The sequence below is a fragment of the Bacillus sp. IBL03825 genome (assembly GCF_024712505.1).
GTDB classification, from domain to species: domain Bacteria; phylum Bacillota; class Bacilli; order Bacillales; family Bacillaceae_G; genus Bacillus_A; species Bacillus_A wiedmannii.
Genome location: NZ_JAMXKE010000001.1, coordinates 4,527,740 through 4,754,603, shown reverse-complemented (window position 1 = coordinate 4,754,603; position 226,864 = coordinate 4,527,740). Strand labels below are relative to the sequence as shown.

The window sequence follows — 226,864 nt, the reverse complement described above, 5'->3', positions numbered from 1 at the left end:
GGTTACATTTTAATACGTAATAGCGTCGCGATGGATTTAGAGGAAGTCCTTTAAGTGGAAATATCTGAGAAGAGGAGAATAGAAAGTTTCATGAAAAAAATAAGTGCGTTTATCGTATTAATTATAGTTGGAGTTACATTACTTATAGGAAAGGGGGGACCGATTGTAGATCAACTCAATCCATTTATTAAAGAAGATATTTATTATGCTGTTGTTGATAATGATGGTAAATATGGAGCTGAAAACAAAGGTTTTGCTAGATGGGAATATAAATTCAAAGGATATAATGAATCTGGTCAAGAGCAAAAGATTGCGATGACTGCTTCAAAACATTTAAGAATAGGAGCATATTTAAAGATTAGATCTAAAGGAAGTTATGGTATGGAATGGGAAGAAGTACAAATAGATGAAATACCTAAGAAAGTAAAAGAGAAAGTACAAATACAACATAATTAGTTATAGAAATTATAAGTGGCATTCCATGGATAAGATAACGAGCAAGCTTCGAAGATTGTAGCAGTATATGATAAGTTCTAAATTTTTTATAAAGAAGATAAAGTTTATCTTAACTTTATTTAAACTGCATTTCTTCTGTGTACAATGACTAGTATTCTATAGTATGTAGATAAAAAATAGTAGGGAGTAGCAGGATAATTATGCAGGTTTCTAAGAAGAAAATATTATTATTTCTTTCAATTATTCTTTTGGCTTTATTGATGGTGTATGTATGTGCAAATAATAAGCATGTCCAAAATATTGTTCATAATATAGAAGACATCTATAAAGTATATAGAGAGAATCAGGTATTGAAAGGGAAAATTGAACATCAAGAATCGTTAAAGAGTAAAGTACAAATATTAAGTGAGGAGAAAGAAAACCTTACTAAACTTATCAACAAAACGAAAGAATTAAAGGAACAAGGAAAATACAATTTAATTCAAGCTACAGTAGTAACTCGTGTAGCAGAAGAGTGGTATGGAGAAGTCACTATTGATAGAGGTGCACAACATGGTGTAAAGGTTGATATGGCTGTTATTACAGTGGAAGGTTTTATCGGAAAGGTAGAGAGTGTAGATCAATATACATCTGTTGTGAAATTAATTACGAATGATGAACGAACGAATCGTTTAGCAATCACCCTTCAAAATAATTCATCCATTTTAGGATTTGTTACAGGGTATGATAAGAAAAAACAGGCTCTTCGAATTGATAATATTCCATCAGATAAAGCGAAAGAAATAAAAATAGGTGATAGTATTATTACCTCTGAACTGAGTCAGAAAATACCACCTGGCCTTGAAGTAGCAGAGGTGATAGAGCAAGAACCGGATCAATATGGTCTTGCTTATATTATTTATGCAAAACCAAAGGCGAATTTATATGATTTAGAAGATGTAATTTTAATAGAACCTAAATAATAGTTTTATGTAGTGCCTTTGAGAGGTGAATTAGAAACGAAGAGAATGAACGTAAAATAAAGAGTAAGAGGGATAAGGAAAAGTAAAACAGTACTAAATTTAATAATATATGGTTATATATTTATAATGTTTTTATTTTATCTTTATCTTATCTTTATCTCGGACAATTATAATGAAGAGGTAAACTGATGATAAGTGCAAAGTTATTAAGTATTACAGTGGGGCTTTTTTTTGTACATTTTTAATATTAATTATTTATATAACCTCTTAAATAGGCTAGAAAACCTATATAATATCCTTCGACTTTATATGTGTAAATATATTATTTGAGCGTGAGAATATTGATGTCAAAAGGTATATGAATCGGATTATAAAATGTTTGATTTGCATATTGTAATGTTTTTTTTCGGGAGTGTACATTACAAAAATGTAAGAGGAATCAATATTGCTGTTTGTAGGGAAAAGATAAAATGATAGTTAGTGGCTATGAAAATAGCATGATCGCAGCACTAGCCAAATGACAGGAGGCAATATGAAAAATTTAATATTTGAAGAGAACGTTGTACAAAGAGGGTATAGTAAAAAGATGAATGTAGTACACCACACTGTAGAGAAGCGTGGGTGTAGAGTGTGTTATTAAAACTTTCTATTTCTAGTATGAAAAAAATGATAAAGGATTACATCGTTTTACTAATAGGCCTTGTCATCTCAATTTCTATTTTTTATATGTTTCAAACGCTTGCGCTAAATAAAGAGTTTACAATGAATAACAGTATTATTGGTTCAATTGTATTTGTATTTCAAATAGGCTCTGTTTTGGTAGCATTTATTACATTCTTTTATATTTTTTATGCAAACTCTTTTCTACTTTCACTCCGGCGGAAAGAACTTGGCATGTATCTTGTTTTAGGGGCCAAAAAGAGTAAAATCAGCCAACTTTTATTCTTTGAGACATTGTCTATGGGAATGATTTCACTAGCATTAGGTAGTGTATTCGGAGCTATTCTTTCTAATTTTGTTAGCAAATTTTTAACGAAACAATTGGAAATTTCAACGGAAGGTTATCAAGCATTTTATGTTCCTGCATTCAAAATAACATTTATATTCTTTAGTGCGTTATTTCTGCTTACATCCGTTGTAAATGCCATTCGTATAGCACTTAAAACAGAACTAGATTTAATTCGTACAGAGCAGCAAACGGAGCGCATACGAATGAAAGGACCAGCCACGATATTGTTACTTTTATGTAGTTTGCTAGGACTAGGTGTAGGATATTATTTCGTAATCTTCGTAGGAATAAAAGGTGCTGGCGCCATTATGCTTCCATTATTCACGATTACAATTGGGACATATCTTATATTTATTTCGTTCTTACCTATGATTGTTAATAGGCTAAAGAAAACGCGCTATTTAAATGAGAAGAAATTAAATGCATTTACATTTGCACAATTGCAGTTCCGTGTAAGTAGTTTGGCGAAAATATTAGGAACGGTAACGATGTTAATTGGTCTTGGTGTGGGGGCAATGGCTGGTGGCATGTCTTTACAGAAAAACGTAATCCTTACAGCAGAAAGAATGTCAGGGTATGATATTACAATTCATGATCCAGAAGCAGCGGATTATAAAGCTATGGAAAAAATGAAAATTGTAGATAAAAAACAATATAAATATAAAGTTAATAATGAGGCTGTTTACTATTTAAAAGAAGAATTATTAGAGAATCCGCCACTGTTGTTTGGAAAGAAAGAGACAATACATATTACTGAACAACTTCCATCTTCGAGCTATAGGATGTTTAAGGGAGAGGAAGTTGATCCATCTAGTTCTACGTTACCACTGAATTGGGATAAGAGTATGGATAGTGATTTTAGATCGAATATTACTGTATATAATCGTAAACCTGTCTATATCGTCGACGAAAACCGGTATAAAGCAATTCAAGGTAATGAGCATACGTTTTTTATTGCTAAAATCGATAATATTTTACGGTATAAGACAGAGCTAAAAGAGATGGATAATCGTCAAATCGAAAAAATAGCCGCCGCTATTAATAAGCCTAAGGAAGACGTATATTTACCAACAAACTATAATGATTATGAATCTATGCTTGCCTTTTCAAAAGGAACTTCCTTTATGGGATTCTTTTTAGGTCTTGCTTTTTTAGCTATGATGGCAAGTTGTTTAATGTTTAAGATCCTTTCTGGAGCTACGAAAGATATAGGGCGGTATGAGATGCTTCGGAAAATTGGGGTACGTAAAGAATTACTTATACAATCTATGTATAAAGAATTAGGCATTGTATTTTTATTTCCAGCCATATTGGGTCTTATACACGTTTTAGTAGGAATGAATATATTTACATTTGTTAAGTTTTTTGTAAATCCATATGTGAATATTGGACTTCCGATTTGTATATTTTTAATCATTTACGGTGTCTACTATTTGATCACTGTTCAATTATATAAGAGGATTGTGCTTCCAAAGGAAAAATAGAATGGATGCCGGGGGAAGGGGTAAAAAACTAGAGTAATATTTTTAGTATAAGTAAGTAATGGACGTAGAAAGGAATTAATAAAATGGGGAAACTGTTAAAGGTAAAGAATATAGTTGTAATGATGGTAGCTATAGTTGTAGTGGGAGGGGCTTTTTTTGTATTTCAAGCGATAACTTCACCTGCAAAAGCGATAGCAAATCAAGAGAATCCAGTTCAAAATGCAAATGAACAAATAAAAGTGGAGATGAATAAGGTTGCACCAACGCAATTTAATGGTCAAACTAGGAAAATTGCCTATCTTACTTTTGATGACGGACCAGGAAAATATACGGCACAGTTACTAGACATATTAAAGGAAAATGATGCAAAAGCAACATTTTTTCTAATCGGTCAAAATGTAAAATCATACCCTGATTTAGTAAAACGAGAAGAAGCGGAAGGACACTATGTTGGTATGCATAGTATGACGCACAATAATAGAAAATTATATGCCCAAGGTGGCTACGTAGATGAAATGAAAGAGGATCAAGGCTTAATTGCTAGTATTCTCGGACATGCCCCAAAACTAACACGCCCACCATATGGTTCAAAGCCAGGATTACACGAAGAACTTCGTAATAAAGTTGTAGAAAATGGTCTTAGAGTATGGGATTGGACAATTGATTCATTAGATTGGGAATATAATAGTATACCAATTGATATTGCGAAAGCGAAAATTGTTCAAAATGTACTTGCTAGTGCGACAAATCCCAAAGAAGTTATTTTAATGCACGATATTCATCCGCAATCTATCGCTGCAGTACCGGCTATTATTAAAGGTTTAAAAGAAAAAGGGTATGAATTTGAAGCATATCATGAAGATGATCATTTCCCCTTGAACTTTATGCATGATAAACGAATGTAACATAGGAGGAATTGACATTGACTTATAAAGCGTTAACGATTACCGGAATTATATCTATAAGCTTATTGACAGGGTGTTTTGGCGCAAAGCCAGAAGCAGAATTGTACGTCGCATTTGAAAATGCAACGAAGCAAGAAAAGGCGGTTTCTGAAGATGTGAAAAAACTAGAGGGTTTAGAAAAACAAGGTCAAGAGTTATACAATCAAATTATAAATGATGGTAAAGATAGTAACCAAGCAATTATGCCGAAGATAGAGCAAGCTACAAAAAGCATGGACGAACGTGAAAAAGTATGGAACAAAGAAAAAGAAGCTTTTGAAAAAGCACAGGAAGAAATAAAATCAGTTCATAAAACTATAGATAAAATGGAAGATGCTGCTCTTCAAAAACAAGCAAAAAACATACAGGATATTTATAAAAAGCGTTATTCATCTTTTAATAAGATAAATGATTCGTATCAAAAATTAATGGGATTTGAAAGAGAAGTATATAAAAGCTTAGGCGAAAAAGAAACGAACTTAAAAAAGATTAGTGAAAAGATTAAAGGTGTAAATCAAATGAATGAGGACATTCAACGAGAAAAAGAGAAATTTAATGGATATACAAAAGAATATAACAAAGAGAAATTAGATTTTTATAAACAAGCGAAAATTAAAATTAAAGATGAGAAGTAAATACTTTATTCCTATATCATTTAATCTTATTTATTAAGTACAAAAGGAAAAAATCAAAAATAAAAGTTTGTTTCTTACTCAAAAATAGAATATAGAATTCAAGGGTCTCAAACTATTATAGTTTGGGGCTTTTTAATATTCTTAAGGGAAAAATCAAGAAATTCCTCTACTATTTTTCAAGGGAATACATCTATACATAGAGATTAATTACACTAATTGAATCTTTAAGTGAAATATATCGTATCTGCATCTTATATTTATATAGCTTGTTTATTCTATAAATACACCCAAGGTGGTGTTTAAAAAAGTATATAGGGAGAGAAAAAATGAAAAAGAAATTTTTACTAATTTGTGCAATAGCACTTTTATCAATAGGATACTCATCGGTAGCTAGTGCATCTACTGGAACAATGTCAAAGGAAGAAGTACAAGCGCAAGAACAGGCGTTAGAAAAAAAGGAAGCAGAATTTCAGGCTTGGCAAAAAGAGGCGTTAGAGAAGAAGAAAGCAGCAATGCAGGATCAAGAAAAAAAAGCATTAGAAAAAGCAGAAGTAGCGATTCAGGATCAACAAAAAGAAGCATTAGAAAAAAAGAAAGCAGCGATTCAAGCCCAACAAAAGAATGATGTAGAGAAAAAAGAAGTAGCGAAACAAGCTGTAAAAGGAGAAAAACTACCAAATACAGCATCAAATAGTGTAATAATGATGATACTAAGCGCGTGCCTTGTAGCATTAGGATCCGTATTTGGATTTACTCGTCGTAAGATTAAAGCATAAAATTTTGCATTAGCCTATAAAAAAATGGATGAATGAAAAGTGAGACTTGTAAATCGTATTGGATTTCCTTTTATATTGATTTGGTTATAGAGTATATATGTGAACAGCTATCATTAGATATAGAGAAAAAAATACATGTTTACAAACATGTATCTGCAATGCAAGTTGTTGCCAATCAAGATCTTATTGAAAAAGTAATTGTCAACTATATAACGAATGCAATCCGTTATACGCCAGCGAAAAAAGATGTTATTATTTCTACAATAAACAAACAAAAATTAAAGTGGAGAAATAAATACTTTATTTGTTACTCAAAAATAGAATATAGAATTCAAAAGCCCCAATCTACTATGATTTGGGGCTTTTAGATTCTTAAAGAAATGTTAAGAATATCCGCCGCTATTTATTAAGAAATTCTATCTATACTTAGAAATGGGTTAAGAAGTGTAGGAGGATATATATGAAAACATCAGTTGTAGAGGTAAAGAATGTACAAAAGGTATATGGTAAGAAAGAAGAGAGCCAATCACGTGTATTAAAGAATGTATCGTTCTCAATTCAAGAGGGTGAATTCGTTGGAATTATGGGACCATCAGGTTCAGGAAAAACAACATTATTGAATGTAATTTCTACATTAGATAAGGCAACAGGTGGAGTTGTTGAAATTGCTGGAATAGATATTACGAAAATGAAGCAAGAGGAATTATCTGATTTTCGCTCAGAGAAACTAGGATTTATCTTTCAAGATTTTAATTTACTTGAAAATTTATCAATATATGAAAACATTGCATTACCACTTTCTCTGCAAGGTGTTCACTCCAAAAGAATTGGATCAAAGGTGAAAAAGGTATCGGAAATGTTAGGGATATCAGAGATTCTTCAAAAATATCCGTCGGAAGTATCAGGTGGACAAAAACAACGTTCGGCAGCGGCTCGTGCACTTGTACATAAGCCAGAAATAATTTTAGGAGATGAGCCAACAGGAGCGCTTGATTCTAAAAATGCAAAAAGTTTATTAGAGGCGATGACCAAATTAAATGAAGAACAGGATGTTTCGATTATGATGGTTACACATGATCCATTTAGTGCGAGTTACTGCCGACGTATTTTATTCATTCAAGACGGAGAACTGTATAAAGAAATTTATCGCAGAGGTACGTGTGATGAATTCTATAAAGAAATTTTAGATGTGCTTGCCGATTTAGGCACACAAAAAGCATAGGAAAGAAGGTTCAACATGTTATTCAAACTTTCCATGTCAGGATTAAAAAGTAAACGAAAAGACTATATTGTCTTATTAGTGGGTCTTATTATGTCTATTTCAATTTTTTATATGTTTCAAACGTTAGCTTTAAATAAAACATTTATCGAAGGGAATTCCATGGATGGAATTTTTTCGGTTTTCCAAACAGGCTCATTTTTATTAGGATTTATTACATTATTTTATATTTTACACGCCAATTCATTTTTATTATCACTCCGGCAAAAAGAATTTGGTATGTATATGGTATTAGGGGCAAAAAAGCATAAAATTACATTGCTCATGTGTATTGAAACGATTGTATTAGGAATGGTGTCTCTTATAGTAGGTGTGGTATTCGGTATAATTTTGGCGCAAGGTGTTGGGTATTTACTGATGAAGGAGCTGGAGTTTACTGGAGTTGGTTATCATGCATTCTATGTACCATCAATCATTGTTACTTTCATCTTTTTCATTGCATTATTTATGTTGTCCGCAATTATGAATGGTATAAAACTAGTGCGTAATTCGCTATTACAGCTGGTTCACTCTAATGATAAAACAGCTGGTACTCCTACTAAAGGGAATTTAACGAATATAGTAGCACTTTTATCAATTGTTTTATTAGCAGTTGGTTATATTTCTATGATTTATATGAAAGAGTTAAAGGAATCAGGATTTATCATTGCTACAATTACAGTAACATTAGGAACTTACATGCTATTTACATCATTCCTTCCTATTATTATTAACAAACTAAAAGCGAATAAAAATTGTAGTGAAACAGGAATTAATGCGTTCACGCTTGCACAGTTAAGTTTTTCTATTAATAGTTTAACGAAAGTATTAGCGACAGTTGCTATGTTAGTGGCTCTCGGTGCGGGTGCTGTCTCTAGTGGTATGGCTTTAAAAAATAATGTTACAAACATTATTGAAACATTTGATTATTATGATGTGGAAATTAACAATCCGACAGTAGAAGAAAAGAAAATATTAAGTGGAATTACATTTAAAGAGAAAAACGAATATCGCTATAAAGTAGATGATCAGTTCATTTATTATTTGAAAGAAGATTTGGAAGCAAATCGTCTGTTAATACCGACTGGTGGAGAGGATGGAAAGCAATTTATATCTGTTTCTAAAGAGCTACCAGTTGGAGCTGTTTTAAGTCGTGGTCCAGAGAAAATCGAGAATGATATCCTCATTCCAGAAGAATGGAGATATGCGCTAAGAACTCTCCAAAAAACTTATGTATACCCTAATCAAAGTATAAAGATTGTAGATAAAAAGATGTACGATGAAATCCAAGGTGAAGAAAGAATTGTATTCTTTGGAAAAACAGAAGATTTCATGAAATATGAACAAAGATGGAAGCAAATTGACGAATTAGAAGTTATTAAATATAAAGAGGTAGAAAAAACAGAATTACGTAGTAAATATATGACATATAAATCATTGTACAGTACTTACAGTGGAACCGTATTTATGGGATTTTTCTTAGGGATAGCATTCTTAGCGATGTTGGCAAGCAGTTTAATGTTTAAGATTCTTTCTAGCACTTCAAAAGATATTATTCGCTATCAAATGCTTCGTAAAATTGGTGTACGTTATGAGTTATTAACTAAATCAATTTATAAAGAATTACTTTTCGTCTTCTTGTTCCCAGCGATAGTAGGTATAATGCACGTATTAGTTGGCATGAACATGTTTTCGTTCATAATCAATAATCCATATTTCCGTATTTGGCTTCCTATTATTATTTTCTTAGTCATTTACGTAGCTTATTATTTTATTACAGTTCAATTTTATAAAAAAATTGTTCTTCCGAAAGAAGTGTAGTATGTAAGCCTAGATATAAATCTAGTAAAAGGTTATATTAGATTGTTTTGAAAACAAAATGATTGTAGCAAATTGATTTAATGAATATAGGGGTATAAAATATGACATAAGATTTCCTAATATTTCACTTTTTTTGTAAGTGAGGATACACTATGTTATTGATTCTTAGCATCATTTTGATAGGAATTATGATCGGGATGAAAGTAGTAGTTTTTGGGATAGTAGAGAGACAAAGGTTTGTATATGTATTGTCCGAAGTGTAATGGGAGAATTGGAAAGGGGAATTCTGCTCCTTTTTATTCAAAATGTAATTTATTTTTTTAGTAAAGAATGATAGTTGGAATGAGTTTGAGATATTGCAAAAGCTTTGCGAGGATACGCAAAACTTTTGTATAGTTTATTTGCTTTCGATGCACATTGTAAATAAGGAGAAAGAGAATCCTCTATGTTTCAGTTTATAAAAGGTGAAGAAGAGAATTTATTATATCTTTTGTAATAAGCGTTCGCCGCTTTCCATATCGCTTTTGCATAACGGACATTTCGGTTCTGCTTCTAATGCAAAGTTTTTACGCATCCATCCACGGCAGTTTTCTTCTAGGCATTCCCATACAGCAATTGCTTCTGGTTCTACTACAGGTTTATCATTTTTTCTCCAATACATGTGATCGCTCCCTTAAATTGAAAAGTTTTTCAGAAAAACAAAAAAGGTTGTTAACGATTTTGTTAACAACCTTTTTTATATTAGTTCATTATACTTTATTTTTTGAAAAAATGCGAAGGTTAGTAATTGTTAAAGTATAGCAAAATAAGGATTATATAAGCTAAGGATTATAAATCATCGTTGAAAGCTTTAGTAATAATTCAATTTGATACAGTGTATACCGGCAACCTTCTCGGTGTTTTTCTACATCTTCTTCATGCCATTGTTTTGTTAACTTTGGAATTTCTATGTCATCACTTAGGCGTTTCTGCTGTTGTGTCTTCCATAGTATGCTCGTTGCATGGAAGCCTTTTTGTTTTGAAAACATTAGGAAGTTTAATAAATTTATCGGGCATAAACGGGTAATAGGGACCCCACTTCAAAATTTGGTTGAAGCGAAGTAGTTAGGTAGGAGTCGGACTATCTGTAAAAGCCCAATTAGTTGGACTTTATTGAGAGGTTTTTGCCATTTCCATAAAGCTTTGTTCAATTTCATCCAATTCGAATGAATGGCATATTCTACGATCCTCTTTATCTAAAATTCGATAATGTTGGGATAAAATATTTTGTTGAATGTGATAACCGTTTAATTCTTTTATTTGTCGCCACCACACTTTTCCACCTAAAGTCTTCGGAAAGTTCATATTGTAATGTGTAAAAGCGATTGTTTTTATAATTTCATTCACATCATCCCCGAATGTCATCTGGACTGTATTGCTCTGTTCGAAGAGTGTTACGACACAAACTGCACCTGACCATGTTAGCGTACGTCTCCCTTTTTCAATTTCTACTAATGTTTTCTTCGATAAACCAATAATTTCTGACATTTTATCTTGTGATAAATCATTTTCAACACGTATGAGTTTTAATTTCGAATTAACGAGTTCAATAAATTCTTGTTTATCCATAATGCATCTCCTTTTCTCTTATAGTGTAAAATTACACTGTGAGTGTAATTTTGTCAAAGGTAGTGCAAAAAAGTTATTTATTGCTGTTTTGATCTTTCTAATTACTATTTCAATTTTAGTTTAAGAAAATGTTAAGAAACCGTACTATTTTTTATTAAGAAATACGCTCTATACTTAGAAACATCTTAAAGAAAACATAATGAAAGGCCGAATATAGATGAAAAGATTTATTTTTGGATCATTACTTGTTATCGTCGCAGGAGCGGCATATTTATTAAATGGGAGTGCTGCGATTGATAGAATGAATCCATTTCTTGATATAGAGCACCATTATGCAATAATTGATAACGATGGTAAAGAATTAGATGGAAATAAAGGTCGTGAATATAAAGTGAAAGCTTATGATGAAAATGGTAAGGAAAAAGAAGTTACAATTGACGGAGTAGATGAATTACCGAAAGATTCATACTGGCATGTGCTTACGAGAGGTAAGTTCTTATATGATAAAGTGCAAGTAACGATAGATAAAATTCCTAATGGAGCGAAGATGAAGTTAGGATTATAAGTATAAAACCGATTCTCAATGTGGGAATCGGTTTTGTTGTTTTATGGTAAAGTTTAGTGAGGGGGGCGAGAGTGATGTTACTCATTGTTAGTCTTATTTTAATTGGATTTATGTGTAGTATGAGAATAGTATCTTTACATATGATAGAGCGAGAAAAGATAGAAGAGCGATATGTATATTGTCCAAAATGTGATGGGAAAATTAGGAGAGGCAATTCCGCTCCTTTTTGTTCGAAATGTAATTTAATATTTTAACTATAGGAAATCCGAAATCATTTTGTATGGTTTCGGATTTTTTATGTTGAAAATAGAAGAAATAAAGAGCGGAAAAAAGTTTGAACAAGGAATTGAGTATAAGAATATTATTGAAGGATATCCCATTATTATGAAGTATTTCGTAGAGATAGATCGAGAAGTTTTGAGGGTGTTATTAGCTGATGAAAGAGGGATTCTTCCTACTATGCTAGAGTGTAATGAATGTTATAAGACTAAATTGGATGATATCGAGGAAAGTGGATAAAAAGAGCTTGAAACAACTCAAGCCCTTTTTTAAGCCCTCGTTTCATTCCTTGTTCCATTCCTCTTTTTATTCCTGCTGTCTCTGCGTGGGCGAATTTTGCTACTTCATCCATTAAAACTTTCTCTCTTGCGTCATAGGCTTGGCGGAAAGAGGAATCTTGACTCATACGTTCCCACTTGTTTATTGCTTTTTGTAAAATAGGGTCTTGGTTCATAGCAATATCCTCCAATGTTTTAGTTAAGTGTTCATCCTCATTTGCTGAAAGCAATAAAAGCCAACGAACAAATGGATCTTTCCACGGATTTACTTTTTCTTCATGCCATTGTTTTGTTAACTTTGGAATTTCTATAATGTGAATTTCTATGTCATCACTCAAGAGTTTCTGTTGTTGTGTATTCCATAATGTGCCCGTTGTATGAAATTCTTTGTGGTCTGAGGAACATTATAAAGTTCAATAAATTAATGGTGATGGTTTTATGAAGCGAACTGTAAGGCATACCTTTTTGTAATTGAGATGTATATAATTTCCCCCACTGATTATTAGTTGAACCAATCGGACTTTTACGGGCAGTTGATTCCCTACCTAACTTCTTTGCTTCCGCTGAATTTTGAGGTGGGGGTCTTACTGCCCGTTAATGCGGGATAAACTACGTTTCATCATATCGTGATTATTATTGAGCTGTATTTCTACATTTACTTTTGTTCCTGTGTTTAACGTAGCTGAAATGTCTAGAATTGATAATTTATCATTTGCATGTTCCCGGTGTAAATGTGGATCTTCTAGTTGTAGAGAAGCGATGGGTGATTCTAAAGAATCTTGTAACATAGCGTTTAAAAATGCAATTAGAATATCTTCACTACCATTCGTACCAAACAATTGTTTAAATGCAAAATCAATGCGTAAATTAACTAATTGTTGGCTGAACACAGCTTTTCCTCTCCCTTGTGTCAGGTTCCTTCTTTCCTTCATTGTATCTAAAAAGAACTAGGGCATGCAAACAGGAAACTTTGCTATTTTTTTAGCAATATTATTAGAATGTCGCAAACAAATATGTCTATGTTATACTCTAGTGAAATTGAATTCTTCCAATCAGTAGCCGCTGCAATAGAGAAGAAAGATCCAAGTGTTATTGTGAATAAGGATTCTAATACGCACTGGAAAAATTGGGTGGAGTTTGATTACGAAAATTTATATTAAAAATTAAAGAGTAAATCAAAATGAATTGCTAATAAAAAGACGAGCCGAAGTGTTGGAACTTTAGCTCGTCTTTTTATATTATACAATCGCAGGATTATAAATCATCGTAAAGTGTCCTTGTAATAGTTCAATATGACAAGGTGTATGAAGCGAGCTTTCTCCATCTGTATCTACTTCTTTTTCTTCTTCGGTTTCAATATGAATGGATTTCGCTTTTACGTGGAAGATGTCATTTTCATTTGAGTCTTCAAATAGTTTCTTTCCGATATAATCTTTAAACGCTTGAATGCCTGTTGATTTTACAACGAAAATATCAAGTGTTCCGTCGTCGCACTTTACGTTCGGAATAAAGGACGGGATACCGCCAAGATATTCACCGTTTCCAACCATAACAAGGACGGCTTCGTCTTCATATACTTGTCCGTCGTACGTAATTTTTACGGGGAATGTTTCAGCATTTTTGACAGTTCGAATGGTGCTTAAATAGTAACCAATTTTCCCAAGCTTTGCTTTCTCTTCCGCATCGATATTGTTTGATACTTCAGAGACAAGTCCAATGCCCCAGAAGTTTAAGAAGTGTAGGTCATTTGCTTTTGCGACGTCAACTGGTTTTACATGTCCTTGTGTAATAAGTTTTGCTGCTTCTGCGATGTTTTGCGGAACGCCAAGTGTGCGAGAGAAGTCGTTGCAAGTTCCGCCTGGAATGATGGCAAGTGTAGGTCTAGTTTCAAGAGGTGCTAAGCCATTTGTGCATTCAAATACAGTGCCGTCACCACCAAAGACGATAATTAAATCTACTTTACTAGCAAACTCTTGGCAATATTTTGTTGCATCACCTTGCTTTTTCGTATGAAGGATATGTAAGTCAGGAAAAGCTGCCGCAAGAGGTGGTACAATTTTCGTTAAGTTCGTATGTAAATCGCCTTGCCCTGCTTTTGGATTTACGATGAGGAGTACTTTTTCAAATTTTGTCTTTGTCATTTTTATTCTCTCCCTTTGTCTTTTACGAATTGTGATAGAAAATAAACTTCCACCAGTAATTGATGGAAGTTTATTCTATTATATTATTCCGTTACAACTGAAGCGATAAATGGTAAGTTACGATATTTTTCTGCGCAGTCGATACCGTATCCAACGATAAATTCGTCTGGAATTTGGAAGCCAACATATTCAGCTTTTAAGTCCACTTTACGACGCTCAGGTTTATCAAGTAACGTACAGAATTTTAATGCTTTCGGTTTATGCATAAAGAAGTGATCTTTTAAGAAGTGAAGTGTTAAACCAGAATCGATAATGTCTTCTACGACAATTACGTTTTTTCCAGTAATGTTTACATCGATATCTTTTAATAGTTTTACTTTTCCAGTTGTTTCTGTTTGATTTCCGTAGCTAGATGCAGAAATAAAGTCAATTGTTACATCATTTTTAATGTGACGAATTAAATCGGCAGCGAATACGAAAGATCCTTTTAATACAGCGATTACTATGATTTCTTCTCCTTCAAAGTCACGTTCGATTTGAAGTGCTAGTTCTTTTACTTTTTCTTGTAATTTTTCTTCAGAAATTAAAGTGTCTTTTATTTCAATATTCATTGGAGTCCTCCTACAGTGTAAAACTTGTGAACATTTCGACTGTAAAGGAAAGAAAGGGAAAAGTCAAAGAAGATATAAGTTTTTTACAGAAATCCCCACAAAATAATCAGATGATATGATATACTAATCATATAAAGAAAACGCTTCCAAAAGGGTGATTATGATGAGAAAGAAAGAGTATACAAGTGCAACATTTATAAAAGCATTGTTTTTAACAATTGTTCTTGGCAGTTTGGCTTACATAATTGATGTACCAGCGATTCGGATTTCACTAATTGGAATGACTTTAGTATTAGGCGCAATTTCCCACGGTATGATGTCACAGCTGCAAGAAGCTGGAGTCGATCATATGAAAGATCATATAGATGAGAAATGAGAAACCTTCACGTATAGAGAGTGAAGGTTTTTTGTTTCTTACAAAAATGTAAGGTAGTTGTAAGGCAAATCGATAGTTGCATAGTAGTGTTTTGGATAAACTATAGGTGTAAGGTAAAAGGCAAGCATATTTTAGGTAAATTAAGTTTTAGGCACTCTATATGTGAAAAAGGAGTAGGAGGGCATGGAGAAACGTTGGACGACCTTTTCTTTTTTAGCAACTAGCAACACCGTAATGCTAGCTGGCGAAATGGATTTTTTGCACTTGTTTGATCGAGAAGACGATCATTCTTCTTCTAAATTTACAATGAAATGGAATAAATGGAGCGAGAGTTGTAGGTTTGAAGAAGAGGCCCCTAATGAAGAGCAAAAGATTATTTTGACAAACCCTATTAAAGCGTGGGTTGTTCAACGTCGTAAGTGTAACGTCAAAAATCACTTAAAGAAAACTGAGCCGAGACAATTAGTTATCGCTCCGGCCCATTCTACTTCTAAATCACGCGAAAGTAACATGTAAATATTGAGACACACACCCGAAAAAACATCGTATATATTGCGATGTTTTTTTATTTTTCTACAATGAAATCTTTAAATGAAATATATTTCATCTGCATTTTATATTTATATCTCTTGCTTATGCTAGTGATACATCCGATGCGAAGTGATGTAAAACGTATAAAAGGAGAGAAATAAAATGAAAAAGAAACTATTACCAATTTGTGCAATGGCACTTTTAACAGTGGGATATTCTTCAGTAGCAAGCGCAGATACTGGAACAGTAACAAAGGAAGAAGCGGCGCAACTGCAGCAAGATAAAGCGAAAAAAGAAGCAGCGATTAAGGAACAGCAAAAGAGTGAAGAAGAGAAAAAGAGAATAGCGCAAGAACAGTTAAAAAATGATATGGCAAAAAAAGAAGCGGCACAAGTACAACAAAAAAATGGTGCGGTAAAAAAAGAAGTAGCGAAGCCAGCTGTACAAGGTGAAAAATTACCAAACACAGCATCCAATAATGTAGCAATGATGGCATTAAGCGCATGTCTTGTAGGGATAGGGACATTATTTGGTTTGAATCGTCGCAATAAAGTTAAGGCGTAAATAAAATATTGTCCTATAAAGAATGGAATAATTTCATATATTAAAAATGGTAGGTTATTCCTACCATTTTTGACATGGAGGGATGAACATGAAGTTACTCAATTATATCGGTATCATATTGATGGCCATAGGGCTATTCACGGGAGCATATTACGCTATGGAATGGTATAAAGGAAAAAGCTCTGCTCAACAATTGACGAAAGAAGAAATAAAGAGTCTTAACAATATACAACATAATAAACTTTCTCATGAAACAGCTGTGACTTCCCAAGTGCCTTCTTCTCAAACAGAACATAAAGAAGGAGAAAAGGTAGCACTGTTACATATACCGAAAATAAAGAAGAAGTTTTCTATATACTGGGGAGCGGATGATGCAACGTTGAAGAAAGGAGTTGGAATGTTCGTTAGTGATTTAACGACAACGCCATCTGGAGGGGGACATACTGTACTGAGTGGACACCGGGATACTGTATTTACAGATTTAGGAGAGTTAAAAGAAAAAGACACTCTTGTTTTAGAGTATGATAATAAAACTTACACATACGAAATTCAAAAGATATGGATTACCCATGCGGATGATCGTACTGTTATTATAAAAAAAGAAGAACCGATATTAACACTAACGACTTGCTATCCATTTGATTATATAGGTGATGCACCAGATAGATATATTATCGAGGCGAAGTTAACGGCTAGTTATTCAGAATGAAGTGATAGTTTCTGAAAACGGAAGGGGGATACATAAGTTATGTCAAAAAACATTTTAATTGTGGAAGATGAAGATATTTTGCGTGAAATATTAAAAGATTATTTTTTGAGCGAGCAATATGTAGTGTTTGAAGCAAGAGATGGGAAAGAAGCTTTAGTTGTATTTGAGGAAGAAGAGGTTGATTTAGTTATTTTAGATATTATGTTGCCAGAACTCGATGGATGGTCTGTTTGCCGAAGAATTAGGAAGACGTCTGAGGTGCCTATTATTATGCTGACGGCGCGCGTAGATGAAGACGATACGTTACTTGGTTTTGAACTTGGGGCAGATGACTATGTGACGAAGCCGTATAGTCCACCCATTCTATTAGCAAGAGCGAAACGATTATTAGAAAGTAGAAAAGCATCGAAGAAACCTTTAGAGAACGAAGATGATACGTTATCGATTCATGGCATCCACGTCCATTTTCCGTCACGTACTGTTACTGTTGATGAGGCAGATGTTAGTTTAACGCATACGGAGTTTGAAATATTAGTGTATTTCATGAAAAACCAAGGAATTGTACTAACAAGGGAACAATTAATTTCAAGAATTTGGGGATATGAATTTGCTGGTGATGATCGAACGGTTAATAGTCATATTCGTAATTTAAGAAATAAATTAGGAGAGAAAGCAAAGTGCATTACAACTGTAGTACGAACAGGTTATAAATTTGAGGGAAATGTATGAGAAAAGGGATTGTACTAAAATTATTTACCCTCACAACAGCATTATGCATGTTAATTTTAGTGACGATATTTATTGGACAAACGATATTTTTTAAACAATATTATGCGAATCGAAAAGTAGAAGATATTAAAGTGAATTTAAATACTTTTGAGAAGAATTATTTGAATTATGCAGGAAGTGCAGAAGGAATTCAGAAGCTGGAGCAAGATTTTTTAAGAGAAAATAATACGTGGATTACAACGTTAGATCAGAATGGGAATTTAAAACATGCGGATGATTTTTATTTTGAAGTAACAATAAATCGTATGCAACAAAAGAGCTTTGGACAACAAATATTCAAGATTCCCTTAGGTAATCTCGTCAATATAGAGGAGATTGATAATAAATCATCAGAGCAGTTTTTAGGACAAGAAATTTATTTTTCTGGAGTGAGAAAAGAAGATAGTTTTATTCCATTCTCTTTTTCTTTATCTAAGCAGAATTTAAGCGGATCTAATAAACCGTTAGAAAAAGCATTTAATGAGAAAATGAGTAAATTATATGAGGAGAAAAAGAAAGCAGTCGGGGAACAAGTTGTTAAGGAGAAGAGGCCGGCCGTTCAGGAGCAAGCTGCCCAAGAACCAGATTTTTACATAGGAGGACGTGTTACAAAAGTACAGTTACCAGATGTAAACGGTCCTGTGAATCCAATTTATAAAAATAGCATATTTTTAGATAATATTAAGGTTTTTCAAACTGATTTATTATTAAAAGAGAACAAACAGATACAATATACAACACAAACAATGGACGATGAAAAGAATGATATAAAATATAAATTATTAATTAAGCCAATAAAAGAAAAAGACGGATCAGTAACATATATTTATGCAATGGCTTCTTTACAGCCTGTAGATGAAGCAGTACAAATGGTGCAAGATTACTACATTTACATCATTGCATTTGTAGTCGTTCTCATTTTTCTAGCTTCGTTTTATTATTCAAAACAAATTGCAAAGCCGTTATTAAAAATAAATGATACGACGAAGAAAATAGCACACTTAGATTTCACAGAACAAATACCGATTACTTCAAAAGATGAAATTGGTGATTTATCGAAAAATATTAATGTATTATCTAATAAGCTCCATTCGCATATTGGACAGCTAGAACAAGATATTGAAAAGGAAAGAAAGTTAGAAAATACGCGGAAAGAATTTATTTCTGGTGTGTCGCATGAATTGAAAACACCGCTGAGTATTATGAAAAGCTGTATTTCTATTTTAAAAGATGGAGTAGCTGAACATAAAAAAGAGTACTATTTTCAGGCGATGGAACGAGAAGTAGATAAAATGGATACTTTAATTTTGGATATGCTTGAGTTAGCTAAATTTGAGTCAGGTACATATAAAATGAAAAAGGGTTTATTTTATATTGATTCAGTAATTGAAGATATATGTGAATACCTTTCTGTGGACATAGAGAAAAAAGAACTTCGTGTGCATAAAAATATATGTTCAGTTGAAGTGATGGCAAATCAAAGTCGGATTGAACAAGTCATCGTAAACTTCATTACGAATGCCATACGTTATACACCAAATAAAGAGGATATTATGATTTCCACAATAGATGAGCAGGATCGTATAAAAGTGTGTATTGAAAATAAAGGTACTCACATTGAAGAAGAACAATTAGATAAAATTTGGGACCGTTTTTATCGCGTGGATGCAGCTCGTCAGCGTTCACAAGGTGGAACGGGTCTTGGGCTAGCTATTTCTAAAAATATTTTAGAACTACACGATGCTGAATATGGGGTAAAGAATACAGAAGACGGTGTATTATTTTACTTCTACTTACCAAAAAAAGCGTAGATGGTACATGCTACGCTTTTTTTAATTTATTTTCATATTATCTTTACCTAATCTTTATTTTTAAACAGTATACTTTGGATAGAAAATGAGGTTATGTAAGGAGTCGATGAACCGTGCATAGCAAGTGGCTAAGTATAATGGTATTTATTTTCTTTTGTGCATTTATTGTATTTTTAATTGATATTACGATATGAAAAAAGAGCGCTCATTAAGCGCTCTTTTTGTTTGAATTTATTTGATAAGCATTGATGCTCTTGAATAAGCGTGGTGAAGTAAGAAATAAAAAGATAAGTAAAACGGTACATAAAATATAGGAACCAATCATTGTGCTACCATTTACGATTAATGAATATAGAACAGCTGATTGACCTTTCGGTGCATATTGTCCCCAAAAAATAATACCGGCGATAAAGTGACAGAAGTAGCGAGCAAAGCTACCAACAAATGTAGCAAGAATAATGTAACCAATAACTTTCTTTCCTGCGTTTTGTTTTGAAGAAGGTTTTTCTTTACGGCTACCTAAACTGGATTGTTCTGCGTTATTTTCATTAGAAGTTAAAAGTGCCTTTTGAATTGGACGATAGAATAAACCAGCAAATCCAATGAATGCGAAAGCAACGAAGTATTCAATTAGTACTTGAATTGGTGTGACAATAATGGCATCGCCTACGACAATTTGTAATAATCCCCAAATTAAGCCTCCTAAGAAAGCCATTTTGAAGCCCCAGCGGTATGCGATAATAAAAATAGGAATCATAGCGAATGAAATGGAACCACCTGTTGAAAGTTTGATTGATAATAATGGAAAAATGTCGATGACCAAGGCGAAGGCTGCAAGAATAGCAGATTCGATCATCGCTTGTAAATTGGTGTTACGCATGTTGTCTCCCCCTAAATCCAAGTTGTACAAAAAAGAATAGATATCATAGGAGGATACGAAATACGTAAATAAAAAAGAGGTATGTATTTCGGACGTTTGCACAATCCCTGCGTTAGCATTAACTAACAGGTTCGAAGGGTCGGAACGAAGTGTTCCCTCTCAGCGGCATGGCTCCCCCAGTGATAACGAGATTCTTTATTTGCTATTGTTTATTGTAAGCGAAATGGATGAGAATGGCAAATGAATGTAGTATGACAATTATTGAAATAGAATTGTAGTGAAATGTTAATAAATATGAAGCAAAAGGGTATAGTACAAGAGAAATAGAGTGTGCTATAATTTTTCTGAAAATAATTATCATTCTCTTTTGAGGGGGAAGGTTATGAGCTTAGTAGATATTAAAATCGGTGAGAAAGTGCTAGTAAAAAGTGTTCAGTCTTTAAATCATTTACTAAAGAGAAGATTGGCTGCTTTCGGTCTTTCTGAAGGAAGTGAACTTCGCATGAAGCAAAAGGCGATGTTCAAAGGTCCTTGTACATTGGAGTGTCGTGGACAGTTAATTAGTATTCGTCATTGTGACGCGAAAATGATAAAGGTGGAATTAGCGTGAATAAGGTAGCTTTGCTAGGGAATCCAAATACAGGGAAGACATCATTATTTAATGCACTTACTGGTTCTTATGAGTATGTAGGAAACTGGAGCGGTGTAACAGTAGAAAAGAAGGTTGGTAAATTAAAAGATAAGCAAGGAACATTAATTGATTTACCGGGTGTTTATGATTTGAATCCAGTTTCGCGTGATGAAGGTGTCGTTACGAATTTTCTACTAACAGACGAATTTCATCATATGTTAAATATAGTGGATTCTTCGCAATTCGAGAGAAATATGCATTTAACGTTGCAATTACTTGAATTTGGAAAGCCGGTTTCGATTGGATTAAATATGGTCGATGTGGCAAAGCAACGAGGCATTGTAATTGATGTAAAACGATTATCAGAACTATTAGGTGTAACAGTCGTTCCTGTCGTTGCAAGAAGTGGAAAAGGCTGTGAAGAACTACTTGCGACTCTTAAAGAAAATGACAAAAACGAGAAAAAACCATTCATTATTTCATATGGTGTACAAATGGATGAAGGTATTGGAGAGGTAATAGCTCTTTTAGAGACAGCGAATTATAAGCACCCAAGGTGGTTAGCTCTTCAATTTTTAAGCAATAACGAAGTAGTAGAAAAAGAAATGAAAGCATTACCAATTTATAAGGAACTTGTAGCCATTCGATCTCGCTTAGAAGGAAAACTTGATTGTACGTTGGAAGAGCACATTTACAAAACTCGTGAAGCGTATATTGAAAAGTTAAAAACAAATGTTATGAAGCATGAGAAAGAAGGAAAAATTCCTTTTTCGGAAAAAATTGATAGACTAATTACGCATAAAATTTTAGGACTTCCAATCTTTTTAGCAGTTATGTTTTTTATTTTTCAGGTTACGTTTACGTGGATTGGTACACCTTTATCCGATATGTTAGATGGCTTTTTTGGTGGACAGCTTACGGATTGGGTGACGGCTGGGCTCACAAGTGTTGGGGCTTCTGATTTTATTCAAGCACTCGTTACAGAAGGTATTATTGCTGGTGTTGGTGCGGTATTAGTATTCGTTCCACAAATCTTTGCACTATTCTTTTTCATTTCATTATTAGAAGACTCAGGATATATGGCGCGAATTGCAGTTGTTATGGATCGAATTATGGAGTTCTTCGGTTTAAACGGAAAAGCATTCATTCCGATGATTATCGGTTTTGGATGTAATGTTCCAGGTATTATGGCAGCGAGAACGATTGAACAAGAAAAAGAACGTTTACTTACAGTTCTTGTAACACCATTTATGTCTTGTTCAGCGCGTTTACCTGTATATGCATTATTTGCGGGAGTATTCTTCCCTCATAGTCAGGCAACTGTTGTGTTTTCTTTATATGTTGCAGGTATTGTTCTTGCATTACTCGTTACAAAAATCATGTCACTTACTATTTTAAAAGCAGAAAAATCTATTTTCGTCATCGAACTCCCTCCTTACCGCGTGCCACAAGCGAAAACGTTATGGTTAAGCACGTGGGAGAAAGGGAAAGGATTTGTTCGTAAAGCAGGTACATTCATCTTCGGTGGTTCTGTTGTCATTTGGTTATTAAACTATGCAGGTCCATCAGGATTTGGTGTTGATATGGGAGACAGTTACTTAGCGATGATTGGTGGGTTTATCGCACCACTATTTGCACCGCTCGGCTTTGGAACATGGCAAGCGGCAGCATCTCTTTTAACAGGATTTTTAGCGAAAGAAGTTGTCGTTTCTACAATGGCAATTATTTATGCGGTGAAAGAAGATGTGCTAGGAAATGTTATGGGAGCACATTATACTGCGTTATCAGCATATGCATTTATGTTCTTTATTTTATTATATGTTCCATGTTTAGCGACAGTAGCCGTTATTAAACGTGAAACAGGGTCAACGAAGTGGACGATTTTCTCTGTCGTGTATCCGCTCGTCGTTGCTTATGTATTAACGCTCATTATATACCAAGTTGGATCCTTACTCGGATTCTAGAAGGAGATGTATTAGAGTGATGGTCAATATTATAATTGGAGCTATCATTTTTGGTTATGCAGCATACACGTTAGTTAATTTTGTAAAGAGAAGTAAAAAGGGAAAATGCGCAGCATGTTCTTTAAATAAGTCATGTCAGTCGCAAACTTGTAGTCCGGATATGGAGCAAATTGCTCACAAATAACAAAAAAAGCTTTGCGAATTTCGCAAAGCTTTTTTTTGTTATTTTTTAATTTTTACAAGTTGAGAAGCTTCTACTCCATTTGCTCCAGGTAGCTCTTTGCTTGGGTCTTTATCAAATTTCAAAATACCTACAGATTTTTCTTCACCTTTTACATTTACATATGTTGCATCATCAACGATAGCAAACATATCTGCATAAGAACGGCCATCACCGATAATTGTGTTGCCTTCATATTTTAATTTTGCTCCATCAAGCGTAGCATTTTCTACTTTCTCTTTTGCAAACAGCACGCCTTCTTCTTCTGTTACAGCTGGTAATTTATCGATTGCCTTTGTATCATCATTTTTATCAACTTTTTTAAGTAGTTCTTTCTTAACAAGTTCATCACCAGTTTTCTTATCCATTACAAGTACTTTTTTACCCTCTAATGTTGCCATTTTCATTTTATAAAAGTCTTTTTCTTTTACTTCTTTCTTATTTTGATCTGTAATTTTTTGAACTTGTTCTTCTGATCCGTATAATACTAATCCGTTCGCTTTTTCTCCTAATAAAGAACAACCTGATAATGCTCCAAGTGAAATTGCTGCTGCTAATCCGATTCCTACTAATTTTTTCATGATGATTTCTCCTTTTATATGTTTTATAGTAAATACATTTTTGTATTAGTTCTGAAATGATGAGAAGCTTGTTCGTTGCTGCTGGTATTAGTGTATAAGAAATATTGCAACGTAACTATCGAGTTAGCTTACAGTAAAATTACAATAATGTAATTTAGTGAAAGTGTATAAAAATAAGTCAATTCTGAAGAGGGTTAATGAGAATATATTAGGAATACAATGTTTTATCTAGAATGTCATATTATATTGGCTGTATTTTGGAAATAACATGTAAGGACATATTAGTTTTGTTATAATAAACACATAGGCTGTAAAAATGAATATTCTTTACTGTTAAGGGAGATTTTTCAGTTTTCCAAGTAGTGAATTTGAAATATGAGGTAAGTCATAGGAGGAATTAGAATGTCTGTATTTAAACGATTACGAGATTTAACAATGTCGAATGTATATTCATTAATTGAAAAAGCGGAAGATCCAGTTAAGATGACGGATCAATATTTACGCGATATGCAAGCGGATGTACAAGAAGCTGAGAAAAGTGTAGCAGCTCAAATTGCACTTGAGAAGAAATTCAAAATATTATTTGAAGAGCAAGAAGCACTTGTGAAAAAACGTGAAGAGCAAGCTCATATGGCTGTTCAAGCAAGCAATCTTGACCTTGCGCGTCGTGCTCTTGAAGAAAAACAAAATGCAGAGCAAAAGATGAATGAATATAAAGCAAGCTATGAGCAAAATAAAGCTGCTGCTGATAATCTTCGCCTGAAGCTAGAAGAAATGCGTAAGCAATTAACAGAGCTGAAAAATAAACGTGAAACACTTGTAGCACGTGTAAATGCGGCGAAAGCACAAAAGAATATTAATCAGGCGATGTCTGGATTTGATTCAAACTCAGCAAAAGCTGGTTTAAGCCGTATGGAAGAGAAAGCTCTTCAATTAGAGGCTGAAGCAGAAGCAAGTGGCGAAGTTTATAAAAAAGAAAAGTCACTAGATGATGAATTCGCAAGCTTAAATAAAAATTCTGCTGTTGACGATGAATTAGCTCGTATTATGAAGCAGTATGAGAAATAATATAGAATAGACAAAGAAACCGACATGTCTGAAGAGAATTCATGTCGGTTTTCTATTACTTTTTAGAGGAGGTTTTGCAATGACATGGACAAATGTGTTAGCCATGCTTGTATGGACTGGAGCAAGTGCAGTACTTTTATTTGCAATTATGTGGGTTGATTCAATTTTTACTAAATACAATGATTTAAAAGAAATAAAGAATGGGAATACAGCTGTAACAACTCGTTTCGTTATGAAATTATTCGCGCAAGGGTACATTTTATCTCAATCCATAACGAAAGCAAACGACTTATGGCAAGCACTACTTGCATCAGCAGTTTCTTTCGTTATTTTATTAGTAGTAGAAATGTTTATTGAATTTGTGTTAAAGAAAATGTCTGGTTTAGATTTAGAAGAAGGTACGAAAGAAGGCAGTGTTGCACATGCGATGTTGGCCGGATCATTACATATCGTTGGTGCACTTATTTTAGGTGCTTGTTTATAAAGAGAGAAGGAGGGGTAAATCATGAGTTTATTTAAACGAATTAAAAATATAATGAAGAGCCCAGAGCCGCCGAAACCAGAGAAAAGTTTGTTAACGTTAGCTCCTGGCGATATGATTGAAGTTTCATTAGTCATGTACGAATTAACTGGGAAAACGAGTATGCATTCTCGTAAAGAAATTGTTTTAACACTGCAAGATGGGAAAGATATTCGTTATTTAAAAATTGAAGATCGTGAAAATACGTATTACAAATTATATACACCAATCGATGGTCGTTTAGATTCAATTGATGAAGTTCCGACGACAATTGAAATGGATGATACAGAGTACCATATGGAAGAGCAATATAACGGACGTGTTGTTGTGATGGGGAAAACACCATTCTCTGCTTCAGAGGAACAGTACGTATGGGAATTCCAATCAGATAACCGAAAATTATTACGTATTGAATGGCAAAATGGTCGCACAATGATGTATGAGGGAGAAGCAATTATTCCTGCTGATGTACAAATTATAAGAGCAACGTAAGGGGGCGTAATCATGTCAAACCGATTGTTTACCATGATTAAATCGTTCGCGATCCCTATACTTGCTATCGTTCTATTACTTGTTGTTGCTGGATATGCCTTATCAGGTTGTCAAGGCGGACAGACAAAGTCGATTCAAGATCGTTATCCGCTAGAATCTGTCGCAAAAGAAGGTAAACAAGAATCTTACGTGTATAGGGCCGCCAATCGGTCAGTTCCTGAAGTCGCAAAGGAACTCATTAATGAAAGAGAACCGAAGCAAGCATCTAAAGAAGACGAAAATCAAATGTTCCTCGTTTATTCTGATAAGATTTATAACCTGCAAAAGGATAAAGAGAAACCTTCTGATACGTTAATTGAAATAAGTAATAAAGAATTTGTCCGTCAAAATTACCAACCATCCTTCCTGCAAGGATATATTATGGGGAGTATTTTAAACGATATATTCGGTTCACGAAAATCATCATACGGTGATTATCGCGGATATAATGACAGACAAAATCATAAACCGGTTATTCCAGAGAGACCGCCTACGAAAGAAGAAAAGAAAACCCCGCCTCCAATTACGAAGGAAGGGAAAGGATCTATCATTAAGCGAGGCGATAATGTAGATTCGAAACCTTCCGTAGGAGATACAGGAAGTATTACGAAAAAAGGAAGTAGTACACCTCCGCCTTCTACTGGAAGCAAAGGGAAAATTACAAAAACACCAGGTGGCTCGAGCGGATCAGATGTGAAGCCGAAATCATCTATTAAAACGCCGCCAAGGAATACATCTCCCCCGAAAACGAGGGTCGGTGGTTCAGGAAAGATTACGAAGCGAAGATAGTTAAAAAGATCGAAAAGTAGAATTTGCTTTTCGGTCTTTTTATTATGGAAATTAATTCCTTGTAGCTGATACAATTAAGTTATAAGGAGGAGATTATTATGACTATATATAAGGTTTAGTTTGATTATGTTCCTCGTCTTATTCCTCAGTTTATTTATTAGCACAACGATGAAATTTCACTTTGTAGTAGGTATTCTATGGATACTATGTACATGTACTCTCTTTCTATATGTTCCGCTTCGTTTTCAACAAGAAGTGCCCGCCTTTCAAAAATACGTAGCATGGATTAAGAGAGGAAGAAGATGGGGAGAGTAAAAATATATGAGCGATTATTAGAATATATCGACCGCAACTTAATAATAAGAAGAGGGTGTGCCAAATTGTTGGCACACCCTCTTTATTCATAATGATTAATGAATATCACGTTTCTTAAAGTTACCGCCTTTTACTTCTGCTACGTCATAAACTGTAATAAAGGCATTTGGATCGATTTCATTAATCAAATCCTTCATTTTACTTTCTTCTAAACGGTTAATTACACAAGAAATTTCTTTAAATTTCTCTCTTGAATAACCACCGTATACTTCGTTATACGTTGCGCTTCGGCCTAAACGATCACGAATTGTTTCTACCATTAATTCAGGTTCTTTCGTGATGATTTTAAATGTTTTCGAACCACTTAAACCAACTTCAACGATATGAATGACTTTCGAAGCGATAAAGTAAGCAATTGCCGAAAGGATAGCTCCTTGAAGACCGAATACTGTTGATACGAAAATAAATACGAACATGTTTAAGAATAAAATAAGGTCACTTGTTCCAAAAGGTAACTTACGAGAAAGTAATACAGCTAGCATATCGATTCCATCTAATGCGCCGCCGTTACGTAATGCTAGTCCCATACCGAAACCGATAATAATACCACCAACAACTGTAACGAGTAGTGTATCGCCTTCAATAATAGTAGGTATTCCATGCATAACAACGGTACCTATTGCTAATGAAGCAATCCCGATAATAGAATAAATTGCAAAGCTTTTACCTATTTGTTTATATCCTAACCAAACGAAAGGAATGTTAATAACTGCGATTAGAGCTCCTAATGGCAATCCAAATAATCTTGAACTAACGATACTTAAACCAGTCACACCACCGTCTGATACGTTATTTGGAATTAATACCGCTTCTAATCCGTATGCTGTGATAAATGCCCCAATAATAATCATCAAAGCTTTTGAAGCGATTTTTAGCTTATTGGGCTTGTTTTTGATAATTTTCTCCATGTAATTTCCTCGTTTCAAACTAGTTTCTTATTTGTTACGTAATTCACACCTAAATTTCATTTTAACATTTAATGTGAAAAATTTCTCCTTTAATGGATGTATGCAGGGAATATTATCACCATATTATCTTTAAAATATTTTTGAAATAAGTATAAGAAATCCCATCCTTATGAAAGGATGGGAGAATGTTAAGAAACAATAAAACTAAGGACTGTTAGGAATAAAGCGAAACCTAAAATAGTCCCGCACACTTTCATATGGCGCTTACGTCCTATTACAACAATTGCGACATATTCACGAATCATTGCGTTAGGCCAGTAATAAAATGCTGTTTTTGATCCAATTCCCTGGCTATTAAGACCAGCTTGTCTTGCATATATACCAGCGCGGAAAAGATGGAAGTTGTTCGTTGTAAAGATACTTCTATACTTACCTTCTGGTTTTAAAGAATCCATAATTTCTTTAGAGAACGACATGTTTTGATATGTGTTGACAGAGCGATTTTCCTGTACTGTATGTTCAAACGGAATTCCTTTTTCAACAGCATATTTTTGCATTGCTTCTGCTTCAGGAAGACCTTCATCTGGACCCTGTCCACCAGAGAAAATGATTGTTGGTGGTGTATTTACAGAGGCTTGTTTCCAATAAAAGTCGATTGCTTTATTAATACGACTTGCAAGTAAAGGTGGTACTTTATCATTAATTAAGCCACTACCAAGAACGATGATGAAATCTTGATTACGTCTTGGTCTATTGAATTGATATAAAAAATATGCGCTTAAGAAGTTAGACAAATGTACAAAGAAATACATAGTTATAAGCGAAATCGCAGTAAAAATAAATTGAAAATGCTCTGAGAATAAATTTGCTGGATTTATGATAGCGAGCATAATAAAGAATAAAATCCCTAAAGCAGCAATTAAAGTTAAAGAGTTTGTGAAGCGTCTTCCTTCACGTTGCATTAAAATTTTTGCATTAAGAAATAGTCCAAACATTAAAGCGACTATAGCAAAAGGTATCATTACAATTAGCGCTAACATGGGAATAATAACGATAAAATGTAAAGAGTTACTACCAGACTCATATGAGGCTATAGCGCAAAATAATAGAAATGAACAGAAAAAGGCATTAAATAAAAAGCCATTTATTATTTTTCGTGGATCTTTTAAATATGAGATAAGAAAAATAATAAACAATATAAGAGGAATGATTCCAAAATACATAAATATAGTACACCTCAATTTGTAAAAGAATTTGACATACCTTTTATATTACATGATTTTATAATTAAAAATGAAAGGAAAAATGATTTTGAATTTTCTCAATAAAATGTATGGATACATATGTTAAAATGTATGTAAGGTGATATATTAAAAGTAAAATGGTTGAAAAGGCACTCTATGGAGTGTCTTTTCTTTTTTTCATGTAATTATGCATATTATATTTATTTTCAAATGAAGAGGATTAAAATATAAGTGGTAGGCAGACTATATAAAGCAGAATTTCTTACAAACATTTCCCTCTACTTTTTGTATCTAACAATCGTATAACAATAAATAATTCTGTTTTATAGTGTCTGTTTATGAAAGGTGTCTTCTTTGAAGACGCCTTTTTGTTGTTTAGTATAGATAGTTTCTACTGTTTACATAGTGGAAACTATCTATACTAAACATTAGCAATCTTCCGTATAAACATTATCAATTTACTATATATTCCAGTGGTGTTAACCTACATATGAAAGGCTTTCTTTTTCAAAATATTACCCCTAATAAATTTTTGAAGAAGTCAACTGTCTCCAAAATTGCCATTCATGCTTAGCAAAAAAGAATCCTGCTGGATTCTTTTTTGTGTTCGACATAATGTGACAAAATATATTAGAATAATTTGTTATATTGTTAAATGATTATTATAGGAAAGAGAAGGAGACTCAAATATGGGATTTAAAAAATTAATTTTAACAGGTGCAATTGTTGCAACTACAGCATTTACTTCAATTGGAACAGCACAGGCAAGTGCAGATTTTAAAGATGTTCCAAACAATCATTGGTCTTATAAAGCAATTATGGATTTAGCAAATAAAAACGTTGTTGCTGGATACGGAAATGGGATTTTTGGATTTGGTGATGATGTAACACGTGAGCAAGTTGCAGCTCTTATGTTCCGTCATTTAAAACCGACAGTAAAAGAACAGTATAACAATCCGTATAAAGATGTTACGGATCGTTCAACTATGTTTAAAAAAGAGATTCTTGCTTTAACAGAGATGGGTGTATTCGTTGGAGATAACACAGGAAAATTTAGACCGAAAGATTCGTTAACTCGTGAAGAAATGGCACAAATTTTGACAAGGGGATTCCAATTGCAAATAAGAGGGGATCATAATTTCCCGGATGTAGATAGAAATGGATGGGCGAATCCTGCGATTACTGCAATAAAATCAAATTATATTACGGCTGGAACTGGTGATGGTAAATTCGCACCTAAAATGCATGTAAGTCGTGAGCAATACGTTCAGTTCTTATATAATGCAACGTTACCATTTGAAGAAAGACCAGGAGCAAAACAACCACAACCAGAAGTGAAGCCTGAAGTAAAACCGGATCCGAAACGCTTTGCTAATTGTAAAGAAGCAAACGATGCTGGATATTATGATATTACAAGAGAGAGTCCGTATTATGGTAAGCATTTAGATCGTGATGGCGATGGAATTGCTTGTGAAAGAAATAAAAAAGGGAAATAAGAAAAAGCACTCAGTCTGAGTGCTTTTTCTTATTTGTACATGCTATTTTTTTAGGCGATTCTCATAAAATAAAAGTAACGAAATGAAAGTAGGTGACAAAATGCCATCAGTTGTGGAAGGCGTTATTATTGAAAACTGTAACGGAACGATTAATTTAGGAGATAAATATAACGTGCAGCCGATTGAAAAAACGAAAGCTTATAATGGATCAGGATCATCGAATACAGGAAAAAAAGTACAAACATTTAGTGGTATTAGTACAGCAGATGTAAGGGATAGCGATGCGAACGATCAAGGAATACAGTTTACTTTATAGATAAATATGTAAAATTGCATAAAATGATGAACTTGCCCTGTGCTACAATCTAGCTGTGAGCTGTTCATGATTCTTCTGTATTATAGTTGTTAGATTGGAAATATAACATCTTATCAAAAATCATACGTACAAAAAAGGCACTTCAAACGAAGTGTCTTTTTTATTTTAGTGATACCCTTTAGCAGAGTCCTTATGAATTTTATTTTTAAAGATACTGTAGCTCCAAAGTTGATATCCAATAACAATTGGTACCATAACCATTGCAACGAAGAACATAATTTTTAAGTTTAATTGACTACCAGCTGCGTTATATAACGTTGTACTATAAGCGTCGTTAATACGAGATGGCAACATTCTTGGGAACATACCTGCAAATCCAGTTGTCATAAACATTGCGATTGTTAAGCAAACGAATGTGAATGCAAGACCGATTTTATGTTTGTACACCATAATAAGTGCGAGTACACTCATTAACATTGCAAGTACTGGCAGAATGAATAGTACAGGATATTCTGTGAAGTTTTGGAATAAATTTGTACGATTTGCAGTTGCTACATAGAAAATAGCTAAAATAATAGCAGCTGCCATTGAAAATGGTCTTGCGATTTTATAAGCACGATCAGATACTTCACCAGTCGTTTTAATTATAACCCAAAGGGCACCAGATACGACGAATATAGCTGTGAAGAACAGACCTCCTAAAATACCGTAATGATTTAATAAGCTAAGTAAATTTCCTTCATAGCCATTTTTTCCGATTTGTAGTCCGTAATAAAGGTTAGCGAACGTAACTCCGAATAAGAAGGCGATTAGGAAACTACCAATTGTAAATGCCCATTTACAAGTTTTTTGCCAAATTGGTGAATCGTCTTTATGCATAAATTCAAGTCCAGCAGCACGAGCAAACAGTGCGAGTAATACTAAAAATAGTGGTGTATATAAATAACTAAACATATTTGCATACGTGACTGGGAAGGCAGCAAATGTTGCGCCACCAGCTGTAATTAACCATACTTCATTACCACCCCAGAATGGGCCAATTGCTTCTTGTAATTGATTTCGTTCTTGTCGGTCTTTCGCAACGAAAGGAAAAATCATTCCGTTACCAAGTGCATACCCATCAAGAATGAAGTAAACTGTCCAAATCACGCCCCATAAACCAAACCAGATGATTGCAAGCATATCATGAGACATGAGCTGCACCTCCTTCAGTAGCAGGTTCTTCTAATGCTGCTGGTCCTTTTTTCGCGAACTTTAGCATTAAGTATACGTCTGCGATTAAAAGTAAAGTATAGAACAAGATTAAACTAATTAATGAGAACCAAATTTGTGGAACAGATATAGGTGATACAGATTCTGCTGTACGCATTAGTTTATAAACTGTCCATGGTTGACGACCTACTTCGGCAACAATCCAACCAGCGTTAATTGCGATATATGGTAGTAAGACCGACCATATTGTGATTTTTAAATAACGTTTTGAGTTTTCTAGTTTTCCTTTTCGGTTTAAGTAGAAACCGTACCAAGTTAATGCCATAAAGAACATACCAAGTGCAACCATTAAGCGGAAGCTATAGTACACGAGGTTAACATTTGGACGTTCATCTTTCGGGATATCCTTTAAACCAACAATTTCGCCATCAAATGAGTTTGTATAGAAGAAACTCCCTAGTTTCGGAATCGTAAGGAATTCAAAGTTCTTTTCGTTTTTCACATCAGGAATTTGAACAATCGAGAAGCCTTGTCCTTTTCCAGTTTCCCAAACCGCTTCCATCGCAGCTCCTTTTGCTGGTTGATATTTAGCTGCTGATACACCAGACTGATGACCCATAAACGGTGTAACAGTTGCAGCGAATAAACCTAACATTAAACCAAACTTAAATGATTTTTTGAAGAATTCAACTTCATTTTTGCGTAATAAATGATAGGCACTAATTGCCATAACGAAGAAAGCACCAACGATATAACAACCAATTACAGTATGGAAGAACATGTTCCAAGCATATGGATTTGTCACAAGTGCCCAGAAATCATTTAATTCAGCGCGGCCGTTACGTACGACGTAGCCAACAGGGTTTTGCATAAAGCCGTTTGCTGTAATAATCCAAAGGGCGGAAATATTTGTTCCAAGTGCAACCATCCACATACAGAAGGCACGGAACTTTGGTGAAATTTTGTCTTTACCGAATAACCATATTCCCATGAAAGTAGATTCTAAGAAGAAGGCAACGAGTGCTTCGATTGCGAGAGGTGATCCGAAAATATCTCCCATATATTTGGAGTACTCAGACCAGTTTGTTCCAAATTGGAATTCCATCGTAATCCCAGTTATAATCCCCATTACGAAGTTAATTGTAAATAATTTACCCCAGAAATTTGCCATTTTGCGGTATGTTGGATTCAATGTGCGGGCGTATTGAGTTTCCATACATGCTACTAAAATAACAAGTCCGATTGTCAAAGGTACAAATAAAAAGTGATAAAAAATAGTAATTGCAAATTGAAAACGACTCAGTAACAGAACGTCGGACATAATAAATATTCACTCCTTTTTTACATTATCTACAATCAGTTTATAGTGAAAAAACGTTTTAAATAGGGGGGACTTGTTACAAAGGTGTGTGTATATTTTGAAAGAATTATGTCGGTTATCTGAAAATATCTTATTTTTACTATAAAGCAATATCCTTTTTGAGTTTTTTAAATTTTGGTACACTATATAAGTAATGTAAATGAGAGAAAAGAGGGTTCTTTACTATGAAGTCATTAGAAGAGATTTTACAATACAATGAAAAATTTGTTGAAGAAAAAAAATATGAAGAGTACGAAACAGGTAAATTTCCAAACAAAAAGATGGTAATTATCTCTTGTATGGATACTCGTCTTGTTGAATTATTACCGAAAGCGATGAATATGCGTAACGGTGATGTGAAAATTATTAAAGTAGCAGGCGCTGTTATTTCCCATCCGTTCGGAAGTATTATGCGTAGTATTTTAGTTGCTGTATACGAACTTGGTGCTGATGAAGTTTGTGTAGTTGGCCACCATGATTGCGGTATGGCTAAAATTCAAGCGAGCAGTACAATCGAGAAGATGAAAGAGCGCGGTATCACAGAAGAGAAATTAGATACACTTCGTTATTCTGGAATCGATTTAGAAAGATTCCTACAAGGATTCTCTAGTGTAGAAGAAAGTGTAGAACATAGCGTATCAATACTTCGCAACCATCCATTACTTCCTGAAGAAGTACCTGTTCACGGTCTTGTTATAGATCCTGACACAGGAAAATTAGATTTAGTTGTGAATGGTTACGATAATTAAGAATTTACTTTGTCATCCTTTTTATCTGGGACAGGATCAAATCCTCCCGGGTGGAAAGGGTGACATTTTAATATCCGCTTACAAGTTAGCAAAAAACCTTTTAGGGCACCATGTTTTTGAAATGCTTCTAATCCATAATGCGAGCAAGTTGGATAAAAGCGGCACGTTGGTGGTGTCATTGGAGAAATGAATTTTTGATAGAAGCGTATAATCCCAATAAAAATCTGTTTCATAATGGTCTCCTTTTCCGCATAGTCTTAAAGTATTATAGCACGACTGTACATAATACTTTACTAATGTTGATTTCCGTTATATCATATTGGATATAACGGAATTAAATTAAAAGCGGGAGAGATGTTGTATGCCATCAGTAGAAAGCTTTGAATTAGATCATACGATTGTAAAGGCGCCTTATGTAAGACATTGCGGAGTTCACAACGTAGGAAGTGACGGTATTGTAAATAAATTTGATATTCGTTTTTGCCAACCGAATAAACAAGCAATGAAACCAGATGTTATTCATACGTTAGAACATTTATTAGCATTTAATTTACGTAAATATATTGATCGTTATCCGCATTTTGATATTATCGATATTTCACCAATGGGCTGCCAAACAGGATATTATCTTGTAGTAAGCGGAACACCAACGGTTCGAGAAATTATTGATTTATTAGAACTAACATTAAAAGATGCGGTTCAAATTACAGAAATTCCAGCTGCAAATGAAACACAATGTGGTCAAGCGAAGCTTCACGACTTAGAAGGAGCTCAACGCTTAATGAACTTCTGGTTAAGCCAAGATAAAGATGAACTTGAGAAAGTGTTTGGATAGAAAGAAAAACTGCCTGTGAAAGGGCAGTTTTTTTATTTGTAGAAATGTATGTTATGAAGAGTATTGACTTTAACGTATACGTCAAAGTTTATAGTAGGGATAAATAAAGTAAGTAAAGGGAGGAAATGATGGATAAGTATAGCATTGGCGAAATTTCAAAAGAAACGAATGTAACGACGAGAACACTTAGATATTATGAGGAAATTGGATTGTTAAGACCGTCTTATGTTGCTGACTCAGGATATCGTTACTATTCAAAAGATGATGTAATTACATTGCAGCAAATCACAACTTTTAAAAAGCTTGGTTTTAAGCTTTCAGAAATAAAAGGAGTATTAAAAGAAGCAAAGGGGATTTCAGAAGAAGAAAGATGGAAGAATGCGATTCAAAATGAAATTCAAACAATACAAGGGGAAGTAAAAAGATTACAGGATTTAGAAAAGCTACTATATACAACATTTCATTCCATTGAATTAACAGGAGAGCTTAGAACAGAAGATTTAATGTTATTTATAAAATCAGTACAGGGAATTGATCAGAGGGAGAAATTTTGGAAAAGATATTTTAATGAGGAAGAGCAGCAGATTATTCAGGGCTTACCAACATTTGAAGAAAACGATAAAAGAACGAAAGAGTGGCTGCAAGTATTAAGAGAAATTCGCGAGCGTATAAATGAACCAGTAGATTCACCAGAAGTTCAACAATTGGCGGAGAAAGTAGTGGCTTTTTCCATGCATATATTTCAAGAAGATGAACAATTAATAAATAAGTATTGGGAATTAATTAGACCTGAAGAGGGGGAGATTGCAAAAGTATATGGACTTGATTCGGAAACAATGAAGTATATAGATGAAATGGTAGATTATTATTTGAAAAAGGAGGAAGATAAATGACAGCTATGCAAAAAGAGAAGCTATATGGAAAGGAGCACGCACGATTAGAGCGGCAATACTTTTGTAAACATGTGGGCATTTTCATTCTTGCGCAGCTTTTATTTATTTTTCTAATAGGGCTTGTACCAGCTCAAGAGTTACCAAGTGGATCTTATATTCTTCATATGAAAGAATGGATTTTGAATAAACAAATAGGCTTTTATAAAAATGAAACTATTAATACCATTATCAGTGTTTGGACATCGGTACTTATGATTCATTTTATATGGGCGATGTCCTACATTCTTTTTCCAAAAAAGAAACGTAGCTCTTCAAAACAAGAAATACGACAAGAGGTAAAAGAAGAAGTGAAAAAGAAAAAGGAGATTAGTACAAATAGGGCGTGGCTGTATTTAGTATTTGGAGGCTTAATCGAAATATATTGGGCAACGGGATTAAAAACAAATTCGATGAGTATTTTGACACTTATTGCAATTTTAGTTAGTTTTCATCTATTAATTGAAGCAACTAAAAGAATCCCAATTGGAACGGCATATGCAGTATTTACTGGAATTGGGACAGTGGGAACGATAGTAGTAGATATTTTATATTTTAAAGAGCCGTTCTCATTTATTAAAATTTTCCTTGTTTGTTTATTAGCACTATTTATTATCGGATTGAAATTTAGTGGTGACAAGGAAGAGGTGAAATAAAATGGCGTGGATGTATTTAATTATAGCTGGGCTTTTTGAAATTGTCGGTGTAATTGGGATAAAGAAAGTAGCAAAAGATAATAATTGGACGAATAATATTATTTTAATAGGTGGATTTATTATTAGTTTTCAATTTTTAACGATGGCACTCCAAGAAATTCAGTTATCAATTGCATATGCAGTTTGGACTGGGATTGGGACGCTCGGGGCAGCAGTTGTCGGTATTTTATTCTTTCAAGAGCCGAAAAATGCTTTTCGGATTATTTGTATCGTTGGAATTATGGGGACGATTATTGGGTTGAAAATGGTGAGTTAAAGAAGAGCAAAACATGCTCTTCTTTTTTATGAAAGTATACTAGACACCCCAACATATAAAATAAAGGCAGAACCGAGAAAATAAACAAATGCTTTTGCTTTTTGCCGCTCTTTTATTTCATCGATTCCAAAAAGGATAAACATAATACTCAAAAGGATAAAAACGTATGGTAAAAGCATAGGGATATTTGCGAAGAAGCTAAATAGGGCGAGAATAAGAGCGATAGTAGCTATTATAATTCGAATGTTTTTAAACATATAATCCTCCTTTAAAAGAACATTATAAATGGAATAACAAAAACAATCGTAAAAAGACTTAAACCGATGCTAATAGCTCCAATTTGTTTTTGTTGTTTTTGAATCGTCTCAATTCCTACTAAAATGCCATATAAACTAAAGAGGAACAAAATGATAGGTGAAAAGGTTTGAAAGTTCATTGTAAATGTGCTGTATAAACATAAGATCAAAGTAATAAAAACGATGGTTAGCTGTAATTTTCTTATATGCACTTTAACCTCCTAGTAGAAAGATAGTTATTGAGAGACAAAAATTATAATAGCAACGCTTAAAGTGAATACGCCAGAAAAGAAGGAGAGTGTACTATGTACTTTCTTTTGTTTCTGTTTTTCTTCGGCGCTCAGGATGAAGGTCATAATAGATAAGGCGATGAGCATATAAGGCATTGTAACAAGTGCGTTTGTAAATATTACGGATAGGGCGAGAACGATGACGATAAGACGGATATAATGCGAAAGGTTTTTAGCATACAAATCTCCACCTTTTTAAATAAATTATTTACCGAAATAGTTCTGAGAAGCTAAGAAATAAAGCACCGGCTCCAGCTATGAAAGCAAGTATGCTGCTAGATTGTCTATGTTTTTTTATTTCTCCTAGCGCTACAGTGAAAGCCATTAATCCTAAGAAAAAGAACATATAAGGCATCATTTCTCTATTGCCAGTAAAAAATCCATAGATTGCTATACATAAAGCGATAAGTGAAAAAGTAATCTGTATCCCTTTTAGCATATATACCTCCAGTTATTTTATATAGTTGATAATGAGAACAATCAAAATGAAGCCTTTTTCCTTATTTGTTCAATGGTAATAAGAAACAGTAAAGTCCCTAATAGAAATTGTGAAAGTAGTAGAAAGTTATGTTGACCTGCCAGTAAACGAATACTGAATATGATGTGGGCTAAAATAAGTAGTATATGAAGCGTATTATGAATTCTTCTTGCTGTTTTTTGTATAAGGGTTATCTTCTGGCTTATCAACAGAATGTTTATAAGCGTAGCCTTTATTAATTGTCATGACGGAGAGTACTAGTATGACTAGGACGATTATAATACCGATAATTAATATTTTGAACATGGAATCCCTCCTTTTCTTTATTTTACATAATTTTGTAATTGATGAAAACAATAGAAATTAAAAGGATGAAAGAAGGGTGTTACATGGAGACGAAAAAAACATATTATATATCAATAGGAAACGGTCAAATTTCGCAAGTGAAGACGGCGGATACGTATAATTTTGAGGTTTCCGCAAGTGATGAGGAAATTACGGAGTTAAGAGAGTACTTTGATCAAGCATATGTAGAGGATTTAGGTTCATTTGTACGTTCTCACGTTCCATTTGTTGAGTATCATCACGATTCGAATAATGACCGATATGATGAACAACTACAAAAAGCATATAAAATGATTTACGATTTAGGAAATCATGAGACGAAAGAATTAGTCGCGCAAATGGGAATAATCAATGGATTGTAATTGGATAATATTATGCAGAAAAGCGAGAATATGCTACAATTTGTGGTAGGAAAAACTTGTAACCATCAATAGGGGAGTAATGGCATGTACAAATTTAAAGATTATTACCACAACACTGTACAATTATCGTTTGAACGTTATCCATTTTCTCCTGAGCCAAAGCATGTTTGGGTTGTATGCCGGTACGGGGATCAATGGTTATTAACGCATCATTTACGTCGCGGTCTTGAATTTCCAGGTGGTAAAGTAGAACTAGGGGAAACACCGGAAGAAGCGGCAGTTCGAGAGGTTCATGAAGAAACTGGCGGCATAGTTTCTGATTTAACTTACTTAGGACAATATAAAGTATCTGGAAAAGACAAAATAATCATTAAAAACATTTATTTTGCAACAATTAGTGCGGTAGAAGAACATACGCATTACGAAGAAACGAAAGGATCTGTTTTATTAACAGACATTCCTGACAATATTAAAACGGATAGAAAATTTAGCTTTATAATGCGTGACGATGTACTGGCGCGCACGATGAAACATATAGAAGAAATCGGCTGTTTTACGAAGTAAAGTGGCCGGTTTCTTTTTTTGTGTGCAAGAATAAATGTAAATATATATTTACATCATTTTGGGTATATTATACAATTTTGTGAATATATATTTGCGTTTTAGTAGGGGAAAGATGGATAAAGGAAAAGAAACGACTGTTACTGTTTCGATGGTTAAATTAAATTTCTATTCATGCTGTATAGCATTCGCTCTGGCGATTGGAGTTAGTTTTTTACATTCACTTCTTTCAGGCGGGTTTCAAATTGAAATTACGTTACCAACCCTGTTTCTTTTTATTATCGCAATGATTGTTCTCGTTTGTATTCATGAAGCGATACATTTAATAGGGTTTCGCTATATCGGAGGCGTTCCATGGAGTGAACTGAAATGGGGCGTTAATTGGAAATTAGGTGTTGCATATGCTCATTCTAAACAGGCGATTACAGTAAAGCAAATGAAGAAAGTGTTAATGCTGCCGTTTTTACCAACTGGAATTTTGCCAATTGTAATTGGGTTAGCTACGAACGTGCAATCCATCTCATTTTTAGGGATTTTACTAACAGCAGGTTGTATCGGTGACATTGCTCTATATCAAAAAGTATCAAAGTTTCCAGAGGATGCGCAAGTTAAAGATCATCCGAGTAAACCGCAGTTTACAGTATATGAATAATAAAGGAAGGGGAGGCGTTTTTGAAAAACGGCCTCTTTTTTGTTTGTCAGCTTTTGTCGGTAAGTCGATATATTGTAAAAATCGCTAATATAATTTTCTAGAGATTGGCGCCGATCTACTAATGTTCCATCTAAGTCGAAGAAGACTGCTCGAATCATGGCCCCCCTTACAGTTTATTTAATTAAGTATCGCATATTCGTTAGAAATTGATTATGATATTTTTGTAGAATGGAACGACGGAGGTTTATATGAAGAGACTGTATGGCAAGTTAGTAGGGGTTATCGTCGCAATTGGTTTAATAGCAGGATGCGATAGTTCTATGAAGAGTGTGAAGGAAAAAGAAGTTTGTAAAACAGAAGAAGAATGCGTGGAAATAGGAGATAATAAACTTCAAAAAGTATATGAAAAAATAGATGGATTATCTGAGCTTGAAGCAGTAGAAGATTATGATATAGAAGAGCATGAAAATGCGGATATGAAAGGGGCAGAGCAGAAAAAAGAGGATGACGAAAATTATTTCTTTTTAGCTTCTTATTATATTGATGGTGATGAAATTGTAGATCCTTATTTTGAAAAAATAGAACGAAAACGTTTAAATAAAGTATTCGCTGAAGATAAAGAAGCGAAAGAAGAGGTGCTACAACAGCGTCAAGATAGAGGGTATCATGAAGACTTATGGGATATGTATCGTACTCTCATTCCAGCTCAATATCGCGGGAATATAACAGAATTTGATTTAATAACGGACGGTTATGACGGTGTTGTTGCTCACGTTATGCCTAGTATGGAGAATCCGAAAGATTGGATTCTTAGCTTAGATACGCTTGATTCGGCGGTAAATATCGATGAAGTGATGAAAACATTAATTCATGAGACGGCTCACGTGTTGACGCTCGGGTATAAGCAAATACCAGTAGATGAAAAGTATGTAAAGGATTTTGAAGAAGATAAAGATATTTCAACATACCGAAATAACTGTGAAACTCTTTTCTTACAAGAGGGATGTGCGAAGGAAAAATCTTATATTAATCAATTTTATAACTCTTTCTGGAAGGACATTGAGCAGGAGTGGACAGAAAAGAAAGTGGAAGAAAGTGAAGAAACTCAAATTGAATTTTTTAAAGAAAAGCATGAGGAATTTGTATCACAGTATGGAACGACAAATGTAGCGGAAGATATTGCAGATACGTTTACAGCATTTATTTTGCAAGATTCAAAAAAGGTGAAAGAAGGATCGGAGTTAAAGTATAAAAAAATTGCGTTCTTCTATCAGTTCCCTGAGCTTGTAAAAATGAGAGCGGAAGTGTTGTCGGGGTTATATGATGTTTCGAAAACGATAGAGTAACAAAGCGGACAATGACAATAATGAGAGGTATATATTTTTGCCAATAAAACGTAAAGAATTTTAGTTCTTTGCGTTTTTTTATGTTGATAAAATTGAAAATTCTGTCTTTTTGTAAAAAAGAAGAAGGAACTGAAGCTTTAAAAGAGAATTAGTATAAAAATGTCACAAATTAGACACAATTATAATGCGCATATTGTAGGGACTATAAGTTTACTCTCAAGGAGGTAATGAAACGTATGAAAACGATTCTTGCGGTTGCTGGTCTCATTTGGGTAATGTCTCACGGTTTTCCGATTTTTGAAGGAGAGCAAATTCGTAGTGCATTAAATAAAAAGTATGATGATTATCATGTAATAGATCGAAAAGAAAATGTCGTTACAGTACGTGTGAAAGATTGTTTCCATACAGTTACGGTTGCGGATGGAAACGTTACAAATGAAACAAAGATGTGTGATAAAAGGTAAAGAAAGAAGCTGACTATAGTCTATCGCCCTAAGTCAGCTTCTTTTTCGTTTTCCAATTAGAAGTTTTTCAAATGCCTCAACAAACACATACATAAGTGTTGCGAGGACACAGGTGAGTAGTACGCTCAGTAAGACGAGCGTGAAATTAAATACTTGGAATCCGTAGCTAATTAAGTAGCCAAGACCTTGTTTAGAGACGAGAAGTTCGCCGAATATAACACCGACCCATGATAAACCAACGTTCACTTTTAACGTTGAAATAATTGCTGGGAAGGATGCAGGGAGAACGACTTGCTTATAACATTGCCATTTATTCGCGCCAAATGTGTCCATCACTTTTATATAGTTAGAATCGACTTCTTGAAATGCGCTGTAAATAACGAGAATGGTAATGATGATGGAAATGATTACCCCCATTGCAATCGACGAAGAAATATTTGGACCGAAGATTACAATGATAATAGGTCCAAGTGCCACTTTTGGCATGGCGTTTAGGACGACGAGATAGGGGTCGAGCACGCGAGCGAGAAGTGGCATCCACCAAAGAAAAGTAGCGATAATAGCACCGAGCACTGTTCCAAGAATGAAGCCTACTCCTGTTTCAAGTAATGTCGTCCATATGTGAACCCAAAGCGAACCGTCAATCCATTTACTAAGGAAGAGATCCCAAATGCTTGAAGGAGAGCTAAAGAGTAAAGGATCAATCCACTCTTTTTTGCTAGCTATTTCCCATAGTGAAAAGAAAAGAATGAGCAGTAAAAGCTGCAGTGAGCGTGCTAACCATGCGCGCCTACGTTCTTTCTTCCGAAACTGTTCATGTAGTTGCTTTATATTATCCAAGTCGCTCCAGCTCCTTCCATATATCTTGGAAGAGGGATGGGAAGTCATGGTGGTGGCGTGATTCTAACGGTGATAAGGAACGGATGCTTTCTGGGACGATAAATGTTTTTGCAATTTTTCCAGGATTCGCTTGTAGTAAATAAATACGATCACTCATCGCAATGGCTTCTTCAATATCGTGTGTGACAAGTAGTGATGTTTTTTTATAGTTACGTAATAATGTGAAGACGAGATTTTCTAGTTTCAACTTCGTTTGATAATCGAGAGCTGAAAAAGGTTCATCTAGCAATAAAATTTTCGGATCGGTCGCTAACGTTCGAACGAGAGCGGCACGTTGACGCATACCGCCGGACAGTTCACGAGGGTATTGCTCTTCTACATCATGTAGACCGACTTGCTTTAAAAGTTGTAAAGTATGTTTTTTCGTCTGTTCATTGTAAATTTTTCGAGTGTGAAGTCCAAGCATAATATTTTCTTCAATTGTTTTCCAAGGGAACAAGTAATCTTGCTGCAGCATATACCCCATAGATGAAGTTTTTGTTGTAATAGGCTCACCATCTAAAAAGACGATGCCTTCAATTGGATCAAGTAACCCGGCAATAATGGAGAGGAGTGTTGTTTTGCCGCAACCACTTGGACCGAGTATAGAAATAAATTCGCCTTCTTCCACTTGTAAACTCATGTCTTCGAGAATCAATTTAGCATTCTCTTTTGCGAAAAAGCAGTGAGAAACGTTACGTATTTGTAAAAAACTCATACACTTCGCCTCTATTTCTTAATAACGCTTTCGGCAATTTTTGTATTGACGAGCGCTTCATGTGGAACTTCTTTTTGTAATTCGCCAGCTTCTTTCATAATCGTTTGGAGCTGTTTCCATTCTTCAGCATCTAATAGCGGATTTGTCGCATAAGAATGTTGCTTTTTATAACGTTCAATTACTTTTACTGTAATGTCCTTTGAAGTGTCTTTAAATAACGGAGAAACGACATCAGCAATCTCCTCTGGACTATGTGTATCAACCCATTGTTGTGCTTTATAGAGCGCACGTGTGAATTTTTCAGCAGCATCTTTATCTTTCTTTAAGAAGCTTTCTTTTGCCATGAACGTTGTATACGGAACAGTTCCAGATTCATTTCCGAACGAAGCGACGATAAACCCTTTTCCTTCTTTTTCGAATATACTTGCAGTCGGTTCAAAGAGCTGTACAAATTCCCCAGTACCAGATGCAAAGGCACTTGCAATGTTAGCAAATTCGATGTTTTGAATTAAGTTTGTATCTTTGTGAGGATCAATGCCATTTTTCTTTAAAACGTATTCTCCAACCATTTGCGGCATGCCGCCTTTACGCTGTCCTAAAAACGTAACACCTTTTACGTCATTCCAATTAAAAGAGTCTAATTTTTTACGCGAAACTAAAAATGTTCCGTCTGTTTGTGTAAGTTGTGCGAAGTTAATGATAGGGTCTTTTGCACCTTGTTGATGAACGTAAATAGACGTTTCAGAACCGACGAGAGCAATATCAATTCCGCCAGATAATAGGGCGGTCATCGTTTTATCTCCGCCAGCTGTTGTTTGGAGGTCAATATTTAATCCTTCATCTTTAAAAAATCCTTTTTCAATCCCGACATATAACGGGGCGTAGAAGAGAGAATGGGTAACTTCGCCGATGCGAATGTTTTGCGTTTGTTCTTTCGTACCTTCCTTTTTACTACTGCAAGCAGCAAATGTGAAAACAGCTAGTAACATGATGCAAAAAACAGCTATTAATTTTTTCACTATATGACACCTCCTAGAAGTCACTCTACAAGCATGATATGTAGGTAAGTGCCCATATGTGAGTGTGGATAGCAGGAATTTTTTGGGTGATAAAGAAGTACAAATATAAGGGGTGATAAAATGGATTACGAATATGATGATAGCGTACATTTACATCTTGATTATTTCGGAACAGAATGTGATATGGAATCGATTGCTTATAAGCGGAAGAATGAAGACGTGTGGGATGTGTATTTTAATTTTGGGACATATGGTCTTCAGAAAGATGAGATCGAGACAGGTAGATTTATGGACGAATATGCTGGTCATTACGTTTTTTCTGTACATGCTCGTGATCTTAGCTGGGAATTCGGAAGTGCTCAATTTGAAGAGTGGGTTTTGAGAAATCAAATAGTAGAAAAATCGCTGCAAAAATAGGGAGGAATTTTGTGGTCGATTTTCTCATTTTCTTGTTCATTTTCGTAATCGGATTTTTTATTATGCAAGTACTCGTTTATCGATTTGCAAAGAAAAACATTCAAAAATATACAAAAATAAAATGGATTCATATGTGGCTAGAGATGAATATGAAGAAGGGCCCGAGATTAGATCTTTTTGATTTTGTAGTTATCGTACTTGTATGTATTATATGGAAAGTATGGATGTCTTCTCTTATATAATACATATGCTCATGTCTGTTAGAATGAAGGAGAACCTGTCAGTGTTGGTAGGTTCTTTTTTTATGGTAATAATTTTGTGAAGCATAGTTCATTTATGCTGTTAGAATATAGAGCGAAGAAGTTTTATCCCGTTCAATCCTGAATGGTTCGGGCTTATTAAAATTTCACTGTATTTTTAAGGGGAAATTAAGGATACATGTGTATATTACAAGCACATAGGGAGACTAGCTGCATACAAATATGGTATTTTGTATAGGACAATATGTTTGTGGATGCGAGACGAAGGGGCAAAGGAAAGAGGGAATAAATTGCGTTTTGATTTTTTAACACGACAACGAAGAAGAGATGAATTTTATCTTAGTTTTTCTCCTCAGCAGTCGAGGAAGAACCTATTAATTTCTATCATTCTTAGTGGAATGTGGGCAATCTGTTTAGAAACGCTGTTTTTTGTTATGTTAAGATCTTTCGAATTCGAGAGAACTAAAGAATTTTTTAATGGGAAAATACAGCTAAGTATACTCATTATTGTTTTATGGAGTGTACTACTATACATCATTCATTTAAATAAAGGCATCAGTCATAAGCTGAGGCCGGCTATTCGAGTTTATGTTGTATTATTTTTAATTGCTCATACAATGAATTGGATGTATATCATAGTGCAGGAGGATATGAACCTTATAGTAGTAAATACATGGGTGTATTTACAATATGGACAGTATATATTAAGCCTATTATTTATTTATATGGTATACGTTTTTGCATATAATTTGCTTGGAAGAGTTTTCTTAAGTACAACGATAACTAGCTTAGTCTTACTTATTTTTGTGATGGTGAACCATTTTAAACTCATTTTTAGAGGAGAGCCATTTTACCCGTCGGATTTTACACAGATTGGTCATATGAATTCCGTTATACCGATGGTCATGGAGTATTTTAGTTTTTGGAATATGTTTCTGGCAATAGTGGGCATTGTTTTGATTATATTTGTAGTTATGTATATACGAAAGTACATTCCGGTTATAAAATCACATATTATTATGAGGATTATTTTAATATGCGGCTCTGCGTTTATGTTGTATGGATATAGTAACTACCCTACTACCTTTATGAATAATATATTTATAAAAAGTGGAGTAGACATCCGCGCGTGGAATCAAGCCGCAAATTATAAGGTGAATGGTTTTGTTATAGGATTTTTAAGCAACTTAGATACGACAGTCATTAAAGAGCCGAAAGAATATTCAAAAGAAAATATGCAGCAAATTGCAAAGGATATAGAAAAACAATATGGCGATAAAATAAAAGGACAAAAAAAAGCAGAGAAGCCGAATATTATATTTATTATGAGTGAAGCTTTTTGGGATCCGACAAAATTAACGAATCTTTCATTTAGCGAAGATCCAGTGCCGAATTTACATCATTATATAGAGAATTTCCCAGGGGGACAAACGATAGCTCCTACATTTGGAGGAAATACAGCGAATACAGAATTTGAAGCGTTAACGAGTTACTCGATGAGTCTTTTAATGCCAGGTTCTATACCATATCAACAAGCTGTTCCAAGCCAAAAAGAGATTCCATCGATTGCAAGTGAGTTGAAAAAACAAGGGTATTATGCAAGTGCAATTCATGCGTTTAATCGATCGTTTTATAAACGTGAAGATGTATATAAAACATTGGGATTCGATAATTTTAATGCAGAAGATACGATGAAAAATAAAGAAGTAGTGGGAGACAATATTGGTGATTTATCTATGAGTAAAGAAATCATAGATGAATTAAATAAGAGAAAACAACCTACATTTATTCATGCGGTGACGATGCAAAATCATTTTCCGTATACGCCAAATATGTTTGGAGAAAATAAAATAGAAATTAGTGGATTAACAGAAGAGGAATCGAAGGCAGAATTAGAAGCATATACAGAAGGGATAAGATTATCGGATGAGGCTCTGCAATATTTAATCGAGCAGCTTGACGATCTAGATAGACCTACTTTAATAGTCTTCTTTGGAGACCATTTACCTATGTTAGGAACTAATAAGTCTATTTATAAAGAATCAGGATATATAGAAAACGAAGAGACAGTAAGAGAAAGATTAATTATGTCAGAAACGCCATTGTTAATGTACGCAAATTTCGATTTGCCAAATGACAATTTAGGTTTAGTAAGTCCGATTTATTTTTCTAGTCTTGTTTTTGATTATGCAGGATTAAATCAATCACCATTTTATCAATTTTTATCGAAAATGCATAAAGAAATACCAGTTCTTAGAGATGAGTTAAAGGTTAATAAAGATGGAGAAGAGATAACAGATTTAACAAAGGAACAAAAAGAAATGTTAGAGCAATATAAAATGATCCAATATGATTTACTTGCTGGAAAGCAGTTTAGTAAAGATATACTTTTTAAATAGAACAAACAAAAAGAACTTGTATAACGATACAAGTTCTTTTTTTATAGTATTTAACGGGGTAACCAGACAAGCTGGGTTTAGGGAGTATTACCTGTACATTTAGTATAAATGAAAATGTAATCGTTTTATTGATTGATTTGTGAGAAATATGTGAATTTTAATCTTTTCAAAAACTGCGTTCCTATCGAAACGATTTGGTATAGATTTTTATGAATGCAAAAACTTTATAAGTTCTTCATTTAATTCATCCGCTTGATCGATTGGAGAGCCGTGACCGCTATTTGTAAGAGGATGTAACTGAGAATTTTTAATCCGTTTTTGCGTGAGTTCAGCGCTTTTGTAAGGGATAAGTTGATCGTGAACACCATGGAATATTTTTGTTGGGACGTTAATTTTACTTAAATCTTTCGTTACATCTTCATTTGCAGCTGCTTGCAATATTTTGATGAGAGCGTAGGAAGCAGACTGCATACCGAGATAAGAAAACCATTCTAACGTAGCAGATCCTAAGTTTCTATTAAAAAATGATAAAGATACATCATTTAAAAATTTTGGCATATTGGCATACATTTGATTAATGAGGGTATCTGCTTTTTCTTTTGGGACACCATAGGGAGATTCTTGATTTTTAACGAAAGAAGGGGAAACAGCATCGACTAATACAAGTTTAGAAATGCTATGACCATTGTAGCGAGACATGTACCGAATAGAAAGAGCGCCACCTACTGAAAAACCGACTAATGTAGCATTTTCTACTTGAAGTGCTTCTAGAACAATGGCGATATCGTCTGCTAAACGATCGTATGTGTAACCAGTCCACGGTTTATCAGATTGTCCGTTTCCGCGTATATCCATAGCGATACAGCGGAAACCGTGCTGTGGTAACACATTGAGTTGATATTGGTACATTTGATGATTTAAAGGCCAGCCGTGGACGAAGAACACGGTTTTACTACCGGGTCTAGGATTAACGTCTTGCACAAAAATATGCACATCTTTCTCGACGGTAACAAACATAAATTATCCCCCTAACCTATTCATATGCTCTATCCCAAAAGCGTTGTTTCGTCATAGCTTTAATAAATTCATTCGCCAGGAGCGTAGGGTTCTGTTCTAGTAAGACACCAGGCTTTCCTTTAATATTTAAAGATTGAATAACAGTAGATCCATTTTGGAAGGCACCAATTGGCTTAAAGTGATTATATGATTCTACGACAAATGAACTCGCTTTATTAAGAAACTGTTCATCAAGGTTTCCTCCAATAAGAAGTAGCCCATCATAAAGAAGTGAAGATCCTGTTAAAAAAGTATCATTCACGTCCCAACGTACATTTTGCGTTCCTTGTACAATACCTAATCGTTCGGAAACAATTACTGGTTGCAACCCAACTTGTTTGAATTGATTTAGTATATATTGCGCGTTTTGTCCGTCATATCCATTTGCAACAATGACACCTACTCGTAATGTATTAGGACTAAATGTCGTATTTGCCATACTGAGTGCTGGCGATGATTTCGTAACGCTCGATTCTTGAATATTTGGGACTTTTGCTCCGACCGCTTCAGCGACTAATGTAGCTAGTTCACTACTAATATGTCCAATCATATTTACGACTTGTTGACGGACGGATTTACTTTTTACTTTTCCTAATTCAAAGGAGAAGGCTTGCATAATATGAACTTTTTCGACGTTACTCATACTATTCCAAAATAAACGTGCTTGAGAGAAATGATCTTTGAAACTGGCGGCTGTTTCTCTCGTTTTATGCCCTGATACAGTAGAAGGGTATGTAACGAACCCACCCTTTGTACCGGGGACAGTGTAAGGAGTGTTATTTGCTAAGGAATTATTATGGTAAGCGATTTTTCCTTTATCAATTATATATTTAGATGCACCATCTCTTTGATTGTTATGAAATGGGCATACAGGACGGTTAATCGGTAATTCTTGATAATTTGTACCGACGCGTGCCAATTGAGTGTCTGTATAAGAAAAGAGTCTACCTTGTAAGAGCGGATCATTGGTGAAATCAATACCACGGATGATACTTCCAGGATGAAGTGCGACTTGCTCTGTTTCAGCGAATACATTCTCGACGTTGCGATTTAATGTCATTTTTCCGATGATTTTAACGGGGAAATCTTCTTCAGGCCAAATTTTCGTTGCATCTAATATATCGAAATCGTATTTAAATTCATCCTCTTCTTCTAGAATTTGAATACCAAGTTCGTATTCAGGATAGTTTCCAGCATTAATATTTTCCCATAAATCACGGCGATGGTAATCTGGATCAGCACCACCTAATTTTTGCGCTTCATCCCAAATTAATGAGTGAATGCCGAGCTTCGGCTTCCAGTGAAATTTTACGAATCGTGACTTTCCATTTTTATTCACTAAGCGAAATGTATGAACGCCAAACCCTTGCATCATTCGAAAACTTCTTGGAATGGCACGATCAGACATAATCCACATCATCATCGCAGCCGATTCTTGGTTATTGGCGATGAAGTCCCAAAATGTATCATGTGCTGTTTGTCCCTGTGGAATCTCATTATGCGGCTCAGGTTTAAGGGCGTGAATAAGATCAGGGAATTTAATGCCATCTTGAATGAAAAAAATAGGAATATTGTTTCCGACTAAATCAAAATTTCCTTCTTCTGTATAAAATTTAACAGCGAACCCTCGTACATCTCGATTTGTTTCATTCGCACCTTTTGATCCAGCCACTTCAGAGAAGCGAACAAAAAGTGGTGTTTTTTTTGAAGGGTCCTGTAAAAAGTGGGCCATTGTTAGTTCCTCTAAAGATTCATATAGCTCGAAAATACCATGTGCGCCGTATCCTCTTGCATGAACGACTCTTTCAGGAATTCGTTCACGATCAAAATGAGCAAGTTTTTCCCGCATAAGAAAATCTTCTAGAAGGGTAGGACCACGATCGCCGACGGTTAAAGAGTTTTCATCATTTGAAATTGTAACACCTGTATTTGTTGTCATTTCCTTTCCTTCATTCTCACGCGTGAAGGATTCCAGTTGTTCTGTCTTTTTATTTTTTTTGCCGTTCATATAAAACACCTCCCATAATATACGTATTATTGTTTATAGCTTTTATGCTTATATATAGTCTGAAGATACTTCGCTCTATTGGGATGATTTTCCTCAATTGTTCGATTTATCTTTGTTTGTCTATGAAAATCATTTATTATAATAAATGGTATTCTTCGAGATATTATTTTGAAGGGGTGTTGAAGTGAAAGGAAAATTTCTATCATATAAAGAAGAAGAAAGGAATGCCAAAATCTTTTTGTGGGTGCTATATGTCATTGTTGTTTTATACCAAATTTCCTACGGAATCTTATTAGAAAATAAATCACTAATGGATAAAGGACATAGCATAATATGGCAAGTTATTTGCGGAACAGCAATATTGGGCGTGAATATATATTTAATAAAAAAAGAGAAAGCAACCCTTGTTAAATATGCATGTATTTTTGCATACATAGGGATAGAAATGGCTAATATACTTTCGTATATGCTTTATAATAAGGCGGTATTTGATGCGGTAAATATAATAGAAATTATTCTTATTTTCTTTGTACCTATATTTATAAATAAAAGATTTTTTGTGTGCGTACTTGTCACTATTATAGGGAAATATTTAATTTATTTATTTGTATTAGAGGAAGTAAAAGCGTTTATGTTCCTCATTATGTATACACTCGTATTAATAGCAGCATACATCATTTTAAATCGATTTATACAATACCTTTCAGCGGTAAAGAAAAGTATTAAGATTGCTAGTGAATCACAAAAATTAGCGGTAGTCGGAAAAATGGCAGCGACAGTAGGACATGAAATTAAAAATCCACTTGCTTCATTAAAAGGATTTACGCAATTACAACGAGAGAAGCATGGAGAGGATCCTGTTTATAAACAGATGATTTTTGAAATAGAAAATATGAATAGTATGATAAGTGAGTTAATGGAAGTTGCTACATGTAAACCTTCTATTTATAAGAAACATAATATAGGAGAAATTGCATTACAAGTAGTAACAATTGTCCGCGAAAAAATGAATGAATCCAACATTCAGCTTATTTCTAGTGTAGAAGAAAAGACGATAGAAGTTGAATGCGATGAGCGGAAAATAAGAGGAGTCGTGCTATATGTTATAAAAAATGCTCTGGAGGCAATGGAGCAAGGTGGCACATTAGATTTACGATTAGAAAATAAAGGACAAGATTATGTAATGCTAAGTGTAATCGATAATGGTTACGGTATTAAGAAGGAAAACTTAGCACGTGTTAAAGAGGCCTTTTATACAACGAAGCAAGATAAAATTGGCCTGGGACTTACGGTAGCGGATCGCATTGTCAACGAACATCTTGGTAAGTTACGTATTTCAAGTGAAAGAGATAAGGGAACGAGAATAGATATTATTCTCCCAAAAAAATATGGAAATAATGAAATACAAGTGGGAGAAAAGCTAGGAGTTACCATATGAATAAAGACGATATATTTAAAAATGAAGAAATAAAGGCGCTGAAAGTATTTTTAAGTTTATTTTTTGTTATATTTTTTGTATACGATCTTGCCTATGAATTTATTGTACCTTTAATAGGAGGAGAGCAAGAAGGAGTAGGAGAATTTGAAGATGGTTTAGGTTTATGGCTTTATTTCCTGATGGTGGTCTTATTTTGTACTGGAATATATTTTATGAAATGGAAAAATCCATTTGCAGTAAAGTATATTATTTTAATTGGATATAATTTATTAGATTTTATCCATAATTTTATGATTTACTACGGTAGTGATGCTGAGTTTGATGGTGGGAATATAGTAGAAGGATTTTTTATTTTATTTGCACCAATCTTTGTGAACAAAAGGTATTTTTGGTTAGTTACAGGGATACTTGTTGGAAAGTACGCTCTTACAGGAATCATTATTCAATCGTCACTCGTTTTAATCCCAATGGCATTATATAGCGTATTTACTATCATATGTTGGATTATGTTTTTGAGATTTCATTCTTACGTTCGTACGCTTGAGATGATGGATAAAGAAATAGAACAAACAGAAAAACTAGCAACTGTTGGGAAAATGGCAACAGTTATTGGCTACAAAATTAGAGGACCTCTAGCGAATTTAGATAAGTTTGTGAATAAGCAAGCGAATAAATATCCTGAGGATAAAATATATAGTGATATCATGAAACAAGAAGTAGAACGAATTCATACAATCGCTACAGAACTTAGTGGATTTGAGAAATCTAAATCACCAGAATCAGAAATTCATAATATAGAAGAAATTATCGCTTATGTTATTCGAGTTATGGGTAAGCCTGCTCTAAAGCAAGGAGTGCACATACAAGGTATTTATAGTAAAGACATACCATCGATTACATGCGAGGAAAAACGATTAAAGCAAGTATTCTTTAATTTAATTAAAAATGCAATTGAAGCAATGTCAGTTGGCGGAACGATTACGATTAAAGTGACTGTAGAAGATGCAATCATTGTTCAAGTTAAGGATGAGGGATGCGGCATCCCAAAAGACAAAATTCCGAAGCTAAATGAAGCTTTTTACACAACGAAAGAAACGGGAACAGGTTTAGGTTTAGTAGTTACAGAAAAAATTATTAAAGACCACAACGGTAAAATGAGTTTTGAAAGTGAAGTTGGAGTTGGAACGACTGTGAAGGTTATATTGCCGATATCATGAAAAACTATTTTTAAAAGGGAGATCACTTATTTGAGAGGGGGTCTCCCTTTTTTATTGTGAATGAGAGTAAGGCAATCTGATAAAGGTAGGTAAGTTAATTCTATTAAAATAGTATATACTGAACTTGTCTGTTATTTGTTTTAATTTATTTGTATTTCTATTTGTTGACCCGAATCTCGGGTCTTTTTTTGTTAAATAAATTATTTTTTAGTAAGGGCTATATATCAGTGATTAAAAAAATAGAGTATACAGCACTTGCAGTAATGCCAGGGGTAATATGAAGGGAGACAGCATCTCCTCTCGAAACTGAGTTTCCAGTTGTAATGCTAGTCCAAGTTACAGTAGCGGGACCTACTGCTGGATTAGGATTAAACACTTGAATTTGTCTTGATCCAGTATCCGTTGGTTTAATTGAAAATACGATAGTTCCTGTAATTTTGTCAGTTGTAGTTAAAGTAAGAGTAGATAGGATGTAACTAGAGGTAGGGGCAGTGAGGTTTGTTGGGACATTCCTGCAAATATTAATCGTATAAACAGCAGCAGGTAAGTTATTTACATTTATAGATGCAGCAAAGCCAACTATACTACCGGCTCCAGCAGTGACATATGGAATAACATTGGAGTCAATTCCAGGAGAACCCGCTATACGTTGGAAACCAGCTCCGGAAGGCCCGGCAGAGCCAGTAGGTCCAGTACTACCAGTGGGTCCGGTGTTCCCGGCAGGTCCAGTGCTACCAGTGGGACCAGTGTTTCCGTTAGAGCCACTGTTGCGTCTGCCGTCGCAACTAAAACAATTACGTGGGTACATGTATGTTCTCCTTTCTATATTTTGGAAAATTCGTTTTAAAAATAGAACTACTATATACATATTATGAATTCTATATTTTTGTGTGTTCGATCGTATTGTGTATAGATTTCAAAAATAGAGAGGAGAGTGGAATCGTTACAACGTTTCTCTTTTGGGCCGAAAGTAACACCTAAGTCAAAATTACACTGCAAATAAATCTTAAAGTGATTTTTATTTTTTCACATCAAGATAGGAAGCGGATAGGAAACAAATAAAACCTGAAATCCAGCCAATAGAAGGAGAATAAGGAAGTATATATTGTAATACCATTCCGCTAGAAATAAAAAAGCTACCGAGTAGACCTAAGAAGATGGGGTATCGCAGTAAGTTGAACATAGTGATACAAAACCTCCTTTATCACATAGATTAGTCTTAATTTTCAGTATGCTACCTTTTAGAAAAATAGTGGTACAATATAGGAAGGATACGAGAAGAGAGGATGAAGATTAACGTATGTACGTTACTGTAACAGAAGCAGCATATAAAAAGATTATGGATACGATTCCAAATGAAGCGAAATATATAAAGTTATTTTACGATAATGAAGGTTGCGGTTGTGTAATGAGCGGAATTATCGATTTAGTCGCTGTAGCAGAAAAAGATGAGCGCGATGTAGATATCGAATCTAGCGTAATGAACTTTATCGCAGATCGCACAAAGCTTGTATTTATGGATGATAAGTTAACAGTTGATTGGCATGAAAGTGGAGGAACTTTTCAGCTGAAGAGCCCGAGTCAATTTTATAATCCGAATATGAAGTTACACGTTCGAGTGTAAGAAAGAAAAGGTGGTTCCAAAATATTTTTGGAGCCACCTTTTTTTATTGTATAAGTCGCTATATTTAAAAAATCGCCGATATAATTTCATGTATCAAACAAAGCAAACCTCTCCATACAATACAAAGATTTTTTCACATAATGAAATGTACATGTGATTGAATTTTCTGTATAATCTTATTTGCGGAGGGGATACGCATGAGAAAATGGGGGATGGAGTTATTAATTTTAAGTGTCGTTATTATTTGGGGGATTAATTTTACGATTGCGAAATATGGACTTTTAGAATTTACAGCAATTGAGTTTACTGCACTTCGGATGATATCAGCGGCACCGCTTATGTTACTCCTTACATTTTTTATTGAAAAGTCGGTTTATATGGAACGAAAGGATATACCTAGATTAATCATCGTTAGCGTTGTAGGTATTGTACTGTATCAAACATTATTTATGGAAACTGTCCAATATACATCCGCTACAAATGCCTCTTTACTCATTTCTATTTCACCTATTTTTACAACTGTATTTGCTATTTTTTTGAAACAAGAAAAGTATTCTTCGCGAAAGCTCATCGGTTCTATAATTGCCTTTGGTGGTGCTGCATTAGTTTTAGTAGCAGGGCATTCGCTTGCTAGTTCTTTTTATGGTAACGGAATTGGACTTATTACATCAATATGCTGGGGGCTTTATCCTGTTTTAGCAGGTCCATTAATTAAAAAATATTCAGCACTACGTGTTACCGCATGGTCAGCATTAGTTGGCGCGATTCCGCTTTTATTGTTAAGTGGACCACATGTATTTATAATGCCATTTCACATTACACACGGAATGACACTATTCGCTTTACTATATTCCATTTTCTTTGTGACAGTATTTGGTTTAGTGATGTGGTATGTTGGTATTCAAAAAATTGGCGCATCACATACGATGGTATATATGTATATAACGCCACTTGTAGCTGTTTTATTTGCAGCTGTATGGGCAAATGAATATGTATCATTTCAACAAATAATCGGTGGAATTATTATTTTCTTCGGTCTATGGTTTGTGAAATCAGAGAAAGTAAAAATTCATTCTACTGCGAGGGAATCTATATCAAAATAGGAAAACAGATCACCTATGATCTGCTTTCCTATTTTTTTATTTTTGGTAAGAAGATGAGAAATAAGATAGCAGTAATAAGTGGAATTAAGTTTAAAAATGGAATACGGAAGAGTGTGATAAGAATAATACCTGGAAGAAGAACACCGAGGACAGCGTAGAAAATACTATGATTTTTCGTGTACCAATACAATGAAAGTCCAATAAGTGCAGGGATAATGAGGTGAATGAGAGCCATTAGAAAATAAATCATTAGACGCCCCCTTTATTTGTGTACTTATTACATCATATCCGTATGTTCATAGATTGATATCACTTTTTTCATAAATGGACGAAAAATGTTTGGAAAAACGTCACAAATTATGAGAATATGATGTTTGAAATCTTGTATAATATTATTTCCTGAAAACATTTGAACAACATAAACACACTGTTTATGTTGTTTTTAATTTGAGTGAAATGAATTTTAAGTAGTATGAACTCGAAAGAAATGAGTTATACAGCTTTTGTTGGATAGATAAAAATTACTGAAGAGGAGAACAGCATGATTAGTATGTCATTAAGATCGTTTAAAATTCAATCGTATTATTTACTAGGTTTTCTTTTACTAGGATGGATGTTAACGCCATTTTCAGCTCATTTTCTAGGTGCTGGAATTGGACTGATTGTAAGTATGTATTGTGTTTGGCTTTTAGGGAGAAGAATTGAGAAGCTTGGAGATAGTATCGTAAAGAAAACGAAAGCACCGACGCTCGGTATGTTTAATCGTTTTGCAGCTGCTATTTTGGGTGCTGTTATTATGTACGAAATTGAACATCATATGGTTATGTGGGCATTTGCAGTAGGGATTCTGGGTGGCTATTTCTTAATTGTTGTGAATTTAGGCTACTATAGTATGAAAGATGAGGAAGAATTAACGAAGAGCTAAAAAGATAAAAAGCCTCTTTTTAGATGAAATAGAGGATCCGGTGGAGCGATAGTACAATTGGAAGCGTAACTTTGCATAAAATATAGGTTTTCGCTTCCAATAAGTTAACATGAAATCACTTAGTAGTATAACTCTCAGGTTCTTTAAAAAAGTTAGATACAATACAACAAACTATTCCGGTAATTAGAATAATGTATTTTATCGTTTCACTTGTATGCTCAAATAAATTAACGTTAAGCATCACAAGTCCCCAAAACATTTGAATGGCTCCATAACTGAATAATATTTTTCCTGTACGAGAAAAATTGTTCATAGCCCTCTTCCTTTCCTGTATATGTAAATTTTATCACAAAAAACTATAAACGAATGATTATAAAATGAATTTTCTGTAAGTTTATAAGTTATTATTATGCAATTTTATGAGCTAAGTCACAGATGAAGAGATTAAAGTTGTACTTTATATAAGATATAGAAAGAAGCTTACGTCAAAAACGTAAGCTTCTTTTTTATGTAAGTGTGTATAACCGTTAAGCCGCATTGGGTTTTGTCGGTGAGTACGCGAAACTTTACGGTTACACGACACTTATTCATATGAGTAAAAGGGTTATTCCAACAGAAAGTTTGTACTTAAGCGATTGGACCGCCTAAGTTAATAATATCTTCAGAAACGCTGTCGAACTTTTTGAAGTTCTCTTTGAATTCGCTTGCAAGTTCGATTGCTTTCTCTTTATAAGCAGCTTTATCAGCCCAAGTTTGTTCAGGCATTAATACTTCATCAGGTACACCTGGTACGTGAAGTGGAACTTCAAGGCCGAAGATGTCATGTTTAGCTGTTTCAGTTTTCGCAAGTTCGCCGCTTAATGCTGCTTGAATCATTGCACGAGTGTAACCTAAGTTCATACGTTTACCAATGCCGTATTCGCCACCAGTCCAGCCAGTGTTTACTAAGAATACTTTCGCATCGTGTTTCTCGATTTTTTCACCAAGCATTTCAGCATAGCGAGATGCATCAAGTGGTAAGAATGGTGAACCGAAGCAAGTTGAGAATGTTGCTTGCGGAGATGTAACGCCGCGCTCTGTTCCTGCTAGTTTACTAGTGTAACCACTTAAGAAATGATACATAGCTTGTTCTTTTGATAACTTACTGATTGGAGGCAATACGCCAGATGCATCAGCAGTTAAGAAAATGATTGTATTTGGGTGTCCAGCAACACTTGGCAGTACGATATTGTCGATCGCATGCATAGGGTATGCAGCACGAGTATTTTCTGTTAAAGTAGTATCGTTATAGTCTGCGATACGCGTTTGGTTATTAATGATAACGTTTTCTAAAACAGATCCAAATTTGATTGCATCGAAAATTTGTGGTTCTTTCTCGTGAGAAAGGTTTACACATTTTGCGTAGCAACCGCCTTCAATATTGAATACACCGTTATCAGACCAGCCATGCTCATCATCACCGATTAATTTACGGTGTGGATCAGCAGATAATGTTGTTTTACCTGTTCCAGATAAACCGAAGAATAGTGCTACGTCGCCTTCTTCACCTACGTTTGCAGAGCAATGCATAGAAAGAATATCTTGTTCAGGTAGTAAGAAGTTCATAATAGAGAAGATTGATTTTTTCATTTCTCCAGCGTATTCTGTACCACCAATTAGTACGATACGTTTTTCGAATGAAACCATAATGAATGCTTCAGAGTTTGTACCGTCAACAGCTGGATCAGCTTTGAAATTCGGTGCAGAAACAATTGTGAACTCTGATTCATGAGTTGTTAATTCTTCTTCAGTTGGACGAATGAATAATTGATGTACAAATAAATTGTGCCATGCATATTCGTTAATAACTTGAATTGGTAGGCGATAATTGCGGTCAGCGCCTGCAAATCCATTGAAGATGAATAACTCTTCTTTTTCTTTTAAGTATTCTAAAACTTTAGTATATAATTTATTAAAATGTTCTTCAGAAATCGGTTGATTCACTGCTCCCCAAGCAATTTTGTCAGCAACCGATGCTTCTTTCACAATAAATTTATCTTTAGGAGAACGTCCTGTATATTTTCCTGTTGAAGCAGAAACGGCACCAGTAGAAGTTAATTTCCCTTCATTTCGCATTAATACTTTTTCCACTAATTGCGGAACACTTAGTTGAATCTGTGCATTGCTTCCGTTCAATAATTCGTGTAAACCAATTTGGACATTCACAGTACTCATATTTATATACCATCCTTTTCATTTAATGAAATATTTCTCGTAATCCCCAACAAGAGTATAACACAATTATATAAATAATGTATACTATTTATTTCTTTTTGTTTGTGTGAATGTATTATTTCCTTATTAATATTTCATTCCAGGCGTATTGAGAAAAACTTTCAGGAAAATGTGAATATTAATTGACAAATGAATATCATTTCTTTAGTATAGGTTGGGACGGATACTCTCTTATCCCGAGCTGGCGGAGGGACAGGCCCGATGAAGCCCAGCAACCTCATTTGTAGTGGTAAATACAGGTGAATAGGTGCTAAAACCTGTGCGAGGCTAACGGTCTCGAACGATAAGAGCAAAGGGCAAAAAGCAGTATGCAAGTAGCAAATTAAACCTTTCCTCTATGTAAAGTAGGAAAGGTTTTTCTGTATGCTTGTGTGGGAGAATAAATGTATGTCGCAGTTTGTGGCAAATTAAGGATGAGTTCCGTACAATATATACAATTACTGTAGGGAGGTTTACCACATGACAAAAAAACGTCATCTGTTCACATCTGAGTCTGTAACTGAAGGACATCCAGATAAAATTTGTGACCAAATTTCTGATTCAATTTTAGATGCGATCTTATCAAAGGACGCAAATGCACGTGTAGCTTGTGAAACAACTGTAACAACTGGTTTAGTATTGGTAGCGGGGGAAATTACGACTTCTACTTACGTAGATATTCCAAAAATCGTTCGTGAAACAATTCAAGGCATTGGTTACACACGCGCAAAATACGGATTCGATGCAGAAACTTGTGCAGTTTTAACATCTATCGATGAGCAATCTGCTGACATCGCTATGGGTGTTGACCAAGCGCTAGAAGCACGCGAAGGTCTAATGACTGACGCTGAGATTGAGGCAATTGGTGCGGGAGACCAAGGTTTAATGTTTGGCTTCGCATGTAATGAAACACAAGAATTAATGCCACTTCCAATCTCACTTGCTCACAAATTAGCTCGCCGTTTAACTGAAGTACGTAAAGATGACACATTATCATACTTACGTCCGGATGGAAAAACGCAAGTTACAGTTGAGTATGATGAAAATGGTAAACCTGTACGTGTAGATACAATCGTAATTTCTACACAGCATCATCCAGATGTTACATGGGAAGAAATCGATCGCGATTTAAAAGAGCATGTAATTAAAGCTGTAGTTCCAGCAGAATTAATGGATGGAGAAACGAAATTCTTCATTAATCCAACTGGCCGCTTCGTAATTGGTGGACCACAAGGTGATGCTGGTTTAACAGGACGTAAAATCATCGTTGATACTTACGGTGGATACGCTCGCCATGGTGGCGGTGCATTCTCTGGTAAAGATGCAACGAAAGTTGACCGTTCTGCAGCATATGCAGCTCGTTATGTTGCGAAAAACATCGTAGCAGCTGGTCTTGCTGACAAAGCAGAAGTACAACTTGCATACGCAATCGGTGTAGCACAACCAGTATCAATTTCAGTTGATACATTCGGCACTGGTAAAGTATCTGAAGACGTACTAGTAGAACTAGTTCGTAACAACTTCGATCTTCGCCCAGCTGGTATTATTAAAATGCTAGACTTACGTCGCCCAATTTACAAACAAACAGCAGCTTACGGCCACTTCGGACGTACTGATGTAGATCTATCATGGGAACGTACAGACAAAGCTGCAGCTTTAAAAGAGCAAGCTGGTCTATAATATATGAAAAAAAGCTTTGCGCGGTGAGCGCAAAGCTTTTTTATTTTGTTTTATTTACTACTTGGATGCAAGAACCACAATAAACTTCTCCATCTAGCTCAATATACTTTCTCACATTTGTCATACCACTTGCCGGAAATGGCATATGAATCCATGCTTTTTCATATGTTTGTATTTCCTTTTTACATGATTTACAAAGGATTGGTTTCTTCTTGAACATATGTAATCAACCTTTCATTTGACGTGCTTTACCCGCGCAAAAGGCACTGCTTAGTAAAAATAGGGTTGCGAATATAATGCTTACTAATGTAGCGTATGGAATTGCGCCTTTTAGAGAAAAGCCAACAGTAATGGAAGCGACGAATAAGAGGATGAATGTTGTTGTTAATTTTTTATAAAGTTCCATAATATGTAGACCTCCTTATTTAGAGATAGAACGTTTAAAAATAAAATCTATTATATAGGCAAGTACGAGAGGAATTAATGTGCTAGTCAAATAGTAAAGAATACCACCATCAGGCAAAAGTACATACAATTTTAAAAAGTTAATATCGAACCCGTAAGCGATGCATTGAAAAAGGGATAATATGATTAGGAATGGTATAATGGGTACGTATCGTTTTATGTTATAAAACATAAAAAAACTCCTGTATATGGATAAATATACTTATATTGTATCATGTTGAATTCTTTGCTTCATACATAATTTCACAAGAAAATGAAAGGGAAGATGAAAAATGAGTGTCAATGAACATAAAAAACAAGCACCAAAAGAAGTGCGTTGTAAGATCGTGACGATTTCCGATACACGTACGGAAGAGACAGATAAGAGCGGACAACTATTACATGAATTGTTAAAAGAAGCAGGTCATACAGTGACCTCTTATGAAATTGTAAAAGATGATAAAGAAAGTATTCAGCAAGCGGTGTTAGCTGGTTATCATCGGGAAGATGTTGATGTCGTATTAACAAATGGCGGTACTGGTATTACGAAACGTGATGTGACGATTGAAGCAGTGTCAGCGTTATTAGATAAAGAAATTGTCGGGTTTGGTGAGTTGTTCCGCATGATTAGCTATTTAGAAGATATCGGAAGCAGCGCGATGTTAAGTAGAGCAATCGGCGGTACAATTGGGCGCAAAGTTGTCTTTTCAATGCCAGGGTCTAGCGGAGCAGTTCGCCTTACGATGAATAAATTAATTTTACCGGAATTAGGTCATATTACATTTGAGTTGCATCGCCAATGAGTAAGTATGCTGGAATTGTATTGGCAGGCGGTATGTCGAGTCGATTCGGTGAGCCGAAAGCGTTAGCGAGCTGGCAAGGTAGTACTTTTATTGAGCATATTTTGAAAGTGATGACAACTGCGTTACAAGAAGTTGTGGTCATTAGTAACTCCGATATAAAAGAGCGAGTAGAGCAACGCGTACAAGTTCCTGTTATAGAAGATATTCCTCATTATAAAGGAAATGGACCACTTGCTGGAATTGTATCAGGAATGGAATATATAGAAGCAGATTGGTACGCTATTATGCCTTGCGATGCGCCGAATGTTTCGCATGAATGGTTTACCATTTTGCTAGAGCAAACGAGTAATGAATATGATGCGGTTGTACCTATTATTAATGGAAGAAAACAACCGTTACTTGCAGCGTACCATAACCGTGTGAAAGAAAAAATGTATACTTTACTTCAGGAAGAAAAAAGAAGTATGGGCCAGCTTTTATCGCAATGTAATGTGAAATATATTGCTGGTGAAGATATACAAGCGAATGCGGATTGGTTTATAAATGTAAATACGAAAGAAGAATATGTGCAGGCTCAAAAAAACCTTTCAAATGAATGAAAGGTTTTTTGATATACAGAAATTGGGGAACAATTACTGTATAAAGGTATGTGAGTAAGTTGATTTTAAGGGGAATTTCTTAAAATCATTATACAGTAAAAAATAATGTATAACCATATATTTATTTTTATGGGTTTTTATTACAAGTCTGTTTAGTTATGTATCTTTTTGTTATAATGAATATAAGAATAATGTGATACTTCACCTTATGTATCATTTATTAAACTAAAATTTCCAGTTATGTAATAAACCCTCTTCATGTTATGAAGAGGGTTTTTCTGTTTAAGCGAGTAATTCTGATGCAGTGCTCTGAAGGACTTCTTCATATTGGTCAAGTAAGCCACGAAAGATTTCATCCCAGCTTTTTGATTTCGCATAAGATGAAGCTGCTATGCCCATTTGCGTAAGTTGCTCTTCATTTTGCAATAAAGAATAAATGGATGATAGAAATGCATCCGCATGTTTGGAGGGGCAAAGAACTCCCGTTTTTCCATCTGTAATAATATTTTTAACCCCGCCACTATTTGCACCAATGACAGGTGTTCCGCATGCAAGTGATTCGAGTACGACATTTCCGAACGTTTCAGTAGCGGATGGAAATACCATGATGTTAGAACAAGCATATGCTTCAGCTAAATCCTTACCTTGTAAATATCCAGTAAAAGTGACATTTGTTTTCGGAACAGCTTCACGCAAATTTGTTGCTAGAGGACCGTCTCCTGCGATGAGCCAATGAATGTCGTTTCGAGTATGTGCTGTTTGTACGATAAGGTGTTGCAACGTATCAATATCTTTTTCAGGGGCAATCCGTCCAACATAGGAAAGGACATACTTTGCTGTAATATTATATTTTTTTCGGAATAGCTCTGTATTGTAAGATGGATGAAAGAGTGTGCAATCTACACCCCGTCCCCATATGGAGAGGGCTTGAAAGCCTTTATTTTTTAGTTGGTGTAACGTTTCAAAAGAAGGAACGAAATTTTTTTGCATGTGACTATGAAACCATTTTAAATAGTTCCAAAGCATATTAGAGAGAAATTCAATTTTATAATAGCGTAAATAAGCATCGAAATCAGTATGATAAGAACCGACAACTGGGATGTTTAACTTTTTTGCATAATACAATCCACAAAGTCCCATGTTGAAAGGTGTGGCAATGTGAATAATGTCAGGTTTAAAGGAAAGAAGTTCTCGTTTAATGCGCGGAGTAGGAAAAGAAAATCGGCATTCTGGATATAATATTGTTAACGGGATACTTCTCATCTTGTTTACATTAGCTACGAAATTATCTTCAGCTGTATGCTGAGGGGCGAAAACAGAATAGGCGATCGTTTCTTTCTGAAAGTAACGTGTTAATCGTTCTAGTGTTTTCGCAACCCCGTTGACTTGTGGCGTAAAAGTATCGGTAAAAATGGCGACTCTCATCATATCACTCCTTTATGTGAAAAGTGGGATGAATTGATAAAAAGAGATGATGCCAGAGCAAGTGCCGAGGCACATACCGACGAATACATCAGACGGATAGTGAAGCCCTAAATAAATACGAGAAATACCAACGCATAATGCTAACGGTAATAGAAAAGCAAATAAGCTTGGATTATAGCAAATAAATGGAATAAGGACAGAGAAAACGGCTGTTGTATGACCAGACGGGAAAGAGTGGTCTTTTAATGGATGGACTGGATATTTCGCATCCTGAATTGTTAAATAAGGGCGTTTTCGCGGATACCATCTTTTTAATATTTGCACAGGAATATGGCTAATTGCCAAAGAAATAGCAGTTGCGATTGCAGCTTGATGCAAAGTCCCTTTTGCAAAAATTAAAAAGAAAAGTGTGAGTGCGATTGAGAAAGTAGCACCACCGATATGAGTAATATTGCTGAAAAAGATATTTAATGTTTTTTGATCAAAGTATCGGTTAATTCCTTTGAAAATGTAACATTCTATTTTATACAGTCCACTGACCTTCATGAAAATTCTCCTCCCTCGTTTACATATATATGGAGATATTAGCTTTTATTTTAATAAGATTTTATTGAGGGAGTAATAATGTTTTGTAAAGAAAAAGTTAGTTTTTATATAAAAAGCTGCCACTTTAATGGCAGCTGGAAAAGTTACTTCTGTAATGATTTATAGTACTGACCTTTTTCAACATATTGTGTGCGAATTCGCTCCATGTCTTTACGGTCTTCCTCTGTTAACTCACGAACGACTTTCGCTGGGCGACCAAAAGCTAACGTGTTTGGCGGGATTTTCTTTCCTTGAGAAACGAGGCTTCCTGCACCGATAAAGGCTCCTTCACCAATTTCAGCACCATCTAATATAATAGATCCCATTCCAATTAAAGCATCTTTTTTAATATGACAGCTATGTAAAATAACTTGATGCCCAACTGTAACATCGTTTTCTAAAATAAGAGGGTACTGGGGGCTTTGATGAAGTGTACATTGGTCTTGTACATTTACTCGGTCTCCAATGATTGTTGGTGACACATCGCCGCGTATGACTGTATTAAACCAAATACTTGATTCCTCACCAATGGAAACATCGCCTGTAATCGTAACATAGTCAGCGATAAAAGCACTACTCGCAATTTTCGGATTTTTTTCTTTGTAAGGGTATATCATGTAAAGCCTTCCTTTCCTAGAGACTAGTTTTAGTGTATCAAATTATGAGAAAGAGTGAAATGGAGGAGAGTCGTATGTGGAATTATGAAGCAGAGGAAGCAAAGGCTGTAATCGTTATCGTGCACGGCGCAATGGAATATCACGGACGTTACGAAGCCGTTGCGGAAATGTGGAATCATATCGGCTACCACGTCGTAATGGGGGACCTTCCGTCACATGGAACGACTTCAAGAAATAGAGGACATATTGATTCATTTGATGAATACATAGAGGAAGTTAAATTATGGGTGAAAGAGGCACGAAAGTATAGGTTACCTATTTTTATATTTGGTCATAGTATGGGTGGTCTTATTGTCATTCGTATGATGCAAGAAACGAAGAGAGAAGATGTAGACGGTATTATTTTAAGTTCGCCTTGCTTAGGGGTAGTGACTGGACCTTCTGCTCCGTTTCGAGTTGCTTCAAAAATATTAAATGTTATCGCTCCAAAATTGCAATTTGCAACGAATCTTACAGTGGAAATGTCAACTCGTAATCATGAAGTTCGGGACGCGATGGAGAATGATTCATTGTTCTTGCGCAAAGTATCAGTACGTTGGTATAGTGAATTGATTAAGTCTATCGAAATTGCTCATAAAAAAATAGATGATTTTCCAGATGTTCCGCTCTTGCTAATGCAGGCGTGTGAGGATAAACTTGTAGATAAAACACGTGTCCGCATGTGGTTTGATAATGTTAAAATAAGTGATAAGGCTTTTAAAGAATGGCCGAATTGTTATCACGAGTTATTAAATGAGTATGAGCGTGATGAAATTTTGAATTATATTCAGTCATTTACTGAAATACGCATCAATAACATAATAGAAACAAATAAGTAAATTATTTGTACATTGAATAGAGGAGATGAAGGAAGAAGTGAACGTACCGAGTAATCCCATAACGCTCATGGCGAAAGTATACCGTGATGTGTTTCCGGTAGTACACCATGAGCTAGCGGTGTGGAAAGAGCGTGCCTACCATATTCCGAATGATGAGCTTCATAGTCAGGCAATCGCAAGTATTGAGAATAAAACGTTTCATTGCGAAGGCGGTGGTATTTTAGCACTGTTAGCAAATGAGCACCGAGAGGAATGCATTCGTTTTATCGTAGCGTATCAAACAATCAGCGATTATTTAGATAATTTATGTGACCGCAGTACATCACTTGACCCAAATGATTTTGCCGCACTGCATGAATCTATGTTAATGGCATTATCACCTGAAGTAGAAGGTGGCGGTAATTATTATCGCTATCGTGATGATCAAGACGATGGTGGTTATTTAGATGAACTTGTTGAAACATGCCAAGATGTTTTAAAGAAAACGAAGCACTATGACAAAATTGCTCCTGTTCTTCATGAACTTGCTTGTTATTATTGTGATTTGCAAATTCATAAACACGTGAAGTTAGAAGAAAGAGAACCACGCTTAAAAACATGGTTTGAAGCACATAAAGAAAACTTACCAGAGATGAGTTGGTTTGAATTTTCAGCATGTGCCGGTTCTACACTTGGAATCTTCTGTCTTGTCGCATATGCATTTCATGATGAATTACATGATGAAGATATTGCGAAAATTAGACAAGGGTATTTCCCTTACGTACAAGGACTTCACATTTTACTTGATTATTTCATCGATCAAGAAGAAGACCGTATAGGCGGGGATTTGAATTTCTGTAGTTATTATGAAAACGAGCAAGCGATATTGGATCGTATGAAACACTTTGTAGAAGAAGCAGAGAAGAGCATTGGTGATTTACCTCATGCGAAGTTTCATCGTCTCATAAGCCGAGGGTTACTTGGTATTTATTTATCAGATCAAAAAGTATCAGCACAAAAGAATATGCACAAAATGGCACGGCGCATTGTAAAATACGGAGGGCTTACTTCACGATTCTTCTATTGGAACGGGAAGATGTACCGAAAGAAAATGGCGCAGTGATGAATAAAACCACTCTTGTAGAGTGGTTTTATTGTTATAATATGGTAAAAGTGGTGGCGGAAATGAAGAGATTGTTTCAAAAGCTATATGACCATATTGAGGTTACATTACTCGTGCTACTTTCCATTTCATTTGTAACAGGAACGTATATGATGATGAATAAAGCCGGTGGTCCTACAACGATGGATTATGTAGCCCAAGTTATTATTGCATTGATTATTATAGTAGATATTGTCTTTTTAATAAGTGGTAGAAAAAAAGCAAACAGTAAATAAAAAAGCATTTGTACACGAGAGTACAAATGCTTTTTCATTATGGTCGTATTTTTGAAAATACATATATAAGAAGTTCAATCGCGAAAATAACTAACACAGATAGTCCGAATAAAGGCATGCCAGCGCCTAGTATAACCATCATGATAAAGAAAACGATTATGCTTTTCTTATCTCTTTGTTTTGGCGGTGCTGCTAATTTTCCTTTCGGCCTTCTTGCTAACCACATTTTTATTCCGTAATAAATGAGAAGCAATAAAGATAATGTCGTTAGTAAGCATAATATTTTATTTGGCCATCCGAATAAATGTCCTTCGTGAAGCGGGATACCGTAAGTGAACCATTGTGCAAATAATCCATAATCACGATAGTCCGTTTTGGAAATAAGTTCTCCGCTATATTGATCAAAATAAGCTGTTATTTCTTCATTTGGTGCGACATGCATACCCGTAATACCAGAACCGCTCGATTTCGAAACGGTGAATACACCTTTCGGATCAGCCGGTAATGAGATAACGTATGGCTTCTTTATTTCAATTCCTTTTTGTAACTCATCAATTGGAATGGCTTTTGGCTCATTTGAATTCGATTCAGGAGGAGCTTCTTTTCTTGTTGCCCACGGCAATTCCTTTACCTTTGATTCAGGCGGTGCCATATATAACTTTGGATATCCAATCGATTCATTCGACGATGCGATTTTATAAATTTGGTTACCCATAAATCCTGACCAAGGCAATCCAGATGCGACTAGCAGAACGAGTGGAATTGTAAATATAATACCGATAATAGAATGACGTCGTTTTGCTTTTTCTCGCTTATTGGATGCTGGTGTGTTTTTGAACTGGCGTATACTCATATACAAACCAGTAAAAATTAAAAAGATTGTCCAGCATGCCGCAAGCTCTACGATGTAGTTAACGACAGTGCCACCAACTAAAAGAGAACTATGTAATTCCCTCATTATATTCGCAAACGTTTCACTTGCGTTTTGATCTCCAACAATTTGATTGTTGCTATCTAAATACACATATTTTTGTTGCCCAGTATATTCATTTGCAATAGTAAGCCTCGTATTATAATCCCTGTTAAACTCACTAATTTTCGCCACACTATAATGTGGATATTTTTTCTCTGTTAAGAAAAGCGAATCAGCCATCGAAATAGACTCTGTTTGGGCGCTCTTCCCAAAATACAAATCTTTATAGATGAAATCTTCAACCTCTTCTCGAAATAAATACCCAATTCCGCTCAGTGACAAAGTAATAAGAAGCGGCGTAATAAAAAGCCCAGCATAAAAATGCCAACGCCAAAAAATGTAATGAAGCGAACGATTTACTTTCATACTTTCAGTTCCCCTAACCTTCCCTATATGAATAACTACTTATTTAATATAGCGAGATTAAGTGTGGATACTTTGAAAGAATTGTGAAGAAATTTAAAAGTTTTGAGGATTTTTAGCAAACAAAAAACACATTTTAAAAGGGCTGTTTTCTATGTTTATGAAGATCTCTTAGTATTTGATAGATACATCCTAACAACCGCCTCAGCAAGACATTGAGCAGAATCCACAAAATCCTCACTCGCCACAACATTCAAATCAGTACATGCGATGATAGCAGTATCTATTTCATCTTTTAATTGTAAAACGAGCGCGCTCCATAATTTGCGGGCTTCTTCAACTTCTCCGCTTTTAATACAAGTAATAATTTGATTAATCATCTCCTGCCATTTTTCATTATGGAGGTATTCTATATTACGTTTTGCAATCCCGTCTTGGTAAATTCCAGCTTGAACAGTCGCTTCTGTTGCGAGAAGAGCGACTCTTTTTACAGTTTCAGGAATTGCTCGTAACGTCTCATCGACTATATTCAAAATTGGAATAGAAAGAGAATGCTGTAATTCTTCAAAATAAAGATGCGCTGTATTGCAAGGCATAGCAATAAAGTCTACACCAGTACTTTCGAGTTTTTGTGCTCCTTCAATAATCGCTTTTTTCATCGCTTCGTGATCAATAAGGCGATCCATGTAAAATGGTGTTGGGCACGAATAAATCATCATATGAGGAAAGTCCATATCATGCTTTGCTCCATATATTGTTTGGCACGTTGCTACAACTGTATCAACGAATGGCCCAGTTGATTTTGGCCCCATTCCTGCTAGTATTCCGATCATTGGTTTGTCTCCTTTAATATGTAATTAAAAACGTTTTTTGCGAACGACAAAAAGAAATAAAGTAAGTAATAAAAATGAATATACGATAGCCCAAGCTGTGAGCCATAGCGTGTGAGTAAGTATATTAAATTTGTATTGTCCAAGCATTAGAAAGCTTTCGACAGGTGGTAAAAACCATAGTAACTCTTTTTTAAACCGGATGGAGGCGATCGTTATAAGTAATATAAATGTCAGGCTAAGCCAAGCTGTGCTTGCTTTTGGAATAATATTTCTAGTAAATAAAGTTGCAATTGAAATTCCTAGTATAGAAAAAGACATGTGAGCGAGAAATCCGACTAAAAATAAAGAAACTGTCATTTCTTCATTAAACATTTGCAAAATAATTGGGTAGATTACGGATATAAAAGATAACATAGTACAAATGAGAAAGGCCGTAATATATTTACCAACATATAGTGCAGAAATATTATTTGTGTGAGAAATAGTAATTTGTTCTTGTACAGGATCTTCAGTATGAAAAATTGTGACCGTAATCCAGGCAGATAATAAATAAAGCGCGAGAGCTGTTTCTAAGTATGTCGGTACAATAGGAGTCGGTTTATATGTATATACAAAAAGTAAGCTCATAAAGTACATCGCAATAGGAGGGACGTATTTATACGACTTTGTATAGTCGAGAAAATGGTAACGAATAAGCGCAAACATAATGAACCTTCTTTCGATTTAAAAGTTAGGTTGTAGCAGTGTGATAGATGCTTTTTTATGTAATAAAAACTGAAGCATTTCGTTTGTATATTCTTTTTCGATTTGTAGTTGAATAAGGTTTCGATTTGAATTGTGTACAACGTGTATAAATCCTAATTGTTTCCGTAGTTCTATCGCTGAAAATGTTTCATGAACGATTGCTTCAATATAGACTTGTTCTGCCCTTTTTTGCACAGCGGTATCTTCTGCGATTGTATGATTTGCTAACGTCACAATTCTATCGGCGAAGTTTTCTAGTAGTTGCTTTTCGTGACATGTGAAGAGTATAGATATGCCTTGTTGTTTTAATGAGAGTAAAATATGTTCTAATTCTTGCTGAGAGTTAGGATCAAGCCCAGAAAGCGGTTCGTCTAAAATTAATAAATGGACGTCTGTAAGTAATGCTTGCATAATACCAGTTTTTTGTTTCATACCTTTTGAAAAGTTTCGTACAACGGAATGTCTTGCATGATGTAAATGAAAAGATTCAAGAAGCATCGGAATTTTATCTTTTAAATATTTTGTTGATAAACCGTGAATGTGGCCGAGATGATATAAATAATCCTCTAATGTAAAACGAATCCCTTCAGGAAAATGTTCAGGTACATAGCCAATTTGTATATGTTCTTTTCTTTGAAGTGTCCCTGCCGTAGGTGAAATAAATCCTGCAATTATTTTGAGTAAAGTACTTTTTCCAGTCCCGTTCCCGCCAATAATAGCGAGTGCCTCTCCTTCTGGAACGGATAAATCAATGTTGTCTAGTATAAGTGAGTTGCCGTACTTCTTTTGAATTCCCCTTAGTTCTACTAGCAAAGTTCTATCCTTCTTTCTTCAAATAGTGTATACATCCATTATATAGGAGAATAAGAAAAAGACGTGCAATGAGTGCACGTCTTTTTTTGTTATGTTTTGTCGAATCGTCGATATATCGAAAAAATCGTTGATATAATTATCGCTTCTCAATCGCCACAATAAATGGCGGGTTATTTTGCTGGTTAATGAAGCCGTATCGCAAAACGTGAGCTTGTTTTTGGTCAAGTTCTTCTGCAAATTTGAGAACAGCGTCGCGTTCTACTTGTCCTTCTGGGTGTCCGTGGTAAATGACAAGGACGATGATTCCTTCAGGTGCCATTACTTCTAGTAATTGTTCAATTGCCGAGAGTGTTGAGTTCGGTTTTGTAACGATATGCTTGTCACCACCAGGAAGGTAGCCTAAGTTGAAGATAGCGCCTGTTACTTTTCCTTTTGCGTCTTCTGGTAGTACAGATAAAAGTGTGTCGTGACTGTCGTGAACTAAAACAGTACGTTCAAAAAGCTCTTTTTCTTTTAGGCGGATAGTAGAGCTTTCAATTGCTTCTTTTTGAATATCAAATCCAAATACTTTTCCGTTATCTCCAACGATTTCAGCTAGGAAGCAAGTGTCATGTCCATTTCCTAAAGTTGCATCTACAGCGTAATCGCCTTCTTTAACAGCCGTTTGCAAGAGTGTGCGAGCAAACGGTAATACACGTTCTAATTTCATTTTTGTTTCTCCTCATTTGCATATTTTCCTTGCCAGCTTCCGCGGCGTACAAATTCTGCATCGATGGAATTTAATACTTCCCATTTATTTAAGCTCCACATTGGGCCAATCATTAAATCAGGCGGACCGTCACCTGTGATGCGGTGCACAATTACGTCTTCTGGAATCATTTCAAGTTGGTCAACAACGAGACTTACGTAATCTTCAAGAGAAAGGAACTCGAGTTGTCCTTTTTCATATTGCTTCACCATTGGCGTTCCTTTTAATAAATGAAGTAAATGAATTTTAATTCCTTGTACGTCAAGCTTTGCTACTTCACGAGCTGTTTCCATCATCATGTCGTAATCTTCAAGCGGAAGACCATTAATAATATGAGAGCACACTCTAATACCATGCTTACGTAATTTATTTACACCTTCCACGTAAGATGGGTAATCATGAGCGCGATTAATAAGGTTTGCAGTTCGTTCGTGAACAGTTTGTAAACCGAGTTCAACCCAAAGGTATGTGCGTTTATTTAAGTCCGCTAAATATTCAACGACATCGTCTGGTAAGCAATCTGGACGAGTGGCGATAGAAAGACCGACAACGTCTTTTTCTGCTAGAAGCGGTTCGAATTTTTCTTTTAAAATTTCAAGTGGTGCATGTGTATTTGTGTACGCTTGGAAATAAGCGATACATTTTCCGTCTTTCCACTTCGAGCGCATTTTTTCTTTCATTTCATGATATTGCGTTATAACATCATCGCGGCGATCACCAGCGAAGTCACCAGATCCGGCAGCACTGCAAAATGTACAACCGCCGTAAGCAACTGTACCGTCACGGTTCGGGCAATCGAAGCCAGCATCTAATGAAACTTTAAAGATTTTTTCACCAAATTCATTTCGTAAATGGTAATTCCATGTATGATAACGTTTATTGTCGTTTGTATATGGAAAAGGGTTTTGAACCTTCATTACTTTCCCTCCTAAGCCGAGTCAAAATGAAACAAAATCCATTATAACATACTCATAAGGTAGAGATGGAAGGGACACACTAAAGGGGAATTGAAGCAAGGAGGGACAATTATGGCAGAGCGTCAATCACTTGAATCGTATATTACACAAGCAGAACAAGCGGTGGAATACGCGAAAGAACAATTAGACCAAGGCATGAGACAAGAGCATTACAATACGATGGAGTATTCAGATGCGCAGTTACAATTAGAACAAGCATATAACGATTTACAAACGATGCAACAACATGCGAATGATGAGCAACGTGAGCAATTAAATAGAGCACGTATGGCAATTCGCCAACTGCAACATCAAATGATTATTACACCGCACTAATAAGGAGTGAATGTAATGGCGAAACGTTCAGATCAAAATAATCCAGAGCAAAAAACACAAAATGGACATAACGCTGAGTTTTCGAATGAACTTGATCCAGTTGTTCAAGTGAAACAGCGCAACAGTAAAAAAGGACAGCCTCAAAGATCGAAGCAATCAGAGTAAACCAGGTCGCAATATGACCTGGTTTTATTTTGTATCGCAAAAGTCTGATTAAAGCTTCATTTTACTATATGACAATAATGTAAGATTCCTGTAAGGTTTGTCGATAGTTGTAAGATAACATGTCCAGTAGAGTAAGGGAGGATTAAATTTTGGACAAGGAGTTGCATTATGGGGAACAATATTACAAACAAACGAATCAATGAGTTAGATTACATTCGTGGCTTCGCATTACTGGGGATTATTTTAGTGAATATTCTTGCACTACTTAATATTAAAATTCCAGATCCTAATACAGTAGATGCTAGCTATCAAAGGTTTCTATACTTATTTGTAGAAGGTCGTTTTTTCTCGATTTTCTCATTCTTATTTGGAGTAGGATTCTACATCTTCATTACAAGAGCAATTGCGAAAGGGAAGAATGGATACGTTCTATTTCTACGCCGCGTAGTTGCACTATTTATTTTTGGTTTAATTCATCAAATGTTTCAGCCTGGAGAAGCACTAGCGTTATACGCAATTTGTGGATTAGTCGTTTTACCGTTTTATAAAGCGAAAAAAGAAGTGAATGTAGTAATCGGTCTTATTCTTACGATAGCTTTTAGTATTATGGCAACTAAGGAATTATTACCATTAGGTTTAATTTTATTAGGTCTTGCTGCGGGGCAGTATAAAGTGTTTGAAAATCTTTCAGCAAAAATCAAACAAGTCGCTATTTTTACAGGTGTCATGTTTGTTTTAAGTGTTGTAGCGTTATGGTATCAATATGGGCACGTTCCTGCTGAGCCATTCGTAAATATGATGCTCATGAATGAGGATGGAACAATGGACGCTGCAGGTCAATTCTTAAAAATTGGCGTTACAGTTGGACCAATTATTTCAGCTTTCTATGTAGGAGCATTAATTTTATTACTTCAGTTAAAACCAGTTCAAACATTGTTAGCACCACTGAAATACTACGGTCGTATGGCTTTAACAAATTATATCGGACAAACTGCAATGATTTTAATTGCTGGTAGCGTATTTAACTTTGCAGGAAACTTAACGTACATACAGACGTTATATGTATGTATTGCAATTTACGCTATTCAAATTGTGTTTAGTGTGATTTGGATGAAAATCTTTAAAATGGGTCCACTAGAATGGATTTGGCGTGTTATTACGTATTGGACGGTAACACCTTTAAAGAAATAAAGAGAGAAGTGGGCTGTTCCTTTTGTGGAACAGCTCATTTTTATTGTTATCTTTTGTCGGTAAGTCGATATATTTTGAGAATCGCTGATAAAATTTCATTTACGAACGAACCTTACACGTGCATCTTTTTTATATTACAAAAGTGTAAGGTAATTGTAATGTTAACAAATAGCAGTTCCTTTCCAAAAGGCGCAAAATAGGTAATGGAAAAACAAGCGTAGGAGGATATATATGACGAAACCAGTTGTAGACGTGAAAAACGTTCAAAAAGTGTACGGTAAAAAGGGTGAGAATCAATCACAAGCGTTAAAAGGTGTTTCATTCTCAATTCAAGAGGGTGAGTTTGTTGGGATTATGGGACCATCTGGTTCTGGTAAAACGACATTGTTAAATGTAATTTCAACGCTTGATAAAGCAACGGGCGGCGTTGTTGAAATTGCGGGTACGGATATTACGAAAATGAAGCAAGGTGAGCTTTCTGATTTCCGTTCACAAAAGTTAGGATTCATTTTCCAAGACTTTAACTTATTAGAGAACTTATCTATTTATGAAAACATTGCACTTCCGCTTTCTCTTCAAGGTGTTCCATCACGTAATATTGGACCGAAAGTAGAAAAAGTAGCGGATATGTTAGGGATTACAGAAATTCTTCAAAAGTATCCATCTGAAGTATCTGGTGGACAGAAACAACGTTCAGCAGCAGCGCGCGCGCTTGTGCATGAACCGGCAATTATTTTAGGGGACGAGCCAACAGGAGCTCTTGATTCTAAAAATGCAGCGAGTTTACTTGATGCGATGACAAACTTAAATGAAGAACAAGGCGTATCTATTATGATGGTTACACATGATCCGTATAGTGCAAGTTATTGTCAGCGAATTTTATTCATTCAAGATGGTGAGCTATATAAAGAAATTCATCGTGGTGGTACGCGTGAAGAGTTCTACAAAGAGATTTTAGATGTACTTGCAGATTTAGGTACACAAAAAGCGTAAGAAAGGAGGTTCCAGTATGTTATTTAAACTTTCCATGTCGGGGCTGAAAAGTAAGCTGAAAGATTATATCGTCTTACTTGTCGGTCTTGTCATGTCCATTTCAATTTTTTACATGTTCCAAACGTTAGCGCTGAATAAAGCGTTTATCGAATCTAACTCAGTTATTCAATCAATTGGATTCGTATTCCAAGCAGGTTCATTTTTACTAGCTATTATAACGTTCTTCTATATTTTATATGCGAACTCTTTCTTATTATCTCTTCGTCAAAAAGAGTTCGGTATGTATATGATGTTAGGAGCAAAAAAGCATAAAGTTACATTACTTATGTTTATTGAAACGATCGTATTAGGCGCTGCGTCTCTTGCGATTGGTATTACAGTTGGTGTAGGACTTGCAGAAGGTATCGGACAGTTATTAATGAAACAGCTTGAATTTGCTGGTGAAGGATATAAAGCATTTTACCTTCCATCTATGACTGTTACTTGCATCTTCTTCTTTGCACTATTTGTATTATCAGCAATTATGAACAGTATTAAATTATCACGTATTTCTGTACTGCAACTTGTACATGCGGATGCACAAACAGAGCGTGTTGCGGTAAAAGGAAAAATGACAGGTGTCGTTGCAATCCTTGCAGTTATTTTATTAGGAATTGGCTATGCATCAATGATTTACATGGAAAAACTAAGAGAAATGGGAATCCTTATTGCATTAATTACAACAACAGCTGGTACTTACATGCTATTTGGATCACTTCTTCCAGTTATTATTAAAAAGTTAAAAAGTAATAAAAAGCGTAGTGAAAAAGGAATTAACGCTTTTACTTTTGCACAATTAAACTTCCGTATTAATAGTTTAACGAAAGTACTTGCGACAGTAGCGATGTTAGTAGCGCTTGGAGCTGGTGCGATTTCAGGTGGTATGGCATTTAAAAATAACGTTATAAAAATGGTTGATGGTTTAGTAATATATGATTCAGTTGTTCATAATCCAACAGCTGAAGAAAAGAAAATTTTAGACGGTATTACATTTAAAGAGAAAAGCGAATATCGTTACAAAGTAGATGATAAATACGTTTACTATGTAAAAGAAGATTTAGAGAAAAATCGTCCTTTAATAAAAGATATGGCGAATATGAAGTCAATGAAAGATTTAGTGAATACGAAGAACGTTTCAGAGGAACTACCAGTAGGTGCAGTTTCTAGAGAAATGAATGAAAAAGGTGCGAACGATAAAGAACTTCCAGAAGAATGGAACGAGGCTTTCAGAACAATCCAGCCGTTTTATGTATATGAGAATCATGCAATTAAAATTGTAGATCAAAAAATGTACGATGGGATAAATGGTAAAGAAGGTATAGCATTTATCGGAAAAACAGAAGACTTTTTAACATATAAAAAAGAATGGAAAAAACTTGACGAGTTGCAGCTAGATAAATATAAAAATGTAACAGCTGAAAGAATGAGCAGTAAATATCAAACTTACGATATGTTCTATGGGATTGCGAGTGGAACAGTATTTATGGGGTTCTTCCTTGGAATTGCATTCTTAGCAATGATGGCAAGTTGTTTAATGTTTAAAATTCTTTCTGGTGCATCAAAAGATATTACGCGTTATCAAATGCTTCGTAAAATCGGTGTGCGCCGTGAGTTATTAACGAAATCGATTTATAAAGAGTTATTTTTAGTATTCTTATTCCCGGCAATTGTGGGTATCACTCACGTATTAGTTGGTATGAATATTTTCGGATTTATTTTAGTTGATCCGTACTTCCGTATTTGGGTGCCAATCGTAATTTTCGTAGTTATTTATGCGATTTATTACTTCATTACAGTTCAATTGTATAAAGGTATTGTTCTTCCGAAAGAAGATTAATACGTAAAAAGCCGAGTGAAAGCACTCGGCTTTTTGTATTTTCAGAAAAAATACTTTAATGTTACTGAAATATATAATATAATGTAAATAAGTAACATAATATATGAGTATCAGCAACCGAAAAGTGAAAGGAGGAATCCGATCTATAGGAAGAAGCTGAATTTGTACCCCCTATTTTTTCTACCCACACCGTATTTGTACAATCATAAATTTCCAAATGAAAAATTGTCGTAAGAGTATATTGTGAAAATAATGGATAATACATGGAAATCTCATAGCATGATAAGGTAAAATGGACAGGATAATGAGAAAATTACCGTTCATAAGATGAGGAGATACATGTATGGAAGTTGTAGAGGCATTAAAAGATATAAGCCAAATTGAGGATATGAAAAAGTATTTAAAAGAGCACTCGCAGCGAGATTATCTTTTATTTGTTATTGGGATCAACACTGGATTAAAGATTACTGAGCTACTTAGTATGAAATTTGAAGAGGTATTAAATGAAGATGGAACTGTTAAAGAGTTTTATTCTCTTCCTGTAAAAGATGAAAAATTTAAACAAGATATTTATTTAAATACAAAAGTAAAAGAAGCCCTTTTAGAGTACGCACAATCTATTGATGCTCGAAGAGAAAACTACGTATTTCAATCTAATAAAACGACAAATTCAATCTCACGCCAACAAGCGTATCGTGTTATCCATAGCGCAGCTGAAGCGGTTGGGATTGTTGGAAAGATTGGAACGAACTCAATGAGAAAAACATTTGGATTTCATGCGTACAAAAGAGGAATAGCGATTGCGCTATTGCAAAAGCATTTTCATCACGCGACTCCATCAGAGACGCTCAAGTATTTAGGAATCTCAAAAGATGAGAAGTTTAAAACAGAGATTGATGTAGATTTGTAAAAGCCGTAACTAAAAAATTTAGGAGGCGGAAAATATGAATATTAGAGAGTGTGAACTACCGGGTATTGGTTGTAAGTTTGAAGTAATCACAAAAGGTAATGAAAAAATGGTTATCGTTATTCATGATGATGGCCGAAGAGAAATGTATCATTTTGATGCGGATCACGATGAGAGTATTTCAAGCATTTCTCTTCGTGATTCTGAAGCGAGACAAATTGCGGCTATATTAGGCGGAATGGTATATAGGCCGCAAGCGCTAGACACAATTGAGATGGCTTTTGAAGGATTATCAATTGAATGGTTTAAGGTGGAGAATCATGCACCAGTAGTACAACAAACAATTGGTAGCTTACATGTCAGAAAAACATATAACGTAACGATTATTGCTATTTTGAAAAAGAATATGAAGAAATTCTTTAATCCAGGTCCAGACTCTATTATTGAAGCTGGCGATATGCTCGTATTATCGGGTGAAAGACATGAAGTGAAAAGAATTATTAATGAATTGCTTTCAGCAGGAGGTGATTCCTAATCGATGGATACTTTAATCTTTGAAGTTGGAACTGCGTTAGTATTAGTAGCTTTTGCAGCTATCCTCGCTGCGAAGTTAAAGTTCTCGATTATTCCGTTTCTCATTATACTCGGTATGTTAGTGGGGCCTCATGCCCCAGATTTAGGACTTATCGATTTAAGGTTTATTGAAAGCGGAGAAGTTATTTCCTTCCTAGGCCGTGTTGGCGTCATATTCCTCTTATTCTATTTAGGTTTAGAATTCTCAATAAAAAAATTAATTAAATCAGGAAAGTCGATTGCTTTTGGGGGTAGTGTTCATATATCGCTTAATTTCATATTAGGTTTACTTTATGGATATGTTATGGGCTTCCCTTTATTAGAAACGTTAATTATTGCTGGAATCATTACAATTTCATCGAGTGCAATTGTTGCGAAAGTAATTGTTGATTTAAGAAGATCTGGTAATAAAGAGACTGAATTAATATTAGGAATCATTATGTTTGATGATATCTTTTTAGCTGTATATTTATCAGTCGTTTCAGGGTTAGTACTCGGTGGTGCAACATCATTTGTAGGTGCTCTTACATCGGTGTTAATCGCGGTAGGGTATATGCTACTATTCTTTGTAATCGCTAGAAAAGCTACGCCGTTTCTAAATAAAGTATTAGATATTTCGTCAAATGAAATTTTTATTATCGTAATATTCGCTATTTTATTCTTTGTAGCAGGATTTTCAGAAACGATTCATGTTGCTGAGGCAATTGGAGCATTATTGTTAGGACTCGTCTTTTCTGAAACAGAGCATAGTGATCGGATTGAGCATCTCGTCGTTCCGTTTCGTGACTTCTTTGGAGCCATATTCTTTTTCAGTTTCGGTTTAAGTATAGATCCGTTTTCACTTGGAGGAGCAGTGTGGTTGGCATTAGGAGCAGTTTTCATTACGCTCATCGGTAATTTTACAGCTGGAATGATGGCGGGACGTAAAGCCGGGTTATCGCATAAGACTTCTACGAATATTGGTTTAACACTCGTATCACGCGGAGAGTTCTCCATTATTGTAGCCAATATCGGCATTGCGGGTGGTTTAATGGCAACGATTAAACCGTTCTCTGCACTGTACGTTTTAATATTAGCATCGTTAGGACCGTTATTAACGAAAGAGTCTTGGAGAATATATTCCTTACTAGATAAAATCTTTAAATGGAGTGCGAAAGAACGTGCGAAGCGAGAAAAAGAAGTTGGATAGTATACAAAAAGGGAGACTGCATGAACGTCATGCAGTCTCCCTTTTTTATATATTGTTGTTGATGTCGTTTTTTTTCGGTAAGTCGATAGATTCCCAAAATCACTGATATATTTTTAAGTGACAATTTATATAATTTCATTTACCGAAAAACCATTATCTGAATTTCATCAACTATTAATCAGTTGCCTTCCTATTTAAAAACGACTACAATTTTACTGTTATAGATGAACGAAAAAATAGAATAGGAGGGGAGACTATGCCAAGGAAAGTATGGCTATTAGTAGCTGGGATGATTATTAATGTCACGGGTGCTTCTTTTTTATGGCCTTTTAATACAATTTATTTGCATGATCACCTAGGGAAATCTTTATCTGTGGCCGGAATGGTATTAATGATCAACTCGCTTACTGGTGTAATCGGAAACTTGCTCGGCGGTGTTTTATTTGATAAATGGGGCGGTTATAAATCAATTTTATTAGGGATTATTATTACACTCGTATCGATTTTAGGTCTTGTGTTCTTCCACGGTTGGCCGTTATATGTTGTGTGGCTAGCATTAATCGGCTTTGGTTCTGGAATGGTCTTCCCATCGATGTATGCGATGGTCGGTACGGTTTGGCCAGAGGGCGGAAGACGAGCATTTAATGCGATGTATGTTGGACAAAACGTTGGTATTGCGATCGGAACAGCGTGCGGTGGTTTAGTTGCATCTTACCGTTTTGATTATATTTTCTTAGCTAATTTTATTTTATACTTTGTTTTCTTCTTAATTGCTTTTATTGGATTCCGTGGTATGGAAGACAAGAAAGAGCCAGGAGTGCAAAAAGAAGTCGAAACGAAAAAAGGCTGGACACTTACACCTGGATTCAAAGCACTTCTTATCGTATGTGTAGCATATGCTTTATGCTGGGTTACATATGTACAGTGGCAAGGGGCAATTGCAACACATATGCAGGAATTAAATATTAGCCTCCGCCATTATAGTTTATTATGGACGATAAACGGAGCGATGATTGTTTGTGCGCAGCCACTAGTTAGTATGCTAATTCGCTGGATGAAGCGTTCTTTAAAACAACAAATTATGATTGGAATCGTCATTTTTGCGGCGTCATTCATTGTATTAAGTCAAGCGCAGCAATTTACGATGTTCCTCGTTGCGATGGTAACATTAACAATTGGTGAGTTATTTGTATGGCCAGCAGTTCCGACCATTGCAAATATACTTGCGCCAAAAGATAAGTTAGGATTTTATCAAGGCGTTGTAAATAGCGCAGCGACTGTAGGGAAAATGTTCGGACCGGTCGTTGGCGGAGCAATTGTTGATTTATACAATATGGAAGTATTGTTTATAGCAATCATGGTAATGCTTGTAGTAGCGATTATTGCAACGAGTATGTATGATAAACGAGTAAAAGTAGAAGAAACAGTTGAAGAAAAAATTGCAGTTTAGTTTGACGGAACATGTAACATGTTTTAGAATATATTTAAATAAAACAACCTTTGGAACAAGGGAGATAGCTCGGCTGTCCTAAGACTAATTCGTTAGTTATGAAGAGTAACGATTAACCGAGAAGCCTTAGCTTCAAGTAAGCTCTTTAGAGATACGAAGTGATGGGTAGTTCACATTAACTTATATTTGTAATAACAGTGAGAAGGAGTAGTAGTAATAGAAGCTGGTTTAGAGAGTTGACGGTCGGTGCAAGTCAATCCACGTTTCGTTATGAACTCGCCTTTGAGTTGCAGTTGTGAAACTAATAGTAGCAATTGCCGTTAATCCACGTTACGGATCTAAGCGAATGTATATTTGTACATTAATTTAGGGTGGTACCGCGGGAATCTATAACCTCTCGTCCCTTTCTAGGGATGAGAGGTTTTTTGTATTTTGGGCGGTGAAAATAAATAGAATTTCAAGGAGGGTATCTCATGAGCTTTAATCATCAAAATATTGAGAAGAAGTGGCAAGGGTACTGGGAAGAGAATAAAACATTCCGTACGCCAGATGAGACAGAAAAACCAAAATTTTATGCACTAGATATGTTCCCATATCCATCAGGTGCAGGCCTACACGTAGGACATCCAGAAGGTTATACAGCGACAGATATTTTATCTCGTATGAAGCGTATGCAAGGATATAACGTTCTTCATCCAATGGGATGGGATGCATTCGGTCTTCCAGCAGAGCAATATGCACTTGATACTGGAAACAGCCCGGCAGAATTTACAGAGCTTAATATTAATACGTTCCGTAATCAAATTAAAGCATTAGGTTTCTCTTACGATTGGGATCGTGAAGTAAATACAACAGATCCAAACTACTACAAGTGGACACAATGGATCTTCCTAAAACTATTTGAAAAAGGCTTAGCTTACGTTGATGAAGTACCTGTAAACTGGTGCCCAGCACTTGGTACAGTACTTGCAAATGAAGAAATCATTGACGGTAAGAGTGAGCGCGGTGGACATCCAGTTGAGCGTCGTCCGATGAGACAGTGGATGTTAAAAATTACAGCTTACGGAGATCGTCTATTAGAGGATCTAGATGAGCTTGATTGGCCAGAAAGCTTAAAAGATATGCAACGTAACTGGATCGGTCGTTCTGAAGGTGCAGAAGTACACTTCAACATCGATGGTACAGACGAGAAATTCACAGTTTTCACAACGCGTCCTGATACACTATTTGGTGCGAGCTACTGTGTACTTGCTCCAGAGCATGCGCTTGTTGCAGACATTACAACAGCAGAGCAAAAAGAAGCTGTAGAAGCTTACATTAACTCTGTTAAAATGAAGAGCGATTTAGAGCGTACAGAACTTGCGAAAGAGAAAACTGGTGTATTCACTGGTGCTTACGCAGTTAACCCAGTAAACGGTGAGAAATTACCAATCTGGATCGCTGATTACGTTCTTGCAACTTACGGAACAGGTGCTGTAATGGCAGTTCCAGCTCACGATGAGCGTGATTATGAATTCGCATCAGTATTCAATCTTCCAATGAAGGAAGTTGTAAAAGGCGGAGACATTACGAAAGAAGCATACACAGGTGATGGTGCACACGTAAACTCAGCATTCCTTGATGGTTTAAATAAAGAAGAAGCAATCGTAAAAATGATTGAATGGCTTGAAGTAACGAGCGCAGGAAATCAAAAAGTAACGTACCGTCTACGTGACTGGTTATTCAGCCGTCAACGTTACTGGGGTGAGCCAATTCCAGTAATCCACTGGGAAGATGGCACAATGACAGCTGTGAAAGAAGAAGAATTACCATTAGTTCTTCCGAAAACAGAAAACATCCGTCCTTCAGGTACAGGTGAATCACCACTTGCTAACATTGAAGAGTGGGTAAACGTTGTTGATCCTGAAACTGGTAAAAAAGGTCGTCGTGAAACGAATACAATGCCACAATGGGCTGGTAGCTGCTGGTATTACCTACGTTACATCGATCCAAACAATAGCGAAGCACTTGTAGATCCTGAAAAAGTAAAACAATGGCTTCCAGTTGATATTTATATCGGCGGAGCAGAGCACGCTGTACTTCACTTACTATATGCTCGTTTCTGGCATAAAGTATTATATGATATCGGTGTAGTTCCAACGAAAGAGCCGTTCCAACAATTATTCAACCAAGGTATGATTCTAGGTGAAAACAACGAGAAAATGAGTAAATCAAAAGGTAACGTTGTAAACCCTGATGATATCGTAGCAAGCCATGGTGCAGATACACTTCGTCTATACGAAATGTTCATGGGACCGTTAGATGCTTCGATTGCTTGGTCTGAAAATGGTCTTGACGGAGCTCGTCGTTTCCTAGACCGCGTATGGCGTCTATTCGTTCAAGATAATGGTGAATTAAGTGAGAAAATTACTGATGCACCAAATAAAGAGCTTGAAAAAGCTTACCACCAAACAGTGAAGAAAGTAACAGAAGACTATGCAGAGCTTCGCTTCAACACAGCGATTTCTCAAATGATGGTATTCATTAACGATGCATATAAAGCTGAAACACTTCCGAAAGAATATGTAGAAGGTTTCGTAAAAATGATTGCACCAGTTGCACCTCACATCGGGGAAGAACTATGGAGCAAACTTGGATACAATGAAACAATCACATATGCAAGCTGGCCAACATTTGATGAGTCTAAACTTGTAGAAGATGAAGTTGAAATCGTTGTTCAAATTATGGGTAAAGTTCGCGCAAAACTAACAATGAGTAAAGACGCATCAAAAGAAGAAATGGAACAACTTGCACTTGAAGCAATTCAAGACCAAATTGAAGGGAAAACAGTTCGTAAAGTAATTGTTGTTCCTGGAAAACTTGTTAACGTTGTTGCAAACTAATGTATTTTTAAAAAAGCTCAGAGCATCTATGCTCTGAGCTTTTTTGTGTAGAAAATAATTTCAGGATCTCCTTCATCTAAATTTTCAACTATTCCACTACGTACAAATCCATTCGTACTAAAAACTTTCTGCATACTATCGTTTGATTCGTTTGTCGAAGAAAAGATTTTTTGAGTAGGAGAATGACTTAACATATATGAGATTAACGAGCTTGCATAGCCGTGCCTTCTTTTCGCTGGCGAAACGATGATTAATGAGAGGAAAGTACAATCAAAGAAATTTGTATCGTATGTTAGAAAACCAGAGATAGAATTGTTCTCTTTTACAATGATGCATCTGCCCTCATTGATAGTATGTTTAATATAATCTCGTCTACTATCATCTCCGATTACATCAATATCTATATGTAAGATTGCATCTAAGTCATTGATAGAAGCCTTTGTTACGTTTTTCAATGGAAATACCTCCTAAAAAAATATTCAGTTAATTAATTTTAGCATGAAAGAAGAAAAAGGAGCGGAATTCCCATACAGACAAACACCTATTTTTCTATAGGAAATATGATAAAAAAGGTAGGCTAAATTGAGTAGAAGAGGTGAAAGGAATGAAAGGGATGGACAATAATGCACCACATGGTTTCTTCGGAGGCGAATCGGACAGTTATACACAAATGATGTTAATGGGAGGAGCTGGCCAACAAGGGTACGGTGGAATTCCGAGCTGGATGGGAGGGGCTGGCCAACAAGGATACGGTGGAATTCCGAGCTGGATGGGTGGAGCAGCAGGAGGATTCCCAACATCGGTAGCTGGCATGCAAACTGGAATGCCTACATCAATGGGGGGATTTTCGACATCAGGGGCTGGAATGCCTACAGTAACAGGAGGATTTCCGACATCAGTAGCTGGCGTACAGACAGGATTTCCAGTAGGAGCACCAACTACATTTCCTTCTTTCGTTGGAGGAGTGCAGACCGGATTTCCGGTACCGGGAGTAGGTGTTGTAGCTGGAGGAATAGGTGGGTATCCGCAAGTTGTTCACGGTCATCATGGACATCACCACCATCAAGGTCAACACGGTCATCATGGACACCATCATCACCAAGGCCAACATGGCCATCATGGACACCATCATCACCAAGGTCAACACGGTCATCATGGACACCATCATCACCAAGGTCAACACGGTCATCATGGACACCATCATCATCAAGGTCAACACGGTCATCATGGACACCATCATCATCAAGGCCAACACGGTCACCATGGTCATCAACAACAAGTACATCACCACGGTCACCACCACATTCATCCGCAAGCTGTTCTTTATCAAACGCACCAAGGCCAGCACGGTCATCAAGGTCATCAAGGTCACCACGGTCAGCACGGTCATCATGATCAGCACGGTCACCATGGTCATCAACAACAAGTACATCACCACGGTCATCACGGTCATCAAGGTCAACACGGTCACCAAGGCCAACACGGTCAACATGGCCAGCAGGGTCAACAACACCCACAATATCAGCAATATCAACAACAGCAACAATCTTCTCCTTGGGCAGGTGGAATTGGAACGGGAGCAGCAGGAGCAGCGGCAGGAGCAGCTAGCATTAGTGGAGCAGCAGGACACGCGGGACACGTGGGTCATTAATGAATCGCAGGAAAAAAGACATAATAAAAAACTGCTAGGAAATCCTAGCAGTTTTTTTCAGCTTCTTTGCGCTGACGTTCGATTTCAGCACGAAGTTGTGGTTCTGGTGCTTGCCAGCCTTCTGGTTTTAGAATTTTGCCGTCACCTTCACGGAATCGAGGTTTTCCATCAGGGAATAGTTTTGCCATGTTTGCGTTATTTACAATTTCGAATCCTTTATCAGGACGTACGCCCATTTCGGCAAACGTTCCGAATGCAAAGTAAATAAGGTCAATTAGTGCATCATATTGATCTTCAACAGTCGTCGCTTCTAGAAATTCTTCTAGCTCTTCTTGCATAAAACTTGCACGGATTTTTGCACGCTCTTCTGTTAGTTTTGTTGGAGTATTTGTCACAGGATGTCCGAACTCTTCATGCATTTTTGCAACAAGTTCGTACCCTTTATCTAAACCTTTTTCGTTTGTCATGTTGTTTCATCCTTTCTCGCTTTGTCCGAATCTCATTGTAACATAGGGTGATTATGAAATGAAAAGGGACTGTTCAAAAGTTTCATCTTTTAGTTAAGATAGCGATAGTGAAAGATTATATCGACTTAATGACAAAACCCGTTAAAAAAGAAAGCCATCCCGCAATACTCTTGGGACAGCCCTGCTCGTTATTTTTCTTCTTTTATTAAAATGGATAAAATAAGATCGATGCCAAACATACCAACGAGCAACATTGGTATAACGACAAGTAAATAACGTGTGAAGGAAACATTTTTTAAGTATGTATGAGCAAATAAAAAGACGCCGAGAAATAAAATACCATTTAAAATAGGCTTTACTAATTTTTTAGACATAAGCTCCCCCATAAATATCTTCTCTCTCTATCTAAAATAAAAACTCCTCTATCCGTTGTATCATGCTGGAGAGAGGAGTTCAATCATTTCTCATTCGATTACACCAGAATTTGTAATATTAACGGTGTATTTTACTTTAATTGGCACATCTTTGTACATTTTTCGCCACTCTTCTAATTTAAATGGACGATAATGTTGTCTATATTTTGCTCCAAGTCCAAGAGGGTCAACATTTAAGGATTTAAACTGTTTAATTAGTTTTGTAGCTTTTGCATCTAACTGTTTCTCAACCGCTTTCGCTATTTTTTGCGTGTTCTTTTTATTTTCTAAGTTGAATTTTCGAGATAATTCTTGAATACGAGCTTCCATTTTCACATGAATATAGAAAGACGGTTTTCCATTTTTTATAGTTACTTCGTAGGTAGGAACGGAACGGATGTTATTAATCATTGCATAGCCAGGATTGGTTTTAAATTCATGTGAATCTAGGCGGTGCTTTTCTAGCAGTCCTTTGAAAACAAACATATCGTGGTACTTAATTGTGCCGACTAACTTATCCTTTTTCAAGAGACCGATACCAGTAATCTTTATTTTATCTCCATGTTTTTTTAGGATAGGCATATAGGAATCCTGTCCTTCACGGTAGTACCTGAAGGCGCCTAAATACAAATTGTCAGTTGGCAAAGGCCCAGTGTCCATATTATGTTCTAACATTTTTTTTATATAAATCGCAACATTGTAAGAGGTACTATATTTTCCTTTAAATAGTTCAGTACCACTGCCTTCTAATAGTCCAACATACAGTGAGTTACCAATATTCACATCTCGAATCAATGTATCAAAGGAAGTTGATAATCCTTTTTTAGCAATCTTTGTTGTGAATAAGGCAACACGCATTTGACCGCTTGCGAACGGTTGCGAAGATTCTAAAGATGTATCTGCCTTTACTTGTTTTACTGCGTTTCCTGTTCCTTCATAGACTTGAACTTTATTTCCCTTTTTTTGTACGGGGCAAACGAATGTAACTTTTACTTTATTATCTTTTGCTGTATCGAAGGCAGTTCCTTGAATGAGCTGAACATCATCAATAATATTTTTTTGTAAACAACCAGTTAGACTGAAGACACTGATGCAAATAAGAAGTATTAATTTTCTTTTGATTTTTTCCATTGTTTTTTCACCCACACAATAATAAATAGAATTGGGATGTATACATAGATAAGCCAAAAACTAACTTTAGATACATTGCTAATAAAATCATTAATATCATGCCTGTTCGTTAGAAGTTGTGAAACAACTAAGGTGATAAGCATAAATGCGATTAAAATACCTCGTTGCTTCACACGAAAGATTTCATGCGTTCCTCTAGTTGCGGCCCATAAAGGTAGGATAAAGCTGGTAATAATAACGAGAGCATAACCAGAAATAGCAATATACTCAAGTCGCTCAATAAAAGGAAGCTTAATAACTTGTGTCATGGACAGTTGAGACCAGATTGTTTTGAGTAGTTGTTTTTCGCTAAAGAATGTAAAAGCGAGAATGGTACTAAACAAATATAGAATATTGGAAAATAATGCCCCGTATTGTGCGAATTTATGGGATTTCTCTGGCTCTTTAACAAATGGATAAATCATCAGGAAAATTTCAAATCCTGTCATGCTATAAATAGATAGTTGAGCTGCTTTCAAAATATCGGTAAAAGAATGTGAAAATATTGGAAGTAAGTTATCCCAATGTGAGAATTTTAAAATGAAAAGGCTTAGAAAAAGATAACCTAATGTCCCACCAACAGAAATAACACAAATTCCTGCAATAACGCGAAAACCTGATGAAATAATGTAATAACTTATTAAACATAAAAAGAATGTGAGCATCCAGGTGGATGCACTAGGAAACATCCACACTTGAATGATTTCGACATAAGTTCTAACAACAGAAATGCTTACAATAAAAAAATAAATCATAAAAAGGATACTAATACCATTTCCAATCCATTTTCCAAAAAGTTGTTTGTGTAAATCAATTAAGTTTCCCTCTACATTTTTTAATGAATAATACATCATCCAGATGAGAATATGAATAATGATTCCTGTGAGGAGAACCCCCATCCAGCCGTCGTATCCAGCAGCTTTTGCAATAATTCGAGCGAACCCGAGAACACCAGCACCAAACTGTGCACTGTGAATTAAGAAGAAAACAAAGATAGGAGATATTTGATATTTTTCTTGAACTTTACTCATCAATGCACCTCATTTCTTACTCATCGAAGTCTGATCTATGTTTTGTTGAAATTCCTTTTGCTGCTTTTTTTACATGTTGTGGTCTTGCTTGTACATCTCTTGTATCAATCATTGTTAAAGGAAAACGAATCCAAGAATCCTTAACGGATTGTTGTCTTGTCGGATAAAACAAAGCGTACGGTTTACGTAAGGAAGTAAGCCTGAATAGATGAGTAAATAAAAAGATAAATCCAAGAGAAATCCCGAAGAGCCCTCCTATTTCTGCGAATGCTAGAAACGGAAAACGTAGTAATCGAACTGCATTACCCATTTTATAAATAGGTGTAATAAAGGAAGCAAGTGCTGATAAGGCAACGATAATTAATAAAATGTTACTCGTTAAACCAGCTTGTACAGATGCTTGTCCGATTACGATACCGCCTACAATACCGAGTGTTTGACCAACTTTCATCGGTAACCTCGCGCCAGCCTCTCTTAATAAATCGATTGCGAGTTCTAAAAAGAGTGCTTCAATTAAAGGTGGGAACGGTACTTGCGCCCTTGATAAAATCAAAGTTTCAAGTAAATCACTCGGAATGAGTTCATAATGATAATTTAAAACTGCAACATATAAAGGTGTAGCACAGATTGAAAATAGAACAGCGATAAGGCGTAAAATGCGTGAAAATGTAGCGTATAACCAAGAGACGTTATAGTCTTCTGGTGAAATGAAAAAATCGAAATAGGATACAGGTGTTAGTAAAACGCTTGGAGAACCATCCACAAAAATAGCAATTTTCCCATCAATGAGTGCTTTTGTCACTCTATCAGTACGTTCTGTATTGATATAGAGAGGGAAAATCGACTTTTCACCCATTAGTTCTTGTATATAAGCACTATCATTAATTTGATCATATTCAAGAGCACGTAATGACTCCTCGAGAAAATCTACATTATCTTTTTCGGCGAGGTTGTCTAAATACATCATGACAACTTTCGTTTTGGAAAATTCGCCGACAATCATTTCTTTTGTTTGTAAATCTAAAACAGGAAGGCGTTTTCGTACTAAATTAATATTCGTATCAATAGCTTCTACAAAGCCTTCTTGTGGACCGATAACTGTTGATTCATTTAATGGAGGGCTTGGTGCCCGGTAAGTATCAATTGCAATGTTTGCAAGCATACACTTTTGATCTTGCTGATTCAATTGAATAATCGCATGTCCCTTTAAAACCATGTCCTCAATTTTTTGTAAGTCGTTCGTAATTGTAATACCACTCATCGGAATATGTTCTTTTAGCTCTTCTAATGAAGTACAAGGTCGTTCTAACAGAATAGGCATTAAATATTTCTGTAATTTCTCTCCATCAAGTGAAGGACGATAGTAAGAAATCCAATAAGGCATCGTTTCATCATCAGATGTGTGATAATTAACAAAATCACTAGACTGTTTAAGCTTTGCTATTAAATCTTGTAGAGAATGAATACGGTCTTTTTCTGGTTTCGTAAAATCATAAATACTATTATTTCCAGAGTTTTGCTGTTTATCTTGAGATGAGTTATCTTGCTTAGAGCTTTGCTGTTGATCTTGGGCCGAGTTGTCTTGTTTAGAATTTTGTTGCTGATTCTGATCCGAGTCGTTTTGCTTAGAGTGTTGTTGCTGATTCTGATCGGAGTCGTTTTGTTTAGAGTGTTGCTGATTCTGATCCGAGTCGTTTTGTTTAGAGTGTTGTTGATTCTGATTCGAGTCGTCTTGTTTAGAATTTTGTTGTTGATTCTGATCCGAGCCGTTTTGCTTAGAGTGTTGTTGTTGATTCTGATCCGGGTCGTTTTGTTTAGAGTGTTGCTGATTCTGATCGGAGTCGTTTTGTTTAGAGTGTTGTTGATTCTGATTCGAGTCGTCTTGTTTAGAATTTTGTTGTTGATTCTGATCCGAGCCGTTTTGCTTAGAGTGTTGTTGTTGATTCTGATCCGGGTCGTTTTGCTTAGAGTGTTGTTGTTGATTCTGATCGGAGTCGTCTTGTTTAGAATTTTGTTGTTGCTGCGGATCCTGAGAAGGCTCTTTGTGTTCCTCTTTTTTTTGTTCGCTATTGCTATCTTTATTATGTTTCATACTTCTAGTCTGTTCTTTGTTATCATCCTCTTGATTGTTAGGCTGTTGCTCCGAGTTATCTGTTTCGTTTTTCTCTGTCGTATTTGATTTTTTTTTCTTACGTAGCCAATTCCAGATCATATGTATGCCCTCTTTGATTGTGTAATATAGTGCTATTTTGTGGCTAATTTTGTATATTATTCATTTATTTATGAAAAGAAGGAGGAGAATGGTTTGCATAGAAAAAATCCTTTAGTAAGCAGTTCATACTATGACGGGAAGAGGGCGAGTCTGTGCAATTTGTAAAAAAAGAAAAATTTGTTTTAAGAGAGTTTACGTTTGAAAATGGTAGGGGAATTCCTGTTCAAATGGGGTATGAGACGTATGGTACTTTAAATAGAGAAAGGTCAAATGCAATTTTGGTATGCCATTATTTTAGTGCAACGAGTCACGCGGCAGGAAAATATACAGCGCATGATGGGGAGTCTGGTTGGTGGGATGGTTTAATTGGGCCGGGAAAAGCAATTGATACAAATAAATATTTTGTTATATGCACTGATAATCTTTGTAATGTACAGGTGAAGAACCCTTATGTGTTTACAACGGGACCGAAATCGATTCATCCGAAAACTGGAGATGAATATGCGATGGATTTTCCGGTTTTTACATTTCTTGATGTAGCTCGTATGCAATATGAGTTAATAAAAGATATGGGAATCTCAAGGTTACATGCTGTAATGGGACCGTCAGCTGGTGGGATGATTGCGCAGCAATGGGCTGTTCATTATCCTCATATGGTAGAGCGGATGATTGGTGTTATTACGAACCCGCAAAATCCAATTATTACGTCGGTAAATGTAGCACAAAATGCAATTGAGGCTATTCAACTGGATCCAAGTTGGAAGGGCGGAAAATATGGAGAAGAGCAGCCAATGAAGGGACTTCATTTAGCAAATAGAATGATGTTTATGAACGCATTTGATGAGCATTTTTATGAAACAAAATTCCCTCGTAATAGTATAGAAGTAGAACCTTATGAAAAGTTTTCGATATTAACATCATTTGAGAAAGAAATAAATAAAGTGACATATAGAAGTATAGAGTTAGTAGATGCAAATTCGTGGATATACACTGCGAAAGCAGTTTTATTACATGATATTGCGCATGGATTTTCGTCTTTAGAAGAGGCACTGTCTAACATAGAAGCAAATGTACTTATGATTCCGTGCAAACAAGATTTGCTTCAGCCGTCACGTTATAATTATAAAATGGTAGACATTTTGCAAAAACAAGGGAAGTATGCGGAAGTGTATGAGATAGAAAGTATAAATGGGCATATGGCGGGAGCATTTGATATTCATTTATTTGAAAAGAAAGTTTATGAATTTTTAAATCGGAAAGTATCTAGTTTGGTGTAGAGAATAAATGGTGTGAAAAAGGTGCGATGTATGTAGTAGGCACCTTTTTTTACATGATTTGTAGACGGAAAATATAAGTGGCAATTGCTATACCGAAGAATGCGATACTAAGCAATAGAAATAAGAATGACATTTCTTGTGGTGATTTTATCTTTTTATTATTCTTCATACTAAGTGCAATAATTGCGGCGATTAAGAAAATGATGCCCGTAATGAAAAGAAAAAGTGTCATTTTCATTGGCTCCTTTCATAAAACAAGTATATTGAGGATACAATGCACGAGTTATGTTTGTAAAGAATAAGTTTTGCAGGAAAATTGAGAAATAAAATTTCCAATCTTTGCGTTCTTTCTTTCGCATGCTAAAATTGATGAGAAATGGTTGTTTAAAGAAGAGATTAAAGGTTTTATTGTATATAAGGAGGAACGACATATGACAGAAGTTAAAATAATTACTACAGAAGAAGTGCAAGAGCGTTTAGAAAGTGGAGAAACGTTATTTTTAGTAGACGTAAGGGAAGATGAAGAAGTAGCAGCAGGGAAAATTCCAGAAGCTGTACATATTAAAATGGGTGATATCCCAAATAAAGTAGATTTCTTTGATAAAGAGAATGAATATATCTTTATTTGTCGCTCGGGAATGCGCAGTGAAAATGTATGCCATTATTTAAATGAGCAAGGATTTAAAACAATGAACATGGTTGGCGGTATGCTTCAATATGAAGGTGAAACGAAATAAGTAGCTAAAAAACTTGAAACGTGTTTGTTTCAAGTTTTTTTCTTTTGCATACAGTGTACAAAAGGGGGATAGGTAAATGGGGATTAACTTGCGGAAAGTAAAAATTATTAATAATACAGGGGCTGTTAATGTTGGTGACTGTTATGATATCTCACCTTTAGCTGTAGCGAAAATATATGCAGGTGCTGGAGGATCGAGTGCAGCTATTTTTTTAAATGGGAAAAGACAGTCAGAAGCAGTGATTAGAACATCAGTGTTTCTTCCGCCATTAGCAACGAGTACACGTACATTAGGTTCATAGAGGAAAGGTAGAGTGTAATTATGCCTGCTCGTATAAAAGAGTTTATTATTGTGAATAACACTGGGAATATATTTACCGGTGATAATTTGAGTGATACGTCCTTTACTGCTACGAAATCGTATAGTGGTTCAATGGGGTGTACTTGGATTGATGTTGTTACAGTAATAGGAACGGAGACAAAGCTTTGTTTACAGCCTGGAGATTCGGTGACGACAACATATACACGAGGTACTCCGGCTGGTACTGTAACAGGAACAAATATGGGGCAAGGTACAAATGTATCGGGTATAGCACAAGCCGTCCCAAATACAGATAATTTGGATTCAACTGCTGGACTCCCTTAAAGAATTAAGGGAGTTTTTATTATTTCAAATAAAAATAGTCTTGGAGATTGTTTTTGTAAATACACATTAAGAAGAGGTTTGTTTAATGTAAAAAAGATAGTGTGTAGGTGGTGAAAGTGTGAGAGAGCGCGATAAACAAAATTCATTAAACTCTAATTTCAGAATTTCACCAAATCTTATTGGGCCTACCTTTCCTCCCGTTCCAACGGGATTTACTGGTATTGGGATTACTGGTCCAACCGGCCCGCAAGGTCCGACTGGACCACAAGGACCAAGGGGATTTCAAGGTCCGATGGGAGAGAGGGGCCCGACAGGACCTCAAGGAGTGCAAGGGATTCAAGGGCCAGTTGGACCAATGGGGGCAACAGGACCAGAAGGACAGCAGGGGCCACAAGGATTGAGGGGACCAAAAGGAGAAACGGGAGCGACAGGACCAGAAGGAGTGCAAGGGTTACAAGGTCCGATTGGTCCGACCGGAGCGACTGGGGCACAAGGTATACAGGGGATACAGGGGTTACAGGGGCCGATTGGAGCTACCGGGCCAGAGGGACCTCAAGGAATTCAAGGAGTGCAAGGGTTACCGGGAGCAACAGGTCCACAAGGAATACAAGGAGCGCAAGGGATACAAGGCCCACAAGGACCGAGTGGAAGTGCGGGGACAACAGGAGCAACTGGTCAAGGGGTTACAGGCCCAACTGGAATAACAGGTCCAACAGGGATAACGGGTCCATCTGGAGGACCACCAGGTCCGACAGGGGCAACTGGTGCGACAGGTCCAGGAGGTGGACCGAGTGGAAGTACAGGTGCGACGGGAGCAACGGGAAATACAGGGGTAACAGGAAGTACAGGTGTAACTGGAGTAACGGGAAATACAGGACCGACTGGAAGTACAGGAGAAACAGGAGTACAGGGATTGCAAGGAATACAAGGGGTTCAAGGGCAAATTGGACCAACAGGTCCAGAAGGTCCGCAAGGTATTCAAGGTATTCCGGGTCCGACGGGCATAACTGGTGAACAAGGAATACAAGGAGTTCAGGGAATTCAAGGGATAACAGGGGCAACTGGAGATCAAGGTCCGCAAGGTATACAGGGGGCTATTGGACCACAAGGTGTGACCGGAGCAACTGGTGATCAAGGTCCACAAGGAATTCAAGGGGTACCAGGTCCAACAGGAGAAACGGGACCACAAGGAGTTCAAGGGATTCAAGGCCCGATGGGTGAGATCGGACCAACAGGACCAGAAGGACCAGAAGGACTTCAAGGTCCGCAAGGAATACAAGGGGTGCCAGGACCAGCTGGAGCAACCGGTCCAGAGGGTCCGCAAGGTATACAGGGAATTCAAGGGCCAATAGGAGCAACCGGTCCAGAAGGTCAACAAGGAATTCAAGGAATTCAAGGGGTTCAAGGTGTAACAGGAGCAACAGGAGCACAAGGAGCAACTGGAATTCAAGGTGTACAAGGGAATATAGGTGCAACAGGTCCAGAGGGCCCGCAAGGAGTGCAAGGTACTCAAGGGGAAATAGGCCCAACAGGTCCAATGGGAGCACAGGGCGTGCAAGGTATTCAAGGAATTCAAGGTCCAACGGGTGCGCAAGGAGTGCAGGGGCCACAGGGAATTCAAGGGGGCCAAGGTCCGACGGGAGCAACAGGAGATACGGGCGTAACTGGTGCGACAGGGGAAGGAACTACAGGCCCAACTGGAGTAACCGGTCCAACAGGGGTAACTGGTCCTTCTGGAGGACCAGCAGGACCGAGTGGTCCAACGGGGCCATCAGGTCCGACGGGAGTGACAGGTCCATCCGGTGGACCACCTGGACCGACAGGAGCAACCGGGGAGACAGGAGCAACTGGAGATACCGGGGCGACAGGCTCAACTGGAGTGACAGGAGCGACAGGAGAAACAGGAGCAACTGGGGTGACGGGCTTACAGGGACCCCAAGGAATTCAAGGTGTGCAAGGAATCCAAGGTCCAACAGGCGCGCAAGGAGTGCAAGGGCCTCAAGGGATACAAGGAGTAACGGGAGCAACAGGAGATCAAGGTCCACAGGGAATCCAGGGTCCGCAAGGAATTCAAGGTCCAACCGGTCCACAAGGAATTCAAGGAGATCAAGGCCCCCAAGGAATCCAAGGTGTGACAGGGGCAACCGGAGCACAAGGTCCGCAGGGAATTCAGGGGATACAAGGGGTGCAAGGTCCGACTGGTCCACAAGGCCCAACCGGAATTCAAGGTGTTCAAGGAGAAATAGGGCCAACCGGTCCGCAAGGCGTGCAAGGATTGCAAGGTCCACAAGGCCCAACAGGGGATACTGGGGCAACCGGAGCACAAGGCCCGCAAGGAATTCAAGGAATTCAAGGAATTCAAGGTCCACAAGGCCCAACGGGATCCACTGGAGAAACCGGAGCGACAGGTCCTCAAGGGATTCAAGGCCCCCAAGGAATCCAAGGTCCAACGGGAGTAACAGGCTCCCAAGGCCCAACAGGGTCCACTGGTCCAACCGGTTCGCAAGGAATTCAAGGTCCAACAGGCCCAACTGGAGCGGGAGCAACCGGGGCCACGGGAGCAACGGGTGTGACCGGAGTTAGTACAACTGCAACGTACTCATTTGCAAATAATACATCAGGAAGTGCTATTTCTGTTCTGTTAGGTGGTACGAATGTACCGTTACCGAACAATCAAAATATTGGACCAGGGATCACTGTTAACGGTACGAATACTGTATTCACAGTTGCGAATGCAGGGAATTATTATATAGCTTATACAATTAATATAACGGCAGCTTTACTCGTAAGTTCACGTATAACTGTAAACGGGGTTCAACTTGCAGGAACCGTTAATTCACCAGCAGTAGCTACAGGTTCGTTTAATGCGACAATCATTGCTAATTTGCCTGCTGGAGCCGCTATTAGTCTGCAGTTATTTGGATTACTTGCAATAGCTACATTATCTACGACAACACCAGGAGCTACGCTAACTATTATTAGGTTAAGTTAATAGGGAGAAAACCTTGGGGCTTTTATGCTTCAAGGTTTTTTATCTCGCATTAATTGCCCGTAAAAGCCCGATTGGTGAGGGCTGATTAAAGTTTCACTTTATCTAGTTATTTGTAGGTAGTCTAATTGGTTAGGAAAGTTTCACTTTATTCACTTGAGCAAAAACATCGCAGTTCGAAAATATATTATAATAGAATGAAAAGAGAGAAATTTGGCAGAAAGGGAGGGTGGCGATGCAGGAGATGGTTACAGATTTTTTTGGACGCCCACTTCAAGATTTGCGCATATCTGTCATTGATCGTTGCAATTTTAGATGTACATATTGTATGCCAGCGGAAGTTTTTGGGCCAGATTATGCTTTTTTGAAAGATGAGTTTTTACTGACGTTTGATGAAATTGAACGTTTGGCAAAACTATTTGTTAGCATCGGTGTACGAAAAATTAGACTTACTGGTGGCGAGCCACTGCTGCGTAAAGATTTAACAAAACTTATTGCACGTCTCGTGAAAATTGAAGGGTTAGTAGATATAGGGTTAACGACAAATGCAATTCATTTAACGAAACAAGCAAAAGCATTAAAAAAAGCTGGATTACATAGAGTAAATGTTAGTTTAGATGCAATAGATGACGATGTATTTAAGGATATTAATGGCCGGAATATCAATACGAAACCTGTTATAAAGGGAATTATGGCTGCAAAAGAAGCTGGGCTTGATGTAAAGGTAAATATGGTTGTGAAAAAAGGAATGAACGACCATCAAGTACTTCCGATGGCTGCTTATTTTAAAGAGCAAGGAATCACACTTAGGTTTATTGAGTTTATGGATGTTGGTAGTACAAATGGATGGAACTTTGACCAAGTCGTTACAAAGCAAGAATTAATTGAAATGATTCATAGTGTGTATCCACTTGAGCCAGCTGAAGCGCATTATTTCGGTGAAGTTGCGAAGCGATATCGTTACGTTGGAACAAATGTCGAAGTCGGTTTTATTACTTCTGTTTCAGAGTCATTTTGTTCCTCTTGTACGAGAGCAAGAATTTCGGCAGATGGAAAGTTTTATACTTGCTTATTTGCGACAGAAGGATTGGATGTAAGGGAGCTTCTTAGAGGAAATCTTTCAGATGATGAGTTAGTAAGCGTTATACAAAATGTATGGATGAATAGAAAAGACAGGTATTCGGATGAACGGACAGAAGAAAGTGCAAAGAATCGTCCGAAAATTGAAATGTCTTATATAGGAGGATAAGAAAGGGGGCTATCGTATGCAGGAGCGATATTCAAGACAAATATTATTTTCTGGTGTTGGAGAAGAAGGACAGAGAAAAATTAGAGAGAAGCATGTGCTTATTATCGGCGCTGGTGCTCTCGGTGCAGCGAATGCAGAAGCAATTGTTAGAGCAGGTGTTGGCAAAATAACAATTGCGGATCGTGATTATGTAGAATGGAGTAATTTACAAAGACAACAATTATATACAGAAGAAGATGCAAAGCAATATAAACCAAAGGCGGTAGCAGCGGCGGAGCATTTAAAAGCGATTAATTCTGAGGTGGAAATAAACCCGGTTGTGACGGATGTAACAGTGCAAGAAATGGAAGCGTTAGTGAATGATGTAGATTTAATATTAGATGCGACAGATAATTTTGAAACACGTCTTCTTATTAATGATATTTCACAAAAGTATAATATTCCGTGGATATATGGTGGTTGTGTCGGAAGCTACGGAGTAACATATACAATTTTACCAGGAAAAACACCGTGTTTCCGCTGTTTAATGGAACATCCAGCGAGCGGGGCAACATGTGATACGGCGGGTATTATACAGCCGGCCGTGCAATTAGTAGTTGCACATCAAATAACGGAAGCGCTGAAAATATTAGTAGAAGACTATGGGGCGCTTCGCGAAACGATGTTATCGTTTGATCTTTGGAATAATCAACAGATGGCATTTAAAGTGAATAGGCAGAAAAAAGACACATGTTTATCTTGCGGAAGATTACGTACATATCCGAGTTTAACATTTGAAGCACAAACGAAAACAGAAGTGTTATGTGGCCGAAATACAGTACAAATCCGTCCAGGTGTGCGGAATGAATTTAATTTAGAAGAAATTAAAAAGCGCTTACAAAGAAGTGTGAATGTAAAAGCTACTCCGTATTTATTATCCTTTCCGGTGGAGGAATTTCGTTTTGTTTTATTTACAGATGGCAGGGCGTTTATTCATGGGACGAATGATATAAATGTAGCAAAACGCTTATATGCAAGATATATAGGTTGAACCTAAAGGGAGCCCTTTAGGTTCAACGGAGAGAAGATTAAGACTTTCTCGTATAATCTCCACTTTTTCCACCTGTTTTTTCAAATAAGTACGTTTCGCCAATAATCATACCTTTATCAACAGCTTTGCACATATCGTACACAGTAAGAGCTGTAGCGGAAGCAGCTGTTAAAGCTTCCATTTCAACACCGGTGCTACCTTCTGTTTTAACTTTTACTTCAATAAGTAATCGATATTGTTCTTCGGATTGTTTCCAATCGAAAGAAACGTCAACACCTTTTAATAATAAAGGATGGCACATTGGGATAATATCAGAAGTGCGTTTCGCAGCCATAATACCTGCGATTTGTGCAACTGCTAGTACGTCACCTTTCCCAATTTCATTGTGAGAGATTTTATCGTAAATTTCTTTTGTAACGACAATGCTAGAGCACGCAATTGCTGTTCGAACGGTTGCTTTTTTGTCACTTATATCAACCATCTTCGCGCGTCCTTGGTCATTAAAGTGTGTGAATGAAGACATGGAATTCCTCCTTGAAGTAATTTCTATTTAATATATAAAGTTTAATCGAGATAAAAAAAATTGCAAATATGGGGTGAGAAACGATGGTAGAAAAACGAATTCCGATTCAAGTTGCTGAGGCAGTAAAGAGAGTAATGGAATATACGAAGAATGGTGAAGTAGAAGAAGTTTCTATTGCGGAAAGTTACGGGAGAATTCTTGGAGAGGATGTTGTCTCTGATCATGACGTTCCTCATTTTGATCGGTCTCCTTACGATGGTTTCGCAATTCGAGCAGAAGATACGAAAGAAGCAAATCAAGAGAATGCGATTGAGTTTGAAGTAATAGGAGAAATCGGAGCAGGATCTGTTTTTTTAGATGAAGTAGCGCCTTTTAAAGCGGTTCGTATTATGACGGGAGCAGCTATTCCAGAGGGATGTAATGCAGTCGTAATGCTAGAGCTGACGGAGGGGTTTGAGAAGAACGGAAAAACATATATGAAGGTAAAGCGTCCTTTTCATAGTGGTGACAATGTGTCATTTAAAGGGGAAGATATAAAGCAAAATCAAGTTCTCGTTAAGAAAGGTGTTGCAATTAATCCAGGTGTTGCGGCCTTATTAGCGACGTTTGGATATAGTACTGTGAAAGTTGTAAAACAGCCTGTTGTTGGTATCGTGACGACAGGAAGTGAATTGTTAGAAGTACATGAGTCGTTACAGCCGGGGAAAATTAGAAACAGTAACTCTTATATGATTGCAGCTCAAATTATGAAAGCCGGAGGGAAAGTTCGTTATTATGGCCAACTTGCTGACGAGTTAGATGCATGCTTTGCAGCTGTTCAATCGGCGATGGATGAGGTTGATATTTTAATTACGACAGGCGGTGTGTCGGTAGGAGATTATGACTACTTGCCGGCCATTTATGAAAGATTACAAGCGAATGTACTCTTTAATAAAATAGCAATGAGACCAGGAAGTGTAACGACAGTAGCTGAAGTTGATGGGAAGTTACTTTTCGGTTTATCAGGGAATCCATCAGCTTGCTACGTAGGCTTTGAGTTATTTGTGCATCCGGTTATAAAAACATATTTGTATGTGAAAGAGCCTCACGTATATAGAGCTGATGCTATTTTGCAAAAAGATTTTCCAAAGCCAAATCCATTTACTCGTTTTGTAAGAGCAAAGGTAACAATCGCGGAAGGGGTATTACAAGCGATGCCGGTCGGTTTAGATAAATCGAGTGCGGTTTCTTCACTTGCCGATGCGAATGCTTTTATTGTGTTGCCTGGAGGAACGAGAGGATTTGAGGCAGGGATGAAAGTAACTGTATTGTTGTTAGAGCACGCCGAGGGATGTGATTGGCCATGGGAAAAACCCCTTCAATCTTACAAATAGTAGGGTATCAAAATAGCGGGAAAACAACGCTTGTTGAGAAAATAGTGCATGCGTTAGCTGAACAGAAAATGAAAGTTGCTGCCATTAAACATCACGGGCACGGAGGTTTTCCAGAAGTAGCGCAAAAAGATAGTGAAAGGCACCGAAAGGCTGGTGCTGTTGTCAGTAGTGTAGAAGGCGCTGGATTACTTTCACTGTCGTCATTAAGAGAGGAATGGTCCTTGCAAGAAATTATTCGCTTATATGAGTTTTTTGAAGTGGATACAATTTTAATAGAGGGCTATAAAAAAGAGAGCTATCCGAAAGTAGTGTTACTTCGTTCTGCGGAAGACGTTGAACTTTTACATAAAGTAGAAAATATAGTAGCGATTATTACGTGGCATGATGCTCCCGCAAACTTACGAGAAGAATATAAAGTATTTCATATAACAGAAGAAGAGTTGTATATAGACTGGTTTATACAAACGGTAAGGAGTACGAAATGACAAATACGTATTATGAAGTAATTGATACAGAAATCTCGATTGAAGAGGTAGCGAAGAAGGTTATTCGCCGCGAATGTGGTGCTGTTACAACATTTATTGGAACGGTTAGGGAGTTTACGAAAGGGCGTCGTACATTATACTTAGAATATGTCGCTTATAAAACGATGGCAGAAAAGATGCTAGAGAAAATTGGCTCAGAAGTGAAAGAGAAGTGGCCAGGTACACACGTTGCGATTACACATCGCATCGGTACACTGCAAATTTCTGATATCGCGGTTGTTGTTGCTGTTTCAACACCGCATCGTAAAGCGGCTTATGAGGCGAATGAATACATTATGGAACGCATAAAACAAATTGTTCCGATTTGGAAAAAGGAGTTTTGGGAAGATGGAGACTCATGGATTGGTGATCAATTAGAGAAAACACCATATCCGGCGGGAGAGCCTGGGAAGGAGCTATAAGTATGATTCGAGTATTGTTATTTGCGTACTTGCAAGAGGAAGCAGGAACAAGTGAGTTACAAATAGAGAAAGAAAATATTACGGTTGCAGAGTTAAAAGATGTTGTTGCTAAAGAATATAATGTACCAATGGCAGCATCAATTATGGTTGCGATTAATGAAGAATATGCAAATGAAGATGACACGATCCGAGATGGTGATGTTGTTGCACTAATCCCACCAGTGAGCGGTGGTTAATATTGGATTCATTAAAACGACTTTCCTACATAGGGAAGTCGTTTTTTTATGGAAGTTTTGCGAACACTAACTTATAGAACAAGGAGGGTGTTATGAAAAAAATATGTGTAGTTATTACAACGCTATGTGCAATCTTTTTTTCTTCTCCAAGTGATTCTTTTGCGAAAGAATCTAGGGAACAGCTGTTAGAGAGTGCATTATCGAATAGGTACTATTCAGTTATTAGGCAAGTGACAGAAGATCAATATGAGTGTGCTTCAGTTATAAATATAAAGCGTCTCGGTAAGAAAGATGAGTTCGTTCCTAGATTTGAAGTCACGCTACAATTTCTTACGTTCCAAGGTGCACATAATCCGCCGAATGATAAAGTTACACTTACTTTGGAAGATCATTTAGATCACGTGAAAATAAAGAAGGTGGAGCGAGAAAAGAATGTTTCTGGTGCTATTGCAGAAAAGGTTTGTGAACGGGAAAAAGAAAAAATAAAAGCGCACTCTAATGATTCAGAGTGATAACTTATGACATTTAGTAAAGAAAGGTAATGAGCGATGGACATACTTTTAGCGATTTTACCGGCTATATTTTGGGGAAGTATTGTGCTATTTAACGTGAAACTGGGCGGGGGGCCGTATAGTCAAACGCTTGGTACAACGTTTGGAGCACTTATTTTCTCAATTGCTGTTTATATTTTTGTGAAGCCAGTATTAACTCCTACTGTTATTGGAGTTGGAATTGTGTCAGGTTTATTTTGGGCACTTGGTCAGGCGAATCAATTAAAAAGTATTGATTTAATGGGCGTTTCGAGAACGATGCCCATTTCAACAGGACTGCAATTAGTTGCGACGACTTTATTTGGAGTCATCGTATTTCATGAGTGGTCCACGACTATATCAGTCATCCTTGGCGTCTTGGCTCTTATTTGTATTATTATCGGTGTTATTTTAACATCACTTCAAAGTGAAGAAGAAAAGAGTGCAGAACAGGCGGGGAATTTCAAAAGGGGCATTATCATTTTATTGATTTCAACAGTCGGTTATTTAGTTTACGTGGTAGTGATTAGACTATTTAACGTAGATGGTTGGTCAGCTTTATTGCCACAAGCAGTTGGTATGGTGTTAGGGGGCATTTTGCTTACGTTTAAACATCATCCATTTAATAAATATGCAATACGAAATATTATTCCAGGATTAATTTGGGCAGCTGGTAATATGTTTTTATTCATTTCGCAGCCGCGTGTTGGAGTGGCAACAAGTTTTTCACTATCGCAAATGGGAATTATTATTTCAACGCTTGGCGGGATTCTTATATTAGGTGAAAAGAAAACGAAACGTCAATTAACGGGGATTGTCGTCGGTATCGTTTTTATTATCGCGGCGGGAATTATGTTAGGTGTTGCAAAAAGTTAAAGGAGGTATTGAAATGTATAGTGATTTAGCTGGAAAAGTTGTCGTTATTACAGGGTCAGCAACTGGTCTTGGAAGAGCGATGGGAGTAAGGTTTGCTAAGGAGAAAGCAAAAGTAGTAATTAACTATCGCTCACGAGAGTCAGAAGCGCATGATGTATTAGAAGAAATTAAAAAAATAGGCGGAGAAGCGATTGCTGTAAAAGGGGATGTGACAGTTGAATCTGATGTTGTGAATCTCATTCAATCTGCTGTGAAAGAGTTTGGTACGCTTGACGTTATGATTAATAATGCAGGGATAGAAAACGCGGTCCCGTCGCATGAAATGCCGTTAGAGGATTGGAATAAAGTAATCAATACAAATTTAACAGGTGCTTTTTTAGGAAGCCGTGAAGCGATTAAATATTTTGTAGAACATGATATTAAAGGTTCTGTTATTAATATGTCGAGTGTTCACGAGAAAATTCCGTGGCCACTATTCGTGCACTATGCGGCGAGTAAGGGCGGTATTAAACTAATGACAGAAACGTTAGCGTTAGAGTATGCACCAAAAGGTATTCGAGTAAATAATATTGGGCCAGGTGCAATAAATACGCCAATTAATGCCGAAAAGTTTGCTGATCCTAAAAAACGTGCTGACGTAGAAAGTATGATACCGATGGGCTACATTGGAAAACCGGAAGAAATTGCAGCAGTCGCAACTTGGCTTGCTTCCTCAGAAGCGAGTTACGTAACTGGAATTACATTATTTGCAGATGGTGGAATGACTTTATACCCGTCGTTTCAAGCAGGGCGCGGGTAATATAAAAGGGCAAAGAGGTTTATCCCGCTATTTGCTGGGCAGTAAGACCACCACCTCAAAATTCAGCGGAAGCAAAGAAGTTAGGTGGGAGCTGATAATTAGTGGGGGATGAACAAAACCCCCACTGATTAAAGTTTTACTCTATCTCTTTGTCCTTTTTTCTGCAAAAAAAAAATAGCGGTCGGCTATTTTAAATTTAATGATTAATTGTATCTTGAAGAAATTCTGTTGCTTGATGTTCAGAAACATTTTGCACAAGTGCAACTTCGCTAATCATCATTTTGCGTGCATTATCTAGCATTTGTTTTTCGCTCGCATTTAATGCTCTCTCTTTATTACGGCGAAGTAAATCGCGAACAACTTCTGCGCTATCTTGCAGATTGCCGTTTTTCATTTTTTCCATATTCATTGTATATCTCTGTTTCCAGGAAAGTGATGTGTCTGATTCCCCGTTTTGAAATTCAAGAAGTATACCATCTAACGTACCTTTATCTACGATATAACGAATACCTGATTTTTGTAATTGATCCATAGGAAGCATTATTTGCATGTCTTTACTAATGATACGTATCACACAATATTGACGTGTTGTTCCTAATATTTCTTTCTCTTCAATGGCTTCGATGACTCCTGCGCCGTTCATTGGATAAACGATTTTATCGCCAATTTGAAACAAATCATCCACCTCCATATGTGGTAACCAATTTTAATGATAGCACATATGAGTAAAAATGTCAAATTTTATATAATACCATAATGTTTATATTATAGTCAATAAGTAAAAACTCTTTTTTTTATATATTTTTTTGCTCTTATTTATTGATGATTTTTTTTGAAAAATAGTACAGGCGAAGAAAGAAGGCATATCCACTTATTTTTAAGCATAAAATGTAAAATCGCTAATACAATATACCTAAATCCGTTCTTTGTAGAGGAGGGAGAGAAGGTGGGGCGCACAATAAGAATTGATATTACAAATAAAGTTGTAGCTAAATTTAGACCGGATTATTTGGAATTATATACGAGTAAATTTATGATAGGTAAGTTTTATGTCTATACTGAAGGTAAACAATATGTGTTAGAAGACGGATATATATATGAAGATGGAAAATTTTATCGCATCATAGATACGCACCGTGGCAATAATCAAGCGGCGGAGGGCTGCGATCTAGGATGGTGTTAACATGATTCGTGTGAAAGTGTTTGATGAAAGTCACGAAAAAGACTTAGAAGACGCTGTAAATGTTTTTTTGAAAAAGATTGATGATAGTAATTTTGTAGATATTAAGTACCAAGTCGGTGTTTCCATTAATGATGACGAAAACCAAATTTATTGTTTTTCAGCGATGATTGTTTATAAAGCATAAAAAAGAGCTGGGTGAGCCAGCTCTTTTTTATGTTTTATGTTGGGACGACATGTGTCGGTAATACGTTCATAATAGATTGGGGTGTGCCTAATTTCTTTGTCGTTAAAAGAGGCTCCCCAGTTTCATGATTTTGGGCATCTGTACACATACCAAGGTGATAACGATCACCTAAAAATGGATCAATATAAAAACCGTTTTTGAATACTTTATCATTCGGATGTTTTTCATGATGAATGTCAGAGCAGTTAATGCAATAGAACATAGCTTTCATCCCCTTTTTATGTTTGTTTGAAAAAAGTGAGTCGGTAGTCATTTCGCTCCTAAGGAAATGTTGAGGAGAAGAGAAATAACTACCTACTCAAATGGTGGGCATATTCCTTCTGATTTTTCATATCTCGCGTAGTGTCTCTGAGGGAAGGAGGAGAGACGAAATACGCATGATATACGTAAGGCGCTTCTTTCAAGATGAATGATGGAGTTTCATGTTGAGAGAAGTTTTTATTTTTTGTTGCCTTTGTGAGTATATTATGAGGAAATGCTCAGAGGGTGTTTGTCCTGTTGAAAAAATGTTGAGAATTTCTCAACATTAAAAAATAACTAGCGTTGACATGAAACTAAAAGGTGTTATATTATCGAAGTGTAACCAAAAGGTGTTATATTTAATTGGCGAATAAAGGAGAATGAAAATGGAACAACAAAATACATTAACTGATATTAAACAAACGATCGTTTTTAACGCGTCTATTCAAAAAGTATGGAATGTAGTATCAACTGCAGAAGGGATTGCGTCATGGTTTATGCCGAATGATTTTGTATTAGAGGTAGGACATGAATTTCATGTGCAATCACCATTTGGCCCATCACCATGTAAAGTGTTAGAAATTGATGCACCAAACCATCTATCTTTCTCATGGGATACAGATGGCTGGGTCGTTTCATTTACTCTGAAAGACCTAGGAGATAATAAAACAGAATTTACGTTAATTCACGGCGGCTGGAAACATCCTGATGAAATTCTTCCGAAAGCGAATGCGAAGAGCTCTATTATTCGCGATAGAATGAGCGGAGGCTGGGTAGCGATTGTAAATGAAAAACTGAAAAAGGTTGTTGAAGGCTAAGTGTCCTCATCAGCAGCGAAATATGATGTATTTCAAGCAATTGCTGACCCAACCCGCCGAGAAGTAATACGGTTATTAAGTGATAAAGAGTTACCGATTTCCAAAATAACGGATCATTTTCCGATGAGCCGTACTGCGGTTGTAAAGCATCTTCATATTCTTTCAGAAGCGAATTTAGTAAGCGGAAGAAAAAGCGGAAGAGAGAAGATATATCGTTTGCATCCAGAACCATTAGAGGAATTACAACAGTGGCTCTCATATTATGAACGTTTTTGGGATAATAAATTGTCCATGCTGAAACATATTGTGGAGAATGAAGAGTAAAAAGAGGATGACCGAAATGGTCATCCTCTTTATTATTGCTCACTTGTTTGTGTAGCTGGTTTTAATAAAATCCAAGCGATAATTAGTGTAAATACTGCTAATACGAAAGTACTCATATAAATGACGTGTACACTTGATGCTAATGCCTCTTGCGATTCGGTTGCTACATTTGCTGTAGTTCCGCCGTGTCCACCAGATACAAGGTCAAGATTTTTAATGCCGCGTGCGTGAATCATCGTATTGAAGATTGTTCCAAAGATTGCAGCACCTAACGTTTGACTAAATGTATTAATAAATGTGTTTAAACCAACGGCTGTTCCTCGTGTATGAGCTGGTACGGATGCTTGAATTGTTACCATATAAATTGGTGTCACAAGCCCCATTCCTAATCCGAATAATCCGACTGCTACATAAATAAGGAACGATGGTGAATTTGTTGATAATGTAAATAATAAGAACGTAGCCACTGATAAAATGCTAGCTCCAAGTAAAATGATTTGTTTCGTTTTTAATTTTCCTACTAAGTTACCAGAGAAAATAGCGCCAAATGTCCACATAACAGGGATTGGCATTAAAATAAGTCCGGCTTCTGTCGCATTTTTTCCTAATACACCTTGGCTCCAAATTGGCAGGTACATTGTAATACTAATGATCATCGCGCCAGCAATAAGCGTTAATATGTTTATCGTAGATAATGTACGGTTAGAGAAAAGTGCTAGCGGAATTAATGGTTCCGGAGATTTTTTCTCGATAAATAAGAAAATAATGAATGAAACGACGGCGAAGATTAGTAGGCCGATAATTGTTATGTCTCCCCAGTTTTGCTTGCTGCTACCTGTTAATAATGCATATAGTAGAGCGATCGTACTTAATGAGAAGACTGTTGCACCAAGATAGTCGATATGGTGTTTAGCTGGCTTAATAGATTCTTTGTAGTAAATTACAATCATTAAACAAGCGATAATTCCGAATGGAACGTTTAAGAAGAAAATATAACGCCAAGATAGGGAATCCACTAAAAATCCACCTACTAACGGTCCGATAACACCAGATACACCCCAAACGGCACTCATCCAACCTTGTGCTTTCGCGCGGTCTCTCGCTTCGCTATATAAGTCTCCAATAATCGTCATTGTGATCGGCATAACAGCACCAGCACCTATACCTTGAAGAGCACGGAAGAAAATTAATTGTTCCATTGACGTAACGATTCCGCAAAGCGCAGAACCGATTAAGAAGATTGTAGCTCCGATGAGTAAAACTTTTTTACGGCCGAATAAATCAGCTAGCTTTCCGTATATTGGAGTCGAAACAGCTGTTGCAAGCATATAAATTGCATATACCCAACTAACAAGTTCGACGCCTGACAAATCACTCGTTATACGAGGGATCGCTGTACTAACAATCGTTCCTTCTACCGCAGAAAGAAACGTCATTAGCATTAAAGACATCATGACTTTTTTTCTCATATTTTTTCCCCTTACCCTTTTTCAAATATTCAACAATATAAAATATAAAGGTACTAAGGTATATAAAGCAACAAAAAAGCAATGGGAAGTTACGTGGAGCGGATATTTGTCGCTTCTTGTCGGTAAGTCGATAAATTCGGGAAATTGCCGATATAAGTTGAAGAATCGTTGATAAATTCGGGGAATCGCCGATATAATTTCATGTACCTATAAAAAAAGAAACAGGAATCCCTGTTTCTTTTCTAGTATTGCATTTTCGCGTTTTCTCCAGCTGTTGTTCCGGCAATTCGACCAGTAACGAGAGCAGATGTAATATTATAGCCGCCAGTATAACCGTGAATATCAAGAACTTCTCCGCAGAAATATACGCCGTTCGTGAATTTAGAAGACATTTCTTTCGGGTTAATTTCTTTAACGGATACACCGCCGCCAGTAACGAATGCTTTTTCAATTGACTGCGTACCATTTACATTCACAGTAAACTCTTTAAAGTCTTTCACAAGTGCACGAATCTTCTCGTGAGAAACTTGTCCAGCTTGTTCACTACCGTCAATTTCATTTTTTTCTAATAAGAATAGGAAGTAACGTTCAGGTACATAACCTTTTAAAACATTTTTAATTCCTTTTTTCGGATCTTCTTTCATTTGTTTCAGCATGCGCTGGAATAGTTGTTCACTATTTTCTTCAGGCAATGCATCGATGCTCATTTGAATCGTGTTCGTTTTAAACTTTTTCAGTGCTTTCACGACGAATTGGCTACAACGAAGAGCGGCAGGACCGGATAGGCCGAAATGAGTGAAGAGCATGTCCATTTTGTGAGAAATGATAGCTTTTCCTTTCGGGTTTAATACGCTTAAGTTTACATCGCGTAAAGCAAGACCTTGTAAGGAGCGGTCACGAATAAATGGTTCGTTTGAAAGGATTGGTACTTCTGTTGGGAATAGTTCTGTAATTGTGTGACCAGCTTTTTCAGCCCAAGCATATCCATCTCCAGTAGAACCAGTTTGAGGAACAGATTTTCCGCCAACAGCGATAACGACGTGATTCGTTTCTAACACTTCACCAGTTTGTAGTACGACTGCTTTCGTTTGACCGTTCTCATATTCAATCGTTTCAACAGGTGTATTTGTACGGATTTTTACACCTAAGTCTTTTAATCGTGTTAAAAGTGCGTCTACTACTGATTGTGCTTTATTTGATACAGGGAACATGCGACCATGATCTTCTTCTTTTAGTTGCACGCCAAGCTTTTCGAAGAATGTAATAATATCTTCATTATTGAAAATAGAAAAAGCGCTGTATAAGAAGCGACCGTTTCCTGGTATATGTTTAACGATTTCATCAAGTGGTAGACGGTTCGTTACGTTACAACGACCACCACCAGAAATCGCAAGTTTACGTCCTAGTTTATTTCCTTTATCAAGAAGTAAGACACTTGCGCCTTCTTCTGCAGCACCGATTGCAGCCATTAGCCCAGAAGGCCCGCCGCCGATGACAATAACATCATAATGCATAATATATCGACCCCATTTTCTACATTTCCTGCCTAAAAGAATAGCATGTTTTCCCTTAAAAGAAAAATAGAGTGAAGTACTGCTTAAGGAGAGAATTGTGGTACAATACAAAAGTTAGAGTTCAGCACTATCCTGCTATTTGTGGGCAATAAGACTAAAACCTTAAGATATAAGAGAAATAAAAAGGGTATTTGGTAGCCTGTAAATACTCGAATAGTTCAACTAATTATAGTTTCACTTTATGTAGATGTAGGAGGATTTTTGTATGTCCGATTCGAAATTTCTGCGCGGAACGCTTATTGTTACGTTAGGGACATTTTTAGTAAAGTTCTTAGGCATGATTTACGTCTTTCCGTTTCATGCATTAGTAGGTACAGAAGGCGGAACGCTCTATACATATGGATACATTCCATATACGATCTTTTTAAGTATTGCAACGGCAGGGGTGCCGCTTGCTGTTTCCAAATTTGTTTCCAAATATAATGCGCTTGGCGATTATAAAACGAGCCGGAGAATGTTCCGCTCGGGAATGGTTATGATGATAGTAACAGGAATTCTTTCGTTCCTAGTTCTATACATGACAGCGCCACTGTTTGCAGAAGCAATGCTTGGTAAACAAAGTATACACAGTAATGTAGAAGAAGTTACGACGATTATTCGTCTTGTAAGTTTTGCACTTATTGTTGTACCAGCAGCGAGTTTAATTCGTGGTTATTTCCAAGGTCACCAATCGATGGGACCGACTACTGTTTCGCAAATTATTGAACAAATTATTCGTATTGTCTTTTTATTAGCGGGTAGTTTTATCGTTATTAAAGTACTTGGCGGTACAGTTGCAACAGCAGTTGGGGTAGCGACATTTGCTGCGTTCGTTTCAGCAGTTGGAGCGCTCGGTGTACTCATTTGGTACTGGTTAAAACGTAAAAAACATTTGGATCAATATTTAATTGAACAAACTGTACCAGAATCGACAGTGAGTACGGTTCAGTTATTTAAAGAATTATTTGCATATGCGATTCCTTACGTTGTAATTGGGTTAACAATTCCTTTATATCAACAAATTGATACATTGACATTTAACTCAATTATGCAAGCGATTGGCCAAGGTGATATCGCAGAGCGAGCGCTTGGTATTTTCACAATGTGGACGCATAAATTAATTATGATTCCTGTATCGCTTGCAACAGCGTTTAGTTTAACGCTTGTACCAGCGATTACAAAATCATTTACTGAAAAACAATACCGTTATTTAAAGTTACAAATTACACAAACATTCCAGGCAAATATGTTCTTAACATTGCCAGCAGTTGTCGGTATTTCAACACTTGCATATCCAATCTATACTGCGTTCTATGACTCAGATTCACTAGGTGGACAAGTATTAATGTGGTATGCACCGGTTGCGTTGTTATTCGCTTTATTTACAGTAACAGCAGCAATTCTGCAAGGAATCAATCAACAAAAACATGCGATTGTCGCGCTTATTATGGGTGTTATTTTGAAATTCGTATGTAACGTAATCTTTATTCGTTATTTCGGTACGGTTGGAGCGATTTTAGCAACAGCGGTCGGATTCTTAGCTTCCGTATGGTATACGAATCGACAAATCAAAAAACATGTACACTATTCGTTTGGTGTTGTATATAAGAGAACTTTCCAAATTGCAGTATTAACACTTGTAATGGTCATTGCTGTAAAGTTATCACAATGGATTCTGTCCTTCATGATCTCGTCTGATGGCCGAATGGGTGCTCTTATTACAGTTGTGGTTTGTGCAGGTATTGGTGGTCTTGTGTACGGATTGTTAGCAATTCGCACAGGAGTACTTGAACGAGTGTTTGGCGGAGAAGCGTTAGAGAAAATCCAACGTAAACTTGGCAATAGATTCAAAATAAAGTTGAAATCAAAAGGGGCGTAATTACGTCCCCTTTTCTATGATAAATAAAGAAGGTGAAAAACGTGAGATTAGATAAATTATTAGCAAATATGGGATATGGAAGTAGAAAAGAAGTAAAGAAATTATTGAAAGACGGCGTTGTAAAAATTGACGGAACGCCAGTGAAAGATGCGAAGGTTCATGTAAATGTAGAAGAGCAAGAAGTTATGATTCACGGAGAAGTTGTGGAATATAAAGAGTTTGTTTATTTAATGTTGCATAAACCACAAGGCGTTATTTCAGCGACGGAAGATGATAATCATGAAACGGTAATAGATTTATTAGAGTTAGAAGATGCAATCTTTGATCCGTTCCCAGTTGGACGACTTGATATTGATACGGAAGGTTTCTTATTAATAACAAATGACGGGAAGTTATCACATCAATTGTTATCTCCGAAAAAGCATGTGCCGAAAAAATATTATGCACACGTTGCAGGAGTAGTAACAGAAGAGGATGTAAAAGAGTTTGCTAAAGGTGTTATTTTAGATGATGGCTATGAAACAAAGCCAGGTGCACTTACAATATTAAAAAGCGATGAGATTTCTGAAATCGAGCTTGTGATTACAGAAGGAAAGTTCCATCAAGTGAAGCGTATGTTTGAAGCGGTAGGGAAAAAAGTAGTCTACCTAAAGAGAACAGAGATGGGACCATTAGTATTAGATGAAGAGCTAGAACTTGGACAATACCGAGAGCTATCAGATGAAGAAGTAGAAATGTTAAAAACATATCAAGTAGATACTGAGAAATAGTGCTGTTTTTGGCGCAGAAAAGACCCCTTTCTAATGAGTTAGAAAGGGGTATGTATTTATTTACATACAATTATTTTTTCATTATGAGGTCATTCTCACTTTCTTTCCTGTTGTTGTCCACTTACCGCGGCAAGGGCTATACACGAGTTCATTAAACTGCAACACATTTAGATCACGTTGTATCGTTCGCGGTGTGATCCCGAACTCATCTACAAGGTCTTTCGTCGTTACCGTTCCGTTTTCATTGATGTACATATAAATTGATTTAATGCGTGTTAGCATACGAGTAGTTGTAGGTTTCAAGAGAAAACCACTCCTCTACTAGTTTTTTTGACCCCATTCAGGAAAGAAGGTCGTTACTACCATTGTACTCTACATGATAAAATTCATGCTTTAATCTACTTAAATTTTACAAAAGTTTAACAAATATTCATATAGAAAAATATTGGTAGTTGACATTGTATATATGGTCAGTCAACTAAATCATAAAATTCTACGTAAAACGCCAAATTCCTGCAAATTTTTTTGAAAAAATAAAAGAAAAACTAATGAGAAATATCTGAAATATTACAATTGTTCGGTATTTAGTTTTCGTGTATGGCATAAGAGATTTCGGTTTGTTATGATGAAAGAAACAATATAGTGAAGGATGGATGCGTGATGTCAGCGATTAATTGGACAGAAGAAGTTGCAAAACGAAAAGATGATTTAATTCGTGATACGCAACAATTTTTACAAATTAAAAGTGTATGGGAAGAAGAATCGGCGAAAGAGGGCGCACCATTCGGTGAAGGTGTAGAAAAAGCTTTATCTTTCATGTTACATAAAGGGGAAACTGAAGGTTTTACTTCTAAAAATTTAGAAGGATATGCAGGTCATCTTGAAATGGGACAAGGAGAAGATTTACTAGGTATTCTTTGTCACGTTGACGTTGTACCAGAAGGAGATGGCTGGACGACTCCTGCATACAGTGCAGATATTCGCGATGGAAAGATTTTTGCACGTGGTGCAATTGACGATAAAGGCCCAACGATGGCAGCTTATTATGCGATGAAGATTGTGAAAGAATTAGGTTTACCTCTTTCAAAACGCGTTCGTATGATTTTAGGAACAGATGAGGAAAGCAATTGGAAATGTGTAGATCACTACTTTAAAAACGAAGAAATGCCAACAATCGGTTTTGCGCCAGACGCAGACTTTCCAATTATTAATGCAGAAAAAGGAATTTCTGATATACAAGTTGTGCAAAGTGGTAGTGAAGAGAAGAAAGGTACATATGAACTTGTTTCATTTGAATCAGGTCGCCGTTTAAATATGGTTCCTGATTTTGCAGAAGCGATTATTACAGGAGAAGATGTAAATGCTCTTACAGTAGCATATGAAGAGTATTTACAAACTGCTAAAAAAATAGGTGAAGCAATTGTAGAAGGTAATACGGTGACGTTGCAAATTAAAGGGGTTTCAGCTCACGGATCTACTCCGGAGAAGGGCGAGAATGCAGGTTTATTACTGGCAAACTTCTTAACGAAAGTCGCTCTTGATGGAAAAGGTGCTTCGTTTGCATCGTTTGTAACAGAAACATTTACAGGAGATATTTTAGGAGAGAACGCTGGTATTTCTTATAAAGACGATATTAGCGGACCATTAACAGTGAATGTTGGTCGACTTTCTTATACGAAAGAAAAGGGTGGTAATTTAGGATTAAATGTACGTTATCCAGTTACGACTAACTTTGAAGAAATGATCACGAAGTTAAAAGGATATGTTGGTATTCATGGATTTGCAGTAGCAGACTATTCGAACTCTCGCCCGCATCACGTTGATAAAGACCACGTATTAATTCGTACGTTGCAGCGCGTATACGAAGAACAAACAGGTGAAAAAGCAGAGCTATTAGCGATTGGCGGCGGTACTTACGCTCGTTCATTGAAAGCTGGCGTTGCATTTGGTCCGTTGTTCCCTGGAAAAGAAGAACTTGCACATCAAAAAGACGAGTACATTGAAATTGAAGACTTATTAAAAGCGACAGCAATTTACGCGCAAGCAATTCATGAATTAGCGAAGTAATGGATATATAAATAAGAAGAGGCCGTCCCAATACATGTTTTGGGACGGTTTTCTGTTACGCATCGTTTGTTGTTAAGTCGATATTCCTTGTCGAAATGTCGATATAATTTCATTTATTAACGCGACCTTAACTTGGTTAGACTTTTAGAGAAGTTTGATTCTTTTTAATTGAATGAGATAAGAAAGAAAAGCAACAATAGAAAGAAGGAGAAGATGTACATGGAGCTGCATTATTTTGTCGCGATTAAGTTACCAAATCATATAAAAGAAGTGCTGTCTAACTATAAAGAAGAAATGCAGGAGGAATTACCATTTCGTTCATGGGTACATAAAGAAGACTATCATATTACCCTTTCATTTTTAGGTAGTGCGACAGAGGAACAATTAGAAGGAATAAAGAATGGATTACAAACACTTACAGAAACGAAAGAACTATCGTTCACATTACAAGGATTTTCAACGTTCGGTATGGAAGATAGGCCACGTATTTTTTGGTCGAAGGTAAGCGAGAATCCCGATTTGTTCCAGTTACAAAAACAAGTACATGCTATTTGTGAAGAGAATGGATTTTCTTTAGAAACGCGCCCGTATCATCCACATATTACTGTTGCTCGCAAATGGGTAGGAGAAGAGAAGTTTGATTTAGAACATATAAAGGAAGTGCCTGAAATATCATTTCAAGCGGATACGATTACTTTATACGAATCTCACGTAAAGGAGACACCGAAGTATAAAGCGATTGCTGAAATAAAATTACAAAAATAGAATGTATGAAAACGTTTTTTATACAGGTGAATATACTATAGAGAATAATGTGTTACTGTATAGAGCCTTACTGATAAGAAAAGCCTTATCATTTGCAGCTCGTTTCATTTAACTTTAAGAATGATGGTGATTTTTTTATGTTGAAAGTAAAACGTCCATTTGATGCCTATTTAGATGAAATGAATAAAATTACAATTTTGCTCCCACATGCGTATGGAACAAGCCGGACATTTCGTTTGCAAGAAGGAAGTAACGTGAAAGATTTACCGATTTCTCATACAATTGCGCTTCCGGATGCAACGAAGTATGAGTGCTTTATAGAAGAGCCGCTAGATGTGGGGAAGTATTATACAGTACGAGATGAACGGAATGAAGAAACAGATTTACAAATAGGTGCTGTCATAAGAACAGTGATTTTCGATGAAAAGTATTATTACGAAGGTACAGATTTAGGAGCCGTGTATCAAAAAGAAGCAACGACATTTAAAGTATGGGCTCCAACTGCGAGGCTTGCGAAAGTAAGGATTTATAAAAGTGATAAAGAATATACCGATCATGAAATGCATAGAGGAGAAAATGGGGTTTGGACTCATACATTACAAGGCGATTTAGCCGGAGCAAAGTATACATTTCTTGTTTGTATTAATTTAATATGGAATGAAGCGGTGGATCCTTACGCAAAGTCAGTGACTGTAAATGGGAAGTACGGCGTTATTATTGATTTGGAAAAGATAAATGTAACAAAACGAGAGCAATTACCACCATTACAGGCAATGACAGATGCCATACTGTATGAACTGCATATTCGTGATGCTACGATTCATCAGGGCAGTGGAGTGAGTAAAAAAGGAACGTATAAGGGGCTAATGGAAGAAGGAACAACAGGGCGAAATGGGACGTTAACAGGCTTGTCCTATATAAAAGATTTGGGTGTTACACATGTTGAATTATTGCCTTTATATTGTTTCGGTGGTGTAGATGAGGCGAATCCTTCCTCTGCATATAATTGGGGTTACAATCCGTTATATTACAATGCGCCAACGGGATATTATGCTACAGACCTCTCTGATCCGTATAACAGGATAGTAGAGTGTAAAGAGTTGATTGAAACATTTCATGAGCACGGCATTAGGGTAATTATAGATGTTGTATATAATCATGTGTATGAAAGAGAGCTATCATCATTTGAAAAGCTTGTCCCAGGATATTATTTTCGTCATGGTGAAGATGGTATGCCTTCTAATGGGACTGGAGTCGGAAATGATATAGCATCTGAACGGAAAATGATGAGGAAATTTATTGTAGAGTCTATTTTATATTGGCTTACTGAATACAATGTTGATGGATTCCGATTTGACTTAATGGGAATTTTAGATGTTGATACAATGAATATAATAGAAAAAGAAGTGCGAAACATAAAGCGAGATGCATTGTTATTAGGAGAAGGGTGGGAGCTACAAACACCACTTCCTGCTGAAGAAAAAGCAACGTTAAATAATGCAAAGAAAATGCCGCATATTGCGCAATTTAATGATCAATTTCGTGATGGGATAAAAGGGAGTACCTTTCATATAAATAAGCGTGGTTTTGCATTTGGTGGGCATGTAGACTGTAATCATTTGCAGTATATAGCATCGGGAAGTCTTTTGAGTATGAAAGAAACAGGTCTGTTTCTAGAGCCTGTGCAAAGCATTAACTATGTAGAATGTCATGACAATATGACGATGTGGGATAAACTAATGCGGAGTAATGAAGAGCCAGAAGAGATTTTGAAAAAACGTCACCTTCTAGCGAGCGCAATGGTGATTCTTTCGCAAGGCATTCCTTTTTTACATGCTGGGCAAGAGTTTTATCGTACGAAGCAAGGAAATGAAAATAGTTATAATGCAAATGATGAAATTAATCAATTAGATTGGGATCAAAAAGAGGAAGAGATAGAGACCGTTAACTATATAAAAGGTTTAATTGCGATTCGCAAAGAGCACAGAGCATTCCGATTACAAAACGCAGACCTTATAAAAAAACACATGACTTTTTTGCAAACATCTCCAGAAGTACTTGCATATCACCTAGAGCATGCAGAATCATTTGGACCGTGGAAAGAGATTATAGTTTTATTTAATAGCGGTTTAGAAGCTAAAACGGTGCAACTTCCGAAAGAAGAAACGTGGCATGTGTTAGTAAACGAAAAGCAAGCGAAAATAGAGCCAATTTCTTCATTTAGAGGAAAGGAACTTAGGCTCGCTCCGATTAGCACGTATATATTGACGATAATGTGACAAATCGCTACTTGACGATGAGAATGTAATAAATGTAGAATTGACAAAGGTGACGATTTTGATAAGTTGTCATTCTATGACTGGTTTTGTAAAATAAAATAGAGAATTTTTGGCTTATGCCAAGTTTTCTTTTCATTTACAGTAAAATATATGAATCCACAACATGTGTAGAAATGTTGCGGTTTTTCTTTTCATAACTATAAAAGATAAGGATTTGTTAACGGGTAATGAATATGGAATGGTTGGAACAATTATTAGGAAAAGAGTGGAGTCTTGTACCGGCTGGTGGAGTAACGGGCGATGCGTATATTGCGCAAAACGGACAACAGAAGTTATTTTTAAAGCGGAATACATCGCCCTTTTTAGCGGTATTGTCAGCAGAAGGAATTGTTCCAAAATTACTTTGGACAAGAAGGGTAACGAACGGTGATGTAATTTCTGCTCAAAAATGGCTTCCGGGACAGAAGCTAGAGCCAGAGGATATGAAACTAGAACGTGTTGCGAAACTTTTGAAGAAAATACACTCCTCTAAAGCACTTGTACAGATGATTCAAAGACTTGGGAAGCAGCCGCTTCACGCACAAGAGTTATTACAACAACTGCAACTTGTTTTAAGAGGAGATATAAGGGATGATGAAACAATTCAGCAAGGCCTTCAATATTTAATGGATTCATTAAAAGATATTGAATACAATGAATTCGTTGTATGCCATTGTGATGTGAACCATAACAACTGGATATTGTCGGATGAAGATGAGTTGTTTTTAATTGATTGGGATGGAGCCGTAATTGCTGACCCAGCTCTAGACCTCGGTATGTTATTATATTGGTACATTCCGCGCCATGAATGGAGCGAGTGGCTCGAATATTATGATATTGAAATGGATGAATCGCTGCTTAGGCGTATGAGATGGTACGTAATAGCACAAACGATTTTGTCTATGCAATGGCACACAACAAAAAAACAGCAAGCAGAAGCTGAATATTGGCATCAATATTTACAGCAACTACTTGCTTCAGAGTAATACTTAAGAAAAATTGTCCATTCCAGCAATCCACTGAGTAAGTTGTTCTTGATTATTGGAAATGTGGTTGTCCAAATTAGAGGAAGATTTACCCGATTGACTATAAGAATATACATCGTTTAGCATTGCTTTAGCGTCACTACTTATACTATCGTTTGCGAGTAACGATTGAATGAGACGCTCTAATTGCTCGCATTCAGAAACTGTCCCGCAACAATCACTTTGGTGATTGACTAAAATATCTTTCAGCACTTCTAATTGATGTTGTTGATTAATTGGCATGAACGGATCATCCTTTCGATTGTTTTTCTCTTCAAATGTACGAGAAAAAGCTGTTTCGTCATGGAATGTTTAATGCTGTATGTAGTTTTTATCAAAATGGTACATCTTATACTTGAAAGAAACGGACCGAGTGCTCGTACGTACTTGGTTTTTTGTTTGGGAGATTGATTAAAACAGAGAGAAGGAATTATTCCTTTAAAATAGCTATGTAAAGAGAGGGAGACATCTATGCGTTTAAGACATAAACCATATGCAATGGATCGAATTAATGAGTATTCACATATCGTAATCGGAAACCCAGAGGAGCGCGCTGGTAACTGGAAAGAAGTATTTGGAAATGAACAACCAATTCATATTGAAGTAGGTACAGGTCGTGGCCGCTTTATGTATGATATGGCAAAAGCAAACCCACATATTAATTATATTGGAATTGAAAAATTCACAAGTGTTGTTGTAGATGCACTTGATAAATTAATTGAAGAAGAAGTACCGAACTTAAAGTTAATTAATAAAGATGCTGAAGATTTAACAGTTTTCTTTGCAAAAGGTGAGATTGATCGCGTTTATTTAAACTTCTCAGATCCATGGCCAAAGAAACGCCATACGAAGCGTCGTTTAACGTATAAAACGTTTTTACGCAATTATGAAGAAGTGTTAGTAGAAGGCGGAGAAATTCATTTCAAAACAGATAATCAAGGTTTATTTGAATACTCTCTAATGAGTATGGCTGAGTATGGTATGTTATTAACTTACCTGAGCCTAGATCTTCATAATAGTGATTATGAAGGAAACATTATGACAGAATACGAAGAGAAATTCTCAAGTAAAGGTCATCGTATTTACCGAGTTGAAGCAAAATATCGCACAGAGCCTATGCAGTAATGCATAGGTTTTTTGTAACTAAAATAATCGGAATTTTATGTTAATATTGAAAGGAAAGGGGGATGAAAAATGGAACAGTTACAAATTGGAGATATAAAAGTGACGTGGTTAAAAGGCGGGAACACACATTTAGATGGAGGAGCAATGTTTGGTGTTGTACCGAAAGTACTTTGGTCACGTAAATATAAACATAATGATACAAATCATATTTATTTACGAACAGATCCGTTACTTTTGCAAACGAAAGACGGTAATATGCTCATTGATTCCGGAATAGGGAATGGTAAATTGAATGAGAAGATGAAGCGAAATCAAGGTGTAACAGAAGAGTCATCGGTTTATAAATCATTAGAAAAACTAGATTTAAAACCTGAAGATATTCAGTACGTCTTAATGACACACCTGCATTTTGATCATGCATCTGGTTTAACGAAATGGGAAGGTGATCACCTTGTACCATCGTTTCCGAATGCAAAAGTGTATGTAAGCGAAACAGAATGGAATGAAATGAGGAACCCAAATATCAGGTCGCGCAATACATATTGGAAGGAAAATTGGGAGCCGATTGTAGATCAAGTTGTTACATTCCAGCAAGAAATAGAAATTACGGATGAAATAAAAATGGCGCATACAGGTGGTCATAGTGATGGACATGCAGTTATTGCTTTAGAAAGCAAAGGTGAAACGATGCTTCATTTAGCAGACCTATTGCCGACGCACGCACATCAAAATGTACTATGGGTGATGGCCTACGACGATTATCCGATGACATCGATTGAAAATAAGCAAAAGTGGATGAAGTACGGCGCTGAAAACGATGCTTGGTTTACGTTTTATCATGACGCATATTACCGTGCAGTAAAATGGAATGAGGAAGGGCATATTGTAGAAAAAATAGAGCGGAAAACGAGTGTAGAAGCATAAAAAAGGGGAGGTTGTTCCAGCAGTCTGTTGGAGCAGTCTCCTTTTCGTTTTTTGTCGGTAAGTCGATATATTCGGAAAATCGCCGATATAATTTCAATTACTATCCACAATTAAAAAATAAGAGGTTCACCTAATGGGAACCCTCCTTTTTATGCTGCTATAACCTCTAAAACAGTACCTGTTTTAGCATCAACTAAAAATTCAAATCGTTCTTGTATATCATCTAACATCGTTGTAAGACCGCCACGATAAACTTCGTATGCGACATCATATTTTTCAAATGTCTCTGGAACCATATGTACCCAAGAGCCAGTAATTTCACCTTTATGACTTAATGCTTGTTTCACCATTTTCAATGCTTTTTCTGAAGAAATATGGGATTGTTCTTGTACTTTGTTTGCAACAAGATAACCAGCTGCGAAACCAACGCCAAGACCTGCAACTAAACCTTTCCAGCTCATATATTCACCTCAATTCTATAAAATAAAAATAGTGTACCAATAATAATTATAAATCAAATACAGCTAAAAAAGAAGAAACTAGAAACATTTCGAAAATTTCGTTACAATAAAAGAGGTATTCTACTAAGGTTTGAAAGAAGGGGACTTCGTGAATAAAGAGACATTACATTTATTTCGTACGTTAACAGAATTACAAGGTGCATCAGGATTCGAACATGATGTACGCCGTTTTATGAAGCAAGAATTAAGCAAATATGCGGATGAAATTGTGCAAGACGGTTTAGGTAGCGTATTTGGTCTGAAAAAAGGGGACGAAACTGGCCCACGTGTTCTTGTAGCTGGTCATATGGATGAAGTAGGTTTCATGGTTACGCAAATTACGAAAAACGGGATGCTTCGTTTTCAAACGTTAGGCGGCTGGTGGAGTCAAGTGTTATTAGCGCAACGTGTACAAGTTATGACGAAGAATGGTCCTGTTATTGGGGTTGTTGGTTCTATTCCTCCTCATTTATTAAGTGACGCGCAACGTGCAAAACCGATGGATATAAAAAATATGTTAATTGATATAGGTGCAGATAGCTACGAAGATGCGATTGAGATTGGTGTAAAACCAGGACAACAAATCGTGCCAATCTGTCCGTTTACGCCGATGGCAAATGAAAAGAAAATTATGGCGAAAGCTTGGGACAACCGTTACGGATGTGGCCTTGCAATCGAATTATTAAAAGAATTAAAAGACGAAACATTACCAAACACATTATACTCTGGTGCGACTGTACAAGAAGAAGTTGGTCTTCGCGGTGCACAAACTGCTGCAAATATGATTCAACCAGACATTTTCTATGCGCTTGATGCAAGTCCAGCAAACGATGCATCTGGTGATAAAACACAGTTCGGTCAATTAGGAAAAGGTGCTCTTCTTCGTATTTATGATCGTACGATGGTAACGCATAGAGGAATGCGCGAATTCATTTTAGATACAGCAGAAACACACAACATTCCGTACCAATACTTTATTTCACAAGGTGGTACAGATGCGGGCCGTGTACATACAAGTAACTCAGGTATCCCATCAGCAGTAATTGGTGTTTGCGCACGTTACATTCATACACATGCTTCTATTTTACATGTTGATGATTATGCGGCAGCAAAAGAACTTATTACGAAGCTTGTAAGAGCAACGGATAAAACGACGTTAGAGACAATTAAGAATAACGCGTAGAGAAGAAGGGCTGAAGAGCCTTTCTTTTTTTAGGTGGGAGAGATACCCTATCGATGAGTGGTGGCCGTGCTCCCATGTATAAAGAGTAATTTGATTAAGGTAAGATGATGAATGTATATAGAGGTGAACGAAATGAAAGTAGTAGTTGGATCGAAGAATAAAACGAAAGTTGGTGCTGTGGAGAAGGTTTGGAAAGATGCTACAATTACATCTCTTTCTGTTCCTTCAGGGGTAGCAAACCAGCCGTTTACAGATGAAGAGACGATGCAAGGAGCGGTTAATAGAGCGAAGCGAGCGCTACAAGAAGGAGAAGCTCAAATTGGTATTGGATTAGAAGGCGGCGTAATGAAAACGGAGCACGGTTTATTTATGTGTAACTGGGGCGCGCTAGCAACAAGTGCCGGTAAAATATTCGTTGCAGGCGGTGCACGTATTACGTTACCAGATGATTTTTTAGCACCTCTTGAAGAGGGCAAGGAGTTAAGTGAAGTGATGGAAGAGTTTGTACAGAGAAAAGATATTGGTAGTCACGAAGGTGCGATTGGTATTTTTACAGATGATTATGTCGACCGCACGGAATTATTTGTACACGTTGTTAAGTTACTTGTTGGGCAATATAAGTATGATGAAAAGCAAGCATAAACCTTGCACCATACGCGATGTATGGTAGTATAAAAGAAAGATTATAACATGAAAAAAAGCACTCGTTAGAGGAGGAAATATAGATGAAATCATTAGAAAGCATGGAGCAATTCCAACAATTGAAAAATGAAGAGAATGTAGTCTTTATGTTCTCAGCAGAATGGTGCCCAGACTGCCGTTTTGTAGATCCATTTATGCCAGAAGTAGAAGAAAAATATAGTGATTTCTCATTTTACTATGTAGATCGTGATGAGTTTATTGATCTATGTGTAAAATTAGACGTATTTGGCATTCCGAGCTTTGTAGCGTACAATAAGGGTGAAGAAACAGGTCGCTATGTAAACAAAGATCGTAAAACACAAGAACAAATCGAAGAGTTTATTGAAGGTTTAAAATAAGGCAATTTGCCAATTGAATTGTAAAACAACCTCTACCTTCGCGGGGGAGGTTATTTTTTTGGAAGGGAGGAAAAAGAGATGAAGATGACAAGTAAAAAGATGAAAGATGAGTTAATGAAGAAATTATCTCGCCCAGAATGGGACTTTCAGTATGATAGCGAGAAAGAAGTTCTACGTATAGAACAGAAAGACTCGAAAAAGGGTATTAACGTATCGCTTCCAGGAGTTGTGGCAAAATGGGAAGTGAATAAAGAAAAAGCAATTGAAGAGGTTGCCTATTACGTACAAGAAGCGTTAATTGCGATGCATAAAGAAGAAAATAGCGCAGCGAAAATTTTACCTGTTATTCGCTCTACTTCTTTCCCGAAACAAGCAGAAGAAGGAAATCCGTTTATTATGACGGATCATACGGCGGAAACACGTATTTACTACGCATTAGATTCGAATAAAACGTATCGACTCATTGATGAGCGTCTATTACAAAAATTAGAACTTACAGAGCAACAAGTGCGTGAAATGGCATTATTCAACGCTCGCTCATTAGGTTATGAATTTAAACAAGAAACAGTAGCAGGGAATACATTCTACTTTTTAAACACAAATGATGGGTATGATGCGACGCGTATTTTAAACGAATCGTTACTACAATCGATGCGTGAAAAGATTTCTGGTGACATGGTTGTTGCTGTTCCTCACCAAGATGTATTAATTATTGCTGATATCGTCAACGAAATCGGTTATGATATTATTGCACAAATGACAATGAAATTTTTTGCCGAAGGGCATGTTCCGATTACATCACTTTCATTCGTATATGAAGATGGGGAATTTGAACCAATCTTTATTTTAGCGAAAAATCGGAAGAAGACAGATGGAAAAGAGAAAGGATGAACGAAGTGAACGTTTTTTACAACCTTGAAGGAATTGGTGACACTCTAATTGTTGCCTTACAAGATATTACTTTAGAGAACCGTACTTTTGATCGCAAAGGAGATGTTGCACGCGTATACGATCGTGAAAGCAATGTAACAGCAGGGTTCAACATCTTTAATGCGTCTTCTTACTTAGAAGTAAAAGAAACAGGTAACCTAACATTAACGAAAGAATTTGTAGAAAAAATCAATGGAATTTTAGCGAAGAACGGTTTTGAAGAAACAGTAGAAGCAGATCTTTCTCCAAAATTTGTTGTAGGCTATGTAGCTGAAAAAGAGAAGCATCCAAATGCTGATAAGTTAAACATTTGTAAAGTAGAAATCGGTACAGAAACATTACAAATCGTATGTGGCGCACCGAACGTTGATGCAGGACAAAAAGTTGTCGTTGCAAAAATTGGCGCTGTAATGCCAAGTGGTATGCTAATTAAACCAGCTGAACTTCGCGGTGTTCCTTCTTCTGGAATGATTTGCTCAGCACGTGAATTAGAGCTTCCAGATGCTCCACAAGAAAAAGGTATTCTTGTATTAGAAGATAGCTTTGAAGTTGGACAAGAGTTCAAATTTTAATTGATGTAAGAAAAGAGAGGTTGTCCTTTTGGACAGCCTCTCTTTTCTGTTGAATCGTGGATATATTGCGAGTTGTGACAGATATATTCAAAAAATCGTTCATATTATAAGGATGTCACCTTTTTTCTCAAAAACTATATTGTATTTTATAGACAAACTAGTTAAAATTTAGAAAAATAGAAGGGGATAGACGTATGAAACAACAACTAAAAATTGCAGAACTTCTGAAACGAATTGAAACTTCAAAACAGCAAGATATCGAACTAGGTTCTTATGAAATATATGTGTTTAGCGAAAATGAATTAGAAAAAGGACAAATCGGTTACCGATATGATAAACATAAACATTCATTAATAAGTGAAGAAAACGGTAAATGGCAAGAAGAATGGATTGTTATTGGATATGAAACAGATATGGGGGATCCTGTTTTTGTAAATGTAGCTGATGATGCTTATCTAGTTTATACTGCAGAGCGTGGTACAGAAACGTGGCAACCCGTTCATATTGGAAATATGGATGAGATTATAAAACAATTATAAGAAAAACTTTGAGACCGGTGCAAAGTGACGGGAGAAAAACATGAAGTATATAAAAATAATGAGCATGATTGCATTCATTGGAATATATATGGGAGGCTGTTCGCAAGAAGAGCCGAAAAAAGAAGTAACATCTTCTATGAAGGAAACAAACAAAGATAACAAGGAAGACGCACCGGTAGAAAAGCAGCAGGAAGAACAAGAAAAGAAAAAAGAACCGCAAGCAGTTCAAAAAAATCAGCAAGTGGAGCATAAGCAGGAGGAAGTGCCGGCCGAGGAAAAGAAACAGGAATCTACGCCAGTACAGCCAACTGAGCAACCGCTGCAAAATAATGAACAAAAAGTAGAGAGTAATGAAAAACAAGGAAAGTTTCTTGTTGTTATTGATCCAGGGCATCAACAAAAAGCAAATTTAAATTTGGAGCCGATTGGGCCAGGAGCAACGACGCAAAAATATAAAGTGACAGATGGTACAACTGGTGTTGTGACGAAAAAAAGAGAGGCTGTTCTCGTATTAGAAATGGCTTTCGTATTAAAAGAACAGTTAGAAGCAAAGGGAATCCAAGTATTAATGACGAGAACGTCACAAGATGTGGATATAAGTAATAAAGAACGCGCGACATTTGCGAATGACCATAAGGCGAATTTGTTTTTGCGTCTTCATGCAGATGGTTCTGAAAATCCGAATCAAAGTGGATTTTCTGTATTAACGCCGGCAGAAGGAAGTCCGTACACGAAAGAGATTTATGCTGAAAGTCTTCAAATCTCTCAAACGATTGTAAATAAAATGAGAGAGAATCAGCAGGTGAAAGTAAATGGAATTAAATTCAGGGAGGATCTTTCTGGATTTAATTGGGCAAAAGTTCCTGGCGTATTGTTAGAACTTGGGTTTATGTCAAACCCTGAAGAAGATAAAAAATTATCTGACCCACAGTATGTAAATTCTTTATTGCAAAGTGTAACGGATAGTGTAGAGGAATATCGGAAGAGCAAAGCTTAAACGCAGTCTTACATGTAAGGCTGCGTTTTTCTATATGAAAACACTCGTAAATTAGAATATTATGGATAAATATGACATGCTTAATTTTACCTGCACTTTTTGCCGAATGCTGATACAATAAAGGATGTTACTATTTAGTAGAAAGAGTGGTAAGCATGTTAGATTGGATGAAAAAGCTGTTTAACAAAGAGGAAGAACAAACAGCGATAAATAAAGAAGTACCAAAGCAAATCGAAAGTCAGCCGAAGATCCCTCGTGTAAACCACTACACTGAAGCAAGAGAAGCACAAATGGCAAGTCGGAATGCAGGTAAATGCCGTTTTCCATTAGTACCGGATAATGGGTTCGATGAAGAGGATGTTATAGCAACAGGGCATTTTGAAGAACAACCTGTTCAAGTTGTAACATATGAAAATCAGCCTACTCAAAGAGGGGTCAAAGTGGAAAGAAGTAGACGACAGTATGTGGAAAAGGTAGTTTCTACATATGAAGAGCCGGAAGTACAATATGAACCGGAGAGAGAGCCTGTCGTAAAGAAAGCATCTGCACCTTCGCAAGAAAGTAACCGTAGACCATTTCGTCCAACAGAAATGATCTCGCCAATTTACGGATATAATCGTCCTTCTGTAGAAAAAAAGGTAGAAAAGCAGGAGGAAGAAAAGGAAAGAGAAGATCTTGAAATATCTGTAGAGGGCAAATCAGTCGTTGATGCATGGTTAGAGAAAAAAGGATATACATTATCTGATTTCTCACAAGGACAAGTAACAAATTCTTCCAGTCATGAAGGCGTTGATCAGCGAGATCAACAAAGTAAAAAGGAAGAAAAGTCAGTTGTCGATCAATGGCTAGAGAAAAACGGTTATGAAATTGAACGCCAAGAGCCTATAGTAGAAGAAAAAGAAGTGGTTCAAGAAATTAGTGCACAGCAGGAAGTTCCAGCGGGTGAAGTACCTTATCAAACAATTGCTGGGCGTATGGAAGATGCTAAGCAAGAAAGTGATGTAGAGGCCAAAAACATTCTACAAACGGAATTAGTAGATTCTAAAGTAGAGCACGAGGATACAATATTATCAGAAGAAACTAAACGTAATACAGAAATAGAACAACCTACTATTGAAGTAGAAAAGCAAGCTCCAGAAGAATCAGTGATTGTCAAAGCAGAAGAAAAACTTGAAGAAACAATCATCGTGGAAATACCAGAAGAAGTGGAAGTAATTGCGGAAGCAGAAGAGCTAGAAGAAGTGGAAGTAATTGCGGAAGCAGAAGAGCTAGAAGAAGTGGAAGTAATTGCGGAAACAGAAGAATCAGAAGAAGTGGAAGTAATTGCGGAAGCAGAAGAGCTAGAAGAAGTGGAAGTAATTGCGGAAGCAGAAGAGCTAGAAGAAGTGGAAGTAATTGCAGAAGCAGAAGAGCTAGAAGAAGTAGAAGTAATTACGGAAACGGAAGAGCCAGAAGAAGTGGAAGTAATTGCAGAAGCGCCAGAAGAAGCAGAACCTGTAGCGCTTGAGGAAACACAGCAAGAAATGGTTTTAAATGAAGCGATTGAACAAACGAATGAATTCATACATGTTGCTGAGGCTGATGAACAAACGAAAAAAGATGTTCAAAGCTTTGCAAATGTTTTAATTGCAGAAGAACAACGAGTTGTAGAAGAAGCACCGATTGCAGAAGAACAACGAGTTGTAGAAGAAGCACCGATTGCAGAAGAACAACGAGTTGTAGAAGAAGCACCGATTGCAGAAGAACAACGAGTTGTAGAAGAAGCACCGATTGCAGAAGAACAAAGAGTTGTAGAAGAAGCACCGATTGCAGAAGAACAACGAGTTGTAGAAGAAGCACCGATTGCAGAAGAACAACGAGTTGTAGAAGAAGCACCGATTGCAGAAGAACAACGAGTTGTAGAAGAAGCACCGATTGCAGAAGAACAACGAGTTGTAGAAGAAGCACCGATTGCAGAAGAACAACGAGTTGTAGAAGAAGCACCGATTGCAGAAGAACAACGAGTTGTAGAAGAAGCACCGATTGCAGAAGAACAAAGAGTTGTAGAAGAAGCACCGATTGCAGAAGAACAACAAGTTGTAGAAGAAGCACCGATTGCAGAAGAACAAAGAGTTGTAGAAGAAGCACCGATTGCAGAAGAACAACAAGTTGTAGAAGAAGCACCGATTGCAGAAGAACAACAAGTTGTAGAAGAAGCGCCGATTGCAGAAGAGCAGCCGGTTGTAGAAGAAGCACCGATTGCGGAAGAGCAAACAATTGTCCAAAAAGAAGAACCAAAACGTGAGAAAAAGCGTCATGTACCATTTAATGTTGTTATGTTGAAACAAGACAGAACGCGATTAATGGAAAGACATGCGGCTAGAGCGAATGCAATGCAATCTTCTATGAGCGAACGAGTAGAGAATAAGCCTGTACAACAAGTAGAAGAAATACCAGTGCAACAAGTAGCAGTGGACCCACAAGTGGAAGAGAAACCAATGCAGCAAGTAGTGGTGGAACCGCAAATGGAAGAAACACCAATGCAACAAGTGGCAGTGGAACCACAAGTAGAAGAGAAACCAATGCAACAAGTAGTGGTAGAATCACAAGTGGAAGAAACACCAATGCAACAAGTGGCAGTGGACCCACAAGTGGAAGAGAAACCAATGCAGCAAGTAGTGGCAGAGCAAGTACAAAAGCCAACTTCGAGTACGGAAGTACAAGAGAAAGCATATGTTGTAAATCAAAGAGAGAACGATATGCGAAATGTATTGCAAACACCACCGACATATGCAATTCCGCCATTAACATTGTTGTCAATTCCGCAGCAGGCAGCGTTAGATAATACGGAATGGTTGGATGAACAGAAAGAATTATTAGATACAACATTTAATAATTTCCACGTTGGTGCACATGTTATTAACGTATCGCAAGGTCCAGCGGTAACTCGTTTTGAAGTGCAGCCAGACCCAGGTGTGAAAGTAAATAAAATTACAAATTTAAGTGATGATATTAAACTGAGTTTAGCAGCGAAAGATATTCGTATTGAAGCACCGATTCCAGGGAAGAGTGCGATTGGAATCGAAGTTCCAAATAAAGAAAGTAAGCCAGTATTCCTTCGTGAAATTTTACGAAGTCCTGTGTTTACAAAGAGTGAATCACCGCTTACAGTTGCGCTAGGACTTGATATTTCAGGCGATCCAATTGTAACGGATATTCGAAAAATGCCACATGGACTTATTGCGGGTGCAACGGGTTCTGGTAAAAGTGTGTGCATTAACGCAATTTTAACGAGTATTTTATATAAAGCGAAACCGCATGAAGTGAAGTTAATGTTAATCGATCCGAAGATGGTTGAGCTTGCACCATACAATTCTGTTCCACATCTTGTAGCACCTGTTATTACGGATGTAAAAGCAGCGACAGCTGCATTAAAGTGGGCGGTTGAAGAAATGGAGCGTCGTTATGAATTGTTTGCGCACGCGGGTGCTCGTGATTTAACTCGTTATAATACGATTGTAAGTGGGCGAGAAATTCCAGGAGAGACATTACCTTATATCGTTATTGTCATTGACGAGTTAGCCGACTTAATGATGGTTGCTCCTGGTGATGTTGAGGAAGCGATTTGTCGTATTGCACAAAAAGCTCGTGCTTGTGGTATTCACTTATTAGTTGCGACGCAGAGACCATCTGTAGACGTTATTACAGGTTTAATTAAATCAAACATTCCAACGCGTATTGCGTTTACAGTATCATCCCAAGTTGATTCGCGTACGATTATCGATATTGGGGGCGCGGAGAAATTACTTGGTCGTGGTGATATGTTATTCTTAGGAAACGGTACGTCTAAACCGGTTCGTGTACAAGGTGTATATGTATCGGATGATGAGATTGAGAAAACAGTTGATCATGTGAGAAAGCAAATGAAGCCGAACTACTTATTTAAGCAAGAGGATTTATTAGCGAAAACAGAACAAGCTGAGTCGGAAGACGAATTGTTCTTTGATGCATGTCAATTTGTTGTAGAACAAGGGGGAGCGTCCACATCTTCTGTACAGCGAAAATTCCGCATCGGTTATAATCGCGCGGCACGTCTCATTGAAGAGATGGAATCGCAAGGGATTATTTCTGAAGGAAGAGGAACGAAACCGAGAGATGTCCTTATTTCTGAGGATGAATTCGCTGCTATGCAGGAAACAAATGTATAGGCAACGGTTTTGCTGTATACTAATAGAAAATGTTGGATAGTAAAGTAGGGAGTAAAGCGACATGAAAGAAATTGAATTAAAATTAAAAGGTGAAATAAATAGACTAACAAATAGAACATTTAAATTTGACGAACGTGTTGGAGAAGGTTGGTTCTCTGCCGTTTACTTTTTAAAGACTAGAGAAATCATTGAAGAATTTCGCCCGAAAAGTGTTGTGACGATGCAATTTTTCCAAAAGGAAAATGCAGTTCTTTGCGGAACAGATGAAGTGATTGCATTGCTACAAACATTCGCAAAAAATCCTGAGGAACTTGAAATTAACTCTTTAAAAGATGGCGATAATATTAGTCCGTTTGAAACAGTGTTAACAATTCATGGTCCTTATGAAAATTTCGGATTTTTAGAAGGTGTCATTGATGGGATTTTAGCCCGTCGTACATCAGTTGCGACAAACGTATATAACGTTGTCCAAGCTGCACGTAGTGTAGATAAAGAAAAACCAGTTATTTTCATGGGAGATCGTGACGATCATTATACGCAACAAGCTGGTGACGGTTATGCAGCATACATCGGAGGTATGAGCGCACAAGCGACGCATGCGATGAATGAATGGTGGGGCAGAAGTGGTATGGGGACAATGCCTCACGCATTAATTCAAATGTTTAATGGTGATGTTGTGGAAGCGGCAAAAGCATATCATAAGAAATTCCCAGAAGATGAATTAGTTGTATTAATTGATTACAACAATGATGTCATTACAGATGCACTTCGCGTAGCGCGTGAATTTGGATCAACATTAAAAGGTGTACGTGTAGATACGTCGCGCACGATGATTGATCAATACTTCATTCGCCACCCAGAAGTACTTGGAACATTCGATCCACGTGGTGTAAACCCATCGCTTGTATTCGCACTTCGTAAAGCACTTGATGAAGAAGGATTCCAGCATGTAGACATCGTTGTAACTGGTGGATTTGATGAGAAGCGTATTCGTGAATTTGAAGCCCAAAACGTACCTGTTGATATATACGGAGTAGGAAGTAGCTTATTAAAAATGAATATTGGCTTTACTGGTGATAACGTAGAATTAAATGGAAAACCAGAAGCGAAAGCTGGTCGTAAATATCGTCCAAACCCACGTTTAGAGAGTGTTCAATTAGAAAAAAGAGAAGATATGTAAAAGAGAGAAAAACTGATAGGTGATTGACCCTATCAGTTTTTCTGTTATCATAGTATAGCGGCTTCTTTTTTGCTATAATGGATTTGTTATGGACATAAAAAAGAAGTACGTACGAGTTTATCCTGATAGGTGAAGGGAAGAATAACTTCACTACATCAAAAATGTATGATGATTACCAAAATAAGAAAAGATTCATATACTGTCTTATAGATAGGCCGTTGTATTAGTTCGAAATGTTGGAGGTTCTTTAAGATGACAGTTTACCATTTTGTAGGAATTAAAGGAACAGGAATGAGTTCATTAGCTCAAATTCTTCATGACATGAAGCATACTGTTCAAGGGTCTGATTATGAAAAGCGTTTCTTTACACAAACAGCGTTGGAAAAGCGTAATATCTCGATCCTTCCTTTTGATAAAAATAATGTAAAAGAAGGACAAGTGATTATTGCAGGAAATGCATTTCCTGATACGCATGAAGAAATCGTAGCAGCAAAAGAATTAAACATCCCAGTACATCGTTACCATCACTTCTTAGGTGATCTTATGAACCAATACACAAGTGTTGCTGTAACTGGTGCACATGGAAAAACATCAACAACTGGTTTGTTAGCCCATGTAATGCAAGGTGCACACCCAACATCTTACCTTATTGGAGATGGAACAGGGCATGGGGTAGAAAATAGTAAGTATTTTGTATTTGAAGCTTGTGAGTATCGTCGGCATTTCTTGTCTTACAATCCAGACTATGCAATTATGACAAACATTGATTTTGATCATCCAGATTATTTCTCAGATATCAATGATGTATTCAATGCATTCCAAGAGATGGCATTGCAAGTGAAAAAAGGCATTATTGCATGTGGAGATGATGAAGAACTTCAAAAAATTCAAGCGAAAGTACCTGTTATTTTCTATGGATTTGGAGAAGATAATGATTTCCAAGCACGTAACATTCAAAAGAGAACAGATGGTACTATTTTCGATGTATTCGTTCGTAATACGTACTATGACACGTTCAAAATTACAGGATACGGCAATCACAGCGTATTAAATGCATTAGCAGTAATCGCGCTTTGCCATTATGAAAACGTTGATGTAGAAGCAGTTAAGCATCAGCTAACAACTTTTGAAGGCGTAAAACGTCGCTTTAATGAAAAGCCAATGGGAGAGCAAGTTATTATCGATGACTACGCACACCATCCGACAGAAATTAATGCAACGATTGAAGCAGCTCGTCAAAAACACCCAGAGCGTGAAGTTGTCGCTGTATTCCAGCCACATACATTCTCACGTACAGAAAAATTCTTAGATGAGTTCGCTGAAAGTCTAAGCAAAGCTGACCAAGTATACTTATGTGATATTTTCGGATCAGCACGCGAAAACAAAGGTGAATTAACAATTGAAGATCTGCAAAAGCGTATTGACGGTGCAGAACTAATTACAGATACAACAACGGATGTATTAAAGAAACATAAAAACGGCGTTCTAATTTTCATGGGCGCAGGCGACATCCAAAAATTCGAAGCAGCTTACGTAAAAGAAGTTCAAGTTGCAGAGAAGTAAGAAAAAAGACGCATAGCTGTGGCTGTGCGTCTTTTTTGTTGTGTTCGATATATTTTAAAAAGCGTTGATATGTTGATATTGTTTATTCTTTTTGTAGAGTTGTTTTAATAAAACGATATAAATTAAACTAAAAAGTACATATCCAATTAAATAATAGAATGAAAACATATCGAATTGTTTTGTTATCATAATTCGAATCGCGAAAAATGCAAATGGAAGAGCGATTAAAACGCTAGTACTAAATGAAATCACTGTTTTTAAAAATTTTAATTGCTTTGTATTCCAATGGTTTTCTCTATAGATGAACCAAATGTTGCTTGTGATAAAGGCTAATAAAAATGGTAAATTAGCTGAAATATTTATAAAGCCCAGTGCGATAGGTACTGATAAAGCAACGAGTGGAGCAACAGATAGTCCTGTAAAGTATTTAATAAATGTATTTGTAGATTGCTGTGCATCTTGAATAACGTCTGTATATTCTCTGGCAATTTCCTGTGCTAATTCTTTTGGAGGAAGAAATTCTTCAATCACTTGTGAAGGGATGCTTGCTAATGGTATCCCTTCACTTTCTTTACTTAATGCATTTTCATATAAATCAGATTTGATTTCTAGCACATGTTGTTCTCTTGCGGAGATAGGTAAGTTCATTAAACCTTTGTCGAAATCCTGTAAGAAAGAAGCAATGAGTTCATTTGAAAAGAATTGTTCCTTGTTCATTCTTTATCCTCCCCTTTAGCTAGTAACATTAGAGCTTGATACACTGCATCATAATCATGTAAGCGACTATGTAAAATTTCTCTCCCTTCATCTGTAATTTGATAGTATTTTCTTTTTGGACCATCACCGGACTCTTCCCAATAGGAAATAGCCCAATTGTTCTTCGTGATTCGATTTAATATAGGGTAAATCGAACCGTTCGGGATATGAAACACAGGGATATTTTGTAAGGCACTTGTAATTTCGTATCCGTACATAGGTTGTTTACTTATTAAAGACAAAATAGCGAGATCAAAAACACCTTTACGTAATTGAATTATAAAATTATCATTTTTTTCCATACTTTAACTATATATGATTCATATCTAGCTATCAATCATATATAGTTGTTATTCTTATATTAAACCGAAAAAAGTGTTAATATTTAACATTTTGCATCTGTAAGTGTTAGAATAATAAGAAAAATAAAAGGGGCTAAAAAGCATGTTCACACTTCGAGTAGATGACGAAATCGAATTACAGTTATTAGAGAAGCATTATAAAGAGGAATTATATGAATTATTAGATCAAAACCGTAACCATTTAAGAAGATGGCTTCCTTGGGTAGATGGGATGAAATCTGCTGGTGCGTATGATGAAATTTGTCCGATGTGGTTAAAGAAGTTTGCAGAGGGAGACGGTTTTGAAAGTGGTATACGTTACAAAGGAAAGCTCGTTGGGATGGTAGGTATTCATCCGGTAAGCTGGGGAAAGAAAGCGGCGAGTCTCGGATATTATCTGGCAGAAGACGCTGGTGGGACAGGTATTATGACGCGTAGCGTAAAGGCTGTACTTCACTATGCATTTGAGAATTTAAAATTAAATAAAGTGGAAATTAGATGCGGTGTTGAAAATGTGAAAAGCCGCGCTATTCCAGAGCGTTTAGGTTTTAAGTTAGATGGTATTTTAAGGGATGAAGAATGGTTATATGATCATTTTCACGATATCGCTGTATATAGTTTACTAGCTTCAGAGTGGAAGGAGATCCGATGAACGAGAAGATACGCATTATTCCGTATGAAAGTACGTTTCAAGATGAAGTAGTAGATCTTATCGTTCATATTCAGCAAAAAGAGTACAATGTTCCCATTACGAAAGAAGAGCAGCCAGACTTACTTGAAATAGAAACGTTCTATCAAAGGGATTATGGAAACTTTTGGATAGCAACTTATGATGATAAAGTAGTTGGAACAGTAGCTTTATTAGATATTGAGAATCGGCAAGTAGCGCTAAGAAAAATGTTCGTAAAAAAAGAATTTCGCGGAAAAGGGTGGGGCACATCACATAAGTTGCTCCAAACAGCAATTTCGTGGGCTGAGAATAAAAAGCTGAAAGACATTTACTTAGGAACGACAGTGAAATTTTTAGCGGCCCATCGCTTTTATGAAAAGAATAATTTCCAAAGTGTGAGTATAGACGAGTTGCCAAAAAGTTTTCCAGTGTTACAGGTAGATAAGAAATTCTATAGGTATATCGTTTAAGAAGGTCATTCAGAAATGGCCTTTTTTCATGACTAAAATGGAAAAAGTGGTATAATTTAGGTTAGGGGGTGTAGGTATGGACTTTCCGATTCAAAGAAGTAAGTCAGTAGTAATTTTCGTTTGTCTCACGTTAGTTTTTATGTTCGTATATCCACTTGTCATGATTATCTCAAATAAAGAGCAGTGGATGTCAGCGTTAATTGGAATGGGTTTATGCTTCCTTGTAAATGTGCCACTCGTTTGGGAAGTATTTATTAAAAAGCATAAAGTAGAAAATGGTGTATTAAAGTACGGCATTTTAAATGACGATATCGTATTGAAAGAGATAAGAATCATTCGTCAAGTTGGGAAATACCTTGAAATTACGACGAATGCATACAAAGTACATATGGTTGCGATACCGCAAGATATGAATGAATTTTTGGCGCTTATCGAGAAAGAGAATCCAAATGTGAAAATAGAAATGGTAGGTAAGAAATGAAATATGTAAAACCGTTGTTTTGTTTGTGCTTGTTGGTTGCACTAGAGTATATATGAAATGGGATCTGCCCTTATATGTACCAATATTAATAGGTACTATTGCAGTGGCGCTTTTATATTATTTTCATTTTGAGCAAACAAAAAGTGAGAAAAGTAGTTCTATATAGTGCAGGAGGATTAGAGATGAAAAAAATCTGTATGTTGTCTCTATTTTTGCTAACAGCATCATTTCTTATAATAGGGTGTAGTGCGAAGAAGGAAAAGGCAGATATGAACTTAGAAAAGGCACAAAAGGTTGAGATTGAATCACTTACGGATTCAAGTGATAAAAAAGTAATTACTGATAAGAAAGAAATTGAAAAGCTGTTTGAAGTCATGAAAATGGATAAGTGGGAAATGCAGTCGGCTCCTTTAGATACTCCGCAAGGGAAAACATTTAAAATGTACCAAGAGGATACAAAAAAAATATCGGAGTCGAGTAATGATAAAAAAGAGTTACATGAAATTGATACTATGACAGTATATAAAGATGTTCCGTATGTTGAAGTTGAAATGAAAAATAAGAAGATGAGTTTTAAAGTGCCAGAAGATGTGGCGAAAGATTTATTAAATTATTAATAAAAAAACGCTCGGAGAACATTCCGAGCGTTTTTATTATTATTTTAAGTTCTCTGGGTTTAAAGCTTCTAATTCAGGTACAACGAAGCGTCCATCTTTACGGATTAGTACGTCGTCGAAGTAAATTTCGCCGCCGCCGTATTCAGGGCGCTGGATGCATACTAAATCCCAGTGAATGTTCGAGTTGTTGCCGTTCCATGCATCGTCGTAAGCTTGTCCAGGAGTGAAGTGGAAGCTGCCATCGATTTTTTCATCGAATAGGATGTCTCCCATAGGATGTAAGATGTATGGATTTACGCCGATTGCGAACTCACCAACGTAGCGTGCGCCTTCGTCTGTATCGAAGATTTTGTTAATGCGCTCTGTATCGTTTGCAGTTGCTTCAACGATTTGACCGTTCTCAAACTTAAGTTGTACATTTTCAAATGTATAACCGTTGTAAGGAGATGGTGTGTTGTAAGAAACTGTACCGTTAACAGAATCGCGAACTGGTGCAGAGTATACTTCACCGTCTGGAATGTTTAAATGACCAGAGCATTTAATAGCTGGAATGTCTTTAATAGAGAATGTTAAGTCAGTTCCAGGACCAGTTAGGCGAACTTTATCTGTTTTATTCATTAATGTAACAAGGCTATCCATCGCCTTATCCATTTTACCGTAGTCTAAGTTACAAACTTCGAAGTAGAAGTCTTCGAAAGCTTCTGTGCTCATTTTAGCAAGCTGCGCCATAGAAGCATTTGGGTAGCGAAGAACAACCCATCGCGTTTTCGGAACGCGGATGTCTCTATGAACTTTCTTACCAACTGTTTGACCGTGAATTTGCATTCTTTCACTTGGCACGTCAGCTTGTTCGTTAATGTTATCGCCAGAGCGAAGACCGATATAAGCGTCCATATCTTTCATTACGCTTGCTTCATATGCAGCGATTTGTTCGAAATGTTCTTCAGTAGCACCCATTAATAAAGAGCGATCTACTTGATGATCTTTTAGAGAAACGAATGGGAAACCACCAGCGGCATATGCTTCTTTTACAAGTGCAGTTACAAGTTCTTTTTGTAAGCCAAAGTTTTCAATTAATACTTTTTCGCCTTTTTGTAAGCGGATAGAGTAGTTAATTAAATTGTATGCTAACTTTTCAATGCGTGGATCTTTCATATGTAAAGCCTCCCTACTAATTATGTATCCTCTCCTATTGTAACCTACTTAGTGGAATTTGTTGAATCATTTATGTTAAAGTTAACGAATAAGTATGAAAATTCTAATGAAAAGATAGGGATTAGAACGAAACGGAAAATGATTGTATAATAGGGGAAAGTATGAAAAAGATAAAGGAAGTGATGAAATGCAAGTTCTTTTATATGTAAGTGCAGCTATTATCGCGGTTGCTTTCGCTGTATTAGTAGTGTATGTATGCAGAACGTTGTTATCGGTTCAAAAGACGTTAGAAAACGTTGCAAGCACGTTAGAAGGTTTAGAAAAGCAAATGCAAGGGATTAGCGTAGAGACGGAGCAATTATTACATAAAACAAATGCGTTAGCTGATGACATTCAACAGAAGTCACAATCATTAAATAAAGTAGTATCGGGTGTAGATGGAATTGGAACAACAATCCATTCTTTAAATACGAAACTTCGTAATGCATCAGATTCTGTTACGGACGAAATTGAAAACAATGCAGATAAAGTAGCGCAAGTTGTACAGTGGAGTAGCGCTGCAATTGAAGTATACAATCATTATCGTGCGACAAGACAAGAGAAAAAGGTTGAAAAAGAAGAGCGTAAATTAGAAAGACTTGAGAAAAAAGCTGAAAAGAAAGAGAAGCGCTCTAGACTTCGCATGAGAGGTGAATCGTGATGAATATGACAAAAATTGAAGCAATTGAAGAGCTTGAAGTATTAGTAGAAAAAAACGAGCCTTATGTTCTTTTTAAACATAGTACGACATGCCCGATTAGTCATGGTGCATATACAGAATTTCAAGCGTATTGTAGTGAAGAACGAGCAGTACCAGCGTATTACTTATACGTACAAGATGCGAGAGATGTTTCGAATCGTGTTGCAGAACAGTACAGCATTAAACATGAATCTCCGCAAGTGTTATACATAAAAGATGGGATGGTAGTATGGAATACGTCTCATTGGAACATTAAAAAAGACGCTTTAGAAGAGAATATTAAGTAAAAAGAAGCAAGCTAAAGGTGCTTGCTTCTTTTTTTTGTTTTTGTTGAAATATATTTAATGGTACACTGTTATTAGTTCAAATTAAATAATTAGATTGTTGAAAGTAGGTTTTAAGTAATGAAGAAAATGGCATTATCCTTCGCGGTCGTAAGTTTATTACTAGGAGCTTGTAGTAATGATACGATTAGTAAGAAGGATGAAGTTATACAGAAGGATACGAAAGAAAAAAGCATGATTCCGAGAACTGCTGTTTCTAAAGATTATTATAGAACTGTAATTCCTTTAAAAGAACAAAAGGTTATAAATACAGCTAATATAAAAACAAATTCTAAATTAGATTTAGCAGAGTATGAAAATGGTTTAATGAATATTGCAAAAGAGCAATTTGATACAGAGAATCATGTACTACAATTAAATCAGTATATTCCGGAGAAGTTAGTTGATGAACTAGTCGCAAAAGTAGAAGCACCAGTTTTGACGAATATTATAGAACAAGACTATTTCGGAAAACAGAATTCAAACGAACTAAGTTTATCTGGTGTTATGATTGGTTTAGCTATGTCTTCAAGTGTATCGAATGAAGAAGCTATGTCTAAAGGTACTGAAGTTGCCAAGCAACTTATTGAAGCGATTAATAAAAATGACAAGTATAATAAGTCTCCAATTACGTTCGCTATCTTTAAGCAAGAAAATACAAGTTCTTTAAAAAATGGTACGTATATTGCTAGTGCTACCGTTCAAAAGAATGATACGAACCTTGGAAATTGGAGCACGATCGATGAACAAGCATTTTCATATCCTTCTGATGAATTTACAAAAGCACATGGAGAAGATAATACCAAAATAACTGAATTTGCTGATGCAATGAAAGGTTTTTCTCCGGCAGATTTTATCCCAGTCAATGCTAAAGTTTCTTATAAGAAAAACCAGATGGATACATTAAATATGAATATCGTTATTAAATACAATGGTAAAACAGAATTAATGGCTCTTACCCAAATGGCTGCTCAAAGTATGTTAGAAAAATTACCTAAAGATGCGAAAGTACAATTGCAGATAAAGTCCGAGAGTAAAATCGAGGCAATTATTATAAAAGAGAAAAACAGCGAAAAACCGTTTGTTTCCTTCTTATAAAAAAAGACAGTGTTTAAACTGTCTTTTTTTATTGTAAGTGAAAAGGTACGAGGGGGAAGAGCGACGCGTAATACGCTTCCTATATCCGCTGTGCCGATTTTAAAGAAAGCAACACATGTTTACCTGTCGTTGCCGATGTAACGCATTCTACAGGGCGCCGCGTACCTCCAAATCCAGCGCATCAAATGACTACCATTGTCGTTTTCTGTCGGTAAGCCGATATATTTAAAAAATCGCTGATATAATTGGAGTTGTGGTCGATATATTTGGAAAATCGTTCATATATTTCGAGTTGTGATCGATATATTCGAAAAATCGCCGATATAAATTTCATTTACTATCGTACTGCTTAAAATAGGGTCTTTACTTATGAGATATCTATTTTTTTACAAAAAATGCCCTTTTTTTCATGAAAAATACGAAAATACGAGAAAAGAAGCGAATTTTTTCGAAACTTTTGCGGGAAAATATTGTATGAGCCTGCGTTTTTATCGTATCATTAGTAAAAGGAAGAACTCGGGACGATTGGTGGCATCTGCAAATAGAGTTGATGTCTTTTTTTCATTCAAGTAACCGATACATAAAATAGATAACAAAAATAGAAGGAGTGTGCGATGAGATGAACGTAACAATTTATGATGTAGCGCGTGAAGCAAACGTTTCAATGGCTACCGTATCTCGTGTAGTGAACGGTAATCCAAATGTAAAGCCTACAACAAGAAAGAAAGTATTAGAAGCAATTGATCGTTTAGGGTACCGCCCAAATGCGGTAGCACGTGGACTAGCAAGTAAGAAGACAACTACAGTAGGTGTTATTATTCCTGATATCTCAAATACGTTTTATGCAGAACTTGCTCGTGGAATTGAAGATATCGCAACAATGTACAAATATAACATCATTTTAAGTAACTCTGACCAAAACAAAGAGAAAGAGTTCCATTTATTAAATACGATGCTTGGAAAACAAGTGGACGGAATTGTTTTCATGGGTGAAGATATTACAGACATTCACATTGAAGAATTCAAAAAGTCTCCAGTACCAATCGTATTAGCAGCGTCATTTGATGAGCAAAATGAAACGCCATCAGTAAATATTGATTATACACAAGCAGCTTACGACGCAATGAAGCACTTTATTGAGCAAGGACATACGCGTATCGGTTTCGTCTCTGGTCCTTTCATTGATAAAGCGGGAAGCGCCAAGAAGTTACACGGTTATAAAAAAGCTTTAGAAGAAGCAGGTATTTCATATGATGAAAATCTTATAATCGATGGAGATTACACATATGATTCAGGTATCGAAGCATTCGAAAAGCTTTGGAGCAGTGATGAAAAGCCAACAGCAATCTTCGTATCTTCTGACGAAATGGCACTAGGTGTAATCCATGCAGCACAAGACGCTGGATTAAACGTACCAACTGATGTAGAAGTACTTGGTTTCGATAATACACGCCTTGCATTAATGGTTCGTCCACAACTTTCAACAGTTGTACAACCAATGTATGATATCGGTGCAGTAGCAATGCGTCTATTAACAAAGTATATGAACAAGGAAAAAGTGGAAGATCACACTGTTATCTTACCTCACCGCATCCAATTTAGAGATTCAACGAAGTAAGTATAAAAAAGCTCACAGCAATTGCTGTGAGCTTTTATTCGTATTCAGGATAGTATGTTTTAACTACTGTATCTATCGTTTCATTTTTCTTAACGTGTAAAAATCTTGCATACAATTCTTTTCCTGTTTCAAATGGTGTATCGTCTAATTCAAACACATGCAATACTTTTCGAAACGTCCACGTTACTTGCTCATCATACATGTTATTGTATGTATCTTCAGATTGTATCGCGATTTTTTTTCCTAGTTCGTGAGCTTCTTCTAAACTGTTTGCTTTAACAAGAATAATACTTTCTTCAAAAAGTGTATCGTGATTCTCTTCATAATGCTCATCAATTTTCGTAGGATGAGGCTCACCAGAATGAACAGATTCAAATAATAATTTTATAGCGTGCATATTATGCTGCATGTTTCACTCTATAAATAATACTTGCGACAAGCGAAGCAGGTATTGTAAATACGTTACTTTGATAATGATAATGTATTTGGGATTCTTCATAAGACATGTTGTTATATAGTTCGTTTTGTGACACGTTCATTTTTTTCTGTTTTGTCTTGAGCATCTTCATATAGTTATATTGTATTGGGACGAGAATGATGAAATAGGCTAATACGATTAGTGAAATCCAAATCATTATGAACACTCCCTTGTAAAGAATAGTTGTATATGGTAATTATATCAATTTATATGAATGATATCCATTTTTAAAGTGGTCAATTTCCTTTCCAAAATGCAAAAAGTTCTTCAGGACTCTGTAAATTATGTTCAAGGCATGCTTGTGCAGTGCGCTTAAAGCTTTGTATTAAATGTTCTAACCGAGAAGGTTCATATTGTTTTACATTGCCAGCAATAATAGTTTCATCCTTGTCTAAGTTAAGTGATATTTGTTTCTAATTGTACAACTTCGATATAAAAAAGATTTTTGTCTAAGTCGATTGTAATATAATCGAATCGCTCTACTTGTTTAAAATATCCTACAATATCATCTTTCAATTGAAATCCTCCTAAGTATGCGTCCTATTGGTGACTTCGCTACAAAATTGGTATTATTCCTTGTTATATGTCACATAAGTGCAAATTTAACTATTATAGGGCAATGTCATGTATAATAGAAAGAAAAGGCTTGTGAGGGGGGAGAAAAGATGATCGTTCTTTGGATAATTACGCTTTGTATGACTGCTATTTTTGCATATATGACGTTAAAACAAAATGGCTTAAAGCGATTTGTTCCAGGAAGTATTCTTGCAGGAATTGCCCTTATCACGTATGTAATTTCTATTTTTATTGAAAGTGTATCAGTGGACATGAGCACAAGTTTAATGTTCATGGGTATTACACTATTTGCAGGTAGTATTATGGTACTTATGGTTGCAGGTATTATTTTATTTATTCATATGAATTCGGAAACGTTATAGCATATAGAAAAGGCATGTCCCGAGGGGCATGCCTTTTTATCCGTTCAATTATGCTCTATCTTTAGAAGAATTTTGTTGTTTTAATAAGTCACGAATTTCGCTAAGAAGAACTTCTTCTTTCGTTGGCTCTGGAATTTCTTCTGTCTTTTCTTCTTCTTCTCTTTTAGATGTTAGTTTGTTGAACACTTTAACGAACATAAAGATAGAAGCTGCAATAATTAAGAAATCAAAAATAGTTTGGATGAAGTTACCATACATAATAGATGATTTACCGAATGTAAGTTTTAAATCTGTAAAGTTAACGCCGCCCAGTACCATACCAAGTAATGGTGTGATGATATCTTTTACTAAAGAACTAACGATTTTACCGAATGCAGCACCGATTACAACCCCGACAGCTAAATCGATTACATTCCCTTTGAATGCGAATTTTTTAAACTCGTTCCACATGTGTTAATCCCATCCTTTCCACGATTCAATATGAAATTTATAATTCCTATCAACATATTCTATAGAAATTTGTGATAGAAATAAAGAGGAAATGGGAATGAAAGTAAATTCTGAAAAATGTATCCGTTTTAATTTTTGCTTACAGCTTGCAGTAGAGATTGGAGCATTTGTTGAGATTTTAATCCTTCTAATCCATCTACAATAGGCTGTGTATCACCTTGTACACATTGGATAAAATGATGAACAGCATCTTCAAATCCGCGCTGCTTTAACGTTGTCTCCCATGATGGTGAACCACTTTGTGAAACGGAGTTTTCTTGCTCAATTTCAAATGTGTTCATATTTTTTACGCGAATGATTTTACCTGCCGTTACAAGTTCAATTTGTTCTAAATTTGTACCTGCATGGCGGTGCATCGCCGTAGAAAGTAAAAGTCCATTTGCAGTTGTATATGTATGATGTCCGTAAAGAAGTTCGTTCTTTTCATTGATTTGCATCATATTATGAACGATGTTAAGGTCATCGTTAGCTAACCAGCGAGCAGTATCTACAATATGTAAGTAATCATCTAACATAGTAAAGTCATACGTATATGGCCCCACTTTATTTGTGCGGTGCTTTTCAATTCGAACCCATGAAATATTATGAGCTTGCTCTTTTGCAGCAACATACATAGGAACGAATCTGCGATTAAATCCGACCATTAACTTTCGGTTATACTTTTCACTCATTTCAACTAGCTTCTCTGCTTGCTCAGTAGTAGCAGCTAGCGGCTTATCAACATAAACATCGATTCCTTTTTTCAGAAGTTCAGAAACGATTTCATAATGTGTAGCAGTTGAACTATGAACGAAAGCCGCATCACATTCTGAAGCGAGTGCCTGAAGGTTAGCGAAATCTTGAATACGATATTGCTCGCAAATTTGTTTTCTTTTATTAACATTAGGTGTAAACGCTCCCACAAAAGTCCAATCAGTTTCCTTTGTCAGTGTTGGAAGGTAAGCCTTTTGTGCAATACTACCTAATCCAATCATTCCAATACGAGGTTTGCTCATGTTTTTTTCCCACCCTATTATAAATATATAAGTTGTCTAGCTGTATAGCTATGTGACGAAATAACTGTAGCATAGACTGGGGAGAATGGCAAAAAATAGATTTGAAAATGATACGTTTTTTATAGGAAATGAGCTTTTATTTATTTGTCGCTAACAAAATCTTCTCTATCTCTTCAAAGTTATGAACACGGGCATGCTCTAGCGGGGTAACACCATCGTTGTCGGGAATATTTACATCTGCACCGTGCTCAATAAGAAGCTGAATGACTTGTTGCTGTGTTTCGTTTCCATTACTTAGTACGATGGCTTCCATTAAAGCGGTCCACCCGAGATTATTTACATGGTTAACATCAATAGTTGTTCGCGTAAGGAGTTCTTTAATAACATCAATATAGCCATGTTCTGAGGCGGGGATAAGAGCTGTTCCGCCGTAACGATTTGTAAGCGATGGATCTGCACCGGCATCAATCGTTAGTTTTAAAATATCAAAGTAACCTTCTGCACCGGCGTATAGAAAGGGATTGTTTTTCATATCGTCTTGGATATTTACGTCAGCCCCTGCTTCAATAAGCACTTTTGCAGTTTTTACATCATTTTTGTATGTAGCAATCATAAGAGAAGTACGTCCTTTATTGTCCGTTATATTTATGTCAGCCCCTTTTTTGAGTAATGATATAACAGTATTCGTTTCTTGTTTCTCAGTAGCTGTTAGTAGTGCTGTCTCCATGTTTGTCATCTCCTTTTTAACTTCTTGTTCTTGTGAGCATCCTTGTAAAAAAATTACGCAACATATCATGCTTACTGTTTTTTTGAACATGGAATTTCAACCTCCTTTTGCAAGCAATTCGGTATCCTAATTTAAACTGTAAAATAGGAACATTAAATTTTTATAAACTGACGCTAAAATTACTATAAAATCGCTTGAGTATTTGAACATATATTTTTATGCTTATGAGTAATAAGGTTTGGTAAAGTGAAACTTTAATCAGTGGGGGGGGCCCCACTGATTATTAGTTGAACCAATCGGGCTTTTATGGGCAGTTGATTCCTACCTAACTTCTTTGCTTTCTCTGGATTTTGAGGTGGGGGTCTTACTGCCCGTTAATGCGGGGTAAAGTGAGGATGTAACATATGTCTATTAAAACAAGATTTTTATTCTCTTATATTGCTGTTATTCTCGTTTCCATTACGCTCATATTTGTCGCGGGATTTTTAATTGTTTTTTCCATAACAGGAGACTTGGAATCAGTGAAAAATTTCTATAAAAGTTCCTATATTCAAAAGCCGCTTACGCCAGAAGAAGAGAATACGTATATTGAATTGAAATTAGCGGCAAAGAAAAATCAATCTCAACTATTAGATGAATCGTTCGTTTCAACACTTGAAAAAGAAGGTGTGAAAATAGTTGTAAGAAAGGGAGAAACCATTTCTTATGCTACAAAAGTATTTGAAAGTGTATCTTTAAAAGAAGCCCTTCCGAAATTTGAATCAGCAAATATTAATAGTCGTGGTACAACGGAACTAGGCGATACATTTTATCGATATGTAAAATTTGATTTTTATTTTCCTGGGGATGAAGAAGGGAGTATATTTGTACTAAAAAGGCAAAGTTCATTTGTCGATCTTACACAAAAGTTATTTCCGATTTTGTTCGGAGCGCTTTTACTGTTAGCCATTTTACTCATAGGGCTATTAAGTTATTTCGTCTCAAGAAGTGTGATAAAACCAATTTTTGTACTGAAAGATGCGACTGGGAGAATTAAAGAAGGGGATTTAGATTTCCAAATTCCAGTTACATCCCATGATGAGATTGGGCAATTAAATCAAGGATTTGAGGAAATGAGGAAGAGATTAAAAGAGTCGATAGAGATGCAAACGCAGTATGAAGAAAATCGAAAAGAGCTCATTTCAAACATATCTCATGATTTAAAAACACCGATTACATCTATTATTGGATATGTAGAAGGCATAAAAGATGGAGTCGCAAATACGCCAGAAAAAATGGATAAGTATTTAACGACCATTCATACGAAGGCAAAGCATATGGATACACTCATTGATGAGCTCTTTTTGTTTTCAAAGCTTGATTTGAATCGAGTTCCTTTTCAGTTTGAAACGATAGAGTTAAACGTGTTTATGCAAGAATTATTAGAAGAGATGCAGATGGATTTAAGTGAGGAAGGTATAGAAGTTTATTTACAATTGCATTCATCACCACTATATGTAACGGCCGATTGTGAAAAGATAAATAGAGTGATATCAAATTTAATTCATAATAGTGTGAAATACATGGATAAAGAAGCGAAGAAAATTACTGTAACAGTATTAAGTGATAACAATACAGTCATTGTAAAAGTGGTGGACAATGGATCAGGTATAGAAGCTGATACGCTGCCGTATATATTTGAGCGGTTTTATCGTGCAGAGCAATCGCGAAATTCTAGCACAGGTGGAAGTGGACTTGGCTTAGCGATAGCGAAGCAAATTGTTGAAGAACATGGCGGAGAAATTTGGGCGGAAAGTAAGCTTGGGGAAGGTACAAGTATTTTCTTCTCATTGAAAAAAGTACAGGAATGTGGTGAGTAGAATGAAGAGAATTTTATTAGTAGAAGATGAAATAAGTATTGCAGAATTACAGCGAGATTATTTAGAAATTAGTGATTTTCAAGTCGATGTAGAACATACAGGAGAAGTAGGTCTACAAATGGCTCTTCAGGAAGATTATAATCTAATTATTTTAGATATTATGCTTCCGAAAATGAATGGTTTTGAAATTTGTAAACAAATACGTGCTATAAAAGACATTCCGATTTTACTTGTTTCAGCAAAGAAAGAAGATATAGATAAAATTCGCGGACTCGGTTTAGGGGCGGATGATTATATAACGAAACCGTTTAGCCCGAGTGAATTAGTAGCAAGAGTAAAGGCGCATATTTCTCGTTATGAAAGATTATCAGGAAATGTGAGTAAGCAACGCGATACGTTATATATTCATGGGATTTCTATCGATCAGCGAGCGAGAAAAGTGTTTATAAACAATGAAGAAATTGCGTTTACAACGAAGGAATTTGATTTACTAACATTCTTTGTAACGCATCCAAACCAAGTATTAAATAAAGAACAGTTATTTGAACGTATTTGGGGACTAGACTCAGCTGGCGATTTAGCCACTGTCGTTGTTCACATTCGAAAGCTACGTGAAAAAATTGAAAGAGATCCTGCTCACCCGCAATATATTGAAACAGTGTGGGGAGCTGGTTATCGCTTTAACGTGTAATGTACCTGCCGAGTAATTGGCAGGTTTTTTATTGTTATCTGGACTAAAAGGGAATAATAGGTAATTTATGTTAAGATATAAAGAGAGATAAAACATAGGAGAGCATGAGAGGGCGTGCTACATTTTGGGAGATACATTAAAAGATAATAAATTAAACAAGACTTTAAAGATTGGAACGAATATCGTACTTATCTTATTAATTATCGGTGCAATACAAATGTTTTATGATGGAGATTCTACGAATGATCATTTCGGTGGGTTATTTATGATGGTCTTTTTTGGAATTAAAATAATTTCTAGTTTTATGATGAGTATAAAAGAAGGAGATAAAAAGGCAGTATTACTTGATGTAGGCTTAATGATTTTTTTGTTCTTCTTGTTGTTTCTAGTGTGAAATACTTCTTTTGAAAAAAGCTCATATTCTTATAGAGGCTGTGAGCTTTCCTTAGTAATAACGGTACTAGTGTAACGATTTATAAAATGTTTGAGTAGTAGAAGTAAACTGAGCACATTCTTCTAAAAAAGGATAATGGTTACTCTCCTCAAATATCACAAAGATAGAATTACGTATGCCATCATGCATCTCAATAGAATACTGAATTGGGCACTGTACATCATGTCTTCCGCATATAATAAGTGTCTTTGTTTGGATGGAAGGTAAATGCTCTCTTAAATCAAATGAAGGATATTCATTTGAAAAAGCGTTCATCCGGCTAGCGGACATAGTTTTTTGGATTGGTTTACAAAAATAAGAGTTGTAGTTTTCTGGTTTATACAATGATAATTTTGTTCTCTTAGTAGATAGCTCTTTCCGTTCTTCACTTGTAAGGAGAGGGCTTTTTAAGTTTTCGATGAGTTGTTGCATATAATTAAACTGAGGATGTGCTGGGTGATAAATGCAAAAGGGTGTTTCGGTATAGTTACTTGCTGCGGCTCCAACGACGACTAATGATTGTAAGGAATTTGGATATGCAATCGCATATAAAAGTCCAAGCATACCACCTGTTGAATGGCCAGCGAAATGCCATGTTGGGAGTTGTAAAGCTTCTCGTATTGCTTCTAAGTCGTGAACGGTTTCAATCATACTTAATTCTTTTTCTGAATTGGCTTTTGCTGAGTTACCAGCGTTTCGTAAATTAATGAGCAATACACGATGCGTAGCAGTGAAAACATCCGCAAAGTAATCGCCAGTTTCATTAAATTGTGAATAGTGATGTGTAATGCAAAGTGGTTCGCCATTTCCTTTTGTAAAGAGTTCAAATGTGCCACGTTTCGTGCTAATTATTTGTAGTTTCCACATAATATCACTACCTTTTCTCATAAAAGTTGGACCAGTTAATTATGAAATAAAATATATCAGCGCAACTCGAAATATAGCGACTTACTGACAAAATCAGACAATAAATAAAAGGAGGCTATTCAAAAACGAGCCTCCTTTTCGTTTAGTACAAAGATTTTGTCATATTATTCCGAATAATTTCAAGGGATTTCGTTACAGTTAATGCGTTCTTTTCTTCAATTTCTGGTTTACGGGGGATCGGTTTATACATGTTGTTTGGATCTTCCCATGTGAGGGGAAGTTCTGTTTCAGCTTGTCCTTTCCAAGCGTCAATCCATTCTGGAGGGAGATAACCTGAGATGTTTTGGATGTTGTTCATTTCGAGCCAAATGAGTGCCCAAGCTCTTGGGACGACGCGCCAATGGTCATAGCCACCACCGCCGACAGCGATCCAGCGACCTTCGCAATATTCATTAGCGATTTCGCGAGCGAGCTTCGGTATTTCACGGTAAATATTCATCGTTGCGCAAAGGTGTGTAAGTGGGTCGTAATAATGTGCGTCAGCACCATTTTGCGTTAAAATAATATCCGGTTTAAAGTATGCGGCAACTTCTTTTACGACAGTTCGATATGAATCTAAAAACGATTCGTCTTCTGTAAAGGCATCGAGTGGGACGTTAAAAGAATAACTATAGCCATTACCTTGTCCGCGTTCATTTACAGCGCCAGTTCCAGGGAATAAATAGCGCCCAGTTTCATGTAATGAAATGGTGCATACGTTAGGATCATCGTAAAAAGACCACTGTACACCATCACCGTGATGAGCATCTGTATCAATATATAAAACACGTAAACCGTATTTTTTCTGTATATATTTCATTGCGATGGAACTATCGTTATAAATACAAAATCCAGATGCCTTGCCGCGGAAGCCGTGATGTAAGCCGCCGCCTAAATTAAGCGCGTGTTTTACTTTTCCGGAAAGGACAGCATCGACAGCAGTTAACGTACCGCCAACGAGTAATGCACTTGCTTCGTGCATATTTGGAAACATCGGTGTATCTTCTGTTCCAAGTCCATATGTCATCGCAATTGATTTTTCTAACTTACCTTCTCCAGCACGTTTTACCGCATTTATGTACTCCTCTGTATGAACGTAGGCGATTTCTTCATCTGTAGCCATTCGTGGTGAGATGATTTGGGAGGGAGAGATAAAACCGCCCTTTTGTAATAAATCATACGTGAGTGTGACGCGCAGTTGGTTAAAAGGATGATCAGGGCTAAACGAATAGCCCCGAAAGTCATCCGAATAAATAAACGCGCTACTCATGCTTGCATCCCCATAATATTCGGCCATAATACGCGGTAGCCTTCTGCTTCAAGTGCATCAATCACTTTTAGCGGATTCATCGTTTGAATGCGGAAAACGAGTACTTTATCATTCTCATCTTTTGCTGGGTAGACGAGAACGCTCACGATATTGATTTGTAACTCACTAAAAATGGCAACGACTTTTCCGAGAATACCAGGTTCATTTTTTACTTGAATTTCAATTTGTGAACTCGGTTGATGTGCTCCTGTTAATTTCACTAACGTGTGCAGTACAGTAGATTCAGAAATGATTCCAACTAGCTTGCCAGCCTTTGTAACAGGGAGACAGCCAATTTTATTTTCAAAAAATAAAGTAGCAATTTCTTCAACGAAATCGAGGGGATGGCAAGTCATAACAGGATGTTTCATAATAAGTTCAAGTGGTTGCTTCAGCATATCGAGTGAAACTTGTTCATCTAAAATAGACGGACTTGCATCTCTTACATCCCGATCAGAAATAATGCCTACGACATGATTATTTTGATCGACAATTGGAATGTGCCGAATGCCTTTCGTGCGTATCGTTCGGATTGCTGTTTCGATTGTATCGTTTGGATGTAGTGTCACTACATCTTGATTCATAATTTCTTCTACAATCATTCCAGTTGCCCCCTTTATTAATACATAAAACGATTGTGAAAACGTAGACGATCAAATGCTTGAATAGAATCTGTATCAACGCGTTTACCGATGCGGACCATTAAACAGTTAGCGGGATGCGAACAAATTTCAGGATCATCTGTAGCCATCCATTGTAAGCCACCGGCATTCATCATCTTTTCCATTACTTTTCGGTATTCCCAAACATTCAAGCCTGTTTGTTTTAAATCCCAGTGCCAATAATATTCAGTCGTCAATATAATGTAATCTTCCATATAATCGTCCATCATTGAAACTTCTAATAAGTTCTTTCCGACAGCGCAACCGCGGAAGGCTGGGACAACTTCAATCGCCCCGAGTTCAATTAAGTTTTCAATCTTTCCTTCTGACCATCGTTCAAGTGGATCGGGATATAAGTATGTAACATATCCAACAATCGTTTGGTCATGTCTAGCGATAATGAGACGAGCTTCTGGTAATTTAGAAATTTCGACAATTGCTTTATATTGCTGCTCGGCAGGACGAAACGCAACTAAATCGGGATGAAATTCATACATTTCTAAGTTATGTGTAGAGACAGGACCTTCAATAATTAAAGTGCCTTTCGCTGTTTTTAAGTTTCTAGCATTATATATTTTTTTATGAATCAATGTATTACTCACCACCTTGAGGGTTTGTGAATCTATTAATATCGTACTTTATAATATATGCGATGTGAATCGAAATTTGTCATTAAAAATTTGTCTGAAAATCAACAAAAATACTGAAAATTTTAAATAATGTCATTATAATAGATAATAGAATACATAGGAGGGGGATGTAAAGTATGAAAGTAGAAACGCTTCCTGTCATTAAAGGAGAAAATAATTTGCCGAATTATGATGAGGCATACGCGAATTTTAACTGGGAAGAGGTTAATAAAAACTTTACTTGGAATGAAACAGGCCGAGTAAATATGGCGTATGAGGCAATTGATAAGCATGCGAAATCCGATCGTAAAAATAAAGTAGCCCTTTATTATCAAGATGGATCGCGAAAAGAGAAGTATACATTTAAGGAAATGAAGGATTTTTCTAATAAAGCAGGAAACGTCCTGAAAAATTATGGCGATGTAGAAAAAGGCAATCGCGTTTTTATTTTTATGCCGCGTTCTCCAGAATTATATTTTGCCCTTCTTGGTGCAGTGAAATTAGGGGCAATCGTTGGTCCGTTATTTGAAGCATTTATGGAAGGCGCAGTTCGCGATCGTTTAGAAGATAGTGAAGCAAAGGTATTAATTACAACACCTGAATTGTTAGAGCGCGTACCATTAAATGATTTACCTGCTTTAAAAACAGTCTTCCTTGTTGGAGATAATGTAGAAGAAGGCGGTAAAACAGTAGCGTTCAATCCTTTATTTGAACAAGCTTCAAAAGAATTACATATTGAATGGTTAGGCCGTGAAGACGGTTTGATTCTACATTACACGTCTGGTTCTACTGGTAAGCCAAAAGGTGTGCTTCATGCGCAAAATGCAATGGTGCAGCACCATCAAACGGCAAAATGGGTGCTAGATTTAAAAGAAGATGATGTATATTGGTGCACAGCTGATCCGGGCTGGGTAACTGGAACGGCTTACGGTATTTTTGCACCGTGGTTAGTCGGAGCATCCAATGTTATTTTAGGTGGGCGATTTAGTCCAGAAGCGTGGTATGAAACGCTACAAGATTACGGTGTAACAGTTTGGTACAGCGCACCAACAGCGTTCCGTATGTTAATGGGTGCTGGACAAGACGCAATTAAAAAATACGATTTATCACAAGTGCGCCACGTATTAAGCGTTGGTGAACCGTTAAATCCAGAAGTAATTCGCTGGGGTATGAACGCATTTGGACTTCGTATTCATGATACGTGGTGGATGACAGAAACAGGTGGACAAGTTATTTGTAACTACCCTTGTATGGAAATTCGTCCAGGTTCAATGGGTAAACCAATTCCAGGTGTGAAAGCAGCGATTGTTGATAATGAAGGAAATGAAGTGCCTCCGTACACAATGGGTAACTTAGCAATTGGTAAAGGTTGGCCAGCGATGATGCGTGGAATCTGGAATAACCAGCAAAAGTATGAATCTTACTTTATGCCGGGAGATTGGTACGTATCAGGTGACTCTGCTTATATGGATGAAGATGGATACTTCTGGTTCCAAGGGCGTATTGATGATGTAATTATGACGTCAGGTGAGCGCGTTGGTCCGTTTGAAGTAGAAAGCAAATTAATCGAGCATGCGGCTGTTGCAGAGGCTGGTGTAATTGGTATTCCAGATCCGGTTCGTGGCGAAATTATTAAAGCATTTATCGCGCTTCGAGCAGGATACGAACCATCTGATGAATTAAAAGAAGAGATTCGTCAATTTGTAAAGAAAGGCCTAGCAGCTCATGCAGCGCCAAGACAAATTGAATTTAGAGATAAATTACCGAAAACGAGAAGTGGTAAAATTATGCGCCGCGTATTAAAAGCGTGGGAGTTAAACTTACCAACAGGTGACTTATCAACGATGGAAGATTAAGAGAGGAAGGTCTGAACGAAATAACGTTCAGACCTTTTTTTTATGTTATTATAAACTTATATATATAAGTTGAAGGGGCAGTAAAATGAAAACAGAAAAAGAAAAGATGATACATGGGGAAATGTACATCCCGGCTGATCCAGTTTTAGTACAAGAGAGGGAGCAGGCTCGTATTTTGACGAGAAAATTAAATGATACGCCAGAAGTACAATTAAAAGAGCGTAGCGAAATCGTAAAAGAACTATTCGGAACGACTGGAGATAACATTCATCTTGAATCTTCTTTTAGATGTGATTACGGTTATAACATTCAAGTTGGTGAAAATTTTTACGCGAACTTTGATTGTACAATTTTAGATGTATGCCCGGTGACAATCGGAGTGAACTGTATGTTAGCTCCAGGTGTTCACATTTATACAGCAACACATCCGCTTGATTCAGTAGAGCGCATAAGCGGATCAGAATACGGAAAACCAGTTACAATTGGCGATAACGTATGGATTGGTGGAAGAGCGATTATTAATCCAGGTGTAACGATTGGAGATAATGCGGTTATCGCATCTGGTGCTGTTGTAACGAAAGATGTGCCGGACAATGTAGTAGTTGGCGGAAATCCTGCAAAGATTATTAAAAAAATAAAATAATATTTGAACGAAGTACCTTCCTCGTCTGTATACATTTATGAAAGAATAGATGAGGGAGGCTTTTTTATGTCTAATAAATTACTTCTTACTTTTGCTGTAATTGGAATTATAGTTGTATTTTCTTGTGGTTTGCTATTACCGATGCCAATCGGATTTAAAGTATCAATGATTACAGCTGGGGTCATGATGATTGTTATGTTTTCAATCATTATCCCATTTGATAGAAAACATATAGTACGGAAAAATGGATATAAAATTGATTTTACAAAAACAAAAGTTTATTTTCGCTGGAATGTATTTGATACGATTTCGGCTTGTCTTGCAGTGTATGCATGCATATGTGTGCAAGCATTAAATATTTTAGTTTCAACCGGACAGACAATTCAAAACCCGTATGTTCAATTTTTTACGAATCAATCACAAGTATGGATTATTGTTGCTAGTTGCTATTTAATTTCCCGCATTTCGTTAACGTTAAAAGGAATAAAGGAGATCAAAAATCATGGCGCAGATTGGGATTGAGGAGGAACTCATGCTTGCGTATCAAAGTGGAGATAAACAGGCGGGAGAAAAACTATATGTTTTAATCAAACCAGCGCTATATACATTTTTGTATCGATTTAACCGAGATGAACAATTAAGTATCGATCTTGTGCAAGATACGTTTTTGATGTTAGAACGAAAGAAACATATGTATGAACTTGAAAAAGGCAAAATAAAAACGTATTTATTTCAAATTGGTTATCGTCTTATGATTAATAAATTAAATAGAAGAAAAAAGTGGCGTACGCTTTTGCCATTTTTAGTGCCGATTCAGGAAAAAGAATTTTCTCACGAAGATCGGCTCACAGTAAGAGAAGCGATTTTGAAAGTTCCTGAAGAACAGCGAGCTGTCCTCATTCTTTCTTATTATCATGATATGCAGCAAAAAGAAATTGCAGAGATATTAAACATTCCAATTGGAACGGTGAAGTCGAGACTTCATAACGGGATAAAGAAATTGAAACAATTACTGGAGGTGGATGAAATTGAGCGAAAATCCCTTTAAGAATGAATATAAATTACAGCAACATTTAGATAGTGACCATGTAGAAATACCAGATTTTCCAAAAACGGTAAGTCGCTTCGATCGATTAATCGGATTTCTTGGTTCTCCAGCGAAAGATCCTGTGGAGGCGACGATTGGGAATGATTTATCGGTTGTGTTTCATGTGTCGTTATTAGTTGGGGTTCCAATTCTTTCTCTTATTACGATACTCTTTGCGACGTTGTAAAGGATTGGTAAGAAGAGAACACCTACCTCTATTTGACACGTCTATATAAATGATGGTATAAAGAAAAGTATATGAATAATTGAGCGTGGAAAGGGAGAAGTAGTGATCATTTCCCTGTTTTAGAGAGCTGATGGTCGGTGAAAATCAGCACATAGATGATCGCGAATTACGCCCCTAGAGCATCTTTTTTCGATTGAATTGTATTCAAAAGGGAAAAGACGGTGCTAAGCCGTTATGTAAATAAGGTGGTAGGCTTTTTTTGGCCTGCAACTAGGGTGGTAACGCGATAATCAAAATCGTCCCTTATTTAAAGGGGGCGATTTTTTTATGTTTTCAACCTTCACGCCAGTAATGAACTTAAAGGAGAGTATGTAGGATATGGGTATTTTACAAGATCTTGAATTTCGCGGTCTAATTAATCAGCAAACAGATGCTGAGGGACTTGAGCAATTATTAGAAAAAGAAAGCGTTAAATTATACTGTGGTTTCGATCCGACAGCAGATAGCTTACACATCGGTCATATGTTACCAGTATTAATGTTACGTCGCTTCCAATTAGCTGGTCACCAACCAATCGCACTTGTTGGCGGTGGTACTGGTATGATCGGTGACCCAAGTGGTAAAAAAGCAGAACGTACATTAAATACGAAAGATACAGTTGCTTACTACACAGAAAGCATTAAAAACCAACTTTCAAACTTCTTAGAGTTTGAAAACGTGGACAACCCAGCAACAATGGCTAACAACTATGATTGGCTTGGTAACTTAGATGTCATTTCATTCTTACGCGATATCGGTAAAAACTTCGGTTTAAACTATATGTTAGCAAAAGATACAGTAGCATCTCGTTTAGATACTGGTATTTCATTCACTGAGTTTAGTTATATGATTTTACAATCATACGACTTCTTAAACTTATACCAAAACCATAATTGCCGTCTACAAATCGGTGGTAGTGACCAATGGGGTAACATTACAGCTGGCCTTGAATTAATTCGTAAATCAGAAGAAGATGCGAAAGCATTCGGTTTAACAATTCCACTAGTTACAAAATCTGATGGTACGAAGTTTGGTAAAACAGAAGGCGGCGCAATTTGGTTAGACCCAGAGAAAACAACTCCTTACGAGTTCTACCAATTCTGGATTAACACAGATGACCGCGACGTTGTTAAATACTTAAAATACTTCACATTCTTATCTCATGAAGAAATTCTTGAGCTTGAAAAGCAAGTAGCTGAAGCTCCGGAAAAACGTGCAGCACAAAAAGCATTAGGTTCTGAAATGACAAAACTTGTTCACGGCGAAGAAGCATTAGAGCAAGCGATTAAAATTTCAGCTGCATTATTCAGCGGCTCTGTAGCAGAACTGACTGCAAGCGAAATCGAGCAAGGATTCAAAGACGTACCATCTGTAGAACGTACTGCAGAAGATACAGTATTAATCGACTTACTTGTAGAAAGCAAAATCTCTCCATCAAAACGTCAAGCACGTGAAGATGTAACGAATGGTGCAATCTACGTAAACGGTGAGCGTACACAAGCATTAGACTACGTTGTAACAGAAAACGACCGCATCGAAGGTAAATTCACAATCATTCGCCGCGGTAAAAAGAAATATTTCTTAATTCGTTACTAATCAGAAACGAATATAAAACAAATAGTACCCCGAATTGTAGGATGAAAAGTCTATAATTCGGGTTTTTTTATGTATGAATTTAGATTGTCTCACCAGTTCTTGTAAATAGAATATGAAGAATTAATACGATCATATAAAGTAAGCTAATGAGCATAACAATAAATGCTGTTGGATAAAATTTTGCCGCATATATAAAGAAATCGATTTGATAAATATCTTGGTAATTTGAAACGGTGCCTTTAAAGTAATTCGTAAACTTAGCGCTATATTTCCATTCATCGGGATAGTCTATTAAATTACTTCCCTGATACCAATTAATAAGCGCGGAAGTAATAAAAAGCATACATGCACTACCTAATTGAACCATTTGGTTTATTTTCAAAATGAATCAACCTCCTATTTTATGGTTATTATAGCGTGCATTCATATTCCTGTAACCTTTTTGTTGTAATCTCCTTTTCGAATTCATACGGAGATCACATGTAAGCGGTATGATAAATGTATAACAAATAGAAAGGAGTGGTAAAACAAAATGTCACTAGAAGCGCTCATTATTTTTTCTTTGCTAAATGCGGGTCAGCTTGCAGAGAATTCGAAGGTTGATGTACATAAAGAGCAGAAAGATGCTTATGTATATGTGCAGAAAGAGGAAAATAAATAATTTTATTTTATATATAAACGAAAAAAGCCAATCCAGAGGATTGGCTTTTTGTCATTAACGAGAGTAGAACTCTACGATTAATGCTTCGTTGATTTCAGCTGCTAACTCAGAACGCTCAGCGTGACGAGTGTAAGTAGCTTCTAATTTATCAGCATCGAAAGTTAAGTATTCTGGTACGAAGTTGTTAACTTCGATCGCTTCTTTAACAACAACAAGGCTGTTAGATTTTTCGCGAACGCTGATTGTTTGACCAGGTTTTACACGGTAAGATGGGATATCTACGCGAGATCCATCAACTGTGATGTGGCCGTGGTTTACTAATTGGCGAGCTGCACGACGAGTGCGAGCTAAGCCCATACGGTAAACTAGGTTGTCAAGACGAGCTTCAAGAAGGATCATGAAGTTTTCGCCGTGCTTACCAGGCATTTTACCTGCTTGGTCAAATGTGCGACGGAATTGACGCTCAGTCATGCCGTACATGTGACGAAGTTTTTGTTTCTCTTGTAATTGTAAACCGTATTCTGAAAGTTTCTTACGTTGGTTAGGACCGTGAGGACCTGGTGCGTAAGGGCGTTTTTCTAATTCTTTTCCTGTGCCGCTTAGAGAGATTCCAAGACGACGAGACAGTTTCCAAGCTGGACCTGTATAACGAGCCATAGTTGACTCCTCCTTTAAAAATGTTTTTATTTACGTAAAATAAAAACAGACGTAATCGATATTTACGGGCATTTTGTTTTCATGTACCTTCGCTCCAGCAGCAGGGAGTTACGAGATACACCTCCGTAGAGGAACAAAATACAAACGATAAACTCACATTACAAGGCTGCCTTTTTATTTTACACAAACGCTATTATATCTTTTACCTAGAGTTTCGTCAAGCGGGTACGTTTTTGTTTTATGCATATAAATTTTGGAAATTAATAAGAAGGAATTTAAAACGATATACAAGAAGTGATAGAAACACAAATAAAACGCTTACATAAAATGTAGTAAAAAATGTTCATTAATTTTTTGTTGATGAATATGCGGTATAAAAACATAAAAGGGGATGTTTTTATGAAAAAGAAGCATATGGAGACAGCGTTAATTCATCACGGTTATACATCTGAGGAACATAAAGGAAGTTTAACACCACCGCTATTTCAAACGTCTACATTTACATTTGAGACTGCGCAGCAAGGAGAGGCGAGTTTTGCGGGAGTGGATCCATCTTATATTTACTCAAGACTTGGAAATCCAACTGTAAAATTATTTGAAGAACGTATGGCGGTGTTAGAAGGAGGAGAAGAAGCACTTGCTTTCGGATCCGGTATGGCAGCTATTTCCGCAACGTTAATTGGTTTTCTAAAAGCTGGAGATCATATTATTTGTTCAAATGGATTATATGGGTGCACGTACGGATTTTTAGAAGTGTTAGAAGAGAAATTTATGATTACGCATTCGTTTTGTGATATGGAGACAGAGGCTGATATTGAAAATAAAATCCGTCCAAATACGAAGCTTATTTTCGTTGAAACGCCGATTAATCCAACGATGAAATTAATTGATTTAAAACAAGTAATTCGGGTTGCGAAGCGAAATGGTTTACTTGTCATTGTTGATAATACGTTTTGTTCACCTTATTTACAAAGACCACTTGAGCTTGGTTGTGATGCAGTTGTGCATAGTGCGACAAAATATATTGGCGGTCACGGCGATGTTGTGGCGGGTGTAACGATTTGTAAAACGAAAGCGTTAGCTGAAAAAATTCGCCCGATGCGAAAAGATATCGGCGGTATTATGGCGCCGTTTGATGCATGGTTATTGTTACGCGGATTAAAGACGTTGGCGGTAAGAATGGACCGCCATTGTGATAATGCAGAAAAAATTGTATCGTTCCTGAAAAATCATGATGCGGTAGAAGGTGTTTGGTATCCAGAAGGTGAGTTAGCATCTCGCCAAATGAAACGGGGCGGCGGTGTGATTTCTTTTTCAGTAAAAGGCGGAAGAGAAGAGACACAAGCGTTTATCAATGACCTTCACTTTATTACAATTGCCGTAAGTTTAGGGGATACAGAAACGTTAATTCAGCATCCGGCAACGATGACGCACGCTGCGATTCCGGCTGAGCTAAGACAAGAAATGGGCATTTACGATAATTTAATACGTTTATCTGTCGGTTTAGAATCATGGGAGGATATCGTTTCTGATTTAGAGCAGGCATTAAAGAAAATATCTACTGTTAATAATCAATAAAAAAGAGTGAGCTATCGGTTTCGTACGTGATGTACGCAATCGATAACTCACTCTTTTCTTTTTTAAATATGTTTTAGGAGTGTTTCCACAAACTTTTCTAAATAGCGCTGATCTACTTCATCAAAACGATTTTTTTCAGGGCTATCAATATCAAGTACACCAATGACAGTTCCTTCTTTCACGATCGGTACAACGATTTCTGAATTAGAAGCACTATCGCAAGCGATATGTCCTGGGAATTGGTGAACGTCTGCTACAAGCTGCGTTGTTTTCGTTTCAGCTGCAACGCCGCAAACGCCTCGTCCAAATGGAATGCGCACGCAAGCAGGCATTCCTTGGAAAGGTCCAAGAACAAGCTGATTTCCTTCTGTTACATAAAAGCCAACCCAATTCACACGATCTAAAAATTGATTTAATAATGCGGACGCATTTGATAAGTTTGCGACTACGTTCGGTTCGCCAGTTAATAATGCATCCAGTTGTTTAATTACTGTCTCGTATTGTTCTTCACGAGAACCTGCATAACTTTCTTTTGTAAACATGGAAACAACTCCCTTTTTATCGAGATGTGTAAAATATTAGCAAAATACGATGTATTTCACATGACTTTGTCGATAGAAAATTAAAGGAATTTGTCTTAAAAGTCAAGAAATTTAAACTATAGCTGTTCAGTGAGAGGAAGTGAGCGCATGAAACAGACGAAACAAAAAGTAATTGATGCGGCAATATCGTTGTTTAACACGAAAGGTTATGATGGAACGTCGGTGCGAGAAATTGCAAAGCGAGCGGATGTGAATGTAGCGAATATTTCATATTATTTTGCTGGAAAGCAAGGTTTATTAGAACAGCTTATTACTGACTTTTTAGAAGGATATATTCATGTGATTGAAACGTCCTTTGAACAGAGAGAATATTTGTCGGCTAAAGATATGATGGTGCAAATGGTGCGCGGGATTTTACAATATCAATTTGAAAATAGGGAATTGACACGTTTCTTTTACCGAGAGCTTTCGCTTGATACGACATTAATTCGCGAAGTGATGACCATTTACTTTTCTAAAGAAAGATATTATATAGAGCAAATTATAAAGCATGGACAAATGAAGCAAGAATTTAAAAAGGTATCTTTTACAATGTTTATGACGCAATTAAAAGGCATGATGAATATGCCGTTTTTATATCCGCAATATATATCAGAAGTGCTGCATTCTTTTCCGTCTGAGACATTTTTCATAGAAATGTACACGAAAGAAATTGAACAATGGATGGAACACACATTATGTATAACGAATATATACTATGAATTACCAAGAGCTGTTCATATGTGAAGAATCCCCACCTAACGAACTGAGGTGGGGATTTTTGTGCTTTCTTTCCTTTGCCATACATTGTTGCATAATAGCGCGATAATTGTTAATGAGGCTCCGGCAATTTTAATTTTGTCGACTGTATAACCTCGAAAGATGGAACCGATAAGTGCAAGTACAGGAACTAAATTCATAAATAATATGCCGTTAATAGATGAAATATAGCGATTTCCTGTGTTCCAGCAAAATACAGCGATAACACCTGCAACAATCGACATATACAAGAGTTCAAAACGAACGCTCATAATGGTACGAAGTGACGGCATAGTAACGATGTTTGTGTAAGTGAAGAAAGTGACGATAACGATGAGTGAAACCGAGCCGAATAAACAAGTTAACGTCGTATATCGAAGTGGTGACCAAGATTGAAAACGAGCACCACCGTTCGTATAAATGACCCAGCAAGTAACGCCGCATAGCATAAGTATATTTGTTGAGAGGTGACTGGCAGCTCCAAATAAAAAGTGAATATTTCCTTTTGAAATGACAAGCATAACACCGAGCAATGCAACGAACATACAAAGGAATGTGTAGTTTTGTGGGCGTTTGTTTTTTGTTATCCACTGCAATAATAAAGCGATGAGCGGCATAAGAGATTGAATCATTGCAGCATGAATGGCCCCAGAAGGCCCGGCAAGTTGTTGGCCGTAAAAAATGAGAAAACCATATCCAGCGAAACCGACTGTTCCGTAAAAGAATAACGAAAGTGTTCTTTTTTCTAAGTGGAGTGAAGTTTTTCCTTCAGTAATGAATAGCAAAATAAGAAAAATAATAGCTGCTGATCCGTATCGGATAGTTGTGAAGAAGAACGGATCGATAAACTGCAGAGCATTTGCCATGACAGGAAACATAAATCCCCAAGCCGTTACGGCAAGTAAGCATAGGAGGGATCCGAGTAGCATTTGTTTTTTGTCCAAGAGTATCTTTCCCCTTTTCATTTCGTTATAGTAAGTTGATGAAATAAGTATAAAGAGTAATTGTTTATAGAGGGAAATATCGATTTTTTATGACAGTTATAACTTTTTGTTAGAGGTGTGTACGATGGATTTGGAAGCAGTACGATCGTTTATTGAAGTGAAGAATACGCGAAGTTTATCAAAGGCGAGTAAGCTTTTACATATTTCTCAACCGGCGCTTAGTAAGCAAATTCAAAGGTTAGAAGCGGATTTAGAGGTTACTTTACTGAAGCGTTCCGCGCAAGGAGTGGAATTAACAGAAGCTGGAGAGTTATTTATAACAAGAATGTTACCGATTTTGGAACACATCCATGAAGTGAAAGCCGAAATGAAGAATTTTCAAGAGAAGCGGAAAATTTCTATAGGCATATTGCCAAGTTTAGCAGCGCATTATATATCAAAATGTAAAGATGTATTAGGTGAAGAATTCGAAGTAGAATGGAAAATTGAGCATACGAAAGTACTAATGGGACTCTTTAAAGAGCGGAAGATTGAAGCGATGTTCGTCGATTCAGTAGTAGAAGACGCTACGTGTATAAAAGAAATGCGAGAAGAAAAAATTGTTTGTGTAGTTTCAAGTGATCATCTTTATAAAGAGAAAATAGTAATCCGAATGGAAGATTTGCAAAATGAAAAGTTAATCGTATATCCAGAAATTTGTGATGTAAGGAAAATGATTACGAATATGTTTCAAGGGATAGGTGCGAAACCAATCATTGCATTTGAAACTTCTTATGCAGAACCGATGCTTGCAATGGTCGGAGCTGGACTTGGTATTACGTTACTTCCAGAAATGGCAGTAGAGCAAGCGGTAAAGCAAGGAAATGTGCATGCGATTTTAATTGAGCCACCACTTGTGCGCAAAATTTATTTCGTATCTCATATGAAAGAGAACCTGTTATTACAATCATTTGATGATGGGAGATAATCCAAACAGAAGATTGAGAAAGATTACAATTGCATTGAAAGAAACATGAAATTTTAAAAAAAACTAGGTCAAAAACAAGCCATTACATGGTATGATTAGTACATTGTTAGTTGTTAAATATAGGGGGATTCCCTTTTTATACATAATGCCTTCCATTTCATAAACGGAACGGACAAAAAAAGAGATATAACTAGGAGGCTTTTTTGCATGGATTCTATCCTGACGATCGTTATCATTGTAGTAAGCTCTATTCTAGTGCTGCTCATGATAGAGCTTGTGATAAGAAATCGTTCATATAAAGATATTGAAGCACTGGAGCAGTGGAAACAAGAGATAAAAGATAAGCCTGTGGCAGATGAACTAAAACGGGTGAAAGACTTAAATATGACAGGTCAAACAGAAGAACTGTTTGGTAAATGGCGTGAAGAATGGGATGAGATTGTATCAACAACCCTTCCGAAAGCAGACAAAGATTTAGCGCAAGCGCGAAAATTCGCCTCGCAATTCTCCTTCCGAAAAGCAAAGCATGCGATGAATGAATCCATAAGTGGTTTAGATGACGCTGATAATCGTATTACAGACATTTTAAATGAATTACAGCAATTGTTAGAAAGCCATGAAAAAAATAGCTCGGAAATTGAAGGGTTACGTGATACATATCGTAGTATGAAGAAGAGTGTTCTTGCTCATAGACATATGTATGGAGCAGCAGAGCAGAAAATCGAAGAAATGCTAGACGCTGAATCTAATAAGTTTAAAAGCTTTGAAGAGGCAACAGATAATGGCGACTATTTAAAAGCGAGAGAAATTGTTATTAGTTTGGAAGAAGGTTTGGCAAACTTAGAAATCATTATTCACCAAATTCCAGATTTATTGGTAGAGTGTCAAGCGACGTTACCAGTTCAGCTGGAAGATTTATTACACGGACATAATGATATGGTAAGACAAGGTTATGTATTAGAGTATTTGGAAGTCCCTAAAGAAGTTCGTGATATGACGACACAACTACAAACATGTTTAATGGATATACAGGAGCTTCATATAACGGAAGCAGCTGAAAAAGTAGAAAACTTAAAAACGCGTTTAGATGGCTTCTATGATCAACTGGAACAAGAAGTACATGCGAGACATTATGTGGAGCAAAAAACACTTTCTGTTTATGAAGACTTAGAAGAAATTCGCATTGAAACGATTGAAACAAAAGCAGAAACACAACTAGTGAAACAAAGTTATCAGTTACAAGATAAGGACATTGAGTCTCAAAAAGTAATTGAAAAGCAAATGCACATTTTGATGAAACGTTTTGAAATGCTGCAATTACGCGTTGCGGAACAAGATATTGCCTTCTCTATTATTCGTGAGGAACTAGAAGAGGTTTATGAGCAATGTGAAACGTTAAAAGTACTTCATGCAGAATATAAAGAAATGTTGCAAACGATGCGTAAAGAAGAATTTGAAGCGCGTGAGAAGTTACAAGAAATGCGAAATATCATTTTTGAAACGAAACGTTTTATGAAAAAGTCGAATTTGCCAGGTCTTCCAGAAAGCATTATGGAAGATTTAAAAAGAGGACAAATGGCAATGCAAGCTGTATATGAACAGTTAGAAGTGAAACCGTTAAATATGAACGCTGTAAATAGCAGTTTAGAAGAAGCGTACACAACTGTTAATGGTGTAGCTGAAATGACAGAAGAGTTAATTGGACAAGCGTATTTAGTTGAAAAATTAATTCAATACGGTAATCGTTACCGCAGTCATGATGAGAACCTTGCAGAGAGCTTAAATTATGCGGAGAAATTATTCCGTGAATATCAATACGATGCAGCTTTAGAACAAGCGGCTTCTATACTAGAGCAACTTGAACCTGGCGTTGTTCAAAAAATAGCTGAATATGTAGACAATGAACAAACCCTTTCATAAGGGTTTGTTTTTTTGTGTAATTTTGGGGACGATGTTGCTATAATGAATAGCGGAATACAGTAAGGTTATTCGTTTTAAAATATAGTGAAACTGTAGTCAGTAGGGTCATCCTCGCTAATTATCGGCCTTCACAATCGGGATAAAATGGAACCTTTGAGTAGTCTTAGCGTAATTACACGTATTTGTGATATGATTATATGATGTGATAGCGCTGAAAGGGGAAGAACGATGATCTATTTTGATAATAGTGCGACGACGAAGCCATATCCAGAAGCCCTTCAATCGTACGTAACGGTTGCTGGAAAATATTTTGGAAACCCTTCTTCTATTCATTCGCTTGGGGGAGAGGCAGAGCGTCTATTAACACAATCAAGAACGATTGCAGCGCAGCTTCTTCATGTTAAACCTTCTGAGGTTATTTTCACATCAGGTGGAACGGAAGGGAATAACCTTGCGATTAAAGGAATAGCGATGAGGAATCGTTCGCGCGGTAAACATATCATTACAACAAATATTGAACACGCGTCTGTGTTTGAAGCATATAAACAATTAGAAGATCTCGGTTTTGATGTAACATATTTACCGGTTAATGAGCATGGTGTTGTATCGGTAGAGGATGTAAAACGAGCACTTCGTGAAGATACGATTCTTGTGTCAATTATTCATGTGAACAACGAGACTGGAGCAATTCAGCCTGTTGCTGAAATTGGAACGTTATTATCGAACTATCCGAAAATAAGATTCCATGTGGACCATGTACAAGGGATAGGAAAAGTACCGCTTGATTTATATGCTTCTCATATTGATCTTTGCTCAATATCTGGACATAAATTCCACAGTGTAAAGGGAACGGGTCTTCTTTATGTACGTGATGGCGTAAGGTTAGATCCAATTTTATCAGGTGGTCAACAAGAGTTTAAATATCGCTCTGGTACAGAAAACTTACCTGGCATTGTAGCGATGGTGAAAGCACTTCGCATGACAATGGAACAAGTGAAAGAAAAGATAGCTCATTTGCACAATTTACAAACAGAGCTTGTCCGTTTCTTTAAAGAGATGGAAGATGTAACGATCAATACGTCGCTTGCATATGCAGCACCGCACATTTTAAATGTATCATTTGTTGGTTTAAAACCAGAAGTGGTCGTTCATGCTTTAGAAGAGCACGGTGTATATGTATCGACGAAGTCTGCTTGTTCTTCAAAAGCAAATGAAGTGAGCAGAGTGTTAGTGTCAATGGGAGTACCCCATGCCGCTGCTGCAAGTGCTATTCGCATTAGTTTGGCACCAGAAAACACGATGGAAGAAGTAAAACAATTTGAAGGTATTGTGAAAGAGACGATGCCAAAATTACATGAAGTGATGAGGTAAAGGAATATGATGACATATGAATATATTTTAGTTCGTTATGGAGAGATGACGACTAAAGGTAAGAACCGCTCTAAATTTGTAAGCACATTAAAAGATAACGTAAAGTTTAAACTGAAAAAGTTCCCAAATATTAAAATCGATGCAACGCATGATCGTATGTACATCCAATTAAATGGCGAAGACCATGAAGCAATTTCTGAAAGATTGAAAGATGTATTTGGTATTCATAAGTTTAACTTAGCGATGAAAGTACCATCAGAATTAGAAGATATTAAAAAAGGTGCATTAGCAGCTTTCTTACAAGTAAAAGGTGATGTAAAAACATTTAAAATTACAGTGCACCGTTCTGATAAGCGCTTCCCAATGAAGACGATGGAGTTACTTCCAGAAATCGGTGGACACATTTTAGAAAATACAGAGGATATCACAGTAGATGTTCATAATCCAGATGTGAATGTACGTATAGAAATTCGCAGTGGTTACAGCTATATTATGTGTGGTGAGCATATGGGAGCTGGTGGTTTACCAGTTGGCGTTGGCGGAAAAGTAATGGTACTTCTTTCTGGTGGTATCGATAGCCCAGTAGCAACGTACTTAACGATGAAACGCGGCGTGTCTGTGGAAGCAGTTCATTTCCATAGCCCACCTTTCACAAGCGAGCGTGCAAAACAAAAAGTAATCGATTTAGCACAAGAGTTAACGAAGTACTGTAAACGTGTAACGCTTCACCTTGTTCCATTTACAGAAGTGCAAAAAACGATTAATAAAGAAATTCCATCTAGCTATTCAATGACAGTTATGCGCCGTATGATGATGCGTATTACAGAGCGTATCGCAGAGGAGCGTAATGCACTTGCAATCACGACTGGTGAAAGTCTTGGGCAAGTAGCAAGCCAAACGTTAGATAGTATGCATACAATTAACGAAGTAACAAACTATCCGGTTATTCGTCCACTTATTACGATGGATAAATTAGAAATTATTAAAATTGCTGAAGAAATCGGCACATATGATATTTCAATTCGTCCGTACGAAGATTGCTGTACAGTATTCACACCAGCAAGCCCAGCGACGAAGCCGAAGCGTGAAAAAGCGAATCGTTTTGAAGCGAAATACGATTTCACACCATTAATCGATGAAGCTGTAGCGAACAAAGAAACAATGGTATTACAAACGGTAGAAGTAGTGGCGGAAGAAGAAAAATTCGAAGAACTTTTCTAAAACCATAAATTACCATATCTAAAATATGTATGAAGTCATGTTGTTTATCACACTCTATACTCACAAGGAGGTGATACAACATGGCAAGCACAAATAAATTAGCAGTATCTGGTGCTCAAGCAGCATTAGATCAAATGAAATACGAAATCGCTCAAGAGTTTGGTGTTCAACTTGGAGCTGATGCAACATCTCGCGCTAACGGTTCTGTTGGTGGCGAAATCACTAAACGTCTAGTTTCACTAGCTGAGCAACAATTAGGCGGTTTCCAAAAATAATCCCATATATGATGGCTTAGAAAGAGCGGGTTCTCCCGCTCTTTCTTTTTGTTGTTTGCACCGTTATACATTTATTTCGACATAGACATAAAAAATTTGTCAAAAGAAGAGGGTTCAAAATTAACTGAAAATTCTTTATTATATAAGGGAGGCATAGAAATGGAGGAGGATATTGTATGAAGAGAGAAGAATTGTTGGCGCCGCCGTCTTATAATTTAGTTTCTGAAATAGAGAAATATACAAGTGATAAAGAGAAGCTTGCTTTAATTTGGCAAGATGATAAAGGGAATAGACGAGAAGTTACATACGCTGAGTTAATGAAAGGTGCGAATAAAATTGGAAACGCTTTTATAAAGAGTGGTCTCCAAAAAGGGGACAAGCTCCTCATTATGATGCCACGTTTAATTGAAGCATACATGACGTATATCGCTGCGATTAAAGCGGGATTTGTCGTAATTCCGAGTTCGGAAATGTTGCGCAAGAAGGATATTGAATATCGTATTGGGCACGGGGAAGTAAAAGCAATCGTAAGTTATGAGCCGTACATTGGGCAGTTTGATGATATAGAAGCGATGAAATCTCTTCAAAAATTCGTTCTGAGCGAGCAGTCAGTAGATGGATGGATTAATTTAAAAACAGCGTTAGAAACAGAAAGTGACCTGTTAGAAATGACAACGACAGATAAAGAAGATATGGTCTTTTTATCTTACACGTCAGGGACGACAGGAAATCCAAAAGGTGTTGTTCATACGCATGCATGGGCATACGCTCATTTACGTACGAGCGCTCCAAACTGGCTCGGGATTGAAGTGAATGATGTTGTATGGGCGACGGCTAGTCCAGGCTGGCAAAAGTGGATTTGGAGCCCGTTTTTAGCAACTCTCGGATCAGGTGCAACAGGATTTGTATACAACGGTAAATTTGAACCGAAAACATATTTAAATTTGTTAGACGATAATAAGGTGAACGTGCTGTGTTGCACGCCGACTGAGTATAGATTAATGGCAAAAGTAGAGGACTTAAGTGAGTACAATTTAGAAGCGTTACATAGCGCTGTATCCGCAGGTGAGCCGTTAAATAGGGAAGTCATTGAAACGTTCCAAAAGCACTTTAATATTACAGTGAGAGATGGCTATGGACAAACGGAAAATACATTGCTTGTTGGTGTAATGAAAGGGATGGATATTAGACCAGGATCAATGGGAAAACCAACGCCAGGCAACCACGTTGATATTGTAGATGAGGAAGGTATTCCAGTACAGGTAGGAGAAGTTGGTGATATTGCAGTTCACATTGAAACGCCAGCCCTCTTTAAACAATATTATAAAGACGATGAGCGCACAGCGATGCAATTCCGCGGTGATTATTATATTACCGGCGATAAAGCGAAGAAAGATGAAGAAGGCTATTTCTGGTTTGAAGGGCGCGGTGATGATATTATTATTAGCTCTGGTTATACAATTGGACCGTTTGAAGTAGAAGATGCGCTCGTAAAACATCCTTACGTAAGAGAGTGTGCGGTTGTCGCAAGCCCTGATGAAATTCGCGGAAGTGTCGTGAAGGCATTTATCGTATTAAGAGAGAATATAGACAAGAACGAAGAAACATTAATCCCAGTACTCCAACAACACGTCAAAGAACTCACTGCACCATATAAATACCCTCGCAAAATTGAATTTGTAGATGAACTACCAAAAACGATTTCCGGAAAAATTCGCCGTATTGAACTTAGAAAACAAGAGATGGAGATTCCGTCAAAATAATTTTGAAAACAGTGAAGGAAATAGTTGAATGAAATGGCAAACAATGATAAGATAAAAACGAACGTAAGTTCGATTTTATAAATTTAAAAAAGAGGTGTCCGTATGATTTTAGGGATTAATCCGTACTTAGTTTTAGATGGTAGTGGGCAAGAGGCTGTACAGTTTTATAAAGAGGCGTTAGACGCAAAAGTAGAAGTCATGCAAACTTTTGGAGATATGCCTGAAAATCCAGAATACCCGATTCCAGCTGAAGCAAAAGAGCGCGTTTTACATGCTACTTTAAAAGTTGGTAATACGGACCTTATGATTTCTGATACATTCCCAGGTCAAGGGCATGCAATCGGATCTCAAGTAACAATCGCAATTCAAATTAGTAATGCAGAAAAAGCGAAAGAAGTATTCGAAAAGTTACAAGAGGGTGGAGAAGTTATTATGCCACTTCAAGAAACGTTCTGGAGCCCAGCATACGGACAACTAAAAGATAAATTTAGCATTGAATGGCAAATCACAACGAATCCTACTGAGCAAAAGTAATTTTTAGAAAAGCACCATGTTTTGAAATGGTGCTTTTTTTTATACAATAAATACAAAGGAGATGGGATATATGGGAGAAATTTGGTATGGCGGCACCATTTACACGATGCGAGAAGAGAATGAAAAAGTAGACGCTGTTTATGTTGAAAAGGGCATGATCGTTGATGTCGGGAGTAAAGAAGAGTTAGAAGACCGATATGCTACGGTTAAATTTCACGATTTAGAAGGCAAAACGATGATTCCAGGTCTCGTTGATAGTCATATGCATCTGATTGGTCATGGGGAGAGATTACTTCGATTAGATCTATCAAATTGTACATCTTATAGCGAAGTGTTGACTCTTGTTCAGAACCGAGTAGAAGAAGCGCCAAAAGGTTCTTGGATTATTGGAGAAGGCTGGAATGAAAATAATTTTACAGATACAAAAAAAGTTCACGTACGTGATCTAGATGAAATCTCTAAAGAACACCCCATTTTATTAAAGCGCGTTTGTCGCCACGTTACATGGGTGAATTCATACATATTGCAAGAGGCGAACATAACAGAAATGACGCAAGACCCGAAAGGCGGGAAAATCGGCCGGGATTCATTAAATATGTTAACAGGCCTTTTATATGAACAAGGGCAAGAATTAATTAAACATGTGCAGCCGGAAATTGATGAAGCTTATTTACAAAGAGCCCTGCAAACAGCAATTAAAAATTGTTGGCAATATGGACTCGTTGGCGGGCATACGGAAGATTTAAATTATTACGGTGGTTTTAGAAAAACGCACAATGCTTTTTCTCATGTTATAAAGGAAATGTCATTTAAAGCACATTTACTCGTTCACCATGAAGTAGCAGGTGAACGAAAAGAATATGAAAATGAGCATTATATTGAATTTGGGGCGATGAAAATTTTTTCTGATGGCTCTTTTGGCGGAAGAACAGCTTTATTAAGTGAACCGTATGAAGATGCGGAGGAAACAAATGGAGTTGCAATTTTCTCACGTGAAGAGCTTGCGGAGTTAGTGAAAAAGGCACGAGATTTACATATGTCAGTAGCGATTCATACAATCGGTGATTTATCGCTCCAGTATGTTATTGATGCACTTGAATTATATCCACCAGTAGAAGGATTACGCGACCGCATTATTCATTGTCAGCTCGCTCGTGAAGAGTTGATTGAGAGAATGAAACATTTACCGGCTATTATTGATATTCAGCCCGTCTTTGTGTCATCGGACTTCCCATCAGTCATTGAAAAACTAGGCAAGAATCGTCTTCGTTATGCATACGCGTGGAAGACGTTACTAGAAGCAGGATTACACTGCAATGGTGGATCTGACGCACCAATTGAACAAGTGAATCCGTTTTTAGGCATATATAGCGCTGTTACACGTAGAAGTTTTATTGACGGTGTATGCTATATGCCAGAGGAAAGATTAACGGTATATGAAGCTATCTCTTTATTTACAACAGGAAGTGCCTATGCAATCGGAAAAGAAGCGAAGCGAGGAAAAATCGCAAAAGGATATGAGGCAGACTTTACCATAGTAGATCGAAACATATTTGAAATAGAGGCAGAAGAAATAAAAGAAGTACAAGCAGAAATGACCGTAATTGATGGGAAGATTGTGTATAGGAAAGACGCGTGAAAATATATCGACTTACCGACAAAAAATGACAAGAATAGTGGCCGGTAGCGAGAGAAATAAATAACCGCCGAATTATGGAATCCCGTAATTCGGCGGTTATTTTAATACTATAAAAACGTTCTCTGTACTTTTTCCCAGAAGGAATTGTTTTTTAATTTAACTGTTTTAATTTGTTTATCGCTTAAGCGTACAACAACTTTTTCCACTTGTTTAATGCTAAGCGCTTCATTATCCATACCGATAACAGGATAATCGTTACCGTTTGGTTTTAGTTTTAAAGTTAATGTACGCTTGTGATTTAAAATGAACGGTGAACCGAGCGTACGGTATGTGTTGTTATTTAATGATGCGAGTTCGCTTACTTGGAAGCATGGGATGAGCGGATCAACAACCGCACCATGTAACGATTTATTGTAAGCTGTACTTCCTGTTGGGGTAGAAACAACTAAACCGTCCCCTCTAAATGTTTCGAAATATAGATCATCAACGTGAACATCTACTACGAATGTTTTAATAATGCTAGAACGTAATGAGAACTCATTTAAACAATGGAAAGATGTACCGTGATCTACATCTACCTGAATTGTTGGGTATTTTCGCACTTCAATTTCATTTTTTGTAATTTCTTGAAGGGCTGTATCAACGTGATCAATATGGAAATCGCAGTAGAACGAAATTTCATCTTTCGTAGAAATCCCTGCGTATAAGCAATCTTCTCTAAAACCAGTTTTACGAACGGCTTGTAAGAAAGTTGCATCATCTCCAACACTGACGATAGCGTTTGCATTTTTTGGATTATCTAATATGGTGAATCCATTCTCTTCTAAAATACGATAGATTGGTTTCATTTTTTCAACGAGCGTTGCTTTGTCATCACCATAAAAGAAAAATAAATTGCGACGATCTGCCATTATGTATCCCTCCACTGCAGTTAAATTTTCTGTTTTTCGTGCTACATATCATCCAAATACGTTCTTGAAGATATGTTCAAATAATATATTTCGATATAAAATGTCAAAATCCTTTTTTATTTTTAGAAAAATTTTTATATTCAATCTTAAAGGATTCTGTTTAATGATGAATAAACTTGTCGATAATGGGTACGGAGTGAAAGGATGATACGTATGAAGTGGCTCGTGATTGGAATAATAATTCTTCTCCTTTTTATTTTGCTTATACTATTGTCGAAAATAAAGCTTAAAGTGACATTTTTATATTCAGAAATGGAAAAGCAATGTTTGTTTCAAGTGAAAATATGGATGATTCGATATACGTTTGATGTATTGGAAAGAATTGAAAAACAACAGAAAAAGACAGGGCAGAAAATCGAAAAAGCTGAAAAAGACGGTGGATTAGATAATAAAATTATGGCGCAACTTGATAGTATGGGGGAGCTGATAAAAAAGCTACAAGAAGTTCATACTATTGTTAAAGATTTTCTCAAACGAGTGAAAATCAATGGGTGGAAATGGCACACGCAAATTGGAGCAGGCGACGCAGCTAGCACTGGAATTGTCACTGGATATGCATGGGGGACAAAAGGAATGGCTGCTGGAGTTGTAGGACAATATATGCATATTGTCGACGTACCAGAATTTGAAATTACCCCTGTTTTTCAAGGGAAAGGATTTGCATCAAGATGTGAGTTAACAGCATCTTTTCGTATATTCCGTACTGTAAAAACAGCGGTAAAATTACTTGTGTTTATGAGGAAGCAAAGATCTGGTATGACAGAAAAATCTGTTCAAGCATAGGGGGGATATAGAATGGACCATCCAATTCAAGGTTTAATGACAACCGCAATGCAGCATTTAAAACAAATGACTGATGTAAATACAATTGTTGGTGATCCGATTAAAGCGGCAGATGGAAGTGTAATTCTTACCGTTTCGAAAGTTAGTTTCGGATTCGCTGCTGGTGGAAGTGAATTTGGAAAAGTAGAACATTCAGGCCGTCATCCATTTGGCGGGGGAAGTGGTGGAGGAGTTTCTATTAATCCTGTTGCTTTTCTTGTTATAAATGGAGACGGTGTAAAAGTGTTGCATTTAGATAAGCAAACACACGTCATCGATAAAATAATTGAATTAGCGCCACAAGCTGTTGATAAAGTGAAGGAAATGATGGATAAACGAAAAGAAGACGATCCTGAATTTCAAATTTAACAAATAAGAAGCTAATCAATGGATTAGCTTCTTTAATTTTTTTGTAAATAAAGCGATTTTATTTGCATTATCGATAGGGACAAACTATCATTTACATTGTACATATTTTGTTTAAATAAGGGAGGATTTTCAAGTGGCAAACGTAACTTTTAAAGGTAACCCAATGACTTTAGTTGGAACAGAAGTTAAAGTTGGCGATCAAGCGCCAAAATTCCAAGTATTAGCAAATGACTTATCTCCAGTAAGTTTAGAAACATACAAAGGCGAAGTAAAATTAATTAGTGTTGTACCTTCAATCGACACAGGTGTGTGTGATGCACAAACACGTCGTTTTAACCAAGATGCAGCAGGTATTGAAAACGCAAAAGTATTAACAATTAGCGCTGACTTACCATTCGCTCAAAAACGCTGGTGTGCAGCAAACGGTTTAGAAAATGTTGTAACACTTTCTGACCACCGTGACCTTTCATTCGGTGAAGCTTACGGCTTAGTAATGAAAGAGCTTCGTTTACTTGCTCGTGCAGTATTCGTAGTAGATAGCAACGACAAAGTAGTTTACGCAGAGTACGTAAGCGAAGGTACAAGCCATCCAAACTATGAAGCAGCATTAGAAGCAGCTAAAGCGGCAAAATAATGTGAAAGAAATGACCTCTTATAAAGAGGTCGTTTTTTCTCATGTATTGCTGCGTAATGGTACCAATATATGAGAAAAAACGTTATATCATATATAACTTAAAGGGGAGCTCTTTGCAGGAGGTCGCTTTTTCTTTTTGGAAAAAAACACTTTGTGGTATGATATAAGTTATGTGTAAAAGAGAGAAGGAGGAATGTACGTGAGTCAGACAGTAGAAACATTATTTTCTATTTTTGATTCTTCTGCGGTAGTTTTACGTAAAGAATTAGATGTAACATATTTAGAGGCGCTTGTAGAAACAGGTAATAACTTGTTTGAAGGAGCAATTTTACAAGAGGAATTATCCGAATCAGCAATTGAAAGGCTGAATCGTGAATATAGTACGTTTAATGAAGAAACATATAAAGGTGAAGAAATTCGTAAAGCATTTCAGTTAGCCATTTTAAAAGGAATGAAAGAAGGCGTACAAGCGAATCACGAAATGACGCCTGATGCAGTTGGAATGTTCATGAGCTACTTATTCCATAAATTTATGCAAGGGCAAAACGAAATTACTGTTTTAGATCCTGCAATTGGAACAGGTAACTTAATGACTACAGTATTTAATAGCGCCAAAGAAGGAATAGCAATGAGTGGATTTGGTGTAGAAGTGGATGAAGTGCTAATTAAACTTGCTTTAGTAAATGCGAATTTACAAAAGCATGCAATCGAATTCTTCCATCAAGATGGACTAGCGCCACTTTATATCGATCCGGTTGATGCAGTCGTTTCAGACTTACCGATTGGTTACTATCCAAATGAAATCGGTGCAAGTGAATATAAGTTAAAAGCAGATGAAGGAATGTCGTATGCCCATCACCTATTTATTGAACAAAGTGTGAAACATACGAAAGAAGGCGGGTACTTATTCTTCCTAGTACCAAACTTCATTTTTGAAAGTGATCAAGCACCAAAATTACATGCATTTATTAAAGAAACATGTTTTATTCAAGGGCTATTACAGCTACCTGTTTCCATGTTTAAAAACGAGAAAAATGCAAAAAGTATATTTGTTCTCCAAAAGAAAGGTCCTAGTGTAACAATGCCAAAACAGGCGTTATTAGTGGAGTTACCTAAATTCTCCAACATGAAGGCGATGGAGAACATTATGGATCAATTAAATACTTGGTTTGCAACCCACAAATAAGGCAAGGTATATGTAACAGGGTTAGTAATTCATGTAGTACAGTTTTATATGATATGTCATATTTTTAAATATATACTAGATTAAACTGAATTTTTTTGAAATCTGTAATATATATTTTTTCTTGGTGTTACAATTTTTTCACTTGAAATATATGTCGGACGATGTTTAAATTAAAATCGTGAGTATAAAATTTACTAATGATGAAACGTTTTCATAATGAGTGAATTTAATTAGATAAAATCGAGCGGTTTGTGGACATATCCACACAACTACCAAGAGAAAAAGGGGCGAAAGACTAGATGTCAAAAATCATCGCGATTAACGCAGGAAGCTCTTCCTTAAAGTTCCAATTATTTGAAATGCCAAGTGAAACAGTATTAACAAAAGGTTTAGTAGAACGTATCGGTTTAGAAGATAGTGTCTTCTCAATTACTGTAAATGGCGAAAAACAAAAAGAAATTACAAACATCCCAGATCATGCAGTAGCAGTTAACATGCTTCTTAAGAAATTAACTGAAAACGGAATCGTAAAATCTCTTGATGAGATTGGCGGTATCGGTCACCGTGTTGTACACGGCGGCGAAAAATTTGCTGATTCTGTTTTAATTACTGATGAAGTATTAGCTGATATCGAAGAATTAAGCGATTTAGCACCACTTCATAACCCAGCAAACCTTGTTGGTATTAAATCATTCCAAGAAGTATTACCAAACGTACCAGCAGTAGCAGTATTCGATACAGCATTCCACCAAACAATGCCGGAATCTGCTTTCCTATACAGCTTACCATATGAGTACTATGAGAAATTTGGCATCCGTAAATACGGTTTCCACGGAACTTCTCATAAATACGTAACTGAGCGTGCGGCTGAATTATTAGGTCGTCCACTTGAAAGCTTAAGCTTACTTTCTTGTCACTTAGGTAACGGTGCAAGTATCGCAGCAGTAGAAGGCGGTAAATCTATCGATACTTCTATGGGCTTCACTCCACTTGCTGGTGTAACAATGGGTACACGTTCTGGTAACATTGACCCTGCGTTAATTCCATACATCATGGAAAAAACAGGCCAAACAGTAGAAGAAGTAGTTAACGTATTAAACAAGAAGAGTGGTATGTTAGGTCTTACTGGTTACTCTAGTGACCTACGTGACATCATCACGAAAGAAGAAGAAGGCGACCACCGTGCGAAAGTAGCACTTGATGTATTCGTAAGCCGTATCCACAAATACATCGGTTCTTACACAGCTCGTATGAAAGGTGTAGACGCAATCATCTTCACAGCTGGTATCGGTGAAAACAGTGCAGTTATTCGTGAGCGCGTATTAGAAGGCCTTGAGTACATGGGTGTATACTTCGACGTAAAACGTAATAACGTATTTGGTGAAGAAGCATTCATCAGCTTCCCACACTCTCCAGTAAAAATTATCGTAATTCCAACTGACGAAGAAGTTATGATCGCTCGTGACGTACTACGTCTTGGAGATATTGGTTAATATACTATATGAAAAAAGACGAGATCCTATAGGGTTTCGTCTTTTTTTTGTTGGATATATTTCAAGATTCCATCTGGATATAGTGCTTTCTCTTTTTGAATGAATGCTGTCATGGGAATCCATTTCGCATATGATGCTGTTTGCTCATCTTGTATATTCAGTATTTCCATTTCATATAGTGATGTGTCTAATAAGCGTAAAGAATATAGTTGAATGATTTCATGACCAACTTCTCCATCAAGATGCAAGATGTTTTCTAAGCAGCCTAAATAATTGGTGATTTCCACTTCTGTATGAAGCTCTTCTTTAAATTCACGAATAACGGTATGTGCTGATTTTTCACCAAGTTCAATTGAACCGCCAAGAGGTCGGTAATATGTTTCATCGCCTGTATGATATTCTTGTACGAGAAGGCGATCGTGATGTATAGCAATGCCAAAAGCTTTTGCACGTGGATACATATATAATCACTCCTTATTTCTTTTGTATAAGGATGATTATAAGGCAGTGTGTAATAAAAAGTATCGTGTTTAAGCTTGCGGTCTAATCGTGATCCCATCAAATAAATCATTCCAAAATGCTTCATTGTACTGGTATACATCCATAATAGGGCATTTTATAACACAAATGTTTTGTAATCCCCAATCTTCTTGGGCGATAGTTGGTACATCTTCAGGAATGAGTAATAGGACAGAGAATGTATGTTTAACTATTTGAGATAAAATTTGTTCCAAGGAACGTGCTTCTTCGTATGTTCCTCCAGTTCGAATAAACGATATGGATTCTGCCGTTTCCATTGTAGTTAGAAAACGATGAATTCGATGCTCATAGTTTAACTTAATTTCTGTATAAGAAGGCCAAGATGTTGGTGTGTTTACATCTGTTTTAAAGTCGTGGCAGGAGTCGATTTCATATAGGTTGTCACGGAGTCTTAATTTCGCACCATCATCCCAAAATGAGATGAAGGATAAGTTTTCGAACTGTAAAAAACGGTCAAATCGATTTTGTAATAATACATTCACTTTTTCTAATGAAGGGCTTAGCATAAAATCGATAACGCCAAAAAAGGGTGATAAATAGAATTGATATAAAGCCCAAGCAGGCCAGCAGTTTTGTCCTAAGCTGAATACTGCATTATATTCTTTTTTTATATTGGATAGATTCATGTGATTTATCTCATCCTTTTTGCTAATATTTTATGTCACTAAAAAATGGTATGTGAATAAAGATAGACAAGCATATTTGCAAAGAATAAGCAGAAATATGTTACAATAGAAAAAAATCGAACGAGGTGGTTGTTACGATGCGATCGAAGCGAGAACAAGCCATTTTAGACAATATAAAAGAATGGGAATCGCAATTAGTTGAGCAAGAAGCGACTGATTTTCAAAAAATGTTTGATAAATGGGTACATAATACAATTGCGAAATTGCCGGAGAAAAAACGAAAAGATTTCTTTACGAAAGCAGATGGATGGCTCTTTCATTTGCATGCATTGATTCAAAGTTCACAATCACAATTAGATGCGCGTAATCGTATTTTGGGAACGTCGAGATTATTTGATGAATCGATTGAGCAACTAGAAGATTTGAAAGCATTATCTATTGATCAATTAACATACATAGCAGAGCAACAAACAGCACGACATCGCCTATATTCATTCGTACAAGGCGGAGCAACGGGTGCTGGGGGTTTATTATTATTAACAGCTGATTTTCCGGTTATGATCGCGTTAAATGTGAAAGCTGTTCAACTTATTGCAACATCATTTGGACATGATGTGAACAAGCCTTATGAAATGATGCTTGCGTTAAAGGTGTTTCATGCGTCATTACTACCAGGAAGGCTTCAGCAATACGCATGGTACAATTTACTGCAAGAGCTAGAGCAAGAAGATTCGTTCTTTTATGAAGGAGACGAAGCGGTGTTACAGCCAGCTTCTACTGAAGTTGTGTTAAAACAAATTTTGAAAACATTTTCGATTTATGCTTTACGTCGTAAATTATTCCAAGGTATTCCGGTAATTGGAATGGCAATCGGGTCTACAGTGAACTATCGTTTAACGAGAAACGTTACTGAATTTGCAAATAGATTTTATCAAGTGCGCCACATAGTCGAGAAGGAAAAAAGAGCGTAAAAAAAAGCGAGAGGCCGAAGCCTTTCGCTTTTTTAATTTGTTGCATGCTTTTTGGACATTGGAATAGATACTGGTTGCTTTTCTGCTTTCTTCTCTGCTTTTGGATAATAAATTAAATCCAATGTTTTTGCCTGTACGGCAATCGAAAGAATAGTAAAAGCAATTTCTGTCCAATTTAAATAATATAATGAAAGCGCAAGAACAATCGCGTCAAAGACGAAGAAAATTTGCCCAATTGTAAAACGAGTTCGTTTACTTAATACAATTGTTAAAATATCGTCTCCGCCGGTTGCACCGCCAAATCGCAATATAAAACCGAGTCCAATACCAGCTAACGCACCGCCAACTACTGCAGCTATAAATAAATTATTTGATAAATCGACCGTAAATGGAGAATAATTTTCCATAAGAGAATAAAATACTCCGAATGAAATCGAACCTAGGAATGAATAGCCAACCATTTTTTTACCTAAAAATGAAGCACATAGTAAAATAATTGGGATATCCATAATTACAGTTGAAATGGATGGTGAAATATCATAAAAATTTTGGATGAATAGTGCAATTCCTACAAAGCCACCTTCTGTTAAGTGGTTTTGGAAGTGAATGTGATATAGCGCTGCTGCTAAAATAAATGAACCGATTAAAACCATAAAAATTTCTTTAATAATTTGTCGACTTTGGATGTTCCTCATCGTTATTCCTTCTTTCCGTAGTTAGTAGTCCTTTTTGTGTTGTAAACTAACTACGAGCTCACATGTAGCTTCAGTTAGTTTACGAAAAAAACTAACTACGCTATATGTCGCTGAAGAAATAACGAATAATCCTCTCGTCCATCAATTCTCCCTACCTTCGTTTTAGTTTAAGTCTTAAAACGACTAAACAAAACGTAGAGTAGGATTCTTCATTTAGCAATCCTGCTCTTCTTTGTTTTGTTTAGCTAGTAACAATTAAGTCCTAAACAAAACGCTATGTGTAAGAAGAGTCTTTTTTTTGCCAAATTATCCTTCGGGCAATCATAATTTCCCCACTCTCGTATTTTTTTCGCTAGACTAAAGTATCTGAGCTGAAAAATACGCTACGTGTATGATTCGTCAATACGATGCCACATGCTCCTTCGAGCGATCATGATATCAAAATCCCTTCCTTCAAGATTTATATTATTATATCATACTTTCAAAAAATGTATGCGGATGGAAACCGACAATAAACGGAGGGAATCTACAAAAATTGTTATGTTTAAATATTTTTGTAGAAAAGCCTAAGTTATTTCGTGAAATCGGACAGTGTTTAAAAGTTTGTCCAATAAGTAAGAAAAAGATGGCGTTTATTCAGTTGTATCTTTCTGGTCACCTTTATCTTTAAAAAACGCATCCCAGCTAATCACACTTAAAAAAGTTAAAGCGATAATAATGAAAGCTCGCATAAAATTGAGACCTCCTTTTGTACATAGTATATGAATAATTTGTTTCAGAATGTGTCATTTTTTTACAAGTCTTAATTATTATGAGATTATATCAGTATAGATAGATGAAAGGGAGAGAGAAGATATGCTAAAAGACATGTTCAAAAGAAAAGAATTAGTATGCGTTTCATGTCAGAAAAAGATTCAATATGAAGAAGAGCTCGTTGCTTTTGTAAAGTTGCCAAAGGAAAGAAGTATATTAGTTGGACCGTTTGATGTATGTTTGGCGAAAACAGCACAAGAAATATATTGTAAATCGTGTTACGACAAAAAAGCATGACCCAAAGTGATTGAGGGGCATGCTTTTTTTCATTGGTGTGCTTTCCCCTCAGATACATTTTGAGTGAGTCGATACCAAAGCCAAAGGTCATTAATGATGGAAGCGAGATCGGCAATTTCTGAATTAAGTTTGCAGGAAATTTCGAAGTTTTCTTCGTTATTTAAATGATGCTGTTTTGCATTAATATAGTGTTCAAGCTCTTTTATACGATCAGGAATCTTTCCGCGAACTTGTTCCCATTTTAATAAAATAGCATGCTGCATTTTTTCGGGGATACTTTCCCAGTCTTCTTGTAAATGCGGAATTTCAATTCCTAGATGTTCATCGTATAAGAAATACTTTTCCATCAGTTCACCCCCGTTTTCCTGCTTATATTGTACATAAAAACAGAAAGAAGTTCGACGAAATTGTTTGAAAAAATTTGAAAATGACTCTTGATACATTTTGTAAAAGGTGTTAAAGTGTGTATTATTATAAAAGAAAATGAATATTTATTCTTTAGGGGGATGCAAAATGGAGAAGAAAAAAGTGGTATTAGCATATTCCGGAGGTCTTGATACTTCCGTTGCAATTAAATGGTTACAAGAGAAGAATTATGATATTATCGCGCTTTGTTTAGACTTAGGGGAAGGTAAAGACTTAGCATTCGTAAAAGAAAAGGCACTTTTAGTAGGTGCAATTAAATCATATATGATTGATGTTCAAGAGGAATTTGCAAATGAATATGCATTGATGGCTATGCAAGCACACACGTTATACGAAGGGAAATACCCTCTCGTTTCTGCATTATCTCGTCCACTTATCGCTAAGAAATTAGTAGAAATTGCAGAACAAGAGGGGGCGACTGCAGTTGCACATGGATGTACAGGGAAAGGGAATGATCAAGTTCGTTTTGAAGTTTCTATTCAAGCGTTAAATCCTTACTTAGAAGTGATTGCGCCTGTACGTGAATGGAAATGGTCACGTGAAGAAGAAATTGCATATGCAAAAGAAAACGATGTTCCAATTCCTATTAATTTAGATAGCCCATTTTCAATCGATCAAAACTTATGGGGACGCAGTAACGAATGTGGCATTTTAGAAGATCCATGGGCAGCACCGCCAGAAGATGCATATGAGATGACATTGGCATTAGAAGATACACCGAATAAACCAGAGTTTGTAGAAATTGGCTTTGAAGCAGGAGTACCGACTACTTTAAATGGTACTGTATATTCACTTTCAGAATTAATTAAAAAGTTAAATGCACTTGCTGGAAAACATGGCGTTGGACGTATCGATCACGTAGAAAATCGCCTTGTTGGTATTAAATCGCGTGAAGTATACGAATGTCCAGCAGCAATGACATTAATCACGGCGCATAAAGAGCTAGAAGATTTAACACTCGTAAAAGAAGTAGCGCATTTTAAACCGATGATTGAGCAAAAAATAACAGAACTTATTTATAACGGTTTATGGTTCTCTCCTTTAAAACAAGCGCTTAACGCTTTCTTACAAGAAACGCAAAAGAATGTAACAGGTACAGTGCGTGTGAAACTATTTAAAGGCCATGCGATTGTAGAAGGACGTAAATCTGAGTACTCTTTATATGACGAAAAATTAGCAACATATACTGCTCAGGACGAATTTAATCATGATGCAGCAGTTGGATTCATTTCATTATTCGGTTTACCGACGAAAGTATACAGCCAAGTGAATCAAAAGAAGGTGGAAGCGTGAGCAAACTTTGGGGCGGACGTTTTACAGAAGAAGCGGAAGCGTGGGTTGAAGAGTTTGGAGCATCCATCTCCTTCGATCAACAATTAGTAAATCAAGATATAAACGGAAGTATTGCACACGTAACGATGCTAGCAAAGCAAGGCATCGTTACGAAAGAAGAAGCTGAGAAAATAAAGGTAGGGCTTCAGTATTTATTAAAAGAAGCAAAAGAGAATAAGCTTCAATTCTCAGTAGAAGCAGAAGATATTCACTTAAACATTGAAAAAATGTTAATTGAACAAATTGGCGAAGTAGGAGGGAAACTTCATACTGGGCGAAGCCGTAACGATCAAGTAGCGACTGATATGCATTTATATTTAAAAGAAAAAGTAGAGCATATTATTAAAGCTACAAAACAATTGCAAACGGTTCTTGTTCATCAAGCGGAAAATAATATTGAAACCATTATGCCTGGCTATACGCATTTGCAGCGTGCGCAGCCAATTTCATTTGCGCATCATATTCTCGCTTACTTTTGGATGTTAGAGCGTGATGTGAATCGTTATGAAGATTCATTAAAGCGCATTAACATTTCACCATTAGGAGCAGGAGCATTAGCTGGGACAACATTCCCGATTGACCGAGAATATAGTGCGGAGCTTCTTGGATTTAATGGAATCTATGAAAATAGTTTAGATGCAGTAAGCGATCGTGATTTCATACTGGAGTTCCTAAGTAACTCATCTATGCTCATGATGCACTTATCACGCTTCTGCGAAGAACTTATTTTATGGAGTAGCCAAGAGTTTCAATTTATTGAAATGAGCGATCAATACGCAACGGGAAGCAGCATTATGCCGCAAAAGAAAAATCCAGATATGGCGGAACTAATCCGCGGTAAAACGGGCAGAGTGTACGGTAATTTATTTAGTTTACTTACAGTCATGAAAGGATTACCGCTCGCTTACAATAAAGACTTGCAAGAAGATAAAGAAGGAATGTTTGATACAGTAAAAACAGTAGAAGGATGCCTTCATATTATGGCAGGCATGTTAGAGAAGATGACTGTCAACAAAGAAAAGATGGGGCAAGCTGTAACGCAAGATTTCTCAAACGCAACAGAAATTGCTGACTACTTAGCAAGTAAAGGACTACCATTCCGTCAAGCTCATGAAATTGTTGGGAAGCTAGTGCTACACTGCACACAAAAAGGAATTTATTTACTAGATGTACCACTAGCAACATATAAAGAAATGAGCTCATTATTTGAAGAAGATTTGTATGAAGTTCTTTCACCATATGCAGCTGTAAAGCGTCGTAACAGTGCTGGCGGGACAGGATTTGAGCAAATTGAGAAAGCTTTGGAGAAGGCGAAAGGATTAGTTAGAGAGTTCGTTGGAAGTTGATTGGTTTATAGGGCAGAAGGTACGCGAATCTTAGTAGAGAGAAGCGTACCTTTTTTGTGATTTTTATAGCTTAAAGTTAATCATACTTATGCCGATCTTCTGTAATTCGAATATACTCAATATCCATCAAATCACGTAGTAATGCACCATTACTTAGTTCCACACCATGTTTTTCTTTAAAATGTGTACGGATTGTATGTAACATTTCGAGCTCTTTCCCGTTCACATCTAAAATAATACGTTCAGAATCATTCATGTAGCATCCTCCTTTTTTAACATATATATTTTGTCCGTCTATTTCTAAAAAATGTATGTTAACCTAAAGTTAGGAAATCAGAAAGGAATGGACAATGAGACGTATTTATTTTATAGGGATAATTTTGTACACGCTAATTGTATTACATGTTGCATTCCCAAACATCTTTTCATTTAAGGATGTAGAAACAGTACACGTTGGGATATTTATCTTTATTCTATTTGTAGTAGATTGCTGTATTTCAATATGGCTTTCGAAAAGAAAACATGTACAAGATAAAAAAGAAATGGAACGGAAAAAGAGAAAACGTTCATTTTGGATGATGACGTATTGTTTTTCTTTAGCGATTGCTGCTGCTTTTTTTAGTGAGAATATTCCATTGGAAAGATTCGGTATTGGATTTGGAGCGTTCGTATTCGCATACTATTTTTTCGTGCACTTTCTTCCTTATATGAAAGAAAAGCGAGGAGAAGAGGAAGATCCGCTTGTAGAAGAAGCGAGAGAGCAAGAGCATAAGAGAATAGAAGAAGATATAAAGAAGCTCGGAGAACAAAAATGGTATTTAAAATCTAAAATCATATATGTTCTTTGCTTCATTACGCCGCCAATCGGTTATTTGTATGTGTTCTTGCTTCGTAAAAAAATGACAGAAGATGCAAAGCAAACGTACTTAACGATTGCGACGATCATGATGGCATTATGGTCTTTGAAGTTCTTACCGCCATATGTGTTGGCAGTAGCTGTTGTAGTGGTTGTTTGTCTTGTATTTATAGTGAAGTATGTGAAATGAAGAAAAACAAGAACCTGTGTTATTAAGCTAATAGATAGATTAAAGCAAGAAATGTTATACTACAATTTGCTTATTTAGTAATAATAGTTCAATCAATAGTTCATATCGCATTAGTAGTAAAAGACTACGATGAGGCAATAGAGTTCTATACAAAGAAACTAAATTTCACACTAGTCCAAGATATATATCAGCCAGAGCAAAACAAAAGATGGGTAGTGGTATCTCCTCCTGGTTCAGTCGGCACCACAATATTACTGGCTAGAGCATCTAAACCTGAGCAAGATTCCTTTATCGGTAACCAATCAGTCGGCAGAGTTTTTCTTTTCTTAAATACTGACGATTTTTGGAGAGATTATAATGAAATGATTTCAAGAGGAATAGAATTTGTGAGAGAGCCGAAAGAGCAAGAATATGGAATAGTTGCAGTATTCAAGGATTTGTACGGGAATTTATGGGATTTGTTACAACTAAAAGATGACCATCCAATTGCTCAAAGAATTAAGTAGAATACAGTTTAAACTTGATTAAACAATCAATTGAAAAATGAGGATTTTAAAATCCATGCAAGAGTAGAGAAAAAACAGAGAAGATTTATTTTTATGAGTAACATTAAACATCTTTATTCTTCTTACACAGTCGTGAAAAAAGGAGTGGATTACCCACTCCTTTTTTATCATTATTTAACAACATGTATTTATTGTTCATTCAAGCCTAAAGCTTCATTTCCCTTATCCACCAGTAAAACATGTGGACTTGGTGTTTTATTTATAAATTAAAGATCGCCTTGCTCCTCATCACCACGAACAACAAGGACATCGCATTTCGCATAGCGAATAATATGTTCAGAGACGCTACCAATTAGGAAACGCTCAACAGCATTTAAACCAGTTGCACCACACATAATTAAATCTACTTTATGGTTTGGAGCAATTTCTTTTGAAATTTTAGATTTAGGATTACCAAATTCTAATACAGTTTCAATTTTTTCAAGGCCAGCTTCAAGCGCAGTTTTTTTGTAGTCTTCTAATAAGTCTTCTGCAAATAGATTTGCACGTTCAGCGATTGCGCGGCTATAAGCTTCTACTGCTGAGTATGCTTTTACATCAACGATATGAGCAATTGTTAATGTTGCATTGTTACGTTTTGCGACTTGAATTGCTTTTTTAAAAGCTCTTTCTGCTTCTTTAGAACCGTCCACCGCGATTAAAATATTTGTATATGTATTATTCATAGTAAATTCCTCCCAATCATTTTTATTACCGTTTACAACTTTATTATAAAACAAATTTTGGTAATGTGCTTGTCGGAAACGTTACAGAATTTTGAAAACTTTGCTTTAATTCATTTTAGTTGTAATTGGGGCGAGAACTTGTTACATATGAAGTATAGCAATTTAAAAGGAGGCATGTTTGTGAGACACGCGCTCATTACAGCCGGTACGAAAGGTTTAGGAAAGCAAGTAACAGAAAAGTTATTGGCTAAAGGATATTCAGTAACAGTAACATACCATAGCGATATGGCGGCTATGGAAACGATGAAAGAAACATATAAAAATATGGAAGAGCGTCTACAATTCGTGCAAGCGGATGTCACGAAAAAGGAAGATTTACATAAAATAGTAGAAGAAGCGATAAGCCATTTTGGCAAAATTGACTTTTTAATTAATAATGCTGGTCCATATGTATTTGAACGAAAAAAGTTAGTTGATTATGAAGAAGACGAATGGAATGAAATGATTCAGGGTAATTTAACAGCGGTGTTTCATTTGTTGAAACTTGTCGTTCCAGTTATGAGAAAACAGAACTTTGGTCGTATTATTAATTACGGATTCCAAGGGGCAGATAGTGCACCAGGATGGATTTATCGTTCAGCTTTTGCAGCAGCGAAAGTAGGACTTGTTTCATTAACAAAAACAGTTGCTTACGAAGAAGCAGAATATGGTATTACTGCAAATATGGTATGTCCTGGTGATATTATTGGTGAAATGAAAGAAGCGACAATTCAAGAAGCACGTCAGTTGAAAGAACGTAACACACCAATTGGTAGATCTGGAACAGGTGAAGATATCGCAAGAACGATTTCGTTTTTATGTGAGGACGATTCCGATATGATTACCGGTACAATTATTGAAGTAACTGGTGCAGTAGATGTTATTCATAGACATCGATAGAATAAAATAAAGTGAAGTCTCGAATAATTGGACAGTTTATCCTGTATGCTGAGAGGTGCGGATAATACTGTCCTTTAATGTAAGGTTAAATCTATCGGAAAGCTTGTATTAATTTTTGTCAAATATTGAGATATTATGTTAAAATATAAGAGCATAGAAAGCGCTTTAAAAAATGATTCAGGGGTCATTTCATAACTCAAGGGGGAACTAATAATGCGTATCGGTATTCCAACAGAAATTAAAAACAATGAAAACCGCGTGGCGATGACGCCAGCGGGAGCTGTACATTTAGTACAAAATGGTCATGAAGTTTTTGTTCAAAAAGGAGCAGGTATAGGATCAGGCTTTACAGATGAAGAATACGTACAAGCTGGTGCGAAACTTGTTGAAACTGCTGAAGAAGCATGGAATCAAGATATGGTTATGAAGGTAAAAGAGCCAGTTGCAAGTGAATACGGCTATTTCCGCGAAGGTTTAATTTTATTCACATACTTACACTTAGCTCCAGAACCAGAATTAACGAAAGCATTAATTGATAACAAAGTGGTATCAATTGCATACGAAACAGTGCAATTAGACAATCGTTCTTTACCATTACTTGCACCTATGAGTGAAGTAGCTGGTCGTATGTCTGCACAAATCGGTGCACAATTCCTTGAGAAAAACAAAGGTGGTAAAGGTATTTTACTCGCAGGCGTTCCAGGGGTAAAACGCGGCAAAGTAACAATTATCGGCGGTGGTCAAGCTGGTACAAACGCAGCGAAGATTGCAGTAGGTTTAGGTGCAGATGTAACAATCATCGACTTAAGTGCAGAACGTCTTCGTCAATTAGACGACATTTTCGGTAACCAAGTAAAAACGTTAATGTCTAATCCATACAACATTGCAGAAGCTGTAAAAGAGTCTGATCTTGTTATTGGTGCGGTATTAATTCCAGGTGCAAAAGCGCCAAAACTTGTAACAGAAGAAATGATTCAATCAATGGAACCAGGTTCTGTCGTTGTAGATATCGCGATTGACCAAGGTGGTATTTTTGAAACAACTGACCGTATTACAACTCACGACAACCCGACTTACGAAAAACATGGCGTTGTTCATTATGCAGTTGCTAATATGCCAGGAGCAGTTCCACGTACATCAACTCTTGCATTAACAAACGTAACAGTACCATATGCAGTACAAATTGCGAACAAAGGCTACAAAGATGCTTGCTTAGGAAACACTGCATTACTAAAAGGTATTAACACATTAGATGGATACGTAACATTCGAAGCAGTTGCAGAAGCTCATGGCTTACAATACGCTGATGCGAAAGAGCTTCTTGAAAAAGCTCCTGCTTTATCATAATAGAAATACATGTAAGCCCCTCCTTTTGTAAGGAGGGGCTTTTTACTTGGGTTAATTGTCTAGTTTCTTTACAATTCTCAATCCGAACATCATTGTAAAGAAAAGAATGCCGAACAAGTAATACAAGGCATACTCAACTCGTATCATCGAATTTTTGTCAGTGATATATAAAATAAATAGTATCGCAGAACCGATTAAATGAGAGAGGCCGAAAATTTGCGCCATAAGTTTTAAACTCATCTTCTCGATTCTTTCATCCATCTCAGGTAATGGATATTTCTCGGAATCGTTCTTTTTTTTCTTAAAGAATATTCGTTTCACTATGAATAGTATTAAGGCTAAGAGTATGTATACGCCAGTGAATAGAAGGACAGAACTAATCTTTTCTTCATCATTATTATTGAAATAAAGAAAAGTTGAACCTAACAATAAAATGGTAAGATGCGAAATGAACTCTTGATTAAAAGTATTTTTCATTCTTTTTCCTCCCCAGTTTTATCTAATTGAAATAAATCTTCTACTTTACAGTTGAAAAACTCACATAATTTCAATGCTAATTCTAAACTCGGGTTGTATTTATTCTTCTCGATAGCGATGAGGGATTGTCTAGTGATTTGAACAGAGGAAGCTAATTGTTCTTGGGTGATGTCTCTAACGACGCGGAATTGTTTCACCTTATTTTTAATCAAATATACAAAGTCTCCTTTTTGTAAATTTGTTACATTTATCATATCCATTTTTAGGTAATAAGTAAATAAAACTTTACAAAAAGTAAACAAAACTTTACGTAAAATATAGCTTGTTATGATGTTGTTTTTTGTGATAATTTGGAATTAAATGAAAAGTGAAAGTCCATAGAGGGGATTCAATGGGGAGTAAAAATAGGAAGAAAAAGCAAGCCAAAAGACAAAAGTATATAAAGAAAAAACAGGAACAGAACATACCTCTTTCAAAAAAAGTAGTCATTATGATAGAAAAAACATTTCGGTATATTTGTATGGTCCTGTATGTAATTTTGTGTCTTTATTCAGCTAGGGTGTTTTACAGTTTTGGGATAACACCCAATATTATTGAGAATGTTTTTGGATATATCCTTGTCGCAATAGAGTTAGTCTTATTCTTTATATTATTTAATAAAGTATGGCCTAGTCATGAAAGTAAGAGGGATAGGAAAAGCAAAAAGAGCAAAAAATCTTCATCCGATTCAAGCTCATCAAGCGGATTTGGTGATTATAGTAGCAACGATTGTAGCAGCTCAAGTGATGGTGGAGGAGATTGCGGAGGTGGCGGAGACTAAGTTAGTTTTCAGAAGAACGACTAGTGAAAGGGTGAGATGAAATATGGAAACTGTGAATTTATTAGAATTAACAAAGGACATTCAAGATCAACACAAAAATTTCGTCGTTTCAAATGTAAATAATCATTGCTTACGAATCGCCGTATTTACTGGTGAATATGATTGGCACTATCATTCTAATTCGGATGAATTGTTTATTGTGTTAGAGGGAGAACTACTTATCGATTTTGAAGATGGAGAGACGGCGGTTTTAAAGCCAAATGATTCTATCTTAATTCCAGCGTGCAAGATCCATAGAACGAGAGCATTAAAGAGAACAGTAAATCTTTGTTTTGAAAATATAGAAGCTGATACGATTAAAGTGGAGCAGTTATGAAAAAATTATCTGTAGCCGAGTATAGAAAAATCCTTCCGATTTTAGAAAGTAATACAGGAACGACGACGTTTGCTTATGCGGTATGTGACCAAATGATAGATGGTGAGATTTTTGCCAACGAGAAGTTAACAGCAGGATTAATTCGTACAGCTAATGGTATCTATTATTTATTTGGTGATACTTATGATCAAAATTATAACGAAGATTTATTTTCCTATTTAAAAATGGCTATTGAAACAACAGAGAAGAGATTTACACTCTTCACTTCGAGTGACGAGTGGGAAATGATGATTGAAGGGCGTTTTAGTAATGCACTTCGGGACATGCCTCGAATGAAATTCCAACGAGAAATTTCTGAAGAGAGAAAACGAGATGCAAACAAAAATACATATGAAGTGAAGCGTATTGATAAAAGTGATATAGAACGAAGTAGTGAATTTACAGAGGAGTATTATAAAGAATATTGGGGATCAAAAGAGCTATTTTTGAACGGTGGTTTCGGATTTTGTATAGAACAAGATGGGATAATTGTAGCTGAATGTGTTTCGATATTTAGTGGGAATGGATTTGCTGAAATTGATATTGTGACGCAGGAAGCATATCAAGGGAAAGGATTAGCCCAAGCTGTTGCACAACGGTTCATTGAACATTGCACACAAAATGATATTACACCGTGCTGGGATTGTTATGTAGACAATATTCCTTCGCAAAAATTAGCTAGTAAATTAAGTTTTTATAATCCAATAGAATATAGATTGTTTGTACGTAAGAAAACGGGGGAATAAAAATGAATGTGGAGTTAACGAGATTTAAGGTGAAACAAGGTAAAAGTCATCGTGTAGATGAATGGATGCAGCTTCTTAATGGCAATATGAAAGAAGTGCTTTTGACACTAAACGACGAAAAGATGTACGTTGAGACAATTTTCCGGGAAATAAGAGATGGAGAAGAGTACTTATATTGGTATTCTGTGCAAGGAGAAGGCGGGGCTCTTGTCGAAAATTCTCATCATGAAATTGATAAAAAGCACTTAGCGTTTTGGTATGAATGTATTGATGAAGAAGCACGGTCTGTTGATATGAAAACAGAAGTCGTTATGATTCAAGATGTTGTGAAGGAAGCGATGAAATAATAGAATAGTATGTTGGAGAGAAGTGCATCAAAATAGGTGTGCTTTTTATTTTGAAAAAATTTTAAAAAGAAAAGTGTTATTTAGATATCTTTGAAAATAAAGGAGGATGTCAAAAGAAATTTAGGACAAACTATAATGAGATGAAAACTTCGAATCAAAAGACCTACCAATATACGGTGTAGTTGCAACAGGCAAAACAGAGGATTTACAAAGTTTACAAGGAGCACCATATATTAAGGCTGCTGTTAGAGGTGTAACAGTTGAGAAATATTGATTACAAGCGATAAATGTGAATAATCAGAAAATTTATGTTATAATATGGGAAAAGGAGGTTCATATGAGGCAAATACATGGAGCAATTTATATTTACATAACAATGTTTTTCGTGGCGATATCCTATGGATTAGGGCACGTGTATTCGCATCCTATACTAACTTTTTTGAGCGGAGCATGTATGGCGTTTGCGCTTCTTGTCCACCTTTTCTCAGTTTGGATCGTGAAATTTCAATTAAATATTAGTGAAATAGAAGAAGGCACTTTTTAAAGGGCCTTCTTTTTTAGTAATGTTGGCGAAGTCCTTGTAGTAATTTTTCAATTTCGTATTCAGTTTCTTTACATATAGACATTGTACGTAATCTGAAAAATAAGCTACGTAAGAAAGATTTTATATTTCCGTATAGAAACTCGTACGATTCAATATGTAGTGTTTGTTTTTGGACTGGTAATTGGTCTACTAAGTCATGAAGAGCTGCTATGAGTACTTCTTCCTTTAGACCATTTTGTAGCATTGAGACAATCGGATAAACGAGTCGTTCGTCTTCTTCATGTTTATAGTAAATAGAATGGACACAAACTTTGTTTAATAAAGTTTGTAATATTTCTTCGTAATATAAAGTTTCCAGTTTAGGACTACGAACAAGCGCTTCAAATGTATCAGAAGCATGAGCGATACTGTGTGCCCAGCCGTGGTCTTGAACATATCCACGGAAATCATGTTCATTGTTCATATATAGAATCAATTGATCTTTTACAGTTAAAATATCATTCTGTGATAAGAAATTATATTTTGTATCAGCATCAATAATGAGCGCAAGTAATAATGTCGTAAATGCACGAGTAAATACAGCATCTTCGTCATCCGAATGAATTTTATACAATAAATATTTTTCACTAATGCTTTCTAATAATAGTTTCTGTAATTGTGTGTGTGAAATGTAGTCCTTTTTGATGAGATGGTAAAAAGTAGAGTAAATAAGTTTGTCTCTTAAATAGCTATCGGTAACACCGATATGCTCAAACATATTGGAACTTAAAGAATCAATGTTAAGTGTGTTATCCAATATGTAATTATTATTACGAATTTCTTCTAACTGTTGTTGTAACATATAAACCTCCTATTTTAGAAAATTCTGTATTTTTATAATATGATAAGAGGGAGAAATAGACAATAAATAAGTGCTTTTGAATGGAGGGGGCATTATGAAGAGAGCGTTATTCTTTTTCATTAGTATTTTCTTTTTAGGAAGTTGTTCGATTTCGTATGTTACTTTTTCTAGCGAGAGCAAAAGTTGGACGGGGCAATATAAAGGGTATATTAAGGATGACAGTGAAGATGGAATGTTTACGTTTCAATATAAGGGCGGAGATGGAAAGACAGAATTTTAAAATTTAGAGATTGCTATTAATGGAGCCTTTAGTGCAATGACAGAAACGTCAGAAGTTCATAAAGGAGCAAGGATTGAAATGAAATCTTCTTGTGTAAGTTGTGCACCTCTATCTAAAGATGAACCGATAGAAGTTGTAATTAAATGGGATGATAAGTATGAGGAGAAGATGGTGTTAAATTTGAAATAGTAGAGAAATAAAAAAAGGCAGCACTTACGCTGCCTTTTTATTATTTCACAAATTGTAATTCTTTCGGGAATTTCGTTAAAATTTCTGACCCGTCTTGTGTGATGTAAATATCATCTTCAATACGAACGCCACCTACGTTTGGTACGTAAATACCTGGCTCGATTGTGAAGACCATACCTTCTTTTAATGGAGACTCGTTACCAGCTTTTACATCTGGATATTCGTGTACGCTAATTCCAAGTCCGTGACCAAGGCGGTGTGGGAAGAAGTCGCCGTAACCTGCATCTGCGATAACAGAACGAGCAGCGTTGTCGATTGCGCCAAGTGTAACACCTGGTTTACATGCTTCAACTGCTTGTAGTTGTCCAGCAAGTACAGTGTTATAAATGCGAGTTTGTTCTTCAGAAATTTCACCGAATGCCACTGTACGTGTAATGTCAGAGCAATAACCTTCAATGATTACGCCTAAATCAAATAGTACGAAATCGCCGCGTTTCATTTTGTTTGCACCTGGAATACCGTGTGGAAGAGCAGAGTTTGCACCTGCTAATACCATCGTATCAAATGACATTTTATGTATGCCTTTTGTTTTTAATTCGTGTTCAATAATTGCTAATACTTCTAGCTCGCTACGATTTTCTTTAATTGCATTTACACCAACTTCAACAGCGTAGTCCGCCATTTTAGCTGCTTCGCGTAAAATAGAAAGTTCTTTTTCATCTTTAATTAAGCGAAGTTCACGAACTTTCTCCTCAGCTGATTTGAAAGCTGCATTTGGGAATAACTTTGTTAATTCTTCGTAGCGCTCTACGTTTAAATGTTCTTTTTCAATTGCAACTGCATTTGCATTGATGCCGCGGTCTTTAATTGCTTTTGCAATCATATCCCATGGTCTGTCAGTATCAGTAAATCCGATAATTTCATGTGCCCAGCCAGCGTTACGCGCTTGACCTTCTTCCATTTTAGGGCAAATTAAAATAGGTTCTTTTTCTTGGAATACAAACATGCCAAGAAGTCTTTCGTGTGGTTCACAGTGGAAGTTTGTCATGTAGAAAACGTTTGGTGTAGAAGTTAAGAACGCAGCTTCTACGTTTTTTTCTTTTAGCCATTGCATTAAATTTTCTAATCTAGCATTCATCGATTGGCACCCCCGAAATATTTAATTACAAATATAACTTTACATCGGAGGAAAGCGTTATGACAAGTAAATCGATGTTAGAAAAGACAGGGAATTGAAAAATCATGTAGAATAAAAAGTGAGAATGTGAATAGGGGAGGAATGTAATAATGAAAGTATCTTATCATGGACATTCAGTTGTAAAAATTGAAACGAATGGAAAAGTGATTTTAATTGATCCATTTTTAACTGGAAATCCGAAGACAGATTTAAAGGCCGAAGATGTAAAAGTAGATGCGATTCTTTTATCACATGGACATGGTGATCATGTTGGAGATACAGTAGAGCTTGCGAAGAAAAATAATGCAGTTGTTGTGGCACCATTTGAACTAGCGACATTTTTAAGTTGGCAAGGTGTAAATACACATCCGATGCATATTGGTGGTTCGCATGAATTTGACTTCGGAAAAGTGAAGTTTACACAAGCATTCCACGGTTCTAGTTATATTGATGAAGAAAATAAGACGATTACATATACAGGTATGCCAGCAGGTATTTTATTTACAGCAGAAGAGAAAACTGTATACCATGCAGGAGATACCGCTCTATTCTCTGATATGAAATTAATAGGGGAACTGAATAACATTGATATAGCGTTTTTACCAATTGGTGATAATTTCACAATGGGACCAGAAGATGCTGTTTTAGCAGCGAAATGGACTCAGGCGAAAACTGTTGTACCGATGCATTACAATACGTTCCCAGTAATTGAACAAGACCCATATCAATTTGTAGAAAAGCTACAAAATTGTACAGGAAAAGTATTAGAAGCTGGAGAAAGTATTACACTATAGAAAAGAAACCCTTCATTTGAAAAGACAAGTGAAGGTTTTTTTACGTGTGTAGGACAGCTTTTAAAGGTTGTACTTGTTTTGATGATTTTTTTCTTTTTGGAAGTGGCTGTTCAGGTGTTTCATTCAATTCCATTGCAACTTTTTTTCCGTCTACGAAAGCTAAAAATACAGCACTTACAACTTCTAATAATTTTTTCATCATATATCCGCTCCTTTGTTTCATTTCTTGTCTTCATTGTATATTGAAGCGGCTGGACAAACTATCGAACGAGATGACAAAACCATTCCATTGTTGTAATAGAAGAAGTAGTGTCATGTAAGCCGTATTTTGTTATAAAAAAAATAGTACAGATATATAAAGAGAGAGTGTAACAGTTTTGAAAATATAGTATACTAAAAATACAACACATGAAGAATTTAGGGAAAAGAAAGTATGGTGAAACCATTTGGCTACCAAGCATAACCAAATTTTAGAACATATTAATGGCCTGCCAGTAGGGCATAAAATTTCTGTAAGGCAAATTGCAAAAGATTTGAGTGTAAGTGAAGGGACAGCTTACCGTGCAATTAAAGATGCAGAAAATAAAGGATATGTTAGTACGATTGAACGTGTCGGAACAATTCGAATTGAACAAAAGAAGAAAGAGAATATTGAAAAGCTGACATATGCAGAAGTCGTTAACATTGTCGATGGTCAAGTACTTGGGGGCAGAGAGGGACTACATAAAACGTTAAATAAATTCGTAATCGGGGCAATGAAATTAGAAGCGATGATGCGCTATACAGAAGCTGGAAACTTACTTATTATCGGTAACCGTACGAACGCACATCAATTAGCGTTAGAAGCCGGAGCTGCGGTATTGATTACGGGCGGATTTGATACGGAAGATCATGTGAAGAAATTAGCAGATGAATTAAAATTGCCGATTATTTCAAGTAGTTACGATACATTTACAGTTGCGACGTTAATTAACCGTGCAATTTACGATCAGCTTATTAAGAAAGAAATTGTCCTCGTTGAAGATATTTTAACGCCAATTGAAGAGACGTTATATTTAAAGCCGAATGATACAGTGCAACAATGGCATGCGTACAATGAAGAAACGATGCATGGGCGTTATCCAATTGTTGATGAAAATAAAAAGGTGTTAGGTATCGTAACTTCAAAAGATATGATTGGTGTAGCGAAAGAAACACCAATTGATAAAGTAATGACAAAGCATCCAATTACGGTAAATGGAAAAATGTCTGTCGCAGCTGCAGCACGTATGATGGTGTGGGAAGGAATTGAGTTACTTCCTGTTGTTGATGAAGGAAATAAACTGCAAGGTATTATTAGCCGTCAAGATGTACTTCAGGCGTTGCAAATGATTCAGCGTCAACCACAAGTCGGTGAAACAATCGATGATATTGTAACGAATCAATTTATGACGCCGAAAGAAGCGAAAAATGAACATTTATATCAATTTTCAGTGACGCCGCAAATGACGAATTCAATCGGAACGTTATCTTACGGTGTATTCGCAACGATTGTGACGGAAGCAACGAATCGCGTTATTCGTGCCCAAAAGAAGAGCGATTTAATTGTTGAGAACTTAACAATTTATTTCGTAAAACCAGTTCAAATTGATAATGTTGTATCCGTACATCCGAAAGTATTAGAAATTGGGCGTAAATTTGGTAAGGTTGATGTAGAAGTGCATCATGAAGGCAATGTTGTCGGGAAAGCATTACTTATGGTGCAGTTGATCGATAAATAAAAAGATGGAGCAGACCGCTTTGGTTTGTTCCATCTTTTTTGTTAAAAGGATAGAAACAAAAAATAAATAACGTATCATTTCATATTTATAATAAAAATACTAAACAATTTGAAGATGTGGAAATGGAATAGTGATAAGGAGGAAGCGAATGGGCGGAATTCTTTTCTTTTTAGTTGTCATATGTTTCATCATTATTCATGTGTTAACGCATAGAAGAATGGACGCTATTAAAAAGAGGCTTTATTTTGTAAGTTTGACTCTTGCTAGTATAGGTGCCTTGATTCCTATATCAGGAGAAAATGAGCCGGATTTTCTTTACTTTGGTGTACCGGCTGAAACGTTTGTTTATTATGGTGGGTGGGAATGTTGGTTTAATCCATTAGTTTTTTTCTTTAACTTTATTTTGTTTTATTGGATTTTGAAGCTATTGTTTAAGTTACGTAAGAGTTCGGATAGAGAAGTGAAAAAATAGAAGGATATGTATCAATGTGGATAGAAAATTGGTTGTTAGTCGATTACGCTTCACTAGAGGAACTAGGGGGAGAAGGATGGATTTTCACACTAAAGAGCAGTTATGTAAGCAATATAATTTAAATAGTTTTACGAAAGTTTCATTGTTACATGGGGGAGAAAATCAAACATATATATTCGAATCGGACAAAAATAAATTTGTAGTTAGGCAGTACAGAGAAGGACGTTATACATGCGAGCAAATAGAGGCTGAAATACATTGGTTAATAGCGATGCAAAAACAAATGTTAGTACCAGAAGTAGTGGTAAATAAAAATGGTGATTGGATTACATCTGTTATGAAAGATGAAGGGAATATCCAGTATTTTGTTGTCTTTAGGTTTATAAACGGAAGTGAAATTTTAGAACTAAGGGATAGGGACTATGAAAAACTCGGATCATTAATGCGAAAGTTTCATGAAAAAACAAATGAAGTGCTCAAAAGAGTGCCGCAAACTTGGAGAGGTTATGAAAGGCCTATATATAGTGAGAAAAAGATAATCCACGAGCCTTTACAACGATTACTAAATGCTTCATTTCTATCGAATGCGGATAAGCATAAGTGCATAAGAATTGCAGAAAGAATACAAGAACTTGCAAATTTAACTCAATTAGGAGAAAAACAATTTGTTCATGGTGATATGCATTTTGGCAATATTCTTGTAGACAAAGAGGATTGGTATTTACTCGATTTTGATGAATGTGGATTTGGGTATAAAGAGTTTGATATTGGTGTTCCGAGATTGCATTTAATTGCTTCGGGACAGTTAGAAGACGCATGGGGGAATTTCATGATGGGATATGGGGAAAATATTTCGGAAGCAGCTATTCGACTTGGGACTGCTTCGAGAATTTTTTATATGGCGGGAAAGATTCCGTTAAGGATTGATATCGAACCTATTAGAAAAGATCCTGGTGCTTTTATTCGGCGATATGTTCAGTATGCTGAAAAAGAGTTATGTGGAGAGACGGTTACATAAAGAAGACAGAATAGTAATTCAATTAGGTTGTATATTATGTTATAATTCAATTGTAAGAAAATGGATTTCAGGAAGGTGGTATGCATTATGTCATCAGAAGTGCTCTTTTTTGGTGGAATCGCACTCTTTTACTTTCTTGTGATGATACCGTTTCAATATTTATACTTACAAGGTTTACATGAAAAAAAGAAACGAACAGGATTATCTCAGCGAGAACTATATGAAAAAATGTCTTTTGAAGAAGAACAATTACATTTTCACGTACAAGGCAACCCCTTTAATATACCTTCTGCTTTTGTTGCATATATGATTTTAAAAGTTAAGGGACGTAAAAAAGCATCACAATATTGATGCTTTTTTATGTTGCTTCAGACAGATTCAGCTTCTTCAACTGCTAATGGTAAGAAATGTTTGTATTGGCGAAATCCATTAAATACACTTGCACTACCAAATAGAACAAATAAAACACCAACGATAATTCGAGCGGTTGAAAGTTCTAAAAAGAATTGGTTTATCCCAAAGAATAAGACGAATGAACCAAGTGCCATTGCGGATTTTCCAGAGAGCCAACCTTTCTCCATTGGGCGGTTTGTACGAAAGTATTTTGTTTTGTAGAAGAGGTACAACATAAATGAGACGATAATACAGAAGACTAATACTGGCATAATGCACACTCCCATCGCTTTGTGAAAAATAATAGTGGAGAAAAAATAAATATCTAAACTTTCTAACTTTTATTATAAAGCAATTGTTCGCATGTATGAAATACTTTCCGTTATAATGGAGGATAAAGTGAAGCTTTAATTAGTGTGAGGATGTTTCTGCGCTAATGATTTGCCCGCACCAATTGGGCTTTTACTGCACGTTAAAGTGAAGAAGTTGAGTGAAAAGGAGATTATACATATGCATGAGCAAATTTTAGGAGCAATTAAAGAGTTTGATACAATTATTATTCATCGTCATGTGCGTCCAGATCCAGATGCATTAGGTTCACAGGGCGGTCTGGGTACAATTCTACAAGAATCGTTTCCAGAGAAAAATATTTATACGGTTGGGTACAATGAACCGTCACTAGAATATTTACGAGTAATGGATGATATTGAAGATAGTGTATATGAAAATGCACTTGTTATCGTATGTGATACTGCGAACCAAGAACGTGTTGACGATCAACGCTATGCAAAAGGGAAGATGTTAATTAAAATTGATCATCATCCGAATGAAGATCCGTACGGAGATATTACATGGGTAGATACGACAGCAAGTTCTACAAGTGAAATGATTTATGAGTTTTACAGTTATGGAAAAGATAAAGGATTACAGATAACGAAAGAAGCAGCTCGTCTTATTTTAGCGGGTATTGTTGGGGATACAGGTCGTTTCTTATTCCCGAATACAACAGCGAAAACACTTCGTTACGTGAGTGAACTTGTTGATATGGATGTGAAGTTCACAGATTTATACAATGAAATGTATAAGACGAAAGAAAAGATTGCTCGTTTAAACGGCTATATTTTACAAAACTTTACGATGGTAGAAGAAGGAGCAGCTTACATTAAATTAACGAAAGAAGTATTAGAAAAGTTTGATGTACTTCCTTCTGAGGCATCTGGCGTTGTTGGAGCACTTGGTAATATTGATGGATTAAAGTCATGGGTTCTATTTTTAGAGGAAGACGATGTGATTCGTGTTCGTCTTCGCTCAAAAGGACCAGTGATAAATAAATTAGCAATGCAATATAATGGCGGAGGGCATCCGATGGCTTCTGGTGCAAAAGCATCTTCTTGGGAAGAAGCGGATCGTCTTTTTGCTGATTTACGTGAGCTGTGTAGATAAAAAATTGTATGTTGAACGAAAAAAGAAGGAGGGCGCTTAAGCCCTTCTTTTTTGTTTTTTAAATGAAACATCAATAAATAGGGGTTTTTTGTTATTTATGAGATTGATTTGATGGAATAATGAAAAACTCCCAAAAACGTCTTTTTTTATGTTTTAAGAGAACCCTCATGACGATAATAAAATAAAAAGCCCCTCCATCTATCGAGTTATATATGTCGATAAAGTGGAGGGATTTTATTTTTCTTTTTCTATAGCAATGCTAATTTCAAGCACGGTATCAAAAGATATTGTATCGACTTTAAAGCGGTATAGACGATCGTAATGTTTATACGTTTTATTTTCGATTGCTTTTTTGAGTAGGTCTTTATTTTTTGCGATACTTTGTATGTTTTTCGTTAAAAGATGCTGGAGGTCATTATGAATAGAAGTGGTCATATTTTCGAGTGTAAGATTGTCTAAATCGTATTTTTCTCGATTGATTATTTTTATTTTAATCTCTTGAATAGTTAAGAGTCGTTTATTTTCTGTATTCAATTTTTCTTGATCTTCGAGAAGGACGTGGAGCTTTGCTTCTTGTTTTTCTATAATTTCTTTTTGTTCTGCTATTTTAATAGCTTGTTCTTCTTGAAAAACACCGTATATGTACAAAAAAATAAACCAGCTCAACACGCCTCCAACAGCAGCACCAGCTAAAACTAAATACCATCTTTTTGCTGTATTGGCACTTGGTACTCTCATACATGTTCCTGCGTTAGCCATTTAATAATAATAAGACCGGTTTGCATACCACCCGTTGCGAAAAAAATAAGGAGAATTTGTTTTACGATATCTTTCATATCTCCGCCAAAGAAACTTCTTTCAAAGCTATAAAAAGTATCAAATGTTCCGCCAATTGCTGCAACGAGTGCCCAAATTCTTAAATTTTGGGCGAATTGATTAATGTAAGTTAGAGTTGGTTTTCCGATAAGAAATGCACCAAATCCACCAATTAATGAACCACCAAGTATAACCCCAAAGGCAATAAAATAACTAATAATAAGCAGAGAGAAAAAAGTATGTTCTCTTACATCCATCGTCATTCCCCTTTCTTCTTCATATATATGGACAAAGTATAAGAAGTATGTTTTGATTTCCGCTTTCCTCATCACCTATAATAAAAGTAGTCAGATTGGTAAAGAGAGGGTACAACAGTGAAGTTTGTGCATTTACAATGTCAAACCGTTTTTAGTTTATTAAAAAGTGCTTGTAAAATTGATGAGCTTGTAGTCAGGGCGAAAGAACTTGGTTTTTCGTCACTCGCTATTACGGACGAAAATGTTATGTATGGTGTTATTCCGTTTTATAAAGCATGTAAGAAACATGGTATACAGCCTATTATCGGCTTAACAGCTTCTATTTTTAGTGAAGAAGAGGAAAAATCTTATCCGCTTGTTTTACTTGCTGAAAATGAAATGGGCTATCAAAATTTATTAAAGATTTCTAGTAGCATTATGACGAAGTCAAAAGAAGGTATTCCGAAAAAGTGGCTTGCCCATTATGCGAAAGGATTAATTGCTATTTCACCAGGTAAAGATGGGGAAATTGAACAATTATTATTAGAAGACAAAGAGAGTCAAGCTGAAGAAGTAGCTCGCATGTATCAAAGTATGTTCGGTAATTTTTATATGAGTTTGCAGCATCATGCGATTCAAGATGAACTGCTCCTGCAAGAGAAATTACCTGTATTTATGAGTAGGATAAATGTTCCAGTCGTTGCGACAAATGATGTACGCTACATCAATCAAAGTGACGCACTTGTTCATGAGTGCTTATTATCTGTTGAAAGTGGAACGAAAATGACTGATCCAGATAGACCAAGGTTGAAAACGGATCAATATTATTTAAAATCATCAGATGAAATGGAAGCACTATTTTCTCACGTAGAAGAAGCGATTTATAACACAGTAGAAATTGCAGAACGTTGCAGAGTAGAAATACCGTTTCATATAAATCAATTACCGAAATTTCCTGTTCCAGCTAACGAGACGAATGATATGTATTTACGCCGCGTTTGTGAAGAAGGCTTGCAGAAACGATATGGTACGCCGAAAGAAGTACATATAAGGCGTTTGAATCATGAATTAACCGTTATTTCTAGTATGGGGTTTAGTGATTATTTCCTCATCGTGTGGGATTTTATGAAGTATGCGCATGAAAATCATATTTTAACAGGACCAGGACGTGGATCGGCAGCTGGCTCACTCGTTTCTTACGTATTAGAAATTACAGATATTGATCCGATTGAATATGATCTATTATTTGAAAGATTTTTAAACCCCGAACGTGTGACACTTCCAGATATTGATATCGATTTTCCAGATATAAGACGTGATGAGATGATTCGATATGTGAAAGATAAATATGGTCAGCTTCGTGTTGCACAAATCGTAACGTTCGGGACGCTTGCAGCGAAAGCGGCAATTAGAGATATTGCGCGTGTAATGGGGCTTCCGCCGCGAGATATTGACATATTCTCAAAACTTATCCCATCAAAGCTCGGTATAACGTTAAAAGATGCATATGAGGAATCGCAATCACTCCGTGAGTTCATACAAGGGAATCTGTTGCATGAGCGTGTGTTTGAAATTGCAAAACGTGTAGAAGGTTTACCACGTCATACGTCTATTCATGCAGCTGGCGTTATTATGAGTCAAGAGCCGTTAACAGGAAGTGTTGCAATTCAAGAAGGGCATAACGATGTGTATGTTACGCAATATCCAGCTGATGCATTAGAAGAACTTGGTTTGTTAAAGATGGATTTTTTAGGATTACGTAATTTAACGTTACTTGAAAATATTATAAAGTTTATCGTGAAAAAGACGGGAACACAAATTGATTTAAGAAATTTACCGCTTCAAGATGAAAAGACGTTCCAATTGTTAGGTAGAGGGGATACAACAGGTGTATTCCAGCTTGAATCAGGTGGTATGCGAAATGTACTTCGCGGGTTAAAACCGAATGAATTTGAAGATATTGTCGCTGTTAACTCGTTATATAGACCAGGACCAATGGAACAAATTCCAACCTTTATTGAATCAAAGCACGGAAAAAGAAAAATTGAATATTTACATCCGGATTTAAAGCCGATTTTAGAAAGAACATACGGTGTAATTGTATACCAAGAACAAATTATGCAAATTGCGTCGAAGTTGGCGGGATTCTCGCTCGGAGAAGCAGATTTATTACGCCGTGCAGTGAGTAAAAAAAATCGTGATATTTTAGATCAGGAACGTAAGCATTTTGTGCAAGGTTGTTTAAAAAACGGTTATGACGAGACATCCGCGGAGAAAATTTACGATTTGATTGTAAGATTTGCGAATTACGGTTTTAACCGAAGTCACGCCGTAGCCTACAGTATGATTGGATATCAGCTTGCCTACTTAAAAGCGAATTATACGTTGGAATTCATGACGGCACTATTATCAAGTGCAATTGGAAATGAAGATAAGATTGTGCAGTATATACGCGAAACGAAGCGAAAAGGTTTTCATGTTTTGCCGCCGTCTCTTCAGAGAAGTGGTTACGATTTCCAAATAGAAGGCAATGCGATACGTTACAGCTTACTTTCCATTCGAAACATCGGAATGGCTACAGTGACAGCATTACTCGAAGAACGAGAGAAAAAAATGTTTGAAGATTTATTTGAATTTTGTCTTCGCATGCCATCAAAGTTTGTAACAGAGCGAAATTTAGAGGCGTTCGTCTGGTCTGGATGTTTTGATGATTTTGGTGTTTCGAGAACAAATTTATGGAAAAGCCTTAAAGGAGCGTTAGAGTACGCAAATCTTGCACGTGATTTAGGAGATGCTGTTCCAAAATCAAAATACGTACAAGGAGAAGAGCTCTCTTTTATTGAACAGTTAAATAAGGAGAAGGAAGCACTAGGTTTTTATTTATCAAGCTATCCGACAGCGCAGTATGTGAAGTTAGCGAAAGAATTAGAAATTCCATCTCTTGCTCAGGCGATGCGACATAAGAAAAAAGTACAAAGGGCTATCGTGTATATAACAAGCGTGAGAGTGATTCGTACGAAAAAGTTGCAAAAGATGGCGTTTATTACATTTTGTGATCAAAATGATGAAATGGAAGCAGTTCTTTTCCCTGAAACGTATATACATTTCTCAGATAAGTTACAAGAAGGAGCAATTGTTTTAGTTGACGGCATGATTGAGCTAAGAAATCATAAGTTACAATGGATTGTAAATGGACTATATCCATTAGAAGAAATGGATGTGTATGAAGAAAAGAAAGACGCATCTGTTTACGTGAAATTGCCGTCTCAGTATGAGAAAAAGCTTTTAAATCAGGTTACTAAAATATTGTTTGACTATTCAGGTTTTGCGAAAGTACTAATTTATTATGAAAAGGAACATAAAATGGTACAATTATCTCGAAGTTTATCGATTCATCCAAGTGAAGAATGTTTAGGAGCACTTCGTGAAATTGTCGGGGAAGAAAATGTGGTTGTGAAAATATAATGGACAATTTCCCTACACTTCGATTATTATAGTAGTAGTGTTCGTGGTCAGACCACTTGGAGAAATTGATATCAGCTAGAATAATTTGAGGAGAGTGGATAGTTTGTCAACACTTCGTGAAGAAGCACTTCACATGCATAAAGTGCATCAAGGAAAATTAGAAACTGTATCAAAAGTAAAAGTAGAAAATGCAAAAGATTTAAGTCTTGCATATTCTCCAGGGGTTGCAGAACCTTGTAAAGAAATTTATGACGATAAAAGTAAGGTATATGAATATACGATGAAGGGAAATATGGTAGCAGTTGTGACAGATGGCACGGCTGTACTTGGTCTTGGTAACATTGGACCTGAAGCATCTCTTCCAGTAATGGAAGGTAAAGCTGTATTATTCAAGAGCTTTGCTGGTGTAGATGCATTCCCAATTGCCTTAAATACAAACGATGTAGATAAAATTGTTGAAACTGTAAAATTAATGGAGCCAACTTTTGGCGGCGTTAACTTAGAGGATATCGCAGCACCAAACTGCTTCATTATTGAAGAACGTTTGAAAAAAGAAACAAATATTCCTATCTTCCATGATGATCAACACGGAACAGCTATCGTAACAGTAGCAGGTCTTGTGAACGCGCTAAAATTAGTTGGAAAGAAAATGTCTGACATTAAAGTTGTCGCAAATGGCGCAGGTGCAGCAGGTATTGCAATTATTAAACTTTTATATCGCTATGGTGTACGCGACATTATTATGTGTGACCGTAAAGGCGCAATCTATGATGGTCGTCCTACAGGTATGAATCCGGTGAAGGATGAAGTTGCAAAATATACAAATAAGAATCGTATCGAAGGTTCTTTAGCTGACGTTGTACAAGGTGCGGACGTATTCATTGGTGTATCTGCAGAAGGTGCATTAACAGAAGAGATGGTTCGTACAATGAATGACGATGCAATTATTTTTGCAATGGCGAATCCAGTTCCAGAAATTATGCCAGAATTGGCAAAAGCAGCGGGCGCAGCTGTTGTTGGAACGGGTCGTTCTGACTTCGCGAACCAAGTAAATAATGTACTAGCGTTCCCTGGTATTTTCCGTGGTGCACTTGACGTACATGCGACACAAATTAACGAAGAAATGAAGATGGCAGCTGTACAGGCTATTGCTGAGCTTGTAGCAGAAGATGAGTTGAATGCAGACTATATCATTCCGGCACCGTTTGACGCGCGTGTAGCGCCTCAAGTGGCAGCTTACGTTGCGAAAGCTGCAATGGAGACAGGAGTAGCTCGCCGTCAAGTAGATCCAAATGAGATTGCTGAGAAAACAAAACAATTAGCGCTGATTGGTAAAGAATAAGCGAGGAATTTCCATTGACATCATCAAATACAAAAGTATATCTCGAAATTGTAAAAAAAATCCGTTCCATTATGGAAGAAGATGGATTGGTGGCAGGGGATCGTTTGCCGTCTGAGCGTGAGTTAAGTTCACGTTTAAACGTAGGGCGTTCCTCTGTAAGAGAAGCATTGCGTGCTTTAGAACTGGTAGGATTGATTGAAACGAGACGTGGTGAAGGGACGTTTATTCGAAACTTTTACGATAACGGTCTTGTACAATTGATTGCGCCGTTCTTACTGCAAGATGAGAAAACAATTCGTGATTTATTACAAACAAAACGATTGCTTGAGAAAGATATGATTCGAATTGTATGTAATTTGCCGAAAGAAACGTTTTCTAAAGTGCTAAGAAAATTAAATCAAGTGCTTGAAGAAAATGAAAATTCAATTCCGATGCTTCATCAAACGTTCTTTAAAACACTCATTGAACAAGTCGATAATTATTTACTATATCGCATTTGGATGATCGTAAATGATTACGTATCAACTCTTTCTTGTGAAGTTTCAGGAGATTCTATCGATATGTATAGAAAGCTTTATGCTACTTTGGAAGAAAAACAAGAAAATGATGCACTAAAAATTTACGATGAATTAGTAGAGAATATACAGTTTCACTCGTAATGTATAAAATTTGTCGAAATGACCATGACACGTTATGACAAACATTCTATCGCGTAGCGGTTAAAGTTAAACGTAAAGAGTGAGGTTATTAGACAGATTGAGAAGATAAGGCTAACATCAAACTTTGGTGTTAGCCCAATTTTCTTCTTGCGCTAACCTTAGCTCTCAACGAAGGGGGTCAAATTGTGCTAAGAGATTTATTCGTGAAAAAGAAAAAGTACGCTGCAATACCTTCAGAACAAGTACGAAAAGATGTACCAGATGGCGTTATGACAAAATGTCCGAAATGTAAAAAAATCATGTATACGAAAGAGCTTCTAAAAAATTTAAAAGTATGTGTGAATTGTGGATATCATCATCCTATGAATGCATGGGAACGTCTTGATAGTATATTGGATGAAGGGTCATTCCGTGAGTATGACAAAGAAATGGTTTCATTAAATCCACTCGAGTTTCCAGGATACGAAGAGAAACTAGAGAGCGATCGTAAGAAGACTAAATTGAACGAAGCGGTTGTAACTGGTGAAGGAACAATTGATGACATGCTTGTTGTTGTTGCAGTAATGGATTCTCGTTTTCGAATGGGCAGCATGGGCTCTGTTGTAGGAGAGAAAATTGCCCGTGCAGTTGAAAAAGCATACGACTTACAAGTTCCATTTATTATCTTTACTGCGTCGGGTGGTGCCCGTATGCAAGAAGGGATATTAAGTTTAATGCAAATGGCAAAAACAAGCGTAGCTTTGAAAAAGCATAGTAATGCAGGAGGGTTATTTATTTCTGTTATGACTCACCCAACGACGGGCGGGGTTTCAGCGAGTTTCGCTTCACTTGGTGATTACAATCTTGCAGAGCCAGGTGCACTTATCGGATTTGCTGGTAGACGTGTAATTGAACAAACAGTGCGTGAAAAACTACCGGAAGATTTCCAAACGGCAGAATTTTTATTAGAGCACGGTCAATTAGATGCGGTTGTGCATCGTGATGATATGAGAGAATCGCTCCGTAAGATTTTAGAAGTTCATCAAGGAGGGGAAATGGCTGTATGGCAGAGCTAGAATTTGAGAAACCAGTTGTTGAGCTAAGAAATAAGATTCGTGAACTGAAAGACTATACGAAAAACAGCCAGATGGACTTCAGTGAGGAGATTCGTATTTTGGAAGACAAGCTAGAAAAATTAGAGGAAGATATATACGGCAATATGAAAGTATGGGACCGTGTTCAAATTGCTCGTCATGCAGAACGACCGACAACGCTCGATTATATTGAGCACTTATTTACTAATTTTTTTGAATGTCATGGAGATCGCCTATTTGGCGACGATGCAGCGATTGTCGGCGGCATTGCGAAATATAAGGGGATGCCTGTAACTGTAATTGGGCACCAACGCGGAAAAGATACGAAAGAAAATATTCGTCGTAATTTTGGGATGCCTCATCCAGAAGGATATCGAAAAGCACTGCGTCTAATGAAACAAGCGGAAAAGTTTAATCGTCCTATTATTTGTTTCATCGATACGAAGGGAGCTTACCCTGGTAAAGCAGCTGAAGAACGTGGACAAAGTGAGGCGATTGCCCGTAATTTATTTGAAATGGCGGGTTTAACTGTCCCTGTTATTTGTATTGTTATCGGTGAAGGTGGTAGTGGTGGTGCGTTAGGTCTTGGAGTAGGCGATTACATTCATATGCTGGAAAATTCCACGTATTCTGTTATTACACCAGAGGGTGCGGCGGCAATTCTTTGGAAAGACGCTAGTAAAGCAAAAGAAGCTGCAGAAGCGATGAAAATTACAGCATTAGATTTGAAAGAATTAGGTGTAATTGACGAAATTATTCCAGAGGCAAAAGGCGGAGCGCATCGTAATATTTTAAAACAATCAGAAAATATAGATTTAATGCTTAAGAAAACTTTTGAACAATTAAGCGGAATTTCGAAAGATGAATTAATCGAAAAACGTTATGAAAAATATATGAAAATTGGGCAAGTTTCGTTTTCAAACGCTTCCATTGGGATAAAATAATAAAAGCGTGCGTTCCTCTTCGCGAATGCACGTTTTTATTATGAAAAGACACATCTTCTCCATTGTGTTTTTATATTTTTTCGTGTTATTTTATTATAAGGCAAATAATCTTTATGAGGTGAGTACAAATGAAACGTATTGGTGTATTAACAAGTGGTGGAGATTCACCTGGTATGAATGCTGCCATTCGTGCAGTTGTTCGTAAAGCGATTTTCCATGATATTGAAGTATATGGTATTTACCATGGATACGCTGGTTTAATTTCTGGTCATATTGAAAAATTAGAACTTGGTTCTGTTGGCGATATTATCCACCGTGGTGGTACGAAATTATATACAGCAAGATGTCCTGAGTTTAAAGATCCAGAAGTACGACTAAAAGGTATCGAGCAATTAAAGAAACACGGTATCGAAGGACTTGTTGTTATTGGTGGAGATGGCTCTTACCAAGGTGCTAAAAAATTAACTGAACAAGGATTCCCATGTGTTGGTGTACCAGGTACAATTGACAATGATATTCCTGGAACAGACTTCACAATTGGTTTCGATACAGCTTTAAATACTGTTATTGATGCAATTGATAAAATTCGTGACACAGCTACATCTCATGAACGTACATATGTTATCGAAGTAATGGGACGTCATGCTGGAGATATCGCATTATGGGCTGGTTTAGCTGATGGTGCCGAAACAATCTTAATTCCAGAAGAAGAGTATGACATGGAAGATGTTATTGCTCGTCTGAAGCGCGGTAGTGAACGTGGCAAAAAACACAGTATTATCATTGTGGCTGAAGGTGTTGGAAGTGCAATTGACATCGGTAAGCACATTGAAGAAGCAACAAACTTTGATACTCGTGTAACTGTATTAGGTCACGTACAACGTGGTGGATCACCAAGTGCACAAGACCGTGTATTAGCAAGTCGTCTTGGCGCAAGAGCAGTTGAATTATTAATTGCTGGTAGAGGTGGACGTTGTGTAGGTATTCAAGATAATAAACTTGTTGATCATGATATTATCGAAGCGTTAGCTCAAAAGCATACAATCGATAAAGATATGTATCAATTATCTAAAGAATTATCCATCTAATCGGCTTAATGTCGGATATTTGGGAACGGTTTCATAATTTTCGGAGGTGCAATATGCGTAAAACTAAAATTGTATGTACTATAGGTCCTGCTAGTGAAAGTATTGAGAAATTAGAACAATTAATCGAAGCAGGTATGAACGTTGCTCGTTTAAACTTCTCTCATGGTAGCCATGAAGAGCACGGCGCTCGTATTAAAAACATTCGTGAAGCTTCAAAGAAAACTGGTAAAACAGTTGGTATTTTACTTGATACAAAAGGTCCAGAAATCCGTACTCACGACTTCGTAGACGGACAAGCTGAGCTTGTAACAGGTGCGGAAGTAGTTCTTTCTACTGAGCAAGTATTAGGTACTGCAGAGAAGTTCTCTGTATCTTATGCTGGTCTTTATGACGATGTAGACCCAGGTTCTCGTATTCTAATCGATGACGGTCTTATCGAACTAGAAGTAATCGAAAAAGCTGACGGAAACATCCGTACAAAAGTTTTAAACAGCGGAACTGTAAAAAATAAAAAAGGTGTTAACGTACCAAACGTAAGCATTAAGCTTCCTGGTATCACTGAAAAAGACGTAAAAGATATCGTTTTCGGTATCGAGCAAAAAGTTGATTTCATCGCAGCTTCATTCGTACGTAAAGCATCTGACGTATTAGAAATCCGTGAATTATTAGAAGGGCATAACGCTCAATACATCCAAATCGTACCGAAAATCGAAAACCAAGAGGGTATCGATAACATCGATTCAATCTTAGAAGTTTCTGACGGTTTAATGGTAGCTCGTGGTGATATGGGTGTAGAAATTCCGCCAGAAGAAGTACCATTAGTACAAAAACGTCTAATCAAAAAATGTAACGTGTTAGGTAAACCGGTTATTACTGCGACACAAATGTTAGATTCTATGCAACGTAACCCACGTCCAACTCGTGCAGAAGCAAGTGACGTAGCTAACGCGATCTTCGATGGTACAGATGCAATCATGCTTTCAGGTGAAACAGCTGCTGGTCAATACCCAGTAGAAGCAGTAACAATGATGGCTAACATTGCAGTACGTGTTGAAAAATCATTACAATATGAAGATATGTTCAAAAAACGTATTAAAGAGTTCACTCCAACAATCACAGATGCAATTAGCCAATCTGTTGCGCATACAGCACTTGCTCTTGATGTAGCTGCAATCGTAGCTCCAACAGAAAGTGGACATACTGCGAAAATGATCTCTAAATACCGTCCGAAATCTCCAATCGTAGCTGTAACATCTGACGAGCAAGTAGGACGTCGTCTTGCACTTGTTTGGGGTGTACAAGCATTTATGGCTGGAAAACGTGCAGCGTCTACTGACGAAATGTTAGATACTGCAATTCAAACAGGTATGGATGCAGGTCTAATTGGACTTGGAGACACTGTAGTAATCACTGCTGGTGTTCCAGTTGCTGAAACTGGTACAACAAACTTAATGAAAATCCATGTTGTTGGTGAAGAAGTTGCGAAAGGACAAGGAATCGGTCGTAAAGCTGCAAAAGGTAAAGTAGTTGTAGCGAAAACAGCTGCTGAAGCTGTAGCGAACGTAAACAAAGGTGATATCCTTGTTACAACAAGCACTGATAAAGATATGATTCCTGCAATCGAAAAAGCTGCTGCTCTAGTTGTAGAAGAAGGCGGTCTAACAAGCCATGCGGCTGTTGTAGGTGTATCAATCGGTATTCCTGTTATCGTTGGTGTAAACGGCGTAACAGCAACTTTAAAAAATGGCCAAGAAGTAACAGTTGATGCAGCACGCGGAATTGTTTATAATGGACATGCGGAAGTGCTATAAGTAATATGAAGAGAAGGATCGGAGTCCTTCTCTTTTTTTTACACAAAAACGAGGTGGAATCAGCTTGAAACGCCTGGAATTGGGTTTAGAAGCCGTTTGTTACGAGGTTCAATAGGGAAAGGTGTTTAGTTTTTGTGTAGCGTATACGGGCGTTATGGGTTCGTTTAAAGTGATGCGTGAGAGGAGTGTAGAACTATGAAGTGGTTACTATTCTTGTTTATTTTAATACCGGCGATTGAGATTACAGTCTTAATTGGATCGAGTCATGTAATAGGTTTATGGTCTACGTTCGCTATGATTGTATTTACGGGTGTTGTAGGTGTCTATTTGGCGAAAAGACAAGGATTTAAAGTACTTGGAGAGATTCAATCTAAGTTGAATAGAGGAGAAATGCCAGGAGGAGCGGTACTGGATGGTATTTTTATCTTTGTAGGAGGTATTCTTTTGGTACTTCCTGGATACGTAACGGATATAATGGGTTTGATCTTCGTTATCCCTATGACGAGGGCTTTGTTGAAGCCATTTGTTATGAAGTGGATGGAATGGAAGTTTAGAAAGAGTTCTACTATTATTGTGCAGAAATAGTGCTTAGATTATAGCGATCTAAGCACTATTTTTTTTGCCCGCAAAAGGATGGCGGATGGATGAAGTTCTGTTAATTAAAGTTTTGCTGTATCATGCCTTAAAATTTGGTGAATGCGAAGGAGTTAAGTGGAAATCGGACTGCTCATACTAATCCGGTTGGTGAAAGTTAATAATCGTAGTTTTGCTTTATTATATTTGCTGTGTATTTTTCGGTTGGATATGTAGGTAGTTCTTACTGAGTATACTGTAGGGAAATTCATATGAACTCAAGCTGGTTTTTGTATATTTATTCATTTACATAAAAAGTAATAAATGTAAGTAATAATTATAGGAATAATAGAATAAATATGTAAAAATACCTCGAAATATGCGTTTTTCATGCAAAAAAACAAGAGTATTATCCTTTTTCTGGGGCAATTCTCTCGTTGTATGTAATGAGTGTAAAAAATAAGTACAAGGAATAATCAGTGGGAATTTCCCACTGATTACATGTAAGTTTTTTGTTGTATATGAATTAGAAACTATTATTTTGAAGGTGTGCCTTTAATATATTTCCACAAATCATGGAATACACGAGCTTTGTGCAATGTATTAAGTAGTACTAAGGTGACTGGACCGATGATTAATCCTAAAAAGCCAAAAAGCTTAAAGCCGACAAATAGAGCGATCAGTGTTGCTAATGGATCGAGGCCGATATTAGATGAGAGTACTTTAGGCTCCATAATTTGTCTTTGGACAATCACGACGATGTATAAGATGAGAAGACCGATGGCGAAAGCAGTGTCGCCAGTGAAAAATACGTATATAACCCAAGGAACGAAGACGGCGCCGGTTCCTAAATATGGGAGTAAATCTACAACCCCTGTAATAATCGCGATAGTAATGGCGTATGGTACGCGTAATATTAAAAGTCCGATTAGTACAATAACAGTTGTCATAGATACGAGTGTAAGTTGCGCTTTAACAAAACCAAATAAAGCTTTTCTTAAATCGACAAAAATAGTTTTTCCATAGCCATGAACACGATTCGGCAAAAATTTTCTTACTTTCTGAGCAAGACGGTGCCAATCGTAACTAATGAAGAAAGTGGCTAATAAAACGAATACAAGGACAGTTAAAGTTGTTGGTAATGCACTAATGAAATTTGTTAACCCGCTTATAATAGCAGTTAAAAGTTCTTTCATTTGCGTCGTTGCTTCGGTTCCTAAGTTTTGAATGTTTTGTGTAATCGTATAGCGCTGTGGTTCCCCAAGATGATTAAATTTAGAAATTAAATCATCATAGAGAGGCATAATATGATTAAGTGCAAATTGCTCTGCGAATTTAACGATATCCGGAAACTTTACTGTAACAAGTTGTAGTAAGTATGTTGTGGCAGATATTGCTTCTGTTACAAGATATGTAACGAGTCCAACGATAGCTCCAAATACGAGAATTAAGCTAACGAGTACTGCTAGTGCGCGAGGAAATTGTAGTTTTTGATTAAGGAAATTGACGACAGGATTAATCAAATAAGCAAATGCGAAAGCGATAATAAAAGGGTAGATAAGTCCTGACATATATAGTAATGCATAGAACCCGGCTACCGTTGCTACAATGACAAATATGAGTCGCAATATCATATATAGTAAGTTTCGGTTCAAAGATGTATACCTCCCATTCCAATTTGGATTATCCTAATTCGTTCAACTTATAACGAGTGTGCTGCACTGATTAAAGTTTCACTTTATGTTATAGTGGAATGATGGATTTTTCCTGCTTTTTCAGTACATGAGTGACTGTAAAAGCTTGGTGTTGATGCTTCTACTATATGGTAAAAACTTCATTTTCTCTTCTTTTTATTTTACCTGTTTCTTATTAGAAAAGAAAGGAGAGACAATCGTTTTCAAAAATGTATACATGCTTAAATTTTTGATGATGAAAGTCTCAGTTTGTCAGTTTAAAATACATAAAAAATGAAGTGGTTATTGTTGAATATACATCGATATAGCATGTATAACGATAGGTTTAAAGGTATTTTTGTTTGGAAATGAGTTCATTATTTTCAGAAAGGAAGTGCAAACATGATTAGTCAGTCAACGTTATTTTTATTCATACTACTTATTATAGGACTTGTTGCTAAAAACCAATCGCTTACTGTAGCTATTGGTGTGTTATTTTTATTGAAATTTACGTTTCTAGGAGATAAAGTCTTTCCTTATCTACAAACGAAAGGGATTAACCTCGGTGTAACGGTTATTACAATAGCAGTACTCGTACCGATTGCAACGGGGGAAATAGGTTTTAAACAACTTGGAGAAGCGGCGAAATCGTATTATGCATGGATTGCTTTAGCTTCAGGGGTAGCGGTTGCTTTGTTAGCGAAAGGCGGCGTACAATTATTGACGACGGATCCTCATATTACAACTGCGCTCGTTTTCGGGACAATTATAGCGGTTGCTTTATTTAATGGAGTTGCTGTAGGTCCATTAATTGGGGCTGGAATTGCCTATGCAGTTATGAGTATTATACAGATGTTTAAATGAGGAATTTTATAGTAATATAAAAATTTTGAATTCTTTCTGTTCACAAAAGTCAGATAATTGTTTATAATAGGATTAGAAACTTTGAAAAGTTACATAACAGCAGAGACTTTACACCAGATAAAATAAAAACAACATAAAACAATTTTATAATGATATTGTTTTATGTTGTTTTTATCATAAAACTCTTCGGAATTAATTTTCCTCACTAACTTGTTGTTTTGAGCGTGAGGATTCGGGGAGACATTCACGCTCATGCTTTCCATGTAGACAATGGACATAAGAGGGGAACATCGCAATAAATTTGCATGATCGTGCATTTTGCTTGCCTAAAGAGTGAACGGGCGTTCATAATTCAAAAGGGGAGCAAATAGATATAAGGAGCAAGGTTGGGAGAATTTTCAGGAAAAGGAGAGAATGTCATGACTGTTATTCGAGGTTTAGAAGGGGTAGTAGCAACAACATCATCTGTGAGCTCTATTATTGATGATACATTAACTTATGTTGGGTATAATATTGATGATTTAGCTGAGAATGCTACATTTGAAGAAGTAGTGTACTTATTATGGCATCGCAAGCTTCCTAATGAACAAGAACTAGCGAAATTTAAAGAGACTGTATCGGAATACTATAAAGTTCCAGGTGAGATTTTAACATATTTGAAACAAGTAGATTTAAAAATCGCACATCCGATGTCTGTTTTACGAACTGCAATTTCCATGCTATCATTATACGATGAGAGCGCTGAAATTATGGATGAAAACTCCAATTATTTGAAAGCGGTTAAATTGCAGGCTCAAGTGGGAACTTTAGTTGCTGCTTATGCAAGAATTCGTAAAGGTTTAGATGTTGTTGAGCCTAGAAACGATTTATCATTAGCTGCAAACTTCTTGTACATGTTAAATGATCGCGAGCCAAATGAAGTTGAAATTGAAGCTTTTGATAAGGCGCTTGTACTTCACGCAGATCATGAGTTAAACGCTTCTACATTTACTGCACGCGTTTGTGTAGCTACACTTTCAGATGTATATTCTGGTATTACAGCAGCAATCGGTGCGTTAAAAGGTCCTCTTCACGGCGGGGCAAATGAAAATGTAATGAAGATGCTAACTGAAATTGGCGAAGAAGAAAATGTAGAATCATATATTCATAATGCTCTTCAAAATAAAGTGAAAATCATGGGCTTTGGCCACCGTGTATATGAGCAGGGTGATCCGCGTGCAAAACATTTACGCGAAATGTCTAAGAGATTATGCGTGCTTTTAGGAGAAAACAAATGGTATAATATGTCTATCAAAATTGAAGACATTGTAACAAAAGAAAAAGGTCTTCCGCCAAATGTTGATTTCTATTCAGCTTCTGTATACCATTGTTTAGGAATTGACCATGACTTATTTACACCTATTTTTGCAATTAGCCGTATGTCAGGCTGGTTAGCTCATATTCTAGAACAATATGAAAACAACCGTTTAATCCGTCCACGTGCTGATTATAATGGACCAACACATCAAGTGTACGTTCCAATTGCACAACGATAAGCAAAAAACACTATTTTGATAGTGAAAATACGCTTTCAAAAGTCTGATTTTTTCGGAAAGACGTAATGATTAGAATATTTTAATTTAAATAACGGTTTGAACTGAGGGGTTATTCCCTCAGTTTCATACATATGAAATTTCAAACATGGGGGTTATCACATTGACGACAGGTGAAAAAATTACTGTAACTAATGGTGTTATGAATGTACCAAACAATCCGATTATTCCATTTATCGAAGGAGATGGAATTGGTCCTGATATTTGGGCAGCTGCATCTCGTGTACTAGAAGCAGCAGTTGAAAAAGCTTATGATGGTGAGAAGAAAATCGTTTGGAAAGAAGTGCTTGCAGGGGAAAAAGCATTCAACCAAACAGGCGAGTGGTTACCAGAAGAAACTTTAAATTTAATCCGTGAATATTTAATCGCGATTAAAGGTCCACTTACAACTCCAGTTGGCGGTGGTATTCGTTCTCTAAACGTAGCACTTCGTCAAGAATTAGATTTATATGTATGTCTACGTCCAGTTCGTTATTTTGATGGTGTTCCTTCACCTGTAAAACGTCCGGAAGATACTGATATGGTTATTTTCCGTGAGAATACAGAAGACATTTATGCTGGAATTGAATATGCACAAGGATCTCCGGAAGCAGAAAAAGTCCTTGCTTTCTTAAAAGAAGCAATGGGTGTTAATAAAATCCGCTTCCCAGAAACATCTGGTATTGGTATTAAACCAATCTCAGAAGAAGGGACAAAGCGTCTTGTTCGTGCTGCAATTCAATATGCAATTAACGAAAAGCGTTCTTCTGTTACATTAGTTCATAAAGGAAACATTATGAAATTTACAGAAGGTGCTTTCAAAAACTGGGGTTACGAAGTAGCGGAACAAGAATTCGGCGATAAAGTATTTACTTGGGCTGAATATGATCGTATCGTTGAGAAAGATGGTAAAGATGCAGCGAATAAAGCGATGGCAGACGCTGAAGTGGCTGGAAAAATCATCGTAAAAGATTCTATTGCAGACATCTTCTTACAACAAATTTTAACTCGTCCACGTGAGTTCGATGTTGTTGCAACAATGAACTTAAACGGAGACTACATCTCTGATGCACTTGCTGCACAAGTAGGTGGAATTGGTATTGCACCTGGTGCAAACATTAACTATGTGACTGGACATGCTATCTTTGAAGCTACACATGGTACAGCTCCAAAATATGCAGGTTTAGATAAAGTAAACCCATCTTCAGTTCTTCTTTCTGGTGTATTATTATTAGAGCACTTAGGATGGAACGAAGCTGCGAATTTAGTAACTGATTCAGTTGAGAAAACAATTGCTTCAAAAGTAGTAACTTATGATTTCGCACGCTTAATGGAAGGTGCAACAGAAGTGAAATGTTCTGAGTTCGCTAATGAACTTATTAAAAATATGGATGTAGCGATAATCAAAAACGCATAATTAAAGCGGGGGGTAAATTATGACAATCAAACGCAAGAAAGTTTCAGTCATCGGTGCAGGATTTACAGGAGCAACAACAGCATTCTTATTAGCACAAAAAGAACTTGCAGATGTTGTATTAGTGGACATTCCACAACTGGAAAATCCAACAAAAGGGAAAGCGTTAGATATGTTAGAAGCGAGCCCAGTACAAGGTTTTGATGCTAACATTATTGGAACATCTAATTACGAAGATACTGCTGATTCTGACGTTGTCGTTATTACAGCAGGTATTGCGCGTAAGCCTGGTATGAGCCGTGATGACTTAGTAGCAACAAACTCTAAAATTATGAAAAGTATTACGCGCGACATTGCAAAACATTCACCAAATGCGATTATTGTTGTATTAACAAATCCAGTTGATGCAATGACATATTCTGTATTTAAAGAAGCAGGATTCCCGAAAGAGCGTGTTATCGGTCAATCGGGCGTATTAGATACAGCTCGTTTCCGTACATTTATTGCACAAGAATTAAATCTTTCTGTGAAAGATATTACAGGATTTGTTCTTGGTGGACACGGTGACGATATGGTACCTCTTGTACGTTATTCTTATGCAGGTGGCATTCCGTTAGAAACGTTAATTCCGAAAGAGCGTTTAGAAGCAATCGTAGAACGTACCCGTAAAGGTGGCGGCGAGATTGTAGGCTTATTAGGAAACGGTAGTGCATATTACGCACCAGCTGCTTCTTTAGTTGAAATGACAGAAGCAATCTTAAAAGATCAACGCCGTGTATTACCAGCTATTGCGTACCTTGAAGGTGAATATGGTTATAGCGACCTTTACTTAGGGGTACCAGTAATTCTAGGTGGTAACGGAATTGAAAAAATTATTGAGTTAGAACTTCTTGCAGATGAAAAAGAAGCGTTAGATCGCTCTGTAGAATCTGTACGTAATGTAATGAAGGTTCTTGTTTAATAATTAAATATAAGCGGAAAAAGATTCGGGGCCCCGAATCTTTTTCTACTATTTATTCAAATGTTTTTTTGAAATAATATGAAAACGCTATCATTTGGTGTATCCTATAATGAAACTATAGATTTATACTATACATTGCCCTCATCATAGTAAAATTCGGATAAGGTATCGATTTTAGTAGGATAATAAGGTGAAAAAATCGGAGGGGGTTGTAACATGTTAAAGAAAAAAGTTCAAATTGGTCGTAGAATGGATGAAATTACAGTAGGAGAGAAATTATCTATCACTGAAAAAATTGAGGATAAAGATTTGTTATTGTACTTAGGGTTAACGAATGATGCCAATCCATTATATATTCAGCATGATTACGCATCCCAAACTCCGTATGAAAAGCCGATTGTACCAAGCATTATGCTAACTGGAATGATTACAACGGCAGTTACGAAATATTTACCAGGTCCAGGTAGTCATATTACTAGGAAGGACCTTACGTTCGTGAAGCATGTTCACCATTATGAAACGTTACAAATCCACTTTGAAGTTGTGGCTGTTTCTGAGGAGGAACATACAATTGATATGCTTGTATCTGCTCATGATGAAAAAGGAGAAACGGTTGTAAAAGGTTCCTTAACAGTAACACCGCCTTTTAAATCAGTTTCTATTATGGAAAAAGCATTAGATAATTTTTAAAACATGAAAATATGAATAGCGCTAGCATACCTTACTATAAGGGACTAGCGCTATTTTTAGTTGAAAAACCCTTCTTTAAACCCTTCGGCAAATTCTGAACAACCTGTTTTAATCGTATCCCAGCTTGGTACGTTAAAAGTAAGGAAACATGTTACTACTAAAGTTAAAATAGGTAGTAATACTCGCATAATAGCCCCCGGAATTGTGTTTATTTATATATTTAAATTAATAATATATTTATTGGTAATTGAAGTCAATGAAAGGGGTGATTTTTAAGATGAAGTGGAAAAGAGAAGATGTTATCTTTGAAACGATAAGAGAAGCTGAAGTGTGGGCAGACGGGGTCGCGAATGAAATGTATGGAAGAGTATTTGATGGATATGAAACGCTAGACTATAAAATAGCGTATGCTCTTGCGTTTTTGTTAGCGCAAAATCGAGAATTTAATATTTATACGAATGTGGAGTTTAATAACGATATAGAAGTGTATAAAGTATGGATAACAACAAGTTAATTAAGCCGAGTGGAGTTGTTTTTAGGAATAATGATAGTACAAACGAGCTCCATGAATAGACAATTATATTGAGAGGGACCTTATTTTCTAGTATGATGAGAATAACGGGGAAAATGCTAGGATGAAGAAGGTTTCAAGTCTATAACTTGGAGGAAAAGAATGAACAATCGTATTTTAGTAGTTGATGATGAGGAGTTTATCTTAACTTTAATTGAATTTAATCTACAACAAGCTGGGTTTGAAGTGATAACAGCGATGGATGGAGAAATGGCGCTTCAAAAAGCGACAACAGAACGCCCAGATTTAATTATATTAGATTTAATGCTTCCAAAAATGGATGGTATGGAAGTGTGTAAAGAATTACGATTGCAGCGCGTTATGACGCCGATTTTAATGTTAACAGCAAAAGATGATGAATTTGATAAGGTGCTAGGTCTTGAACTTGGGGCAGATGATTATATGACGAAGCCATTTAGCCCAAGGGAAGTTGTTGCGCGTGTGAAGGCAATTTTGCGCCGCACGAAATTACAACAAGAAGAACAAGTGAAAGAAGCGTCAGATGAAGAGAGCATCACAATTGCTGAACTTAAAATTTTGCCGGAATTTTATGAGGCTTATTTCCAAGGAAGAAAGCTTGAATTAACACCAAAAGAATTTGAACTACTTGTTTATCTTGCGAAAAATAAAAGTCGCGTGTTGACACGTGATCAATTATTAAGTGCTGTATGGAACTATGATTTTGCTGGTGATACACGAATTGTTGACGTTCATATTAGCCATTTGCGCGATAAAATTGAACAAAATACGAAAAAACCGACGTACATTAAAACGATACGTGGTTTAGGATATAAATTAGAGGAGCCAAAAGGGGATGAATAAATTTCGTTCCAGGCTTCTTTTTACATTTGTTTCTCTTATTGTTTTTATTTTAGTTGGACTAGGTTTATTACTGGAAACCGTGTTTGAAAACTACTATATAGATCATGCCAAAGAGAGAATGGTAAAAGAGACAGAGTATGTTGCGGTATTAGCAGAAGAACAGGGTTTTGATGATGTTTTAAAAAATCCATATGTATTTGAAAAGTTAGAAGAAAAAATACAGGCTTCTATTGCATTTGTAGATGAAAAAAAGAAAGTTCAATATAGCGGAGGAGAACAGTCTGCTTTTAGCCAAGGGATAATTAAAGAACTTACTTCTGAAACAACGAAACAAAGAAATAAAGTCATTACGAAAGAAACAGAGCAGAATAATGAATTTTACCATGCGGTGTTCGTTCAAGATGTAGCAGGAAAACAAGGGTACATTTTGGTAAAAAGTACAATTGAGCCTTTGAAATCTGTTCATCAAAAAACGTGGGGATTATTAATTATCGGATTTGTTATCGCTTGTCTCGTAGTCGTATTTTTAGGTATGAAAATTACAGGGCAATATATTAGGCCGATTGAATCCGTTACGAAAGTTGCTATCGAATTAGCGAAGGGAAATTATAAAGCACGCGCTTATGAGAGTCATTCGGATGAAACGGGAATGCTGAGTAAAGCGATTAATATTTTAGCCCGTAATTTACAAGAGATGACACTTGAGCAAGAAATGCAACAAGATCGTCTGCATACGTTAATTGAAAATATGGGAAGCGGAATGATTTTAATTGATAGTCGCGGTTATATAAACCTTGTAAACCGTTCGTATAAGGAGACTTTCCACGTAACAGATGAAGAATATTTAGATCGTTTATATTATGAGTCGTTTCATCATACAGAAATTATAGAGCTCGTGGAAGAAATCTTTATGACAGAAGTGAAAGTGCGTAAACAAATGTTATTGCCGCTTGGAATTGAGCGAAAGCATTTCGAAGTATATGGAGCACCGATTATCGGGACGAACCATGAATGGAAAGGGATTGTCCTTGTATTCCATGACATTACTGAGCTAAAGAAATTAGAACAAATGAGAAAAGACTTTTTAGCGAATGTTTCTCATGAACTAAAGACACCGATTACTTCTATTAAAGGTTTTTCAGAAACGCTCTTGGACGGTGCTATGGATAATAAAAAATTCTGCGAACATTTCTTGCACATTATTTTAAAAGAAAGTGAACGCATGCAAGGGTTAATTGAAGATTTATTAGATTTATCAAAGATTGAGCAACAAGGATTTAAATTGAGTATGGGGACCGTTGATATGAAGGGACTTCTTGAAGACATTCATATGGTGCTTGATAACAAAGCAGGAGAAAAGGAAATTTCTTTACAAGTAAATGCGCTAAAAGGAGTCTCGGTCATTGGAGATCCAAGTCGTTTGAAGCAAATCTTTATTAATTTAATGAATAACGCAATCGTATATACGCCGGCTGGAGGCGTTGTTTCTGTAGAATTAGCAGAAGATAAATATAATGCTTATATAAAAGTATCGGATACCGGAATTGGTATTAGTAAAGATGAAATTCCGCGTATTTTTGAACGCTTTTACCGAGTGGATAAAGCGAGAAGTAGAAATACTGGTGGTACAGGCCTTGGATTATCGATTGTAAAGCATTTAGTTGAGGCACATCACGGTACGATTACAGTGGATAGTGAAGTTGGGGAAGGGACAACATTTACAGTTGTTTTACCAAAATCAGCAACTGAAAAATAGGATGAAGGATATTTACAATATATTAACAATGGCTTAATTAAATATTAATAAAGGTCTGTTAATATAATACATGAAAACCCCTTCATCCAAGGAGTAATTTTGGACGAGAATAGTTATGCTGTTCTCGTCACTTCCCTTTTATGTTAGTAAACGTTTGTATATATAATAGAAAATAGCCGTTATTTTTCTTCTCTCTATTAGTCATGTTAATATAGAGAGAGGAAAGGAACGGTTTTTTTCTGTGAAAAAAATCATTTCAAATTTGTATGGGGAGGTTTCTGGTTTGGAAAAAAAGGTCGTATTAGTAGATGGTAATAATATCGCGTATCGTGCTTTCTTTGCACTACCGCTTTTAAATAACGACAAAGGTATACATACGAACGCAATTTACGGTTTTACAATGATGTTAATGAGAATATTAGAGGAAGAAAAACCAACGCATATGTTAGTAGCGTTTGATGCGGGTAAAACGACATTCCGTCATAAAACGTATAGTGAGTATAAAGGAGGGCGTCAAAAGACTCCACCTGAATTATCAGAGCAATTCCCGTTTATTCGTGAGATGCTTGATGCATTCAACGTACCGCGTTATGAATTAGAAAATTATGAAGCGGATGACATTATGGGAACGTTAGCGAAAGAAGCGAGTGAACAAGGGTTTCATGTAAAAGTTATTTCAGGAGATAAAGACTTACTGCAACTTGTTTCAGATAATACACTCGTATGTATTCCTCGCAAAGGGATTACAGAAGTGGATGAATATACGAAAGAAGCTTTATTTGAGAAATACAGCTTATCACCAAAGCAAATTATCGATATGAAAGGTTTAATGGGAGACCAGTCAGATAATATTCCAGGTGTACCAGGAGTTGGCGAAAAAACTGCGATTAAATTGTTAACACAGTTTGAAACGGTCGAGGCAGTGTATGAAAATATAGATCAAGTAAGCGGGAAGAAATTAAAAGAAAAGCTAGAAGCAAATAAAGATCAAGCTCTTATGAGTAAAGATCTTGCAACTATTATTACAGATGCACCGATTACAGTGCATGTGGATGATATGGAGTATAAAGGGTATGAAGCAAGTGATGTCATTCCAATGTTCGAGAATTTAGGATTTACATCCCTTTTAAATAAATTAGGTGTTACGCCAGAAGAAACGACTCCAGCTGAATTAGATGATATTACATTTGATATTGTGGAAGAAGTTACAGAAGAAATGCTTCAGCAAGATAGTGCGCTTATCGTTGAAGTACAAGAAGATAACTATCATAGAGCGGACATTCAAGGTTTTGGTATTCAAAATGAAAATGGCTGTTACTTTATTCAAACAGACATTGCTCTTAAGTCAGACGCTTTTAAAGAGTGGCTTGCAGATGGAGAAATGAGAAAGTATACCTTTGATGCGAAGCGCGCAATCGTTGCACTTAAATGGAACGGGATAGATATGCAAGGGATTGACTTTGATCTATTAATCGCTGCTTATTTACTTGACCCGGCTGATACGGATAAAGATTTCCGTACTGTAGCAAAAATGAAAGAAACACATGCTGTGAAATCTGATGAAGAAGTTTACGGAAAAGGTGCGAAGCGTGCTGTTCCAGAGCTAGAAGTAGTAGCGGAGCATGTAGCTCGTAAAGTGCACGTATTATATGATGTAAAGCAAACATTCGTAGAAGAGTTACAAAAGAATGAGCAATATGAACTGTTTACAGAGTTAGAATTACCACTTGCGCGTGTATTAGCTGATATGGAAGTAAAAGGTGTAAAAGTTGATACGGAGCGTCTTCGTAATATGGGAGAAGAACTTGCAGGTAGATTAAAGGAAATGGAACAGGAAATTTATAAGCTTGCGGGAACAGAATTTAATATTAATTCACCGAAGCAGCTTGGTGTTATTCTGTTTGAGAACTTAAACTTACCAGTTATTAAAAAGACGAAAACAGGTTATTCTACGTCAGCTGATGTACTAGAAAAGCTTATGGATCGCCATGAAATCATTCCAAACATTTTACATTATCGTCAATTAGGGAAACTAAATTCAACTTATATTGAAGGTTTATTAAAAGTTGTACATGAAGATTCATCTAAAATCCATACTCGTTTCAATCAAGTATTAACGCAAACAGGTCGATTAAGTTCAACGGATCCGAACTTGCAAAATATCCCGATTCGATTAGAAGAAGGAAGAAAGATTCGTCAGGCATTTGTTCCATCAGAAGAAGGATGGATTATGTACGCGGCAGATTATTCACAAATTGAACTTCGCGTATTAGCTCATATTGCAAATGATAAAGGGCTAGTTGAAGCGTTCCAACATGATATGGATATTCATACGAAAACAGCGATGGATGTATTTGGCGTTGAAAAAGATGAAGTAACTTCGAATATGAGACGACAAGCGAAAGCTGTTAATTTCGGAATTGTGTATGGTATTAGTGATTATGGTCTTTCACAAAACTTAGGAATTACAAGAAAAGCAGCAGCGGAATTTATTGAAAAGTATTTAGAAAGTTTCCCTGGTGTACAAGAATACATGAGTGACATCGTAAAAGATGCGAAACAAAAAGGATATGTGGCTACATTATTAAATCGCCGCCGTTATATTCCGGAAATTACGAGTCGTAATTTCAATTTACGTAGCTTTGCTGAGCGTACGGCTATGAATACACCAATTCAAGGGACTGCAGCAGATATTATTAAAAAAGCGATGATTATTATGGCAGACCGTCTAGAAGAAGAAGGATTACAGGCGCGTCTACTTCTGCAAGTACACGATGAATTGATATTTGAAGCGCCAAAAGAAGAAATTGAAAAATTAGAGAAGCTTGTACCAGAAGTAATGGAGCATGCAATTGAACTCGCAGTTCCGCTGAAAGTTGATTATTCT

At 36.4% G+C, this 226,864-nt stretch carries 254 protein-coding genes, 9 pseudogenes, 2 riboswitches and 2 other annotated features (1 of these 267 only partly in view); of the genes and pseudogenes, 173 read left to right on the top strand and 90 right to left on the bottom strand.

The window, feature by feature from the left end:
* The first annotated feature begins 90 nt into the window (after positions 1-90).
* The 9 genes from NHG49_RS24515 to NHG49_RS24475 all read left to right on the top strand — a co-directional run bounded on the left by NHG49_RS24515 (position 91) and on the right by NHG49_RS24475 (position 9,345).
* Positions 91-456 (top strand): YxeA family protein, encoded by a 366-nt coding sequence (locus tag NHG49_RS24515; RefSeq protein WP_064474459.1) that lies wholly within the window; start codon positions 91-93, stop codon positions 454-456.
* A gap of 200 nt (positions 457-656) precedes the next feature.
* Entirely contained in the window at positions 657-1,418 is a 762-nt protein-coding gene (mreC, locus tag NHG49_RS24510) for a rod shape-determining protein MreC (RefSeq protein ID WP_154131507.1), read from the top strand.
* 630 nt (positions 1,419-2,048) lie between these two features.
* Complete coding sequence (locus NHG49_RS24505) at positions 2,049-3,911, top strand: FtsX-like permease family protein (protein ID WP_064474461.1); 1,863 nt, start codon at positions 2,049-2,051, stop codon at positions 3,909-3,911.
* Between the two features lie 83 nt (positions 3,912-3,994).
* A complete protein-coding gene (locus NHG49_RS24500) occupies positions 3,995-4,816 on the top strand; it encodes a peptidoglycan-N-acetylglucosamine deacetylase (RefSeq protein ID WP_088047684.1) in 822 nt (273 codons plus the stop codon).
* A gap of 17 nt (positions 4,817-4,833) precedes the next feature.
* Entirely contained in the window at positions 4,834-5,490 is a 657-nt protein-coding gene (locus NHG49_RS24495; RefSeq protein ID WP_064474463.1) for a YkyA family protein, read from the top strand.
* 326 nt (positions 5,491-5,816) lie between these two features.
* Positions 5,817-6,266, top strand: a complete 450-nt coding sequence (locus NHG49_RS24490) for an LPXTG cell wall anchor domain-containing protein (RefSeq protein WP_064474464.1) — start codon at positions 5,817-5,819, stop codon at positions 6,264-6,266.
* A 32-nt stretch (positions 6,267-6,298) separates the two neighbouring features.
* Positions 6,299-6,634 (top strand): ATP-binding protein, encoded by a 336-nt coding sequence (locus tag NHG49_RS31745; RefSeq protein WP_002099385.1) that lies wholly within the window; start codon positions 6,299-6,301, stop codon positions 6,632-6,634.
* Positions 6,635-6,726: 92 nt separating this feature from the next.
* Positions 6,727-7,488, top strand: coding sequence for an ABC transporter ATP-binding protein (locus NHG49_RS24480; RefSeq protein ID WP_064474465.1), 762 nt, complete (start codon positions 6,727-6,729; stop codon positions 7,486-7,488).
* 15 nt (positions 7,489-7,503) lie between these two features.
* On the top strand, positions 7,504-9,345 hold the full coding sequence (locus NHG49_RS24475) for an FtsX-like permease family protein (RefSeq protein ID WP_064474466.1): 1,842 nt from the start codon (positions 7,504-7,506) through the stop codon (positions 9,343-9,345).
* Positions 9,346-9,826: 481 nt separating this feature from the next.
* On the opposite strand, the gene NHG49_RS24470 is transcribed toward NHG49_RS24475, so the two are convergent.
* The 3 genes and pseudogenes from NHG49_RS24470 to NHG49_RS24460 all read right to left on the bottom strand — a co-directional run bounded on the left by NHG49_RS24470 (position 9,827) and on the right by NHG49_RS24460 (position 10,953).
* Positions 9,827-10,006, bottom strand: coding sequence for a cold-inducible protein YdjO-related protein (locus tag NHG49_RS24470; RefSeq protein ID WP_000289929.1), 180 nt, complete (start codon positions 10,004-10,006; stop codon positions 9,827-9,829).
* A gap of 229 nt (positions 10,007-10,235) precedes the next feature.
* Positions 10,236-10,421 (bottom strand): annotated as a pseudogene (locus tag NHG49_RS24465) (Rpn family recombination-promoting nuclease/putative transposase); the annotation flags it as partial.
* A 73-nt stretch (positions 10,422-10,494) separates the two neighbouring features.
* Positions 10,495-10,953 carry a helix-turn-helix transcriptional regulator gene (locus NHG49_RS24460; RefSeq protein ID WP_064474468.1) on the bottom strand — a complete coding sequence of 153 codons (459 nt, stop codon included), beginning with the start codon at positions 10,951-10,953 and terminating at the stop codon, positions 10,495-10,497.
* A gap of 217 nt (positions 10,954-11,170) precedes the next feature.
* Here NHG49_RS24460 and NHG49_RS24455 point away from each other — a divergent pair, with 217 nt between their 5' ends.
* The 3 genes from NHG49_RS24455 (at position 11,171) to NHG49_RS31515 (ending at position 12,037) form a co-directional block, all read left to right on the top strand.
* Positions 11,171-11,518, top strand: coding sequence for a YxeA family protein (locus tag NHG49_RS24455; RefSeq protein WP_064474469.1), 348 nt, complete (start codon positions 11,171-11,173; stop codon positions 11,516-11,518).
* A 74-nt stretch (positions 11,519-11,592) separates the two neighbouring features.
* Complete coding sequence (locus NHG49_RS24450) at positions 11,593-11,772, top strand: hypothetical protein (protein WP_000924667.1); 180 nt, start codon at positions 11,593-11,595, stop codon at positions 11,770-11,772.
* Between the two features lie 43 nt (positions 11,773-11,815).
* Positions 11,816-12,037: a hypothetical protein gene (locus NHG49_RS31515; RefSeq protein ID WP_064475076.1), complete on the top strand. Its 222-nt coding sequence runs from the start codon at positions 11,816-11,818 to the stop codon at positions 12,035-12,037.
* On the opposite strand, the pseudogene NHG49_RS24445 reads toward NHG49_RS31515, so the two are convergent.
* Positions 12,006-12,570 (bottom strand): annotated as a pseudogene (locus NHG49_RS24445) (Rpn family recombination-promoting nuclease/putative transposase); the annotation flags it as partial. The gene NHG49_RS31515 and the pseudogene NHG49_RS24445 overlap by 32 nt on opposite strands.
* A gap of 110 nt (positions 12,571-12,680) precedes the next feature.
* Positions 12,681-12,965, bottom strand: a pseudogene (locus NHG49_RS24440) (Rpn family recombination-promoting nuclease/putative transposase); the annotation flags it as partial.
* A 123-nt stretch (positions 12,966-13,088) separates the two neighbouring features.
* On the opposite strand from NHG49_RS24440, the gene NHG49_RS24435 reads away from it, so the two are divergent.
* Positions 13,089-13,235: a DUF7003 family protein gene (locus NHG49_RS24435; RefSeq protein WP_218923805.1), complete on the top strand. Its 147-nt coding sequence runs from the start codon at positions 13,089-13,091 to the stop codon at positions 13,233-13,235.
* A 78-nt stretch (positions 13,236-13,313) separates the two neighbouring features.
* Here NHG49_RS24435 and NHG49_RS24430 read toward each other — a convergent pair whose 3' ends face one another.
* Together NHG49_RS24430 and hpt are read right to left on the bottom strand one after the other, a co-directional pair.
* On the bottom strand, positions 13,314-14,216 hold the full coding sequence (locus NHG49_RS24430) for a diacylglycerol/lipid kinase family protein (protein WP_064474471.1): 903 nt from the start codon (positions 14,214-14,216) through the stop codon (positions 13,314-13,316).
* A gap of 83 nt (positions 14,217-14,299) precedes the next feature.
* Entirely contained in the window at positions 14,300-14,827 is a 528-nt protein-coding gene (gene hpt / locus NHG49_RS24425) for a hypoxanthine phosphoribosyltransferase (RefSeq protein ID WP_064469199.1), read from the bottom strand.
* Between the two features lie 160 nt (positions 14,828-14,987).
* Between hpt and NHG49_RS24420 the strand changes: the two genes are divergently transcribed.
* From NHG49_RS24420 to NHG49_RS24395, 6 genes are all read left to right on the top strand, one after another.
* A complete protein-coding gene (locus NHG49_RS24420) occupies positions 14,988-15,203 on the top strand; it encodes a hypothetical protein (RefSeq protein WP_061673076.1) in 216 nt (71 codons plus the stop codon).
* A 183-nt stretch (positions 15,204-15,386) separates the two neighbouring features.
* Entirely contained in the window at positions 15,387-15,719 is a 333-nt protein-coding gene (locus NHG49_RS24415) for a hypothetical protein (RefSeq protein ID WP_000415592.1), read from the top strand.
* Positions 15,720-15,896: 177 nt separating this feature from the next.
* Positions 15,897-16,298 carry an LPXTG cell wall anchor domain-containing protein gene (locus NHG49_RS24410; protein WP_064474472.1) on the top strand — a complete coding sequence of 134 codons (402 nt, stop codon included), beginning with the start codon at positions 15,897-15,899 and terminating at the stop codon, positions 16,296-16,298.
* Positions 16,299-16,386: 88 nt separating this feature from the next.
* On the top strand, positions 16,387-17,007 hold the full coding sequence (locus NHG49_RS24405; RefSeq protein ID WP_064474473.1) for a class D sortase: 621 nt from the start codon (positions 16,387-16,389) through the stop codon (positions 17,005-17,007).
* A 39-nt stretch (positions 17,008-17,046) separates the two neighbouring features.
* A complete protein-coding gene (locus tag NHG49_RS24400) occupies positions 17,047-17,736 on the top strand; it encodes a response regulator transcription factor (RefSeq protein ID WP_064474474.1) in 690 nt (229 codons plus the stop codon).
* The gene (locus NHG49_RS24395; protein ID WP_098101762.1) at positions 17,733-19,586 is read left to right on the top strand and encodes a sensor histidine kinase; all 1,854 of its coding nucleotides are present in this window, start codon (positions 17,733-17,735) and stop codon (positions 19,584-19,586) included. Before NHG49_RS24400 ends, NHG49_RS24395 begins: the two co-directional genes overlap by 4 nt.
* 208 nt (positions 19,587-19,794) lie before the next feature.
* On the opposite strand, the gene NHG49_RS24390 is transcribed toward NHG49_RS24395, so the two are convergent.
* Positions 19,795-20,466: an energy-coupled thiamine transporter ThiT gene (locus tag NHG49_RS24390; protein ID WP_088047679.1), complete on the bottom strand. Its 672-nt coding sequence runs from the start codon at positions 20,464-20,466 to the stop codon at positions 19,795-19,797.
* A gap of 86 nt (positions 20,467-20,552) precedes the next feature.
* Positions 20,553-20,654: riboswitch (TPP riboswitch) on the bottom strand.
* 194 nt (positions 20,655-20,848) lie between these two features.
* On the opposite strand from NHG49_RS24390, the gene NHG49_RS24385 reads away from it, so the two are divergent.
* Genes NHG49_RS24385 through NHG49_RS24375 form a run of 3 tightly spaced genes read left to right on the top strand, consistent with a single transcriptional unit; the run spans position 20,849 to position 23,245 of the window.
* Complete coding sequence (locus tag NHG49_RS24385) at positions 20,849-21,076, top strand: FeoA family protein (protein WP_222660493.1); 228 nt, start codon at positions 20,849-20,851, stop codon at positions 21,074-21,076.
* The gene (feoB, locus tag NHG49_RS24380; protein WP_064474477.1) at positions 21,073-23,061 is read left to right on the top strand and encodes a ferrous iron transport protein B; all 1,989 of its coding nucleotides are present in this window, start codon (positions 21,073-21,075) and stop codon (positions 23,059-23,061) included. Before NHG49_RS24385 ends, feoB begins: the two co-directional genes overlap by 4 nt.
* Positions 23,062-23,077: 16 nt before the next feature.
* Positions 23,078-23,245 carry a FeoB-associated Cys-rich membrane protein gene (locus NHG49_RS24375; RefSeq protein WP_000989597.1) on the top strand — a complete coding sequence of 56 codons (168 nt, stop codon included), beginning with the start codon at positions 23,078-23,080 and terminating at the stop codon, positions 23,243-23,245.
* Between the two features lie 38 nt (positions 23,246-23,283).
* Here NHG49_RS24375 and NHG49_RS24370 read toward each other — a convergent pair whose 3' ends face one another.
* Positions 23,284-23,862, bottom strand: a complete 579-nt coding sequence (locus NHG49_RS24370; protein WP_064474478.1) for a lipoprotein BA_5634 family protein — start codon at positions 23,860-23,862, stop codon at positions 23,284-23,286.
* Positions 23,863-24,264: 402 nt separating this feature from the next.
* Here NHG49_RS24370 and NHG49_RS24365 point away from each other — a divergent pair, with 402 nt between their 5' ends.
* From NHG49_RS24365 to NHG49_RS24345, 5 genes are all read left to right on the top strand, one after another.
* Positions 24,265-24,930, top strand: a complete 666-nt coding sequence (locus NHG49_RS24365; RefSeq protein ID WP_000110287.1) for a PspA/IM30 family protein — start codon at positions 24,265-24,267, stop codon at positions 24,928-24,930.
* A 79-nt stretch (positions 24,931-25,009) separates the two neighbouring features.
* The gene (locus tag NHG49_RS24360) at positions 25,010-25,414 is read left to right on the top strand and encodes a DUF350 domain-containing protein (RefSeq protein WP_000220323.1); all 405 of its coding nucleotides are present in this window, start codon (positions 25,010-25,012) and stop codon (positions 25,412-25,414) included.
* A gap of 21 nt (positions 25,415-25,435) precedes the next feature.
* A complete protein-coding gene (locus NHG49_RS24355) occupies positions 25,436-25,942 on the top strand; it encodes a DUF4178 domain-containing protein (RefSeq protein WP_000051753.1) in 507 nt (168 codons plus the stop codon).
* Between the two features lie 12 nt (positions 25,943-25,954).
* Positions 25,955-26,770, top strand: a complete 816-nt coding sequence (locus NHG49_RS24350; RefSeq protein ID WP_000071177.1) for a DUF4247 domain-containing protein — start codon at positions 25,955-25,957, stop codon at positions 26,768-26,770.
* A gap of 126 nt (positions 26,771-26,896) precedes the next feature.
* Positions 26,897-27,085 carry a hypothetical protein gene (locus NHG49_RS24345; protein ID WP_064475077.1) on the top strand — a complete coding sequence of 63 codons (189 nt, stop codon included), beginning with the start codon at positions 26,897-26,899 and terminating at the stop codon, positions 27,083-27,085.
* Positions 27,086-27,180: 95 nt separating this feature from the next.
* Here NHG49_RS24345 and NHG49_RS24340 read toward each other — a convergent pair whose 3' ends face one another.
* The gene (locus NHG49_RS24340; RefSeq protein ID WP_000411242.1) at positions 27,181-28,053 is read right to left on the bottom strand and encodes a YitT family protein; all 873 of its coding nucleotides are present in this window, start codon (positions 28,051-28,053) and stop codon (positions 27,181-27,183) included.
* Between the two features lie 188 nt (positions 28,054-28,241).
* Positions 28,242-29,276 carry a YdcF family protein gene (locus NHG49_RS24335; RefSeq protein ID WP_000273522.1) on the bottom strand — a complete coding sequence of 345 codons (1,035 nt, stop codon included), beginning with the start codon at positions 29,274-29,276 and terminating at the stop codon, positions 28,242-28,244.
* 710 nt (positions 29,277-29,986) lie between these two features.
* On the opposite strand from NHG49_RS24335, the gene NHG49_RS24330 reads away from it, so the two are divergent.
* Both NHG49_RS24330 and NHG49_RS24325 read left to right on the top strand, forming a co-directional pair.
* Positions 29,987-30,793 carry an S-layer homology domain-containing protein gene (locus NHG49_RS24330; protein WP_064474479.1) on the top strand — a complete coding sequence of 269 codons (807 nt, stop codon included), beginning with the start codon at positions 29,987-29,989 and terminating at the stop codon, positions 30,791-30,793.
* Between the two features lie 82 nt (positions 30,794-30,875).
* A complete protein-coding gene (locus NHG49_RS24325; protein WP_033657613.1) occupies positions 30,876-31,109 on the top strand; it encodes a spore germination protein in 234 nt (77 codons plus the stop codon).
* A 165-nt stretch (positions 31,110-31,274) separates the two neighbouring features.
* Here NHG49_RS24325 and cydB read toward each other — a convergent pair whose 3' ends face one another.
* Together cydB and cydA are read right to left on the bottom strand one after the other, a co-directional pair.
* Positions 31,275-32,303: a cytochrome d ubiquinol oxidase subunit II gene (gene cydB / locus NHG49_RS24320; RefSeq protein WP_098110794.1), complete on the bottom strand. Its 1,029-nt coding sequence runs from the start codon at positions 32,301-32,303 to the stop codon at positions 31,275-31,277.
* The gene (gene cydA, locus NHG49_RS24315; RefSeq protein ID WP_046956116.1) at positions 32,293-33,642 is read right to left on the bottom strand and encodes a cytochrome ubiquinol oxidase subunit I; all 1,350 of its coding nucleotides are present in this window, start codon (positions 33,640-33,642) and stop codon (positions 32,293-32,295) included. The genes cydB and cydA overlap by 11 nt, the downstream gene beginning before the upstream one ends.
* A 224-nt stretch (positions 33,643-33,866) precedes the next feature.
* Between cydA and NHG49_RS24310 the strand changes: the two genes are divergently transcribed.
* Positions 33,867-34,430 (top strand): beta-class carbonic anhydrase, encoded by a 564-nt coding sequence (locus NHG49_RS24310; RefSeq protein ID WP_000838167.1) that lies wholly within the window; start codon positions 33,867-33,869, stop codon positions 34,428-34,430.
* Here NHG49_RS24310 and yidD read toward each other — a convergent pair.
* On the bottom strand, positions 34,427-34,663 hold the full coding sequence (yidD, locus tag NHG49_RS24305) for a membrane protein insertion efficiency factor YidD (RefSeq protein WP_016085830.1): 237 nt from the start codon (positions 34,661-34,663) through the stop codon (positions 34,427-34,429). The two genes, NHG49_RS24310 and yidD, sit on opposite strands and share 4 nt — an antisense overlap.
* A gap of 128 nt (positions 34,664-34,791) precedes the next feature.
* Here yidD and luxS point away from each other — a divergent pair, with 128 nt between their 5' ends.
* The 4 genes from luxS (at position 34,792) to NHG49_RS24285 (ending at position 37,166) form a co-directional block, all read left to right on the top strand.
* Positions 34,792-35,265 (top strand): S-ribosylhomocysteine lyase LuxS, encoded by a 474-nt coding sequence (luxS, locus tag NHG49_RS24300; RefSeq protein WP_001141371.1) that lies wholly within the window; start codon positions 34,792-34,794, stop codon positions 35,263-35,265.
* A gap of 128 nt (positions 35,266-35,393) precedes the next feature.
* A complete protein-coding gene (locus NHG49_RS24295) occupies positions 35,394-36,158 on the top strand; it encodes a MerR family transcriptional regulator (RefSeq protein WP_064474482.1) in 765 nt (254 codons plus the stop codon).
* Positions 36,155-36,850 carry a DMT family transporter gene (locus tag NHG49_RS31510; RefSeq protein WP_081257152.1) on the top strand — a complete coding sequence of 232 codons (696 nt, stop codon included), beginning with the start codon at positions 36,155-36,157 and terminating at the stop codon, positions 36,848-36,850. The genes NHG49_RS24295 and NHG49_RS31510 overlap by 4 nt, the downstream gene beginning before the upstream one ends.
* Position 36,851: 1 nt before the next feature.
* On the top strand, positions 36,852-37,166 hold the full coding sequence (locus NHG49_RS24285; protein ID WP_000312450.1) for a DMT family transporter: 315 nt from the start codon (positions 36,852-36,854) through the stop codon (positions 37,164-37,166).
* Between the two features lie 26 nt (positions 37,167-37,192).
* Here NHG49_RS24285 and NHG49_RS24280 read toward each other — a convergent pair whose 3' ends face one another.
* From NHG49_RS24280 to ytzI, 5 genes and pseudogenes are all read right to left on the bottom strand, one after another.
* A complete protein-coding gene (locus tag NHG49_RS24280) occupies positions 37,193-37,423 on the bottom strand; it encodes a YczI family protein (protein ID WP_064474484.1) in 231 nt (76 codons plus the stop codon).
* An 11-nt stretch (positions 37,424-37,434) separates the two neighbouring features.
* The gene (locus NHG49_RS24275; protein WP_064474485.1) at positions 37,435-37,674 is read right to left on the bottom strand and encodes a hypothetical protein; all 240 of its coding nucleotides are present in this window, start codon (positions 37,672-37,674) and stop codon (positions 37,435-37,437) included.
* Between the two features lie 24 nt (positions 37,675-37,698).
* Positions 37,699-37,931, bottom strand: a pseudogene (locus NHG49_RS24270) (DUF3953 domain-containing protein).
* A 29-nt stretch (positions 37,932-37,960) separates the two neighbouring features.
* Positions 37,961-38,191 carry a YczI family protein gene (locus NHG49_RS24265; protein WP_064474486.1) on the bottom strand — a complete coding sequence of 77 codons (231 nt, stop codon included), beginning with the start codon at positions 38,189-38,191 and terminating at the stop codon, positions 37,961-37,963.
* A 195-nt stretch (positions 38,192-38,386) separates the two neighbouring features.
* Positions 38,387-38,536 carry a YtzI protein gene (gene ytzI, locus NHG49_RS24260; RefSeq protein ID WP_000472802.1) on the bottom strand — a complete coding sequence of 50 codons (150 nt, stop codon included), beginning with the start codon at positions 38,534-38,536 and terminating at the stop codon, positions 38,387-38,389.
* 83 nt (positions 38,537-38,619) lie between these two features.
* Between ytzI and NHG49_RS24255 the strand changes: the two genes are divergently transcribed.
* The 3 genes from NHG49_RS24255 (at position 38,620) to NHG49_RS24245 (ending at position 40,150) form a co-directional block, all read left to right on the top strand.
* Entirely contained in the window at positions 38,620-38,937 is a 318-nt protein-coding gene (locus NHG49_RS24255; RefSeq protein WP_064474487.1) for a hypothetical protein, read from the top strand.
* 84 nt (positions 38,938-39,021) lie between these two features.
* Positions 39,022-39,501: an antimutator 8-oxo-(dGTP/GTP)ase gene (mutTA, locus tag NHG49_RS24250; protein WP_000276386.1), complete on the top strand. Its 480-nt coding sequence runs from the start codon at positions 39,022-39,024 to the stop codon at positions 39,499-39,501.
* 112 nt (positions 39,502-39,613) lie between these two features.
* Positions 39,614-40,150, top strand: coding sequence for a DUF3267 domain-containing protein (locus tag NHG49_RS24245; protein ID WP_064474488.1), 537 nt, complete (start codon positions 39,614-39,616; stop codon positions 40,148-40,150).
* 71 nt (positions 40,151-40,221) lie between these two features.
* Here the strand turns inward: NHG49_RS24245 and NHG49_RS24240 are convergent.
* Positions 40,222-40,308, bottom strand: a pseudogene (locus NHG49_RS24240) (HAD family hydrolase); the annotation flags it as partial.
* A 90-nt stretch (positions 40,309-40,398) separates the two neighbouring features.
* Here NHG49_RS24240 and NHG49_RS24235 point away from each other — a divergent pair.
* Positions 40,399-41,496: a hypothetical protein gene (locus NHG49_RS24235; RefSeq protein ID WP_064474489.1), complete on the top strand. Its 1,098-nt coding sequence runs from the start codon at positions 40,399-40,401 to the stop codon at positions 41,494-41,496.
* A 236-nt stretch (positions 41,497-41,732) separates the two neighbouring features.
* Positions 41,733-41,960 carry a hypothetical protein gene (locus NHG49_RS24230; RefSeq protein WP_000849118.1) on the top strand — a complete coding sequence of 76 codons (228 nt, stop codon included), beginning with the start codon at positions 41,733-41,735 and terminating at the stop codon, positions 41,958-41,960.
* Positions 41,961-41,993: 33 nt separating this feature from the next.
* On the opposite strand, the gene NHG49_RS24225 is transcribed toward NHG49_RS24230, so the two are convergent.
* From NHG49_RS24225 to NHG49_RS24215, 3 genes are read right to left on the bottom strand one after another with little or no spacing between them, the layout of a single operon-like run.
* Complete coding sequence (locus tag NHG49_RS24225; RefSeq protein ID WP_064474490.1) at positions 41,994-42,800, bottom strand: ABC transporter permease; 807 nt, start codon at positions 42,798-42,800, stop codon at positions 41,994-41,996.
* Positions 42,793-43,557 (bottom strand): ABC transporter ATP-binding protein, encoded by a 765-nt coding sequence (locus NHG49_RS24220; protein WP_088047671.1) that lies wholly within the window; start codon positions 43,555-43,557, stop codon positions 42,793-42,795. Before NHG49_RS24220 ends, NHG49_RS24225 begins: the two co-directional genes overlap by 8 nt.
* Before the next feature lie 11 nt (positions 43,558-43,568).
* Positions 43,569-44,576 (bottom strand): ABC transporter substrate-binding protein, encoded by a 1,008-nt coding sequence (locus NHG49_RS24215; protein WP_064474492.1) that lies wholly within the window; start codon positions 44,574-44,576, stop codon positions 43,569-43,571.
* A 120-nt stretch (positions 44,577-44,696) separates the two neighbouring features.
* Between NHG49_RS24215 and NHG49_RS24210 the strand changes: the two genes are divergently transcribed.
* The 3 genes from NHG49_RS24210 to NHG49_RS24200 all read left to right on the top strand — a co-directional run bounded on the left by NHG49_RS24210 (position 44,697) and on the right by NHG49_RS24200 (position 47,652).
* Complete coding sequence (locus tag NHG49_RS24210; RefSeq protein WP_064474493.1) at positions 44,697-44,993, top strand: DUF3986 family protein; 297 nt, start codon at positions 44,697-44,699, stop codon at positions 44,991-44,993.
* A gap of 11 nt (positions 44,994-45,004) precedes the next feature.
* Positions 45,005-45,235, top strand: a complete 231-nt coding sequence (locus tag NHG49_RS24205) for a hypothetical protein (RefSeq protein ID WP_064474494.1) — start codon at positions 45,005-45,007, stop codon at positions 45,233-45,235.
* 272 nt (positions 45,236-45,507) lie between these two features.
* Positions 45,508-47,652 (top strand): LTA synthase family protein, encoded by a 2,145-nt coding sequence (locus tag NHG49_RS24200; RefSeq protein ID WP_149173702.1) that lies wholly within the window; start codon positions 45,508-45,510, stop codon positions 47,650-47,652.
* 207 nt (positions 47,653-47,859) lie between these two features.
* Here the strand turns inward: NHG49_RS24200 and NHG49_RS24195 are convergent, their stop codons facing one another.
* Both NHG49_RS24195 and NHG49_RS24190 read right to left on the bottom strand, forming a co-directional pair.
* Positions 47,860-48,669: an alpha/beta fold hydrolase gene (locus NHG49_RS24195; RefSeq protein ID WP_258126614.1), complete on the bottom strand. Its 810-nt coding sequence runs from the start codon at positions 48,667-48,669 to the stop codon at positions 47,860-47,862.
* Between the two features lie 16 nt (positions 48,670-48,685).
* Positions 48,686-50,716, bottom strand: a complete 2,031-nt coding sequence (locus NHG49_RS24190; RefSeq protein WP_064474496.1) for a catalase — start codon at positions 50,714-50,716, stop codon at positions 48,686-48,688.
* A gap of 184 nt (positions 50,717-50,900) precedes the next feature.
* Between NHG49_RS24190 and NHG49_RS24185 the strand changes: the two genes are divergently transcribed.
* Positions 50,901-52,154: an ATP-binding protein gene (locus NHG49_RS24185; RefSeq protein WP_064474497.1), complete on the top strand. Its 1,254-nt coding sequence runs from the start codon at positions 50,901-50,903 to the stop codon at positions 52,152-52,154.
* Positions 52,151-53,371 carry an ATP-binding protein gene (locus tag NHG49_RS24180; protein ID WP_064474498.1) on the top strand — a complete coding sequence of 407 codons (1,221 nt, stop codon included), beginning with the start codon at positions 52,151-52,153 and terminating at the stop codon, positions 53,369-53,371. Before NHG49_RS24185 ends, NHG49_RS24180 begins: the two co-directional genes overlap by 4 nt.
* A 217-nt stretch (positions 53,372-53,588) precedes the next feature.
* Here the strand turns inward: NHG49_RS24180 and NHG49_RS31505 are convergent, their stop codons facing one another.
* Positions 53,589-54,179: a collagen-like triple helix repeat-containing protein gene (locus tag NHG49_RS31505; RefSeq protein ID WP_308665350.1), complete on the bottom strand. Its 591-nt coding sequence runs from the start codon at positions 54,177-54,179 to the stop codon at positions 53,589-53,591.
* A gap of 210 nt (positions 54,180-54,389) precedes the next feature.
* Positions 54,390-54,554 carry a hypothetical protein gene (locus tag NHG49_RS24170; protein WP_081257154.1) on the bottom strand — a complete coding sequence of 55 codons (165 nt, stop codon included), beginning with the start codon at positions 54,552-54,554 and terminating at the stop codon, positions 54,390-54,392.
* Between the two features lie 117 nt (positions 54,555-54,671).
* Here NHG49_RS24170 and NHG49_RS24165 point away from each other — a divergent pair, with 117 nt between their 5' ends.
* Together NHG49_RS24165 and NHG49_RS24160 are read left to right on the top strand one after the other, a co-directional pair.
* Entirely contained in the window at positions 54,672-54,995 is a 324-nt protein-coding gene (locus NHG49_RS24165; protein ID WP_064474500.1) for an iron-sulfur cluster biosynthesis family protein, read from the top strand.
* 197 nt (positions 54,996-55,192) lie between these two features.
* Positions 55,193-56,098 carry a DMT family transporter gene (locus NHG49_RS24160; RefSeq protein WP_064474501.1) on the top strand — a complete coding sequence of 302 codons (906 nt, stop codon included), beginning with the start codon at positions 55,193-55,195 and terminating at the stop codon, positions 56,096-56,098.
* 28 nt (positions 56,099-56,126) lie between these two features.
* On the opposite strand, the gene NHG49_RS24155 is transcribed toward NHG49_RS24160, so the two are convergent.
* Positions 56,127-56,348, bottom strand: a complete 222-nt coding sequence (locus NHG49_RS24155; protein WP_000639042.1) for a hypothetical protein — start codon at positions 56,346-56,348, stop codon at positions 56,127-56,129.
* Between the two features lie 291 nt (positions 56,349-56,639).
* On the opposite strand from NHG49_RS24155, the gene NHG49_RS24150 reads away from it, so the two are divergent.
* Entirely contained in the window at positions 56,640-57,023 is a 384-nt protein-coding gene (locus tag NHG49_RS24150; protein WP_000624934.1) for an ATP synthase subunit I, read from the top strand.
* A gap of 115 nt (positions 57,024-57,138) precedes the next feature.
* On the opposite strand, the gene NHG49_RS24145 is transcribed toward NHG49_RS24150, so the two are convergent.
* Both NHG49_RS24145 and pckA read right to left on the bottom strand, forming a co-directional pair.
* Positions 57,139-57,336, bottom strand: coding sequence for a hypothetical protein (locus NHG49_RS24145; RefSeq protein WP_258126613.1), 198 nt, complete (start codon positions 57,334-57,336; stop codon positions 57,139-57,141).
* Between the two features lie 314 nt (positions 57,337-57,650).
* Positions 57,651-59,237, bottom strand: a complete 1,587-nt coding sequence (gene pckA, locus NHG49_RS24140) for a phosphoenolpyruvate carboxykinase (ATP) (protein WP_048540837.1) — start codon at positions 59,235-59,237, stop codon at positions 57,651-57,653.
* 228 nt (positions 59,238-59,465) lie between these two features.
* A riboswitch (SAM riboswitch) is annotated at positions 59,466-59,587 on the top strand.
* Positions 59,588-59,756: 169 nt separating this feature from the next.
* Here pckA and metK point away from each other — a divergent pair.
* Positions 59,757-60,956: a methionine adenosyltransferase gene (metK, locus tag NHG49_RS24135; RefSeq protein WP_000163111.1), complete on the top strand. Its 1,200-nt coding sequence runs from the start codon at positions 59,757-59,759 to the stop codon at positions 60,954-60,956.
* A gap of 40 nt (positions 60,957-60,996) precedes the next feature.
* Here the strand turns inward: metK and NHG49_RS24130 are convergent, their stop codons facing one another.
* Both NHG49_RS24130 and NHG49_RS24125 read right to left on the bottom strand, forming a co-directional pair.
* Positions 60,997-61,176, bottom strand: coding sequence for a hypothetical protein (locus NHG49_RS24130; RefSeq protein WP_064474503.1), 180 nt, complete (start codon positions 61,174-61,176; stop codon positions 60,997-60,999).
* 6 nt (positions 61,177-61,182) lie between these two features.
* A complete protein-coding gene (locus tag NHG49_RS24125; protein ID WP_000424805.1) occupies positions 61,183-61,362 on the bottom strand; it encodes a hypothetical protein in 180 nt (59 codons plus the stop codon).
* 331 nt (positions 61,363-61,693) lie between these two features.
* On the opposite strand from NHG49_RS24125, the gene NHG49_RS24120 reads away from it, so the two are divergent.
* Both NHG49_RS24120 and NHG49_RS24115 read left to right on the top strand, forming a co-directional pair.
* Positions 61,694-62,203, top strand: a complete 510-nt coding sequence (locus NHG49_RS24120; RefSeq protein ID WP_258126611.1) for a MogA/MoaB family molybdenum cofactor biosynthesis protein — start codon at positions 61,694-61,696, stop codon at positions 62,201-62,203.
* Positions 62,200-62,802 (top strand): molybdenum cofactor guanylyltransferase, encoded by a 603-nt coding sequence (locus NHG49_RS24115; RefSeq protein WP_064474505.1) that lies wholly within the window; start codon positions 62,200-62,202, stop codon positions 62,800-62,802. Before NHG49_RS24120 ends, NHG49_RS24115 begins: the two co-directional genes overlap by 4 nt.
* A gap of 282 nt (positions 62,803-63,084) precedes the next feature.
* On the opposite strand, the gene NHG49_RS24110 is transcribed toward NHG49_RS24115, so the two are convergent.
* From NHG49_RS24110 to NHG49_RS24100, 3 genes are all read right to left on the bottom strand, one after another.
* The gene (locus tag NHG49_RS24110) at positions 63,085-64,227 is read right to left on the bottom strand and encodes a glycosyltransferase family 4 protein (RefSeq protein ID WP_222660475.1); all 1,143 of its coding nucleotides are present in this window, start codon (positions 64,225-64,227) and stop codon (positions 63,085-63,087) included.
* Between the two features lie 12 nt (positions 64,228-64,239).
* The gene (locus NHG49_RS24105) at positions 64,240-64,773 is read right to left on the bottom strand and encodes a phosphatase PAP2 family protein (protein ID WP_098110781.1); all 534 of its coding nucleotides are present in this window, start codon (positions 64,771-64,773) and stop codon (positions 64,240-64,242) included.
* Between the two features lie 143 nt (positions 64,774-64,916).
* Positions 64,917-65,429 carry a gamma carbonic anhydrase gene (locus NHG49_RS24100; RefSeq protein ID WP_000640203.1) on the bottom strand — a complete coding sequence of 171 codons (513 nt, stop codon included), beginning with the start codon at positions 65,427-65,429 and terminating at the stop codon, positions 64,917-64,919.
* Between the two features lie 74 nt (positions 65,430-65,503).
* Here NHG49_RS24100 and NHG49_RS24095 point away from each other — a divergent pair, with 74 nt between their 5' ends.
* Genes NHG49_RS24095 through NHG49_RS24085 form a run of 3 tightly spaced genes read left to right on the top strand, consistent with a single transcriptional unit; the run spans position 65,504 to position 67,684 of the window.
* Entirely contained in the window at positions 65,504-66,307 is an 804-nt protein-coding gene (locus NHG49_RS24095) for an alpha/beta hydrolase (RefSeq protein ID WP_064474508.1), read from the top strand.
* Between the two features lie 37 nt (positions 66,308-66,344).
* On the top strand, positions 66,345-67,409 hold the full coding sequence (locus NHG49_RS24090) for a tetraprenyl-beta-curcumene synthase family protein (protein WP_001102481.1): 1,065 nt from the start codon (positions 66,345-66,347) through the stop codon (positions 67,407-67,409).
* Positions 67,410-67,450: 41 nt separating this feature from the next.
* On the top strand, positions 67,451-67,684 hold the full coding sequence (locus NHG49_RS24085) for a hypothetical protein (protein ID WP_142315339.1): 234 nt from the start codon (positions 67,451-67,453) through the stop codon (positions 67,682-67,684).
* Between the two features lie 37 nt (positions 67,685-67,721).
* On the opposite strand, the gene NHG49_RS24080 is transcribed toward NHG49_RS24085, so the two are convergent.
* From NHG49_RS24080 to mnmL, 6 genes are all read right to left on the bottom strand, one after another.
* Positions 67,722-69,023 carry a PepSY-associated TM helix domain-containing protein gene (locus tag NHG49_RS24080; RefSeq protein ID WP_258126609.1) on the bottom strand — a complete coding sequence of 434 codons (1,302 nt, stop codon included), beginning with the start codon at positions 69,021-69,023 and terminating at the stop codon, positions 67,722-67,724.
* 155 nt (positions 69,024-69,178) lie between these two features.
* On the bottom strand, positions 69,179-69,853 hold the full coding sequence (locus NHG49_RS24075; RefSeq protein WP_222660472.1) for an aspartate/glutamate racemase family protein: 675 nt from the start codon (positions 69,851-69,853) through the stop codon (positions 69,179-69,181).
* A gap of 24 nt (positions 69,854-69,877) precedes the next feature.
* On the bottom strand, positions 69,878-70,558 hold the full coding sequence (locus NHG49_RS24070; protein WP_064474511.1) for a hypothetical protein: 681 nt from the start codon (positions 70,556-70,558) through the stop codon (positions 69,878-69,880).
* An 18-nt stretch (positions 70,559-70,576) separates the two neighbouring features.
* Entirely contained in the window at positions 70,577-71,410 is an 834-nt protein-coding gene (locus NHG49_RS24065) for an ABC transporter ATP-binding protein (RefSeq protein ID WP_098101749.1), read from the bottom strand.
* Positions 71,411-71,546: 136 nt separating this feature from the next.
* Positions 71,547-72,119, bottom strand: coding sequence for a tRNA 5-(aminomethyl)-2-thiouridylate-methyltransferase MnmM (mnmM, locus tag NHG49_RS24060; RefSeq protein WP_088064619.1), 573 nt, complete (start codon positions 72,117-72,119; stop codon positions 71,547-71,549).
* Positions 72,116-73,075: a tRNA modification radical SAM protein MnmL/YtqA gene (mnmL, locus tag NHG49_RS24055; protein ID WP_048540809.1), complete on the bottom strand. Its 960-nt coding sequence runs from the start codon at positions 73,073-73,075 to the stop codon at positions 72,116-72,118. Before mnmL ends, mnmM begins: the two co-directional genes overlap by 4 nt.
* Positions 73,076-73,186: 111 nt before the next feature.
* On the opposite strand from mnmL, the gene NHG49_RS24050 reads away from it, so the two are divergent.
* From NHG49_RS24050 to leuS, 10 genes are all read left to right on the top strand, one after another.
* Positions 73,187-73,450 carry a YtzC family protein gene (locus NHG49_RS24050; RefSeq protein WP_000840869.1) on the top strand — a complete coding sequence of 88 codons (264 nt, stop codon included), beginning with the start codon at positions 73,187-73,189 and terminating at the stop codon, positions 73,448-73,450.
* Between the two features lie 15 nt (positions 73,451-73,465).
* On the top strand, positions 73,466-73,615 hold the full coding sequence (locus NHG49_RS24045; RefSeq protein WP_001129345.1) for a hypothetical protein: 150 nt from the start codon (positions 73,466-73,468) through the stop codon (positions 73,613-73,615).
* Between the two features lie 168 nt (positions 73,616-73,783).
* Positions 73,784-74,806 (top strand): DUF418 domain-containing protein, encoded by a 1,023-nt coding sequence (locus tag NHG49_RS24040; RefSeq protein WP_098101747.1) that lies wholly within the window; start codon positions 73,784-73,786, stop codon positions 74,804-74,806.
* 231 nt (positions 74,807-75,037) lie between these two features.
* Positions 75,038-75,799, top strand: a complete 762-nt coding sequence (locus NHG49_RS24035) for an ABC transporter ATP-binding protein (protein ID WP_048540804.1) — start codon at positions 75,038-75,040, stop codon at positions 75,797-75,799.
* 16 nt (positions 75,800-75,815) lie between these two features.
* Positions 75,816-77,675 carry an FtsX-like permease family protein gene (locus tag NHG49_RS24030; RefSeq protein WP_258126606.1) on the top strand — a complete coding sequence of 620 codons (1,860 nt, stop codon included), beginning with the start codon at positions 75,816-75,818 and terminating at the stop codon, positions 77,673-77,675.
* A gap of 343 nt (positions 77,676-78,018) precedes the next feature.
* Positions 78,019-78,585 carry a tyrosine-type recombinase/integrase gene (locus NHG49_RS24025; RefSeq protein WP_064474516.1) on the top strand — a complete coding sequence of 189 codons (567 nt, stop codon included), beginning with the start codon at positions 78,019-78,021 and terminating at the stop codon, positions 78,583-78,585.
* A 34-nt stretch (positions 78,586-78,619) separates the two neighbouring features.
* Positions 78,620-79,117: a cation:proton antiporter regulatory subunit gene (locus NHG49_RS24020; protein WP_258126603.1), complete on the top strand. Its 498-nt coding sequence runs from the start codon at positions 78,620-78,622 to the stop codon at positions 79,115-79,117.
* A 3-nt stretch (positions 79,118-79,120) separates the two neighbouring features.
* Entirely contained in the window at positions 79,121-80,344 is a 1,224-nt protein-coding gene (locus tag NHG49_RS24015; RefSeq protein WP_258126601.1) for a cation:proton antiporter, read from the top strand.
* A gap of 256 nt (positions 80,345-80,600) precedes the next feature.
* Entirely contained in the window at positions 80,601-81,794 is a 1,194-nt protein-coding gene (locus NHG49_RS24010; protein WP_064474517.1) for an MDR family MFS transporter, read from the top strand.
* A gap of 188 nt (positions 81,795-81,982) precedes the next feature.
* Positions 81,983-82,202, top strand: a binding site (T-box leader).
* Positions 82,203-82,267: 65 nt separating this feature from the next.
* A complete protein-coding gene (gene leuS, locus NHG49_RS24005) occupies positions 82,268-84,676 on the top strand; it encodes a leucine--tRNA ligase (RefSeq protein ID WP_064474518.1) in 2,409 nt (802 codons plus the stop codon).
* Between the two features lie 26 nt (positions 84,677-84,702).
* Here leuS and NHG49_RS24000 read toward each other — a convergent pair whose 3' ends face one another.
* Entirely contained in the window at positions 84,703-85,131 is a 429-nt protein-coding gene (locus NHG49_RS24000) for a GNAT family N-acetyltransferase (RefSeq protein ID WP_064474519.1), read from the bottom strand.
* Positions 85,132-85,271: 140 nt separating this feature from the next.
* Here NHG49_RS24000 and NHG49_RS23995 point away from each other — a divergent pair, with 140 nt between their 5' ends.
* Entirely contained in the window at positions 85,272-86,327 is a 1,056-nt protein-coding gene (locus NHG49_RS23995) for a hypothetical protein (RefSeq protein WP_258126599.1), read from the top strand.
* Positions 86,328-86,371: 44 nt separating this feature from the next.
* Here NHG49_RS23995 and NHG49_RS23990 read toward each other — a convergent pair whose 3' ends face one another.
* The 5 genes from NHG49_RS23990 to NHG49_RS23970 form a co-directional block, all read right to left on the bottom strand.
* A complete protein-coding gene (locus NHG49_RS23990; protein ID WP_048562049.1) occupies positions 86,372-86,794 on the bottom strand; it encodes a pyrophosphohydrolase domain-containing protein in 423 nt (140 codons plus the stop codon).
* Between the two features lie 188 nt (positions 86,795-86,982).
* On the bottom strand, positions 86,983-87,168 hold the full coding sequence (locus tag NHG49_RS23985; RefSeq protein WP_000038782.1) for a hypothetical protein: 186 nt from the start codon (positions 87,166-87,168) through the stop codon (positions 86,983-86,985).
* A 90-nt stretch (positions 87,169-87,258) separates the two neighbouring features.
* On the bottom strand, positions 87,259-88,338 hold the full coding sequence (locus tag NHG49_RS23980; RefSeq protein ID WP_088047661.1) for a Ger(x)C family spore germination protein: 1,080 nt from the start codon (positions 88,336-88,338) through the stop codon (positions 87,259-87,261).
* Complete coding sequence (locus tag NHG49_RS23975; RefSeq protein ID WP_064474522.1) at positions 88,314-89,408, bottom strand: spore germination protein; 1,095 nt, start codon at positions 89,406-89,408, stop codon at positions 88,314-88,316. Before NHG49_RS23975 ends, NHG49_RS23980 begins: the two co-directional genes overlap by 25 nt.
* Before the next feature lie 16 nt (positions 89,409-89,424).
* Positions 89,425-91,620 (bottom strand): spore germination protein, encoded by a 2,196-nt coding sequence (locus tag NHG49_RS23970; RefSeq protein WP_258126598.1) that lies wholly within the window; start codon positions 91,618-91,620, stop codon positions 89,425-89,427.
* A 152-nt stretch (positions 91,621-91,772) separates the two neighbouring features.
* Here NHG49_RS23970 and NHG49_RS23965 point away from each other — a divergent pair, with 152 nt between their 5' ends.
* Positions 91,773-92,897, top strand: coding sequence for a homoserine O-acetyltransferase family protein (locus tag NHG49_RS23965; protein WP_258126596.1), 1,125 nt, complete (start codon positions 91,773-91,775; stop codon positions 92,895-92,897).
* Positions 92,898-92,946: 49 nt separating this feature from the next.
* On the opposite strand, the gene NHG49_RS23960 is transcribed toward NHG49_RS23965, so the two are convergent.
* Positions 92,947-93,129 carry a hypothetical protein gene (locus NHG49_RS23960; protein WP_000171896.1) on the bottom strand — a complete coding sequence of 61 codons (183 nt, stop codon included), beginning with the start codon at positions 93,127-93,129 and terminating at the stop codon, positions 92,947-92,949.
* Between the two features lie 199 nt (positions 93,130-93,328).
* Here NHG49_RS23960 and NHG49_RS23955 point away from each other — a divergent pair, with 199 nt between their 5' ends.
* From NHG49_RS23955 to NHG49_RS23930, 6 genes are all read left to right on the top strand, one after another.
* A complete protein-coding gene (locus NHG49_RS23955; protein ID WP_064474524.1) occupies positions 93,329-93,634 on the top strand; it encodes a rhodanese-like domain-containing protein in 306 nt (101 codons plus the stop codon).
* A gap of 76 nt (positions 93,635-93,710) precedes the next feature.
* Positions 93,711-93,935, top strand: a complete 225-nt coding sequence (locus NHG49_RS23950) for a spore germination protein (RefSeq protein WP_064474525.1) — start codon at positions 93,711-93,713, stop codon at positions 93,933-93,935.
* A 20-nt stretch (positions 93,936-93,955) separates the two neighbouring features.
* Positions 93,956-94,279: a hypothetical protein gene (locus NHG49_RS23945; RefSeq protein WP_064474526.1), complete on the top strand. Its 324-nt coding sequence runs from the start codon at positions 93,956-93,958 to the stop codon at positions 94,277-94,279.
* A gap of 118 nt (positions 94,280-94,397) precedes the next feature.
* Positions 94,398-97,271 (top strand): BclA-related collagen-like exosporium protein, encoded by a 2,874-nt coding sequence (locus NHG49_RS23940; RefSeq protein WP_258126594.1) that lies wholly within the window; start codon positions 94,398-94,400, stop codon positions 97,269-97,271.
* Positions 97,272-97,503: 232 nt separating this feature from the next.
* The gene (gene moaA / locus NHG49_RS23935; RefSeq protein ID WP_064474528.1) at positions 97,504-98,517 is read left to right on the top strand and encodes a GTP 3',8-cyclase MoaA; all 1,014 of its coding nucleotides are present in this window, start codon (positions 97,504-97,506) and stop codon (positions 98,515-98,517) included.
* A 16-nt stretch (positions 98,518-98,533) separates the two neighbouring features.
* Entirely contained in the window at positions 98,534-99,547 is a 1,014-nt protein-coding gene (locus NHG49_RS23930) for a molybdopterin-synthase adenylyltransferase MoeB (RefSeq protein WP_064474529.1), read from the top strand.
* Between the two features lie 37 nt (positions 99,548-99,584).
* On the opposite strand, the gene moaC is transcribed toward NHG49_RS23930, so the two are convergent.
* A complete protein-coding gene (moaC, locus tag NHG49_RS23925) occupies positions 99,585-100,070 on the bottom strand; it encodes a cyclic pyranopterin monophosphate synthase MoaC (protein ID WP_000094144.1) in 486 nt (161 codons plus the stop codon).
* 83 nt (positions 100,071-100,153) lie between these two features.
* On the opposite strand from moaC, the gene NHG49_RS23920 reads away from it, so the two are divergent.
* From NHG49_RS23920 to NHG49_RS23890, 7 genes are all read left to right on the top strand, one after another.
* A complete protein-coding gene (locus NHG49_RS23920) occupies positions 100,154-101,443 on the top strand; it encodes a molybdopterin molybdotransferase MoeA (RefSeq protein WP_064474530.1) in 1,290 nt (429 codons plus the stop codon).
* Positions 101,413-101,928, top strand: coding sequence for a molybdopterin-guanine dinucleotide biosynthesis protein B (gene mobB / locus NHG49_RS23915; protein WP_064474531.1), 516 nt, complete (start codon positions 101,413-101,415; stop codon positions 101,926-101,928). The genes NHG49_RS23920 and mobB overlap by 31 nt, the downstream gene beginning before the upstream one ends.
* Positions 101,925-102,389: a molybdopterin synthase catalytic subunit MoaE gene (gene moaE / locus NHG49_RS23910; protein WP_000185929.1), complete on the top strand. Its 465-nt coding sequence runs from the start codon at positions 101,925-101,927 to the stop codon at positions 102,387-102,389. The genes mobB and moaE overlap by 4 nt, the downstream gene beginning before the upstream one ends.
* A gap of 2 nt (positions 102,390-102,391) precedes the next feature.
* Positions 102,392-102,625, top strand: a complete 234-nt coding sequence (gene moaD, locus NHG49_RS23905; RefSeq protein ID WP_064474532.1) for a molybdopterin converting factor subunit 1 — start codon at positions 102,392-102,394, stop codon at positions 102,623-102,625.
* Positions 102,626-102,717: 92 nt separating this feature from the next.
* The gene (locus NHG49_RS23900) at positions 102,718-103,137 is read left to right on the top strand and encodes a DUF3888 domain-containing protein (RefSeq protein WP_064474533.1); all 420 of its coding nucleotides are present in this window, start codon (positions 102,718-102,720) and stop codon (positions 103,135-103,137) included.
* 36 nt (positions 103,138-103,173) lie between these two features.
* A complete protein-coding gene (glcU, locus tag NHG49_RS23895; protein WP_064474534.1) occupies positions 103,174-104,031 on the top strand; it encodes a glucose uptake protein GlcU in 858 nt (285 codons plus the stop codon).
* Positions 104,032-104,044: 13 nt separating this feature from the next.
* Positions 104,045-104,830, top strand: a complete 786-nt coding sequence (locus NHG49_RS23890; protein ID WP_064474535.1) for a glucose 1-dehydrogenase — start codon at positions 104,045-104,047, stop codon at positions 104,828-104,830.
* Between the two features lie 196 nt (positions 104,831-105,026).
* Here NHG49_RS23890 and NHG49_RS23885 read toward each other — a convergent pair whose 3' ends face one another.
* Positions 105,027-105,521 (bottom strand): CarD family transcriptional regulator, encoded by a 495-nt coding sequence (locus NHG49_RS23885; RefSeq protein WP_000451449.1) that lies wholly within the window; start codon positions 105,519-105,521, stop codon positions 105,027-105,029.
* Positions 105,522-105,776: 255 nt separating this feature from the next.
* On the opposite strand from NHG49_RS23885, the gene NHG49_RS23880 reads away from it, so the two are divergent.
* Both NHG49_RS23880 and NHG49_RS23875 read left to right on the top strand, forming a co-directional pair.
* Entirely contained in the window at positions 105,777-106,013 is a 237-nt protein-coding gene (locus NHG49_RS23880; RefSeq protein WP_000533808.1) for a DUF2553 family protein, read from the top strand.
* A 1-nt stretch (position 106,014) separates the two neighbouring features.
* Positions 106,015-106,197 (top strand): sporulation protein Cse60, encoded by a 183-nt coding sequence (locus tag NHG49_RS23875; RefSeq protein WP_000621751.1) that lies wholly within the window; start codon positions 106,015-106,017, stop codon positions 106,195-106,197.
* A 34-nt stretch (positions 106,198-106,231) separates the two neighbouring features.
* On the opposite strand, the gene NHG49_RS23870 is transcribed toward NHG49_RS23875, so the two are convergent.
* Entirely contained in the window at positions 106,232-106,459 is a 228-nt protein-coding gene (locus NHG49_RS23870; RefSeq protein WP_033659785.1) for a DUF3973 domain-containing protein, read from the bottom strand.
* A gap of 424 nt (positions 106,460-106,883) precedes the next feature.
* Between NHG49_RS23870 and NHG49_RS23865 the strand changes: the two genes are divergently transcribed.
* Positions 106,884-107,315 carry an SRPBCC family protein gene (locus NHG49_RS23865; protein WP_064474536.1) on the top strand — a complete coding sequence of 144 codons (432 nt, stop codon included), beginning with the start codon at positions 106,884-106,886 and terminating at the stop codon, positions 107,313-107,315.
* Positions 107,316-107,639, top strand: a complete 324-nt coding sequence (locus NHG49_RS23860; protein WP_000098837.1) for an ArsR/SmtB family transcription factor — start codon at positions 107,316-107,318, stop codon at positions 107,637-107,639.
* Between the two features lie 32 nt (positions 107,640-107,671).
* Here NHG49_RS23860 and NHG49_RS23855 read toward each other — a convergent pair whose 3' ends face one another.
* Together NHG49_RS23855 and NHG49_RS23850 are read right to left on the bottom strand one after the other, a co-directional pair.
* Complete coding sequence (locus tag NHG49_RS23855; RefSeq protein ID WP_064474537.1) at positions 107,672-109,108, bottom strand: MDR family MFS transporter; 1,437 nt, start codon at positions 109,106-109,108, stop codon at positions 107,672-107,674.
* A 242-nt stretch (positions 109,109-109,350) separates the two neighbouring features.
* Positions 109,351-110,622, bottom strand: a complete 1,272-nt coding sequence (locus tag NHG49_RS23850) for a BaiN/RdsA family NAD(P)/FAD-dependent oxidoreductase (protein ID WP_000558876.1) — start codon at positions 110,620-110,622, stop codon at positions 109,351-109,353.
* Positions 110,623-110,887: 265 nt separating this feature from the next.
* Between NHG49_RS23850 and NHG49_RS23845 the strand changes: the two genes are divergently transcribed.
* Both NHG49_RS23845 and NHG49_RS23840 read left to right on the top strand, forming a co-directional pair.
* The gene (locus tag NHG49_RS23845; protein ID WP_258126593.1) at positions 110,888-112,540 is read left to right on the top strand and encodes a putative polysaccharide biosynthesis protein; all 1,653 of its coding nucleotides are present in this window, start codon (positions 110,888-110,890) and stop codon (positions 112,538-112,540) included.
* 41 nt (positions 112,541-112,581) lie between these two features.
* Positions 112,582-113,310 carry a pseudouridine synthase gene (locus NHG49_RS23840; protein ID WP_001234944.1) on the top strand — a complete coding sequence of 243 codons (729 nt, stop codon included), beginning with the start codon at positions 112,582-112,584 and terminating at the stop codon, positions 113,308-113,310.
* An 81-nt stretch (positions 113,311-113,391) separates the two neighbouring features.
* Here the strand turns inward: NHG49_RS23840 and NHG49_RS23835 are convergent, their stop codons facing one another.
* Positions 113,392-113,613: a DeoR family transcriptional regulator gene (locus NHG49_RS23835; protein ID WP_000805512.1), complete on the bottom strand. Its 222-nt coding sequence runs from the start codon at positions 113,611-113,613 to the stop codon at positions 113,392-113,394.
* Between the two features lie 357 nt (positions 113,614-113,970).
* Here NHG49_RS23835 and pepV point away from each other — a divergent pair, with 357 nt between their 5' ends.
* The 4 genes from pepV (at position 113,971) to NHG49_RS23815 (ending at position 119,446) form a co-directional block, all read left to right on the top strand.
* Positions 113,971-115,377, top strand: coding sequence for a dipeptidase PepV (gene pepV, locus NHG49_RS23830; protein WP_064474539.1), 1,407 nt, complete (start codon positions 113,971-113,973; stop codon positions 115,375-115,377).
* Between the two features lie 219 nt (positions 115,378-115,596).
* Entirely contained in the window at positions 115,597-116,142 is a 546-nt protein-coding gene (gene thpR / locus NHG49_RS23825) for an RNA 2',3'-cyclic phosphodiesterase (RefSeq protein ID WP_064474540.1), read from the top strand.
* Positions 116,143-116,279: 137 nt separating this feature from the next.
* Positions 116,280-118,421 (top strand): type I pullulanase, encoded by a 2,142-nt coding sequence (gene pulA / locus NHG49_RS23820; protein WP_064474541.1) that lies wholly within the window; start codon positions 116,280-116,282, stop codon positions 118,419-118,421.
* A gap of 227 nt (positions 118,422-118,648) precedes the next feature.
* A complete protein-coding gene (locus tag NHG49_RS23815) occupies positions 118,649-119,446 on the top strand; it encodes a phosphotransferase family protein (RefSeq protein WP_002008769.1) in 798 nt (265 codons plus the stop codon).
* Between the two features lie 3 nt (positions 119,447-119,449).
* Here NHG49_RS23815 and NHG49_RS23810 read toward each other — a convergent pair whose 3' ends face one another.
* On the bottom strand, positions 119,450-119,728 hold the full coding sequence (locus NHG49_RS23810) for a YtzH-like family protein (protein ID WP_001122236.1): 279 nt from the start codon (positions 119,726-119,728) through the stop codon (positions 119,450-119,452).
* A 228-nt stretch (positions 119,729-119,956) separates the two neighbouring features.
* Between NHG49_RS23810 and trmB the strand changes: the two genes are divergently transcribed.
* Both trmB and NHG49_RS23800 read left to right on the top strand, forming a co-directional pair.
* Positions 119,957-120,610 carry a tRNA (guanosine(46)-N7)-methyltransferase TrmB gene (gene trmB / locus NHG49_RS23805; RefSeq protein WP_063262108.1) on the top strand — a complete coding sequence of 218 codons (654 nt, stop codon included), beginning with the start codon at positions 119,957-119,959 and terminating at the stop codon, positions 120,608-120,610.
* A gap of 69 nt (positions 120,611-120,679) precedes the next feature.
* On the top strand, positions 120,680-121,534 hold the full coding sequence (locus NHG49_RS23800; RefSeq protein WP_064474542.1) for a YtnP family quorum-quenching lactonase: 855 nt from the start codon (positions 120,680-120,682) through the stop codon (positions 121,532-121,534).
* A 149-nt stretch (positions 121,535-121,683) separates the two neighbouring features.
* On the opposite strand, the gene NHG49_RS23795 is transcribed toward NHG49_RS23800, so the two are convergent.
* Positions 121,684-121,995, bottom strand: a complete 312-nt coding sequence (locus NHG49_RS23795; RefSeq protein ID WP_000118541.1) for a PepSY domain-containing protein — start codon at positions 121,993-121,995, stop codon at positions 121,684-121,686.
* 148 nt (positions 121,996-122,143) lie between these two features.
* Between NHG49_RS23795 and NHG49_RS23790 the strand changes: the two genes are divergently transcribed.
* The 10 genes from NHG49_RS23790 to murC all read left to right on the top strand — a co-directional run bounded on the left by NHG49_RS23790 (position 122,144) and on the right by murC (position 134,225).
* Positions 122,144-123,217: a M42 family metallopeptidase gene (locus NHG49_RS23790; RefSeq protein WP_064475080.1), complete on the top strand. Its 1,074-nt coding sequence runs from the start codon at positions 122,144-122,146 to the stop codon at positions 123,215-123,217.
* 132 nt (positions 123,218-123,349) lie between these two features.
* Positions 123,350-123,859 carry a DUF84 family protein gene (locus NHG49_RS23785; RefSeq protein WP_064474543.1) on the top strand — a complete coding sequence of 170 codons (510 nt, stop codon included), beginning with the start codon at positions 123,350-123,352 and terminating at the stop codon, positions 123,857-123,859.
* An 83-nt stretch (positions 123,860-123,942) separates the two neighbouring features.
* Positions 123,943-124,257 carry a thioredoxin family protein gene (locus tag NHG49_RS23780; RefSeq protein ID WP_000838193.1) on the top strand — a complete coding sequence of 105 codons (315 nt, stop codon included), beginning with the start codon at positions 123,943-123,945 and terminating at the stop codon, positions 124,255-124,257.
* A 78-nt stretch (positions 124,258-124,335) separates the two neighbouring features.
* Entirely contained in the window at positions 124,336-125,148 is an 813-nt protein-coding gene (locus NHG49_RS23775) for a DUF1444 domain-containing protein (RefSeq protein ID WP_064474544.1), read from the top strand.
* Positions 125,145-125,759: a YtpR family tRNA-binding protein gene (gene ytpR / locus NHG49_RS23770; protein ID WP_001006767.1), complete on the top strand. Its 615-nt coding sequence runs from the start codon at positions 125,145-125,147 to the stop codon at positions 125,757-125,759. Before NHG49_RS23775 ends, ytpR begins: the two co-directional genes overlap by 4 nt.
* Before the next feature lie 194 nt (positions 125,760-125,953).
* Positions 125,954-126,298, top strand: coding sequence for a hypothetical protein (locus tag NHG49_RS23765; protein WP_064474546.1), 345 nt, complete (start codon positions 125,954-125,956; stop codon positions 126,296-126,298).
* A gap of 40 nt (positions 126,299-126,338) precedes the next feature.
* Positions 126,339-127,295: an N-acetylmuramoyl-L-alanine amidase gene (locus NHG49_RS23760; RefSeq protein WP_098101996.1), complete on the top strand. Its 957-nt coding sequence runs from the start codon at positions 126,339-126,341 to the stop codon at positions 127,293-127,295.
* 155 nt (positions 127,296-127,450) lie between these two features.
* Positions 127,451-131,482, top strand: coding sequence for a DNA translocase FtsK (locus tag NHG49_RS23755; RefSeq protein ID WP_258126589.1), 4,032 nt, complete (start codon positions 127,451-127,453; stop codon positions 131,480-131,482).
* Between the two features lie 61 nt (positions 131,483-131,543).
* Positions 131,544-132,662, top strand: a complete 1,119-nt coding sequence (locus NHG49_RS23750; RefSeq protein WP_000658382.1) for a nicotinate phosphoribosyltransferase — start codon at positions 131,544-131,546, stop codon at positions 132,660-132,662.
* A gap of 252 nt (positions 132,663-132,914) precedes the next feature.
* Positions 132,915-134,225 (top strand): UDP-N-acetylmuramate--L-alanine ligase, encoded by a 1,311-nt coding sequence (gene murC / locus NHG49_RS23745; RefSeq protein WP_000219461.1) that lies wholly within the window; start codon positions 132,915-132,917, stop codon positions 134,223-134,225.
* A gap of 54 nt (positions 134,226-134,279) precedes the next feature.
* Here the strand turns inward: murC and NHG49_RS23740 are convergent, their stop codons facing one another.
* Together NHG49_RS23740 and NHG49_RS23735 are read right to left on the bottom strand one after the other, a co-directional pair.
* Positions 134,280-134,942, bottom strand: a complete 663-nt coding sequence (locus tag NHG49_RS23740) for a hypothetical protein (RefSeq protein WP_098101992.1) — start codon at positions 134,940-134,942, stop codon at positions 134,280-134,282.
* A complete protein-coding gene (locus NHG49_RS23735; RefSeq protein WP_064474551.1) occupies positions 134,939-135,283 on the bottom strand; it encodes a PadR family transcriptional regulator in 345 nt (114 codons plus the stop codon). Before NHG49_RS23735 ends, NHG49_RS23740 begins: the two co-directional genes overlap by 4 nt.
* Positions 135,284-135,425: 142 nt before the next feature.
* Here NHG49_RS23735 and NHG49_RS23730 point away from each other — a divergent pair, with 142 nt between their 5' ends.
* The 4 genes from NHG49_RS23730 to NHG49_RS23715 all read left to right on the top strand — a co-directional run bounded on the left by NHG49_RS23730 (position 135,426) and on the right by NHG49_RS23715 (position 137,560).
* Complete coding sequence (locus NHG49_RS23730) at positions 135,426-135,974, top strand: GNAT family N-acetyltransferase (RefSeq protein ID WP_064474552.1); 549 nt, start codon at positions 135,426-135,428, stop codon at positions 135,972-135,974.
* Positions 135,971-136,462: a GNAT family N-acetyltransferase gene (locus NHG49_RS23725; protein ID WP_064474553.1), complete on the top strand. Its 492-nt coding sequence runs from the start codon at positions 135,971-135,973 to the stop codon at positions 136,460-136,462. The genes NHG49_RS23730 and NHG49_RS23725 overlap by 4 nt, the downstream gene beginning before the upstream one ends.
* Positions 136,463-136,538: 76 nt before the next feature.
* Positions 136,539-136,943, top strand: coding sequence for a PH domain-containing protein (locus NHG49_RS23720; RefSeq protein WP_064474554.1), 405 nt, complete (start codon positions 136,539-136,541; stop codon positions 136,941-136,943).
* A gap of 182 nt (positions 136,944-137,125) precedes the next feature.
* Entirely contained in the window at positions 137,126-137,560 is a 435-nt protein-coding gene (locus tag NHG49_RS23715) for a hypothetical protein (RefSeq protein WP_098111458.1), read from the top strand.
* A 39-nt stretch (positions 137,561-137,599) separates the two neighbouring features.
* Here the strand turns inward: NHG49_RS23715 and NHG49_RS23710 are convergent, their stop codons facing one another.
* Positions 137,600-138,715, bottom strand: a complete 1,116-nt coding sequence (locus NHG49_RS23710) for an aminopeptidase (protein WP_000654739.1) — start codon at positions 138,713-138,715, stop codon at positions 137,600-137,602.
* A gap of 187 nt (positions 138,716-138,902) precedes the next feature.
* Between NHG49_RS23710 and NHG49_RS23705 the strand changes: the two genes are divergently transcribed.
* From NHG49_RS23705 to ccpA, 5 genes and pseudogenes are all read left to right on the top strand, one after another.
* Complete coding sequence (locus tag NHG49_RS23705) at positions 138,903-139,415, top strand: DUF948 domain-containing protein (RefSeq protein ID WP_081257212.1); 513 nt, start codon at positions 138,903-138,905, stop codon at positions 139,413-139,415.
* A complete protein-coding gene (gene ytxJ / locus NHG49_RS23700; protein ID WP_046956174.1) occupies positions 139,415-139,741 on the top strand; it encodes a bacillithiol system redox-active protein YtxJ in 327 nt (108 codons plus the stop codon). Before NHG49_RS23705 ends, ytxJ begins: the two co-directional genes overlap by 1 nt.
* A 117-nt stretch (positions 139,742-139,858) precedes the next feature.
* The gene (locus tag NHG49_RS23695; protein ID WP_064474557.1) at positions 139,859-140,875 is read left to right on the top strand and encodes a CamS family sex pheromone protein; all 1,017 of its coding nucleotides are present in this window, start codon (positions 139,859-139,861) and stop codon (positions 140,873-140,875) included.
* A gap of 60 nt (positions 140,876-140,935) precedes the next feature.
* A pseudogene (locus NHG49_RS31740) lies at positions 140,936-141,036 on the top strand (hypothetical protein); the annotation flags it as partial.
* A gap of 458 nt (positions 141,037-141,494) precedes the next feature.
* Positions 141,495-142,493 carry a catabolite control protein A gene (gene ccpA / locus NHG49_RS23690; RefSeq protein WP_064474558.1) on the top strand — a complete coding sequence of 333 codons (999 nt, stop codon included), beginning with the start codon at positions 141,495-141,497 and terminating at the stop codon, positions 142,491-142,493.
* 34 nt (positions 142,494-142,527) lie between these two features.
* Here the strand turns inward: ccpA and NHG49_RS23685 are convergent, their stop codons facing one another.
* The 3 genes and pseudogenes from NHG49_RS23685 to dhp61 form a co-directional block, all read right to left on the bottom strand.
* On the bottom strand, positions 142,528-142,890 hold the full coding sequence (locus NHG49_RS23685; protein ID WP_258126886.1) for a DUF4288 domain-containing protein: 363 nt from the start codon (positions 142,888-142,890) through the stop codon (positions 142,528-142,530).
* Position 142,891: 1 nt separating this feature from the next.
* Positions 142,892-143,128: a DUF3949 domain-containing protein gene (locus NHG49_RS23680; RefSeq protein WP_064474559.1), complete on the bottom strand. Its 237-nt coding sequence runs from the start codon at positions 143,126-143,128 to the stop codon at positions 142,892-142,894.
* Between the two features lie 79 nt (positions 143,129-143,207).
* Positions 143,208-143,487, bottom strand: a pseudogene (gene dhp61, locus NHG49_RS23675) (protein Dhp61).
* Between the two features lie 149 nt (positions 143,488-143,636).
* Here dhp61 and NHG49_RS23670 point away from each other — a divergent pair.
* The gene (locus tag NHG49_RS23670; RefSeq protein WP_000636592.1) at positions 143,637-143,909 is read left to right on the top strand and encodes a DUF3917 domain-containing protein; all 273 of its coding nucleotides are present in this window, start codon (positions 143,637-143,639) and stop codon (positions 143,907-143,909) included.
* Positions 143,910-143,957: 48 nt separating this feature from the next.
* Here the strand turns inward: NHG49_RS23670 and mscL are convergent, their stop codons facing one another.
* The 3 genes from mscL to NHG49_RS23655 all read right to left on the bottom strand — a co-directional run bounded on the left by mscL (position 143,958) and on the right by NHG49_RS23655 (position 146,231).
* Complete coding sequence (gene mscL / locus NHG49_RS23665; protein WP_064474560.1) at positions 143,958-144,359, bottom strand: large-conductance mechanosensitive channel protein MscL; 402 nt, start codon at positions 144,357-144,359, stop codon at positions 143,958-143,960.
* Between the two features lie 128 nt (positions 144,360-144,487).
* Positions 144,488-145,414 (bottom strand): Gfo/Idh/MocA family protein, encoded by a 927-nt coding sequence (locus tag NHG49_RS23660; protein WP_088047992.1) that lies wholly within the window; start codon positions 145,412-145,414, stop codon positions 144,488-144,490.
* Positions 145,415-145,550: 136 nt separating this feature from the next.
* Positions 145,551-146,231 (bottom strand): ankyrin repeat domain-containing protein, encoded by a 681-nt coding sequence (locus tag NHG49_RS23655; RefSeq protein WP_088047993.1) that lies wholly within the window; start codon positions 146,229-146,231, stop codon positions 145,551-145,553.
* Positions 146,232-146,545: 314 nt separating this feature from the next.
* On the opposite strand from NHG49_RS23655, the gene NHG49_RS23650 reads away from it, so the two are divergent.
* From NHG49_RS23650 to NHG49_RS23640, 3 genes are all read left to right on the top strand, one after another.
* Positions 146,546-148,000: a sensor histidine kinase gene (locus tag NHG49_RS23650; protein WP_258126585.1), complete on the top strand. Its 1,455-nt coding sequence runs from the start codon at positions 146,546-146,548 to the stop codon at positions 147,998-148,000.
* 1 nt (position 148,001) lies between these two features.
* A complete protein-coding gene (locus tag NHG49_RS23645) occupies positions 148,002-148,691 on the top strand; it encodes a response regulator transcription factor (protein ID WP_064474563.1) in 690 nt (229 codons plus the stop codon).
* Positions 148,692-148,815: 124 nt separating this feature from the next.
* The gene (locus tag NHG49_RS23640) at positions 148,816-149,085 is read left to right on the top strand and encodes a hypothetical protein (protein WP_088047995.1); all 270 of its coding nucleotides are present in this window, start codon (positions 148,816-148,818) and stop codon (positions 149,083-149,085) included.
* A gap of 66 nt (positions 149,086-149,151) precedes the next feature.
* On the opposite strand, the gene NHG49_RS23635 is transcribed toward NHG49_RS23640, so the two are convergent.
* From NHG49_RS23635 to acuA, 4 genes are all read right to left on the bottom strand, one after another.
* Positions 149,152-150,012: an alpha/beta fold hydrolase gene (locus NHG49_RS23635; protein ID WP_258126582.1), complete on the bottom strand. Its 861-nt coding sequence runs from the start codon at positions 150,010-150,012 to the stop codon at positions 149,152-149,154.
* 121 nt (positions 150,013-150,133) lie between these two features.
* Complete coding sequence (acuC, locus tag NHG49_RS23630) at positions 150,134-151,300, bottom strand: acetoin utilization protein AcuC (RefSeq protein ID WP_081257162.1); 1,167 nt, start codon at positions 151,298-151,300, stop codon at positions 150,134-150,136.
* The gene (locus tag NHG49_RS23625) at positions 151,297-151,941 is read right to left on the bottom strand and encodes an acetoin utilization AcuB family protein (RefSeq protein ID WP_000634568.1); all 645 of its coding nucleotides are present in this window, start codon (positions 151,939-151,941) and stop codon (positions 151,297-151,299) included. Before NHG49_RS23625 ends, acuC begins: the two co-directional genes overlap by 4 nt.
* 17 nt (positions 151,942-151,958) lie before the next feature.
* Entirely contained in the window at positions 151,959-152,591 is a 633-nt protein-coding gene (gene acuA, locus NHG49_RS23620) for an acetoin utilization protein acetyltransferase AcuA (RefSeq protein WP_063222474.1), read from the bottom strand.
* 176 nt (positions 152,592-152,767) lie between these two features.
* Between acuA and acsA the strand changes: the two genes are divergently transcribed.
* The 6 genes from acsA (at position 152,768) to tyrS (ending at position 158,038) form a co-directional block, all read left to right on the top strand.
* A complete protein-coding gene (gene acsA, locus NHG49_RS23615; protein ID WP_258126580.1) occupies positions 152,768-154,486 on the top strand; it encodes an acetate--CoA ligase in 1,719 nt (572 codons plus the stop codon).
* Between the two features lie 85 nt (positions 154,487-154,571).
* Complete coding sequence (locus NHG49_RS23610) at positions 154,572-155,129, top strand: maltose acetyltransferase domain-containing protein (protein WP_088047999.1); 558 nt, start codon at positions 154,572-154,574, stop codon at positions 155,127-155,129.
* A gap of 66 nt (positions 155,130-155,195) precedes the next feature.
* Positions 155,196-155,651, top strand: coding sequence for a hypothetical protein (locus NHG49_RS23605; protein WP_064474569.1), 456 nt, complete (start codon positions 155,196-155,198; stop codon positions 155,649-155,651).
* Positions 155,632-156,177 (top strand): RNA polymerase sigma factor, encoded by a 546-nt coding sequence (locus NHG49_RS23600; RefSeq protein ID WP_098101986.1) that lies wholly within the window; start codon positions 155,632-155,634, stop codon positions 156,175-156,177. Before NHG49_RS23605 ends, NHG49_RS23600 begins: the two co-directional genes overlap by 20 nt.
* Positions 156,158-156,403 (top strand): hypothetical protein, encoded by a 246-nt coding sequence (locus tag NHG49_RS23595; protein ID WP_088048001.1) that lies wholly within the window; start codon positions 156,158-156,160, stop codon positions 156,401-156,403. Before NHG49_RS23600 ends, NHG49_RS23595 begins: the two co-directional genes overlap by 20 nt.
* A gap of 77 nt (positions 156,404-156,480) precedes the next feature.
* Positions 156,481-156,710 (top strand) — a binding site (T-box leader).
* Between the two features lie 71 nt (positions 156,711-156,781).
* On the top strand, positions 156,782-158,038 hold the full coding sequence (gene tyrS, locus NHG49_RS23590) for a tyrosine--tRNA ligase (protein WP_000512075.1): 1,257 nt from the start codon (positions 156,782-156,784) through the stop codon (positions 158,036-158,038).
* Between the two features lie 79 nt (positions 158,039-158,117).
* Here the strand turns inward: tyrS and NHG49_RS23585 are convergent, their stop codons facing one another.
* Positions 158,118-158,420 carry a YjdJ family protein gene (locus NHG49_RS23585; protein WP_088048002.1) on the bottom strand — a complete coding sequence of 101 codons (303 nt, stop codon included), beginning with the start codon at positions 158,418-158,420 and terminating at the stop codon, positions 158,118-158,120.
* Between the two features lie 150 nt (positions 158,421-158,570).
* Here NHG49_RS23585 and NHG49_RS23580 point away from each other — a divergent pair, with 150 nt between their 5' ends.
* Positions 158,571-158,699 carry a hypothetical protein gene (locus tag NHG49_RS23580; RefSeq protein ID WP_000050944.1) on the top strand — a complete coding sequence of 43 codons (129 nt, stop codon included), beginning with the start codon at positions 158,571-158,573 and terminating at the stop codon, positions 158,697-158,699.
* 54 nt (positions 158,700-158,753) lie between these two features.
* Here the strand turns inward: NHG49_RS23580 and rpsD are convergent, their stop codons facing one another.
* Entirely contained in the window at positions 158,754-159,356 is a 603-nt protein-coding gene (gene rpsD, locus NHG49_RS23575) for a 30S ribosomal protein S4 (protein WP_000135322.1), read from the bottom strand.
* 399 nt (positions 159,357-159,755) lie between these two features.
* Between rpsD and megL the strand changes: the two genes are divergently transcribed.
* Positions 159,756-160,934 (top strand): methionine gamma-lyase, encoded by a 1,179-nt coding sequence (gene megL, locus NHG49_RS23570; RefSeq protein ID WP_064474572.1) that lies wholly within the window; start codon positions 159,756-159,758, stop codon positions 160,932-160,934.
* Between the two features lie 62 nt (positions 160,935-160,996).
* Here megL and NHG49_RS23565 read toward each other — a convergent pair whose 3' ends face one another.
* Complete coding sequence (locus tag NHG49_RS23565) at positions 160,997-161,476, bottom strand: GAF domain-containing protein (RefSeq protein ID WP_000494320.1); 480 nt, start codon at positions 161,474-161,476, stop codon at positions 160,997-160,999.
* 147 nt (positions 161,477-161,623) lie between these two features.
* Here NHG49_RS23565 and refZ point away from each other — a divergent pair, with 147 nt between their 5' ends.
* The gene (gene refZ / locus NHG49_RS23560) at positions 161,624-162,262 is read left to right on the top strand and encodes a forespore capture DNA-binding protein RefZ (RefSeq protein ID WP_064474573.1); all 639 of its coding nucleotides are present in this window, start codon (positions 161,624-161,626) and stop codon (positions 162,260-162,262) included.
* 11 nt (positions 162,263-162,273) lie between these two features.
* On the opposite strand, the gene NHG49_RS23555 is transcribed toward refZ, so the two are convergent.
* Positions 162,274-163,218, bottom strand: a complete 945-nt coding sequence (locus NHG49_RS23555) for a DMT family transporter (RefSeq protein WP_258126570.1) — start codon at positions 163,216-163,218, stop codon at positions 162,274-162,276.
* Between the two features lie 124 nt (positions 163,219-163,342).
* On the opposite strand from NHG49_RS23555, the gene NHG49_RS23550 reads away from it, so the two are divergent.
* The 8 genes from NHG49_RS23550 (at position 163,343) to NHG49_RS23515 (ending at position 172,908) form a co-directional block, all read left to right on the top strand.
* Positions 163,343-164,185: a LysR family transcriptional regulator gene (locus tag NHG49_RS23550; RefSeq protein WP_064474574.1), complete on the top strand. Its 843-nt coding sequence runs from the start codon at positions 163,343-163,345 to the stop codon at positions 164,183-164,185.
* Positions 164,186-164,392: 207 nt separating this feature from the next.
* Positions 164,393-166,105 (top strand): septation ring formation regulator EzrA, encoded by a 1,713-nt coding sequence (gene ezrA / locus NHG49_RS23545; RefSeq protein ID WP_064474575.1) that lies wholly within the window; start codon positions 164,393-164,395, stop codon positions 166,103-166,105.
* A 228-nt stretch (positions 166,106-166,333) separates the two neighbouring features.
* Positions 166,334-167,476 carry a cysteine desulfurase family protein gene (locus NHG49_RS23540; protein ID WP_098101983.1) on the top strand — a complete coding sequence of 381 codons (1,143 nt, stop codon included), beginning with the start codon at positions 166,334-166,336 and terminating at the stop codon, positions 167,474-167,476.
* A 6-nt stretch (positions 167,477-167,482) separates the two neighbouring features.
* Positions 167,483-168,697 (top strand): tRNA uracil 4-sulfurtransferase ThiI, encoded by a 1,215-nt coding sequence (gene thiI, locus NHG49_RS23535; protein ID WP_000989277.1) that lies wholly within the window; start codon positions 167,483-167,485, stop codon positions 168,695-168,697.
* An 80-nt stretch (positions 168,698-168,777) separates the two neighbouring features.
* Positions 168,778-168,972, top strand: coding sequence for an alpha/beta-type small acid-soluble spore protein (locus tag NHG49_RS23530; protein ID WP_000168890.1), 195 nt, complete (start codon positions 168,778-168,780; stop codon positions 168,970-168,972).
* A gap of 176 nt (positions 168,973-169,148) precedes the next feature.
* Positions 169,149-170,735 carry an acyl-CoA synthetase MbcS gene (gene mbcS, locus NHG49_RS23525; protein WP_149173673.1) on the top strand — a complete coding sequence of 529 codons (1,587 nt, stop codon included), beginning with the start codon at positions 169,149-169,151 and terminating at the stop codon, positions 170,733-170,735.
* A gap of 102 nt (positions 170,736-170,837) precedes the next feature.
* Positions 170,838-171,269, top strand: a complete 432-nt coding sequence (locus tag NHG49_RS23520; RefSeq protein ID WP_088048009.1) for a VOC family protein — start codon at positions 170,838-170,840, stop codon at positions 171,267-171,269.
* Positions 171,270-171,339: 70 nt separating this feature from the next.
* On the top strand, positions 171,340-172,908 hold the full coding sequence (locus NHG49_RS23515) for an amidohydrolase (protein ID WP_064474579.1): 1,569 nt from the start codon (positions 171,340-171,342) through the stop codon (positions 172,906-172,908).
* A gap of 107 nt (positions 172,909-173,015) precedes the next feature.
* Here the strand turns inward: NHG49_RS23515 and NHG49_RS23510 are convergent, their stop codons facing one another.
* A complete protein-coding gene (locus NHG49_RS23510) occupies positions 173,016-173,819 on the bottom strand; it encodes an NAD kinase (protein ID WP_064474580.1) in 804 nt (267 codons plus the stop codon).
* 204 nt (positions 173,820-174,023) lie between these two features.
* On the opposite strand from NHG49_RS23510, the gene NHG49_RS23505 reads away from it, so the two are divergent.
* The 5 genes from NHG49_RS23505 (at position 174,024) to ackA (ending at position 178,383) form a co-directional block, all read left to right on the top strand.
* The gene (locus NHG49_RS23505; RefSeq protein ID WP_064474581.1) at positions 174,024-174,662 is read left to right on the top strand and encodes a DUF2953 domain-containing protein; all 639 of its coding nucleotides are present in this window, start codon (positions 174,024-174,026) and stop codon (positions 174,660-174,662) included.
* Positions 174,663-174,674: 12 nt separating this feature from the next.
* Positions 174,675-175,070, top strand: coding sequence for a GerW family sporulation protein (ytfJ, locus tag NHG49_RS23500; RefSeq protein WP_000350003.1), 396 nt, complete (start codon positions 174,675-174,677; stop codon positions 175,068-175,070).
* A gap of 133 nt (positions 175,071-175,203) precedes the next feature.
* Positions 175,204-175,704, top strand: a complete 501-nt coding sequence (gene tpx, locus NHG49_RS23495; RefSeq protein WP_000024522.1) for a thiol peroxidase — start codon at positions 175,204-175,206, stop codon at positions 175,702-175,704.
* 199 nt (positions 175,705-175,903) lie between these two features.
* Positions 175,904-176,890, top strand: a complete 987-nt coding sequence (locus NHG49_RS23490) for a class I SAM-dependent methyltransferase (protein WP_142315006.1) — start codon at positions 175,904-175,906, stop codon at positions 176,888-176,890.
* A gap of 299 nt (positions 176,891-177,189) precedes the next feature.
* A complete protein-coding gene (gene ackA / locus NHG49_RS23485; RefSeq protein ID WP_064474582.1) occupies positions 177,190-178,383 on the top strand; it encodes an acetate kinase in 1,194 nt (397 codons plus the stop codon).
* 26 nt (positions 178,384-178,409) lie between these two features.
* On the opposite strand, the gene NHG49_RS23480 is transcribed toward ackA, so the two are convergent.
* Both NHG49_RS23480 and NHG49_RS23475 read right to left on the bottom strand, forming a co-directional pair.
* Complete coding sequence (locus NHG49_RS23480) at positions 178,410-178,844, bottom strand: NUDIX hydrolase (RefSeq protein WP_088048012.1); 435 nt, start codon at positions 178,842-178,844, stop codon at positions 178,410-178,412.
* Between the two features lie 69 nt (positions 178,845-178,913).
* Entirely contained in the window at positions 178,914-179,549 is a 636-nt protein-coding gene (locus tag NHG49_RS23475) for a DUF1796 family putative cysteine peptidase (RefSeq protein ID WP_088048013.1), read from the bottom strand.
* 137 nt (positions 179,550-179,686) lie between these two features.
* On the opposite strand from NHG49_RS23475, the gene NHG49_RS23470 reads away from it, so the two are divergent.
* On the top strand, positions 179,687-180,520 hold the full coding sequence (locus NHG49_RS23470; RefSeq protein WP_088048014.1) for an EcsC family protein: 834 nt from the start codon (positions 179,687-179,689) through the stop codon (positions 180,518-180,520).
* A gap of 32 nt (positions 180,521-180,552) precedes the next feature.
* Here the strand turns inward: NHG49_RS23470 and NHG49_RS23465 are convergent, their stop codons facing one another.
* Positions 180,553-181,215 carry a YitT family protein gene (locus NHG49_RS23465; protein WP_048544413.1) on the bottom strand — a complete coding sequence of 221 codons (663 nt, stop codon included), beginning with the start codon at positions 181,213-181,215 and terminating at the stop codon, positions 180,553-180,555.
* Positions 181,216-182,070: 855 nt separating this feature from the next.
* Between NHG49_RS23465 and NHG49_RS23460 the strand changes: the two genes are divergently transcribed.
* Complete coding sequence (locus tag NHG49_RS23460; protein ID WP_000910293.1) at positions 182,071-182,265, top strand: hypothetical protein; 195 nt, start codon at positions 182,071-182,073, stop codon at positions 182,263-182,265.
* A 29-nt stretch (positions 182,266-182,294) separates the two neighbouring features.
* Here NHG49_RS23460 and NHG49_RS23455 read toward each other — a convergent pair whose 3' ends face one another.
* Positions 182,295-182,612: a hypothetical protein gene (locus tag NHG49_RS23455; protein ID WP_064474585.1), complete on the bottom strand. Its 318-nt coding sequence runs from the start codon at positions 182,610-182,612 to the stop codon at positions 182,295-182,297.
* A gap of 166 nt (positions 182,613-182,778) precedes the next feature.
* On the opposite strand from NHG49_RS23455, the gene NHG49_RS23450 reads away from it, so the two are divergent.
* Both NHG49_RS23450 and argH read left to right on the top strand, forming a co-directional pair.
* Entirely contained in the window at positions 182,779-183,984 is a 1,206-nt protein-coding gene (locus tag NHG49_RS23450; protein ID WP_258126568.1) for an argininosuccinate synthase, read from the top strand.
* Positions 183,981-185,369, top strand: coding sequence for an argininosuccinate lyase (gene argH / locus NHG49_RS23445; protein WP_088048016.1), 1,389 nt, complete (start codon positions 183,981-183,983; stop codon positions 185,367-185,369). Before NHG49_RS23450 ends, argH begins: the two co-directional genes overlap by 4 nt.
* Before the next feature lie 76 nt (positions 185,370-185,445).
* Here argH and NHG49_RS23440 read toward each other — a convergent pair whose 3' ends face one another.
* On the bottom strand, positions 185,446-185,625 hold the full coding sequence (locus NHG49_RS23440; RefSeq protein WP_064474588.1) for a hypothetical protein: 180 nt from the start codon (positions 185,623-185,625) through the stop codon (positions 185,446-185,448).
* A 94-nt stretch (positions 185,626-185,719) separates the two neighbouring features.
* Between NHG49_RS23440 and NHG49_RS23435 the strand changes: the two genes are divergently transcribed.
* Together NHG49_RS23435 and NHG49_RS23430 are read left to right on the top strand one after the other, a co-directional pair.
* Positions 185,720-186,415 (top strand): hypothetical protein, encoded by a 696-nt coding sequence (locus NHG49_RS23435; protein WP_088048017.1) that lies wholly within the window; start codon positions 185,720-185,722, stop codon positions 186,413-186,415.
* An 83-nt stretch (positions 186,416-186,498) separates the two neighbouring features.
* The gene (locus tag NHG49_RS23430) at positions 186,499-186,921 is read left to right on the top strand and encodes a VOC family protein (protein WP_088048018.1); all 423 of its coding nucleotides are present in this window, start codon (positions 186,499-186,501) and stop codon (positions 186,919-186,921) included.
* A 266-nt stretch (positions 186,922-187,187) separates the two neighbouring features.
* Here NHG49_RS23430 and NHG49_RS23425 read toward each other — a convergent pair whose 3' ends face one another.
* Complete coding sequence (locus NHG49_RS23425) at positions 187,188-187,646, bottom strand: universal stress protein (RefSeq protein ID WP_001066680.1); 459 nt, start codon at positions 187,644-187,646, stop codon at positions 187,188-187,190.
* Between the two features lie 147 nt (positions 187,647-187,793).
* Between NHG49_RS23425 and NHG49_RS23420 the strand changes: the two genes are divergently transcribed.
* Both NHG49_RS23420 and ald read left to right on the top strand, forming a co-directional pair.
* Entirely contained in the window at positions 187,794-188,585 is a 792-nt protein-coding gene (locus NHG49_RS23420) for an SDR family oxidoreductase (RefSeq protein WP_088048143.1), read from the top strand.
* 213 nt (positions 188,586-188,798) lie between these two features.
* Positions 188,799-189,932 (top strand): alanine dehydrogenase, encoded by a 1,134-nt coding sequence (gene ald / locus NHG49_RS23415; RefSeq protein WP_001219390.1) that lies wholly within the window; start codon positions 188,799-188,801, stop codon positions 189,930-189,932.
* A gap of 51 nt (positions 189,933-189,983) precedes the next feature.
* On the opposite strand, the gene NHG49_RS23410 is transcribed toward ald, so the two are convergent.
* Together NHG49_RS23410 and NHG49_RS23405 are read right to left on the bottom strand one after the other, a co-directional pair.
* The gene (locus NHG49_RS23410; protein ID WP_258126567.1) at positions 189,984-190,409 is read right to left on the bottom strand and encodes a hypothetical protein; all 426 of its coding nucleotides are present in this window, start codon (positions 190,407-190,409) and stop codon (positions 189,984-189,986) included.
* Positions 190,406-190,669 (bottom strand): helix-turn-helix transcriptional regulator, encoded by a 264-nt coding sequence (locus NHG49_RS23405; RefSeq protein ID WP_141554606.1) that lies wholly within the window; start codon positions 190,667-190,669, stop codon positions 190,406-190,408. The genes NHG49_RS23410 and NHG49_RS23405 overlap by 4 nt, the downstream gene beginning before the upstream one ends.
* A 131-nt stretch (positions 190,670-190,800) precedes the next feature.
* Here NHG49_RS23405 and NHG49_RS23400 point away from each other — a divergent pair, with 131 nt between their 5' ends.
* From NHG49_RS23400 to NHG49_RS23375, 6 genes and pseudogenes are all read left to right on the top strand, one after another.
* Positions 190,801-191,229 (top strand): hypothetical protein, encoded by a 429-nt coding sequence (locus NHG49_RS23400; protein WP_064474593.1) that lies wholly within the window; start codon positions 190,801-190,803, stop codon positions 191,227-191,229.
* 43 nt (positions 191,230-191,272) lie between these two features.
* Positions 191,273-191,605: a cupin domain-containing protein gene (locus tag NHG49_RS23395; protein WP_064474594.1), complete on the top strand. Its 333-nt coding sequence runs from the start codon at positions 191,273-191,275 to the stop codon at positions 191,603-191,605.
* Positions 191,602-192,390: a GNAT family N-acetyltransferase gene (locus NHG49_RS23390; RefSeq protein ID WP_064474595.1), complete on the top strand. Its 789-nt coding sequence runs from the start codon at positions 191,602-191,604 to the stop codon at positions 192,388-192,390. The genes NHG49_RS23395 and NHG49_RS23390 overlap by 4 nt, the downstream gene beginning before the upstream one ends.
* A 2-nt stretch (positions 192,391-192,392) precedes the next feature.
* Positions 192,393-192,737, top strand: coding sequence for a DUF6176 family protein (locus tag NHG49_RS23385; RefSeq protein WP_088048021.1), 345 nt, complete (start codon positions 192,393-192,395; stop codon positions 192,735-192,737).
* Between the two features lie 92 nt (positions 192,738-192,829).
* Positions 192,830-193,011, top strand: a pseudogene (locus tag NHG49_RS31500) (anti sigma factor C-terminal domain-containing protein); the annotation flags it as partial.
* Positions 193,012-193,074: 63 nt separating this feature from the next.
* Entirely contained in the window at positions 193,075-193,281 is a 207-nt protein-coding gene (locus NHG49_RS23375; protein WP_001248905.1) for a hypothetical protein, read from the top strand.
* Between the two features lie 13 nt (positions 193,282-193,294).
* On the opposite strand, the gene NHG49_RS23370 is transcribed toward NHG49_RS23375, so the two are convergent.
* Positions 193,295-194,122, bottom strand: a complete 828-nt coding sequence (locus NHG49_RS23370; protein WP_088048022.1) for a DUF2785 domain-containing protein — start codon at positions 194,120-194,122, stop codon at positions 193,295-193,297.
* A gap of 94 nt (positions 194,123-194,216) precedes the next feature.
* On the opposite strand from NHG49_RS23370, the pseudogene NHG49_RS23365 reads away from it, so the two are divergent.
* Positions 194,217-194,591, top strand: a pseudogene (locus NHG49_RS23365) (hypothetical protein).
* A gap of 40 nt (positions 194,592-194,631) precedes the next feature.
* Here NHG49_RS23365 and pepQ read toward each other — a convergent pair.
* Positions 194,632-195,729, bottom strand: a complete 1,098-nt coding sequence (gene pepQ, locus NHG49_RS23360; protein ID WP_088048023.1) for a Xaa-Pro dipeptidase — start codon at positions 195,727-195,729, stop codon at positions 194,632-194,634.
* A gap of 149 nt (positions 195,730-195,878) precedes the next feature.
* Between pepQ and NHG49_RS23355 the strand changes: the two genes are divergently transcribed.
* Entirely contained in the window at positions 195,879-196,562 is a 684-nt protein-coding gene (locus NHG49_RS23355; RefSeq protein ID WP_088048024.1) for a metal-dependent hydrolase, read from the top strand.
* A 40-nt stretch (positions 196,563-196,602) separates the two neighbouring features.
* Here NHG49_RS23355 and NHG49_RS23350 read toward each other — a convergent pair whose 3' ends face one another.
* Positions 196,603-196,764 carry a hypothetical protein gene (locus NHG49_RS23350; RefSeq protein ID WP_088048025.1) on the bottom strand — a complete coding sequence of 54 codons (162 nt, stop codon included), beginning with the start codon at positions 196,762-196,764 and terminating at the stop codon, positions 196,603-196,605.
* A 244-nt stretch (positions 196,765-197,008) separates the two neighbouring features.
* On the opposite strand from NHG49_RS23350, the gene NHG49_RS23345 reads away from it, so the two are divergent.
* From NHG49_RS23345 to NHG49_RS23330, 4 genes are all read left to right on the top strand, one after another.
* Positions 197,009-198,322 carry a CBS domain-containing protein gene (locus tag NHG49_RS23345; protein ID WP_000201565.1) on the top strand — a complete coding sequence of 438 codons (1,314 nt, stop codon included), beginning with the start codon at positions 197,009-197,011 and terminating at the stop codon, positions 198,320-198,322.
* 148 nt (positions 198,323-198,470) lie between these two features.
* Positions 198,471-198,794, top strand: coding sequence for a hypothetical protein (locus tag NHG49_RS23340; RefSeq protein ID WP_064474600.1), 324 nt, complete (start codon positions 198,471-198,473; stop codon positions 198,792-198,794).
* A gap of 76 nt (positions 198,795-198,870) precedes the next feature.
* Entirely contained in the window at positions 198,871-199,812 is a 942-nt protein-coding gene (locus tag NHG49_RS23335) for a phosphotransferase enzyme family protein (RefSeq protein WP_064474601.1), read from the top strand.
* Between the two features lie 87 nt (positions 199,813-199,899).
* Positions 199,900-200,163, top strand: a complete 264-nt coding sequence (locus tag NHG49_RS23330; protein ID WP_048544372.1) for a DUF3949 domain-containing protein — start codon at positions 199,900-199,902, stop codon at positions 200,161-200,163.
* Positions 200,164-200,180: 17 nt separating this feature from the next.
* Here the strand turns inward: NHG49_RS23330 and NHG49_RS23325 are convergent, their stop codons facing one another.
* Positions 200,181-200,477 (bottom strand): YtpI family protein, encoded by a 297-nt coding sequence (locus tag NHG49_RS23325; RefSeq protein ID WP_001144772.1) that lies wholly within the window; start codon positions 200,475-200,477, stop codon positions 200,181-200,183.
* Between the two features lie 238 nt (positions 200,478-200,715).
* Between NHG49_RS23325 and NHG49_RS23320 the strand changes: the two genes are divergently transcribed.
* Positions 200,716-201,648, top strand: coding sequence for a DHH family phosphoesterase (locus tag NHG49_RS23320; protein WP_048562137.1), 933 nt, complete (start codon positions 200,716-200,718; stop codon positions 201,646-201,648).
* Positions 201,649-201,882: 234 nt separating this feature from the next.
* Here the strand turns inward: NHG49_RS23320 and ytrI are convergent, their stop codons facing one another.
* Together ytrI and NHG49_RS23310 are read right to left on the bottom strand one after the other, a co-directional pair.
* Positions 201,883-202,386, bottom strand: coding sequence for a sporulation membrane protein YtrI (ytrI, locus tag NHG49_RS23315; protein WP_064474603.1), 504 nt, complete (start codon positions 202,384-202,386; stop codon positions 201,883-201,885).
* Positions 202,383-202,796: a YtrH family sporulation protein gene (locus tag NHG49_RS23310; protein ID WP_002008713.1), complete on the bottom strand. Its 414-nt coding sequence runs from the start codon at positions 202,794-202,796 to the stop codon at positions 202,383-202,385. The genes ytrI and NHG49_RS23310 overlap by 4 nt, the downstream gene beginning before the upstream one ends.
* 42 nt (positions 202,797-202,838) lie before the next feature.
* Between NHG49_RS23310 and dnaE the strand changes: the two genes are divergently transcribed.
* From dnaE to NHG49_RS23270, 8 genes are all read left to right on the top strand, one after another.
* Positions 202,839-206,165 carry a DNA polymerase III subunit alpha gene (gene dnaE, locus NHG49_RS23305; protein ID WP_064474604.1) on the top strand — a complete coding sequence of 1,109 codons (3,327 nt, stop codon included), beginning with the start codon at positions 202,839-202,841 and terminating at the stop codon, positions 206,163-206,165.
* A gap of 133 nt (positions 206,166-206,298) precedes the next feature.
* On the top strand, positions 206,299-207,507 hold the full coding sequence (ystJ, locus tag NHG49_RS23300) for an NADP-dependent malic enzyme (RefSeq protein ID WP_161796084.1): 1,209 nt from the start codon (positions 206,299-206,301) through the stop codon (positions 207,505-207,507).
* Positions 207,508-207,521: 14 nt separating this feature from the next.
* A complete protein-coding gene (locus NHG49_RS23295; protein ID WP_000204434.1) occupies positions 207,522-208,166 on the top strand; it encodes a FadR/GntR family transcriptional regulator in 645 nt (214 codons plus the stop codon).
* A gap of 185 nt (positions 208,167-208,351) precedes the next feature.
* A complete protein-coding gene (gene accD, locus NHG49_RS23290) occupies positions 208,352-209,221 on the top strand; it encodes an acetyl-CoA carboxylase, carboxyltransferase subunit beta (RefSeq protein WP_000942866.1) in 870 nt (289 codons plus the stop codon).
* Entirely contained in the window at positions 209,209-210,183 is a 975-nt protein-coding gene (gene accA / locus NHG49_RS23285) for an acetyl-CoA carboxylase carboxyl transferase subunit alpha (RefSeq protein ID WP_064474605.1), read from the top strand. The genes accD and accA overlap by 13 nt, the downstream gene beginning before the upstream one ends.
* A gap of 128 nt (positions 210,184-210,311) precedes the next feature.
* The gene (gene pfkA, locus NHG49_RS23280) at positions 210,312-211,271 is read left to right on the top strand and encodes a 6-phosphofructokinase (protein WP_000821162.1); all 960 of its coding nucleotides are present in this window, start codon (positions 210,312-210,314) and stop codon (positions 211,269-211,271) included.
* A 53-nt stretch (positions 211,272-211,324) separates the two neighbouring features.
* Complete coding sequence (gene pyk, locus NHG49_RS23275) at positions 211,325-213,082, top strand: pyruvate kinase (protein ID WP_001232679.1); 1,758 nt, start codon at positions 211,325-211,327, stop codon at positions 213,080-213,082.
* A gap of 195 nt (positions 213,083-213,277) precedes the next feature.
* The gene (locus NHG49_RS23270) at positions 213,278-213,667 is read left to right on the top strand and encodes an FxsA family protein (RefSeq protein WP_064474606.1); all 390 of its coding nucleotides are present in this window, start codon (positions 213,278-213,280) and stop codon (positions 213,665-213,667) included.
* 524 nt (positions 213,668-214,191) lie between these two features.
* On the opposite strand, the gene ytvI is transcribed toward NHG49_RS23270, so the two are convergent.
* Positions 214,192-215,310, bottom strand: coding sequence for a sporulation integral membrane protein YtvI (gene ytvI / locus NHG49_RS23265; protein WP_088048028.1), 1,119 nt, complete (start codon positions 215,308-215,310; stop codon positions 214,192-214,194).
* A gap of 420 nt (positions 215,311-215,730) precedes the next feature.
* Between ytvI and NHG49_RS23260 the strand changes: the two genes are divergently transcribed.
* The 5 genes from NHG49_RS23260 (at position 215,731) to NHG49_RS23240 (ending at position 220,828) form a co-directional block, all read left to right on the top strand.
* Entirely contained in the window at positions 215,731-216,192 is a 462-nt protein-coding gene (locus NHG49_RS23260) for a DUF441 domain-containing protein (RefSeq protein ID WP_000625511.1), read from the top strand.
* Between the two features lie 386 nt (positions 216,193-216,578).
* Positions 216,579-217,727, top strand: coding sequence for a citrate synthase (gene citZ / locus NHG49_RS23255; protein WP_002073260.1), 1,149 nt, complete (start codon positions 216,579-216,581; stop codon positions 217,725-217,727).
* Positions 217,728-217,887: 160 nt separating this feature from the next.
* Complete coding sequence (gene icd / locus NHG49_RS23250) at positions 217,888-219,180, top strand: NADP-dependent isocitrate dehydrogenase (RefSeq protein WP_064474608.1); 1,293 nt, start codon at positions 217,888-217,890, stop codon at positions 219,178-219,180.
* 19 nt (positions 219,181-219,199) lie between these two features.
* Positions 219,200-220,138: a malate dehydrogenase gene (mdh, locus tag NHG49_RS23245; RefSeq protein WP_064474609.1), complete on the top strand. Its 939-nt coding sequence runs from the start codon at positions 219,200-219,202 to the stop codon at positions 220,136-220,138.
* 216 nt (positions 220,139-220,354) lie between these two features.
* Entirely contained in the window at positions 220,355-220,828 is a 474-nt protein-coding gene (locus NHG49_RS23240; protein ID WP_000914190.1) for a MaoC family dehydratase, read from the top strand.
* 56 nt (positions 220,829-220,884) lie between these two features.
* Here NHG49_RS23240 and NHG49_RS23235 read toward each other — a convergent pair whose 3' ends face one another.
* A complete protein-coding gene (locus tag NHG49_RS23235; RefSeq protein ID WP_001265022.1) occupies positions 220,885-221,016 on the bottom strand; it encodes a hypothetical protein in 132 nt (43 codons plus the stop codon).
* 89 nt (positions 221,017-221,105) lie between these two features.
* On the opposite strand from NHG49_RS23235, the gene NHG49_RS23230 reads away from it, so the two are divergent.
* The 4 genes from NHG49_RS23230 to polA form a co-directional block, all read left to right on the top strand.
* Complete coding sequence (locus NHG49_RS23230) at positions 221,106-221,342, top strand: hypothetical protein (protein ID WP_064474610.1); 237 nt, start codon at positions 221,106-221,108, stop codon at positions 221,340-221,342.
* 159 nt (positions 221,343-221,501) lie between these two features.
* On the top strand, positions 221,502-222,221 hold the full coding sequence (phoP, locus tag NHG49_RS23225; RefSeq protein WP_001065222.1) for a two-component system response regulator PhoP: 720 nt from the start codon (positions 221,502-221,504) through the stop codon (positions 222,219-222,221).
* Complete coding sequence (gene phoR, locus NHG49_RS23220) at positions 222,214-223,977, top strand: sensory box histidine kinase PhoR (protein WP_001032126.1); 1,764 nt, start codon at positions 222,214-222,216, stop codon at positions 223,975-223,977. The genes phoP and phoR overlap by 8 nt, the downstream gene beginning before the upstream one ends.
* Positions 223,978-224,260: 283 nt before the next feature.
* Positions 224,261-226,864 carry the 5' portion of a DNA polymerase I gene (gene polA, locus NHG49_RS23215; RefSeq protein WP_142289400.1) on the top strand. The gene runs 30 nt beyond the window's last position, so only the first 2,604 of its 2,634 coding nucleotides appear in the window; it begins with the start codon at positions 224,261-224,263; the stop codon falls past the right edge of the window.

What these genes read in the sequence shown, in the direction of transcription:
- mutTA (WP_000276386.1), top strand. Translation starts at nt 39,022, where the DNA reads ATGTACAAATTTAAAGATTATTACCACAACACTGTACAATTATCGTTT.
- ccpA (WP_064474558.1), top strand. Translation starts at nt 141,495, where the DNA reads ATGAACGTAACAATTTATGATGTAGCGCGTGAAGCAAACGTTTCAATG.
- NHG49_RS24410 (WP_064474472.1), top strand. Translation starts at nt 15,897, where the DNA reads ATGAAAAAGAAACTATTACCAATTTGTGCAATGGCACTTTTAACAGTG.
- cydB (WP_098110794.1), bottom strand. Translation starts at nt 32,303, where the DNA reads ATGTCTCATGATATGCTTGCAATCATCTGGTTTGGTTTATGGGGCGTG.
- NHG49_RS23420 (WP_088048143.1), top strand. Translation starts at nt 187,794, where the DNA reads ATGAAGTATAGCAATTTAAAAGGAGGCATGTTTGTGAGACACGCGCTC.
- NHG49_RS23795 (WP_000118541.1), bottom strand. Translation starts at nt 121,995, where the DNA reads ATGAGCTGGAAAGGTTTAGTTGCAGGTCTTGGCGTTGGTTTCGCAGCT.
- NHG49_RS23405 (WP_141554606.1), bottom strand. Translation starts at nt 190,669, where the DNA reads ATGGATATGATAAATGTAACAAATTTACAAAAAGGAGACTTTGTATAT.
- NHG49_RS23505 (WP_064474581.1), top strand. Translation starts at nt 174,024, where the DNA reads ATGATACGTATGAAGTGGCTCGTGATTGGAATAATAATTCTTCTCCTT.
- ystJ (WP_161796084.1), top strand. Translation starts at nt 206,299, where the DNA reads ATGCATAAAGTGCATCAAGGAAAATTAGAAACTGTATCAAAAGTAAAA.
- NHG49_RS23410 (WP_258126567.1), bottom strand. Translation starts at nt 190,409, where the DNA reads ATGAAAAATACTTTTAATCAAGAGTTCATTTCGCATCTTACCATTTTA.
- pepV (WP_064474539.1), top strand. Translation starts at nt 113,971, where the DNA reads ATGTCAGCGATTAATTGGACAGAAGAAGTTGCAAAACGAAAAGATGAT.
- NHG49_RS23950 (WP_064474525.1), top strand. Translation starts at nt 93,711, where the DNA reads ATGGGGATTAACTTGCGGAAAGTAAAAATTATTAATAATACAGGGGCT.
- NHG49_RS23765 (WP_064474546.1), top strand. Translation starts at nt 125,954, where the DNA reads ATGAAACAACAACTAAAAATTGCAGAACTTCTGAAACGAATTGAAACT.
- NHG49_RS23715 (WP_098111458.1), top strand. Translation starts at nt 137,126, where the DNA reads ATGAAAAAAATCTGTATGTTGTCTCTATTTTTGCTAACAGCATCATTT.
- mnmM (WP_088064619.1), bottom strand. Translation starts at nt 72,119, where the DNA reads ATGAAATTAGAACGTGTATTACCGTTTGCTCGCACACTCTTGCAAACG.
- NHG49_RS23755 (WP_258126589.1), top strand. Translation starts at nt 127,451, where the DNA reads ATGTTAGATTGGATGAAAAAGCTGTTTAACAAAGAGGAAGAACAAACA.
- NHG49_RS23845 (WP_258126593.1), top strand. Translation starts at nt 110,888, where the DNA reads ATGTCCGATTCGAAATTTCTGCGCGGAACGCTTATTGTTACGTTAGGG.
- NHG49_RS23520 (WP_088048009.1), top strand. Translation starts at nt 170,838, where the DNA reads ATGATTTTAGGGATTAATCCGTACTTAGTTTTAGATGGTAGTGGGCAA.
- NHG49_RS23865 (WP_064474536.1), top strand. Translation starts at nt 106,884, where the DNA reads ATGGAACAACAAAATACATTAACTGATATTAAACAAACGATCGTTTTT.
- NHG49_RS31505 (WP_308665350.1), bottom strand. Translation starts at nt 54,179, where the DNA reads ATGTACCCACGTAATTGTTTTAGTTGCGACGGCAGACGCAACAGTGGC.
- NHG49_RS23650 (WP_258126585.1), top strand. Translation starts at nt 146,546, where the DNA reads ATGTCTATTAAAACAAGATTTTTATTCTCTTATATTGCTGTTATTCTC.
- NHG49_RS23785 (WP_064474543.1), top strand. Translation starts at nt 123,350, where the DNA reads ATGAAAGTAGTAGTTGGATCGAAGAATAAAACGAAAGTTGGTGCTGTG.
- NHG49_RS24460 (WP_064474468.1), bottom strand. Translation starts at nt 10,953, where the DNA reads ATGGATAAACAAGAATTTATTGAACTCGTTAATTCGAAATTAAAACTC.
- NHG49_RS23625 (WP_000634568.1), bottom strand. Translation starts at nt 151,941, where the DNA reads ATGATTGTAGAAGAAATTATGAATCAAGATGTAGTGACACTACATCCA.
- NHG49_RS24340 (WP_000411242.1), bottom strand. Translation starts at nt 28,053, where the DNA reads ATGGAGAAAATTATCAAAAACAAGCCCAATAAGCTAAAAATCGCTTCA.
- NHG49_RS24345 (WP_064475077.1), top strand. Translation starts at nt 26,897, where the DNA reads ATGTTCCTCGTCTTATTCCTCAGTTTATTTATTAGCACAACGATGAAA.
- NHG49_RS24100 (WP_000640203.1), bottom strand. Translation starts at nt 65,429, where the DNA reads ATGATATACCCTTACAAAGAAAAAAATCCGAAAATTGCGAGTAGTGCT.
- NHG49_RS23855 (WP_064474537.1), bottom strand. Translation starts at nt 109,108, where the DNA reads ATGAGAAAAAAAGTCATGATGTCTTTAATGCTAATGACGTTTCTTTCT.
- NHG49_RS23750 (WP_000658382.1), top strand. Translation starts at nt 131,544, where the DNA reads ATGAAAGAAATTGAATTAAAATTAAAAGGTGAAATAAATAGACTAACA.
- NHG49_RS24245 (WP_064474488.1), top strand. Translation starts at nt 39,614, where the DNA reads ATGGATAAAGGAAAAGAAACGACTGTTACTGTTTCGATGGTTAAATTA.
- NHG49_RS23985 (WP_000038782.1), bottom strand. Translation starts at nt 87,168, where the DNA reads ATGTCTAAAAAATTAGTAAAGCCTATTTTAAATGGTATTTTATTTCTC.
- NHG49_RS23340 (WP_064474600.1), top strand. Translation starts at nt 198,471, where the DNA reads ATGGGCGGAATTCTTTTCTTTTTAGTTGTCATATGTTTCATCATTATT.
- NHG49_RS23390 (WP_064474595.1), top strand. Translation starts at nt 191,602, where the DNA reads ATGAAAAAATTATCTGTAGCCGAGTATAGAAAAATCCTTCCGATTTTA.
- cydA (WP_046956116.1), bottom strand. Translation starts at nt 33,642, where the DNA reads ATGTCCGACGTTCTGTTACTGAGTCGTTTTCAATTTGCAATTACTATT.
- NHG49_RS23710 (WP_000654739.1), bottom strand. Translation starts at nt 138,715, where the DNA reads ATGAAAGATCCACGCATTGAAAAGTTAGCATACAATTTAATTAACTAC.
- NHG49_RS24325 (WP_033657613.1), top strand. Translation starts at nt 30,876, where the DNA reads ATGAAAGTAGGTGACAAAATGCCATCAGTTGTGGAAGGCGTTATTATT.
- acsA (WP_258126580.1), top strand. Translation starts at nt 152,768, where the DNA reads ATGAAAGTAGAAACGCTTCCTGTCATTAAAGGAGAAAATAATTTGCCG.
- NHG49_RS23350 (WP_088048025.1), bottom strand. Translation starts at nt 196,764, where the DNA reads ATGATGAAAAAATTATTAGAAGTTGTAAGTGCTGTATTTTTAGCTTTC.
- NHG49_RS24160 (WP_064474501.1), top strand. Translation starts at nt 55,193, where the DNA reads ATGAGAAAATGGGGGATGGAGTTATTAATTTTAAGTGTCGTTATTATT.
- rpsD (WP_000135322.1), bottom strand. Translation starts at nt 159,356, where the DNA reads ATGGCTCGTTATACAGGTCCAGCTTGGAAACTGTCTCGTCGTCTTGGA.
- NHG49_RS24490 (WP_064474464.1), top strand. Translation starts at nt 5,817, where the DNA reads ATGAAAAAGAAATTTTTACTAATTTGTGCAATAGCACTTTTATCAATA.
- glcU (WP_064474534.1), top strand. Translation starts at nt 103,174, where the DNA reads ATGGACATACTTTTAGCGATTTTACCGGCTATATTTTGGGGAAGTATT.
- NHG49_RS23260 (WP_000625511.1), top strand. Translation starts at nt 215,731, where the DNA reads ATGATTAGTCAGTCAACGTTATTTTTATTCATACTACTTATTATAGGA.
- NHG49_RS23870 (WP_033659785.1), bottom strand. Translation starts at nt 106,459, where the DNA reads ATGTTCTATTGCATTAACTGCTCTGACATTCATCATGAAAAACATCCG.
- NHG49_RS24295 (WP_064474482.1), top strand. Translation starts at nt 35,394, where the DNA reads ATGGATAAGTATAGCATTGGCGAAATTTCAAAAGAAACGAATGTAACG.
- moaD (WP_064474532.1), top strand. Translation starts at nt 102,392, where the DNA reads ATGATTCGAGTATTGTTATTTGCGTACTTGCAAGAGGAAGCAGGAACA.
- NHG49_RS24455 (WP_064474469.1), top strand. Translation starts at nt 11,171, where the DNA reads ATGAAAAGATTTATTTTTGGATCATTACTTGTTATCGTCGCAGGAGCG.
- NHG49_RS23780 (WP_000838193.1), top strand. Translation starts at nt 123,943, where the DNA reads ATGAAATCATTAGAAAGCATGGAGCAATTCCAACAATTGAAAAATGAA.
- NHG49_RS23980 (WP_088047661.1), bottom strand. Translation starts at nt 88,338, where the DNA reads ATGGAAAAAATCAAAAGAAAATTAATACTTCTTATTTGCATCAGTGTC.
- NHG49_RS24050 (WP_000840869.1), top strand. Translation starts at nt 73,187, where the DNA reads ATGGCAGAGCGTCAATCACTTGAATCGTATATTACACAAGCAGAACAA.
- NHG49_RS24125 (WP_000424805.1), bottom strand. Translation starts at nt 61,362, where the DNA reads ATGGAACTTTATAAAAAATTAACAACAACATTCATCCTCTTATTCGTC.
- pulA (WP_064474541.1), top strand. Translation starts at nt 116,280, where the DNA reads ATGTTGAAAGTAAAACGTCCATTTGATGCCTATTTAGATGAAATGAAT.
- NHG49_RS24195 (WP_258126614.1), bottom strand. Translation starts at nt 48,669, where the DNA reads ATGTTTGTTACCGTCGAGAAAGATGTGCATATTTTTGTGCAAGACGTT.
- NHG49_RS23705 (WP_081257212.1), top strand. Translation starts at nt 138,903, where the DNA reads ATGCAAGTTCTTTTATATGTAAGTGCAGCTATTATCGCGGTTGCTTTC.
- NHG49_RS23800 (WP_064474542.1), top strand. Translation starts at nt 120,680, where the DNA reads ATGGAACAGTTACAAATTGGAGATATAAAAGTGACGTGGTTAAAAGGC.
- NHG49_RS24095 (WP_064474508.1), top strand. Translation starts at nt 65,504, where the DNA reads ATGTGGAATTATGAAGCAGAGGAAGCAAAGGCTGTAATCGTTATCGTG.
- NHG49_RS23740 (WP_098101992.1), bottom strand. Translation starts at nt 134,942, where the DNA reads ATGAACAAGGAACAATTCTTTTCAAATGAACTCATTGCTTCTTTCTTA.
- NHG49_RS23645 (WP_064474563.1), top strand. Translation starts at nt 148,002, where the DNA reads ATGAAGAGAATTTTATTAGTAGAAGATGAAATAAGTATTGCAGAATTA.
- NHG49_RS24390 (WP_088047679.1), bottom strand. Translation starts at nt 20,466, where the DNA reads ATGCGTAACACCAATTTACAAGCGATGATCGAATCTGCTATTCTTGCA.
- NHG49_RS23815 (WP_002008769.1), top strand. Translation starts at nt 118,649, where the DNA reads ATGAATATGGAATGGTTGGAACAATTATTAGGAAAAGAGTGGAGTCTT.
- hpt (WP_064469199.1), bottom strand. Translation starts at nt 14,827, where the DNA reads ATGAATATTGAAATAAAAGACACTTTAATTTCTGAAGAAAAATTACAA.
- NHG49_RS24130 (WP_064474503.1), bottom strand. Translation starts at nt 61,176, where the DNA reads ATGTTCAAGAAGAAACCAATCCTTTGTAAATCATGTAAAAAGGAAATA.
- NHG49_RS23375 (WP_001248905.1), top strand. Translation starts at nt 193,075, where the DNA reads ATGAGGCAAATACATGGAGCAATTTATATTTACATAACAATGTTTTTC.
- NHG49_RS23685 (WP_258126886.1), bottom strand. Translation starts at nt 142,890, where the DNA reads ATGCACGCTATAAAATTATTATTTGAATCTGTTCATTCTGGTGAGCCT.
- NHG49_RS31515 (WP_064475076.1), top strand. Translation starts at nt 11,816, where the DNA reads ATGTTGAAAATAGAAGAAATAAAGAGCGGAAAAAAGTTTGAACAAGGA.
- NHG49_RS24220 (WP_088047671.1), bottom strand. Translation starts at nt 43,557, where the DNA reads ATGAGTTTTTTACAAATACGTAACGTTTCTCACTGCTTTTTCGCAAAA.
- NHG49_RS24450 (WP_000924667.1), top strand. Translation starts at nt 11,593, where the DNA reads ATGTTACTCATTGTTAGTCTTATTTTAATTGGATTTATGTGTAGTATG.
- NHG49_RS24265 (WP_064474486.1), bottom strand. Translation starts at nt 38,191, where the DNA reads ATGCTAAAAGGGATACAGATTACTTTTTCACTTATCGCTTTATGTATA.
- NHG49_RS24115 (WP_064474505.1), top strand. Translation starts at nt 62,200, where the DNA reads ATGAGTAAGTATGCTGGAATTGTATTGGCAGGCGGTATGTCGAGTCGA.
- NHG49_RS24190 (WP_064474496.1), bottom strand. Translation starts at nt 50,716, where the DNA reads ATGAACGGCAAAAAAAATAAAAAGACAGAACAACTGGAATCCTTCACG.
- ytpR (WP_001006767.1), top strand. Translation starts at nt 125,145, where the DNA reads ATGAACGAAGTGAACGTTTTTTACAACCTTGAAGGAATTGGTGACACT.
- NHG49_RS24370 (WP_064474478.1), bottom strand. Translation starts at nt 23,862, where the DNA reads ATGAAAAAATTAGTAGGAATCGGATTAGCAGCAGCAATTTCACTTGGA.
- NHG49_RS23230 (WP_064474610.1), top strand. Translation starts at nt 221,106, where the DNA reads ATGAAGTGGAAAAGAGAAGATGTTATCTTTGAAACGATAAGAGAAGCT.
- trmB (WP_063262108.1), top strand. Translation starts at nt 119,957, where the DNA reads ATGCGTTTAAGACATAAACCATATGCAATGGATCGAATTAATGAGTAT.
- moaC (WP_000094144.1), bottom strand. Translation starts at nt 100,070, where the DNA reads ATGTCTTCATTCACACACTTTAATGACCAAGGACGCGCGAAGATGGTT.
- NHG49_RS24470 (WP_000289929.1), bottom strand. Translation starts at nt 10,006, where the DNA reads ATGTATTGGAGAAAAAATGATAAACCTGTAGTAGAACCAGAAGCAATT.
- metK (WP_000163111.1), top strand. Translation starts at nt 59,757, where the DNA reads ATGACAAAAAAACGTCATCTGTTCACATCTGAGTCTGTAACTGAAGGA.
- thiI (WP_000989277.1), top strand. Translation starts at nt 167,483, where the DNA reads ATGATGACATATGAATATATTTTAGTTCGTTATGGAGAGATGACGACT.
- NHG49_RS23920 (WP_064474530.1), top strand. Translation starts at nt 100,154, where the DNA reads ATGGTAGAAAAACGAATTCCGATTCAAGTTGCTGAGGCAGTAAAGAGA.
- murC (WP_000219461.1), top strand. Translation starts at nt 132,915, where the DNA reads ATGACAGTTTACCATTTTGTAGGAATTAAAGGAACAGGAATGAGTTCA.
- NHG49_RS24045 (WP_001129345.1), top strand. Translation starts at nt 73,466, where the DNA reads ATGGCGAAACGTTCAGATCAAAATAATCCAGAGCAAAAAACACAAAAT.
- NHG49_RS24355 (WP_000051753.1), top strand. Translation starts at nt 25,436, where the DNA reads ATGAGTTTATTTAAACGAATTAAAAATATAATGAAGAGCCCAGAGCCG.
- NHG49_RS23425 (WP_001066680.1), bottom strand. Translation starts at nt 187,646, where the DNA reads ATGAATAATACATATACAAATATTTTAATCGCGGTGGACGGTTCTAAA.
- NHG49_RS23385 (WP_088048021.1), top strand. Translation starts at nt 192,393, where the DNA reads ATGAATGTGGAGTTAACGAGATTTAAGGTGAAACAAGGTAAAAGTCAT.
- NHG49_RS23885 (WP_000451449.1), bottom strand. Translation starts at nt 105,521, where the DNA reads ATGGAGGTGGATGATTTGTTTCAAATTGGCGATAAAATCGTTTATCCA.
- NHG49_RS23240 (WP_000914190.1), top strand. Translation starts at nt 220,355, where the DNA reads ATGTTAAAGAAAAAAGTTCAAATTGGTCGTAGAATGGATGAAATTACA.
- phoP (WP_001065222.1), top strand. Translation starts at nt 221,502, where the DNA reads ATGAACAATCGTATTTTAGTAGTTGATGATGAGGAGTTTATCTTAACT.
- NHG49_RS24360 (WP_000220323.1), top strand. Translation starts at nt 25,010, where the DNA reads ATGACATGGACAAATGTGTTAGCCATGCTTGTATGGACTGGAGCAAGT.
- NHG49_RS23235 (WP_001265022.1), bottom strand. Translation starts at nt 221,016, where the DNA reads ATGCGAGTATTACTACCTATTTTAACTTTAGTAGTAACATGTTTCCTT.
- NHG49_RS24180 (WP_064474498.1), top strand. Translation starts at nt 52,151, where the DNA reads ATGAATAAAGACGATATATTTAAAAATGAAGAAATAAAGGCGCTGAAA.
- NHG49_RS24110 (WP_222660475.1), bottom strand. Translation starts at nt 64,227, where the DNA reads ATGAGAGTCGCCATTTTTACCGATACTTTTACGCCACAAGTCAACGGG.
- ytrI (WP_064474603.1), bottom strand. Translation starts at nt 202,386, where the DNA reads ATGAGAGTACCAAGTGCCAATACAGCAAAAAGATGGTATTTAGTTTTA.
- luxS (WP_001141371.1), top strand. Translation starts at nt 34,792, where the DNA reads ATGCCATCAGTAGAAAGCTTTGAATTAGATCATACGATTGTAAAGGCG.
- NHG49_RS24420 (WP_061673076.1), top strand. Translation starts at nt 14,988, where the DNA reads ATGATGAGAAAGAAAGAGTATACAAGTGCAACATTTATAAAAGCATTG.
- NHG49_RS24330 (WP_064474479.1), top strand. Translation starts at nt 29,987, where the DNA reads ATGGGATTTAAAAAATTAATTTTAACAGGTGCAATTGTTGCAACTACA.
- NHG49_RS24150 (WP_000624934.1), top strand. Translation starts at nt 56,640, where the DNA reads ATGATTAGTATGTCATTAAGATCGTTTAAAATTCAATCGTATTATTTA.
- NHG49_RS24415 (WP_000415592.1), top strand. Translation starts at nt 15,387, where the DNA reads ATGGAGAAACGTTGGACGACCTTTTCTTTTTTAGCAACTAGCAACACC.
- NHG49_RS23890 (WP_064474535.1), top strand. Translation starts at nt 104,045, where the DNA reads ATGTATAGTGATTTAGCTGGAAAAGTTGTCGTTATTACAGGGTCAGCA.
- leuS (WP_064474518.1), top strand. Translation starts at nt 82,268, where the DNA reads ATGAGCTTTAATCATCAAAATATTGAGAAGAAGTGGCAAGGGTACTGG.
- NHG49_RS23330 (WP_048544372.1), top strand. Translation starts at nt 199,900, where the DNA reads ATGTCATCAGAAGTGCTCTTTTTTGGTGGAATCGCACTCTTTTACTTT.
- NHG49_RS23325 (WP_001144772.1), bottom strand. Translation starts at nt 200,477, where the DNA reads ATGCCAGTATTAGTCTTCTGTATTATCGTCTCATTTATGTTGTACCTC.
- NHG49_RS24025 (WP_064474516.1), top strand. Translation starts at nt 78,019, where the DNA reads ATGGAAGTTGTAGAGGCATTAAAAGATATAAGCCAAATTGAGGATATG.
- NHG49_RS23930 (WP_064474529.1), top strand. Translation starts at nt 98,534, where the DNA reads ATGCAGGAGCGATATTCAAGACAAATATTATTTTCTGGTGTTGGAGAA.
- NHG49_RS23775 (WP_064474544.1), top strand. Translation starts at nt 124,336, where the DNA reads ATGAAGATGACAAGTAAAAAGATGAAAGATGAGTTAATGAAGAAATTA.
- accA (WP_064474605.1), top strand. Translation starts at nt 209,209, where the DNA reads ATGGCAGAGCTAGAATTTGAGAAACCAGTTGTTGAGCTAAGAAATAAG.
- NHG49_RS24310 (WP_000838167.1), top strand. Translation starts at nt 33,867, where the DNA reads ATGAAGTCATTAGAAGAGATTTTACAATACAATGAAAAATTTGTTGAA.
- NHG49_RS24235 (WP_064474489.1), top strand. Translation starts at nt 40,399, where the DNA reads ATGAAGAGACTGTATGGCAAGTTAGTAGGGGTTATCGTCGCAATTGGT.
- tyrS (WP_000512075.1), top strand. Translation starts at nt 156,782, where the DNA reads ATGGGTATTTTACAAGATCTTGAATTTCGCGGTCTAATTAATCAGCAA.
- NHG49_RS23955 (WP_064474524.1), top strand. Translation starts at nt 93,329, where the DNA reads ATGACAGAAGTTAAAATAATTACTACAGAAGAAGTGCAAGAGCGTTTA.
- mnmL (WP_048540809.1), bottom strand. Translation starts at nt 73,075, where the DNA reads ATGAAGGTTCAAAACCCTTTTCCATATACAAACGACAATAAACGTTAT.
- NHG49_RS23605 (WP_064474569.1), top strand. Translation starts at nt 155,196, where the DNA reads ATGTCTAATAAATTACTTCTTACTTTTGCTGTAATTGGAATTATAGTT.
- phoR (WP_001032126.1), top strand. Translation starts at nt 222,214, where the DNA reads ATGAATAAATTTCGTTCCAGGCTTCTTTTTACATTTGTTTCTCTTATT.
- NHG49_RS23395 (WP_064474594.1), top strand. Translation starts at nt 191,273, where the DNA reads ATGGAAACTGTGAATTTATTAGAATTAACAAAGGACATTCAAGATCAA.
- ytzI (WP_000472802.1), bottom strand. Translation starts at nt 38,536, where the DNA reads ATGTTCAAAATATTAATTATCGGTATTATAATCGTCCTAGTCATACTA.
- NHG49_RS24020 (WP_258126603.1), top strand. Translation starts at nt 78,620, where the DNA reads ATGAATATTAGAGAGTGTGAACTACCGGGTATTGGTTGTAAGTTTGAA.
- NHG49_RS24335 (WP_000273522.1), bottom strand. Translation starts at nt 29,276, where the DNA reads ATGTATTTTGGAATCATTCCTCTTATATTGTTTATTATTTTTCTTATC.
- mscL (WP_064474560.1), bottom strand. Translation starts at nt 144,359, where the DNA reads ATGTGGAACGAGTTTAAAAAATTCGCATTCAAAGGGAATGTAATCGAT.
- NHG49_RS23440 (WP_064474588.1), bottom strand. Translation starts at nt 185,625, where the DNA reads ATGAATGATTCTGAACGTATTATTTTAGATGTGAACGGGAAAGAGCTC.
- NHG49_RS24010 (WP_064474517.1), top strand. Translation starts at nt 80,601, where the DNA reads ATGCCAAGGAAAGTATGGCTATTAGTAGCTGGGATGATTATTAATGTC.
- NHG49_RS24480 (WP_064474465.1), top strand. Translation starts at nt 6,727, where the DNA reads ATGAAAACATCAGTTGTAGAGGTAAAGAATGTACAAAAGGTATATGGT.
- refZ (WP_064474573.1), top strand. Translation starts at nt 161,624, where the DNA reads ATGAAACAGACGAAACAAAAAGTAATTGATGCGGCAATATCGTTGTTT.
- mbcS (WP_149173673.1), top strand. Translation starts at nt 169,149, where the DNA reads ATGAAGAGAGAAGAATTGTTGGCGCCGCCGTCTTATAATTTAGTTTCT.
- NHG49_RS23355 (WP_088048024.1), top strand. Translation starts at nt 195,879, where the DNA reads ATGAAAGTATCTTATCATGGACATTCAGTTGTAAAAATTGAAACGAAT.
- NHG49_RS24120 (WP_258126611.1), top strand. Translation starts at nt 61,694, where the DNA reads ATGAGTGTCAATGAACATAAAAAACAAGCACCAAAAGAAGTGCGTTGT.
- NHG49_RS24515 (WP_064474459.1), top strand. Translation starts at nt 91, where the DNA reads ATGAAAAAAATAAGTGCGTTTATCGTATTAATTATAGTTGGAGTTACA.
- NHG49_RS23400 (WP_064474593.1), top strand. Translation starts at nt 190,801, where the DNA reads ATGGGGAGTAAAAATAGGAAGAAAAAGCAAGCCAAAAGACAAAAGTAT.
- NHG49_RS23730 (WP_064474552.1), top strand. Translation starts at nt 135,426, where the DNA reads ATGTTCACACTTCGAGTAGATGACGAAATCGAATTACAGTTATTAGAG.
- NHG49_RS24430 (WP_064474471.1), bottom strand. Translation starts at nt 14,216, where the DNA reads ATGACAAAGACAAAATTTGAAAAAGTACTCCTCATCGTAAATCCAAAA.
- ald (WP_001219390.1), top strand. Translation starts at nt 188,799, where the DNA reads ATGCGTATCGGTATTCCAACAGAAATTAAAAACAATGAAAACCGCGTG.
- NHG49_RS23470 (WP_088048014.1), top strand. Translation starts at nt 179,687, where the DNA reads ATGCGATCGAAGCGAGAACAAGCCATTTTAGACAATATAAAAGAATGG.
- NHG49_RS24165 (WP_064474500.1), top strand. Translation starts at nt 54,672, where the DNA reads ATGTACGTTACTGTAACAGAAGCAGCATATAAAAAGATTATGGATACG.
- NHG49_RS23610 (WP_088047999.1), top strand. Translation starts at nt 154,572, where the DNA reads ATGAAAACAGAAAAAGAAAAGATGATACATGGGGAAATGTACATCCCG.
- NHG49_RS23670 (WP_000636592.1), top strand. Translation starts at nt 143,637, where the DNA reads ATGATCGTTCTTTGGATAATTACGCTTTGTATGACTGCTATTTTTGCA.
- NHG49_RS24030 (WP_258126606.1), top strand. Translation starts at nt 75,816, where the DNA reads ATGTTATTTAAACTTTCCATGTCGGGGCTGAAAAGTAAGCTGAAAGAT.
- mdh (WP_064474609.1), top strand. Translation starts at nt 219,200, where the DNA reads ATGACAATCAAACGCAAGAAAGTTTCAGTCATCGGTGCAGGATTTACA.
- NHG49_RS24280 (WP_064474484.1), bottom strand. Translation starts at nt 37,423, where the DNA reads ATGTTTAAAAACATTCGAATTATAATAGCTACTATCGCTCTTATTCTC.
- NHG49_RS23735 (WP_064474551.1), bottom strand. Translation starts at nt 135,283, where the DNA reads ATGGAAAAAAATGATAATTTTATAATTCAATTACGTAAAGGTGTTTTT.
- NHG49_RS23660 (WP_088047992.1), bottom strand. Translation starts at nt 145,414, where the DNA reads ATGAGCAAACCTCGTATTGGAATGATTGGATTAGGTAGTATTGCACAA.
- NHG49_RS23945 (WP_064474526.1), top strand. Translation starts at nt 93,956, where the DNA reads ATGCCTGCTCGTATAAAAGAGTTTATTATTGTGAATAACACTGGGAAT.
- NHG49_RS24085 (WP_142315339.1), top strand. Translation starts at nt 67,451, where the DNA reads ATGGTAAAAGTGGTGGCGGAAATGAAGAGATTGTTTCAAAAGCTATAT.
- NHG49_RS23550 (WP_064474574.1), top strand. Translation starts at nt 163,343, where the DNA reads ATGGATTTGGAAGCAGTACGATCGTTTATTGAAGTGAAGAATACGCGA.
- NHG49_RS24015 (WP_258126601.1), top strand. Translation starts at nt 79,121, where the DNA reads ATGGATACTTTAATCTTTGAAGTTGGAACTGCGTTAGTATTAGTAGCT.
- NHG49_RS23270 (WP_064474606.1), top strand. Translation starts at nt 213,278, where the DNA reads ATGAAGTGGTTACTATTCTTGTTTATTTTAATACCGGCGATTGAGATT.
- NHG49_RS24230 (WP_000849118.1), top strand. Translation starts at nt 41,733, where the DNA reads ATGAAAACGATTCTTGCGGTTGCTGGTCTCATTTGGGTAATGTCTCAC.
- NHG49_RS24435 (WP_218923805.1), top strand. Translation starts at nt 13,089, where the DNA reads ATGTCTATGTTATACTCTAGTGAAATTGAATTCTTCCAATCAGTAGCC.
- ytfJ (WP_000350003.1), top strand. Translation starts at nt 174,675, where the DNA reads ATGGACCATCCAATTCAAGGTTTAATGACAACCGCAATGCAGCATTTA.
- NHG49_RS23850 (WP_000558876.1), bottom strand. Translation starts at nt 110,622, where the DNA reads ATGCATTATGATGTTATTGTCATCGGCGGCGGGCCTTCTGGGCTAATG.
- NHG49_RS24035 (WP_048540804.1), top strand. Translation starts at nt 75,038, where the DNA reads ATGACGAAACCAGTTGTAGACGTGAAAAACGTTCAAAAAGTGTACGGT.
- ytxJ (WP_046956174.1), top strand. Translation starts at nt 139,415, where the DNA reads ATGAATATGACAAAAATTGAAGCAATTGAAGAGCTTGAAGTATTAGTA.
- NHG49_RS23680 (WP_064474559.1), bottom strand. Translation starts at nt 143,128, where the DNA reads ATGATTTGGATTTCACTAATCGTATTAGCCTATTTCATCATTCTCGTC.
- NHG49_RS31510 (WP_081257152.1), top strand. Translation starts at nt 36,155, where the DNA reads ATGACAGCTATGCAAAAAGAGAAGCTATATGGAAAGGAGCACGCACGA.
- NHG49_RS23465 (WP_048544413.1), bottom strand. Translation starts at nt 181,215, where the DNA reads ATGAGGAACATCCAAAGTCGACAAATTATTAAAGAAATTTTTATGGTT.
- NHG49_RS24385 (WP_222660493.1), top strand. Translation starts at nt 20,849, where the DNA reads ATGAGCTTAGTAGATATTAAAATCGGTGAGAAAGTGCTAGTAAAAAGT.
- NHG49_RS24040 (WP_098101747.1), top strand. Translation starts at nt 73,784, where the DNA reads ATGGGGAACAATATTACAAACAAACGAATCAATGAGTTAGATTACATT.
- NHG49_RS31745 (WP_002099385.1), top strand. Translation starts at nt 6,299, where the DNA reads ATGAAAAGTGAGACTTGTAAATCGTATTGGATTTCCTTTTATATTGAT.
- NHG49_RS23635 (WP_258126582.1), bottom strand. Translation starts at nt 150,012, where the DNA reads ATGAGAAAAGGTAGTGATATTATGTGGAAACTACAAATAATTAGCACG.
- NHG49_RS24500 (WP_088047684.1), top strand. Translation starts at nt 3,995, where the DNA reads ATGGGGAAACTGTTAAAGGTAAAGAATATAGTTGTAATGATGGTAGCT.
- NHG49_RS23725 (WP_064474553.1), top strand. Translation starts at nt 135,971, where the DNA reads ATGAACGAGAAGATACGCATTATTCCGTATGAAAGTACGTTTCAAGAT.
- NHG49_RS24365 (WP_000110287.1), top strand. Translation starts at nt 24,265, where the DNA reads ATGTCTGTATTTAAACGATTACGAGATTTAACAATGTCGAATGTATAT.
- megL (WP_064474572.1), top strand. Translation starts at nt 159,756, where the DNA reads ATGAAAAAGAAGCATATGGAGACAGCGTTAATTCATCACGGTTATACA.
- NHG49_RS23480 (WP_088048012.1), bottom strand. Translation starts at nt 178,844, where the DNA reads ATGTATCCACGTGCAAAAGCTTTTGGCATTGCTATACATCACGATCGC.
- NHG49_RS24405 (WP_064474473.1), top strand. Translation starts at nt 16,387, where the DNA reads ATGAAGTTACTCAATTATATCGGTATCATATTGATGGCCATAGGGCTA.
- NHG49_RS23455 (WP_064474585.1), bottom strand. Translation starts at nt 182,612, where the DNA reads ATGGAAAAGTATTTCTTATACGATGAACATCTAGGAATTGAAATTCCG.
- NHG49_RS24170 (WP_081257154.1), bottom strand. Translation starts at nt 54,554, where the DNA reads ATGTTCAACTTACTGCGATACCCCATCTTCTTAGGTCTACTCGGTAGC.
- moaE (WP_000185929.1), top strand. Translation starts at nt 101,925, where the DNA reads ATGACAAATACGTATTATGAAGTAATTGATACAGAAATCTCGATTGAA.
- mreC (WP_154131507.1), top strand. Translation starts at nt 657, where the DNA reads ATGCAGGTTTCTAAGAAGAAAATATTATTATTTCTTTCAATTATTCTT.
- mobB (WP_064474531.1), top strand. Translation starts at nt 101,413, where the DNA reads ATGGGAAAAACCCCTTCAATCTTACAAATAGTAGGGTATCAAAATAGC.
- NHG49_RS24200 (WP_149173702.1), top strand. Translation starts at nt 45,508, where the DNA reads ATGCGAGACGAAGGGGCAAAGGAAAGAGGGAATAAATTGCGTTTTGAT.
- NHG49_RS24080 (WP_258126609.1), bottom strand. Translation starts at nt 69,023, where the DNA reads ATGAAAGTAAATCGTTCGCTTCATTACATTTTTTGGCGTTGGCATTTT.
- NHG49_RS24145 (WP_258126613.1), bottom strand. Translation starts at nt 57,336, where the DNA reads ATGAACAATTTTTCTCGTACAGGAAAAATATTATTCAGTTATGGAGCC.
- NHG49_RS24255 (WP_064474487.1), top strand. Translation starts at nt 38,620, where the DNA reads ATGGAGACGAAAAAAACATATTATATATCAATAGGAAACGGTCAAATT.
- NHG49_RS23970 (WP_258126598.1), bottom strand. Translation starts at nt 91,620, where the DNA reads ATGATCTGGAATTGGCTACGTAAGAAAAAAAAATCAAATACGACAGAG.
- pepQ (WP_088048023.1), bottom strand. Translation starts at nt 195,729, where the DNA reads ATGAATGCTAGATTAGAAAATTTAATGCAATGGCTAAAAGAAAAAAAC.
- NHG49_RS23435 (WP_088048017.1), top strand. Translation starts at nt 185,720, where the DNA reads ATGAGACGTATTTATTTTATAGGGATAATTTTGTACACGCTAATTGTA.
- ezrA (WP_064474575.1), top strand. Translation starts at nt 164,393, where the DNA reads ATGGATTCTATCCTGACGATCGTTATCATTGTAGTAAGCTCTATTCTA.
- NHG49_RS24075 (WP_222660472.1), bottom strand. Translation starts at nt 69,853, where the DNA reads ATGATCGGAATACTAGCAGGAATGGGGCCAAAATCAACTGGGCCATTC.
- NHG49_RS23475 (WP_088048013.1), bottom strand. Translation starts at nt 179,549, where the DNA reads ATGAATCTATCCAATATAAAAAAAGAATATAATGCAGTATTCAGCTTA.
- NHG49_RS23875 (WP_000621751.1), top strand. Translation starts at nt 106,015, where the DNA reads ATGATTCGTGTGAAAGTGTTTGATGAAAGTCACGAAAAAGACTTAGAA.
- NHG49_RS23990 (WP_048562049.1), bottom strand. Translation starts at nt 86,794, where the DNA reads ATGACAAACGAAAAAGGTTTAGATAAAGGGTACGAACTTGTTGCAAAA.
- NHG49_RS23810 (WP_001122236.1), bottom strand. Translation starts at nt 119,728, where the DNA reads ATGCCAATTAATCAACAACATCAATTAGAAGTGCTGAAAGATATTTTA.
- NHG49_RS24070 (WP_064474511.1), bottom strand. Translation starts at nt 70,558, where the DNA reads ATGTTTGCGCTTATTCGTTACCATTTTCTCGACTATACAAAGTCGTAT.
- NHG49_RS23370 (WP_088048022.1), bottom strand. Translation starts at nt 194,122, where the DNA reads ATGTTACAACAACAGTTAGAAGAAATTCGTAATAATAATTACATATTG.
- NHG49_RS23565 (WP_000494320.1), bottom strand. Translation starts at nt 161,476, where the DNA reads ATGTTTACAAAAGAAAGTTATGCAGGTTCTCGTGAAGAACAATACGAG.
- NHG49_RS24350 (WP_000071177.1), top strand. Translation starts at nt 25,955, where the DNA reads ATGTCAAACCGATTGTTTACCATGATTAAATCGTTCGCGATCCCTATA.
- NHG49_RS23975 (WP_064474522.1), bottom strand. Translation starts at nt 89,408, where the DNA reads ATGAGTAAAGTTCAAGAAAAATATCAAATATCTCCTATCTTTGTTTTC.
- moaA (WP_064474528.1), top strand. Translation starts at nt 97,504, where the DNA reads ATGCAGGAGATGGTTACAGATTTTTTTGGACGCCCACTTCAAGATTTG.
- NHG49_RS24285 (WP_000312450.1), top strand. Translation starts at nt 36,852, where the DNA reads ATGGCGTGGATGTATTTAATTATAGCTGGGCTTTTTGAAATTGTCGGT.
- NHG49_RS24105 (WP_098110781.1), bottom strand. Translation starts at nt 64,773, where the DNA reads ATGAAGGTCAGTGGACTGTATAAAATAGAATGTTACATTTTCAAAGGA.
- NHG49_RS23655 (WP_088047993.1), bottom strand. Translation starts at nt 146,231, where the DNA reads ATGTTCAAAAAAACAGTAAGCATGATATGTTGCGTAATTTTTTTACAA.
- pyk (WP_001232679.1), top strand. Translation starts at nt 211,325, where the DNA reads ATGCGTAAAACTAAAATTGTATGTACTATAGGTCCTGCTAGTGAAAGT.
- NHG49_RS23530 (WP_000168890.1), top strand. Translation starts at nt 168,778, where the DNA reads ATGGCAAGCACAAATAAATTAGCAGTATCTGGTGCTCAAGCAGCATTA.
- acuC (WP_081257162.1), bottom strand. Translation starts at nt 151,300, where the DNA reads ATGAGTAGCGCGTTTATTTATTCGGATGACTTTCGGGGCTATTCGTTT.
- NHG49_RS23335 (WP_064474601.1), top strand. Translation starts at nt 198,871, where the DNA reads ATGGATTTTCACACTAAAGAGCAGTTATGTAAGCAATATAATTTAAAT.
- pckA (WP_048540837.1), bottom strand. Translation starts at nt 59,237, where the DNA reads ATGAGTACTGTGAATGTCCAAATTGGTTTACACGAATTATTGAACGGA.
- NHG49_RS23960 (WP_000171896.1), bottom strand. Translation starts at nt 93,129, where the DNA reads ATGACACTTTTTCTTTTCATTACGGGCATCATTTTCTTAATCGCCGCA.
- NHG49_RS23760 (WP_098101996.1), top strand. Translation starts at nt 126,339, where the DNA reads ATGAAGTATATAAAAATAATGAGCATGATTGCATTCATTGGAATATAT.
- NHG49_RS24400 (WP_064474474.1), top strand. Translation starts at nt 17,047, where the DNA reads ATGTCAAAAAACATTTTAATTGTGGAAGATGAAGATATTTTGCGTGAA.
- NHG49_RS23580 (WP_000050944.1), top strand. Translation starts at nt 158,571, where the DNA reads ATGTCACTAGAAGCGCTCATTATTTTTTCTTTGCTAAATGCGGGTCAG.
- yidD (WP_016085830.1), bottom strand. Translation starts at nt 34,663, where the DNA reads ATGAAACAGATTTTTATTGGGATTATACGCTTCTATCAAAAATTCATT.
- NHG49_RS24210 (WP_064474493.1), top strand. Translation starts at nt 44,697, where the DNA reads ATGGATTACGAATATGATGATAGCGTACATTTACATCTTGATTATTTC.
- NHG49_RS23320 (WP_048562137.1), top strand. Translation starts at nt 200,716, where the DNA reads ATGCATGAGCAAATTTTAGGAGCAATTAAAGAGTTTGATACAATTATT.
- NHG49_RS23900 (WP_064474533.1), top strand. Translation starts at nt 102,718, where the DNA reads ATGAAAAAAATATGTGTAGTTATTACAACGCTATGTGCAATCTTTTTT.
- NHG49_RS24475 (WP_064474466.1), top strand. Translation starts at nt 7,504, where the DNA reads ATGTTATTCAAACTTTCCATGTCAGGATTAAAAAGTAAACGAAAAGAC.
- NHG49_RS23720 (WP_064474554.1), top strand. Translation starts at nt 136,539, where the DNA reads ATGGACTTTCCGATTCAAAGAAGTAAGTCAGTAGTAATTTTCGTTTGT.
- NHG49_RS23515 (WP_064474579.1), top strand. Translation starts at nt 171,340, where the DNA reads ATGGGAGAAATTTGGTATGGCGGCACCATTTACACGATGCGAGAAGAG.
- ackA (WP_064474582.1), top strand. Translation starts at nt 177,190, where the DNA reads ATGTCAAAAATCATCGCGATTAACGCAGGAAGCTCTTCCTTAAAGTTC.
- NHG49_RS24155 (WP_000639042.1), bottom strand. Translation starts at nt 56,348, where the DNA reads ATGATTTATTTTCTAATGGCTCTCATTCACCTCATTATCCCTGCACTT.
- NHG49_RS23695 (WP_064474557.1), top strand. Translation starts at nt 139,859, where the DNA reads ATGAAGAAAATGGCATTATCCTTCGCGGTCGTAAGTTTATTACTAGGA.
- NHG49_RS24395 (WP_098101762.1), top strand. Translation starts at nt 17,733, where the DNA reads ATGAGAAAAGGGATTGTACTAAAATTATTTACCCTCACAACAGCATTA.
- NHG49_RS23600 (WP_098101986.1), top strand. Translation starts at nt 155,632, where the DNA reads ATGGCGCAGATTGGGATTGAGGAGGAACTCATGCTTGCGTATCAAAGT.
- NHG49_RS23460 (WP_000910293.1), top strand. Translation starts at nt 182,071, where the DNA reads ATGCTAAAAGACATGTTCAAAAGAAAAGAATTAGTATGCGTTTCATGT.
- NHG49_RS23510 (WP_064474580.1), bottom strand. Translation starts at nt 173,819, where the DNA reads ATGGCAGATCGTCGCAATTTATTTTTCTTTTATGGTGATGACAAAGCA.
- NHG49_RS23450 (WP_258126568.1), top strand. Translation starts at nt 182,779, where the DNA reads ATGGAGAAGAAAAAAGTGGTATTAGCATATTCCGGAGGTCTTGATACT.
- pfkA (WP_000821162.1), top strand. Translation starts at nt 210,312, where the DNA reads ATGAAACGTATTGGTGTATTAACAAGTGGTGGAGATTCACCTGGTATG.
- NHG49_RS23540 (WP_098101983.1), top strand. Translation starts at nt 166,334, where the DNA reads ATGATCTATTTTGATAATAGTGCGACGACGAAGCCATATCCAGAAGCC.
- thpR (WP_064474540.1), top strand. Translation starts at nt 115,597, where the DNA reads ATGGAGCTGCATTATTTTGTCGCGATTAAGTTACCAAATCATATAAAA.